At 61.6% G+C, this 194688-nt stretch carries 176 protein-coding genes (1 of these 176 running past the window's edge); 85 read left to right on the plus strand and 91 right to left on the minus strand.

Annotated features, from left to right (window positions below; genetic code table 11):
* The 3 genes in view from AADA15_RS07070 to AADA15_RS07080 are tightly spaced (each overlapping or abutting the next) and all read right to left on the minus strand, a layout consistent with a single transcriptional unit that may run on beyond the window.
* Positions 1–81 carry the 5' end (the start) of an ABC transporter substrate-binding protein gene (locus tag AADA15_RS07070; protein WP_341640838.1) on the minus strand. The gene continues 723 nt to the left of window position 1, outside the view, so 81 of the gene's 804 nt are visible here — the first part of the coding sequence; it begins with the start codon at positions 79–81; its stop codon lies beyond the left edge, outside the window.
* Positions 78–791: an ATP-binding cassette domain-containing protein gene (locus AADA15_RS07075; RefSeq protein WP_341640839.1), complete on the minus strand. Its 714-nt coding sequence runs from the start codon at positions 789–791 to the stop codon at positions 78–80. The genes AADA15_RS07070 and AADA15_RS07075 overlap by 4 nt, the downstream gene beginning before the upstream one ends.
* Positions 788–1492 (minus strand): ABC transporter permease, encoded by a 705-nt coding sequence (locus tag AADA15_RS07080; protein ID WP_341640840.1) that lies wholly within the window; start codon positions 1490–1492, stop codon positions 788–790. The genes AADA15_RS07075 and AADA15_RS07080 overlap by 4 nt, the downstream gene beginning before the upstream one ends.
* Positions 1493–1897: 405 nt before the next feature.
* Between AADA15_RS07080 and nadA the strand changes: the two genes are divergently transcribed.
* The 3 genes from nadA to nadC are packed head-to-tail and all read left to right on the plus strand — an operon-like array spanning position 1898 to position 5394.
* Positions 1898–2950 (plus strand): quinolinate synthase NadA, encoded by a 1053-nt coding sequence (nadA, locus tag AADA15_RS07085; protein ID WP_341640841.1) that lies wholly within the window; start codon positions 1898–1900, stop codon positions 2948–2950.
* A 3-nt stretch (positions 2951–2953) separates the two neighbouring features.
* On the plus strand, positions 2954–4543 hold the full coding sequence (locus tag AADA15_RS07090) for an L-aspartate oxidase (RefSeq protein WP_341640842.1): 1590 nt from the start codon (positions 2954–2956) through the stop codon (positions 4541–4543).
* On the plus strand, positions 4540–5394 hold the full coding sequence (gene nadC, locus AADA15_RS07095) for a carboxylating nicotinate-nucleotide diphosphorylase (protein ID WP_341640843.1): 855 nt from the start codon (positions 4540–4542) through the stop codon (positions 5392–5394). The genes AADA15_RS07090 and nadC overlap by 4 nt, the downstream gene beginning before the upstream one ends.
* Positions 5395–5401: 7 nt before the next feature.
* On the opposite strand, the gene AADA15_RS07100 is transcribed toward nadC, so the two are convergent.
* The 8 genes from AADA15_RS07100 to AADA15_RS07135 form a co-directional block, all read right to left on the minus strand.
* Positions 5402–7387: a CocE/NonD family hydrolase gene (locus tag AADA15_RS07100; protein WP_341640844.1), complete on the minus strand. Its 1986-nt coding sequence runs from the start codon at positions 7385–7387 to the stop codon at positions 5402–5404.
* A 51-nt stretch (positions 7388–7438) separates the two neighbouring features.
* Positions 7439–8542: a CaiB/BaiF CoA transferase family protein gene (locus AADA15_RS07105; protein ID WP_341640845.1), complete on the minus strand. Its 1104-nt coding sequence runs from the start codon at positions 8540–8542 to the stop codon at positions 7439–7441.
* 89 nt (positions 8543–8631) lie between these two features.
* Positions 8632–9660 carry an energy transducer TonB gene (locus AADA15_RS07110; protein WP_341640846.1) on the minus strand — a complete coding sequence of 343 codons (1029 nt, stop codon included), beginning with the start codon at positions 9658–9660 and terminating at the stop codon, positions 8632–8634.
* Positions 9657–10046 (minus strand): ExbD/TolR family protein, encoded by a 390-nt coding sequence (locus AADA15_RS07115; protein WP_341640847.1) that lies wholly within the window; start codon positions 10044–10046, stop codon positions 9657–9659. Before AADA15_RS07115 ends, AADA15_RS07110 begins: the two co-directional genes overlap by 4 nt.
* A complete protein-coding gene (locus AADA15_RS07120) occupies positions 10046–10429 on the minus strand; it encodes an ExbD/TolR family protein (protein ID WP_341640848.1) in 384 nt (127 codons plus the stop codon). Before AADA15_RS07120 ends, AADA15_RS07115 begins: the two co-directional genes overlap by 1 nt.
* Positions 10419–11081 (minus strand): MotA/TolQ/ExbB proton channel family protein, encoded by a 663-nt coding sequence (locus AADA15_RS07125; RefSeq protein WP_341640849.1) that lies wholly within the window; start codon positions 11079–11081, stop codon positions 10419–10421. The genes AADA15_RS07120 and AADA15_RS07125 overlap by 11 nt, the downstream gene beginning before the upstream one ends.
* Positions 11078–11515 (minus strand): hypothetical protein, encoded by a 438-nt coding sequence (locus AADA15_RS07130; RefSeq protein WP_341640850.1) that lies wholly within the window; start codon positions 11513–11515, stop codon positions 11078–11080. The genes AADA15_RS07125 and AADA15_RS07130 overlap by 4 nt, the downstream gene beginning before the upstream one ends.
* 26 nt (positions 11516–11541) lie before the next feature.
* The gene (locus AADA15_RS07135; protein ID WP_341640851.1) at positions 11542–13542 is read right to left on the minus strand and encodes a TonB-dependent receptor domain-containing protein; all 2001 of its coding nucleotides are present in this window, start codon (positions 13540–13542) and stop codon (positions 11542–11544) included.
* A gap of 242 nt (positions 13543–13784) precedes the next feature.
* Between AADA15_RS07135 and AADA15_RS07140 the strand changes: the two genes are divergently transcribed.
* The 4 genes from AADA15_RS07140 to AADA15_RS07155 are packed head-to-tail and all read left to right on the plus strand — an operon-like array spanning position 13785 to position 17618.
* Positions 13785–14855, plus strand: coding sequence for a hemin-degrading factor (locus AADA15_RS07140; RefSeq protein ID WP_341640852.1), 1071 nt, complete (start codon positions 13785–13787; stop codon positions 14853–14855).
* On the plus strand, positions 14852–15718 hold the full coding sequence (locus tag AADA15_RS07145; RefSeq protein WP_437343178.1) for a heme/hemin ABC transporter substrate-binding protein: 867 nt from the start codon (positions 14852–14854) through the stop codon (positions 15716–15718). The genes AADA15_RS07140 and AADA15_RS07145 overlap by 4 nt, the downstream gene beginning before the upstream one ends.
* On the plus strand, positions 15715–16818 hold the full coding sequence (locus AADA15_RS07150; protein ID WP_341640853.1) for a FecCD family ABC transporter permease: 1104 nt from the start codon (positions 15715–15717) through the stop codon (positions 16816–16818). The genes AADA15_RS07145 and AADA15_RS07150 overlap by 4 nt, the downstream gene beginning before the upstream one ends.
* Positions 16819–16829: 11 nt before the next feature.
* On the plus strand, positions 16830–17618 hold the full coding sequence (locus AADA15_RS07155; RefSeq protein WP_341640854.1) for a heme ABC transporter ATP-binding protein: 789 nt from the start codon (positions 16830–16832) through the stop codon (positions 17616–17618).
* 22 nt (positions 17619–17640) lie between these two features.
* Here the strand turns inward: AADA15_RS07155 and urtE are convergent, their stop codons facing one another.
* The 5 genes from urtE to urtA form a co-directional block, all read right to left on the minus strand.
* Positions 17641–18336 (minus strand): urea ABC transporter ATP-binding subunit UrtE, encoded by a 696-nt coding sequence (urtE, locus tag AADA15_RS07160; protein WP_341640855.1) that lies wholly within the window; start codon positions 18334–18336, stop codon positions 17641–17643.
* A gap of 3 nt (positions 18337–18339) precedes the next feature.
* Entirely contained in the window at positions 18340–19080 is a 741-nt protein-coding gene (urtD, locus tag AADA15_RS07165) for an urea ABC transporter ATP-binding protein UrtD (RefSeq protein WP_341640856.1), read from the minus strand.
* The gene (gene urtC / locus AADA15_RS07170) at positions 19077–20243 is read right to left on the minus strand and encodes an urea ABC transporter permease subunit UrtC (RefSeq protein WP_341640857.1); all 1167 of its coding nucleotides are present in this window, start codon (positions 20241–20243) and stop codon (positions 19077–19079) included. Before urtC ends, urtD begins: the two co-directional genes overlap by 4 nt.
* A gap of 3 nt (positions 20244–20246) precedes the next feature.
* Entirely contained in the window at positions 20247–22211 is a 1965-nt protein-coding gene (urtB, locus tag AADA15_RS07175; RefSeq protein ID WP_341640858.1) for an urea ABC transporter permease subunit UrtB, read from the minus strand.
* A gap of 124 nt (positions 22212–22335) precedes the next feature.
* Complete coding sequence (gene urtA / locus AADA15_RS07180; RefSeq protein WP_341641017.1) at positions 22336–23571, minus strand: urea ABC transporter substrate-binding protein; 1236 nt, start codon at positions 23569–23571, stop codon at positions 22336–22338.
* A 492-nt stretch (positions 23572–24063) separates the two neighbouring features.
* Here urtA and AADA15_RS07185 point away from each other — a divergent pair, with 492 nt between their 5' ends.
* The 17 genes from AADA15_RS07185 to AADA15_RS07265 all read left to right on the plus strand — a co-directional run bounded on the left by AADA15_RS07185 (position 24064) and on the right by AADA15_RS07265 (position 40017).
* On the plus strand, positions 24064–24864 hold the full coding sequence (locus AADA15_RS07185; protein ID WP_341640859.1) for an urease accessory protein UreD: 801 nt from the start codon (positions 24064–24066) through the stop codon (positions 24862–24864).
* 5 nt (positions 24865–24869) lie between these two features.
* On the plus strand, positions 24870–25172 hold the full coding sequence (locus AADA15_RS07190) for an urease subunit gamma (protein WP_341640860.1): 303 nt from the start codon (positions 24870–24872) through the stop codon (positions 25170–25172).
* 20 nt (positions 25173–25192) lie between these two features.
* A complete protein-coding gene (locus tag AADA15_RS07195; RefSeq protein WP_341640861.1) occupies positions 25193–25366 on the plus strand; it encodes a hypothetical protein in 174 nt (57 codons plus the stop codon).
* Complete coding sequence (locus AADA15_RS07200) at positions 25363–25668, plus strand: urease subunit beta (RefSeq protein ID WP_341640862.1); 306 nt, start codon at positions 25363–25365, stop codon at positions 25666–25668. The genes AADA15_RS07195 and AADA15_RS07200 overlap by 4 nt, the downstream gene beginning before the upstream one ends.
* A gap of 94 nt (positions 25669–25762) precedes the next feature.
* The gene (locus tag AADA15_RS07205) at positions 25763–26584 is read left to right on the plus strand and encodes a cyclase family protein (protein WP_341640863.1); all 822 of its coding nucleotides are present in this window, start codon (positions 25763–25765) and stop codon (positions 26582–26584) included.
* A gap of 85 nt (positions 26585–26669) precedes the next feature.
* On the plus strand, positions 26670–28406 hold the full coding sequence (gene ureC / locus AADA15_RS07210) for an urease subunit alpha (RefSeq protein WP_341640864.1): 1737 nt from the start codon (positions 26670–26672) through the stop codon (positions 28404–28406).
* A 142-nt stretch (positions 28407–28548) separates the two neighbouring features.
* Positions 28549–28788 (plus strand): hypothetical protein, encoded by a 240-nt coding sequence (locus AADA15_RS07215; RefSeq protein ID WP_341640865.1) that lies wholly within the window; start codon positions 28549–28551, stop codon positions 28786–28788.
* 82 nt (positions 28789–28870) lie between these two features.
* Positions 28871–29398: an urease accessory protein UreE gene (gene ureE / locus AADA15_RS07220; protein WP_341641018.1), complete on the plus strand. Its 528-nt coding sequence runs from the start codon at positions 28871–28873 to the stop codon at positions 29396–29398.
* Positions 29388–30035: an urease accessory protein UreF gene (locus tag AADA15_RS07225; protein ID WP_341640866.1), complete on the plus strand. Its 648-nt coding sequence runs from the start codon at positions 29388–29390 to the stop codon at positions 30033–30035. The genes ureE and AADA15_RS07225 overlap by 11 nt, the downstream gene beginning before the upstream one ends.
* Positions 30032–30673 carry an urease accessory protein UreG gene (gene ureG, locus AADA15_RS07230; protein WP_341640867.1) on the plus strand — a complete coding sequence of 214 codons (642 nt, stop codon included), beginning with the start codon at positions 30032–30034 and terminating at the stop codon, positions 30671–30673. Before AADA15_RS07225 ends, ureG begins: the two co-directional genes overlap by 4 nt.
* Before the next feature lie 272 nt (positions 30674–30945).
* Positions 30946–32562 (plus strand): glucose-6-phosphate isomerase, encoded by a 1617-nt coding sequence (pgi, locus tag AADA15_RS07235; RefSeq protein WP_341640868.1) that lies wholly within the window; start codon positions 30946–30948, stop codon positions 32560–32562.
* A gap of 36 nt (positions 32563–32598) precedes the next feature.
* Positions 32599–34047, plus strand: coding sequence for a glucose-6-phosphate dehydrogenase (gene zwf / locus AADA15_RS07240; protein ID WP_341640869.1), 1449 nt, complete (start codon positions 32599–32601; stop codon positions 34045–34047).
* Between the two features lie 59 nt (positions 34048–34106).
* Entirely contained in the window at positions 34107–35915 is a 1809-nt protein-coding gene (gene edd, locus AADA15_RS07245; RefSeq protein ID WP_341640870.1) for a phosphogluconate dehydratase, read from the plus strand.
* A 5-nt stretch (positions 35916–35920) separates the two neighbouring features.
* Positions 35921–36571, plus strand: a complete 651-nt coding sequence (gene eda, locus AADA15_RS07250) for a bifunctional 4-hydroxy-2-oxoglutarate aldolase/2-dehydro-3-deoxy-phosphogluconate aldolase (protein ID WP_341640871.1) — start codon at positions 35921–35923, stop codon at positions 36569–36571.
* Positions 36572–36680: 109 nt separating this feature from the next.
* Positions 36681–38471, plus strand: a complete 1791-nt coding sequence (locus AADA15_RS07255) for a gamma-glutamyltransferase family protein (RefSeq protein WP_341640872.1) — start codon at positions 36681–36683, stop codon at positions 38469–38471.
* Between the two features lie 34 nt (positions 38472–38505).
* The gene (locus AADA15_RS07260; RefSeq protein WP_341640873.1) at positions 38506–39330 is read left to right on the plus strand and encodes a sulfite exporter TauE/SafE family protein; all 825 of its coding nucleotides are present in this window, start codon (positions 38506–38508) and stop codon (positions 39328–39330) included.
* Positions 39331–39348: 18 nt separating this feature from the next.
* The gene (locus tag AADA15_RS07265) at positions 39349–40017 is read left to right on the plus strand and encodes a FadR/GntR family transcriptional regulator (protein WP_341640874.1); all 669 of its coding nucleotides are present in this window, start codon (positions 39349–39351) and stop codon (positions 40015–40017) included.
* On the opposite strand, the gene AADA15_RS07270 is transcribed toward AADA15_RS07265, so the two are convergent.
* Positions 40014–40904 carry a DMT family transporter gene (locus tag AADA15_RS07270; protein WP_341640875.1) on the minus strand — a complete coding sequence of 297 codons (891 nt, stop codon included), beginning with the start codon at positions 40902–40904 and terminating at the stop codon, positions 40014–40016. The two genes, AADA15_RS07265 and AADA15_RS07270, sit on opposite strands and share 4 nt — an antisense overlap.
* A 117-nt stretch (positions 40905–41021) precedes the next feature.
* Between AADA15_RS07270 and AADA15_RS07275 the strand changes: the two genes are divergently transcribed.
* The 4 genes from AADA15_RS07275 to AADA15_RS07290 all read left to right on the plus strand — a co-directional run bounded on the left by AADA15_RS07275 (position 41022) and on the right by AADA15_RS07290 (position 44499).
* Positions 41022–41387 (plus strand): hypothetical protein, encoded by a 366-nt coding sequence (locus AADA15_RS07275; protein WP_341640876.1) that lies wholly within the window; start codon positions 41022–41024, stop codon positions 41385–41387.
* Positions 41388–41561: 174 nt separating this feature from the next.
* Positions 41562–42677, plus strand: a complete 1116-nt coding sequence (locus AADA15_RS07280) for an ABC transporter substrate-binding protein (RefSeq protein WP_341640877.1) — start codon at positions 41562–41564, stop codon at positions 42675–42677.
* A 5-nt stretch (positions 42678–42682) separates the two neighbouring features.
* A complete protein-coding gene (locus AADA15_RS07285; protein WP_341640878.1) occupies positions 42683–43744 on the plus strand; it encodes a FecCD family ABC transporter permease in 1062 nt (353 codons plus the stop codon).
* A complete protein-coding gene (locus AADA15_RS07290) occupies positions 43741–44499 on the plus strand; it encodes an ABC transporter ATP-binding protein (RefSeq protein WP_341640879.1) in 759 nt (252 codons plus the stop codon). Before AADA15_RS07285 ends, AADA15_RS07290 begins: the two co-directional genes overlap by 4 nt.
* Positions 44500–44503: 4 nt before the next feature.
* Here AADA15_RS07290 and AADA15_RS07295 read toward each other — a convergent pair whose 3' ends face one another.
* The 4 genes from AADA15_RS07295 to AADA15_RS07310 all read right to left on the minus strand — a co-directional run bounded on the left by AADA15_RS07295 (position 44504) and on the right by AADA15_RS07310 (position 47431).
* Positions 44504–45514, minus strand: coding sequence for an aminoglycoside phosphotransferase family protein (locus tag AADA15_RS07295; RefSeq protein WP_341640880.1), 1011 nt, complete (start codon positions 45512–45514; stop codon positions 44504–44506).
* A gap of 81 nt (positions 45515–45595) precedes the next feature.
* Positions 45596–45826, minus strand: a complete 231-nt coding sequence (locus tag AADA15_RS07300; protein ID WP_341640881.1) for a DUF2798 domain-containing protein — start codon at positions 45824–45826, stop codon at positions 45596–45598.
* 102 nt (positions 45827–45928) lie between these two features.
* Complete coding sequence (locus AADA15_RS07305; RefSeq protein ID WP_341640882.1) at positions 45929–46681, minus strand: hydroxypyruvate isomerase family protein; 753 nt, start codon at positions 46679–46681, stop codon at positions 45929–45931.
* Between the two features lie 165 nt (positions 46682–46846).
* Complete coding sequence (locus AADA15_RS07310) at positions 46847–47431, minus strand: DUF1285 domain-containing protein (RefSeq protein ID WP_341640883.1); 585 nt, start codon at positions 47429–47431, stop codon at positions 46847–46849.
* A gap of 64 nt (positions 47432–47495) precedes the next feature.
* On the opposite strand from AADA15_RS07310, the gene AADA15_RS07315 reads away from it, so the two are divergent.
* The 4 genes from AADA15_RS07315 to AADA15_RS07330 are packed head-to-tail and all read left to right on the plus strand — an operon-like array spanning position 47496 to position 54234.
* Positions 47496–48503, plus strand: a complete 1008-nt coding sequence (locus tag AADA15_RS07315) for an AAA family ATPase (RefSeq protein ID WP_341640884.1) — start codon at positions 47496–47498, stop codon at positions 48501–48503.
* On the plus strand, positions 48500–49399 hold the full coding sequence (locus tag AADA15_RS07320; RefSeq protein ID WP_341640885.1) for a DUF58 domain-containing protein: 900 nt from the start codon (positions 48500–48502) through the stop codon (positions 49397–49399). The genes AADA15_RS07315 and AADA15_RS07320 overlap by 4 nt, the downstream gene beginning before the upstream one ends.
* Entirely contained in the window at positions 49396–52182 is a 2787-nt protein-coding gene (locus tag AADA15_RS07325) for a DUF4159 domain-containing protein (RefSeq protein ID WP_341640886.1), read from the plus strand. The genes AADA15_RS07320 and AADA15_RS07325 overlap by 4 nt, the downstream gene beginning before the upstream one ends.
* A 9-nt stretch (positions 52183–52191) precedes the next feature.
* Positions 52192–54234 (plus strand): hypothetical protein, encoded by a 2043-nt coding sequence (locus tag AADA15_RS07330; protein WP_341640887.1) that lies wholly within the window; start codon positions 52192–52194, stop codon positions 54232–54234.
* A gap of 173 nt (positions 54235–54407) precedes the next feature.
* Here AADA15_RS07330 and pbpC read toward each other — a convergent pair whose 3' ends face one another.
* Complete coding sequence (pbpC, locus tag AADA15_RS07335) at positions 54408–56492, minus strand: penicillin-binding protein 1C (RefSeq protein WP_437343179.1); 2085 nt, start codon at positions 56490–56492, stop codon at positions 54408–54410.
* Positions 56489–61930, minus strand: a complete 5442-nt coding sequence (locus tag AADA15_RS07340) for an alpha-2-macroglobulin family protein (RefSeq protein WP_341640888.1) — start codon at positions 61928–61930, stop codon at positions 56489–56491. Before AADA15_RS07340 ends, pbpC begins: the two co-directional genes overlap by 4 nt.
* A gap of 144 nt (positions 61931–62074) precedes the next feature.
* On the opposite strand from AADA15_RS07340, the gene AADA15_RS07345 reads away from it, so the two are divergent.
* A complete protein-coding gene (locus AADA15_RS07345; protein WP_341640889.1) occupies positions 62075–64369 on the plus strand; it encodes a response regulator in 2295 nt (764 codons plus the stop codon).
* 6 nt (positions 64370–64375) lie between these two features.
* Here AADA15_RS07345 and yaaA read toward each other — a convergent pair whose 3' ends face one another.
* From yaaA to AADA15_RS07360, 3 genes are all read right to left on the minus strand, one after another.
* Positions 64376–65140 (minus strand): peroxide stress protein YaaA, encoded by a 765-nt coding sequence (gene yaaA, locus AADA15_RS07350; RefSeq protein ID WP_341640890.1) that lies wholly within the window; start codon positions 65138–65140, stop codon positions 64376–64378.
* Positions 65141–65170: 30 nt separating this feature from the next.
* Complete coding sequence (gene recQ, locus AADA15_RS07355; RefSeq protein WP_341640891.1) at positions 65171–67231, minus strand: DNA helicase RecQ; 2061 nt, start codon at positions 67229–67231, stop codon at positions 65171–65173.
* A 173-nt stretch (positions 67232–67404) separates the two neighbouring features.
* Positions 67405–67692, minus strand: a complete 288-nt coding sequence (locus AADA15_RS07360; RefSeq protein WP_341640892.1) for a YggT family protein — start codon at positions 67690–67692, stop codon at positions 67405–67407.
* A 131-nt stretch (positions 67693–67823) separates the two neighbouring features.
* On the opposite strand from AADA15_RS07360, the gene AADA15_RS07365 reads away from it, so the two are divergent.
* From AADA15_RS07365 to AADA15_RS07415, 11 genes are all read left to right on the plus strand, one after another.
* Positions 67824–68381 carry an acyl-CoA thioesterase gene (locus AADA15_RS07365; protein ID WP_341640893.1) on the plus strand — a complete coding sequence of 186 codons (558 nt, stop codon included), beginning with the start codon at positions 67824–67826 and terminating at the stop codon, positions 68379–68381.
* Between the two features lie 53 nt (positions 68382–68434).
* A complete protein-coding gene (locus tag AADA15_RS07370) occupies positions 68435–69799 on the plus strand; it encodes an MFS transporter (protein WP_341640894.1) in 1365 nt (454 codons plus the stop codon).
* A complete protein-coding gene (gene mepA, locus AADA15_RS07375; RefSeq protein WP_341640895.1) occupies positions 69796–70665 on the plus strand; it encodes a penicillin-insensitive murein endopeptidase in 870 nt (289 codons plus the stop codon). The genes AADA15_RS07370 and mepA overlap by 4 nt, the downstream gene beginning before the upstream one ends.
* Positions 70638–71561 carry an esterase-like activity of phytase family protein gene (locus AADA15_RS07380; protein ID WP_341640896.1) on the plus strand — a complete coding sequence of 308 codons (924 nt, stop codon included), beginning with the start codon at positions 70638–70640 and terminating at the stop codon, positions 71559–71561. Before mepA ends, AADA15_RS07380 begins: the two co-directional genes overlap by 28 nt.
* Positions 71562–71791: 230 nt before the next feature.
* Entirely contained in the window at positions 71792–72415 is a 624-nt protein-coding gene (locus AADA15_RS07385; RefSeq protein ID WP_341640897.1) for a queuosine precursor transporter, read from the plus strand.
* Between the two features lie 341 nt (positions 72416–72756).
* A complete protein-coding gene (gene arfB, locus AADA15_RS07390; protein WP_341640898.1) occupies positions 72757–73176 on the plus strand; it encodes an alternative ribosome rescue aminoacyl-tRNA hydrolase ArfB in 420 nt (139 codons plus the stop codon).
* A gap of 90 nt (positions 73177–73266) precedes the next feature.
* Entirely contained in the window at positions 73267–74013 is a 747-nt protein-coding gene (locus AADA15_RS07395; RefSeq protein ID WP_341640899.1) for an SDR family oxidoreductase, read from the plus strand.
* 47 nt (positions 74014–74060) lie between these two features.
* Positions 74061–75086: a P1 family peptidase gene (locus tag AADA15_RS07400; RefSeq protein ID WP_341640900.1), complete on the plus strand. Its 1026-nt coding sequence runs from the start codon at positions 74061–74063 to the stop codon at positions 75084–75086.
* Positions 75087–75204: 118 nt separating this feature from the next.
* On the plus strand, positions 75205–75627 hold the full coding sequence (locus AADA15_RS07405) for a c-type cytochrome (protein ID WP_341640901.1): 423 nt from the start codon (positions 75205–75207) through the stop codon (positions 75625–75627).
* A 162-nt stretch (positions 75628–75789) separates the two neighbouring features.
* Positions 75790–76332: an isopentenyl-diphosphate Delta-isomerase gene (gene idi / locus AADA15_RS07410; protein WP_341640902.1), complete on the plus strand. Its 543-nt coding sequence runs from the start codon at positions 75790–75792 to the stop codon at positions 76330–76332.
* A gap of 93 nt (positions 76333–76425) precedes the next feature.
* Entirely contained in the window at positions 76426–77682 is a 1257-nt protein-coding gene (locus AADA15_RS07415) for a flavin-dependent oxidoreductase (protein WP_341640903.1), read from the plus strand.
* Between the two features lie 355 nt (positions 77683–78037).
* On the opposite strand, the gene glpK is transcribed toward AADA15_RS07415, so the two are convergent.
* From glpK to panB, 3 genes are all read right to left on the minus strand, one after another.
* Complete coding sequence (glpK, locus tag AADA15_RS07420) at positions 78038–79540, minus strand: glycerol kinase GlpK (RefSeq protein ID WP_341640904.1); 1503 nt, start codon at positions 79538–79540, stop codon at positions 78038–78040.
* A 70-nt stretch (positions 79541–79610) separates the two neighbouring features.
* Entirely contained in the window at positions 79611–80468 is an 858-nt protein-coding gene (gene panC, locus AADA15_RS07425; protein WP_341640905.1) for a pantoate--beta-alanine ligase, read from the minus strand.
* 8 nt (positions 80469–80476) lie between these two features.
* Positions 80477–81307, minus strand: a complete 831-nt coding sequence (gene panB, locus AADA15_RS07430; RefSeq protein WP_341640906.1) for a 3-methyl-2-oxobutanoate hydroxymethyltransferase — start codon at positions 81305–81307, stop codon at positions 80477–80479.
* A gap of 205 nt (positions 81308–81512) precedes the next feature.
* On the opposite strand from panB, the gene AADA15_RS07435 reads away from it, so the two are divergent.
* Entirely contained in the window at positions 81513–82991 is a 1479-nt protein-coding gene (locus AADA15_RS07435) for an ABC transporter substrate-binding protein (RefSeq protein ID WP_341640907.1), read from the plus strand.
* Positions 82992–83039: 48 nt separating this feature from the next.
* Here AADA15_RS07435 and AADA15_RS07440 read toward each other — a convergent pair whose 3' ends face one another.
* Positions 83040–84176, minus strand: a complete 1137-nt coding sequence (locus AADA15_RS07440; protein ID WP_341640908.1) for an acetoin utilization protein AcuC — start codon at positions 84174–84176, stop codon at positions 83040–83042.
* A gap of 175 nt (positions 84177–84351) precedes the next feature.
* Between AADA15_RS07440 and AADA15_RS07445 the strand changes: the two genes are divergently transcribed.
* The 5 genes from AADA15_RS07445 to AADA15_RS07465 are packed head-to-tail and all read left to right on the plus strand — an operon-like array spanning position 84352 to position 89644.
* A complete protein-coding gene (locus AADA15_RS07445) occupies positions 84352–85299 on the plus strand; it encodes an ABC transporter permease (RefSeq protein WP_341640909.1) in 948 nt (315 codons plus the stop codon).
* Positions 85296–86111 (plus strand): ABC transporter permease, encoded by an 816-nt coding sequence (locus AADA15_RS07450; RefSeq protein ID WP_341640910.1) that lies wholly within the window; start codon positions 85296–85298, stop codon positions 86109–86111. Before AADA15_RS07445 ends, AADA15_RS07450 begins: the two co-directional genes overlap by 4 nt.
* Positions 86108–87700: an ABC transporter ATP-binding protein gene (locus AADA15_RS07455; RefSeq protein WP_341640911.1), complete on the plus strand. Its 1593-nt coding sequence runs from the start codon at positions 86108–86110 to the stop codon at positions 87698–87700. Before AADA15_RS07450 ends, AADA15_RS07455 begins: the two co-directional genes overlap by 4 nt.
* Positions 87697–88167, plus strand: coding sequence for a GNAT family N-acetyltransferase (locus AADA15_RS07460; protein ID WP_341640912.1), 471 nt, complete (start codon positions 87697–87699; stop codon positions 88165–88167). Before AADA15_RS07455 ends, AADA15_RS07460 begins: the two co-directional genes overlap by 4 nt.
* Positions 88168–88186: 19 nt before the next feature.
* Positions 88187–89644, plus strand: coding sequence for an aldehyde dehydrogenase family protein (locus AADA15_RS07465; RefSeq protein WP_341640913.1), 1458 nt, complete (start codon positions 88187–88189; stop codon positions 89642–89644).
* Between the two features lie 147 nt (positions 89645–89791).
* Here the strand turns inward: AADA15_RS07465 and pncB are convergent, their stop codons facing one another.
* From pncB to pncA, 3 genes are all read right to left on the minus strand, one after another.
* Positions 89792–91081, minus strand: a complete 1290-nt coding sequence (pncB, locus tag AADA15_RS07470) for a nicotinate phosphoribosyltransferase (protein WP_341640914.1) — start codon at positions 91079–91081, stop codon at positions 89792–89794.
* Positions 91082–91145: 64 nt separating this feature from the next.
* Positions 91146–93452: a PAS domain-containing hybrid sensor histidine kinase/response regulator gene (locus tag AADA15_RS07475; RefSeq protein ID WP_341640915.1), complete on the minus strand. Its 2307-nt coding sequence runs from the start codon at positions 93450–93452 to the stop codon at positions 91146–91148.
* A 65-nt stretch (positions 93453–93517) separates the two neighbouring features.
* Positions 93518–94126: a bifunctional nicotinamidase/pyrazinamidase gene (gene pncA, locus AADA15_RS07480; protein ID WP_341640916.1), complete on the minus strand. Its 609-nt coding sequence runs from the start codon at positions 94124–94126 to the stop codon at positions 93518–93520.
* 190 nt (positions 94127–94316) lie between these two features.
* Here pncA and trhO point away from each other — a divergent pair, with 190 nt between their 5' ends.
* Both trhO and AADA15_RS07490 read left to right on the plus strand, forming a co-directional pair.
* Positions 94317–95228: an oxygen-dependent tRNA uridine(34) hydroxylase TrhO gene (trhO, locus tag AADA15_RS07485; protein ID WP_341640917.1), complete on the plus strand. Its 912-nt coding sequence runs from the start codon at positions 94317–94319 to the stop codon at positions 95226–95228.
* 226 nt (positions 95229–95454) lie between these two features.
* Complete coding sequence (locus tag AADA15_RS07490) at positions 95455–96375, plus strand: PAS domain S-box protein (RefSeq protein ID WP_341640918.1); 921 nt, start codon at positions 95455–95457, stop codon at positions 96373–96375.
* A gap of 33 nt (positions 96376–96408) precedes the next feature.
* Here the strand turns inward: AADA15_RS07490 and gyrB are convergent, their stop codons facing one another.
* Positions 96409–98826, minus strand: coding sequence for a DNA topoisomerase (ATP-hydrolyzing) subunit B (gene gyrB / locus AADA15_RS07495; protein WP_341640919.1), 2418 nt, complete (start codon positions 98824–98826; stop codon positions 96409–96411).
* Positions 98827–98911: 85 nt separating this feature from the next.
* Positions 98912–99505, minus strand: a complete 594-nt coding sequence (locus tag AADA15_RS07500; RefSeq protein WP_341640920.1) for an NAD(P)H-dependent oxidoreductase — start codon at positions 99503–99505, stop codon at positions 98912–98914.
* Between the two features lie 110 nt (positions 99506–99615).
* On the opposite strand from AADA15_RS07500, the gene AADA15_RS07505 reads away from it, so the two are divergent.
* A complete protein-coding gene (locus AADA15_RS07505) occupies positions 99616–100209 on the plus strand; it encodes a TetR/AcrR family transcriptional regulator (protein WP_341640921.1) in 594 nt (197 codons plus the stop codon).
* 8 nt (positions 100210–100217) lie between these two features.
* Here AADA15_RS07505 and AADA15_RS07510 read toward each other — a convergent pair whose 3' ends face one another.
* The 7 genes from AADA15_RS07510 to mutM all read right to left on the minus strand — a co-directional run bounded on the left by AADA15_RS07510 (position 100218) and on the right by mutM (position 107500).
* Complete coding sequence (locus tag AADA15_RS07510) at positions 100218–100838, minus strand: LysE family translocator (RefSeq protein ID WP_341640922.1); 621 nt, start codon at positions 100836–100838, stop codon at positions 100218–100220.
* Complete coding sequence (recF, locus tag AADA15_RS07515; RefSeq protein WP_341640923.1) at positions 100835–101935, minus strand: DNA replication/repair protein RecF; 1101 nt, start codon at positions 101933–101935, stop codon at positions 100835–100837. The genes AADA15_RS07510 and recF overlap by 4 nt, the downstream gene beginning before the upstream one ends.
* 46 nt (positions 101936–101981) lie before the next feature.
* Positions 101982–103103: a DNA polymerase III subunit beta gene (gene dnaN / locus AADA15_RS07520; RefSeq protein ID WP_341640924.1), complete on the minus strand. Its 1122-nt coding sequence runs from the start codon at positions 103101–103103 to the stop codon at positions 101982–101984.
* 247 nt (positions 103104–103350) lie between these two features.
* Positions 103351–104772, minus strand: coding sequence for a chromosomal replication initiator protein DnaA (gene dnaA / locus AADA15_RS07525; protein WP_341640925.1), 1422 nt, complete (start codon positions 104770–104772; stop codon positions 103351–103353).
* Between the two features lie 541 nt (positions 104773–105313).
* Positions 105314–105577, minus strand: a complete 264-nt coding sequence (gene rpsT / locus AADA15_RS07530) for a 30S ribosomal protein S20 (protein WP_341640926.1) — start codon at positions 105575–105577, stop codon at positions 105314–105316.
* A 230-nt stretch (positions 105578–105807) separates the two neighbouring features.
* A complete protein-coding gene (gene acuK, locus AADA15_RS07535; protein WP_341640927.1) occupies positions 105808–106584 on the minus strand; it encodes an acryloyl-CoA hydratase in 777 nt (258 codons plus the stop codon).
* A gap of 64 nt (positions 106585–106648) precedes the next feature.
* Positions 106649–107500, minus strand: coding sequence for a bifunctional DNA-formamidopyrimidine glycosylase/DNA-(apurinic or apyrimidinic site) lyase (gene mutM, locus AADA15_RS07540; RefSeq protein ID WP_341640928.1), 852 nt, complete (start codon positions 107498–107500; stop codon positions 106649–106651).
* A gap of 107 nt (positions 107501–107607) precedes the next feature.
* On the opposite strand from mutM, the gene ubiE reads away from it, so the two are divergent.
* Complete coding sequence (ubiE, locus tag AADA15_RS07545) at positions 107608–108360, plus strand: bifunctional demethylmenaquinone methyltransferase/2-methoxy-6-polyprenyl-1,4-benzoquinol methylase UbiE (protein ID WP_341640929.1); 753 nt, start codon at positions 107608–107610, stop codon at positions 108358–108360.
* A 3-nt stretch (positions 108361–108363) separates the two neighbouring features.
* Positions 108364–109893, plus strand: coding sequence for a 2-polyprenylphenol 6-hydroxylase (ubiB, locus tag AADA15_RS07550; RefSeq protein ID WP_341640930.1), 1530 nt, complete (start codon positions 108364–108366; stop codon positions 109891–109893).
* Between the two features lie 159 nt (positions 109894–110052).
* Here the strand turns inward: ubiB and AADA15_RS07555 are convergent, their stop codons facing one another.
* The 15 genes from AADA15_RS07555 to AADA15_RS07625 all read right to left on the minus strand — a co-directional run bounded on the left by AADA15_RS07555 (position 110053) and on the right by AADA15_RS07625 (position 127687).
* On the minus strand, positions 110053–110454 hold the full coding sequence (locus AADA15_RS07555) for a hypothetical protein (protein ID WP_341640931.1): 402 nt from the start codon (positions 110452–110454) through the stop codon (positions 110053–110055).
* 230 nt (positions 110455–110684) lie between these two features.
* Positions 110685–111788, minus strand: a complete 1104-nt coding sequence (locus AADA15_RS07560; RefSeq protein WP_341640932.1) for a flagellar basal body P-ring protein FlgI — start codon at positions 111786–111788, stop codon at positions 110685–110687.
* Complete coding sequence (locus AADA15_RS07565) at positions 111785–112792, minus strand: flagellin (protein WP_341640933.1); 1008 nt, start codon at positions 112790–112792, stop codon at positions 111785–111787. Before AADA15_RS07565 ends, AADA15_RS07560 begins: the two co-directional genes overlap by 4 nt.
* 3 nt (positions 112793–112795) lie before the next feature.
* On the minus strand, positions 112796–114241 hold the full coding sequence (flgK, locus tag AADA15_RS07570) for a flagellar hook-associated protein FlgK (RefSeq protein WP_341640934.1): 1446 nt from the start codon (positions 114239–114241) through the stop codon (positions 112796–112798).
* A gap of 45 nt (positions 114242–114286) precedes the next feature.
* Positions 114287–115588 carry a flagellar hook protein FlgE gene (locus AADA15_RS07575; RefSeq protein WP_341640935.1) on the minus strand — a complete coding sequence of 434 codons (1302 nt, stop codon included), beginning with the start codon at positions 115586–115588 and terminating at the stop codon, positions 114287–114289.
* A 121-nt stretch (positions 115589–115709) separates the two neighbouring features.
* The gene (locus AADA15_RS07580; protein WP_341640936.1) at positions 115710–116546 is read right to left on the minus strand and encodes a flagellar motor protein MotB; all 837 of its coding nucleotides are present in this window, start codon (positions 116544–116546) and stop codon (positions 115710–115712) included.
* Between the two features lie 231 nt (positions 116547–116777).
* Positions 116778–118397, minus strand: coding sequence for a long-chain-fatty-acid--CoA ligase (locus AADA15_RS07585; RefSeq protein ID WP_341640937.1), 1620 nt, complete (start codon positions 118395–118397; stop codon positions 116778–116780).
* A gap of 21 nt (positions 118398–118418) precedes the next feature.
* Positions 118419–120041 (minus strand): GMC family oxidoreductase, encoded by a 1623-nt coding sequence (locus tag AADA15_RS07590; protein WP_341640938.1) that lies wholly within the window; start codon positions 120039–120041, stop codon positions 118419–118421.
* A 105-nt stretch (positions 120042–120146) separates the two neighbouring features.
* Positions 120147–121040, minus strand: a complete 894-nt coding sequence (locus AADA15_RS07595; protein WP_341640939.1) for an isocitrate lyase/PEP mutase family protein — start codon at positions 121038–121040, stop codon at positions 120147–120149.
* 5 nt (positions 121041–121045) lie between these two features.
* The gene (locus AADA15_RS07600) at positions 121046–122317 is read right to left on the minus strand and encodes a TRAP transporter large permease (RefSeq protein WP_341640940.1); all 1272 of its coding nucleotides are present in this window, start codon (positions 122315–122317) and stop codon (positions 121046–121048) included.
* The gene (locus AADA15_RS07605) at positions 122317–122811 is read right to left on the minus strand and encodes a TRAP transporter small permease (protein ID WP_341640941.1); all 495 of its coding nucleotides are present in this window, start codon (positions 122809–122811) and stop codon (positions 122317–122319) included. The genes AADA15_RS07600 and AADA15_RS07605 overlap by 1 nt, the downstream gene beginning before the upstream one ends.
* A gap of 64 nt (positions 122812–122875) precedes the next feature.
* Positions 122876–123865: a TRAP transporter substrate-binding protein gene (locus AADA15_RS07610; protein ID WP_341640942.1), complete on the minus strand. Its 990-nt coding sequence runs from the start codon at positions 123863–123865 to the stop codon at positions 122876–122878.
* Positions 123866–124181: 316 nt separating this feature from the next.
* Positions 124182–125555: an aspartate aminotransferase family protein gene (locus tag AADA15_RS07615; protein WP_341640943.1), complete on the minus strand. Its 1374-nt coding sequence runs from the start codon at positions 125553–125555 to the stop codon at positions 124182–124184.
* Positions 125556–125637: 82 nt separating this feature from the next.
* Positions 125638–127113, minus strand: coding sequence for an NAD-dependent succinate-semialdehyde dehydrogenase (locus AADA15_RS07620; protein WP_341640944.1), 1476 nt, complete (start codon positions 127111–127113; stop codon positions 125638–125640).
* An 85-nt stretch (positions 127114–127198) separates the two neighbouring features.
* On the minus strand, positions 127199–127687 hold the full coding sequence (locus AADA15_RS07625; RefSeq protein ID WP_341641020.1) for an Lrp/AsnC family transcriptional regulator: 489 nt from the start codon (positions 127685–127687) through the stop codon (positions 127199–127201).
* Positions 127688–127948: 261 nt separating this feature from the next.
* Between AADA15_RS07625 and AADA15_RS07630 the strand changes: the two genes are divergently transcribed.
* The 10 genes from AADA15_RS07630 (at position 127949) to AADA15_RS07675 (ending at position 136076) form a co-directional block, all read left to right on the plus strand.
* On the plus strand, positions 127949–129253 hold the full coding sequence (locus AADA15_RS07630) for a M24 family metallopeptidase (RefSeq protein ID WP_341640945.1): 1305 nt from the start codon (positions 127949–127951) through the stop codon (positions 129251–129253).
* The gene (gene argE / locus AADA15_RS07635; RefSeq protein WP_341640946.1) at positions 129141–130298 is read left to right on the plus strand and encodes an acetylornithine deacetylase; all 1158 of its coding nucleotides are present in this window, start codon (positions 129141–129143) and stop codon (positions 130296–130298) included. Before AADA15_RS07630 ends, argE begins: the two co-directional genes overlap by 113 nt.
* A 61-nt stretch (positions 130299–130359) precedes the next feature.
* Positions 130360–131061: a GntR family transcriptional regulator gene (locus tag AADA15_RS07640; RefSeq protein ID WP_341640947.1), complete on the plus strand. Its 702-nt coding sequence runs from the start codon at positions 130360–130362 to the stop codon at positions 131059–131061.
* Between the two features lie 182 nt (positions 131062–131243).
* The gene (locus AADA15_RS07645; RefSeq protein ID WP_341640948.1) at positions 131244–131858 is read left to right on the plus strand and encodes a ribonuclease D; all 615 of its coding nucleotides are present in this window, start codon (positions 131244–131246) and stop codon (positions 131856–131858) included.
* Positions 131855–132823 carry a KpsF/GutQ family sugar-phosphate isomerase gene (locus AADA15_RS07650; RefSeq protein ID WP_341640949.1) on the plus strand — a complete coding sequence of 323 codons (969 nt, stop codon included), beginning with the start codon at positions 131855–131857 and terminating at the stop codon, positions 132821–132823. Before AADA15_RS07645 ends, AADA15_RS07650 begins: the two co-directional genes overlap by 4 nt.
* Before the next feature lie 21 nt (positions 132824–132844).
* Positions 132845–133447 (plus strand): LPS export ABC transporter periplasmic protein LptC, encoded by a 603-nt coding sequence (gene lptC, locus AADA15_RS07655; protein WP_341640950.1) that lies wholly within the window; start codon positions 132845–132847, stop codon positions 133445–133447.
* 24 nt (positions 133448–133471) lie between these two features.
* Positions 133472–133960 carry a lipopolysaccharide transport periplasmic protein LptA gene (lptA, locus tag AADA15_RS07660; RefSeq protein ID WP_341640951.1) on the plus strand — a complete coding sequence of 163 codons (489 nt, stop codon included), beginning with the start codon at positions 133472–133474 and terminating at the stop codon, positions 133958–133960.
* Complete coding sequence (lptB, locus tag AADA15_RS07665) at positions 133960–134721, plus strand: LPS export ABC transporter ATP-binding protein (protein WP_341640952.1); 762 nt, start codon at positions 133960–133962, stop codon at positions 134719–134721. The genes lptA and lptB overlap by 1 nt, the downstream gene beginning before the upstream one ends.
* 272 nt (positions 134722–134993) lie before the next feature.
* The gene (gene hpf / locus AADA15_RS07670; protein WP_341640953.1) at positions 134994–135557 is read left to right on the plus strand and encodes a ribosome hibernation-promoting factor, HPF/YfiA family; all 564 of its coding nucleotides are present in this window, start codon (positions 134994–134996) and stop codon (positions 135555–135557) included.
* Positions 135558–135611: 54 nt separating this feature from the next.
* Positions 135612–136076 carry a PTS sugar transporter subunit IIA gene (locus tag AADA15_RS07675; protein ID WP_341641021.1) on the plus strand — a complete coding sequence of 155 codons (465 nt, stop codon included), beginning with the start codon at positions 135612–135614 and terminating at the stop codon, positions 136074–136076.
* Between the two features lie 33 nt (positions 136077–136109).
* Here the strand turns inward: AADA15_RS07675 and AADA15_RS07680 are convergent, their stop codons facing one another.
* The 8 genes from AADA15_RS07680 to cysQ form a co-directional block, all read right to left on the minus strand.
* The gene (locus AADA15_RS07680; RefSeq protein ID WP_341640954.1) at positions 136110–137546 is read right to left on the minus strand and encodes a nodulation protein NodH; all 1437 of its coding nucleotides are present in this window, start codon (positions 137544–137546) and stop codon (positions 136110–136112) included.
* 5 nt (positions 137547–137551) lie between these two features.
* Positions 137552–139291, minus strand: coding sequence for a DUF5927 domain-containing protein (locus AADA15_RS07685; RefSeq protein WP_341640955.1), 1740 nt, complete (start codon positions 139289–139291; stop codon positions 137552–137554).
* Positions 139288–140274 (minus strand): glycosyltransferase family 2 protein, encoded by a 987-nt coding sequence (locus tag AADA15_RS07690; RefSeq protein ID WP_341641022.1) that lies wholly within the window; start codon positions 140272–140274, stop codon positions 139288–139290. The genes AADA15_RS07685 and AADA15_RS07690 overlap by 4 nt, the downstream gene beginning before the upstream one ends.
* 173 nt (positions 140275–140447) lie before the next feature.
* A complete protein-coding gene (locus AADA15_RS07695) occupies positions 140448–141491 on the minus strand; it encodes a glycosyltransferase family 2 protein (RefSeq protein ID WP_341640956.1) in 1044 nt (347 codons plus the stop codon).
* A 1-nt stretch (position 141492) separates the two neighbouring features.
* Positions 141493–142482, minus strand: a complete 990-nt coding sequence (gene galE / locus AADA15_RS07700) for a UDP-glucose 4-epimerase GalE (protein WP_341640957.1) — start codon at positions 142480–142482, stop codon at positions 141493–141495.
* 58 nt (positions 142483–142540) lie between these two features.
* Positions 142541–143434, minus strand: coding sequence for a UTP--glucose-1-phosphate uridylyltransferase GalU (galU, locus tag AADA15_RS07705; RefSeq protein WP_341640958.1), 894 nt, complete (start codon positions 143432–143434; stop codon positions 142541–142543).
* Between the two features lie 193 nt (positions 143435–143627).
* The gene (locus AADA15_RS07710; RefSeq protein ID WP_341640959.1) at positions 143628–144428 is read right to left on the minus strand and encodes a 3-deoxy-manno-octulosonate cytidylyltransferase; all 801 of its coding nucleotides are present in this window, start codon (positions 144426–144428) and stop codon (positions 143628–143630) included.
* Positions 144428–145225 carry a 3'(2'),5'-bisphosphate nucleotidase CysQ gene (gene cysQ, locus AADA15_RS07715; RefSeq protein ID WP_341640960.1) on the minus strand — a complete coding sequence of 266 codons (798 nt, stop codon included), beginning with the start codon at positions 145223–145225 and terminating at the stop codon, positions 144428–144430. Before cysQ ends, AADA15_RS07710 begins: the two co-directional genes overlap by 1 nt.
* Before the next feature lie 141 nt (positions 145226–145366).
* Between cysQ and AADA15_RS07720 the strand changes: the two genes are divergently transcribed.
* Positions 145367–146188, plus strand: a complete 822-nt coding sequence (locus tag AADA15_RS07720; protein ID WP_341640961.1) for an ABC transporter permease — start codon at positions 145367–145369, stop codon at positions 146186–146188.
* A 68-nt stretch (positions 146189–146256) separates the two neighbouring features.
* Here AADA15_RS07720 and AADA15_RS07725 read toward each other — a convergent pair whose 3' ends face one another.
* The gene (locus AADA15_RS07725; protein WP_341640962.1) at positions 146257–146859 is read right to left on the minus strand and encodes an alpha-ketoglutarate-dependent dioxygenase AlkB family protein; all 603 of its coding nucleotides are present in this window, start codon (positions 146857–146859) and stop codon (positions 146257–146259) included.
* Positions 146860–147070: 211 nt separating this feature from the next.
* On the opposite strand from AADA15_RS07725, the gene dnaK reads away from it, so the two are divergent.
* The 3 genes from dnaK (at position 147071) to radC (ending at position 151132) form a co-directional block, all read left to right on the plus strand.
* Positions 147071–148990, plus strand: a complete 1920-nt coding sequence (gene dnaK / locus AADA15_RS07730; RefSeq protein ID WP_341640963.1) for a molecular chaperone DnaK — start codon at positions 147071–147073, stop codon at positions 148988–148990.
* Positions 148991–149071: 81 nt separating this feature from the next.
* The gene (gene dnaJ, locus AADA15_RS07735) at positions 149072–150229 is read left to right on the plus strand and encodes a molecular chaperone DnaJ (RefSeq protein ID WP_341640964.1); all 1158 of its coding nucleotides are present in this window, start codon (positions 149072–149074) and stop codon (positions 150227–150229) included.
* A 138-nt stretch (positions 150230–150367) separates the two neighbouring features.
* The gene (radC, locus tag AADA15_RS07740) at positions 150368–151132 is read left to right on the plus strand and encodes a RadC family protein (RefSeq protein WP_341640965.1); all 765 of its coding nucleotides are present in this window, start codon (positions 150368–150370) and stop codon (positions 151130–151132) included.
* Between the two features lie 180 nt (positions 151133–151312).
* On the opposite strand, the gene AADA15_RS07745 is transcribed toward radC, so the two are convergent.
* From AADA15_RS07745 to secA, 3 genes are all read right to left on the minus strand, one after another.
* The gene (locus tag AADA15_RS07745) at positions 151313–152869 is read right to left on the minus strand and encodes a phosphate ABC transporter substrate-binding/OmpA family protein (protein ID WP_341640966.1); all 1557 of its coding nucleotides are present in this window, start codon (positions 152867–152869) and stop codon (positions 151313–151315) included.
* A 24-nt stretch (positions 152870–152893) separates the two neighbouring features.
* Complete coding sequence (locus AADA15_RS07750) at positions 152894–153844, minus strand: hypothetical protein (RefSeq protein ID WP_341640967.1); 951 nt, start codon at positions 153842–153844, stop codon at positions 152894–152896.
* A gap of 182 nt (positions 153845–154026) precedes the next feature.
* Positions 154027–156732, minus strand: a complete 2706-nt coding sequence (secA, locus tag AADA15_RS07755) for a preprotein translocase subunit SecA (RefSeq protein WP_341640968.1) — start codon at positions 156730–156732, stop codon at positions 154027–154029.
* A gap of 179 nt (positions 156733–156911) precedes the next feature.
* Between secA and AADA15_RS07760 the strand changes: the two genes are divergently transcribed.
* The 3 genes from AADA15_RS07760 to mutT are packed head-to-tail and all read left to right on the plus strand — an operon-like array spanning position 156912 to position 159392.
* Positions 156912–157766: a peptidylprolyl isomerase gene (locus AADA15_RS07760; RefSeq protein ID WP_341640969.1), complete on the plus strand. Its 855-nt coding sequence runs from the start codon at positions 156912–156914 to the stop codon at positions 157764–157766.
* A 4-nt stretch (positions 157767–157770) separates the two neighbouring features.
* Positions 157771–158997 (plus strand): bifunctional glutamate N-acetyltransferase/amino-acid acetyltransferase ArgJ, encoded by a 1227-nt coding sequence (gene argJ / locus AADA15_RS07765; RefSeq protein ID WP_341640970.1) that lies wholly within the window; start codon positions 157771–157773, stop codon positions 158995–158997.
* Positions 158994–159392 carry an 8-oxo-dGTP diphosphatase MutT gene (gene mutT / locus AADA15_RS07770; RefSeq protein WP_341640971.1) on the plus strand — a complete coding sequence of 133 codons (399 nt, stop codon included), beginning with the start codon at positions 158994–158996 and terminating at the stop codon, positions 159390–159392. The genes argJ and mutT overlap by 4 nt, the downstream gene beginning before the upstream one ends.
* A gap of 510 nt (positions 159393–159902) precedes the next feature.
* Here mutT and infB read toward each other — a convergent pair.
* From infB to pip, 6 genes are all read right to left on the minus strand, one after another.
* On the minus strand, positions 159903–162398 hold the full coding sequence (gene infB / locus AADA15_RS07775) for a translation initiation factor IF-2 (protein ID WP_341640972.1): 2496 nt from the start codon (positions 162396–162398) through the stop codon (positions 159903–159905).
* Positions 162399–162406: 8 nt separating this feature from the next.
* Entirely contained in the window at positions 162407–163027 is a 621-nt protein-coding gene (locus AADA15_RS07780; protein ID WP_341640973.1) for an RNA-binding protein, read from the minus strand.
* Between the two features lie 30 nt (positions 163028–163057).
* On the minus strand, positions 163058–164686 hold the full coding sequence (gene nusA / locus AADA15_RS07785; RefSeq protein ID WP_341640974.1) for a transcription termination factor NusA: 1629 nt from the start codon (positions 164684–164686) through the stop codon (positions 163058–163060).
* On the minus strand, positions 164686–165303 hold the full coding sequence (gene rimP / locus AADA15_RS07790) for a ribosome maturation factor RimP (protein ID WP_341640975.1): 618 nt from the start codon (positions 165301–165303) through the stop codon (positions 164686–164688). The genes nusA and rimP overlap by 1 nt, the downstream gene beginning before the upstream one ends.
* 164 nt (positions 165304–165467) lie before the next feature.
* On the minus strand, positions 165468–166313 hold the full coding sequence (locus tag AADA15_RS07795) for an ABC transporter substrate-binding protein (protein WP_341640976.1): 846 nt from the start codon (positions 166311–166313) through the stop codon (positions 165468–165470).
* Entirely contained in the window at positions 166310–167290 is a 981-nt protein-coding gene (gene pip, locus AADA15_RS07800) for a prolyl aminopeptidase (RefSeq protein WP_341640977.1), read from the minus strand. The genes AADA15_RS07795 and pip overlap by 4 nt, the downstream gene beginning before the upstream one ends.
* Positions 167291–167339: 49 nt before the next feature.
* Here pip and ubiG point away from each other — a divergent pair, with 49 nt between their 5' ends.
* Positions 167340–168089 carry a bifunctional 2-polyprenyl-6-hydroxyphenol methylase/3-demethylubiquinol 3-O-methyltransferase UbiG gene (gene ubiG, locus AADA15_RS07805; protein WP_341640978.1) on the plus strand — a complete coding sequence of 250 codons (750 nt, stop codon included), beginning with the start codon at positions 167340–167342 and terminating at the stop codon, positions 168087–168089.
* A 351-nt stretch (positions 168090–168440) separates the two neighbouring features.
* On the opposite strand, the gene AADA15_RS07810 is transcribed toward ubiG, so the two are convergent.
* The 4 genes from AADA15_RS07810 to grxC all read right to left on the minus strand — a co-directional run bounded on the left by AADA15_RS07810 (position 168441) and on the right by grxC (position 171272).
* Positions 168441–169601: a leucine-rich repeat domain-containing protein gene (locus AADA15_RS07810; RefSeq protein ID WP_341640979.1), complete on the minus strand. Its 1161-nt coding sequence runs from the start codon at positions 169599–169601 to the stop codon at positions 168441–168443.
* Positions 169602–169730: 129 nt separating this feature from the next.
* Positions 169731–170168, minus strand: a complete 438-nt coding sequence (locus tag AADA15_RS07815; protein ID WP_341640980.1) for a MarR family winged helix-turn-helix transcriptional regulator — start codon at positions 170166–170168, stop codon at positions 169731–169733.
* Positions 170168–170998, minus strand: a complete 831-nt coding sequence (locus tag AADA15_RS07820) for a carbon-nitrogen hydrolase family protein (RefSeq protein WP_341640981.1) — start codon at positions 170996–170998, stop codon at positions 170168–170170. The genes AADA15_RS07815 and AADA15_RS07820 overlap by 1 nt, the downstream gene beginning before the upstream one ends.
* A 16-nt stretch (positions 170999–171014) precedes the next feature.
* Positions 171015–171272 (minus strand): glutaredoxin 3, encoded by a 258-nt coding sequence (grxC, locus tag AADA15_RS07825; RefSeq protein ID WP_341640982.1) that lies wholly within the window; start codon positions 171270–171272, stop codon positions 171015–171017.
* 305 nt (positions 171273–171577) lie between these two features.
* Between grxC and AADA15_RS07830 the strand changes: the two genes are divergently transcribed.
* On the plus strand, positions 171578–172852 hold the full coding sequence (locus AADA15_RS07830; RefSeq protein WP_341640983.1) for an NAD(P)/FAD-dependent oxidoreductase: 1275 nt from the start codon (positions 171578–171580) through the stop codon (positions 172850–172852).
* Between the two features lie 39 nt (positions 172853–172891).
* On the opposite strand, the gene AADA15_RS07835 is transcribed toward AADA15_RS07830, so the two are convergent.
* Positions 172892–173968 (minus strand): zinc ABC transporter substrate-binding protein, encoded by a 1077-nt coding sequence (locus tag AADA15_RS07835; protein WP_341640984.1) that lies wholly within the window; start codon positions 173966–173968, stop codon positions 172892–172894.
* A 162-nt stretch (positions 173969–174130) separates the two neighbouring features.
* On the opposite strand from AADA15_RS07835, the gene AADA15_RS07840 reads away from it, so the two are divergent.
* The 4 genes from AADA15_RS07840 (at position 174131) to AADA15_RS07855 (ending at position 177182) form a co-directional block, all read left to right on the plus strand.
* Entirely contained in the window at positions 174131–174613 is a 483-nt protein-coding gene (locus AADA15_RS07840) for a Fur family transcriptional regulator (RefSeq protein WP_341640985.1), read from the plus strand.
* Positions 174610–175392, plus strand: coding sequence for a metal ABC transporter ATP-binding protein (locus tag AADA15_RS07845; RefSeq protein ID WP_341640986.1), 783 nt, complete (start codon positions 174610–174612; stop codon positions 175390–175392). The genes AADA15_RS07840 and AADA15_RS07845 overlap by 4 nt, the downstream gene beginning before the upstream one ends.
* Entirely contained in the window at positions 175392–176201 is an 810-nt protein-coding gene (locus AADA15_RS07850; RefSeq protein WP_341641023.1) for a metal ABC transporter permease, read from the plus strand. The genes AADA15_RS07845 and AADA15_RS07850 overlap by 1 nt, the downstream gene beginning before the upstream one ends.
* A gap of 66 nt (positions 176202–176267) precedes the next feature.
* Positions 176268–177182: a MurR/RpiR family transcriptional regulator gene (locus tag AADA15_RS07855; RefSeq protein WP_341640987.1), complete on the plus strand. Its 915-nt coding sequence runs from the start codon at positions 176268–176270 to the stop codon at positions 177180–177182.
* Positions 177183–177185: 3 nt separating this feature from the next.
* Here the strand turns inward: AADA15_RS07855 and AADA15_RS07860 are convergent, their stop codons facing one another.
* From AADA15_RS07860 to AADA15_RS07885, 6 genes are all read right to left on the minus strand, one after another.
* Positions 177186–177968: a dimethylarginine dimethylaminohydrolase family protein gene (locus AADA15_RS07860; RefSeq protein WP_341640988.1), complete on the minus strand. Its 783-nt coding sequence runs from the start codon at positions 177966–177968 to the stop codon at positions 177186–177188.
* The gene (locus AADA15_RS07865) at positions 177965–179566 is read right to left on the minus strand and encodes a 5-guanidino-2-oxopentanoate decarboxylase (protein ID WP_341640989.1); all 1602 of its coding nucleotides are present in this window, start codon (positions 179564–179566) and stop codon (positions 177965–177967) included. The genes AADA15_RS07860 and AADA15_RS07865 overlap by 4 nt, the downstream gene beginning before the upstream one ends.
* Entirely contained in the window at positions 179563–180750 is a 1188-nt protein-coding gene (locus tag AADA15_RS07870) for a pyridoxal phosphate-dependent aminotransferase (protein ID WP_341640990.1), read from the minus strand. Before AADA15_RS07870 ends, AADA15_RS07865 begins: the two co-directional genes overlap by 4 nt.
* 2 nt (positions 180751–180752) lie before the next feature.
* Positions 180753–181406, minus strand: a complete 654-nt coding sequence (locus AADA15_RS07875) for a TetR/AcrR family transcriptional regulator (RefSeq protein WP_341640991.1) — start codon at positions 181404–181406, stop codon at positions 180753–180755.
* A gap of 369 nt (positions 181407–181775) precedes the next feature.
* Positions 181776–182957 (minus strand): CDP-glucose 4,6-dehydratase, encoded by a 1182-nt coding sequence (gene rfbG, locus AADA15_RS07880; RefSeq protein WP_341640992.1) that lies wholly within the window; start codon positions 182955–182957, stop codon positions 181776–181778.
* A 33-nt stretch (positions 182958–182990) separates the two neighbouring features.
* A complete protein-coding gene (locus tag AADA15_RS07885) occupies positions 182991–184256 on the minus strand; it encodes a class I SAM-dependent methyltransferase (protein WP_341640993.1) in 1266 nt (421 codons plus the stop codon).
* Between the two features lie 223 nt (positions 184257–184479).
* On the opposite strand from AADA15_RS07885, the gene rfbF reads away from it, so the two are divergent.
* From rfbF to AADA15_RS07915, 6 genes are read left to right on the plus strand one after another with little or no spacing between them, the layout of a single operon-like run.
* Entirely contained in the window at positions 184480–185343 is an 864-nt protein-coding gene (gene rfbF / locus AADA15_RS07890; protein ID WP_341641024.1) for a glucose-1-phosphate cytidylyltransferase, read from the plus strand.
* 3 nt (positions 185344–185346) lie between these two features.
* On the plus strand, positions 185347–185901 hold the full coding sequence (locus AADA15_RS07895; protein ID WP_341640994.1) for a dTDP-4-dehydrorhamnose 3,5-epimerase family protein: 555 nt from the start codon (positions 185347–185349) through the stop codon (positions 185899–185901).
* The gene (locus AADA15_RS07900; protein ID WP_341640995.1) at positions 185901–187172 is read left to right on the plus strand and encodes a methyltransferase domain-containing protein; all 1272 of its coding nucleotides are present in this window, start codon (positions 185901–185903) and stop codon (positions 187170–187172) included. The genes AADA15_RS07895 and AADA15_RS07900 overlap by 1 nt, the downstream gene beginning before the upstream one ends.
* A 26-nt stretch (positions 187173–187198) precedes the next feature.
* Entirely contained in the window at positions 187199–188413 is a 1215-nt protein-coding gene (locus tag AADA15_RS07905; protein WP_341640996.1) for a glycosyltransferase family 2 protein, read from the plus strand.
* On the plus strand, positions 188410–189342 hold the full coding sequence (locus AADA15_RS07910; RefSeq protein ID WP_341640997.1) for an NAD-dependent epimerase/dehydratase family protein: 933 nt from the start codon (positions 188410–188412) through the stop codon (positions 189340–189342). Before AADA15_RS07905 ends, AADA15_RS07910 begins: the two co-directional genes overlap by 4 nt.
* A complete protein-coding gene (locus tag AADA15_RS07915) occupies positions 189339–190109 on the plus strand; it encodes a cephalosporin hydroxylase family protein (RefSeq protein WP_341640998.1) in 771 nt (256 codons plus the stop codon). The genes AADA15_RS07910 and AADA15_RS07915 overlap by 4 nt, the downstream gene beginning before the upstream one ends.
* Before the next feature lie 67 nt (positions 190110–190176).
* Here AADA15_RS07915 and modC read toward each other — a convergent pair whose 3' ends face one another.
* The 5 genes from modC to AADA15_RS07940 form a co-directional block, all read right to left on the minus strand.
* Complete coding sequence (modC, locus tag AADA15_RS07920; RefSeq protein ID WP_341640999.1) at positions 190177–191268, minus strand: molybdenum ABC transporter ATP-binding protein; 1092 nt, start codon at positions 191266–191268, stop codon at positions 190177–190179.
* A complete protein-coding gene (gene modB / locus AADA15_RS07925; protein WP_341641000.1) occupies positions 191268–191960 on the minus strand; it encodes a molybdate ABC transporter permease subunit in 693 nt (230 codons plus the stop codon). Before modB ends, modC begins: the two co-directional genes overlap by 1 nt.
* 8 nt (positions 191961–191968) lie before the next feature.
* Positions 191969–192751, minus strand: coding sequence for a molybdate ABC transporter substrate-binding protein (modA, locus tag AADA15_RS07930; protein WP_341641001.1), 783 nt, complete (start codon positions 192749–192751; stop codon positions 191969–191971).
* Between the two features lie 177 nt (positions 192752–192928).
* Complete coding sequence (locus AADA15_RS07935) at positions 192929–193492, minus strand: chemotaxis protein CheD (RefSeq protein ID WP_341641002.1); 564 nt, start codon at positions 193490–193492, stop codon at positions 192929–192931.
* Positions 193493–193517: 25 nt separating this feature from the next.
* A complete protein-coding gene (locus AADA15_RS07940) occupies positions 193518–194456 on the minus strand; it encodes a CheB methylesterase domain-containing protein (RefSeq protein ID WP_341641003.1) in 939 nt (312 codons plus the stop codon).
* On the opposite strand from AADA15_RS07940, the gene AADA15_RS07945 reads away from it, so the two are divergent.
* Positions 194457–194688, plus strand: a 232-nt coding sequence (locus tag AADA15_RS07945; protein WP_341641004.1) for a hypothetical protein, incomplete at its 3' end; no start/stop codon positions are given.

Genomic DNA, 194688 nt, shown 5'->3' on the forward strand with positions numbered 1-194688 from the left:
CACGGCCATCTTCATGTCCTCGGCGATCGAGGCAGTGGCCAGTACGGCGGCGGCAACAGCGCCAAACAACATATGTTTCATTCTACAATATCTCCTCTCAAGAAAGCTGCCCCTTGCGGGGTCTGGGGTCCGGCAAAAAACTCTGCCGCCGGGGAAAACTCGTGAATGCGGCCACCGATGACGAGGATCACCTCATCCGCCAGCCGCTGTGCCTGTCCCATATTGTGGGTGGACATGATGAGGCGTGTACCCGCGCGGGCCGCCTCGGCCAGGATCTCTTCAATCTCGCGTGTCGCCCGCCCATCGAGCGAAGCGCAGGGTTCATCAAGGAACAACACCTTCGGTTCGCGGATCAGAGCGCGGGCGAGGGCGAGTTTCTGACGCTCCCCGCCCGAAAGCAGCATGGCCTGACGCTCCAGCGCATCGCCCAGATTGATGCGGCGGGCCCAGTCTGCGGCACGCACGCGGGCCTCTTTACGGGGCACTCCGATCAGGCGCAGGGGATAGGCGATGTTCTCCACCACCGTGCGGCGCATCATCACCGGCGTCTGGAATACAAAGGCCTGACGCTTCTCCGCTTCTTCCCGCGCGCAAGCCCAGCGGAGGCTCCCCTCGTTCAAACGCACGATCCCGTGCAGCATCTTCAGGAGCGAGGTCTTGCCGGCGCCGTTCGGTCCGATAACGATCGTGGTGCCCTGCCCCTCAAGCCTCAGGTCCACGGGACCCACCAACACCTTGCCACGACGGCGGACGGTGGCCTGCTCGACAATCAAAGGAAACAGCTCTGTCACCAGCGCCCCCCGCGTTCGGTATGGCCGATCCAGTGGATCGCAAGGTTCACCGCGACGGCCATGCCGATCAGCACGAAGCCAAGACCCAGCGCCATGGCGAATTCGCCCTTGCCGGTCTCCAGCGCAATCGCCGTGGTCAGCACCCGTGTTGCGTGGTCGATATTGCCGCCCACCACCATGATGGCGCCGACCTCCCCGATGGCGCGACCAAATCCCGCCAGCGCCGCCGTCAGCAGCGCCCGACGCCCATCCCAGAGCAGGGCGCGGATGCGCTGACCTTGGGTGGTGTTCATCGAGATCAGCAGATCGTGATAATCGCTCCACAACTCGCGCAACGACTGATGCGCGATCGAGGCGATCAGCGGCACGATGATGATGACCTGCGCAATGATCATCGCCGTGGGCGTAAAAAGGAGACCGAAAACTCCGAACGGCCCCGCTCGCGACAGGAAAACATAGACAACCAGCCCTACCACCACCGGCGGTAGCCCCATCAGCGCGTTGAGAACGGCAATGGTCGCGCGCCGCAGACGGAACCGTCTGACGGCAAGCAGCGCAGCCAGCGGCAATGCGATGACCGAAGCGATCAGAAGCGCGGTCAAAGTGACCCTGAGAGAGCGCAGGGTGATTTCAACCAGATCGGGGTCCAGCAAGACCACCAGCCAGAACGCCTGGCTCAGCCCCTCCCACAGATCAGACATGGCGCTTGGTTTTCTCCCGGATGGCTTGGGGTTAACGGCTCTTTTCCCCTAGCTTCCCCAGTGTCAAAACACAGGAATGTTACCGGCGACAGAAAAAAATGCAGTCGGGCTTCAAAAAGGACAATTTGTCCACCATATAAGGTCAAGCACATGTATTGGCGGACAGAAAGGCGGGTGCCGTGGTTCGCCGTTCAGCGCTCTGGGGTCTCTCGTAGGCCAAAGCAGGCGCCCCAGGACCCGAGCGCGCCTTGTCCACCCTCTGTCATCCCGCCGACGCTTCGATCCATCGCAGGCTCAGCACCTTGATCACCTGCGGCCTTTTGGCCCCGCATCTTGCGCGCGCCATACGAACGTGAAAAAAGACCCACCCAGAGTGCCAGCACGGCGCGATTTCGAGGAAATGCCATGTTCGATCTGCAAACCATGCGCGATCAACTCGCCAGCACCTATGATCTGGCGCCCAATCCCGACCTGGCCGAACAGATGTCAGAGACCTACGCGCGCATGGATCGCGTGGTCAACCCGGTCGACTGGTCCCGCTATGCGCCTTACGTCGCTGCCATCAATGCACTCAAGAAAGAGCGCGGCGCGGTCATTCTGGCCCACAACTACATGACGCCCGAGATCTACCACGGTGTTTCGGACTTTGTCGGCGACAGCCTGCAGCTGGCGATCGAGGCCGCGCGGGTCGAGGCGGATGTGATCGTGCAATGCGGCGTGCACTTCATGGCCGAGACCTCCAAGATCCTGTCCCCCGAAAAGACCGTTCTGATGCCCGATATGGCTGCGGGCTGCTCGCTGGCCGAAAGCATCACCGCCGCAGGCGTCGAAGAGATGCGCCGCAAGTATCCCGGCGCGCCTGTCGTCACTTACGTGAACACCACCGCCGAGGTGAAGGCCGCCTCCGACATCTGCTGCACCTCTTCGAATGCCGCGCAGATCGTCGCCGCGATGGAGAGCGACACGGTCATCATGACGCCGGACAAATACCTGGCGCAGAATGTGGCCAATCAGGTGCCGCAGAAGACCATCGTCTGGTGGGACGGCGCCTGCGTCGTGCATGAGCAATACACCGCCAAGGACCTGCGCGAGTTCCGCGAATGGAACCCCGGCACCCGGCTAATCGCCCACCCCGAATGCCCGCCGGACGTGGTGGCCGAGGCAGACTTTTCCGGCTCCACCAGCGGCATCATCAAATACGTGACCGATGAAAAGCCCGAAAAGGCGATGCTGATCACCGAATGTTCGATGGCCTCGAACATCGCCGATGCCCTGCCCGAGGTGGAATTCGTCGGCCCCTGCAACATGTGCCCCTACATGAAGATGATCACGCTGGAGAAAATCCTGTGGTCGCTGCACACCATGTCCACGCCCGTCGAAGTCGATCCCAAGGTCGCCGACAAGGCCCGCCTTGCGGTGCAGCGGATGATCGACCTCAGCCAGAAACTGGGTGTCTGACCAGTGACAGCGGCCAGCACAGCGCCTGTTGAGACTGGCCGCATCGTCATTGTCGGTGCCGGTCTTGGCGCGCTTTATGCGGCGCTGGAACTGGCGCCGCGTCCGGTTCTGATGATCTCTCCCGAAACGCTCGGCCTGGGGGCGAGTTCAGCCTGGGCGCAGGGCGGTGTCGCCGCCGCCATGGACCAGAGCGACAGCCCCGAGGCCCATGCCGCCGACACTCAGGTGGCCGGTGCGGGCACCGTTGACCCAGAGGTCGCCGCCATGGTCACCCGCGTCGCGCGGGATCATATCCTCGACCTCACCGACCTTGGCACACCCTTTGACCGTGATGAGATGGGCAACTACGTGATGAGCCGCGAGGCCGCCCATTCCGCCGCCCGCGTGGTGCGCGTCAAGGGCGACCGGGCCGGGGCGCAGATCATGGAAACCCTGGTGGCCGCCGTGCGCGCCACGCCCTCGGTGCAGGTGCTGGAGAACACCCAGGCCGTGCGACTGGAGGTCGAAGGCGATACCGTCACCGGCGTCTGGATCGCCCGTGCCAATGCGCCTTCGGATCCTGTTCTGATTACCTGTCCGGGCGTTCTATTGGCCGGGGGTGGATCCGGCGGGCTTTATGCCCATACCACCAACCCGCCGCGCATCCGGGGGCAGGTCATCGGCCTTGCCGCCCGCGCGGGCGTTCGCATCGCCGATCCCGAATTCGTCCAATTCCACCCAACCGCCTTTGACATCGGGGAAGACCCGGCACCCTTGGCAACCGAGGCCCTGCGCGGCGATGGCGCGACTCTGTGGAACAACAAAGGTGAGCGTTTCATGCTGGCCGTCCACCCGGATGCCGAGCTTGCCCCGCGCGACATCGTGGCCCGCGCGATCTTTGCCGAAACCCAAGCCGGGCGCCGCCCGGTTCTGGACACGCGGCCGGCCCTTGGCGCCGAGGTCGCGACCCGGTTTCCCACCGTTGCCGAAACCTGCGCCCGCGCCGGGATCGACCCTGTTGCGCAGCCAATTCCCGTCGCCGTCGCCGCCCATTACCACATGGGCGGGGTGGACACCGACATGCACGGGCGCGCCAGCCTGAACCACCTCTGGGTCTGCGGCGAGGTCTCCTCGACCGGGCTGCATGGCGCCAACCGGCTGGCCTCAAACGGGCTGCTGGAGGCGCTGGTCTATGCCCGCACCGCAGCTGCCGACATGAAGGATCTGGCCCAGACCGGCGACATGTCGGAGGTCACGATCCGTTTTGCCCCGGATGGTCACGAAACCGATCCCGCAGTGGTGCAGACCCTGCGCGAGACCATGACCGCCCATGTCGGCGTGCGCCGCACCGAAGAGGGGCTGAAGACGGCGCTCACCACCATCGCGCGGCTTGAGGCGGACAACGCCGAGGATGAGCCCTTCGTCAACATGTGCGCCACCGCCACCCTGATCGCCGCCGCCGCCCTGATGCGCCGCGAAAGCCGGGGCGGGCATTACCGCGATGACTTCCCCGAGGCCGACCCCTCGCTGGCCCACCGCACCCATATCACCCTGACCGAGGCTCTTGCCCTGCGCGACCGAATCGTGGGCGAGGCCACAAAGGAGCCCGCATGAGCACCGCCTTTGCCACCCTGCCCGACCTGATCCTGGACCCCATGGTGCGCGCCGCCCTGCACGAGGATCTGGGTCAGAACGGCGACATCACCACCCGCGCGGTGATCCCGGCCGATGTGACCTACTCCGCCCGGCTGAACGCCCGTCAGGAAGGCGTGGTTTCTGGGATGCAGATCGCCCGGATCGCCTTTCATCTGGTGGATGCGGGGCTGAAGGTGGAAACCCTGCTGCCCGATGGCACTGCCTGCAAACCGGGCGACACATTGATGACCATCGAAGGCTCCGCCGCCTCGATCCTGTCGGGGGAGCGGGTGGCGCTGAATTTCGCGGGCCGCCTGACTGGGATCGCAACACTGACCCATTGTTTCGTGCGCGAAACATCTGGCACGAACACCCGCATAACCTGCACCCGCAAGACCACGCCAGGCCTGCGCATCGCCGAAAAGCAGGCCGTCCTGCATGGCGGCGGTTACAACCACCGCTTTGGCCTGTCGGACGCGATCCTGATCAAGGACAACCATATAGCCGCCGCGGGCGGCATCACTGCCGTGCTGGAGGCCGCAAAGGCCAGCGTCAGCCATATGATGAAGGTGGAGATCGAGGTCGACACCCTGTCCCAGCTCGAAGAGGTGCTGAAGACCGGCGGCGCCGATGTGGTGCTGCTCGACAACATGGACACGCCCACCTTGGCGGAGGCCGTCAAGATGGCGCGCGGCCATCTGGTGACCGAGGCGTCGGGCAACATGAAGCTGGAGCGGATCGCCGAGGTCGCCGCCACCGGGGTCGATTACATCTCCTCCGGGGCGCTGACCCATTCCGCGCCGACGCTGGATCTGGGTCTCGATTTCTGACCGCAGATTACAGGCAGCCGCGCGGCACGGTCTCGGACCATTCCCTGACCAGCACCGGCTCTGACGCGCCGCCCTCATAGGCGTGGATGCGGCGCCAGAGGTAGAAGTTTTCCTGATCGCAGGTCATCCGGTTTTCCGTATCGATGGCCACTTGCCAATTACCCCGCGCAAAGGTGAAGCGCCAGTCGGATTTGAAGGTCGCAGTCGCGGGATCATCGGGTTGGATCGCGTAGTGCATCGACACGTGGCTGCCCACCTGCATCCCGTTGTGCGGGTTCACCGCCTCGCCGTAGTCGTCGAATGTATCGAGCACCAGCGTACCATCCGCGAGCGTCTTCGTCTCAGAGGTACCGGATGGGTCGCGCAACTGCCTGCCCCCCAGCGTCGGATAGGGCTGCGCAGGCCCGGGGGCCTCGGGCGGGATTTCTTCGCTCACCTTTCGCTCAGGCAGGATCAGGGCGCAGCCTGCCAGATCCAGCGTGATCTCTGCCGCCTCGGGTGCGGGCCAGACGATGGGCCAGTACGAGGTCGAGAGCGCCAGCCGCAACATATGACCGACCCGCAGTGCATGGGCGCATTCGTTCAAGGGGAACTCCACCTCGTAGCGTTGCCCCGGCACCAGCGGCTCTGGCGCGTCATGACCGTTCAGATGCGTCAGGTTGAAGGGGCGGAAACTGATCCGCTGCGAGGATCCATCCGGGGCCACATCGCACAGGCGCCCGACGATCTGCGCCACGGGACGGTCCACGGTGAAGGCGATGCGGACGCGGGGGCGGCCCAGCAGCTGCAGTTCGTCTTCAAGCGGAGCCATATCGAAGCAGGTCGAAAGCGCATCATCCCCCGCCTGATCGCCGGGCAGCTCATTGTCAATCCGCATGCCCGGGCAGAAATAGCCCCCCGCCTGTCCAAGGGTTGCGGGGTTCGAAACCCTACATTCCCCGCTGCCTGCAGTATCTGTCAGGCTGCCTGTCGAAAGATAAACCACCCGTTCGCTGATATTGGGCGAGGGCCAGTTCTGCTCGGCCACCCAGGTCCCTTTGCGAGGTTTGTTTTCCTTGGTGGGGCCGAAGTGTTCCTGCATGTAGACGCGGTAGTCCGGCAGCGCCTCGGCGCCGGTCTCCTCGCCCTTCAGCCAGTGATCGAACCAGCGCAGCACCTCGCCATGGAAATCCGCCGGATCGAGTTTCGAGATATGTGCATAGCGGTGCTCCCAAGGCCCCATCAGTGCCTTGGTGGGCGCAGTGAGGTTTCCCGCCAGCATGGCGGGCGTGTTGAGATAGGCATCGGCCCAGCCGGTGATCGCCAAAACCGGCGCGGTGATCGCCGACCAATCCTCGCAGACCGAACCGTGCTTCCAGAAGTCATCGCGGGCGGGGTGGCGCAGCCAGTCGGCAGACATGAAGGGCAGCTTCTCGATCCGCTCGAGCCATGCGTCGCGCCAGTCGGGGCGCAGCTCGGGATCGAGTGGCCGGGTCATATAGGCGAACATCTGGCTGCCCCAGTTGGCATTGTCGCTCAAAAGGCAGCCGCCCATGTAGTGGATGTCATCGGCATAGCGGTCGGCGGTGGAGGCGACCGAGACCACGGCCTGCAATTCCGGCGGGCGGCGGTAGGCCAGTTGCAACCCGTTGAACCCGCCCCAGGAAATGCCGATCATCCCGACCTTTCCACTGCTCCAGGGCTGCGCGGCGATCCATTTCAGAACCGCCTCGCCATCGCTCAGCTCCTGTTCGGAGTATTCATCGTCAAACAGCCCCTCGCTGTCGCCGCTGCCCGCGATATCGACCCGGATGCAGGCATACCCCTTGGAAGCAAAGACGGTGTGGGTGGTCTCGTCGCGCGGTGCGGTGCCGTCGCGCTTGCGGTAGGGCAGGTATTCCAGAATCGCCGGGAACGGTCCCTCCCCTTCGGGCAGCCAGATGCGCGCCGCCAGACGCCGCCCGTCGGGCATGGGAATCCAGGTGTTTTCAATGAGGGTAAAGGGCGCGCGCATCATGGTCTTCCAATGTCAGAGTCTATGGCGCCAGCCTGCCCCCACGCGCCCCTATTTGGCAAGCTTGGGCGCGGATTTATCGAGCGCCAGCTCGGCATCCGAGAACTTCCACGGCCCGCGCACGCCCGGCACGCCTTCGGGAGAAATCTGCATGCCGCGATGCTGGATCTGCGGATCGTCAAAGGCCTGACCTATGGTGTTGATCGGCCCGGCGGGCACTGTCGCGGCCTCCAGTGCCTTCAGAAGATCAGCCTGTGTCCACTGCATCAGCGCTGCCTCGAGAATTGCGGTCAGATCGGTGCGGTTGGCGACGCGGGACTGGTTGGTCAGGAACCGCGCATCCACCTTGAGGTCCGGCAGATCCAGCACATCGCACAGGCGCTGGAATTGGCCGTCATTGCCCACAGCCAGAATGATATGCCCATCCTGAACTGCCATCACCTGATAGGGCGCGATATTGGGATGGTCGTTGCCAAGGCGCACCGGGCTGGTACCGGTGGCCAGATAGTTCATCGCCTGGTTCGCAAGCATCGCCGTTGCGCAGTCCAGAAGGGACATATCCAGATGCTGCCCCCGCCCCGTCGTGTGGCGCTGCTCCACCGCCGCCAGAATGCCGATGGTGCCATAAAGCCCGGTCACGATATCGGTGATGGCGACGCCCACTTTTTGCGGCTGGCCTTCGGGGTCACCAGTGATCGACATCAGCCCCGACATGCCCTGCAAGAGAAAGTCATAGCCCGCACGGGCCGCATAGGGGCCGTCCTGACCAAAGCCCGTGACCGAGCAATAGATCAGCCGCGGGTTCACCTCTTTCAGGCTGTCGTAGTCCAGCCCGTATTTTTTAAGACCACCGACCTTGAAATTCTCGATCAGGATATCGGCATCCTTGATCAGGTCGAGCACGGTCTGGCGCCCCTCCGGGGTGCGAAAATCAGCCGTCACGCAATCCTTGCCGCGATTGGCCGCATAGTAGTAGGCCGCCGTCTTGTCGCCGTCCCGTTCGATGAAGGGAGGACCCCAGTGGCGGGTATCATCGCCTGCCTCGGCTTCGACCTTGATCACCTCGGCGCCCAGATCCGCCAGCGACTGGCCAATCCAGGGACCGGCGAGAATACGGGCGAGTTCAACCACTTTGAGGCCTGAAAGCGGGGTCATGGCGGCTCCTGTTCTTGACGCTGTATCGCTTATGTAGCCCAGCCTCCTAAGGGCAGCAATCTTTGATCAAATTCAGGCGGGTCAGGGGCCTATTTGCCCTTGATCCGAACCGTGAAACTGGTGCGCGCGCCTGGGGGCGGCGGCGGGAAGGGCGCGGCACGGCGCACCTGCGCCACGGCGATCTCATCCAGCCGGGCGGAGCCGGAACTGCGGGCGAGAGACACCCCTGCGAGGCCACCGCCAGGGCCGATACGAAAAGCCACCATCGCCTCGCCGCGCACATTTGCACGCCGTTTGGCCCGCTGGATCCGCCGCATGACGAGGCCCGGATAATTGCTGGCCGCCGCATTGCCCTGCGCCTTGGCCGTTCCGCCCTCGGTGCGCGCTTGCCCCCCCGGTTTCGCCGCCCGGCCTTCGGACACCCCCCGCGTGGCATCGGTATCGCTGTTGCCGCGCGGTTTCGTCGGCGCGTCCTGCCGTTTCGTGACGCGTTCGACCGGCTGTTCGGGCTGTGGTTTCGGCGGCGCTTTCGCAGGCTCCAGTTGGGGTGTCGGCCGCGTGACCGGCTTCAGCGAAACGGTGACCTCGGGCGCCTGCGGAGTTGGCTCCAGCGCGGGTTCGACAGGCTTGGCTGCGGCGGTTTCCTGCACGGGCACAGGATCAGCCCGGTCGGGGTCTGGCCTGTCCGGACGCTCAGCAGCAGGCACCTCTGCCGCTTGTGTCTCCTGTGGCGCTGCCGCGTGCCTGGGAGGGTCTGCGGGCTTTTGCGGGGTCGCTTCGGCCACCGGCTGCAGGATCTCGATACCCGGTGTCAGCGGCACAGTCGCGATCGGAGCGCGGGCCTGCTGCACCTGCGGCTGAGCAGGTTGCACGGGGTCAGCCGCTACGGGAGGTCGAGCCGTCGGCTGCGGTGCCTCCTGCATCTCTTGTGGTGGCTCGGGCGTTTCCACCCCCATTGCAAGACTGGCAAAGGAGGTCCCCTCTGCCGCAAGTGTGGTCTGGCCGCCCGCGATTTCAACATCATTGCCGTCGGTCAGGAATACGGCGCTGGCGTGCACTGCGGCCGCCGCAGCCAAGGCTGCAAGAGCCACAAGGCGAGAAGTTGGAACGCGGCTCATTTCAAGGCTCTTTCCGACACGAGGATGACCCGTTCTGCCCCTGCCGCGCGCAGGGCATTGCCGAGCTTCACAAGATCCCGCGCGGGCAAGTCACGATCCGGCACCACGCGCAGGGCCGCGCGGGCCTCTTCCGGCAGGGCCGAGATATACGCAGCGGCATCACTCACTTCTTCACCCCGAAAGCTGAGCCGCCCGTCCTTGTGGATCATCAGCGTATCCGGCGGGGCAACCCCCTCAAGGTCTGCAGTACGGACCAGCCGGATCTCACGGTCCAGGGGCGGCGCCAGCGTGCCCGCGATCATGAAGAAGACCAGCATCAGAAAAACGATGTTGATCAGCGCAATGGTCGGCTCACGCTCGGATTGTATCTTTTGCCGGATCTGCATCAGCCCAGCACCACGGTTTGCAGCCCTTCAACCTGACGCAAGGCCGTCAGCAGATCGACCAGTCGCTGCGCGCTGGCGGTCTCATCGGGGCTGATCAGTACAAGATGGCCGCCGCCATCCTGTGGTTGCAGGCGCACCAGATCGGCGATGCGTGCAAGGTCGGCCTGCTGACCGTTCAGGGTCACCTCCTCGGCACCCAAGGTAACAAAGAGCTTCTGCCGCTCCTGCACATTGGTCCCCTTGCCCGCCGCCATCAATTCGACCTCTCCGAACTTCGAAAAGGTCGAGGTCAGCATGAAGAACAGCAAGAGCAGAAAGATCACATCGATGAGCGAGGTCATCGACAGCCGCCTGCGCGCCTGCGGTCGCAGTTTAACCGCCATGGTGCACCCGCTCCGGGTCAGCCGCCAGTTCCACGGGGCAGAACAGGATCCGCAAGGCACGGTTGGCAAAGACCCGCTCCTGCTGCATGCGCGCGGTCAGCCAGCTCAGCACCAGCGAGGTGGGCATCGCCACCGCCAGACCGGCCGCTGTTGTCAAAAGCGCGACCCAGATACCGCCGGCCAGCAGCGCCGGATCAACCGAAGAGCCAGCGGACTGCAGCTTCTGAAAGGCCTCGATCATGCCGATCACAGTGCCAAAAAGCCCCATCAAGGGCGCCAGTTGCGAGACCATATCCAATGCACCCAGTCCACGTTCGAGCCGGGCAAAGCAATCCTCGGCCTCGGCATCGGCGCGGGCAGACAGGGCGTCGGTTTGGACCGGCTCTCCGTCCGCAGACAGCGCTGTGCGAAAGACCGGCGCAAGATAGGATCTGCTGCTTTCCAGATGCCGCAGCGCCATCGTCCGGTCCCCGTGATCCCAGGCCGTGACCGCAGCCGCCAGATGCGCATGGCGACCCACGCTTGCCGCGCGGTACTGCCAGATCTTGTAAAGCACCAGCGCAGCCGTCAGCACCGAGACAACAAGCAGCACAAGGACCACCGGACCGCCAAGATCCAGCACCCGGTTCAGCCCATCGGTCAGAAGGGTCATCCGATCAACTCCTGATCCGTACGGCTGTTCAGTCTCAGATCGCGGCTGCAGCTGCCCTCGGGCAGCGCTTCGCCCGTGCAGGTGGTGGCGCCGTTGACAAGGATACGGCTGATCCCCGTGCAAGCCCGCGCGAACTGGAACTGACGAACCCGCACCCGCCCCGCGGGCAGATCCTGAAAATCCAGCAGTGTCAGACGCGCGACCTGACCGTTTTCATCAAAGAGGACCGTTTCATAGACCGCCTGAGCGATGTCCCGCGCATGCCCGTTCCAGGCCACGAAGGACAGCAGGCAGGCGTCGCCCACCTGCTCTGCCGCGCTGAGTTCGATGGAAACCGCAGGTGCGGCAGCAGAATCATCGGCCAGCGCTGCCCCCCCCAGCCCCGACAGCATCACGGCTGCCGGGGCCACCCATTTCATGTTCGGACGTATCATGGAAATCCTCCTTGATGTCGGGGTTGTCAGAAGGTCTTGGCCAGGGTCAGTTTCACGTTTCGTCCAGCGGCCTTCTCGGTTGCGAGGTTCGCCTGATAGGTTCGATCAAAGGCGTTCTCGATGCCAAGGCGCACCTCTGCGCCCTCCAGGACGCCGCTTTGTGGACGATAGGTCGCGCGCAGATTGCTGATCCCGTAGCCGCCGTGGTTGCGGTTGCCGTTTTCGGCGATGACCTGCTCCCAGCTGATGTCCCAGGCGCGGTTGAACCGCTTGCCCACCGTCAGACGCGCGGAATTCGCCGGAGCGTTGCTCCACTCAACATCTGCGCCGGAGGTATTGGTCGCCTCATAGTCCCCGTAGGCTGCGTTCAGGTCGAAATAGAGGCCGCTGTCCATGGCATAGGTCAGCTCCAGCTCGGCACCCTGGCTGTCCACGGTGTTGATGCCGGAATAGGAGGTCACATCCCACAGGTCGGTCACAAAGATATTGAGCTTGGCCTGAAGGGAATCACCGTCCGCAAACACGTCACCTGCCGCATAGGACGCACCGACCTCAAAGGTCTTCGACTTTTCCGGCTGAGTCATATAGGTGGCGTTGTTCAGATCGTCGAGGATAGGCAGGCTTTCGGTATAGGCCGCGCTGGCAAAGACAGAAAAGCCCGAGGCAAACTCGTAGCGCGCCGAAATGCCGCCCATCAGCGCCGAGTTATCATACTCATCGCCCGCATAGGTCGCAGCGCCCTTGATGGTCTGATCTTCCCAGCGCAGGGCGGGCGTGATCGTCCAGTTGTTGCCGAGATCAATGTCATCCACCAGGAAGAGAGCGAACCGCTCATCCGTGCCGCCCGGAACGGAAACGGCGCCCGAGGTCGGGCTGACCTGGCTTTCCAGGCGGTCCTTCCGGATCCACTCCACACCGACACGCATGGTGTGCGAGACCGCTCCGGTGCGGAAGAACATGGCATTTCTGACGGTCAGCTTGTCGATCGTGTAGTCGTGGTCACCCTCGAGCAGGTAGTCGGCAAATCCGCCCGGATTTGTCGGTTCGCTTTCGATATAAATATCGGAATAGGAATACTGCACCGAGAGATCGACCAGATCGTTGCCGACCGGGTTGTATTCATACTTCAGCGTGGCGACTTCGGATTCGGTATGCCGGTTCACGTTGCCGAAGTTGACCACATTGAAGGCGTCATAGGGCGCGTCGAACTCGTCCGTCGCGGTCTTTTGGTAGGCGAATGTCAGGCCGTGTTCATTTGCATCGCCAAAGGTGTACCTGACCTTGGCCAGTCCCGAGTATGGCTCGGTCGCCGAGTAGGTCACCACATTGCCATCGCCATCCTTGTAGGCGTCGGTGTCGCGCTTGGTGTAGTTCAGCAGGACCTCGAAATTCTCCATCGGCTGCCAGGCGATGATCGATGAGCTGTGATAGCCTTCGCCATTGGAAGAATAGCCAAGCGTCTGGCGGAACCGCAGGCCAATCTCGCCGCCGGTAAAGTCGGAGGCATCCTTGGTCTCGAACTGCACGACCCCGCCGACGATGCCTGATCCGAACTCGAAACTGCCCACCGTGCCCCGGATCACCGACACGCTCTTGTACAGCGAGGGATCGGTAAACAGCTGAGTGCCGATGCGATAGATCTCTTCCGATCCGGTCGTGGCGCCGTCGATGACAATCGCGACCTTCTGGTCCGTGCCATAGGTGCCATTGGCCCCAAAGCCGCGGATGTTGATGCCCGACCCTTCGGGGCGCGACCCGTTCACCAGCGCCACGCCGGGCACCGAATCGATCAGCTCCGCCACCGTACCGGCCTGGCGGTCATCGATTTCTTCCTGGTTGATCACGGTCACCGGGACCGCTGTGCCGACCTGCACTTCGCGCTTGCCCTGAGTGAGTTCGACTGTGCCGAGGAAATCTTCTCCCTGCGGCTCTGCCTGTAGTTCCTGCGCCTGTGCGCCCATGCCCATGCACAGCCCCAGAACCGACACGGTCCCCAAGAGCCGCATTCCAATACGGTCTTTGCCCATCACATTTCCCTTCGCATCTTTTCGTCTTTTGAACCGAAGGCTTGCGCGGGGCTGGCACGGTATTTCCGAGTGTAATCAGGCGAAAATCAAATTTCCGCTTGAGCCTGATAGTAAAGCTGATAAAAACAGTCAACATAAATTCAACCGAGCTGCTCAGACAGCCGCCAGCGTGTCTTGCCAGTCGGCAAACACAGCCAGCCCTTTCGCACAGACCACCCAGATCGCCTTTGAAAGGGCCAGACATGACCACATCAACTTCTGTCAGCGCAGAGGCAATCCGCGCCGCGCGCGCCGAACATGCAGAGCTGCGCGACCGTGATTTCGCCACCAAGTTCAATATCACCGAAGCTCAGCTTGTGGCCGCTTACTGCGGCGCGGGCGTGACGCGGATCACGGCGGATCCGAATACGGTGTTTCCCCGCCTTGCAGACCTGGGCGAGGTGATGGCCCTGACCCGCAACGACTCCTGCGTGATCGAAAAGGTCGGCACCTACAGCCACTACCACAGCGGCGAACATGCCTGCATGGTGCTGACCCCGGAAATCGACCTGCGCCTGTTCCCCCGCCATTTTGCTCATGCCTTTGCGGTGGAGCGTGAGGGCAAAAGGGGTACCAGCCGGTCCATCCAGTTCTTCGATGCTGCGGGTGATGCGGTCCACAAGGTCCACCTGCGCGAAACCTCGAACCTCGACGCCTGGAGCGCACTTATTGCGGATCTCGCCCTTGAGGATCAGTCCGACGCGCTTGCGGTTGTTGCCCGCACGCCGCCCGAAGGCGCAAAAGCAGACCCGGAAAAGGCTGAGACCCTGCGCCGCGAATGGGCCGAGATGACCGATACCCATCAGTTCATGCGCCTGTGCTCGAAACTGAAGATGAACCGCCTCGGCGCATATCGTATCGTGGGTGAACCCTTTGCCCGCCCACTGGGCACCGACACCCTGAACAGCATGCTGGATGCCGTGCGCGATCAGGAGGTCGAAGTGATGATTTTCGTCGGCAACAAGGGCTGCATCGAGATCCACGGCGGACCAGTTCGGCACCTGCGTGAAATGGGTCCCTGGCAGAACATTCTCGATCCCGGCTTCGATCTGCACCTGCGCCTTGATCACGTGGCCGAGGTCTGGGCAGTCAACAAGCCGACCAAACGCGGCGATGCCATCTCCTATGAGGCCTTTGATGCCGATGGGACCATCATCTTTCAGGTCTTTGGCCGCCGGACCGATGAAAACGACAGCCGCCCTGCGTGGAACGCGATCATGTCTTCCCTGCCCTCGCTTGAGGCCGAAGCCCCCGGAGAGGTGGAGACAGCATGATGGGCTTTATCTCCAACCTGACAAGGGGACTTTCCCTTGCCTTCCTGGCCGGGTCATTGGCCGCAGCCACACCAGCGGAACGGATCGTCAGTGTCGGCGGTTCTGTCACGGAAATCGTCTATGCCCTGGGCGAAGGTCACCGTCTGGTGGCGCGCGACAGCACCTCCAGCTATCCACCGCAGGCCGAAGCGCTGCCGAATGTGGGGTACGCCCGTGCTCTGTCGCCCGAAGGAGTGCTCTCGGTTGATCCGGACCTGATCATCGCCAGCAGCGGCGCCGGTCCACTAGAGACGCTTGAGGTGCTGAAACAGGCCAATGTCGGCTACACCGAAGTTGCCGAAGTCTATTCGGCGGATGGGGTGATCCAGAAAATCGAAACCGTAGCCGCCGCTCTTGGCGCCGAGGAAAAGGCGCGCGCACTGCTGGAAGACATCACGCCCCGGCTCGAAGCCGCACAGGCGCAGGCGGCCGAACTGTCCGGTGATGCTCCGGTTCGGGTTCTCTTCATCCTCTCGACCCAGGGCGGGCGAATCATGGCAGGCGGACGCGGAACGGCGGCAGACGGCATCATCCGCATGGCGGGCGGCGTCAACGCGGTGGACAGTTTCGAGGGTTACAAGCCCATGACCGACGAGGCGGTCTCGGCCACGGCGCCCGATGTGATCCTGGCCATGGACCGGGGCGGCGATCATGGCGTGGCGATGGAGCAACTTGTCAGCCTGCCTGCGCTGATCCCCACCCCGGCGGCGCAAAAAGGGCGGCTGGTACGCATGGACGGGCTGTCGCTCTTGGGGTTCGGCCCGCGCACGGCTGAAACCATCCAAACCCTTTCGCGTGCCTTTTACGAAGGGCACTCGAAATGAGCCTGGCCGCCGACACCCATCAGGGAAGCGCAGACCCGGCTCGGGGCGGGTCCACCGGGGCGCCGGTGGACCGCCGACATCAGGCAAGGCGCCTGACGCTGGTGCTGGCGGCTCTATTGCTGGTGACCTCTGCCACCTCTTTGACCTTCGGGGCGGCGGGCACCTCGGTCTGGTCGGCGCTTGGCGATCTTGTTGCGGGGCGCGAGCTGTCGCAGCTGGACCGGATCATTCTCTTTGACATCCGCCTGCCGCGCCTGTGCCTCGGTATTCTTGTGGGCGCTGCACTGGCAGTTTCTGGCGCCGTCATGCAGGGGCTGTTCCGCAATCCGCTGGCCGATCCCGGCATCGTCGGCGTCAGCGCCGGAGCAGGGTTGGCCGCAATCACCGCCATCGTTCTGGGCAGCCTGCTGCCCGTCGCCTTGCGCGACACGCTTGGCAACGGGTTGGTGCCCATTGCAGCTTTCTTTGGTGGCTGGGGCTCGACCCTGATTCTGTACCGGACCGCCACGCGCGGCGGGCAGACATCGGTTGCAACCATGCTGCTGGCAGGCATTGCCCTTGGCGCGCTGGCCGGAGCGCTGTCTGGCATCCTTGTCTACATGGCCGATGACAACCAGCTGCGCGACCTGACCTTCTGGGGCATGGGCTCGCTGGCAGGCGCCACCTGGACCAAGGTCTTCGCCGCCCTGCCGGTGATCGCGCTGGCCCTGTGCACCGCGCCGTTTCTGGCGCGCGGCCTCAACGGTCTGGCACTCGGAGAGGCCGCCGCCGGCCACATCGGCATCCCGGTGCAGCGGGTGAAGAACATCGCCATCATGGCCGTCGCCGGGGCCACCGGCGCTGCCGTTGCCGTGTCGGGCGGGATCGGTTTCATCGGCATCGTAGTGCCGCATCTGTTGCGGCTGGCCACCGGGCCGGATCACCATCCCCTTTTGCCCAATGCGGCCCTTTTGGGGGCGACTCTCCTCTTGGCCGCCGACATGGTCGCGCGGGTCATCATCGCCCCAGCGGAACTCCCCATCGGCATCGTCACCGCCGTTCTTGGTGCGCCGGTCTTCCTGTGGATCCTGCTAAAGCGGCGCGCAGGCCTTGGTCTTTGATTGGACAGAACATGAAAGCCTTCGACATCACCGTAAAGCTGGGACAGCGCACCATCCTGCACGGGGTGGATTTCACTGCCGAACCGGGCCGCGTCACCGCCATCGTCGGCCCGAACGGATCGGGCAAGACCACGCTCTTGCGCGCCATGACCGGAGAGATCGCCCACGCGGGCCGGGTGCTGCTGAACGGCATGGACACGGCCAGGCTCAAACCCTGGGAGCTGGCCGCGATCCGCGCGGTGCAGCCGCAAAGCACCACGATCGCCTTCCCCTTTACCGTGCTCGAAATCGTGCGCCTTGGCCTCAGCGCCGGTCTGTCGGCGGGAAAGACAGACCTGCCGCTGCGCGCGCTTGAGGCGGTGGATCTGGGCGGTTTTGCAGGACGCTACTATCAGGATCTTTCGGGCGGAGAGCAGCAGCGCGTGCAACTGGCCCGCGTGCTGACCCAGGTGTGGGAGCCGGTGGTAAAGGGCGTCCCCCGCTGGCTGATCCTCGATGAACCCGTCGCCAGCCTCGATATCGGGCACCAGTTCACGGTGATGGATCTGGCGCGGCGCTATGCGGCGGCGGGCGGCGGCGTGGTGGCGGTGATGCACGATCTGAACCTCACCGCGATGTTCGCCGATCAGGTGGTGCTGATGCAGGCAGGTCGCATCGCCGCTGCGGGCAACCCGGCAGAGGTGCTGACCGACCGCACCCTGGCCGAGGTCTATGGCTGCCCGGTGCCGGTCAACACCACCCCGCCGGGCGGTATGCCCTTCCTTCTGCCACAGGCACGACAGGCTGCGGCCTGCGGCTGAAACCAGCTGCAGGGGAGGCCCGTCAGACCGAGACGCCCTCCAGCAACGCGTCACGCTCCACCTCGCCCTTGCGGCCCTCCAGCACCACCTCGCCCCGGCGCAGCACCACGAAACGGTCGGCCAGCTCATAGGCGAAGTCAAAGAACTGCTCGACCAGGATGATCGCCATGTCCCCCTGCTGACGCAGCAGCTTGATGACTTCGCCGATCTGCTTGATGATATTAGGCTGGATGCCTTCGGTCGGCTCATCCAGCACCAGGAGTTTCGGCTTCGTGATCAAGGCCCGGGCGATGGCCAGCTGCTGCTGCTGCCCGCCCGACAGGTCGCCACCGCGCCGGGCGAGGAAGTCCTTCAGGATCGGGAACAGATCAAAGATGTGATCGGGGATGTAATGCTCTTCCTTCGGCAGGCAGGCAAAGCCGGTCTCAAGGTTCTCCTTCACCGTCAAGAGCGGGAAGATATCGCGCCCCTGCGGCACATAGGCGATGCCTGCGCGCGCCAGTTGGTGCGCGGGGACGACACCGATTTCCTGTCCGTCGAACCGCATGGTTCCGCCCGATCGCGGATGGGTGCCGGTCACCGCCTTCATCAAGCTGGTCTTGCCGACGCCATTGCAGCCCATAACGCAGGTGACTTCGCCCAGATCCGCCTGCATGGAAATCCCGTTCAGAATGCGGCTGCGGCCATAGTGGAGGGTGATATCTTTCAGATCCAGCATCGCTCAGCGCCCCAGGTAAACATCGATGACTTCGGGATCGGCCGTCACATGATCCAGACCGCCCTCGGCCAAAACCGCGCCTTCATGCAGCACCGTGACCTTGCAGTTGAGGCGGCGCACGAACTCCATATCGTGTTCGACGACGACAACCGCGCGGGTCTTGGCGGCCTCGACCAGCAGGTCCGTGGTGTGTTCGCGCTCCTCGGGCGTCATGCCCGCCGCCGGTTCATCCACCAAGAGAAGCCGCGGCTCCTGTGCCAGAAGCATGCCGATCTCCAGCCATTGTTTCTGACCGTGGCTCAGCTCTCCGGCGATGCGGTCCAGCTGGTCCGACAGGCCCACCTCTGCCGCCAGCTCCTCCACCCGCGCATCATCCGCGCTTGAGGCACGAAACAGCAGCACCGCGATCACCCAGCGGTCCTTTTTCAGGGCCATCATCAGGTTGTCGCGCACGGTCTGATCCTCGAACACGGTTGGTTTCTGGAACTTGCGCCCGATCCCCTGCCGCGCGATCTGCGCCTCGTCCATGTCCAGGAGTGACACGGATTTCTCCCCCCAGATCACCCGGCCTTCGTCCGGTTTTGTTTTGCCGGTGACAATATCCATGAAGGTGGTCTTGCCCGCGCCATTGGGCCCGATCACCGCGCGCAGCTCGGCCTCGGCGATCTGGAACGACAGGTTGTTGATCGCCTTGAACCCGTCAAAGCTGACGGAAACGCCGGAGACTTCCAGAAGCGTGCTCATGTGCGGTCCTTTCGCTGCAAGAGATCAAATAGCCCGCCGATGCCCTTGGGGGCGAAGAGCGTCACGAGGACGAAGGAGAGGCCCAGGATCACCTGCCACCAGTCCACCCATTTGATGGTGTAGAACCCCAGCGGGATGTCAGGCGCCTGACCGCCGGTGAACCAGGTGGAGACCAGCGAGACAAAGGCCGCGCCGATCACCGCGCCATAAAGCCGCCCGCGCCCGCCGATAGCGACCCAAACCGCCAGATAGATCGAGGCAACCGGCGCCATTTCCGCCGGGTTGATAATGCCCGCCTGCGGATAATAAAGCGCGCCGGCGATGGCCGCGATACAGGCCGTCAGTGTGAACACCGCCAACTTGAAGGTCTCCACCGGGTAGCCAAGGAAGCGCACGCGGGCTTCGTTGTCGCGGATGCCTTGGATGACCGATCCGAACTTGCCCGACACCACCCAGGCCGCCAGCATGTATCCAAGGCCCAAGGCAAGGGCCGAGGCCCAGAAGAACCACATCGACACCTCTGCCTGCGGTGCCTCAACCCCCGGCAGATTCTGCAGCCCCGACAGCCCGTTGTTGCCGCGCAGGCCGGAATCGTTCTGGAACAGATAAAGCGCCAGCGCCAGCGTCATCGCCTGCGTCAGGATCGACAGGTAGACGCCCGTCACCCGGCTGCGGAAGGCCAGCCAGCCGAACACCGCCGCCAGCACGCCCGGCACCAGCACCACCAGCATCAGTTGCAGCACCAGACTGTCGGCGAACATCCAGACCACCGGGAATTCGCTGCTGCCCACCACGCCGAAGATCTGGCTGCCGATGCCATCGACCACCTCTGCCTCGGTCGGGGGGATGTCGCCCTGCGCCAGCGCCTCGGTGACGATCAGGCGGGTGCGTTCGTACATCAGCCACATGCCGATCATATAGCCGCCAAGGCCGAAAAAGGCGAAATGGCCCAGCGACAGGATGCCCGTGTAGCCCCAGATCAGGTCCATCGCGATGGCGATCAGGCACAGGCACAGCGTCTTGCCCAGTGTTTTCACAAAACTCGTCGGGATCAGCCCCGCGCCCGGACCTTCAGCCAGCAGTGTCACCACAAGGGTGAACAGCGCGAGGATCGCCAGAAAGACCAGCACAGAGGGGTTCTTTGCAATGAATGACTGCCGCATGGATCAATCCCCCGCCGCGCGGCCCTTGAGGGCGATGATGCCCCTTGGGCGGAACTGAATGAAGATGATGATGAAGATGATCATATAGGTCTGCGCCGCCAGCGTGTTGGACGGGTTCAGCCACTCGATCCCCTTTTGCAAGGAGCCGATCATCGCCGCACCGGCAAGGGTGCCAAAGATATTGCCGACACCGCCCACAACCACGGTCATGAAGCTTTGCACGATATAGTCCTGCCCCAGTTCCGAGGTGACCTTGGCGAACAGACCAATGGCAACCCCTGCGATCCCGGCAATGCCAGAGCCCAGACCAAAGGTCAGCATGTTAACCCGTCCCGGATTGATCCCCATCGAGGACGCCATGCGCGGGTTCTGCGTGACCGCGCGGGTCTCAAGCCCCAGCCGCGTGCGCCGCATGATGAAGAGGAACAGAGCAAGGAAGATCAGCGCAAGCACAAAGATCGCGATGCGGATATAGCTGATCGAGACCACATCGTTGATCACCCAGGCCCCATCCAGCCAGCCCGGCGCCGTCAGCGGGCGCGCTTGCGTGCCGAAAATGTTTTTGGCCAGCTGCTGCAGCGCAATGGAGATCCCGAAAGTCGCCAAGAGCGTTTCAAGCGGACGGTTGTACAGATGCCGGATCACCAGCCGCTCCATCGCGACCCCGGCGGCGAATGTCACGGCAAACGCCAGCGGGATGGCGACAAGGATCGAAACCGTGTGATTGGGGATCACCTGCTGCACCACATAACCCGTATAAGCGCCCATCATGATGAATTCGCCATGGGCCATGTTGATGACCCCCATCAGGCCGAATGTGATGGCAAGGCCGATGGCCGCAAGGAAATAGATCGAGGCGAGCGAGATCGCATCCAGCCCCAGATCCACCGCCTGGTTGAGCGCCACCTTGGTGCCGATGGAGGAAAGCGCCTGCTGCGCGGCCGCTGTCACGGCGGCAGAAGGTTCGGCGTAGGTTTCGAAGAACACGTATTGGTTCAGGGCGACGGTGATCGCGTCTTCACCGACAAAGGGCGCGACCTTCCCGTCCGAGGCAAGGCTGTCATAGACCTTTTGGCGGATCAGTTCATTGGACAGCTGCGCCACGGGAACGCCTGCGACCCGCCCGCCTTCGATATGTTCGGCAAGGGTCTGGCGCAGAGCATCGGGCGTCGTGCGTTCGGGCACATGACCCGCTGCAACCAGCATGTCATACGCCTCTGTCCGGGAAAGACCGTCTTCGCCGGGTGTCAGACTGCGGGCAATGTTGCGGCCTTCGGGCAGGGTTTTGGCGACCTCGACAGTTACGGCCACCAGCGGATTGAGTGCGGCGCGCACATCGACGCTGAGATCACCGGACAGACCTTCGATTGCCGCGATCCGCTCTGCCTCATCCGCGCCATAGGCGATGGTCAAAAGCAGGGCCAGCCGCAGCTTGCGCGCCTTCAGGACTGGATCGTCCTCTCCCGCGATCGAGGCGCGCAGCGGGGCCAGAAGGTCCCCCCCGGGCGCGCGTTCGATAGCCAGCAATCCTTCGGCACGGGTGGCAGGATCCGGGTCACTCAGTTGAAACTGCACCAGAGCGGTGGCGATCAGCGCCCGCACGCCGCTGTTGGGTTTCAGCTGTTTCAGATCGTCCTTTGCATATTCCCCGGCCATGGCCGCACCGTCGGGGCTGCTGAGCGCATAGGTACGCTTGGCGACCTCTTCGGCAATGAAGAACAGACCGTCCTCCTTGCGCTGCCAGATCTCCTTGTTCTGCCAGGCCTCAAGAAATCCACGCGCCTGTCGCAACCCGCTGGCCGCGATGCCGTCGATCACCGGCCCTATGGTCTTGCGCGAACTTTTCTCGATCAGCGCGCGGTTCTCCTGCAAGAGCTGCTGCAGGGGGCCATCGTCCGCAGGTGTCTGGGCAAGGCTGACCTGGCACGCGCAGATCAGCGCGAGGCAGGCGAGGAATAGTCGTTTCATGTCTTTGAGATCCGCTCTGAAAGATCCGCCTTGGAAGGCCTGCCGGGCAAGCCGTGGGGAGCGTCAGCCGGGGCGGAGACCGGTTAAGCCCCCGCCGCGACCATGGTCTTCTGAGATCAGAAGATCAGTAGTTGGACAGCGTCTGCACGCAGGTCTTGGTTTCGGTGTTGTACATACCGCAGCCAAGATCCTTCCAGTCGGACATCAGAACAGCCGATTCCGGCAGGAAGTCGGTCCAGGCATCGCCCGGCACCGGATCGGTGGCGGAAATGATGTCGAACTGGCCGTCTTCCTGGATTTCACCGATCAGCACCGGTTTCGCCAGGTGGTGGTTCGGCAGCATCACGGCGGTGCCGCCGGTGAGATTCGGGAACTCCTGCCCGTACATGGCGCTGCGCACGGCATCCACATCAGCCGTACCGGCCGCAGTCACCGCGTTGGCCCACATGTTGAAGCCGATATAATGCGCTTCCATCGGGTCATTGGTGACCCGCTCATCGCCCATCAGCTCCTTCCACTTGGCGACGAATTCCTCGTTGGCTTCGGTGTCGGCCGACTGGAAGTAGTTCCAGGCCGCCAGGTGACCGACCAGATTGGAGGTATCGAGACCCGAAAGTTCTTCTTCGCCGACCGAGAAGGCCACGACCGGGATGTCATCGGCGGAAATACCTGCGGCTGCGAGTTCCTTGTAGAAGCCGATGTTGGCATCGCCGTTGATGGTGGAGATCACGCCGACCTTCTTACCATCTGCGCCCAGCGCCACCACGTCGGCAACGATCTTGGACCAGTCCGAATGGCCAAAGGGCGTGTAGTTCACGAAAATATCGCTTTCGGCGATGCCTTTGCCCTTGAGATAGCTTTCAAGGATGTTGTTCGTCGTGCGCGGATAGACATAGTCGGTGCCCAGAAGCGCGAATTTCTCGACGCCCAGTTCCTCAAGGAAGTAATCGGTTGCCGGGATCGCCTGCTGGTTCGGCGCGGCACCGGTGTAAAAGACGTTCTTGGAGCTTTCCTCGCCCTCATACTGGACGGGGTAGAACAAGAGGCCGTTCAGCTCTTCGATGACGGGCAGTACGGATTTGCGGCTTACGGAGGTCCAGTTGCCGAAGATCACGTCCACCTCATGCACGGTCAGCAGCTCGCGCGCCTTTTCGGCAAACAGAGGCCAGTCAGAAGCCGGGTCGACGACAACCGCCTCCAACTCGCAACCCAGAAGGCCGCCCTTTTCGTTCTGGTCGGCCACCAGCATCAGCATGGTGTCTTTCAGCGTGGTTTCGGAAATCGCCATGGTGCCCGACAGCGAGTGCAGCACGCCCACTTTGATCGTGCAATCGGCGGCAAGGCCCGCACCGGCACTCATACCCAGAGCCAGTACACTGGCAGCGGTTTTCTTGAAAAAGCTCATCATTCCCTCCAGGCAGGGCGCTCCTGTTCCATCTCTTTCCCTTGCGGAACAAGGGCAGCGGCACTAGGTCAGCCCTGCAACTGTTGTTGCAAAACGTGTGGCGGTCTGATCGAGGTCCAATTCGTGTGGCCGCCACACTCCCATGACCCGCATGTCAAAACCTGCGAGCCACAGTCAGGTTTCTGCAGCGCGGCACACATGGCAAACCCTTGCATCCACCACTTCCCGCCGAATCCGCCATTGCTTAAATTCTGGGCGCTCTTTTAGGGCCTGGATTAATTTTTGATCGACTTTGCTTGTGGAGCAGCCATTGAGCGCCTGCAAAATGGTCATTGCCGCCCGCAAAGCGCAGTCTCTTAAGCAACTGGCAAGACTCAGCCTGCGCCCAAGGGAGAGAGCAAGATTACCGAAGCCGCCATCATAACGCACCAAAGCGCCCGCCCCGTCATGGCCGCCCAGCCGCGTGCGGTGGGCCGTGCGCGCGTTTCGACCCACTACAAGGACGGCGCGGTCCGGCTGAAGGATCTGCACCAGGCCGGTGCGATGAAACTGTTGTTTCCGCAGGGCCGCCCCCACCCCGAGGCCGTCATGGTGAATACCGCAGGCGGCATCACCGGTGGCGATCGCTTCAGCGTCTCGGCCGCTGCGCTTGCGGGCGGCAGGCTCACCGTGACCACGCAAGCGGCTGAGCGCGCCTACCGGGCCCAGCCGGGAGAGACGGGGCGCATGGAGACCTGTCTTGGGCTGGCCGAGGGCGCGCAGCTGAGCTGGCTGCCGCAGGAGACAATACTGTTTGACGGCTGCCGCTTTGCACGTTCCCTGCGGGTAGAGATGGCGGCGGATGCCCGGTTTCTGATGGTGGAACCTGTCGTCTTTGGCCGCATGGCCATGCAGGAAGAGCTGCACGATGCCGCCTTCCGCGACCGGGTCGAAATCTACCGCGACGGGCAGATGATCTACTACGACGGGGTTGATCTGGAAGGCGATCTCGCCGCCACCCTGGACCGCCCCGCCGTCGCCGCAGGCGCGCGCGCCATGGCAGCGCTGGTTCTGGCCGCCCCCGACGCCGAAGCCTGGCTCAAACCCTTGCGTGAAATGCTGCCCGCAACCGGCGGCGTGTCGCTTGTCATTGATGGCCTTCTGGTACTGCGCCTCTTGGCGGAGGACGGTTTCACCCTGCGCCAAAGCCTTGTTCCCATTCTTGACCGGCTGACCGAGACCGGTCTGCCGCGCTGCTGGAGACTTTAAATCCGATGAACCTGACCCCCCGTGAAAAAGACAAGCTGCTGGTCGCCATGGCCGCCGAGGTTGCCCGCAAGCGTCTGGCGCGCGGCGTAAAGCTCAATCACCCCGAGGCCATCGCCCTCATTACCGATGCGGTGGTCGAAGGCGCGCGCGACGGACGGTCGGTCGCCGAAATGATGGAGGCCGGCGCCGCCGTCATCTCCCGCGATCAATGCATGACAGGCGTGCCCGAGATGATCCACGAGGTTCAGGTCGAGGCGACCTTTCCCGATGGCACCAAGCTGGTGACCGTTCATAACCCCATTCGATAAGTCTTTTGAGGAGACCCCAGATGAAACACCTGTCCGCTCTCGCATCCGCCATCACGCTCACCGCTGGTCCGGCCCTGGCCCACGGCGGGGCGCACCTGCATCCGCATGGGTCGGAAAACTGGCTCCCCGTGATCCTGGCGGCGCTGACTATCGGCGGTGCAGCGGCGCTGGCCTACGCACGGTCACGCAAATGATCCCCGGCGAACTGTTCCCCGCGGCGGGCGATCTGACGCTGAACGACAGTTCGGAGGCGATCACGCTGATGGTGGCCAATACCGGAGACCGCCCCGTTCAGGTCGGCAGCCACTATCATTTCGCCGAGACCAACCCCGCGCTCGATTTCGACCGGGACGCGGCGTGGGGCATGCGCCTTGATATCGCTGCGGGCACCGCCGTGCGGTTCGAGCCAGGACAGCGCCGCGAGGTACAGCTGATCCCTATCGGAGGCGCGCGCAAGGTGTTTGGCTTCAATCAGAAAGTCATGGGAGTCCTTTAGGCCCCAATCCATCCCGTCGCTGAGCCGCGCCAAATGGACCGGCTGCTATCAATTGTAACGCAAGCGTATTCACCAAACAGATAAGGACTGCAAAATGTGTGATCTATGCGTACTCGAGAGTGTGAAGGACCGCATGATGTCGCGACGGGGCCTGTTCAAGTCCGCCGTCGGCGCTGCCGCCGCGATGACGGTCGGCTCGGCGGTCGGCACCCGCCCCGCCTTGGCCTCTGCCGCACAGGATGTACATGACCTGACCCACACATTGTCCAAGGACTTTCCGACATTTGGTGGCCCGTCAGGGTACCGCCCCGAGCAGGTCGCCAATTTCGCCGAAAACGGATACAATATGTTCACGCTGGTCATCGACGAACATACCGGCACGCATATTGACGCGCCATTGCACTTCTCAGCGGACGGTGCCTCGGTCGACGAACTTCCCGTCGGGCAACTGATCTGCCCATTGGCGATCATAGATATCGCCGAAAAAGCCGCCTCAGATGCCGATGCACAGCTGACACCCGATGACATCAAGGCCTGGATTGCCGCGCATGGCCCCATTCCCGAAGGCGCCTGCGTGGCGATGTATTCGGGCTGGGCCGAAAAGGTCGGCACAGATCTGTTCAGAAACGCCGATAAAGACGGGGTCATGCATTTCCCGGGCTTTCACATCGAAGCGACGCAGATGCTGCTTGAGGAAACCCGGGCCGCCGCGATCGCCGTGGACACGTTGTCTCTTGATTATGGAGCATCAGCCGATTTTGCCACTCACTATGCCTGGTTGCCCGCCGGTCGCTACGGCATCGAATGCGTGGCCAATCTGGACAAGCTGCCTGCAACAGGCGCCACGATGATCGTCGGTGCACCCAAGCACAAGGGCAGCACCGGCGGCCCTGCCCGACTCATGGCCCTCGTCTGAGCACTCTGGCGGTCCACACCTGGTTACAGGACCGCCACCCATAAGCCCCCGCGCCCAAGCGCAAAACTGGACAGGAGAGGCCGCAATGCCCGCAAGAATATCCCGCGCCGATTATGCCGCCATGTATGGCCCCACCACCGGGGACAAGCTGCGGCTGGCTGATACCGATCTGATCATCGAGGTGGAGCGCGATCTCATCGCCGAGCGCGCAGGCGAGAACGCGCCCCTTTACGGAGAAGAGGTGAAATTCGGCGGCGGAAAGGTGATCCGCGACGGCATGGGGCAATCCCAGGCAACCCGCGCCGCAGGCGCCGTGGACACGGTGATCACCAATGCGCTGATCATCGATCACACCGGCATCTACAAGGCCGATGTGGGGCTGCGCGACGGGCGCATCCACAAGATCGGCAAGGCGGGCAACCCGGACACCCAGCCCGGCGTCGATATCATCGTCGGCCCCGGCACCGAAGCCATCGCGGGCGAAGGTCGGATCCTGACGGCGGGCGGCTTTGACAGCCACATCCACTACATCTGTCCGCAACAGATCGAGGATGCGCTACATTCCGGCCTCACCACCATGCTGGGCGGCGGCACCGGGCCGGCCCATGGGACTTTGGCCACCACCTGCACCCCCGGTGCCTGGCACCTTGGTCGCATGATGCAGGCGGCTGATGCCTTCCCGATGAACCTGGCCTTTGCAGGCAAGGGCAATGCCTCGCTTCCCGCCGCCATCGAGGAACAGGTTCTGGCCGGGGCCTGCGCCCTGAAACTGCACGAGGACTGGGGCACCACGCCTGCGGCCATCGATTGCTGCCTTGGGGTGGCAGATGCGATGGACGTGCAGGTGATGATCCACACCGATACCCTGAACGAGAGCGGCTTTGTCGAGCACACGGTGAAGGCCATGAAGGGCCGCACCATCCACGCCTTCCACACCGAGGGCGCGGGCGGTGGCCATGCCCCCGACATCATCAAGATCTGCGGCGAGGATCACGTCCTGCCGTCATCAACCAACCCGACGCGGCCCTTTACCGTCAACACCATCGAAGAACACCTCGACATGCTGATGGTCTGTCACCACCTCGACAAATCCATCCCCGAGGATGTCGCCTTTGCCGAAAGCCGGATCCGCCGCGAAACCATCGCGGCCGAGGATATCCTGCACGACATGGGGGCCTTCTCCATCATCGCCAGCGACAGTCAGGCCATGGGCCGGGTGGGCGAGGTGCTGATCCGCACCTGGCAGACCGCCGACAAGATGAAGAAACAACGTGGCCGCCTGCCCGAGGAGACCGGCGATAACGACAATTTCCGCGTCCGCCGCTATATCGCGAAATACACCATCAACCCAGCCATCGCCCACGGCATCAGCCGGGAAATCGGCAGCATCGAAGAAGGCAAACGCGCCGATCTGGTGCTGTGGAACCCGGCGTTTTTCGGCGTGAAGCCCGAAATGGTGCTGATGGCCGGCACCATCGTCTGCGCGCAGATGGGCGACCCGAATGCCTCGATCCCGACGCCGCAGCCGGTCTATTCGCGGTCCATGTGGGGCGCCTATGGCCGCTCGGTCGAACATTCCGCCGTGATCTTTGTTTCCGAGGCAGCGCAGGCCGATGGGCTGCGTGACAAGCTGGGACTGGCGAAACAGACCGTTGCCGTAAAAGGCACCCGTGGCATCGGCAAATCGGACCTGCTGCTCAACAGCGCGACGCCTCAAATCGAGGTCAATCCCGAAACCTACGAAGTGCGCGCGGACGGCGAATTGCTGACCTGCGAGCCCGCCAAAGAGCTGCCCATGGCGCAGCGCTACTTTTTGTACTGAGGAGCACAAAAAATGAGCGTTTTCATAACGTTGCGCCAGGCGCATGGCAGCCATTCCAACTGCGGCCTAGCTAGGTCAGAATCGATGTCCTATCTTCAGTGCCAATGGGAGGAGTTCACAACTGAAACAGGAGTGACCTCCAATGGCATATACGACACATCACACCGCATCGGCCGCTCCGGCCAGCGCGATCTCTGTTCTGAAAATCCTGGCAAAACCCTTTGTTGCCCTCGGCAACGGGCTGGTGGCCCTCGGCGAAGCCAACGACCGCAGCCGCAAGGTGCAAAGCCTGATGGCCATGAGCGATGCGGAGCTGGCAGAGCGCGGTCTCAAGCGCGACCAGATCGTTCAGCACGTCTTCTCGGACGTCTACTACATCTGAGCCGAAACCCGGCGCCAGACACATCGCTGCGCGGGGGGCTGTCATGACCGCCCCCACTCATCTGCACACACATCTACACACAATGGTTGCCCGTCAGTATCACGGGCATGCGCATGAGCCACAGCCCAAGGACAGGGTTGTTCTGGACTATGACGCGCGGTTTCTGCGCCGTAAGGTGCTGACCACCGAAAGCGGCGCGCGTCTTCTGGTGGATCTGCCGCAGACGACCTCTCTGGATCAGGGCGGTGTTCTGCTGCTTGAGGGCGGCGGCGAGATTGCTGTCATTGCCGCACCGCAAGAGCTGCTTGCAATCACGGCAGAGAACGATGGAGACTTGGTGCGCCTGGCCTGGCACATCGGGAACCGCCACACCCCCTGCCAGATCACGCCCGAGCGGCTGCTTATCCAGCGCGACCATGTGATACGCGCGATGCTGACGCAGCTTGGCGCCACGGTGGCGGAAGTGACCGAACCCTTCACGCCTGAGGGTGGCGCCTATGGCCACGGGCGCACCCATTCCCACGATCACGGACATACCCACGGGCACGATCACGGGCATACTCACGGACACAGCCATGATCATGCAGAGGGGCACTCCCATGAGCATTGAGCCCGGCGCGGTCCTGTTGATGCAATGGCTCTCTCCGGCCTATCCGGTGGGCGCCTTCGCCTATTCTCATGGGCTTGAGGCCGCTTGCAACGCGGGTCAGATCACCAACGCCGAGACACTGGCGGATTGGCTCGGAGATCTGCTGCTCTATGGCAGTGGACGCAGCGATCCGATCATCCTTGCCGCCGCATATCAGGCGCAGGATGACGCGGCCTTGGTTCAGGTGGATGCCCGCACCCGCGCCTTTGCGCCCTCTCGTGAACGGCTGGCCGAGGCCGTGAGCCAGGGCGCTGCCTTCTGTCAGACAACACGTGGCATCTGGGGGGACGATCTGCCGGATCTCACCTATCCAGTTGCCGTGGGCCGCGCGGCGCGGCTGCATGGGCTGTCTCTTGATCTGACCTTGCAGATGTACGTGCATGCTTTCGTCTCCAACCTTGTCGCCGCCGCCCAGCGGCTGGCTCCGGTGGGTCAGCTGGAGGGGCAACGGGTTCTGACAGACCTGGCACCACTGATCCGGGATGCCGCGCAGAATGCGCTTGATAGCGATCTGTCGACCCTTGCCGGGGTGAGCTTTGCCTCCGACATCGCATCCATGCATCACGAAACCCAGTATTCGAGGATCTTCCGCTCATGAGCAGTTTCAACGGACCTTTGCGCGTTGGCATCGGCGGGCCGGTCGGCGCCGGCAAGACCACCCTTACGGCGCAGCTGGCGCGCGCGCTGTCGCCGCATCACTCGATCGGGGTGATCACCAATGACATCTACACGCAGGAAGATGCCGAGGCGCTGATGCGCATGCAGGTGCTGCCGCAGGACCGGGTGATCGGTGTGGAAACCGGCGGCTGCCCCCATACCGCGATCCGAGAGGATGCCTCGATCAACCTTGCGGCCGTGGCCGAGATGCAGGCGCGCCACGCCGATCTCGAGATCGTGCTGATCGAAAGCGGCGGAGACAACCTGTCCGCCACGTTCAGCCCCGAGCTGGCCGATGTCACCCTCTATGTGATCGATGTGGCAGCGGGCGAAGAAATCCCCCGCAAGGGTGGTCCGGCCATCACCCGGTCGGATCTGCTGATCATCAACAAGACCGACCTTGCACCGCATGTGGGCGCTTCGCTGGAGGTGATGGAGCGGGATGCCGGCCGCATGCGCGGCGCCCTCCCCTTTGTTTTCACCAGCCTGCGTCATGGCAAGGGCGTTCCTGATGTCGTTGCCCATCTGTGCAGCATAGGCGGTGTCACCTCGCCACTGCTTCTCGAAGAAACCGGTTGAGAGTGCGGCGGCAGGCGAACGCTCCCGCGCCCTCCATCGCCTTTGAAAAGGCGCTTTCAGTCTTGGGCCCCGCCGCTGCCCGGTGTCCTTGACGTTTCATCGCAATTGACGCGGATAGGACGGGTTGAGATAACTCTGCCGAAACCCTTTTCTGCCTATTGTGTGCAGACCAATTTATCACTAGAAGCGTTAGCGCTAACTTTCGTTGTTCTGGTCTGTCTCCAAAAGGCTTCCGGACCGGACTTCAAACGATTTGCAAGGATCATTTTGGAATGAGTGACATCTGGGAACACCTGGCTAAGCAGAGGGCAGCGACCGCTGGCGTCCCTCTTCTGACGCTGTTCGAGACACCGGACAGGTTTGATCGTTTTTCGGCCAGCAGCGATGGGATGCTCATGGACTTTTCCAAGACAGCGCTGGATGACACCAGCCTGTCTCTGCTGATCAGACTGGCCGAAGGCGCCGAGCTATCGGACCACATTGATGCGATGTTCTCGGGCGATAGGATCAACTCGACAGAAGATCGCTCCGTTTTGCACACCGCCCTGCGCGCGCCCGCGGATCGCAAGATCATCGTGGACGGCACAGACATCGTCCCCGCCGTGCAGAAGACCCTGCACCGGATGGAGGACTTCGCCGAAGCCCTGCGCAGCGGTACGTTCCAAACGGCAGGCGGCCAGGCCTTTACCGACGTGATCAATATCGGGATCGGCGGCTCGGACCTCGGGCCCGTCATGGCAACGCTTGCCCTCGCCCCCTACCACGATGGCCCACGCTGCCATTTCGTCTCCAACGTGGATGGCGCCCATATCGCCGACACGCTGAAAGGGCTCGACCCCGAAACCACGCTGGTGATCATCGCCTCCAAGACCTTCACCACGACCGAAACGGTGGCCAATGCGGAAACCGCGCTGAAATGGCTGCGCGCGGCCTTGGGAGAGAAGGCAAGTGGCCATCTTGCGGCAGTGTCCTCGGCCCTCGACAAGACGGCCGCCTTTGGCATCCCACCCGAGCGCGTCTTCGGCTTCGCAGATTGGGTCGGCGGACGCTACTCAATGTGGGGGCCGGTTGGGCTTCCCATCCTGATCACCGTGGGGCCAGAGAACTTCCGCGCCCTCCTGAGCGGCGCGGCTGCCATGGATGACCATTTCCGCTCCGCGCCCTTTGCCCGGAACCTGCCGGTCCTCTTGGGGCTGATCGGGATCTGGCACAACAATGTCTGCGGCTACGAAAGCCGCGCGGTGCTGCCTTATGAGCAACGCCTCGCCCGCCTGCCCGCCTACCTCCAGCAACTCGACATGGAAAGCAACGGCAAGGGCGTCACCTTGGATGGAACGTCGCTCACCCGCGACTCCGGCCCCATCGTCTGGGGGGAGCCGGGCACCAATGGACAGCACGCCTTTTATCAGCTTCTGCACCAGGGCACCCGCGTGGTTCCGGCCGAGTTCCTGATCGGCGGCGAAGGGCATGAACCCGACCTTGCGCACCAGCATCGCATGCTGGTGGCCAATTGCCTGGCTCAGTCCGAGGCCCTGATGCGGGGCCGCAGTCCGCAGGAGGCACGCGTGATCGCCGCAAAGCGCGGTTTTGAGGGCGCGGATCTGGACCGCATGACGGCGCATCTGACCTTTCCCGGCAACCGTCCTTCTGTCACCATCGCCTATGACAAGCTCACCCCTTTCGTGCTGGGCCAGATTGTTGCGCTATATGAACACCGTGTATTCACCGAAGGGGTCATATGGGGCATCAACTCCTTTGACCAGTGGGGTGTGGAACTGGGCAAGGAACTTGCGCTCAGCCTTCTGCCCATGGTCGAGGGCGCCGGAAGCGATGGCAAGGACAGCTCTACCCGGGGGCTTTTGTCGAAACTTGCCCGCAAGACGGGCTGATACTGAAACGGCCCGAACGAAGGAACAGGCAGACACATGGTTTCACGCGTTATTCCCGTCGACCCTTTCGATCTGGTCCTCTTTGGCGCCACCGGCGATCTGGCCCGACGCAAGATCCTGCCGAGCCTTTTTCACCGGTTCCAGATCGGCCAGTTCGATACCCAGACCCGGATCATCGGCACCTCGCGTGCGGACCTGGACCGGCAGGGGTTCCGGGAAATGACAGCCAGTGCCATCCGTGAATTCGGCCAGGAAGAAAGCACGACGGAAGAGGAGATTGCGGCCTTTGCAGACCTCCTCGATTATGTGCCTGTCGATGCCCGGGGCGACACCGGCTGGGACGAGCTTGGAGAACACCTGCGTGCAGATGTGATCCGCGCCTTCTACCTGTCAGTCGGCCCAAGCCTGTTTACCGATATCGCGGACCGTCTCAGCGCCAGTGGCATTGCCACCCCCGACAGCCGCATCGTGCTGGAAAAACCCTTCGGGCATGATCTGGCCTCGGCGCAGGCGCTCAATCAGGCGCTGCGGGCGCATTTCCAAGAGGGTCAGATCTATCGGATCGACCATTACCTCGGCAAGGAAACCGTGCAGAACCTGATGGCGCTGCGCTTTGCCAATTCCCTGTTCGAACCCCTATGGAACTCTTCCCATATCGACCATGTGCAGATCACCGTCGCCGAAAGCATCGGGGTCGAGGGGCGCGGGGAATACTACGACAAATCCGGCGCCATGCGGGACATGGTGCAGAACCACCTGATGCAGCTTTTGTGCCTCACCGCGATGGAGCCGCCCGCCCGGTTTACGCCAAACGCGGTGCGTGATGAAAAGGTCAAGGTGATCGAGGCGCTGGACCCCGTGGCCCCGGACGACATCGCGCGCGGTCAGTATCGCGGCAAGAATGGCGACAGCTACCGTGACCATGCGGGCAACCCTGACAGCTCCACCGAAAGCTTTATCGCGATGAAGGTGCAGGTGGCGAACTGGCGTTGGGCCGGCACGCCCTTTTACCTGCGCACCGGCAAATGCCTGCGCGAGCGCGTGTCCGAAATCGCGGTCTATTTCCGTGACCCGCCACACAACATCTTTGAAGGCGCCGCCGGGGTACATGGCAATGTTCTTGTGATCCGCCTACAGCCCGATGAAGGCATCACCCTGCGCACCACGATCAAGGATCCCGGCCCCGGCGGCATGCGTCTGACGGGGGCCAACCTTGATATGACCTTTGCCGAATCCCTCCCCGACGCCGGCCGCCCCCAGGACGCTTACGAGCGGCTGATCATGGATGTGATCCGGGGCAATCAGACCCTTTTCATGCGCGGCGACGAGGTCGAGGCCGCATGGGCCTGGGCGGACCCCATCATTTCAGACTGGACCGAGGCAGGCACCGAACCGCAGCGCTATGACCGCGGCGGGTCGGGGCCGGAGGATTCTCTGCTCTTGATGCACCGCGACGGGCGCCGATGGCGCAGCATCGGAGACTGACAGATCCCCCACCGCCTGCCCCCTGCCCGCCCGCGCCAGACACCCGAAAGGCATCTCACATGAGCTTGAACCAGACACTCAAAGAGGTCACCGAACGGATCATCACCCGCAGCGCCGAGACCCGCAGCGCCTATCTGGACCGCATGCGTGCGGCCAAAAGCCAGGGTCCGGCGCGGGCGCACCTGTCCTGCTCGGGTCAGGCCCATGCCTATGCCGCGACTGGCGCCGATCAGGGCACGCTTGCCACCGGCAGCGCAGGTCATCTGGGCATAATCACCGCCTATAACGACATGCTCTCGGCGCATCAGCCGTTCGAAACCTACCCCACCCTGATCCGCGATGCCATGCGCGCCGCGGGCGGCACGGCGCAGGTTGCGGGGGGCGTGCCTGCCATGTGTGACGGCGTCACCCAGGGTGAGGCGGGCATGGAGCTGAGCCTGTTTTCCCGCGACACCATCGCGATGGCCGCAGGGGTTGCGCTCAGCCACAACGTATTCGACGCGGCCGTGTTCCTCGGGGTATGCGACAAGATCGTGCCGGGCCTTGTGATCGGCGCGCAGACCTTTGGCCATCTGCCCGCCGTCTTCCTGCCGGCGGGGCCGATGACCAGCGGGCTGGCGAATGATGACAAGGCCAAGATCCGCCAGAGGTTCGCCGCCGGGGAAATCGGCCGCGAGGAACTCTTGAAGGCCGAGATGGCCGCCTACCACGGCCCCGGCACCTGCACCTTCTACGGCACCGCCAACACCAACCAGATGTTGATGGAGTTCATGGGGCTGCACCTGCCCGGCTCTTCTTTCGTCAATCCCGGCACCCCCCTGCGCGCGGCGCTGACCATTGAGGGCGCGAAACGGGCGCTCTCGCTTTCGGCCCTAGGCGACAGCTACACGCCGGTCTGCGATGTGCTGGACGAAAAGGCCTATGCCAACGGAATCGTCGGGCTGATGGCCACCGGTGGGTCGACCAACCTGCTGATCCACCTGATCGCAATGGCGCGCGCCGGAGGGATCATCCTCGACTGGCAGGATTTTGCGGATCTTTCCGATGTGGTGCCGCTTCTGGCGCGGGTCTATCCCAACGGTCTGGCCGACGTGAACCATTTCCACGCGGCCGGCGGGCTTGGCTACATGATCGGGGAGCTTCTGAACGCAGGATTCCTGCATCCCGACACCAAGACCGTCGCGGGCACCGGGCTGGAACACTACATAAAGGAACCCTTCCTGACCGACGAAGGCCTGACCTTCCGCCCCGGCACCAAGACATCGCTGAACGAGGGCGTGTTGCGCCCCGCTGCGGCGCCTTTCCAGAAAACCGGCGGTCTCAAACGTCTGACCGGCACCCTTGGCACAGCGGTGATCAAGGTCTCCGCCGTCGCCAAGGAACACCATGTGATCGAGGCTCCCGCCCGTGTGTTTCATGATCAGGAGGAAGCCAAGGCCGCCTTCAAGGCAGGCGAATTCACCGGCGATGTGATCGTGGTTGTGCGCTTTCAGGGCCCCAAGGCGAACGGTATGCCGGAACTGCACAGCCTCACGCCCATGCTGGGCATCCTGCAGGGCAAGGGGTACAAGGTGGCGCTGGTCACCGACGGGCGCATGTCGGGCGCATCGGGCAAGGTGCCCGCCGCCATTCACGTTGTCCCCGAGGCACTGGACGGCGGTCCCATCGCCAAGATCCGCGATGGCGATATGCTGCGGCTCGATGCCACCAGCGGCACGCTGGATATTCTCACCCCCGGCGCGCTGGACCGCGAGCCTGCCACGGCCGACCTTTCCGCCTATCAGCACGGCACCGGGCGCGAGCTGTTCTCGCTGTTCCGCCGCGCCGTCACCTCTGCCGATACCGGCGCCAGCGTATTCGGAGATTGACCCCCATGAGCCTCACCCCCAAAGACGCCAGCGCCCGTACCCGCGAGATCTGCCGGCTGGCCCCCATCGTCCCCGTTCTCGTGGTGCATGACGTCGCCCATGCCCGCCCCCTGGCCGAGGCGCTGGTCGCAGGCGGCCTGCCTGCGCTTGAGGTGACGCTCCGCACGCCCGCAGCCCTTGATGTGATCCGCGAGATGGCCTCGGTTCCCGGTGGCGTTGTCGGCGCTGGAACGCTTGTCACCCCCGATGACGTGACCGCAGCGGTCGCGGCGGGCGCGCAATTCGGCGTCTCTCCAGGTGCCACCGACAGGCTTCTGGACGCCTGCGAGGCTGCAGGCCTGCCCATGCTGCCCGGAGCCGCGACCGCATCCGAGGCGATGCGCCTGCTGGAGCGCGGCTATGACATGCTGAAATTCTTTCCGGCCGAAGCCTCGGGCGGTGCACCCGCGCTGAAAGCCATCGGCGCGCCCCTGCCGCAGATCTCGTTCTGCCCCACTGGCGGCGTCAGTCCCGAAAACGCCAGGACCTATCTTTCGCTGCCCAATGTGGTCTGCGCAGGCGGCAGCTGGGTAGCACCGGCAGATATGGTGGCCGCAGGCGACTGGGACGGGATCACCGCACTTGCAAAGGCCGCGCTGGAACTGGCAACCGGCTGAGACGCAACACATGGCGGGTTGACAGAACACGCCGCTTCCACGATGTATTCCAACCAATTCCAAATTGGTTGCAGCTGGTCTGGCTGCGCCCACATCAGTGGAGACAGCCGTGCAGTCCTTTACCACCCGCCCCGAGATCCGCGGCAGTTTTGGCGTCGCCACTTCGACCCATTGGATCGCCTCGGCCGTGGGCTTTGGCATTCTGGAAAAGGGCGGCAATGCCTTTGACGCTGCCGTGGCGACGGGGCTGGTCCTGCAGGTGGTCGAGCCGCATCTGAACGGCCCGGCAGGTGATCTGCCCGCGATCTTCCATTCCGCCAAGACCGGCAAGACCGAGGTTCTGGCCGCCCAGGGCCCCGCCCCGGCGGGCGCGACCATCGACCACTACAAGGCGCAAGGTCTGTCGCTGATCCCCGGATCGGGGCTGCTCTCTACCGTGGTGCCGGGCGCCTTTGACGGCTGGATGCTGATGCTGCGCGATCATGGCAGCCTGTCCCTGCGTGAAGTGATGAGCCCCGCCATCGACTATGCCCGCGACGGCCACCCGGTGCTGCCGCGCGTTGCCCATACCATCGCGGATCTGGCTGAGTATTTCGCCCGCGAGTGGCCCTCCTCCGCCGAGGTCTGGACACCGGGCGGCGCGGCCCCTGAACCACACGCAATGTTCCGCAATCCCGATCTCGCTACCACCTATCAGCGTCTTTTGGAACTGGGCGAAGCCGCAGGTGGCGACCGCATCACCCAGATCGACACTGCCCGCACCGCCTGGGCCGAAGGCTTCGTCGCCGATGCGATCTTTAATTACCTCTCAGACGCCTGCGTCCATGATGTCTCCGAGCAGAAAAACCGCGCGGTGATGACCGCCGACGACATGGCAGGCTGGCGCGCCGACTATGAGCCGACGCTGACCTACGACTATCACGGCTGGACGGTCCACAAGACCCACGCCTGGTCGCAGGGGCCGGTGTTGCTGCAGGGCCTCGCGATCCTCAAACACTTCGACCTTACCGTCATGGATCCCTTGGGGGACGAGTTCACCCATACGGTGATCGAAGCCATGAAGCTCGCCTATGCCGACCGCGAGGCCTATTACGGCGATCCCGCCCACAGCGAGGTGCCGATGGAGGTGCTGCTGTCCGATGCCTACAACGCAGAGCGCGCAAAGCTGATCACGCGCGAAGCCTCTACGGAGCAGCGTCCGGGCCGGGTGCCGGGGTTTGAACATCTGGCGGATGCCTATATCGAGCGCGCCGCCCGCGACTTTGGCGTTGCGAATGCCGTCCCTCAGGAGCCGACCATGGCCCACCTGACCGAAAAGCGCGGCGATACGGTGCATCTGGATATCATCGACCGCTGGGGCAATATGGTTTCGGCCACGCCATCGGGCGGCTGGCTGCAATCCAATCCGGTCATTCCGGGCCTTGGGTTCCCGCTCAATTCGCGCGCGCAGATGTTCTGGCTGGAGGAGGGCCTGCCCACCTCGCTGGCGCCGGGGCGACGTCCGCGGACCACCCTGACGCCGAGCCTTGCCGAAAAAGATGGGCTGCGGCTGGTCTTTGGCACGCCGGGAGGGGACCAACAGGACCAGTGGCAGCTGATCTGGTTCCTGCGCTTCGTGCACCACGGGTTCGACCTGCAACAGGGGCTGGATGCGCCGCTGTTCCACACGATGCATTTTCAGGGCAGCTTCTTCCCGCGCGAGGCGCGGCCCGGCGAGATGATGATCGAGGCAAGCTATGATGCCGCCACCATCGCCGCCCTGCGTGCCCGTGGTCATATCGTGACCGTGGCCGACCCCTGGACCGTGGGCCGCCTGACTGCCGCCCTGCGCCATGCGGATGGCACGCTTCAGGCCGCCGCCACGCCGCGCCTGATGCAGGCCTATGCAATCGGCCGCTAGGCCCAAACCGACATAACCCACAAGGGAATACACCATGCTTGATATGAACACGCTTCTGACCCTGGCCGCCGTCGCCGCAGGTTCGGGTATCGTCGGCGGCATCCTTGCCGGTCTTCTGGGCGTCGGCGGCGGCATCGTCATCGTGCCGGCGCTCTACTTTGCCCTGTCCCTCACCGGTATGGAGCCCGCGCTGACCATGCAGGTGGCGGTGGGCACATCGCTCTCGACCATCGTCTTCACATCGCTGTCCTCGGGCTATGGCCACTACAAGAAGGGCGCCATCGACATGGATCTTCTGCGGCTCTGGGCGCCGTCGATCCTGGTGGGGGTGGTCATTGGCGGCATCCTGGGCGGGGTCGTTTCCGGCCAAGTGCTGATCGCCGTCTTTGCAACGGTTGCCGTCCTTGTCGCGCTCGACATGATCCTGCGCAAGGCACAGGACAGCGACACCCCGCGCAGTTTCTCAAAACCGGTCTGGGCGGGGCTAGGGGTCGTGGCAGGATCGATTTCCGCCATGATGGGCATCGGCGGTGGCACCGTCTGCGTGCCGATGCTGAACTTCCTTGGCTATGACATCCGCAAAGCCGTTGGTACCTCGGCCGCCATCGGTTTCATCATCGGCGTTCCTGGCGCGCTGATCTACATGGCAACCGGATTTGGAGCAGAGGGCCTGCCGCCGTTTTCTTTCGGTTACGTGAACCTCTTCCTTGCGGCCGTGATCATCCCTCTCAGCACCACATTCGCGCGGGTGGGGGTGAAGCTGGCCCACAGCATCCCGCGCCGGGCGCTGCGGCTGTCCTTTGGTCTCTTCCTGCTGATCACCTCGGCGCGGATGTTCAAGGATCTTTTCTTCGGATAAGCCATCGTGCACCCAGCCATGCCCAGCGACGAAAACATCGCAAATCTCCTGCGTCAGGAGATAGCCGACGGCGCCATGCTCAACGAGGATGGCCGCCTGCCACCGGAGCGGGCGCTGGCCCAGCGCCTGGGGATCAGCCGCGCGCGTCTCAGGTGCGTTCTGGACCTGCTCGCCGCCGATGGTACCATCTTCCGCCGCCGGGGTCAGGGCACCTTTGCCCTGCCGCCCCCGGCCACCGATGCAGCACGCCTGAAACCCCTTGCCAGACGCATCACCCCCGCCGATGTCATGGAAGTCCGCCTGGGGCTCGAGCCGACCCTTGCGGCGCTCGCCGCCTCCCGCGCTGGCGCTCAGGAGCGCGCCCAGTTTGCCCAGATCGCTGCTGCAACCCAAAAGGTCAACGACCAGGCATCCTATGACGCTGCGGATGACATCTTTCACTACAAGATCGCGGAGATGGCGCACAACGCCTTGTATCTTACCATGTACGAAGCGATCCGCAGCATCCGGCGCGAGGCAAGCTGGACCCGTCCGCGGGCCGAGGCGTATTCGGATGAGGTTTTTCCGCTTCTGGCCCGGCAGCATAAGACCCTGGCAGAGGCCATCATAAAGGGCGATGCTGCGCGGGCCGAAGCTGCTATGACCGAGCACCTGCGCACAGTCTCGGACACGCTTGCAAAGGTTTAGGCGGGCTTTCGTGCCCCGCGCCCGTCAGCCGCCGCCAGGATCGAGCCCACCAGGATCACCCCGATTGCGGCCAACGTTGTCAGCGGCAGGGACGTGGCAAAGAAGATCTGATCCGCAAGAAAGGCCCAGACCAGCGCCAGATACTCGAACGGGGCCAGGCGCGAGGCTTCGGCATATCGGAAGGCCAGGGTCATCGCGATATGGGCGCCGCCTCCGAACAGGCCGGACAGCACCAGGAACACAAGTGTCTTTTCATCGGTCCAGACCCAGCCATAGGGCAGCGTCATCAGCCCGCCCAGCATCGAAACCACGATAAAGTAGAAGGCGATGGATCCTGCGGTTTCGGTCTGGCTGAGACGGCGCACCATGATCAAAGCCAAGGCCGTCAGCAGCGCGGTCAAGAGACCCAGCCCATAGCCCGAAAGCGACGTTTCTGCAGCGCCCTGTCCCGCCCAGATCTGCGGCCCCGTCGCCAGGGCCACACCCAAAAGGCCCAAGCCAATACCCAGGATCCGCCCCCGCGTCAGCCGCTCCGACAGAAACGCGGCGGCAATCAGCGCGGTAAAAAGGGGGGAGAGGTAAGCCAGCATCGTCGCCTCGGCCACCGAAAGGCGCGCAAGCGTCGCAAAAGAGGCAAACATTCCCGCAGCCCCAAGGGCAGAGCGCATCAGATGCCCGAAAGGGCGCTGTGTTGCCAGCCCGTTCGGCCACTCGCCCCTCAGCCACAGGAACAGCACCAGCGGCAGCAGCGCAAAAAAGGACCGGGCAAAGACAATTTGTCCCAGGGGCGCATGCCCGCTCGCCATTTTCACGCAAAGCGCCATGCCGGTGAAAAGCACACCGGACAGGATTCGCAGCGTAATACCCTTGGTTTCGGTATCATTCATGCGGACTCTCCTGCGCGAAAGACCGGTCGTTGGCAAGGTCACTCCTCAGGCCCAAGCCTGTTTGCGTGACCGGGTTTTTCCTTTCACATCGACGTGAACTTGCGCTATCGAGATCACATGACCCGCTTGCCTGCCCGTTTCTGCCTGCGTCTTTTGACGGTTCTGGCCTTCACCATCACCATGGTGACGGTTGGGTTCGGGCATCAGCGTGTGACAGCCCAGGAAGCGACCCTCCCAGCCGAGATGATCGCGATCTACGGCGAGGCGGCGGCGGATTTCTGCGGCGAGTTCAGCGATACCGGCGAGGCCAGCGCCTCCTGCCCGCTGTGCCGACTGGTGGATGCGGCGATGATGCCGGAGCCGCTGTGCCTCTATCGCGACATGGAATATGTCGCGCTGCCTGATCAGGTGGCAGAGGCAGCCGTGCTGCCGCAACTAAATACGCAGACCTCCCACGCGCCACGGGCACCGCCCGCAGCCTGATCTGACGGGCTGACCGCTTTGGCAGCTATGCGCTGCCCCCTTTGCCCTCTCCCCCCGAATTGCGCCTTGGCTTTGCCTGCGTCCTTTTAGTGACTCAGCGCCTGCGGCCCATACCCCTCGTGTCGGCACCCTGTGCCCGCGCGCCAATATCCAAAAACTCAGGAGACTATTCCCGTGCTGAAACCTCTTGCACGTCTGCTGTCCGGCCTTGCGCTGGCAGTGGCTCTTATCTCGCCTGCTGCGGCAGAAACGATGACCGTCAAGGACGCCTACGACCGCGAGGTCGAGGTGCCGACAAACCCCGAGCGCATTCTGCTTGGCTTCTATTACGAAGACTTCTTCGCCGTCGGCGGCGCCGACGCCTATGACCGCGTGGTCGCCATTTCCCGCAGCACCTGGGAAGGCTGGCGCGGCCTGCAGTGGAAGGCCTACGTAAACGCAGTTCCGCGCATCGACACCCTTGCCGATGTGGGCGAAGTAGACAGCGGAACCTTCTCGCTGGAAACCGCGCTGGCGGCCAAGCCGGACGTCGCCCTGCTCGCGGGCTGGCAGTACAATGCCCTTGGCGACACGGTTCAGCGGCTCGAAGCCGCCGGCATCCCGGTGGTGGTGCTGGATTTCAACGCGCAGACCGTTGAAAAACACGTCGCCTCCACCCTGGCGCTGGGTCAGATCCTGGGCGCGACTGAGCGCGCAACCGAACTGGCCATGGGTTACAAGGCGGCGGTCGAGGACGTGACCAAGCGCCTCGAAAGCGTCACCGAGCGCCCCAAAGTCTATGTCGAACTGGGCCGCAAGGGTGCTGACGAGGTGGACAACTCCTATGGCAACACCATGTGGGGTCGCCTGATCGAGACCGCTGGCGGTGCCAACATCGCCGCGACCGAGATCGAGAAATGGGGTCCCCTCAGCCCGGAATACGTTCTGGCGCAGAACCCCGATGTGATCTTCCTCGCCGGGTCCGGCTGGATGGGCCGCGACAAGGCGGTGATCATGGGGCCGGGCATCGATCCTGCGCTGCCCCATGAGCGCATGCAGCCCTACATGAACCGGGCCGGCTGGTCAGGTCTGTCTGCTGTAAAGGATGGCAATATCCACGCCATCTACCACGGCGGCGCGCGCACGCTTTATGACTATGTCTTCCTGCAGTATCTGGCCAAGGCCCTGCACCCCGATCTGTTTGCCGATGTGGACCCGCAGGCAAACCTTGAGGCGTTCTTTGCCAAATACATGCCGATCCAGTTCCAAGGCACCTACATGACGCGCCTGCCGGATCCTGCAAACGGATGACCTTAGTGCATGACACCACTGCGGAAGGGGCGGTTGGCGCCGCCCCTCTCTACGCCCGCATCATTGCACGGCGCCTCTTCTGGCTGACCATCGGTGCCGCCGCGCTGGGGCTGGCCATGGTGCTGGATATCCTCACGGGCCCGGCGATGCTGGGGCTGGCGGATGTGCTGCACTCCCTGTTTCTTCCCGGCTCGGCGGATGCCACCAATGTGGTGATCGTCTGGTCGATCCGCCTGCCCATGACCCTGATGGCCGTCACCATCGGCGTGGCGCTGAGCGTTGCGGGTGTGGCCATGCAGACGATTCTCGGCAACCCGCTCGCCAGCCCCTATACACTGGGCCTGTCCGCCGCTGCCGGCTTTGGCGCATCGCTGGCGCTGCTGACCGGGATCACGCTGCCGATCCTAGGTCTGTTCACCGTGCCTTTCGCGGCCTTCGTCGCCTCTGCCTGCGCATCCGCGCTGGTCTACGGGTTTTCCCGCGTACGGGGCATGAGTTCGGAGATCATGGTGCTTGCGGGCATTGCCACGCTGTTTCTGTTCCAGTCCCTGCAATCCATGCTGCAATACATGGCCGAACCCGAGGTGCTGCAGGCTATCGTCTTCTGGCTGTTCGGATCGCTGCTGAAGGCAAGCTGGTCCAACCTGCCGATCAGCGCAGGCCTGACCGCCCTCTGCATCCTCGCGCTGCTGCCCGACCTCTGGCGGCTTACCGCCCTGCGCATGGGGGACGAGCGCGCCGCTGCCGTCGGTGTCGATGTCGGCAAGCTACGGATCCGGGTCTTTACCCTGACCGCCATTCTGACCGCGGGCGCGATCTGTTTTGTTGGCACCATCGGCTTTGTCGGTCTTGTCGCGCCCCATATCGCGCGCATGCTGGTGGGCGAGGATCAACGGTTCCTCGTGCCCATGGCCGCGCTGACCGGCGCGTTTGTCATGGTGGCGGCCTCGGTCCTGTCGAAACTGATTTCACCCGGTCATGTGATCCCGATCGGCATCGTCACCGCCGTTTTCGGTGTGCCCTTCCTGTTCATCCTGATCCTGCGCGGCAAAAGGAGAAGCTGGTGAGCCTTTCGATCCAATCCCTTTATGCAAGTCATGGGCGTAAGCCGGTCCTGACCAACGTCACCGCCCAGCTGGAACCGGGCCGGATCACCGCCCTGATCGGCCCCAATGGCACCGGAAAATCGACTCTGCTCAAGGCGGTTTCCGGCCTGATGCCCGCCACCGGAGAGGTGACGCTGAACGGCGAAGTCCTGCATGCGCCAAGGCGGCGCGAGATCTTTTCCTACATGCCACAGGACAGCGGCGCCCAAAGCAGCATCAGCGTTTTCGAGGTGGTCCTTCTGGGCCGTATGCGCAGCCTAGGCCTGTCGGTACCGCAAGAGTTGCAGGACGAGGTGGAGGCAACACTGGCCCGGTTCGGCATTTCCCATCTGGCGGCGCGCGCGCTCGACCAGATCAGCGGCGGACAGCGGCAGATGGTGTTCCTCGCGCAGGCCATGTTCCGCCGCCCCGAGGTGCTGCTGCTGGACGAACCCACCGCTGCGCTCGACATGCGCCATCAGCTTGTTGTGCTTGAGACCGTCAAGGAGACCGTGCAGAGCCGCAACATGATCGCTGTGATTGCGCTCCACGATCTGAACCTTGTGGCGCAGTTTGCCGATCACGTCATCTGTCTTTCCGACGGGCGGCTCAATGGCGAAGGAACCTGCGCCGAGGTGCTGACACCGGAGCGTCTGGCCGCGATCTATGGGGTTCATGCCGAGGTTTCGACCAACGAGCGGGGCGATCTCCGCATCCGCCCGATCAGACCCGTCTGATGTCTCAGGCAGTTCCCGCAAGCATCGGGGCCGCCTGTCGCCAACCGGGTAGTTCGCGATCAAGGAACTCCGCGACATCGGTCAGTCCGGCGACCTCCAGGGCCATCTCTACCTGGCGCAGCACACGGGGCAGAAAGCGCAGGTATCCGGGTTTGCCGTCGCGCAGGTTCAGGCGCAGAAAGACCCCTGCGATCCGGGTGTGCCGCTGCGCCCCCAGAAGGTGATAGCGGCGCCGTATCTCTGCCGGGCCTCCGGCGGTAGCAGGGGCCGCAGCGATGTAGCGTTCCAGCATCGCCTGCTCCAGTCCCGGCGCCAGATCGCGGCGTGCGTCCTGCAGCAGGGAAACCAGATCATATTCCGGCAGTCCAATCACCCCGTCCTGAAAATCCAGCAAGCCACAGCGGCGCACACCCTCGCGCCGGTCCAGCTCCATCAGGTTGTCAACGTGGAAATCCCGCAGAACCAGCGTGCGCGGCCCTTTGCCCAGACTGGCAAGCGGAACCTGCCACAGCGCACGAAAGGCCGCATCGAAGGCCACCACATCAACATCCGGGCGCAGGGCAGGCGCGAACCACTGCGTGAAAATCGACAGCTCATCCAGGAGGGTCGCCAAATCGTAGTCCGGCACATCCACAGCAGCCGCTTGCGGGTGGTGATGCAGGTGCAACAGAGCGTCGACGGCCAGCGCATAGAGCTCCGCCTCGGCCCGTCCTGCGGCCAGTTGCACGCTGTAGGTGCGGGTGCCAAAATCCTCGATCAGGGCAAGGCCGCTTTCAGCATCAGCACAATGGACCTGCGGTGCGCTGAGGCCAAGGTCCGCAAGGTGACGTGCAATCCGGATGAACCCCGCAAAGCCGACCGGATCAAGGCGATCCTCCATCAGCATCTTGCCGCGCCCCTCAAGCCGATAGTACCGCCGCGCAGAGGCATCCCCCGGCAGGGGCGCAAGGGATACGTCCGTCTCGCCACAGGCGGCGAGAAAGGCAACAAGGTCAGAAGAGGTGCAGGCAGTCATAGCTGGGCGCTTTGCGTCAAGGTTCTGAGATGCCTTCCGACCTGCAGGATTTTGCGGCTCTCGTCCAGAGGACCTGAAGGGTCATGAGCCCTGTTTCACCAGCCGGTTCACAAATCCGCGCACCAGCGGCGCCACGACCAGCACCACGCAAAAGGCAACCGGCCATCCGAACAACCACGCGCTGAGCCAGGCATCCACGGTCTGCGCCGTGAAGCCGACATTCTTGAGGGCCGCAACAAAGGTCACGATGCAGGACATGATCCCGGACAAAAGGAAACCAAACAGGACCGGGGCGAAACGAGCAGGCAGCATGGACGACTCCTTGATCACATTCAGCGGTATATATGTGACAGACGAAGCAAGAATGCCAGCCGTTTGCGGCTTCACATCAGCACAACTCCCTGTGCGAAAGTCTCAGATCATCCAGCCCAGACTGTCTTCGGTACGCAAGGTGGACGGCGTGTATTCGGCGCTGACCCAGCCTTCATAGCCGCTGTCATCAATGGCGGCGAAAAGTTCCTCAAAATCAACCGGACCCGTGCCCGGCTCGCAGCGGCTGGGGGCTGCTCCAATCTGGATGTGAACGACCTTTTCCGAGAAATTTTCCCAGACCTTGAGCGCATCGCCATGGATCAGCTGGGCGTGATAGGCATCGTATTGCAGGCCGACATTCGGGCGATCCACGGCCTCAAGCACCTCGGCGGCCAAGTTGTAGTCGTTGAGGAAGTAATCCGGCTGATCGCCCGAGTTCAGCGGTTCGATGGTGAACTGCTGCGAAGGTGCCCGGTCAGCGGCCCATTGCAGGTTCTGAATGAAGGTCTGTTTGGCCAGATCCCCTGAGGTGTAGCCAGACATAATGTGAATCGCGCCGGGACGCAGGATGTCCGCGTAGCGCAATACCCGGCGGATATCCCGCTGAAACCGGTCCGTACCGCCCGGCAGCGCGGCGTAACCGGGCATGCCGCCGGTATAGTTGGGAGGCGGCGCATTAATAAGCAGCAACTCCAGCCCATTGGACAAAAGCGCCCGCTGGGTTTCCTTTGCTGCCAGTTCATAGGGAAACAGGATCTCAACCGCCTCGAACCCAGCCTTGGCTGCCGCCGCAAAGCGCTCCAGGTAGGGGAGTTCGGCAAAAAGCAATGAGATATTCGCGGCAAAACGTGGCATGAACTGTCCTGTGGTTTTGGGCGAAGGTCTATCGTTTTGGCGTTTCTGCGCCAAGGGACGGAACATCAGGCATTGAAGGCAACCGCCACACAATCGCCATACTCTCGACTCGTTTTCGCCAGAGCCGTCTTTCGCGCCGCCGATGCACGACCACCGCCCTTGCGCTCAGACCTCTTCGAGTTCGACAGAGGGAATGACAGGAAAGAATTGCCCCGACGACCAAAGCCCGAACCAGCCTTCGTGATGCGCGCCCAGTTCAACCAGCCGGTAAAAGCTCTTGCGATCGATGAGCGCCTCAAGGCCGGCGCGGATCTCAACATAAGGAGAGGGTTCACCGCTTTCTGGATCGCGCACCACGCGGATCGGATGATCCGGACCGGCAACCGCGCTGTCCCCGACATGAGTGGTGAAGGTCAGGACCTGAGCGACGCCCGTCCCTGCCGCTTCGAAATCCACCGCCACGAAAGGCGCATCATCGACCGTGATCCCGACTTTCTCCACCGGGGTCACAAGGAAGTACTTGTCTCCCTCGCGCTTCAGGATTGATGAAAAAAGGCGCACCAGTTCAAACCGCCCAATCGGAGTGCCCAGGTAGAACCAGGTGCCATCGCGTGCGATACGCATGTCCAGATCGCCGCAAAACGGCGGGTTCCACAGGTGAACAGGCGGCAATCCGCCCCCTTTTCGGGCCGCTTTGGCTGATGCGGCCAACCCGTCGGCTGTCGGTGTCACGATGTTTTGTCCACTCATTGTTTTTGCCATTTCCGCTGGGCGCTATACACTACTCACATATATGCGCTGTGAAAGGAAAGTCATGTCCGAACCCGATGATCTGCTGGCCGAGATCGAGGCGCTCGAAACCAAGCTGCAACAGGCGCGCGCGTCGATCACCCGCCGTTTTATCGGACAGGAGCGGGTCGTGGACCTGACCCTTGCCACCCTGCTCTGTGGTGGTCACGGGCTTCTGGTCGGCCTGCCGGGCCTTGGCAAGACACGGCTGGTCGAAACGCTTTCGACCGTGATGGGCCTCAATGGCAACCGCATCCAGTTCACCCCCGATCTGATGCCGGCCGATATCCTCGGCTCCGAGGTGCTGGACAAGGCCGCAGACGGCACCCGCGCCTTCCGCTTCGTGCCGGGACCGATCTTCTGCCAGCTTCTGATGGCGGATGAAATCAACCGCGCCAGCCCGCGCACCCAATCGGCGCTGCTGCAAGCGATGCAGGAGCGCACCGTGACCGTCGCAGGCGAAGACCGCCCGCTGGGAACGCCGTTTCATGTGCTGGCCACCCAGAACCCGATCGAGCAGGAAGGCACCTACCCCCTGCCCGAGGCGCAGCTGGACCGCTTCCTGTTCCAGATCGACGTGCATTATCCCGACCGCGGCACCGAACGCGATATCCTCCTGGCGACCACTGGCGTGGAAGAGGCCGAGGCCCATCAGGTCTTTTCCGCCGACGAGCTGATCGCCGCCCAGACCCTGCTGCGCCGGATGCCGGTCGGGGAGTCCGTGGTCGAGATGATCCTCGATCTGGTGCGCGCCTTCCGTCCCGATGAACCGGGCGTGTCGGACCGCGTTGCCCAGACCGTGGCCTGGGGACCGGGTCCACGCGCGGCGCAGGCGCTGATGCTGGCGGTGCGCGCCCGCGCGCTGTTGCAGGCGCGGCTTGCGCCCAGCGCCGAGGATGTGATCGAGATGGCCCGACCCGTGCTGACTCACCGGATGCAGCTGAACTTTGCCGCCCGCGCCCGTGGCGAAAGCCTGGCCGATCTGATCGACGAGACCGCCGCAAGCCTCGCGCGCACCGGGGTCGCCGCGTGAGCCAGCCCGCCGCCTCTTCCACGCAGGGCGCTGCCGACCTGCGCCACCGGTCCGAGGCCGAAGCCAGCGCCCTGCCGCCGCTTTTGGTGCAGGCGCAGATGCTGGCAGGCTCGGTCCTTTTGGGGGAACACGGGCGGCGCCGCGCCGGAACCGGCGATGATTTCTGGCAATATCGCCCCCTGCAACAGGGCGACAGTCGCCGCATGATCGACCACCGCCGCTCGGCGCGGGGGGATGTGCAATTCGTGCGCGAACGCGAATGGCAGATCGCCCAGACCGTGCACCTGTGGACGGACCTTGGCGCCTCGATGCGGTTTTCCTCTTCCCCCGATCTGCCGCAAAAGATCGACCGCGCCCGCCTTCTGGCGCTGGCGACCTCGGTGCTGATGCTGCGCGGCGGGGAACGGGTGGGCCTCACCGGCGGCAAGCTGCCGCCCCGCAGCGGCAAGGCACAGGTTCTGCGTCTGGCCGAGGCGCTGGGCGCCGAGGATGACGCCGATTACGCTCCGCCCGAACATCGCGCCATGGTGCCCCATGCCCGCGCCCTGTTCATTTCGGATTTCCTTGGCCCCTTTGACGAGTTGCAGCTGGCGCTGACCAAGGCTGCCGACCGGGGCGTGCGCGGAGTTCTGTTGCAGGTACTGGACCCAAGCGAGGAGAGCTTTCCTTTTTCGGGGCGCACCCGATTTCACAGCATCACCGGTGGGCTGACCCATGAAACACTGAAAGCCTCGGCGCTGAAGGATCGCTACCTCGACCGGCTGGCGGAGCGGCGCGATGCGCTTGATCGCCTGTGCCGCAGCGCAGGCTGGCGCCTTGGGCTGCATCACACAGGCGATCAAGCGCAATCTGCGCTGATGTGGCTCTATCACGCGCTGGAAAGGTCCCCCGCATGACCCTGATCGCTGGCATCGGATTTGCCTATCCCTGGCTCCTGCTCGGCCTTCTGGCCCTGCCTATCCTCTGGATCCTCCTGCGCGCAGTGCCGCCAGCACCCCGGCGGCAGCCCTTCCCGGCTGTGACCCTGCTCTTGGGCCTTGGCGATGACGAGAGCCTGTCTGACCGTACGCCCTGGTGGCTGTTGCTGCTGCGCATGCTGGCGCTGGCCGCCGCCATCATCGGTCTCGCCGGTCCGGTGCTGAATCCCGAGGCCCGCCAGACTGGCAGCGGGCCGCTGCTGGTGGTCATGGATGCGACCTGGGCGGGTGCCGAAGGCTGGGAGGAAACCCGTGATCAGATCTCCATGCGCCTCGAAGAAGCCGGGCGGGCCGGTCGCCCAGTCGCCCTGTTGCGCCTGAGCGAACCGGACGAACTGCAATTCCGCGCCGCCGCCGACTGGCTGCAGCAGTTGCCGGGTCTGGACCCGCAACCCTGGCAACCCTCCGCCGCTCAGGTGGAGCAGGCGCTGGCGCATATCGAAACGGCATCGGAAAGCTTTGAGACGCTCTGGTTCAGCGATGCGCTGGACTATCCCGGCCGCGACCAAGTGATCGCCACGCTCGAGGCACGCGGCACGCTTACCGTATACGAACACCCCGGCCCTGTTTATGCCCTTGCCCCGCCCACAATCGCGGATGGTGCACTGGAGCTGACCGCCGAACGCAGCCTTGCAGGCCCCATCGAAGAGCTGACCCTGCAAGCCCGAGGCCGCGATCCGGGCGGCACCCTGCGCAGCCTCGCGCAGGCCACGCTGAGATTTGAAGACGGTGAAAGCCGCGCCACCGTGCGTCTGGCGCTTCCGTCCGAACTGCGCGCGCGCATCACCCGCTTTGAACTCACCGGCCAGCGCAGCGCCGGGGCCGTTGCTCTGGCAGACGATGGGCTGCGCCGCCGCGAGGTGGCCCTGATCGCCTCCGAAAGCGAAGACGAGGGCCTCGCGCTGCTGTCGCCGCTGCACTATCTGCGGCAGGCGCTGTTGCCCTCTGCAGACCTCTTGGAAGGCGCGCTCAGCGACCTTTTGCCTGCCAATCCCGATGTGATCATCCTCGCCGATGTGGCCCGCCTGCCGCCCGCGCAGGAAGAGGCGGTGATCGAATGGGTCGAGGCGGGCGGCCTTCTGGTGCGCTTTGCCGGGCCGCGCCTTGCCGCCAGCGACACCGCCCGCAGTGAAGAAGAGCCGCTGATGCCCGTCCGCCTGCGCCTTGGCGGGCGCAGCATCGGCGGCGCCATGAGCTGGGGAGAACCAAAGACCCTTGCGCCCTTTGCCGAAGGCACTCCTTTTGCAGGACTGGTGGCCCCCGATGAGGTCACCGTAACGGCGCAGGTCGTTGCGCAACCCGACCCCACGCTTGCAGCACGTTCCATCGCGGCTCTGGCCGATGGTACGCCGCTGGTCACACGCAAAGCGCTGGGACAGGGGCAGGTGGTGCTGTTCCATGTAACAGCGAATGCGGAATGGAGCAGCCTGCCGCTGTCAGGCCTCTTTGTGCAAATGCTGGAGCGGCTCGCGGTATCCTCGTCGGTGGGCACGCCCGAGGCGGCCAGCCTTGAAGGAACGGTCTGGCGGCCGGTCTCGGTCATCGACGGTTTTGGCCGCGCGGGCGATGCGGGCACCCTACCGGGTGTGCAAGGTCCGGACCTGATCACGGCCCCTGCCGGCCCCCTGTTGCGCCCCGGTCTTTATGACAGCGGCAGTCAGACCTTCGCGCGCAATGTCATGCGACCGGATGACACGTTGAGAGCGGCGACCTGGCCTGCCTCCGCAATGGTACTGGGCTACAGCCTGCCGCAGGAGCAGCCCCTGGGCGGAATGCTCTTGGGTCTGGCGGTTGCCTTGCTGGCACTGGATGTGCTTGCCACGCTCATGGTGTCAGGCCAGCTTGCGAACCTGCGACGCAGAACGGCTGCGGTACCGTTGATCGCGGGTCTGACGCTCGCCAGTCTGGCCCTTTCGGCAGATGATGTCCTTGCGCAAAGCGAAGGCTCAAACGATCCAATCGCAATGGCGGCTGAGCTGACCCTGGCCCATGTTCTGACAGGAGATGCAGAGGTCGACCGGATCGCACGGGCCGGTCTGCAGGGCCTGTCTGACACGCTGTTCTTCCGCACCTCGATTGAGCCATCGGACCCTGTCGGCATTGATCTTGAACGGGATGAACTGGCCTTTTTTCCCCTGCTCTACTGGCCCGTGACAGCCGATCAGAAAATGCCATCCCCTGCCGCCTATGACCGGCTCAACGCCTACTTGCGCAGTGGCGGCATGATCCTGTTCGACACCCGCGATGCGGATGTCGCCGCAGTCGGTGCCACCAGCCCGCAAGCCCGCAGGTTGCAGCAACTGGCCCTGGCGCTGGACATCCCGCCACTGGAGCCTCTGCCATCGGACCATGTTCTGACCCGCACATTTTACCTGCTGCAGGATTTTCCCGGCCGTCACCCCCGTGGCCCGCTCTGGGTCGAAGCGGCCCCGCCCGATGCCGAACAGACCGAAGGCATCCCCTTTCGCAACCTCAATGACGGGGTGACCCCGGTGGTGATCGGCGGCAATGACTGGGCCTCGGCCTGGGCGGTGGATCAAAACGGGCGCCCCTTGCTGCCAGTGGGACGTGGCTTTGCCGGTGAACGGCAAAGGGAACTCTCACGACGCTTCGGGGTCAATCTGGTGATGCATGTGCTGACCGGGAACTACAAATCCGATCAGGTCCATGTACCAGCCCTGCTTGAGCGGCTGGGACAATAGAGGCAGGCCATGACCCAGACAATCCTTTTTGATCCTCTGTTGCCCTGGCCTGCGATCTGGGCGCTGACAGCGATAACCGCTGTCGCCCTTTTTATTGCGATCTGGACCCGGATGCGCGGCTGGCTCTTGCGCGCGGGCGCATCGCTTGCGCTCCTGGCTCTGCTCGCAGGGCCGGTTGTGCAGAATGAAAACACCGCGCCGCTCAGCGATATTGTCATCGTCGCAACAGATGAAACCGCCAGCCAAAGCCTGCCCGGACGCCCCGAGCAGATGAAGGCCGCCACGAAAGAACTCGCACACGTTCTGGAGGCACGGCCCAACACGGAAACCCGCTGGATTACCGTTCCGGATGCGGCGGATGACAGCGGCACCGCCCTGATGCAGGCTGTCTCGGACGCGCTGGCCGACGCGCCCCGTGGACGGATTGCAGGCATCATCGCCCTTTCCGACGGGCAGGTGCATGATGCGGATCGGGTGCCGGACCTTCCTGCCCCGCTTCACCTGCTGATGACCGGCAAAGACAGCGACTGGGACCGCAGACTTGCGGTCCGCAACGCCCCCGCCTTTGGCATTATTGGCGAGCCGATTACCCTGACGCTGCGCATCGAAGACCAGGGCGCGGTACCTGCGGGGAGCGCTTCGGCCCCCCTGGATATTGCCATCGACGGGGGCGACCCCAAGCGGTTCAACCTGCCGGTGGGCGTGGATTTCGACCTGCCACTGGCGCTGCCCCATGGCGGGAGAAACGTGATCGAATTCTCAACGCCCGAAGCGGACGGAGAGCTGACCACGCGCAACAACACCGCGCTCATCCAGATCAATGGGGTACGTGACCGGTTGCGCGTGCTTCTGGTCTCGGGCGAGCCGCATCCCGGCGGGCGTACGTGGCGCAACCTCCTGAAATCGGACAGCTCGGTCGATCTGGTACATTTCACCATTCTGCGCCCGCCGGAAAAGCAGGACGGAGTGCCGGTGGACGAGTTGAGCCTGATCGCCTTTCCGACGCGCGAATTGTTTCTGGAAAAGATCGACGATTTCGATCTCATCATCTTTGACCGCTATAAACGGCGCGGCATTCTGCCTGCGATCTATCTCGACAATGTTGCTGATTATGTCTCCAAGGGCGGCGCGGTTCTGATCGCCGCCGGCCCCGATTTTGCCGGTGCTGCCAGTATCTATCGCAGCCCCCTGTCGGCCGTCCTGCCCGCCAGCCCCACGGCGCGCGTCTTTGAGCAGCCCTATCTGCCGGAAGTGACGGACCTTGGCACCCGCCACCCGGTGACTGCAGATCTGCAGGCAGACGGCACATGGGGCCGCTGGCTGCGACAGATTGATCTCGAAGCGCCCGAGGGCAATGTCCTGATGGAAGGGGTCGACGGGCGCCCGCTCCTGATCCTCAATCGCGAAGGTGAAGGCCGGGTTGCTCTTCTGGCCTCGGATCATGCCTGGCTCTGGAGTCGCGGCTATGAGGGCGGCGGCCCACAACTTGAGCTGCTGCGCCGACTGGCCCACTGGATGATGAAAGAGCCGGAACTGGAAGAAGAGGTTCTGACCGCCGAGGCGACGGGCCAGACCATGCAGATCACGCGGCGCAGTCTCGAAGACAGCATCGGCGCGGTGACCATCACGGCCCCAGACGGCAGCGAGACAGCGCTTGAACTGGCGGAAGTGGCTGCTGGAATCTGGCAGGGGCGTTACACAGGCAGCGAAATCGGCCTTTATCGGCTGAAAGAGGGGGACGCAGAAGCGGTGATCGGCCTGGGCCCCGCATCGCCAAAGGAGTTCGCCCAGACAATCGCCACCGGGGATATTCTGCGCCCGGTGATTGCATCAGCGCGCGGCGGGATCCTGCGGCTTGAAGAGGGGCTTCCCCGTCTGCGTGATGTGCGAGAAGGACGCCCCGCGTCGGGGCGTGGCTGGATCGGCCTGACCCCGCGCGAGGCCTATGAGACCCTTTCAGTCTCTCAGCACCCCCTGCTGCCGACCTGGCTCATGCTGCTGGTGATTGCCGCACTGATGACCGCCGGTTGGTTGCGGGAAGGGCGGAGCTGACCGATCGTTTGGTAAAGTTTCCTTGGCCGTTCTGACACAGGTGAACGGGGTCCCTCCCGCCCGTATCGGGTCTCCTGCCGGAGACCTCTCCAGTTGGGCCAGGCGCCGCGCAAGCGCGGCGTTGTCTGGAATGGCTGCCCGGCGTGACACAAAATGCGCGCCGGATTGATCGATCACTCTATCTGGATTGCGACGCGCGCGGACCGCCCGGCCGCATCGACCACCACCAGATCGGAAAACCCCGGACCTGGGCTCGGGATTTCAAGCTCACGGGCCTGAAACCCCTTCAGAACAGGCCTCCCATCAGCAAGCACGACAAAGGGCGCCTGCCCGCCGCGCAGCTTGAGCGGCAGGCCTTGGCCCTCCAGCGCAAGCCGTGCTCCATCGGGTGGGAACAGGAGTTGAGGCGCATCTCCTGCCGGTTCGAACACGGCACCCCGAGCCCGGAAGCGGCGCAAGGGTGCGGGCAGTGCAGCAGCAGACAATATCAGCGTCGCGGCAGGTGGGGGGGCGAGTGCATCGTATTCCGGCTTCAACAGGCCGAAGGCTTCAAACAGAACAGGTGCGGCCAAATCGCCCCCAAAGGCGCCAGGCACCGGGGTGCCATCGGCCCGCCCCATCCAGATGCCGATCACATGGCGCCCATCCCAGCCCACCGCCCAGGCATCACGGTGTCCGTATGATGTGCCAGTCTTGTAGGCCAGAACACCCGCCCGCCCACCCGGCGGCGGAGCGAGGTCGCGCAGGATGTCGCCCAGATGCCAGGCTGCCACATCCGAAATCATCCTGGGGCGTTCGGACCTGGCCGTACCGCCCAGAACGCGCAGATCTGCGCCCTGTCCGCCTGCAGCCAAACCCGCATAAAGTTGCACCAGATCCTGCAGGGAGAGACCCACTCCACCCAGCGATATCGCAAGACCGGGCGCGCCACCCGGCAGATGTGGGTCGGCGCCCCCACGGCGCAGCGCGGCCATGACCTGCGCCGGGCCAAGCTCTCGGGTCAGTTTCACCACCGGTATGTTCAGCGACAGCTGCAGAGCCTCGCGCACCCGTAGATCTCCACGGAATACACCATCGAAATTCTGCGGCGCATAGCCTTCGAAATCGACCGGGCCGTCGTGGATCAGGGTCTCCGGATGCACCAGCCCCTGATCGAAAGCCAGCCCGTAGATCAGAGGTTTCAGGGTTGAGCCGGGAGACCGCAGCGCCTGGGTCATATCCACAAACCCCTGCCGACCCTGATCTGCATAACCGGGTGAGCCGACAGAGGCGAGCACCTCGCCCCTCTGGTGGTCGGCCACGATCAGCGCCGCCGACAGCCGATCCCCGGCCCACCGTGCGGACGCTTGCACCAACCGTTCCATCCGGGTCTGAAGCTCTGCATCAACGGTCAATGACAGCCGCTGCGCACCCGGCATCTCAAGGCGCAGGCGATCGGCCAGATGCGGCGCCAAGCGGGGCATCTCGGCCATGACCACTGGCAAGGATGACCTGCCGGCAGTTATCCCATCTTCAGGATCCAATACGCCGCTTGCAGCCATCCGCGCCAGGACCTGCGCCCGTGCAGCCCGAGCCGCCTCGGGTGCGCGGTCGGGTCTGCGGCCTTCGGGTGACTGTGGCAAGGCGACCAGCAGCGCGGCCTCTGCCGGTGTCAGGCGGCGCGGCTCCTTTCCGAACCAGACATAGGCCGCCGCGCGCACCCCTTCGACATTGCCGCCATAGGGTGCATGGGTGAGGTAGAGCGTCAGGATCTCGGATTTTCTGAGGCGCCGCTCCAACGCCAGCGCCAGCCGGATCTGGCGCAGCTTTCCGGACCAGCGCCCTGTGGGACCATCTTCCAAAAGACGCGCAAGCTGCATGGTGAGGGTGGAACCTCCCGAAACCACCCGCCCATGTCGCAGCGCCTGTCCCGCTGCCCGGACAAGCGCCAGCACATCCACACCCGAATGGGACCAAAAGCGGCGATCCTCATAGGCGATCAGCATCTCAAGGAAACGCGGATCCACCTGATCAAGGCTGAGCCCCATGCGCCAGATGCCATCCTCCACCGGATAGACGCGCAAGATCTGCCCGCTGCGATCCAGAACTTCGGTCGAGATTTCGGTGAGCGTCAGGGGCAACTCGGTCCGCTCAATCCAAGCATCGAACTGGCGCCAGCCAAGGCCAAGGCCCAGAGCCAATGCACAGGCCAGCCCAAGCCAACGGAATCTGACAGACCAGACGAAAGGCACGGACACCCCCCGCCCCACTCGTTTCATCGAACCTCGACCCGGCCTGCTGCGGTATGGGCGCGATAGGCGGGACGGTACATATCCTCGACCGAGGCAGCAGGGTGATGGAAGCTGCCCGGTGTCACCGCGCGGGCCACATAGGCGAGGGTCACCGTGCCGCTGCCACCGATATCAACCGCCGCCAGGAACCGGTCTGCACGGAACTCGGCATGGGTGGCTTCGCTCAGCTTCAGCCAGTCCAGATCCCGCAGGTCGCCTGAGCGCAAAAGGTTTGGATTGTCGATCTCCACCCCGGCGGGCAGCGGGTCATCCACCATCAGCCGTGCTCCGGTGTCTTCATGCGGGATAACCGTCAGCACCGTCACAAAGCGCGCTCCGGTTTCAAAACTGAGGCTGTCGATCGGCATGCCCTCCATCGTGTAATAAGAGCGGTTCAATGTGTAGCCATAGCCACCCGCCTCCGGCGCGATCTCGGGCACGCCCATCGTGGTCAACGTGACCTCGATATTACGGCCAGAGGCAGCAGAGATGGACTTGGGATCTGCACCGCTGCCGCCCTCCAGCACTTCAATAAACGGTCCGCTGGCAGTTTGTCCGTTGATCAGCAGGCCGCTTTCCTCAGGGGTTGAAACCAGAGCCTGAGCTGCCAACAGGGTCCAGGCGGCCTCTTGCGTTGACATGGACGAGCCATCTTCGGTGATACGCGCCAGCAAGTAGTCGCGGCTGACGGCGGCGCTACCCGCTTCGCTGGCCAAGGCGAGAACTGCCGCCGCATCCCGGCGATGGGTCCCATAGTCGACCCGCCAGACCGGAGCCTCGGCACCGCTACGGCCAAGCATTTGCGCGGCACGGGCGAACATTCGATCTGCACGCCGCTGATCACCGTAGGCCGCAAGGGCTGCCCCCAGCTGCGCAGCTGCCAGCGGGGTGGCAAAATCGCCCGATTTTACATCCGCATAATAGCGCAGATCGCCCATTGCGGCGGCCCCTTCGCGCGCCAGAACCAGCAACGCATAGGCAATGTCTTCTCCGCCCTCATCGAAATCGGGGGCGTAGTTGATACGGTTTCGCAGGTTGTCCATGGCCTGAGCAAAGGCCTGGTCCGGGACGTCGTGTCCTTGCGCACGGGCGCGAGACAGGAAATCGCTGGCATAGGCATCGAGCCAGAAATCCCCACTTTCTGCCCGCCAAAGGCCAAAGGCCCCATTGCTTGCCTGCCGTGTCAAAACCTTGCGAATGGCGGTATCAATGCGCGCACTCACAGCAGGGGCATCGCCCAGCCCTGCGGCTTCGGCGACCGAAGACAGGTACAAAAGCGGCATCGCGGTGGACGTTACCTGCTCGGTGCAGCCATAGGGATAGCGATCCAACTGTGCCAGAAGGCCGGGCACGTCGAACCTTGCCAAAGGCCCGGAAGAAAGCACCGCGCGCGTGGTGCCCGGTCTGAGGCCCGCAAAGACATCCTCGCTGAACTGGAAGCTGTCGCCCGCTGCAAGACGGAAGCGCCGCGTTTGCGCGACAGCAGGATCATTCGCCCGGACCGGCAGGCGCAGCCGCTGGGTCAAAGGCAGCCCGGCAGGCGTCGTCAGTGTGAGTTCAATCTCGGGGTCACCCGCGCCAAGGGCCGTCACCGGAAGCTCCAGCACCGCTTTGCCCTGCTCAGCCAAAATGACCGAGGTCGGCAGGTTGCCAAGGCTGATCCCCGCACCGACAGAGCGCGCCGCAAGCGCCATTTCCCCGGCAGGACCATCGGCATGAACGATCTCGATCCGGGCACGGCTCTGATCCCCAGGCGCAAGAAAACGCGGAACCGCAGCGGTCACGACCACAGGATCCCGCACCAGCATATCTGCCTCGGCCTGCCCCACGGCGCGTTTCGACCAGGCCACTGCCATGAACCGGACCGTGCCATTGAAGGCGGGCAGGTCGACGGGGAACATGGCAGTTCCGTCTTCCCCGACCTGCAAGGGGCCAGAGAAGACCGCGACCAGATCCTGCGTTGGCGGCGGCGACTGCATGCGCATGCCATTGTCGGCATCCCCGCCCGAACGCACCTGCCCCATGGCGCCGTTTCCTGGATTGATCAGACGACCATAAAGATCGCGCAGCTCCATCCCCAACCGCCTCTGTCCGTGATAATGCCCTGAGGGATCGGGGCTTTGGAATCCGGTGAGATTCAGGATGCCCAGATCCACGGCAGCTACGGTCAGCCAAACTTCTTCGCCTGCGGCTGCGCCATCGACGCTGATCCGCGCCATCTGGGTGCCACGCGGGCGCGCCACCTCGGGCACATCGATTGCGACCTTCAGCTCTTGTCCGGGCTGAGTGACCGTTGCATGGGCGAGCCCCAGCGCCCGCGCCGGGGAGCGGCTGGCCTGCCCCGTGACAGGCTGCAGCACGGTCGCGGTCACATAGGCGCCGCTGCCCCACTCCTCGGTCACGCTCAAGGGGATCGTCGTCTCACCAGCGGGCACTTCGACTGCCATGCGTTCAATCAGGCGGTTGGAAACGACCGTGATCAGCGCCGTCCCCGCCGCCCGCGGCACGATACGCAGTCGCGCGGTATCACCGGGCTGATAGCTGCCCGCATCCAATGACAGGTCCAACCGGTCAGGCGTAGCCGCAGAATCGGCTGGCGCATACCAGCCCGCATAGAAATCCAGAGCCGCAGAGACGGGCGTGCCATCCAGCCGTTCAATCACCAGCTCGTAGCGACCCCACTGAACGGCTTCGGACAGTTGCAGCGGCGCGGTGCCGAGCGTCGCTTCTCCGGTAGCAACCCGAGTGCGGCGGGTGGTCGGCTCCCAGTTCCAGTTGCCATAAAGCTGATACCACTGGTAGCGCGTCTCGACCCGGTTCAGGGTCCATTTCACATGCATCGGCTTTGGCAAAAGGTCAGGGCCGAGGGAGATCACCTCGAATCCGGCCTCGCTGCCCTCGCCGACCACACCCTCAAACAGGGGGCGGATGCCGATCACCGGCGTCGCGGGGCGGACAGGAATCGTCAGCTCACGCTCAACCGGGCGAGCAGCGCCATCCATCAGCCGTGTAACGAACGTCGCTTGCATCGGCTTGCCCTCCGCGACGGCAGAAGGCAGAGACACCACAAGCGAGGCCGCTCCTGCCGCGTCGGTCTTTTCCCCGCCAAAGTACGAGCGCTGCGGGTTGGACTGCGCATCATAGCGGCCAAAGCGGTAGCCGGGCCAGCCCTCGACCGTGTCGCTGGCGCTGAGGCGCAGATCGCCGTCGATGGTCAAGCCGCTGCCTGGCGCGCCGAACAGGTATCGGGCCGAGATATCGAGCTGCGCCGCCTCTCCGGGCATCAACGCATCGGCATTGGCAACGCTTTGGCTGAAATCGATCCGTTCGGGCAGGAAATCCTCGACAAGGATCTGCCGCGTGGCCAGCGCAGGGCCCTTGGGATCGCTCTTGAGGTCCAACCGCCAGGTGCCGCGAGGAGCCGACTGACCGATCGGTAGAGACAACACATGTCCTCCGGTCTCTCCCGCTGCCGAGACATGACGGCTGTACTCCACCCCATCAGGGCGGTGCAGGATCGCAGTGAGGGGCAGGCCTTCGATCGCCTGGACGCGGCTGTCACGGGTCAGGGCCGTCACATGGATCACCTCCCCGGCCCGGTAAGCGCCGCGATCCGTGGTAAGAAAGACATCCACCGGACCCGGCGCGGGTCGCCCTTCGACCCCTCGATCCGATAGGTCAAACGCCGCACCCCTAAGTGATAGAAAGGAAAAATCCATATCACCCTGTCTTGCCATGACCATTGCAGGCATCGCAGCACCCCGCCCGCGCGACAGGCCCGGCGCAAAGCGGACATAGCCCGTCGCATCGGTTTCAGCGCGCGCCAGCACGGCATTCGCGTTGGAAACAAGCGTTACTTCGACCCCGGCACGGGGCTTTGCGTCCGTCAACCCCTGCACCTGTACATGCAGCCCGTCGACACCCGCCATGGTGCTCAGACCAAGATCCGTCAGCACGAACCACTGGGTCGCACCGGGGTCATCATAGGGGTCAGCCCCCGGAACACGGGCCGTCAGTGCATAGACCCCTACCGGTCGGTCAGCCAAAACCTCAGCCAGGGGAATTCGGGTGGTCATGTCGCGGTTCAAATCATTCTGGACGCGAGCGGTTCCGGTCCAGACTTCCTCTCCGATGTCGGAGGAGAAATACTCATCCTGCCAGTGGGACAGGGGGCGACCGAAATATCCCTCCTGCAGGGTGCGCAGCAGGTTTCGGTCGCTGACCCGCCGCAGTTGCAGGCTGATGTCGCTGATATTGACCGTTTCAACAGGCAAGGCGATCTGATCAGATTTCGCAAGCACATAGGCGCGGCCCGGAAAACGCACGGCAGGGGCGCGGTCTCGCACGTAGTGGGTCAGCTCCACCTCGCGGATCAAAGCCTCACCGCTGCCAGCGGGCAGGCCGCGCCGCAAAGTGAAGCGATACCGTTTGCCGTGTTCCACGCCATCGAGACACAGCCGACGACCACTGGCCTCAACCGCAAGGCCAGCATCCATGCCCTTGATGAAATCGCCATAATTCACACCGCTGCGCTGCAGATCCTCGGAAAACTCCACGCAGATCCGGGGGGCGGCACTGTCGTTTTCAACGGTACTGCCCGAAACGCGAAAGCCGTATTTTCCAATCGCCTCGTCCAGCAGTGCCGCCGCTTCAGGGCGCGGCGCGAGATCCTGCGCAAGGCGCAAAGCAGGCAGCATATCACGCCCCCGGCCAAGGCTCTCGAGGGCGCGGGCGGCGAGCAGCATCGCTTCTGCCTGCTGCGGCTGCGGTCTGGCGCGCAGGTAACCGTTTATCGCCGCGGACAAGGCCGCTTCACGCCGGGATTGCTTATTCTGGTTGCCCTGCTCCGCGATTCGCAGCCAGAGCGTGGAGATCTCGTTCCACAAGACGGGATCGTCCGAAATCGCAACCGCTGCACTAAGCCAGCCAAGCGCGTTCTGTACATTGCCGCCGCGCGCCTGCATCCGCCCGGTGCGGATCATCTCGTCAAGGCTGGCGCCGTAGGCCGGGTAGCGCAGACCGATGTCGCCTGCCTGCCGGAGCGCGGCCTCAAAATCCCGAGGGCGCAGGAACGGCGCCGCATCTGCGCGCTGACGGGCAGCCGATTGGAAAGCCGCCGTCACCGGCACTTTCACGGCAGAGAGTGCGCCACTGTAGGGCGTTGGCTCATTCATCTGCGATTTCGGGAAACAGGCATTGGCCTTGCTGTTGAAGGAGAACCCGGCGCAATTGACGTCAGCGCTGCAGGCCTTGACGCAGGACCTTAGGTCCGTGTCGAAAAGAGCCTGCAGATCAGAGCCGTAGTAATCGGTGTCCGCAAACGACTGGTACCGCACCTGCGGCAGAACCTGATCTGGCGCGGACTGCGCATGAGCCACCGAAATCCACAATAGCGAAACAAAAACGGCAATAAATCGAACCAGCATGGCACCCTCCAAATAATGTCAGGCTGACATGCGTTTAACGCCATAGCAAGGTTTCCCGTCGTAACACGAAAGTCGGGCACGTGTGTCTCATTTGAGTAAGGCCAGGCGCAGTGTGTCTGTAGATTGAGGTTGGAGCACGCAGGGATGAACCTTGCCGAAAAACTCGCTGAGGAACGCCGGGCGCGCCTGGCGGCAGAGCGGCTGCTTGAACTCAAGCAGGCCGAGCTGACCGCTGCGAACCGGAAACTCGGTCGGCATGCGCTCGCCCTCACCCGTCAGATCGGCGAAACCCAGGCCGAAGTGGCCAAGACCCGCGACGAGAATGCGAAGGTCAAATCAGACCTCAGCATGGCCAACGAGAAAATTGAACAGGCCGAACGCCGCCTGTGGCATTCGATCCAGGCCTTTCAGGACGGCTTTGCCTTCTTCGACAGCGACAGCCGGTTGATTGGCGCAAATACAGCCTACCTCAACATCTTTGATGGGCTGGAAGAGATCAGCCCCGGTGTTTCCTATGTTCGCATCCTGCAGATCCTGACCGATGAGGGGCTCGTCAACACCGGCGACATGCATCCTTCCGACTGGCGCGGGATGATGACCGACCGCTGGATGTCCCTGAAACCCGAACCCATCGTGATCCAGATGTGGGACGACCGTTTCCTGCGGCTCATCGACCAGCGTGGTCAGGGCGGGGACGTCGTGAGCCTTGCGCTCGATATCACCTCATCGGTCCGCTACGAAGAAGAGCTGCGCGCCGCCCGCGAGCGCGCCGAGAGCGCAAACCGCGCCAAATCGGCCTTCCTTGCCAACATGTCCCATGAGATCCGCACCCCCATGAACGGTGTGATCGGCATGGCAGAGCTGCTGAGCGACACCGAGCTGTCCGAAGAACAGCGCCTCTACGCCAATACGATCAAGAACTCGGGCGAAGCGCTGCTCGTGATCATCAATGACGTGCTGGACTATTCCAAGATCGAAGCGGACAAGCTGGCGCTGCACCCCGAGCCCTTTGATCTGGAGCGCAGCATCCATGAGGTTGTGATGCTGCTCCAGCCCACGGCGCGGGACAAGGGGCTGGCCTTGCTGGTCGACTACGACATCTTCCTGCCGACACGCTTTGTGGCGGACCCCGGGCGCATCCGGCAGGTTCTGACAAACCTCGTCGGCAATGCGGTCAAATTCACCAAGGAAGGCCACGTTACGATCCGCATCACTGGCCTCGTGGAACCCGAAGGCAACCGTTGCTCGGTTCATGTGACCATCGAGGATACCGGGATCGGCATTCCAAAGGAAAAAATGGAACACATCTTCGGCGAGTTCAATCAGGTCGAAGACGAGCGCAATCGCAAATTTGAAGGCACCGGTCTTGGCTTGGCCATCTCCAAGCGCCTGATCGATTTGATGGGTGGTGAAATCTGGGTCGAAAGCGAAGAGGGCCAAGGATCCTGTTTCGGCTTTCGCCTTCCCATGCCGACGCCCCAGGGCGCCCTTTCCGACATCCCCGAGGTGCCCGCAAGTCTGAAAAAAGTGCTGCTGGTGGACGATATCCCGCTCAATTGCGAAATCATGCAGCGCCACCTGATGCTGCGCGGAATTGACGTCACATCTGCCCAGAGCATCGGCACGGCGATCGACGCCATGACACCGGATATCGATCTGGTCATCTGCGAGCACAACCTGCCCGGCGGCGGTGGGGTTAAACTGGCACGGACCCTCCATGAAGGAGAATGGCGGGACGTCCCCTTCCTTCTGCTCAGCTCGAACCCGCACACGGTTCAGGATGCAGATGTCGAAGAGTTGAGCTTCCACATCCTGCAAAAGCCAACCCCCAGAGATGAGCTCTTCGAGAAACTGGCCGAGATCGGAACACGTCCGGTTGCATCATCCGAACCGGCACCGGACGCGCATGTGCCTGAAGAGCCGGAGCCGCTGACGCTGGAAGAAGCCTATGCCGCCGACAATGCGAAAGAGGCTGCCCCCAATGCTGTGCTCACACCTGCCGCACCCGTTGAGACCGGAGCAAGCGCCCCCCGCCTGATGAGGGTCCTGGCGGCAGAAGACAACAAGACCAACCAGCTCGTATTCCGCAAGATGGTCAAGAACACCAACATTGACCTGCAATTTGCCAACAACGGTGTCGAGGCGGTGGCCGCCTATCAAAGCTTCGAGCCCGATCTGATCTTCATGGATATTTCCATGCCGGTGATGGACGGCAAACAGGCCACCGCAGAAATCCGCCGGATCGAAGAGGGCACCGGGCGCCACGTGCCGATCGTGGCCCTGACCGCCCATGCCATGACAGGCGACTCCGAGGGGATCCTGGCGGCCGGCCTTGATCACTATCTGACCAAACCCCTTCGCAAGGCGCTCATCCTCGAAAGGATCGAGGAATATGTGCCCGATGATGCACAGTCGATCGACATTTCCCCGGCCGCCTGAATTCGATCAGGCGCCCCGCAAAAAGACCGGCTTGTCCGGTTCCGACAGCTCCGGCTGATGAACGTAGCCACCCGTATCGAACTCTTTCAACGCCTCCGCGTCATTCAGCCGGTGCTGGATGATGTATCGCGCCATCGCACCGCGTGCGCGTTTGGCATAAAAACTGACAACCTTGGGCGTACCATTTTTCATCTCCATGAACACCGGTGTGATCACTTTCGGCTTCAGCGCCTTCAGGTCCACGGCGCCAAAATACTCCTGGCTGGCGCAGTTCACCAGAATGTCGCTGCCCGTCGCTTCGGCCTGGGCGTTCAGTGCCTCGGCGATCTGGCTGCCCCAGTACTCATAAAGGTTCTTGCCGCGTTCGTTCTTAAGGCGCGAGCCCATCTCCAGCCGGTAAGGCTGCATCCCGTCCAGCGGTCGCAGCACACCGTATAGCCCGGACAGGATGCGAAAATGATCCTGCGCCCAGGCCATTTCTTCAGCATCGAGCGACGCGGCCTCAAGCCCCTGGTAGGTATCCCCGGCAAAAGCCAGCGTCGCCGGGCGCAACGCCCCGGGCGCGGGGTTTTCCTCGAAGGTGCGGAACCGGTCATAGTTCAGCTTGGCCAGATCCTCGCTGATATGCATCAGCTTCATCAACTCGGCCACCGACAGCTCCCGCGCGGTGCTGTTCAGGCGCACCGCGTCCTCCTGGAACACGGGCGCCGTCATCTCCATGTCGCGCTCGGCCCAGTTCAGTTTCTTTGCAGGGGAAACCACTACCAGCATCTGTCATCCTCGCTCTGTTCTTGATGGGACTTAGCCCGCGCCGCGCAGGACGTCCAGAAACGCCGCGGCAAAACGTTCCGCGCGGCGCTCCCCCAAGAGCCGTTCCAGCCCCGCCGCGTCTTCGGGACGCAGCTGCGCCACCTTCGCCAAGAGAGACGCCGAACAGCTGAGCGGTTTCAGCGTGCCACAGTCTCCGCGCGCAAGCTGGCCCTGTGCCTCCAACAAAGCATCATAGAGCGATCCCGCCCCGTCCCGCGCCGCCAGCTTCCTGCGCTGCGGGTGCAACTGCTCCACCGCGCCGGTGATCACGCTGAGGAACGCATCGCCATAGCGCTCCAGCTTCTTGGCGCCGACGCCGCTGATCCGCGCCAATTGATCCAGGCTCTCGGGGCGCTGCTCGGCCATCTCGATCAGGGTCCGGTCGGGGAAGATCACATAGGCGGGCACCTTCTGCGCCTCGGCCAGGGCGCGGCGTTTCGCCTTCAAGGCCGACAGCAGTGGTGCATCCTCTTCCGAGACCAGCGCCTTGACCGCCGGGCGGCGATCAGCGGATTTGATCGTGTCCTTGCGAAGCTCGATCCCGGCCTCGCCGCGCAGCACCGGCAAGGCCGCCTCGGTCATGCGCAGGGCGCCGTGACGTTCGGGGTCCGGGCGCACCAGATCGTGCCCCATCATCTGCCGGAACACCGCCTGCCATTGGCCTTTGCCGTATTCCTTACCGCAGCCAAAGACCGAAAGTTCATCATGACGCTTGGCCCGCACCCGGTCGGTTTCGGTGCCGCGCAGAATGTCGATCAGATGCCCAGATCCGTAGGTTTCATTGGTGCGCAGGATTGCAGACAGCGCCTTGCGCACCGCCGTGGTGCCGTCAAAGACCTCCACCGGGGTGTCACAGAGATCGCAATTGCCGCAAGGCGCAGCCTCTTCCCCAAAATAGGCAAGCAGAGTCTGACGGCGGCATTTCAGCGCCTCGGCCAGCCCCAGAAGGGCATTCAGGCGCGCGTGATCTGCGGCGCGGCGTTCCGGCGGCGCCATGCCCTCGTCGATCTGGCTGCGGCGCAGGCGGATATCCTCGGGGCCGAACAGGGTGAGCGTTTCCGCCGGTGCCCCATCGCGGCCCGCGCGGCCAATCTCCTGATAGTAGGATTCGATGCTTTTGGGCAGATCCGCATGGGCGACCCAACGGATGTCAGGCTTGTCGATCCCCATGCCAAAGGCCACGGTCGCCACCACGATGAGCCCATCCTCGCGCGCGAACCGCGTCTCAACAATGCGCCGGTCCTCGGCCTCCATCCCGCCGTGATAGTGACAGGCCACATGGCCCGCATCGCGCAGGGCGGCGGCAATCGCCTCGGTCTTGGCGCGGGTGCCGCAGTAGACAATGCCCGACTGCCCCTTTCGCGCAGCTGCAAACTCAAGGATCTGGCGGCGCGGCCCGTCCTTGGCGCCAAAAGCAAGATGGATGTTCGGCCGGTCAAAGCCGCGCAGGAAGGCGCGCGGCGCCTCGCCATCGAACAGCTTTTGAACGATCTCTTCCTGGGTTTCCTGATCCGCCGTTGCGGTAAAAGCCGCCAGCGGCACGCCCAGCGCGCGGCGCAGCTCGCCGATGCGCAGGTAGTCGGGGCGGAAATCATGGCCCCACTGGCTGACGCAATGGGCTTCGTCCACGGCGATCAGCGACACACCGATGCGCCGCAGCATGCCCATGGCCGCCCCCGACGCCAGACGTTCCGGCGCCATGTAAAGCAGCTTGAGCCGCCCTGCCTCGATCGCCTGCCAAACGGCTTCGGTCTCTTCCTCGGTATTGCCCGAGGTGAGCGCACCGGCAACGACGCCCGCCTCCTGCAAAGCGCGCACCTGATCGCGCATCAGGGCAATCAGCGGCGAGATCACCACCGTGATGCCGTCGCGCAGCAGTGCAGGAAGCTGATAGCACAGGGATTTCCCGCCCCCGGTCGGCATGATCGCCAGAACGTTCTCGCCACCCGTGACCGCATCGACGATCTCTTCCTGGCCGGGGCGGAAGGCATCAAAGCCAAAGATGTCGCGCAGCAGCGGGGTCGCCGGGGACAGATCTGTCGTCTGCGTCATCAATGGGAGGGCCTTATCGGAGTGTCTGCTCGGGTTTGGGCACACAATCCCACAGGACGAATCGGGCGGCAAGAGGCGCTTTCGCTCGATTCTTGGCGCAGCCTTGCCCCCAAGGACAGGGCTCGTCCATGGGGGCGGATGGGCGCTGCCCGACCTAACGGTCGAGCAAGGATTTAGTGGAACAAATACTTGTTGTTTTCCAGAATGATCCGCAGGATCATAATACCCAGCAAGACCGCCAGCGGCGTCAGGTCGATACCACCCAAATCTGGCAGAATTCGGCGGATCCGACCATATAGCGGCTCAAGAATACGATTGAGGCCATACCAGATCTGCGCCACAAACTGCTGCTGAAGATTGAGAACTTGAAAGTTGATCAGCCAGCTCATGATCACATGGGCGATAACGAAGAACCAGACCACGTCCAAGAGTAGCTTCAAGATATCGTAAAGCGAGGTCATTCGTTTTTCCTTCTTCCAACAGCCAACAGGTAAGCAGACATGGCCCGATGCGCAAGCCTTCCGCGAGGTTGCGGTTGACGGGCGGTAAATGGGTGGCATGACGGGCACGCAACAGCCGGAGTGCCCGCCCCATGTTCCCAATCGTGCGCCTTTTGAAGGATCTTTATGTCGCCAGCCGCATGGAGCCGCTGCCGCTGACGGCAGTACACCGCTCCAGCCATATCTGCTGGCCCTGGGATCTGGATATCTGGCTGGAGCTGAACAACGGCCGCGCCATGACCCTTTATGATCTGGGGCGCACCATGCTGGCGCAGCGCGTGGGGCTGATCGGCGCCCTGCGGGCGAACCGTTGGGGGATGACGGTTGCGGGCACCTCGGTCCGGTTTCGCCGCCGCATCCGGGGCTTTGAACGTTTCGAGATGCGCAGCCGCGCGGTGGCCTGGGATGACAGGTTCATCTACCTGGAACAATCCATGTGGAAATCCAACGGTGACTGCGCCAGCCATGTGATGCTGCGCACCGCGGTGACGGATGCAAACGGAATTGTCCCTCCGGCGAAGGTCCTCGCAGCGATCGGCAAAGAGGATGCAGAAAGCCCCGCAATGCCCGATTGGATCAAGGCCTGGTGTCAGGCGGATGCCACACGGCCCTGGCCACCGATGGCTGACGCGCAGGAGGGGCTTGCCTAGCACCGTCCACGCCTGTCTTATCGGCAGCAACAAACGTCAGGGGGACGGGCAAGATGGCCGAGATTTCACAACGCAAGCGGATCTGGGGATGGTGGTTCTTTGACTGGGCCAGCCAGCCCTATCACACGCTGCTGGTCACCTTTGTTTTTGGTCCCTTCTTTGCCGCCGTCGCCGCCGATTACTTTCTGGGGCAAGGTCTGAGCGAGGCCGCCGCCGAAGCCGAGGCCCAGACGGTCTGGTCCATCGGCATGACCGTAACGGGGCTATTCATCGGCTTTGGCGCGCCATTTCTGGGGGCACTGGCGGATATATCGGGGCGCAAGATGCCCTGGATCATGGTTTTCTCGATCATGTACCTGATTGGCGCCTGGGGGCTATGGTACATGGATCCCGCAGGCAGCAACCTGTGGTGGATGCTGATGAGTTTCGGGTTCGGCTTCATAGGCGCGGAATTCGCACTGATCTTTGTCAACGCCCAGCTGCCCTCGCTCGGCAGCAAGGAGGAGGTCGGCGCAATATCGGGATCCGGCTTTGCCTTTGGGTACCTGGGCGGGGTGATCGCGCTTTTCATCATGCTCCTTTTGTTCGTGGAGCAGGGCAACGGCAAGACGCTGATCGGGCTGGATCCAGTCCTGGGCCTTGATGCGCAGGCACGGGAAGGCACCCGCGCCGTCGGTCCGATGACCGCCATCTGGTTTGCCGTGTTCATGGTGCCGTATTTCCTGTGGGTGCACGATGACCGTGCGACCGGCCAACGCGGCACGATGCGTCAGGCCGCAAGGATGGTCGTCGATCTCGTTTCAGGGCTACGCCACCGCGGCAGTCTGACCAGCTACCTGATCTCCTCCATGCTGTATCGGGATGCGCTGAACGGGCTCTACGCCTTTGGCGGTGTCTACGCGAGCCTAGTTCTGGACTGGTCGATCACCTCCATCGGCATCTTTGGAATTATCGCTGCGATCTCGGCCACCCTGTTCAGCTGGCTGGGCGGCAAGGCAGACACACGCCATGGTCCCAAACCTGTGATCATCGTCGCCATTCTGGTACTCACTCTGGTCTGCGTCACCGTCGTCTCCATGTCGCGTGAACAGTTCTTTGGCATGCCTCTGCCTGACGGCTCCACCCTGCCGGATGCCGTTTTCTTTGGCTGCGGCGTGCTGATCGGCGGTTTCGGCGGAATCCTGCAGGCTGCCAGCCGCAGCCTGATGGTGCGCCATACGGACCTGGCCAAAGCCACGGAAAGCTTTGGTCTTTATGGGCTTTCCGGTCGCGCCACGGCCTTCCTTGCACCCGCCCTGATCGGCCTGGCCACCACAATCACCGGCAGCGCGCGCCTAGGCATCACTCCCGTTATCGGTCTCTTTGTATTAGGCTTGATTCTGCTGAAGTGGGTGAACGCTGAGGGAGACCAGAAATGAGACTGCTGATTGCGACGCTTTTCGCTCTGTCGGGGCTTGTTGGCCCTGCACTGGCCGAGACGCCCGCAAAACAGCTTTTCGGCGCAAAGGCAACCGGCTCACAGCAGCGCCCTGCCCCACTGGGATCCTATGCCAAAGGCTGCGTTGCGGGAGCCGTCGAGCTACCGGAAACCGGTCCCACCTGGCAGGCCATGCGTCTGTCGCGCAACCGTAACTGGGGGCACCCTGAAACCATCGACTACATCCGCGATCTGAGCCGGTTTGCCGCCACGCTGCAGGGGTGGAAGGGACTTTACATCGGCGACATAAGCCAGCCCCGTGGCGGACCGATGCTGTCGGGGCATCGCAGCCACCAGATCGGCCTTGATATCGATATCTGGATGCTGCCGCCCGATCGTCTGACCCTCAGCCGCGCCCAGCGCGAGGAAATCTCCTCGATATCCCTGCGCCGCGCCAAGGGTGCCTATGTGAACGGCAGCTGGAGCCGTCAACATCATGACCTGCTGAAAGCCGCCGCAAGCGATCCGCGCGTTGCTCGCATCTTTGTCTTTCCGGGGGCCAAGGTGCAGATGTGCAAAGACGCCAAGGGCGACCGGCGCTGGCTGCGCAAGATCCGCCCCTGGTGGGGGCATCACTATCATTTCCACGTCCGGCTGAACTGTCCGCGAGGCGCCCGTGGCTGCGTGGATCAGGATCCGCCGCCACGCGGGGACGGCTGCGCAGATGCCCAGAAATGGGTCAATGACATCCTGAACCCGCCCCCGCCCAAGCCGCGCGACCCCAATGCGCCCAAACCCAAGCCGCGCCGCGACTACACGCTCAAGGATCTTCCCCGGCAATGCGCCGCCGTACTTCAATCCGACTGACCCTTTTCATTCTTCCCGCACTTGCCTTGGCGATTGCCGCCTATGCCGGTACGCATGCGGGACAGTCAAAAGGGCATGCACGGTTTCTGTCGGCCTTCACGTGGACACCGCCAGCTGCACAGGCGGCCCCTTGGTTCGGCGGATTTTCCGGGATCGAAATGCTGGACGAGGGTCGCAAGATTGTCGTGCTCAGCGACCGAGCAACTCTGGTGTTCGCAACACTGGAGCGCAGCGGTGGTCTCATTTCCGGAGCAAACATCACCAAAGCCCGCGCGCTCAGGTCCTCAACCGGTAAGATCATCAAAGGGCCAGTCATGGACAGCGAAGGGCTTGTTCATGCGCCGGACGGGCGTCTCTTCATTTCATACGAAGGCGTCTCACGAATTGCTCAACACCAATTGGGCAAAACCCCTGCCAGGGTCCTGCCCCGCCCCGCAGCATTTCGTCAGCTGCCCTTCAACAAATCTCTCGAAGCTCTGGCAATGGATCCGGACGGGCGTCTCTACACCATGCCAGAGAATGCTCCGGACGAGAACGGCAACATTCCGGTCTGGCGCTGGGACGGCCAGCGCTGGAGCACCGCCTTCAGCCTGCCCCGACGCAACGGCTTTATGCCAGTGGGTGCTGATTTTGGCCCGGACGGGCGCCTTTATGTTCTTGAGCGGCGGTTCCTGCTCCTCGGTTTCCAAAGCCGACTGCGCCGCTGGGATGTCACCAAAGACGGCCCCCGGAACGAAATGATACTCTTGCGGACAGCGTTGGGAACCCATGACAACCTCGAAGGAGTGTCCGTGTGGCGTGACCCGGCCGGACACTTGCGGGCGACCATGATTTCCGACGACAATTTCAGGTCCCTGCAGCGCACGGAACTGGTGGAGTACAGTCTTCCCGACTGATCGGTTCGATTGAACCAGAGCGCCCGCAGCGTGCTCCAGCACGCTGCCCGGCCCAACGGCCGATGGGTCATCTTCGATGGCCCGTTCGGTGGGCGGGAGGGCTGCCCTGTCTGCCACACAAGACCTTGCCAAGTTCAATAAAACGGACTAACTGGCCCGATCCTCGGCGCAACCACGTCGCGCCAAGCCTCAAACAAGTCTCCGCTACCTTGTCAAAACGGACCAGATACATGACACGATCCCATATCCCCGGCATTCTTGCCATGGCTGCCGTCGTGGTGGCCTCCAACATCCTGGTGCAATTCCTGTTCGGCCAGTGGCTGACCTGGGGCGCCTTCACCTATCCCATCGCCTTTCTCGTCACCGATGTGATGAACCGTGTTTACGGTGAAGGCCCGGCACGCCGTGTTGTCTTTGCCGGTTTTATCGTGGGCGTGATCTGCTCGCTCATCGGCACCCAGATCATGGGCGAATTCGGCCCGCTCGTGACCCTGCGCATCGCTATCGGTTCTGGCCTTGCCTTCCTGACTGCTCAGCTTCTGGATATTTCCGTGTTCTCCGCACTGCGGACCGGCAAATGGTGGCGCGCACCGCTCGCCTCGACCCTGGTCGGCTCCAGCGTCGATACCGCGCTGTTCTTTACCATCGCCTTTTCCGGGGCGCTGTCCTGGATCGAGCCCGCAAACGATGTCTCCTGGGCCGGTGAGATGCTGCCAATCCTCGGCGCAGGCCCGGTTGCCCCGCTCTGGGTTTCTCTGGCGGTTGCGGACTGGATGGTGAAACTGTCGCTTGCCCTCGTGGCGCTGGTTCCCTTCCGGCTCATCGTCAACCGGCTGACCGCCCAGAACAGCTGACCGGCAGGTCAGCCCTCGTGCTCAGAAATGCAACAGCTTCGGCCTCCGATTTTCGGGGGCCGTTCTTTTTTGTTTGGCAGATCGGAAAAACCGTGCAACGCTCAAGTGAGCGGAAACAGAAATGTAAAGGAGGTGATCCAGTGTCAAGAAAGGTATTGGAGCAAGGTGTTGGAACAACCGGAGGGTCCGCCTGCTGAGGCAGCCCTTTGCTGTGTGGTCCCCGCGGCTGATTTGCCTTGCGCAGATCTAACCGACCCGACCTCCTGAAAACTTTCGAAGGGCCGTCCCGCGTGGGGCGGCCCTTTTACCTTGCCGCTTCCCGCTGTAGGCTCCGCCCCAAGATGATACGGATCACTGACGATATCACCCTGCAGGACTGGGAAATCACCGAAAGCTTTGTCCGCGCCTCGGGGCCGGGCGGGCAGAATGTGAACAAGGTCGCCACCGCGGTCGAGTTGCGGTTCGAGGCCGCGCGCTCCCCGTCCCTGACACCGGCGGTCAAGGCCCGCCTGAAACGGCTGGCGGGTCGGCGATGGACCAAGGAGGGCGCCATCATCCTGCAGTGCGACGAAACCCGCTCGCAGCAGCGCAACCGCGATATCGCCAGCGATCGTCTTGCCGATCTTGTGCGCAAGGCGCTGGTCGTACCGAAACACAGGATCGCGACAAAACCCACGCATGGATCGGTGCGCCGCCGCCTTGAGGCCAAAAAGCAGCGCAGCCAGATCAAGGCCGGACGCGGCAAGGTCGATCCCGAGTAACGGGTGGGGCCGACATGATCAGAGATTGCACCTGCCGGGATCGCTGCTAAAGCTATCAAAAAGAGATTAGATCAATACGGAGAACGACTTATGCGGCTTGCAGGGAAAACGGCGATTGTAACCGGGGGCGCCTCGGGATTTGGGGCCGGGATTGTCGAAAAGTTCCTCGCCGAAGGCGCGCGGGTGATGATTGCGGATATCAACGCGGATGCTGCCGCCGCCCTGGCCGAGAAAAAAGGCAGCGCCGCCATCGCGCAGGCCGTCGATGTCTCCGACGGCGCATCGGTCAACACAATGGCCGAGGCCGCGCTCACCGCCTTTGGACATGTGGACATCCTGATCAACAATGCCGGCGTGACCCACCTGCCCACCCCGCTGGATCAGGTCAGCGAGGAAGACTTCGACCGTGTCTTCAACGTCAACATGAAGTCCGTCTACCTCACCGCCCGCGCCCTGGTGCCGCATATGAAGTCACGCAGCAGCGGCGCGATCCTCAACGTGGCCTCCACGGCCGGTGTTTCACCGCGCCCGAACCTCAACTGGTACAACGCCTCAAAAGGCTGGATGATCACCGCAACCCGCACCATGGCGGTCGAGCTGGCACCGGCTGGTGTGCGCGTCAACGCCATCAATCCGGTGGCAGGGGAAACTCCGCTTCTGAAGTCCTTCATGGGCGAAGACACCCCCGAGGTACGGGCCAAGTTCCTCTCGACCATTCCGCTGGGACGGTTTTCCACCCCCGATGACATGGGCAACGCCGCCTGCTTCCTCTGCTCGGATGAGGCCTCGATGATCACCGGGGTCGCCATGGAGGTTGATGGCGGTCGCTGTATCTGACAGAGCCCGCTTACCGACCGGTAGAAGCCCTTTTCAGGAGGATCGCCATGCGCCCTGGCCCCCGCAATCTGATCACCGACGTTCCCGGCGTTCTTGTCGGGAATGCGCAGGATGACGCCTTGAAGTCCGGCGCAACGGTGTTAACCGCTGACAGTCCGTTTACCGCCTCGGTCCATGTGATGGGCGGCGCGCCGGGGACGCGTGAAACCGATTTGCTGGCACCGGACAAATCGGTCGCCCAGATTGACGCGCTGGTTCTGTCGGGCGGTTCGGCCTTTGGTCTTGATGCCTGTTCGGGCGTCGTTGATGCGCTGCGGGCCGCTGGTCGCGGGTTCCGCCTCGGGCCTGCAATCATCCCACTGGTGCCCGGCGCTATCATTTTCGATCTGCTGAATGGCGGCGACAAGGACTGGCAGGAAAACCCATATCGCGCCCTCGGCCGCGCAGCCTTTGAGGCTGCGGGCATGGATTTCGACATCGGCACGGCTGGCGCCGGCACCGGCGCGCTGACGGCAATGGTGAAAGGCGGGCTTGGCTCAGCCTCCTTCGTACTTGAAAGCGGCATCACGGTCGGCGCGCTTGTTGCGGCCAACCCGATGGGCGCTGTCACCACGCCTGGTGATCGGCACTTCTGGGCCGCGCCGTTTGAGGTGGACGGCGAATTCGGCGGACTGGGACCGGATCCGCGCGGCGGACTGGGCCAGGCCGAGACAAGCCGCAAGGTGCAGGCCATGCGCCAGCAGGCCGAGGGACTGCCCCTGCCGGATGAACGCGGCAACACCACCATCGCCATTGTTGCGACCGACGCGGACCTGACCAAGGCGCAATGCCAGCGCCTGGCCACGGCAGCCCATGACGGCATCGGCCGCGCCACCCTGCCCGCCCATGCACCGGGCGACGGGGACCTTGTTTTTGCTGCTAGTACCGGAACCCGCGCCTTGACCGCGCCAGAAGCGGAACTGGGCCAGATCGGACATGCTGCGGCGCTGTGCCTCAGCCGTGCGATTGCCCGTGCAGTTTACGAGGCAAGGCCCGCCTCCGAGGACCTGTTGCCCTGTTGGAATGCCACGTAAGTGCCGCCACAGGATCAGCAAAACCCTGCAGATTTCCCCTGGCGCGTCAAAACGTCCATTGACTATCACCGCCAATGCACTCGTATTCCGGGTAGCCAACTCAAACTGGAGCAAGCATATGAAACGTCTGATGTCCGCTGCCTTTATTGGCCTCCTGGCCGCACCTGCCTTTGCCGAAGGCGATGCCGCCAAGGGTGAAAAAGGCTTCAACAAGTGCAAATCCTGCCACATGGTCGTCTCGGACAGCGGCGAAACTATCGTCAAGGGCGGCAAGACGGGCCCGAATCTTTGGGGCGTGGTGGGTCGCACTGCCGGCACGGCAGAAGGCTTCAAATACGGCAGCGACCTGGCCGCAGCCGGTGAAGCGGGCCTGGTCTGGGACGAAGAGAACTTTGTGGCCTTCACCCAGGATCCCCGTGCATACCTGCGCGAATACCTGGACGACAGCAAGGCCAAGTCGAAGATGTCCTTCAAGCTGAAAAACGGTGGCGAGGACATCTATGCCTTCTTGGCCCAGCATGGACCTGCCGCCTCGGAGTAGTCCTCAAGGCACAAAATTTCGGCACAGCAGGCCGCGGCCCCCGGGGCGCGGCCTTTCGCGTAATTGCTCCTGATCCTAATTGCGACTAGCAAATTGAAGAGACGCTGACCGAACCTGTTCCAGCGACCGCATTTTGGGGATTGAAACGGATTTGAACCACAGATGACGCATCCGATCCCGGCCTGGGTGAACGGCGAACTGATACCCGTGGACAAGCTGGCCGCTCATGAAGAGGGGCTGAAACACAAGGCCGTTTCGGTGTTTGTGGTGAAAGGGACCGAGATCCTGTTGCAGCGCCGCGCCATGGGCAAGTATCACACGCCGGGCCTGTGGGCGAATACCTGCTGCACCCACCCCATGTGGGACGAGGCCGCCTCTGCCTGTGCGGTGCGCCGCATGGAGGAGGAGCTTGGCATCACCGGGCTTTACCCTGAGTTTCGCCATCAGCTGGAATACCGGGCCGATGTCGGCCACAGCATGATCGAACATGAGGTTGTGGATGTGTTCCTGGCTCATGCCCACAGGCCCGTCAATCTTGCTCCGAACCCGGATGAGGTGATGGAAACGCGCTGGGTCGACTATCATGATCTGATCGCCGAAGTGCAGCGCCACCCGGAGCGCTTTACGCCCTGGCTTAAGATCTACCTGACAAACTACGCCGACATCATATTTGGCCCGGACCTGATCATCGCGGCCTCGGGCTGATCTGCGCGCCGCGGAAATTGCACGGCCGATCTTGCCCTTTCCTGCCCCGGCGTGCTTTTAACGGTCAGACGAAAGCTCGACGGGAGGCGCGGAATGACCATTCTAATTGCTGGTAGCGGTATTGCAGGGCTGACGCTGGGCCTGACATTGCACCAAATTGGTGTGCCCTTCCACATCTGCGAATCCGCGCCCGAGCTGAAACCGATGGGGGTTGGCATCAACCTTCAGCCCAATGCCGTGCGCGAACTGATGGACCTGGGGCTTTCGCAAGAGCTGGACAATATCGGAGTGCGCACGCGGCAGCTGGGCTTCTACACCAAGCTGGGCAAGACCATCTGGGAAGAGCCGCGCGGCCTTGAGGCGGGCTATGCCTGGCCGCAGTATTCCGTGCATCGCGGCGCCCTGCAGATGATGCTCTATGAAGCGCTGATTGCGCGCGCCGGGCCAGGGTGTATTTCTACTGGCGCCCGCGCGGCAGGGTTTGAAAACACCAAGGACGGTGCGACCCTTCTGCTGGCCGATGGCCGCCGTATGGACGGCAAACTGCTCATTGCGGCCGATGGCATCCACTCTGCCCTGCGCAAGCAGATGTATCCCAATGAGGGAGAACCGATCTGGAACGGCCGCATTCTGTGGCGCGCAACCACGCAAGGGCCGGTCTGGAACGGTGGCGGCGCCATGTGCATGATCGGTCACAACGCGCTGCGCATGGTGGCCTATCCGATCTCAGATCCGGATGAAAACGGCATCGCCACAATCAACTGGATCGCCGAGAAGAGTTTTGATCCCGACTCGGCCTGGAAAAAGGAAGACTGGAACCGCGCGGCTGACATCAATGATTTTATCGGCGATTTTGAGGACTGGCGGTTTGATTGGATAGACGTCCCCGGCCTCATTCGTGGAGCAGACGTGGTCTATGAGTACCCGATGGTGGACCGCGACCCCCTGGAGAAATGGACCGATGGCGCCGTGACCCTGATGGGGGATGCAGCCCATCCGACCTATCCGGTTGGCTCCAACGGCGCCAGCCAGGCCATTCTGGATGCCAGGCTTATCGGAGTGGCATTGCTGAACCGTGGCGTGAGTGGGGCGGCACTGGAAGCCTATGAGGCACAGGTGCGGCCGCTTACAACGAATGTTGGTCTTGCCAACCGTACTGCAGGCGGACCCGATGCGGTTTTGCAGATGATCGAAGATCTCTGTGCCGGCGACTTCAACACCATTGAGGACGTCGTTTCAAAGAAGAGCCTCGCAGAGCATGCCGCCAAATACAAATCCATCGCCGGCTTCAGCATTGAAGACCTGAACGCCCGCCCGCGCACAATCGCCGAAGGCGCGCGCGTTTCGTGATGCTCGGGGGGCTCCCGCCCCTTTGGTACATCATCACAGATGATGCACGTCGGGTTGGGCGTAGCGCTGCACGATGTGCAGCGCAGGAAGGGCTGCTGAGATGGCTTTCAGGGGCAGATCTGCCCTGAAAGCGCAATCTACAGTCTGATGATCAGAGCCGAGTCGCCTCAAGGGTAAACCACGCCGATGGCGTGGCCGCACATGCGGCCCTTGACCCGAATCGGCTCTATTGCCGTTGGCGGGACCGCGACGCGCGTCAGCGCGGCGCCAGGCCCAAGGCCACCAAGGGGCGTTGCCAAAGGCAAGGCACCTGCGGGCGCGGGAGCTCACCGCGTTTGGTGTCACGATCTGGACGCTATACTCCGATCACCGCTTGGACGGCACGTTGCCAGCGGGCATAAGCCGCTTCGCGCTGCGCCTCTTGCATGGCGGGAGTAAACCGCCGGTCGCGCGCCCAGGTCTCCGCAAACCCTTGCTGGTCGGGATATAGACCTGCCTTCATTCCCGCCAGCCATGCCGCGCCCAGTACCGTTGTTTCCTGCATCACCGGGCGATCCACCGGGGCGCCCAGAATGTCCGAGAGGCTTTGCATCGTCCAGTCACTGGCGCTCATCCCGCCATCAACACGCAAAGTGACGTTGCTTTCCACGTCCTCGGCTGCGGCGCCCTGCCAATCGGCCCGCATCGCTTCCCACAGGTCGCGGGTCTGATAGGCGACACTCTGCAGCGCGGCACGCGCGAACTCTGAAGGGCCCGAATTGCGGGTGAGACCAAACATGCCACCGCGACAGTCCGGCTCCCAATAGGGCGCGCCAAGGCCCGTGAAGGCCGGCACCAATATCACGTCCTGCCCCGGATCCGCCGAGGCCGCCAGCCCGCCGCTTTCCTGGGCGGAGCCGATGATACCAAGTCCGTCGCGCAACCACTGCACCGCAGCACCGGCGATAAAGATCGAACCCTCCAGCGCATAGGTCGGCTTGCCATCCAGTTGGTAGGCGATTGTGGTCAGCATCCGATTGCGGGATTCAACAGGCGTGTCCCCTGTATTGAGCAGCGCAAAACACCCCGTTCCATAGGTGGACTTCATCATGCCCGGCTCGAAACAGGCCTGACCGATGGTGGCTGCCTGCTGGTCTCCGGCCACGCCCAGAATCGGGATTTCCCCGCCGAAATGCGCAGTTTCAACCGTACCGAAGTCTGCTGCGCAGTCCTTGACCTCGGGCAGCATATCCATCGGCACATCCAGGATCTTGCAGATCTCGGCGCTCCAGCCGCCCTTGCGGATGTCAAACATCAGCGTGCGCGAGGCGTTGGTCGCATCCGTCACATGAGATGCACCGCCCGTCAGGCGCCAGATCAGGAAGCTGTCGATGGTGCCGAACATCAGCTTGCCATCAGCTGCCCGCGCGCGGGCCCCCGGCACTGTATCGAGGATCCATTTGACCTTGGTGCCCGAGAAATAGGGGTCCAGCAGCAGACCGCTGGTCTGGTGCACCAGATCGCTGTGACCGGCGGCACGCAGGTCCTCGCAGATGGCCGAGGTGCGGCGGTCCTGCCAGACGATGGCCTTGTGGATCGCCTGCCCGGTCTTTCGATCCCAGACAACGGTGGTTTCGCGCTGGTTGGTGATCCCGATCGCGGCGATCTGCGCGGCCGTCACGCCCTGCTGCGCGATCACCCGGCGGCAGACCTCCAGTGTCGAAGACCAGATCTCCTCGGGGTCGTGTTCCACCCAGCCCGCCTGCGGGAAATACTGCGGAAACTCCTGCTGGGCGCTGCCTGCGACCTGCATCTTGTCATCAAACAAGATCGCCCGTGTCGAGGTGGTGCCTTGGTCGATCGCCAGAATATAACTCATCTCCTGCCCTCTCTCCTGTCGTTCTGAGGGCAGACTTTAGACGCAAACCTGTTAGCGCGACCAGCCCCTACTAATCACTTAGTTGCGGAACCGGAATGTTGTCGATGAGCCGTACGTCGTCAAGCCAGACCGCCGCCAACAGTCGTGCTGGACAGGACGGCATCTGCAGGGGTGCCAGCGTATCGGCGCAGCGCAGGTCAAGATACTCGATCTCTCCAAAGCCTGCCGCAGTGAGGGCCGCACGCGCATCCGGTTCTATCTGGGCAAGGCTCTCTCCCGCCGCCAGCCGGGCGGCGCAGCCTGTCATGATCGGGTAAAGCTGGCCTGCCTTCTCAAGAGCCTCAGCCGACAGGCGCATATTGCGGGAGGACATGGCAAGGCCCGAGGCCTCACGCACGGTCGGGCAACCAACGACCTCGATCGGGATATCAAGGTCCCGCGCCATGCAGCGCACCACCATGAGCTGCTGAAAATCTTTCTCTCCGAAAAACGCCTTGTGCGCCCCGGTTTGAAGGAACAGCTTGGCCACCACCGTGGCAACCCCATCGAAATGGCCGGGACGAAAGGTGCCTTCCAGCACATCGGTGACCCCTTCGACCGAGACAGAGGTGGCATAGCCTTCAGGGTAAATCTGATCAGGGTCGGGCACATAGACCACGTCCACGCCGTAGGGCGCCAGTTTCTCGGCATCCGCCTGTTCGGTGCGAGGATATTTGGCCAGATCCTCGGCGCTATTGAACTGCCTCGGATTCACAAAGATGGTCACGATCACCCGGTCGCAGGCGGCTTTGGCCGCTTCCACCAGGGAGAGGTGACCGGCATGAAGGGCGCCCATGGTTGGAACGACGCCAACCACTTCTCCAGCGCGGATCCAGGTGGCGTGTTTTTCGCGCAGATCGGCCAGACGGCGCAGAATAGGAGCGGTCATGTCTCGGCTCAGTCCTTTTTCGGGGTGACGTCTGCAAAGACATGTTCGGGCGCCGGGAAGCTGCGCGCGCGCACCTCGGCGGCATAGGCTTCGATTGCGGTTTTGGCACTGGGGCCAAGATCGGCGTAGCGTTTGACGAATTTCGGCTTGAAGGCCGTGAACATGCCCAGCATGTCATCCACGACCAGCACCTGACCGTCGCAGCCTGCCGAAGCGCCGATGCCGATGGTTGGGATCGTGATGTCGGCGGTGATCCGGTCTGCCAGAGCCTGGGGCACCTTTTCCAGCACCACCGCAAAGGCGCCTGCCTCGGCCACAGCGCGGGCATCTGCGATCACCGCATCCGCCTGCGCATCGCGCCCCTGCACCTTGTAACCGCCCAGCGTGTTCACCGACTGTGGCGTGAGACCAATGTGGGCCATCACAGGTATGCCCCGTTTCACGAGGAAACGGATGGTCTCTGCCATCTCGACGCCGCCTTCCAGCTTGACCGCGCCAGCGCCGGTTTCCCGCATCAGCCGCGCGGCATTGCCAAAGGCCTGCTGTGGCCCCTCTTCGTAAGAGCCAAACGGCATGTCGATCACCATCAAGGCGCGCTTCAACCCACGCGCCACCGCCTGACCGTGCAGGATCATCATCTCCATGGTGACCCCAAGCGTCGAGGGCAGCCCGTGCAGCACCATGCCGACGCTGTCGCCCACCAGCACAAAGTCGCAGGTATCGTCCATCAGTGCCGCCATCGGCGTAGTATAGGCGGTCAGGCTGATGATCGGATCCTTGCCCTTCTGGGCACGGATGTCTTCGGCCGTGATGGCCTTTGTCTGGATGTTGGCGCTCATCTTTTTCCCATGTTTCGTTCGGGTTGCGCACGGCTATCATTTCGCAGTGACAGCATCCAGTGCGCGAAATGTCCCCTTGGCGGAGGTCTTGTGCTCTCTGCCGTTATTTCAGGGACTTACCCCCTTGATTACTTCCGCAAAAACGGGACAGAGTTGAGGAAAAGCTCGAACCGAAGGGCACCTTTCCAACTCAGGGAGTTTCAAAGTGACATTCAGATCCATCCTCTTCGCCGCCGGATCAGCCCTTGCGCTGAGCACCTCAGCCGCCTGGGCCAAAGACAGCATCACCGTCGGTCTGCAACTTGAGCCGCCGCATCTGGACCCGACCAGCGCCGCAGCCGGCGCCATCGACCAGGTGCTCTATTCCAATGTTTTCGAGGGTCTGACCCGTTTCATGGGCGATGGATCCGTTGTGCCAGGCCTCGCCAAAAGCTGGGAAATCTCCGATGACGGGCTGACATATACCTTCATGCTCAACGAAGGCGTCACCTTCCACGACGGCACGACCATGGACGCGGAGGACGTGAAGTTCAGCCTCGACCGCGCCCGCGCCGAGGACAGCACAAACGCGCAAAAGGCGCTGTTTGCCGATATCGACGATGTCACCGTGGTTGATCCGATGACGGTCAAGCTGACCCTCAGCAAGGCCAATGGCAATATGCTGTTCAACCTGGCCTGGGGCGATGCGGTGATCGTGGCGCCCGAAAGCATTGATGACATCAAGACGGCGCCCGTAGGCACCGGCGCCTTCAAGTTCGCAGGCTGGGTGCAGGGTGACCGAATCGATCTGGAAAAGAACGCTGACTACTGGGGCACACCTGCCAACCTGGAAAAGGCGACGTTTAAGTTCATCTCCGACCCCACCGCCGCCTTTGCCGCCGTGATGGCCGAGGATGTGGATGTCTTCTCGGGCTTCCCGGCACCGGAGAACCTGCCCCAGTTCGAAGCCGATCCGCGGTTCCAGGTGCTGGTGGGCTCGACCGAAGGGGAAACCATCCTCTCCACCAACAACAAGCAGGCGCCCTTTGACAATGTGAAAGTGCGCGAGGCGCTGGCCCATGCCATCGACCGCCAGGCGATCATCGATGGCGCCATGTTCGGCTACGGCACGCCGATTGGTACGCATTTTGCACCGCACAACCCAGCCTATGTGGATCTGACCGGCCAGTCCGCCTTTGATCCCGAAAAGGCCAAGGCGCTGCTGGCCGAGGCCGGTCTGCCGGACGGGTTCGAGACCACGCTGCACCTGCCGCCCCCGTCGTATGCGCGCCGCGGTGGCGAGATCATCGCGGCCCAGCTGGCGAACGTCGGCATCAAGGCCGAGATCATCAACGTGGAATGGGCACAGTGGCTGGAGACCGTGTTCCGGGGCAAGAATTTCGGCCTGACCATCGTCAGCCATACGGAGCCGATGGACATCGGCATCTATGCCCGCCCCGAATACTATTTCCAGTATGACAACGCCGCGTTCCAGCAGTTGATGACCGATCTCAACGGCACCACGGACCCGGACAAGCGGACCGCCATGCTGCAAGAGGCGCAAAAGATGATCGCTGATGACTATGTGAACGGCTACTTGTTCCAGCTCGCCGCGCTGAGCGTTGCCAAGGCCGACCTTCAGGGGCTTTGGGCCAATGCGCCGACGCAGGCCACCGACCTGACAGCCGTCAGCTGGGCGAACTAAGCCACCACTTGAACCGAACGAGACGGGCGCACCTAGGTGCGCCCTTTTCTATTGGCCAAGACCGCGCCGAGCGCGCAAATAAGCAACCCTCTGGCGGATCACATCGCGGATCTCACCGCCCCGTGCTTCATCGCGCAAAGTGCTGAACCAGTGTTCCGCCGGATTCCGGCCCAGCCTGTGGCCCTTGAACTCCAGGGCGCGCAGCACTTCCTCTGCCTCATGCGGCAGGCGCTCCGGGATCTCGGCTCCGCACAGCGTGGCCCAGACCCCGCTCCACAGCCGCCCGACCGACCAGGGATTATACCCCCCGCCGCCCAGCACAAGGAAACGGGGCGCCATCCCCATCAGCGATTTCACCACGGCCCAATGGGCGTTGTTCGTCAGATCCAGATGCGCCTGCGGGTCTTCGCGCACCGCATCCGCGCCGCATTGCAGAACAATGGCATCGGGCTTGAATTGCGTCAGGGCTGGCAGGATCAGCTCTTCGCGCACCAGATCCATTTCGCTGTCATGAAAGCCCCGCGGGACCGGCAGGTTGAGGGCCGATCCACCCGCGCCATCCTCCAACAGGCCCGTCTTGGGCCAGAGGTTTTCCTCATGAACCGAGATCATCAGGATATCCGGATCGCCCGCAAACCCATGCTCCACGCCGTCGGGATGATGGGCGTCGATATCGACATAGGCGATGCGACGTAGCCCATGTGCGGCTCCGTGATGGCGCAGCGACAGGATCGCCAGAACCGGATCGTTCAGGTAGCAGAACCCATTGGCCCGGTCCGGCAGTCCATGATGGGTGCCGCCTGCCGGATGGTAGATCACGCCGCCCTGAGCCAACATCTCTCCGGCCAGGATCGCTCCCCCGGCCGAGGTCGCGGGCCTGCGGAACATCTCGGGGAAGACAGGGTTTGAGACCGTGCCGAGATGATGCCGCGCCTTGATATGGGCAGCGACCTCTTGCACGCGCTCAGCCTCCTGCAAGGCCGCGATGTAGTCGGGCGAATGCCAGGCCGCCAGCGCGGCAGGCCGGGCACGCGGCGAGGTCACATAGGAGGCATCCGAAAGCCACCCCATCGCCCGCGTCACATCCATTACGGTCGACACCCGAGGCACCCTCAAAGGATGCCACCCGCCATAGCTGGAATGGCGGTAGATCTCGTGCCCGATGAACTGAGGATCTTCTTTCATCCCGGTGAGTTAGCCCATTTTTCGAGCAAACCAAACACCCTTGCGCGATTGCCGCACGAATGCAGTGTCCAGGCTGATTGTCCGCAGGCCAGATGTCAAAAAATCTATGTCCAGCTCCAAAAGATCCACGACTATGGCTGGACCATTAAGCCGCGCGATTCTAGCGTGCCTCATAATGATACGATATTCTTTGAAACGTCTCTTGTCCCTGTGCCTCAGCCTTGCTGTGGCCTCGGTCGTGATTTTTGCCATCATCGAAATAGCTCCGGGGGACCCTGCCGAGTTCATGCTCGGGATCAACGCCCAGCCCGATACCGTGGCCGCGCTGCGCAGCGAGTTGGGGCTCGATCAATCGAAACTGGAACGCTACTTAAGCTGGGTCGGCGGCATGCTGACCGGAGATTTCGGCACCTCCTACACCTATCGTACGCCCGTGTCCGAGATGATCGCCGACCGGCTTTGGGTGTCGCTGCCACTGGCACTTTATGCGCTGGCACTGTCGACGCTGATTGCCTTTCCCGCCGGGATCTATGCGGCCGCGCGCCGGGGCAAACCCGGTGACATGGCCGTTATGGGAGCCACGCAGCTGGGCGTTGCGATCCCGAATTTCTGGTTTGCCATGCTGCTGGTTCTGGTCTTTGCCATCAACCTGCGCTGGTTCAGCGCCGGCGGCTTTGCGGGCTGGGATGACGGGCTGGCAGCGGGATTGAAATCCCTGACCCTGCCCGCGATTGCGCTGGCTCTGCCACAGGCGGCAATCCTGGCGCGGGTGATGCGTTCGGCGCTGCTGGATATCCTGGGCGAAGACTTCATGCGCACCGCCCGCGCAAAGGGGCTGAGCCGCAGACAGGCGCTGTGGCGGCATGGGCTGCGCAATGCCCTGATCCCGGTGCTGACCATCATAGGTCTGCAGTTCTCCTTCCTTCTGGCTGGCGCCATCATTATCGAGCAGGTGTTCTATCTGCCCGGTCTGGGGCGGCTGGTGTTTCAGGCCATCTCCTCACGCGATCTGATCGTGGTGGAATCGGTGGTGATGCTCTTGGTGTTTGCGGTGATCACGGTGAATTTCCTTGTCGATCTGGCCTATGCGCTGGTCGACCCCCGCCTGAGGAGCCGCACATGAGCCGAAATCTGCTTCTTGGCGCTATCCTGTCCTCGCTGGTGATCCTGGCGGCGCTGGTCTCCTACGTCTGGACGCCCTTTGACCACACGGCGATGAACATCCCCGAAAAACTGCAACGCCCCGGCGCCGTGCATTGGCTGGGTACGGATCATTTCGGGCGCGATATCTTCTCCATGATCATGGTTGGCGCGCGCACCTCGCTGGCCGTCGCGCTGGTGGCGGTAGGGATCGGTATGGCCATCGGCATCCCGCTGGGTCTGACCGCTGCTGCCCGCAAGGGGTCGTGGCTGGACGAGTTGATCATGCGCGGCAATGATCTGGTCTTTGCCTTCCCCTCGCTGGTGATCGCGATCCTGATCACCGCCATCCTTGGCCCGGGGGCCATCAATGCGATCATCGCGATCGGGATCTTCAACATCCCGGTCTTTGCCCGCGTCACCCGTGGCGCTGCCCTGCCCCTGTGGCAGCGCGAGTTCATTCTGGCGGCACAGGTCGCGGGCAAGGGCAGCGCGCGCATCTCGGCCGAGCATATCCTGCCCAATGTGGCGAACCTTCTGATCGTGCAGGGCACCATCCAGTTCAGCCTTGGCATTCTGGCTGAGGCGGGCCTCAGCTATGTCGGCCTGGGCGCGCAGCCCCCCACGCCCAGCTGGGGGCGGATGCTGGCGGACGCGCAGACCATGGTGAGCCTGGCCCCGCATCTGGCGATCATTCCCGGCTCGGCTATCGTGCTGACGGTGCTCGGGCTCAACCTGATGGGCGACGGGCTGCGCGACTGGCTCGACCCAAAACTGCGAGAGGCCCGCACATGAGCCTTCTTGAGATCAACGCGCTGACACTTTCCATCGGCAACCACCCGATCCTGAAAGGCGTCTCTCTTTCGGTCGAAGCCGGAGAAATCGTTGCCGTCACCGGCGAAAGCGGCTCAGGCAAGTCGATGACCGCCTTTTCGGTGATGCAGCTCCTGCCAGAGCGGACCACGACCAAGGGCCAGATCCTGCTGGAGGGCACCGATCTTCTGGTCCAATCAGAGGCGCAGATGTGCGCCCTGCGCGGCCAGTCCATCGGCATGGTCTTTCAGGAACCAATGACCGCGCTCAACCCGGTCAAGACGATCGGCGATCAGGTGATGGAAACCATCCTGATCCACAACGCCATGACCAGGCCCGAGGCCGAGGCCCGCGCCGCTGAGATGCTGGAGCGTGTGGGCCTGCCCGCAGATCGCTTCCCTCTCAGCCGGTTTCCGCATGAATTGTCGGGCGGTCAGAGGCAGCGGGTGGTGATCGCCATGGCCATCGCCCTGCGCCCCAAACTACTGATCGCGGATGAGCCGACCACCGCGCTCGATGTAACGACCCAAGCGCAGATCCTCGATCTTTTGAAGGACTTGGTGCAGGAATTCGGGATGGGCCTCTTGATCATCACCCACGATCTGGCGGTGGTGGCCGATCTCGCGGACCGGATCGTCGTTATGCGCCACGGCGAAGTTGTGGAGACAGGCGCTACGGATTGGCTGCTCAGAAACATGAGCCACCCCTATACAAAAATGCTCTTTGCCGCCTCGGCCCATGAGGTCACCCTGCCCGAGGTTCCGGCGGCCGAACCGCTGCTGCAAGTCAAAGGCGCCGTGCGCGACTATAAACTACCGCGCATCTCGCTCTTTGGCCCGCAGGACCACTATCGCGCGGTGAATGACGTGTCCTTCACCCTGAACCGGGGGGAGCGGTTGGGTCTGGTGGGCGAATCGGGATGCGGGAAATCGACCCTGACACGGGCCATTCTGGGGCTGGAGCCGTTGCAGGGGGGGCAGATCCTGCTGGATGGAGAGGTGGTCACAGCTGATCGCACCCCGGATCAGCGCCGCAAGATGCAGGTGGTGTTTCAGGACCCCTTCGGCAGTTTCAACCCGCGCCACCGGGTGGAACGGCTTATCACCGAGCCCTTTTACAGCCTGCCCGATCCTCCCACCGGCAGCGCCCGCACGGACCTCATTGCCGAAACCCTGACCGCTGTGGGGCTGCGCCCGGATGACGCGACCAAATACATCCACCAGTTTTCTGGCGGGCAGCGCCAGCGCATTGCCATTGCCCGCGCCCTGATCACCCGCCCCGAGTTGATCCTATTTGACGAGGCGGTCTCGGCGCTGGATGTCTCGGTGCGGGCGCAGATCCTCGATCTGTTGGCCGAGCTGTGCGACGCCTATGCGCTGACCTACCTCTTTATCAGCCACGATCTGTCGGTGGTGCGCACCATCACCGACCGTTGCCTTGTCATGCAAAAAGGGCAGATTGTAGAAGAAGGCGCCACCGAGGACGTGTTTGCAGCGCCGCAGCACCCCTATACCCAATCGCTGATCGCGGCGGCCCCCGTGCTGCCAGACCTCAGCCAGGGGGCTGCATGAGCCTGACGCTCTCGCTCATATTGCCCAAGGAGCATGCGGTTCTGACCAGCGTGCTGGCCGCCTATTTCGAGGAAACCGCCAGCAAGGCCCGCATCGCCCCCGGAAGCCGGGCAAGGCAGATGCTACACCGCAAGGATGTCACGGCGTTCTGGATCGTGAAGGACGGCAAGAGGATCGGTTTCGCCCTGGTGCTGAACCTGCCGGAGGATCGGCGTGAGCTGTCCGAATTTTCCATCTTCGCCCCCTATCGCCGACAGGGATATGGCCAGGACGCGGCCCGGCTCCTCTTGCAGGAGTTTCCCGGTTACTGGCGCATGGGTATTTCAGCGCAATCGCAGTCAGCCCTTGCGTTTTGGGGCACCTGTCTTAGCATCCTGCCTGGGATCATGGACCTGCGCGAGGGTGCCCCTTTCACTGAACTTCAAAGCAAAAGCTACTCTTTCCGGATTGCCGACCCGGCCTCCTGACAGACCACAGGACCATAACATGACCGAAAAAACTTCACCCCGCTTCGATCCCAGCCTTTGCCTTATTGGTGACAGCTGGAAACCAAGTGCAAGCGGCGCCACTCTGCCATTGATCAACCCATCGACCGGCGCTGAGATCTGCCAGATCGCACGCGGCGGCGAGGAAGACATTGATGCGGCGGTCAAGGCGGCCGAGGCTGCTCTCGATGGTGAGTGGGGCAGCATGAGTGCCCTTGAGAGGGGCCGTATCCTGACCCGTCTTGGCCAGCTGGTGCTCGATTGCGTCGAGGAGCTCGCAACGCTGGAAGCCATGGATGTTGGCAAGCCGCTGACGCAAGCGCGCGCCGATGCCGTGGCGCTGGCGCGTTACTGTGAATTCTACGGTGGCGCGGCGGACAAGGTGCACGGGGAAACGATCCCCTACCTTGATGGTTACACGGTCTACACCCTGCGCGAACCGCACGGTGTTACGGGCCATATCGTACCCTGGAACTATCCGATGCAGATCATTGGCCGCTCGGTTGGCGCGGCGCTGGCCATGGGCAATGCCTGCGTACTGAAACCCGCCGAAGAGGCCTGCCTCACGGCCCTGACCTTTGCGCAATTGGCGCGGGATGCGGGCCTGCCGGATGGCGCGCTGAACGTTGTGCCGGGCCTTGGCGCCGAGGCAGGCGCGGCGCTGACCGCGCATCCGGGCGTGCATCACATCTCTTTCACCGGCTCGGTTGCCACTGGCGCGCTGGTGCAGCAGGCCGCGGGCAGGAACGTGGTGCCGGTGACACTGGAGTTGGGCGGCAAATCGCCACAGCTGGTGTTCGATGATGCCGATCTGGACGCGGCACTGCCGTTCCTCGTCAATGCAGGCATCCAGAATGCAGGCCAGACCTGCTCGGCCTCCTCACGCATTCTGATCCAGCGCGGCGTTTATGAAGAGGTGAAGGCGCGGATGTCAGCCGCCTATGAGGGTCTGACCGTCGGCCCAGCAGCGGACGATATGCGCCTTGGGCCGTTGATCTCCTCCCGCCAGAAAGAGATCGTCGAAGGCTTTCTGGCCAAGGGCGCCGATCTCACCATCGCAGCGCAAGGACAGATCGTGGAAGGCGCGCCGGAGACTGGCGCCTACGTTCGACCAACCTTGTTCGCAGACGTGCCGCCTGCCCATGCGCTGGCACGCGATGAGATCTTTGGCCCGGTGCAGGTGCTGATCCCCTTCGACACCGAAGAAGAGGCCGTCGAAATCGCAAACTCAACGGACTACGGGCTGGTCGCCAGCGTCTGGAGCCGCGATGGTGGTCGGCAGATGCGGCTAGCCAAAAAGCTGCGCGCAGGGCAGGTCTTCCTCAATAACTATGGTGCAGGCGGCGGTGTCGAACTGCCCTTTGGCGGGGTCGGCAAATCCGGCCATGGCCGCGAAAAGGGCTTCGAGGCGCTTTATGGTTTCTCGCAGCTCAAGACCGTCGCAGCCTATCACGGTTGAGGGAGGCGTTCCTAAGAGGAATTGCGCTGCGCCTTGCGCATCGCGAGGGGGCAGGCCGCGCCTTCGGCGCGGCCTGCCGGGTCCTGGGGGAGAGCTTGCATGCATCATGCAAGAGATCCGCGCGGGAGCCCCCGGCCCTGAGCTGCGTCAGACGATGACCTCCATCCGCTCCTGAGCGCCTACTCCAAAAACACGCTTGTAGCGGGCAACTTCATCGGCAGGGCCCATCGCCTTTTCCGGGTTGTCAGAGAGTTTCACGGTTGGGCGCCCATTGGCGCTGATCGCTTTGCAAACCAGTGAAAACGGTGCCAGCCTGTCTCCCGGAACGAGCCCACGAAAATCATTCGTCAACAGCGTGCCCCAGCCGAACGAAACCTTCACTCGCCCTGCGAATTGCCGGTGCAGTTCAGCGATCTTGTCCACATCCAACCCATCGGAGAAGATCACCCGCTTTTGCGCCGGATCCTCTCCGCGTTCCTGCCACCATTTGATCGCCACCTCGGCCCCCGCCGCCGGATCGCCGCTGTCGATGCGAATGCCGGTCCAGCCCGCAAGCCAATCTGGCGCATGCTCCAGGAAGCCCTTCGTGCCATAGGTGTCAGGCAGAATGATCCGCAGGTTGCCGTCGTGCTCCTCATGCCAGTCCGACAGCACATCATAGGGTGCGCGGGCCAGATCCTCATCCGTTTCGGCCAAGGCAGAATAGACCATCGGCAATTCATGGGCATTGGTGCCGATCGCCTCCACCTCGCGGCGCATGGCGATCAGGCAATTGGAGGTGCCGGTGAATTTGTCACCCAAGCCTTCGATCATCGCCTGCACGCACCAGTCCTGCCACAGGAACCCATGCCGACGACGGGTTCCGAAGTCGGCGATCGACAATCCATCGATCTCGCGCAGCGCCTCGATCTTTTCCCAGACGCGGGTCATGGCGCGGGCATAGAGAACCTGCAGTTCGAACCGGCCCATGTCATTGAGGACAGCGCGGCTGCGCAGCTCCATCAACACGGCCAGCGCCGGGATCTCCCACAACATGACCTCGTGCCACTTACCTTCGAATGTCAGCTCGTACTGGTCTCCCCTGCGTTCCAGGTGATAGGGCGGCAGGCGCATCCCTTCGAACCACTCCATGAAATCCGGGCGAAACATCTGGCGCTTGCCGTAAAAGGTATTGCCCCGCAAAAACGTGCTTTCACCGCGCGATAGCGACAGAGACCGAATATGGTCGAGCTGCTCGCGCAGTTCTCCCTCGTCGATCAGGCGCGCCAAAGGAACATGAGTAGAGCGGTTGATCAATGAAAAGGTAACCTGTGTATCCGGCTTGGAGCGGAACACGGATTGGCACATCAACAGCTTGTAAAAATCAGTATCGATCAAAGAACGGATGATCGGATCGATCTTCCATTTGTGATTATAGACGCGGGTTGCAATATCCACCGGCAGCCTCGTTCTGTTGGTTTCTCAACGTGATAGGACAGAGGTACGCGGGGCGCAAAGAAAATCAGCTCACGCGCAACCGATGGGTGCGTCGCCCATGGGACAGCAGCGCCTCGATCAATTGGGGCCTGCTGATGGGTTTGGTCAGGAACTCATCCATTCCCGCCTCAAGGCAGTCCGCCCTGTCGGTATCAAAGGCATTGGCGGTCAGCGCAATGATCACCGGCTGTCGGATGGGCTGGGCCCGAATGATCCGCGTTGCCTCGATCCCGTCCATGACCGGCATGCTCATGTCCATCAGGATGATGTCCGGAAGAAACGTCTGCGCGCGCTGGATCGCTTGCGCACCGTCAGAGGCGATCTCGATTTCGATCTTAAAATCCTTGAGGAATTTCTGCACCAGGATCTGGTTGACGCGATTGTCCTCGGCAACCAGAAGCCGCATCCCCTTCAGGGCCACGGCGGTCATTGTGCCATTCAGCTCTGCTTCAGATCTGGCGCGGGCTGAGCCACCCGCAGTTTGGGACGGGCCAAATGGCAAGCGCACCTTGAAACACGATCCCTGCCCTGGCTCGGAGGTGACGGAAATCTCCCCGCCCATTGCATCGGCCAAGCGTCGACAGATCGCCAGCCCCAGCCCGGTTCCACCAAACCTGCGGCTTATGGCGGCGTCAGCTTGGGAGAACCGCTCAAAGATCCGGGGCAACATGTCTTCCTGGATCCCGATCCCGGTATCCCTGACCTCAAAGATCAGTTCCGTCGCATTGGCCACGGGCTCAGCCCGCAACGTGATCTCCACCTGACCGGCTTCGGTGAACTTTATGGCATTGCCCACAAGGTTGGTCAGAATCTGACCCAATTTACGATCATCGCCATTGAGGACTTCGGGAACAGTCCGATCACAGGAGAACACCATATCCAAGGATTTCGCATCGGCCTGAGACTGCAGGAGGCGGATCGTATTTTCGAAACACTGCCGCGGATTGAAATCCTCCGCATCAAGTGAGACCTCGCCCGAGTTGAGCTTCGACAGGTCCAGCACATCGTTGATCAGGTCAAGCAAAGTGCGTGCAGAGCTGAGAATCGTCTCTGCATAAAGCTGCTGATCGGCATCCAGATCCGTATCTTCCAGAAGCTGAGCCATTCCGATTACCCCGTTCATGGGCGTGCGGATTTCGTGGCTCATGGTAGCAAGGAATTCGGACTTTGCACGGGCCCCGTCTTCGGCGGCGCGCCGGGCCTTCTCCAGCTTGACGGCGTATTCCTTGGACTCGGTCATATCGCGCTCTACGGCAATATAGGTGGCCACCTCTCCCTTGTCGTCGAGCATCGGCACCTGATTGGTTTCAACCCAGATTTTCTTGCCATCTTTGCGCTGGTTGAGCAGCTGCACCCGAAACGGAGCCTTTCTCAACCGCCCGTCTTCAACCGTCCGGATGACTTCCGGGTCGGTTTCGGGATGATTGAGCAGTTCACCGGGATTACGGCCAATCGCGTCTTCGGCACTCCAACCGGTGATACGGGTGAAGGCATCGTTCACCCAGATGATCTGGCCATCGCGGTCCATCAATATGACGCTGTCGTTGGCGTGCCGCGCCACCAGGGCCAGACGCTGGGTTTCCAACTGTTGCGCATAAAGCCGTTGGTAGGCCGTTTCCAGTTCCTGACGCTGAAGGGCCTGGGCCAAAAGGCTGCTGCGAGTCCGGTGGAAGTTCCGCGTCGCGAAGGACAAAAGCCAAAACAACGAGCCAAAGAAGATACAAAGCGCCAGGAGGTGGAGACGTGTATCCTCCATATCGCCGCCCAAGACCGGCCCGCGCATCAGAATGACCAGGATCGGGGTCGCCACATAGATCACCATCCTGACGGCCACGGCAAGCCTGTTGAACGGAAACAACAGCCCGGCATTGAGCCCCGCACTGGTCAGCAAACCGATCGAAAACAACTGGTCGTATTCATGGAAACTCTCGATCCCGCTGAACGGAACAAGAAAAGCCCAGATCGGTGCTGTGGCTCCGATGGATATGCCCAAAGCATGCAGCATCGCCGTGACCACACTGATATACCGGATCCGTTGCTCGGCTATGTCATTCCGACGCAGATCACGCCGCGCCCGGCCCAGGTAGACGCAGTCGATGAGATCCGGGATCGTGGCGACCAGAAAGCTGATCAGCGCGACGATGGGCGAAATCAGGATGGCAAGGGCCAGGGAGACGACAACCGAGAACGCAACACGCGCCTTGAAACCGTTGATCCGCCCCTTGGAGTAACGATCCAGCAAACCGACGGAACTGAACCGTCGGTAATGGTTGGTCAGCGGCCCGTTGCCAGACATGCGCTGCTCGTTCATCGGAATTACCTGTGTATGCAAGAGTGCTTCCTTGATAGACGAACCTCTCTTTATGAAGCCCTAACCTGCTATCCGGCCGCCAAAAATCAGATCAGCGCCACTCCGGCTGCTTTCAGAGAGGTGAGGGCCGCGTCCAGAGACCCCTGCAGATCGATCCCACGGCATGCGGCAAGGTGGACCTGAACGTCGAACCCCAGCCGTGCCGCATCCAGCGCGGAGTAGGCCACACAGAAATCAGTGGCCAGGCCGACCAGGGCGAGTTTGGCAATCCCCCGGTCGCGCAAATAGCCCTCAAGCCCGGTCGGAGTGACCTTGTCATTTTCAAAAAAGGCAGAGTAGCTGTCCACCGCGGGACGGAAGCCCTTGCGGATTATCAAATCCCCGTCCTGCCGCAGATCCTTGTGGAAGGCGGCTCCCGATGTCCCCTGCACACAATGGTCCGGCCACAGAACCTGGGGACCATAGGGCATGTCGATCACGTCCATGGGTGCCTTTCCAGCATGGCTAGAGGCAAAGGAGGAGTGGCCCGCAGGGTGCCAGTCCTGCGTAAGGATGACCGCATCATAGTTTTCCATCATCGCATTGATCGGCGCCACGACCTCGTCTCCGTCAGGCACGGCAAGCGCACCTCCCGGACAGAAATCATTCTGCACATCAATCACGATCAAAGCTGCGGAATTGGTCAGCTGGGACATGAAACCCTCCTGTATTGCCGCACTACGGGTAAGGTGCGGCGCACAACCGGTCAATGCATGGTCGCCGCAACCGCCCCAAAGTCATCCATTGACGCTGCATCCAAGGCGCAGGGCCGGTTTTCGCCGCAACTTGTAGCGATCCATTCGCCCCGTCTTGCGGCAAATTCACACTCTGGTGTAAAGGCAAGGCATGTACACGATCGCTGCACTTTATCACTTCACCCGTTTTGCCGATCCATCTGCCTTGAAGGGGCCGCTGCTTGAGCTCTGCATCGCGCAGGATGTCAAAGGCTCCCTGCTGCTGGCCCGTGAAGGCATCAACGGCACGATTGCCGGCCCGCGCGCAGGGATTGACGCGGTGCTGGCCCATATTCGTGCCCTGCCCGGCTGCGCGGACCTGGAATGGAAAGAGGCCTCCAGCAAGGAGGCCCCGTTTGGCCGCATGAAAGTCCGTCTCAAGAAAGAGATCGTGACCATGGGCCAACCGGACGTGGACCCGAAAGCGCGTGTCGGCCACTATGTGGAGCCCGAGGACTGGAACGATCTGATCCGGTCGGATGACGTGGTGGTTATCGATACACGCAATGACTATGAGGTTGCCATCGGCACCTTTGAAGGAGCGATCGATCCCGAAACTGCCAGCTTCCGCGAATTTCCCGCATGGTGGGAAGAGAACAAGGACCGCTTTCACAACAAGCGCATTGCCATGTTCTGCACCGGCGGCATCCGCTGTGAGAAATCGACGAATTACCTGTTGGGACAAGGCGTGCCTGAGGTCTATCACCTCAAGGGCGGGATCCTGCGATACCTGGAAGAAGTACCCGAGGACCGAAGCACCTGGGAGGGGGACTGTTTTGTGTTCGACAACCGCGTGTCCGTTGGCCACGGGTTGAAAGAGGGACCGCACGAGCTGTGCCATGGCTGCAGGCGCCCGCTGTTACCACAGGACCGGGAGCGGCCCGAATACGAAGCGGGCGTGTCTTGTCATCAGTGCATCAACGAAACCAGCGAGGCGGACAAGGCCCGGTTCCGCGAGCGCCAGAAGCAGATGCAACTGGCCCGTGCACGCGGCGAAGAGCATCTTGGAACGATTGCCCTTTGAGATGGACACCTGCGCACCTGCCGCGCGGGTGGGCGATTGGCGCAACCGGCTTCCAGAGAACCACCATAGGTGGAATTTGGTCTTGCATTTGGCTGTCTTATTTTTCATTTTGATGAAGTGAGCGACATACGAATTTCGGCGAACAGTGCATTTCACTGCAAGAATGCCGGTATGAGCGCATTTTGCGCTGTTGAATTTTGAAAATCCTTGGGAAGGGGTGACATCCATGGTCGAAGGTGCGACCGAACTGCAGAATCGCCCCGACGAGGCCGCAAACATACGGCTGGGAAAAGTCTCTATTCCGAGCCTGTTCAGAGACCTCCCGGAAGCCGTGATCGTGGCAGATGAAAACCGGCACATCGTTTGGGCAAATAATTCGGCCCTGGTGATGTTCGGCTACACGATTGATCAGTTGATCGGTCAAAGCACCGTGCTCCTCTACCCGAACCAAAGCGCCTTCGAGAAAGCCGGTGAAGCGCATTTCAGCAATACCAACGACAGGACAGATCACAATTATGAGCGCGAATATGTTCGCTCGAACGGCAAGGTATTTCTGGGAGAGACAACAGGTGGCCCGATGCGGGACGCTCACGGAGCCGTATTGGGATATTTCGGAATAACCCGCGACATCTCCAAGACTCGGGCGGTCGAGCGCCTGATGAGTGAACTTTTCAAGGTATCGTCAGATCAGAGCCGCAGTACGGATGAAAAAATCCGGGCGATTCTGAAAATGGGTTGTGCACACTTTCAAACCGACTCCGGCCTTGTCAGTTGGGTGCGAGAGGACGACTACACGGTTCTATACAGCTATTCGGACATTGCTGAGATCGAGCGGGGCAGCAGATTCAAGATTGATGACTGCTGTTGTGCAAAAGTTCTGGCCGAAAATGGCCCCGTTGCCTGCAACTCCTCAAAGGACAACGGATGCGCACCGCACCCGTGTTACAGCCTGTTTGTTCTGGAAACCTATATTGGCGTTCCACTGATTGTGGATGGAGAACTGTTCGGAACCGTGAACTTCACTTCGCCCGAAACACGCCCGCCGTTTGAACCCGCGGACCTTGAGCTGATCAAGATGTTTGCGGCCTGGATTGCTCAACAGCTGAGCATCGAAAAGGAATTGAATCGCCTGGTGGATGTGGGTTGATCTCCGCTAGGGGCGATCAACCCACACGCCATGTCAGAAATCCAGGTTCTCGACGCTGAGTGCGTTCTTCTGGATGAACTCGCGCCGAGGTTCGACAACATCGCCCATCAGCTTGGTGAACAGATCATCTGCTTCGACCATGTCATCAACGCGCACCTGCAACAGAGTGCGGGCATCCGGGTCCAGGGTTGTTTCCCACAGCTGATCCGGGTTCATTTCACCAAGACCCTTGTAGCGCTGCAGCGACAGGCCCTTTTCGCCCTCTTCAAGGATCGCCTGCAACAGGCCCAGAGGCCCGTGGATGAGCTGGCTGCGGTCTTTGCGGACCAGAGTCGCCGTTTGCCCGTAGATCTCTTGCAGACTTTTGGTAAAGCTGCCGGTCTTGCGTGCCTCGCCAGAGCGCAGCATGGGGCCATCCAGCGTGCGTACCTCTTCGACGCCGCGCAGGATACGGGCCAGCCGAATGCCATGATCCTGGGTAATGCGACCCTGCCAGCCGCGCTCATATTCAAGCGCGATCAGATCCAGTCGCGCCGCGACCCTGTCCGCGACCCCTTGAAGGTCGGCATCCACCGCACCCGGCACAAAGGCGCCGGCAACCGCGGCCTGCTCCAGGATGTGCCGCGGGTAGTGTGTCGGGAAGGCATCCAGAACACGCTTGAGCTGGCGCGCCTCATCCACAACGCGGGTCAGATCCTGGCCGATGATCTCCTCACCAGTGCCCAGTTTCAAAGCCGCGCCCTCAACGCCCTGGTGGATCAGGTAATCGTCCAATGCTGCCTGATCCTTCAGATACACCTCGGACTTGCCCCGGGCCACTTTGTAAAGCGGCGGCTGCGCGATGTAGAGATAGCCACCCTCGATCAGTTCAGGCATCTGCCGGTAGAAGAACGTGAGCAGCAGTGTGCGGATATGCGCGCCGTCCACGTCCGCATCGGTCATGATGACGATCTTGTGGTAACGCAGTTTGGAAATGTCGAACTCGTCCCGACCAATGCCGGTCCCAAGTGCCATCACAAGGTTGCCGATCTCCTGGCTTCCCAGCATCCGGTCGAACCGCGCACGCTCCACGTTCAGAATCTTGCCGCGCAGGGGCAGGATGGCTTGCGTCATCCGGTCCCGCCCGGTCTGGGCCGACCCACCGGCCGAGTCCCCCTCGACGAGGAAGAGTTCGGTCTTGGTCGCATCCTTTTCCGAACAATCCTTCAGCTTGCCAGCAAGGAAGTTCACATCCATCGCCGTCTTGCGCCGGGTCAGCTCACGCGCCTTGCGTGCGGCCTCGCGGGCCAGCGCTGCTTCGATGATCTTCCCGACGATCTGCTTGGCTACATTGGGGTTTTCCTCGAACCACTCGGCCAGTTTTTCGTTCACGAGGCTTTCCACGACCGGACGCACCTCCGACGAGACCAGCTTGTCCTTGGTCTGGGATGAGAATTTCGGATCCGGCACCTTGACCGACAGAACGCAGGTCAGGCCCTCGCGTGCATCGTCCCCCGTGAAGGAGACCTTCTCTTTCTTCGCAATCCCCGAGGACTGCGCATAGTTGTTGATGGTCCGTGTCAGCGCACCGCGGAAGCCCGCCACATGGGTGCCGCCATCGCGCTGCGGGATGTTGTTGGTAAAGGGCAGCACGGTTTCGTGGTAGCTGTCGTTCCACCACATCGCCACCTCGACGCCGATGTCATCCTTTTCACCCACGATATAGATCGGCGCATCCATGACCGGGCTTTTGGATCGGTCGAGGTATTTCACGAACTCCTTGACGCCACCCTCGTAGAACAGCTCGGTCTCGAGCCGCTCAGCAGGGCGCTCATCGACCAGAATGATCCGCACGCCGGAATTCAGGAAGGCCAGTTCCCGCAAGCGTTTTTCAAGCGTCTCGAAAGAGTATTCAAGATTCGAGAAGGTGTTGGTCGAGGCCAGAAACCGCACCTCGGTGCCGGTGCGATCGCCGCAATCGCCCACGACCTCCAGGTGCTTGACCGTATCACCGCGTTCGAAGCGGGCGATATGCTCTTTGCCGTTCCGCCAGATACGCAGCTCCAGCCAGTCCGACAGGGCGTTCACCACGGAAACACCCACGCCGTGCAGACCACCCGAAACCTTGTAGGAGTTGCTGTCGAATTTGCCGCCCGCGTGTAGCTGGGTCATGATGACCTCAGCTGCAGAGACCCCCTCTTCGGCGTGGATATCGACCGGGATGCCGCGGCCATTGTCGCTGACTGAAACGCTGGAATCGGCATGAATTTTCACGGTTACGGCGTCGGCATGACCCGCGAGCGCCTCATCGATGCCGTTATCGACAACCTCATACACCATATGGTGCAGACCCGATCCATCGTCGGTATCCCCGATATACATGCCGGGGCGTTTGCGGACAGCCTCCAAGCCTTTGAGAACCTTGATGGAATCCGCACCATATTCGGTGGGGGCGTGCTCGTTTCCGGACATTCGCGCGTTCCTGTTTTTGCTTTCGGATTTTATACGCAGTCCAGGGGGGAATGTCACGCGCACGCACCCCTTTTTCTTGGGGTGATCAGGCTGCTTTTGCCCCCAAACCGGCGACTTTTTGCAGCCAGCCTTCGACCTTCCTGGCCCCGGCATCCGTTGCCGGCGCAAAAGAGGTAAAGCGAGTGGGTTTCACCCCCACAAAGCCGAGGATCTGGCGGCTGATGATCTTTTTGATCGCATTGCTGTACATAAGCCGCAGAAACAGCGGCGGCGTGTCCGAGGTCAGCAAAACGCGCGCCGTCTTGCCGGTCAGCATCGGAGCGGGAACGCCAAACATGTTCGGGTTGCGTGTGTCGAAAGTCCGCCCCGGCAAGAGCGCCCGGTCAAATATGCCCTTCAACTTGGCCGGAATTGCCCCCCACCATAGCGGCGTTGCGACCACCACGTGATCGGCCCACTCCAGATCCGAAAGAAAGGCCTCCAGGTCAGGCTCCAGCGGCTTGGGGTTGCTATAGCCGCCCTGCCCGTAATCCATGTCAAACTCCATGGCGGATATGTCATGATAGCGCACCTCGTGCCCCTTCGCCTTGGCCGAGGCCGCGTAAGTATCGCACAGGGATTTCGACAGGGAACTGTCGCCGGGGTGACCGTTCAGGATGATGATTTTCTTGGTGGACATTTTACACTTCCTACAACTAAATTGACCTTGGTCACTTTAATGACCCACAAAATGACCGCGGTCAATAATTAAATTGACCGAGGTCAAATATTTTTGAACGAGGACAGCACATGTCACGACAACCGCAGAAACGACGCCTCGAAACCCGTGCCAAACTGCTGGAGGTCACGGCGGAGCTGGTCGCCGCGCAAGGCTACAGCGCCCTGAAGGTCGAAGATGTCGTAACGGGCGCGGGCGTGGCCAAGGGAACGCTGTTTTCCCACTTCCGTGACAAGGACGGCCTCTTGGCAGTTCTGATTGGCGCCGAGGTGATGCGCTTCCTCGACGAGATGGAGGCGGCAGGCACCCCGGACAGCCGCGAAGCGCTGCTCCAGCGCCTTGCCCCCCTGCTCGACTATGTCGCGGGGGATCGGGTGATCTTTGACCTTCTGCTGCGCTATTCGGGCTCGACCGGCACGGAAACGGACGCGGTCATCACCGAAAGCTTTTACCGGCAGATCGGCATCTGGGCGGCATGGATCGCCGCGCTGCAAAAGACAGGAAAGGTGCGCAGCGATTGCCCCCCCGATTTTCTGGCAGAGGGGATACAGGCCTTCCTCAATCAGGTGATCGCCATCTGGTTCTGCATGTCCAGCCCGAACACCGCGACCCCGCTCGAGGCTTTACGCCCCTTCCTCGAGGCCTGGCTGGCACCGCCTGCCTGATCGCGCCGTCACGAGAAAGGAATGATCAGCCCGACACAGATCAGCAAGGCGCCAGAGACCGTGTTCACGCGCTTGAGCGCCTGAGCCGACGACAGGAGCGCCCGCACGCGGTGGACCAGCGCCGCCAGTACCAGATTGCCCAAAAGCGGCACCATGAAGGACAGCGTCACGATTGCAGCCACATCGACCGAAGTAAGTGCCGTAAGGTCAAAGAAGCCCGGCAGTAGCCCCATGTAGAAAAGGATCGCCTTGGGATTGCCGAGGATCACCGCGATGCCGGCCATGAAGCCGGCCCAGGTTCCGGGCCTCAGCAGCGCGCTGTTTTCCTGAATGCGCACACCTGCGTGACGGATCAGGGTGATCCCCATGAACAAGAACATCAGGCAGGCCATCCAGCGCAGGGCCGTCATGATCCCTGCGAACTCCGAGACCAGCCAGGACATCCCCGCCACCGCCACCAGCGGCCACAGGATGTCCCCGCACGCCACCCCCAGCGCCAGCGGCCATGCCGACTGGAATCCGCCGGAGATGGCCCGCGCCACCAGTGCAAGCCAAACCGGCCCCGGCGTCAGGAACAGCACAAAGAGCGCTCCGGCATAAAGGACAAGATCCCACGCTGACAGACTCATGATCGGTTCTCAATGATCGAGCCATCGCCCGTATCGGTAATTTCAAACATCTGGGCGCGGGCGCCCATCTCTGCAAAAAGCTCCGCCTCGGTGCCCGTCATCCAGGCCTGCGCACCAAGCGCACAGATCTCGTCATAAAGGGCAGCGCGGCGGGCCGCATCCAGATGGGCCGCGACCTCATCCAGCAGCACGATAGGCGGTGCCCCTTCGCGGGCTGCCAGCGCCCGGGCATTGGCCAAGATCAGCGAAACGAGCAGCGCCTTCTGCTCGCCGGTGGAACAATCGCGGGCCGGAACGCCCTTGGCGGCATAGGTGCCGATCAGATCGGTGCGATGGGGCCCGACCAAAGTGCGTCCCGCCGCCAGATCACGGAACCGGCTTTCGGCCAGCGCCTCACGCAGGTCACCCTCATTGTCCGGCATGCTGCCTTCGCTCTGGATCAGTTCCAGCTCGGCCACGGGAAAGGCGGTTTCAGCCTGTCCTTGCGCCTCTTGCAAAAGGGATACCGCCGCGACCCTGGCCGCATTGATCCTATGGCCTGTCTCGGCCATCTGCCGCTCCAGAACCTTGTACCAGGCCGGATCGCGGTTCTGATCCTTCAGCAGCCGATTGCGTTCGCGCATTGCCTTTTCAAAAACCAGAGTCGCCTCGGCATGGGAAGGCTCAAAGCTGAGAACGATCCGGTCCAGAAACCGGCGGCGCCCTTCGGCAGCTTCGATCCAGAGCCGGTCCATCGCGGGGATCAGCCAGACCATGCGGCAGATCTGCCCCAGCGCAATCTGGTTCGAGGCCTTGTTGTCAATCCGCACCTGCCGCGCATTGCCGCCTTCGGACCAGGTTTCCACCTCATAGGCCTGATCAGGCGCCTGCAGCACCGCCTTCAGTTTCCACCCCAGCGCCTCGGGGCGGCGCGTCATCTCGGCCGCGCTGGCGCGGCGCAGCCCCCGGCCGGGAGAGAACAGCGATACCGCCTCCAGGATGTTGGTCTTGCCCGCCCCATTCGGGCCGAACAGCGCCACGGGCCGCCCGTCCAAATGCATTTCCGCCCGCAGATGCGAGCGGAAATGGGACATGGTCAACTCTGTCAGGGCAAGCACTTAGGGCGCCCCTTTCCTGATGTGGACTGCGCCGATTGGCGAGGGCTCAGACGCGCATCGGCATGACGACATAGACGGCGCTTTCGTCGTTGCCTTCGCGCATCAACGTCGGATCGCCGGATGAGTTGAACATGAAGACGGCGTTCTCACGGTCCACTTGGCTGGCAATTTCCAAGAGATACTTGGCGTTGAAACCAATCTCGAGCCGCTCATCGCTGTAGGCCACGGCCAGTTCTTCCTCGGCGGCGCCGCTGTCAGGGGCGTTGACCGACAGGGTCAGGCGATCTTCTTCGAGCTGCAACTTGACCGCACGCGAGCGTTCCGAGGACACCGTCGCAACCCGGTCCACCGCCTTGGCGAATTCGGCCGCATCCACCTCCAGGCGGCGCGTGTTGCCCATGGGAATAACGCGGGTGTAATCGGGGAAGGTTCCGTCGATCACCTTGGAGGTCAGGGTGATATTCGGCGTGGCAAAGCGCACCTTGGTTTCCGAAACCGAAACCGCGATGTCCATCTCGTCATCATCGAGCAGCTTGCGCAGCTCGCCCACGGTCTTGCGCGGCACGATCACGCCGGGCATGTCCTCGGCGCCCATCGGCAGCGGCGCATCGATCCGCGCCAGACGGTGCCCGTCGGTCGCCACGCAGCGCAGCACCTTGCCGCCCTCGGAGCCGGTGGCCACATGCATGTAGACACCGTTCAGGTAATAGCGTGTCTCCTCAGTGGAGATTGCGAATTTCGACTTGTCGAACAGCCGCCGCAGCATGGCCGCATTTGCGGTGAAGTTCGAGTGATACTCGGACGAGGCCATCACAGGGAAATCCTCGCGCGGCAGGGTCGCCAACGAGAAGTTCGACCGCCCCGCTTCAACCGTCAGGCGGCCCGTGGCCGCATCGGCGGTCAGCGTGACCAGCGCGCCATCGGGCAGCTTGCGGACGATTTCATGCAGGGTGGTGGCGGCAACAGTGGTGGCACCGGCACGTTCAACCTGCGCGGCAGCCTTGTCGACCACCTCGATGTCAAGATCGGTGGCCCGAAACTGCGCAGTATCGCCCTCAGCCTCGATCAGCACGTTGGCCAGAATCGGAATGGTGTTGCGGCGCTCGACAACCGACTGCGCCTGGGCAACGGCCTTGAGAAGCGTGCCGCGTTCGATGCTGATCTTCATGTCCCTTGTCCTTTTTGTCTTGCCTCAGGCACTGGCCGGGACCAGCAAATTAGCGTGTTACCCCTGCCATACAAGGCTTTTTATCGAGTTCTCCAAGGGTTTGCAGGCAGCGTCAAGGGGCCTGTGGCCCCAGCGCCTCAGAACGGCGCCCAGCGTTGCCTGCAGACACCCAGAAAACCCGGATCGCCAGAAGAAAAAAGGCCCCGGTCATCCCGAGGCCCGTTGCTGGTTCAATGGTCGCGCCAGATCACGCTTCAAGCGCGCGGCGCAGCATCTCAACGTCTTCGGCGATCTGCCCATCCGTGGTTTTCAGCTCTTCGATCCGTTTGACGCCATGCATCACGGTTGTGTGGTCCCGACCGCCAAACCGGCGGCCAATCTCGGGCAGGGACCGGCTGGTCAGCTGTTTGCACAGATACATCGCCACCTGACGCGGACGTGCGTAAGAGCGCAAACGCTTTGGGCCGATAATATCGGACATGCGGATGTTGTAGTATTCCGAGACCTTGCGCTGGATCTCTTCGACGGTGATCTTGCGCTCCGAGGCGCGCAGCACATCGGCAAGGCAGTCCTGGGTCAGATCCATGTCGATCTCACGTCCCACGAGCGAGGCAAAGGCGAAAAGGCGGGTCAAGGCCCCTTCAAGAACACGAACGTTGGTCGAAATGCGGTGGGCCAGAAATTCGAGCACTCCATCGGCGATTTCCAGCTCCGGGTAGGTCGCCCGGTGCTGCTGAACCTTGGTCTGCAGAATACCAAGGCGCAGCTCGTAATCGGTGGGGTGCAGATCGACAACCAGACCACACTGCAGGCGCGATTTCACGCGGTCCTCAAGGTCCTTGATCTCACCCGGCGCGCGGTCGGCAGAGATGATGATCTGCTTGTTCTGATCCACCAAAGCGTTGAAGGTGTGGAAGAATTCTTCCTGGGTGGAGTCCTTGCCGGCGATGAATTGCACGTCATCCACCATCAGCACATCGACCGAGCGGAACAGGTGCTTGAAGTCCATCATCTTGCGCTCGCGCAGGGCCTGCACAAAACGGTACATGAACTGCTCTGCCGACAGATAAAGAACGTTCAGATGCGGATTCTGCTCTTTCAGCTCCCAGGCGATGGCGTGCATCAGGTGGGTCTTACCAAGGCCGACGCCGCCATATAGCACCAGCGGGTTGAAGGTCACGGGGCCGCCTTCGGCGACGCGCCGTGCGGCGGCATGAGCCAACTCGTTCGGCTTGCCCACAACAAAGCTGTCGAAGGTGAAACGCGGATCGAGCGGGGCGGCAGGAATCATATCCAGCCCGTCACGGGACGCAGCGGCGGCCACACTGGACAGGGCTTCAGCATCCTCATCCATGCGCGCCTCGGACGACAGTTCCGCAAAAGGCTCCGCAGCATGCTCGACCTGGCGCACGGGGCGCACGGGCGAATTCGCAGGCACCTTGAATGCCAGACGCTGCACGGGCTCTCCCGACAGGCTCAACTCATGCAGAATCAGATCCGCAAAGTTCTGGCTAACGTAGTTCCCCATGAAGTTCGTCGGCACATGGAATACCGCGACCCCCTCTTCGAGTGCGCTGAATTCAAGCGGCTCGATCCAGGTGGTGAAGTTGTTCTGACCGACCGTCTTGAGCAGTCTTTTTCTGAGCTGTCCCCATTTTTCTTCCGTCATGCTGCGCCTCACGCATCCCCAATAGCAGCGGCCCTTGTTCGACCTATCGTTTCATCATGCCCCCCTGTCCGGAGGCGCGTTCACACGCAGGGCCATCGGTGCGGGCCAGATAAACCGGCCGCAAAACCCGAAACGGGCGGCAGGGATCATGCACAATACAAAATCCTTCGACCGCCGCAAAAATGCGTTGAGTCGATATGCACCAATATCAAAACAGGACTTCGTGCAGATTGCGTCTGCACAGCTCGTGTATCGAAGCGCAGTGCCATTTGGCCTGCGTCCCGGTACACTACGAAATGATCTTAATGCCCGTTAAGATCATTGCGAGCAGCCTGTCCCCCAGCGAGTGAATCGCTGAATTAGTGGTAGCAATTTGTGAGGGCAAGCAGCAACGAAACTATGATGTTGACTCATGCTTTGGCCGCAAAGAATCTCTCGCACCTGCAGCACCGGCTCAGCTTGAGAGCAAAAGAAAGGCGCCGCGAAACGCGACGCCTGAAACAGAAGCCTGCCCAAGGGGCCGCTTCAATTCCATTTGGAATCAGCCCAGTGCTTTTACACGAGCGGCAAGGCGCGAGATTTTGCGCGATGCGGTGTTCTTGTGGTAGACGCCCTTGGTCACACCGCGCATCAGTTCCGGCTGAGCGACGCGCAGAGCTGCGGTTGCGGCTTCCTTGTCGCCGGATGCGATTGCTTCTTCGACTTTACGCAGGAAGGTGCGGATGCGCGAACGACGGGCTTTGTTAACGGCAAAGCGTTTCTCGTTCTGACGGGCGCGCTTTTTTGCCTGGGGCGAATTTGCCATGGTGTCTGACCTTTGTATCGGGTTCGTGTTGTTCAATAGGCGCAATGCCAGCCGGACCCGGATCAGTTCACCGGTGTGATTCTAGCCTAGGCGGGCTGCACGCGCATGTATGACGGCGGTCTATACAGAGATGGGCCATCCTTGGCAAGGCCAATGCAAAAGGCGCCCCTTTGCCACGAAAAAGGGCAGGTCCAGCCTGCCCTTCCCTATTCGATATGATCTCGCGTTGATTACTTGTCGCGGAACTGCGCTTCGCGCTTTTCCAGGAAGGCGGCCATGCCTTCCTTCTGATCTTCCGTCGCGAACATGGAGTGAAACACCCGGCGCTCGAACAGCATGCCTTCGCTCAGCGGCATCTCGTAAGAGCGGTTCACCGTTTCCTTGACGGCCATCGCGGTCAGGAGGGATTTCTCGGCGATTTTCTGCGCTGCGGCCATCGCCTCTTCCATCAGCTTCTTGGCCGGGACCACGCGTGACACCAGGCCCGCACGCTCCGCCTCTTCGGCAGTCATGAAACGGCCGGTAAGGTTCATGTCCATGGATTTGGATTTGCCCACAAAGCGCGTCAGACGCTGAGTCCCGCCGATCCCTGCGATGACACCCAGATTGATCTCGGGCTGGCCGAACTTGGCATTGTCACCCGCAATGATGAAATCGCACAGCATCGCCAGTTCGCAGCCACCGCCCAGCGCGTAGCCGGACACAGCCGCGATGATCGGCTTACGGATGGCTTCGATGCGGTCATTCACGAAAGCGAAGAGATTGGTCGAGAAGACCTCGGTGAAGGTCATCTCCGACATCTCCTTGATGTCGGCGCCCGCGGCAAAGGCCTTTTCCGAGCCGGTCAACACGATGCAGCGCACCTTGTCGCTGGCATCCGCCTCATCCAAGGCATCGCAGAGTTCGTTCAGCAGCTCTTGATTGAGCGCGTTCAACGCTTCGGGTCGGTTCAGCTTGATGAGGCAAACGTGGTCCTTCACTTCGACGTTGATCGTCTCATAGGCCATGGGTATCGCTTTCAGTTGTTCCGTTCAAAAACGAGTCATTATCACGAGACATATCTCGTTCAAGCTATCTTTGGCACTTGCCACAGTAGAAAGATGATCGTCCCGATTGGGTGATTCTCGCAATGGTTCCCTTGCAGCCCTCACGTCTGCACGGTTCTCCCTCGCGGCCATATGCATCGAAAGTATGCTGGAAATACCCAAGCTCTCCATTGGCTTGGCGAAAATCCTTGAGCGAGGATCCCCCTGCCCTGATGGCGTCTTCCAGAACCGTGCGAATGATCGGCACCAGCGCAGCCACGCGCGGCGCGGCAATCTGACCTGCCTTTCTTTTGGGCGAAATCCCGGCGCGGAACAAAGCCTCGCAGACGTAAATGTTACCAAGTCCAGCGATGATTCCCTGATCAAGTAATGCGGATTTCACCGGTGTATTGCGCCCCTTGAAGGCCGCAATCAGGTGCTCTTCGTGAAAGTCATTACCCAAAGGCTCCGGTCCCAGCACGGCCAGCAGTTTGTGCTGCTCGGCCGTCACCGTGTTCAAGAGGTCCATCGCCCCGAACCGGCGCGGATCGTTGAAGGTGATGCGGGCGCCATTGTCCATGTCCAGCACCACATGGTCATGCTTTTCCGCCTGCGGATGCTCATGCACGAACCGCCCCAGAGGATCACCCGAGACCGTCATGCGGCCTGACATGCCCAGATGAACAAGCAGCGTCTCGCCCGTGTCCAGATCCGCCAGGATGTATTTCGACCGCCGCCTCAGCCCATTCACACGCGCGCCGGTCAGCCGCTCGGCCATGCGGTCGGGGAAGGGCCAGCGCAGATCTGGTCGGTTCACCGCCGCCCGCGTGATCACCGCACCCTCCATCGCAGGTGCCAAACCTTGGCGCACCGTCTCGACCTCTGGCAATTCTGGCATTACATCGCTCCTGACACCCGATAGACGCATATTTGGCCCACGGGCCGCATTGTGCCCATCCCTCAGCGCCCTATAACTGGAGCGAAGCAAGGAAAACGGCAAGCCGCATGAACGATACGAACGATAGCACCACCCATTTCGGATTCGAAACCGTACCCGAAGGGGAAAAGGCAGGCCGCGTGCAGGGTGTGTTCAACTCTGTCGCCTCGAAATACGACGTGATGAACGATGTGATGAGCGTCGGCATCCACCGCATCTGGAAGGATGCGATGATGGACTGGCTGGCGCCGCGCCCCGGTCAGCGTCTGCTGGATGTGGCGGGCGGCACCGGCGATATTTCCTTCCGCTTCCTGAAACGCGCAGGCCATGGCCATTCCACCGTGCTGGACCTGACCCGGCCCATGCTGGAAGAGGGCCGCAAGAGGGCCGAGGCCGCGCAGATGGCCGACAGCCTCGACTGGGTTACAGGCGATGCCATGGCGCTGCCCTTCAAGGACAATACCTTTGATGTCTATACGATCTCCTTTGGCATTCGGAACGTCACCCGCCCGCAAAAGGCGCTGGAGGAAGCCTACCGCGTGCTGAAACCCGGTGGCCGCCTGATGGTGCTGGAGTTCTCGCAGCTTCCGAACGAGGGGATGCAGAAGCTCTATGACCTCTACAGCTTCAACGTGATCCCCCGCATGGGGAAACTGATCGCCAATGACTACGACAGTTACCAGTATCTGGTGGAATCGATCCGCAACTTCCCCGACCAGGAGACCTTTCTGCAGATGGTCAGGGACTCAGGCTTTGCCAATGCCAAGTACCGGAACCTGTCCATGGGCATCGCGGCGCTGCACTCCGGCTGGAAGATCTGAGCCATGCGCGGCCCCCACAACATCATCCGCCTGATCCGCACAGGCGCCACGCTGGAGCGTACCGGCGCCATGAACGTGGTGCTGGATGCCTTTGAGGCGCCCAGACCCCTGCGTATCCTGGCGCGCACCCTGGCCTGGCCGTTCAAGTGGCTGGGCTACAAGGGCGACCCCAATATGCCGCCCGCCACCCGCGCCCTGACCGCGCTGGGACCGGCCTACATCAAGTTCGGGCAGGTCCTGTCCACCCGCCCCGATGTTGTGGGCGACGATCTGGCCCAGCAGCTGCGCGTGTTGCAGGACAAGCTGCCCCCCTTCCCGCGCGAGACCGCCATGGCCGAGGTGGAAAAGGAACTGGGCCGTCCGGTGGAGGAAGTGTTCTCCGAGTTCAGCGAACCCATCGCCGCCGCCTCCATCGCGCAGGTGCATCGCGCGCGGCTGGCCGATACGGGCGAAGATGTCGCCGTAAAGGTGCTGCGCCCCGGTATCGAGCGCGCCTTCAACAAGGATGTGGACGCCTTCTACTTTGCCGCGCGCATCGTGGATCTCTTTGCGCCCGGCGCGCGGCGCCTGCGGCCGATGGATGTGATCGAACACTTTGACGGTGTGGTAAAGGGCGAGCTGGACCTGCGGCTTGAAAGCGCGGCCGCCTCGGAATTTGCCGCCAACACCGGGCAGGACGAAGGCTTCACCCTGCCGCAGATCAAATGGAACCACTCGGCCCGCCGGGTTATGACGCTGGGCTGGGCGGACGGGCTGCCGCTGGGCGACAATGATGCGCTGGATGCGGCAGGTCACAACCGTCAGGAGCTGGGCGAACGGGTATTGACCCTCTTCCTGCGTCATGCCCTGCGCGATGGGTTCTTCCATGCCGACATGCATCAGGGCAACCTGAAGGTCGCCGCCAACGGCGACATCATCGCCTATGATTTCGGAATCATGGGCCATATCGACGAATATACCCGCCGGGTCTACGCCGAGATCCTGTTTGGTTTCATCAAACGCGATTACAAACGCGTGGCCGAAGTGCATTTCGAGGCCGGCTATGTGCCCGCCGACCGCGATGTGGACGAATTCGCCCGTGCCCTGCGCGCCGTGGGAGAGCCGATCTTTGGCATGGACGCCAGCCATATCTCGATGGGGCGGCTGCTAAATTACCTCTTTGAGGTGACCGAGCGCTTTGGCATGGAAACCCGGACCGAGCTGATCCTGTTGCAGCGCACCATGGTGGTGGTCGAGGGCGTCGCGCGCTCGCTGGATCCCCACATCAACATATGGGAAGCGGCCCGCCCCGTTGTGGAGGATTACATCAAGCAATCCATCGGCCCGCGCGCCGTGGCCTCGGATCTGATCAGCACGGCGCAGGTCATGGCCCGCTTCGGCCCCCGCCTGCCCGCGCTGGTAGAACGCGCCCTGATTGCCCAGGTGCAAGGCGGCGAGACACAGAAGCGCGGTTCCTGGGGCTGGCTTGCCCCGGCAATGATTGGAGCCTGTGCAGGTGGGCTGTGTGTGGGGCTGATAGCGCTTGTGCTTTGAAGACACATAGCGAAACGGTTTTGCGTGGGTCAAACTGAAGGCGCAGCCTCGTAGCCCATGGCGGTTGGCGCCTTTACCCTGCGAGTCCGCTTTGCGGACAAAGTGAGCTTTCGCTGCAGCTGCGCCAATGGCTGCAATGATTAGGGGCTCAGTTTGGCGCTATCGTAATACTCCAGTCATGTCATTCCACTGGATACTACCGGGAAATGGTTCGCCTTGGAAAAACGAGCGCCAAACGGAAACCACATCTTCAATGGAAAAAACCTCGTTGGCGAGCACTGTAATGTGACCCGCCCCGCATTCTATGACTTGTTTTTGACCCAATGATGTTTCGGGCATCGCGAAACTGGCACGGTAGTGCTTCTTGTCTCCAAAATCCCGCTTTACGATGAGACATTTCTCTTTGCCACCGGCCACTTGAACATAAGAACCATCTTGGCGGGTTAAGCTGGCATAAGAATGTGGCCCAAAGCTCTCAAGTTCTCTCAAAGCAGCTTTGACTTTCTCGAACTCTCTAACTTGCTCAGCCCTTTTTCCTTCAACTTCAAGAAGCATTACCATAACAAGCTTTCCGGCTTTCTCTGCTAGTTCCTCAGACCTTCAGTTTAATATTTCGGCCTACTCAGGTCAAAAATAGACTTGAACTGTAATCGCAAAAGCGGACTCTAGTTCAGTGTGCAGCATCAAGCACTTTGGGCTCAAAGCGGACCAAAGCGCTTTGTTGACACGGCCAAGGGAAAAGCCCGGACCGCACGAGCGGTCCGGGCTTTTCAGATGTACTTTGTCAGGCTTTAGCGTACGACGAACTCCGCGTGCAGGGCGCCGGCTGCCTTCAGGCTTTTCAGGATATCGATCATGTCCCGCGGCGACACGCCCAGCGCGTTGAGACCCGCCACGACCTCGGACAAAGAGGTGCTTTCGGGCACTTCGGCCAGTTGTATGCCTTCCTCTTCCTCGATGGCGGCGCCGGTGCGGGGCACGACCACCGTCTGACCTTCGCCAAAGGGGTTCGGTTGCACCACCAGCGGGGTCTCTTCCACACGAAGCGTCAGATTGCCCTGGGCCACCGCGACGCGGGAGATACGCACATCGCTACCCATCACGATGGTTCCGGAGGCCTGATCCACGACCACGCGCGCCTTGCGCTGGGGTTCGACCAGGATGTTCTCGATCCGGCCAACCGCGTGGGCCGTCGAACGCGCGTTGGTGCGCTGGATATCCACTTCGACAGTGCCGGAATCACGCATCAGAGCAACGCTGCGCCCGAATTCCGCGTTGATAGCGCGTTCGATACGGCCTGCCGTGGTAAAATCGGGCTCACGCAGCGCCAGCCGCATGGACGACAATGACGACAGATCGAAATCGATCTCTCGTTCAACCCGGCCACCAGACGGGATGACGCCGGAGGTCGGAACGCCTTGCGTCACGGTCGCGGCCTCTCCTTCGGCAACGGCTCCGCCGGCCAGGATCGTGCCCTGCGCCACGGCATAGATCTGACCATCCGCCGCATTCAGCGGCGTCATGATCAGCGTCCCGCCCATTAGACTACTTGAGTCGCCAATGGCAGAAACCGTCACGTCAACGTTGCCCCCAACCCGTGCAAAGGGGGGCAAGGTGGCCGTTACGAAAACGGCAGCAACGTTCTTGGGACGGAACTGCTCGCCCGCCACGTTGACCCCCAGCCGCTCCAGGATGTTGGACATGATCTCCTCGGTGAACGGGGAGTTGCGCAGCCCGTCCCCGGTACCGTCCAGCCCCACCACAAGGCCATATCCAACCAGATCGTTCCCGCGAACGCCGTCGAATTCCACGAGGTCTTTCAGACGGATCGCACTGGCCTGAGCCATGGCGGGGAACAGCAGGCAAGCGACCATAAGGCGCAAAAGTTTCATCATGACATGTACCTCAGCAATGACAGCTGTGCACTGCGCGCGGTGACCGAGTAGAGGCTTTCCAGCTGCAACTGCGCTTCCTCCAAACGGGTGTGGACCTCATAGGGATCAGCCGAAACCAGTTTATTCTTGGCAATGCTGAGGCTTGTTTCGGTGGCCGTGTTACGTGCCTCGACCCGCTCCAGCTGACCTTCGATGAAACCCATGTCCGCCTGTTTGGAGACCAGGCTCTCGTTGCTGTTCGCCAGCTCCATACCCACAGCCCTTGCGAGTTCGACCTTGACTTCATTGGTCAGCCCCAAAGCGCTTTCACCGACCAGGGCTGCGATCGCAAAACTCTGCAGCGAATGCTTGAGATCCGGATCATCGGCCCGCAAGCCAATCGAGACACGCTCACCGTCGCTCACCTCAACCGGCGAAAGGTCCGTTGTCGACCCCCGGTACATCACGGTATCAAAACCGGCCGGATCCGCGAACCAATCCTTGACCGCCTGAATGATGTCCGCACTGGTGGTCAGACCACCGACCTCGGCAACCAGATCGGTCATCAGAGTGTCCCCATCATTCAGCGGGGATGTCGACGTCGCAGTGCCCGAGAACAGGCTTCGCCCGCCGGACCAGCTGTTCAGAGTATTGATCGCGTTGTCCAACTCGATCCGCCCGCGGGCGGCAAACTGCTCTGCATCTGTGGCTGTCATCGTCGAAGTCAGGGCCAGAACATCATCGCGCATATCGATGACATTGGATTGAAGGCGCTCGAGGCTGCCCTGCACACCCGTTGCAAAGAGCTTTGCTTCGCCGGTCGCAATCATGTGGCTTTCCAGGCGCGCCAGCGTGGTCTCGATATCGGAAAGGTATGTGAAATCCCCACCCAAACGGCTGGTGATATTCGCGACTTTTCCACTTGCAAGCTCGCCTGACAGAGTCTCGATGTTCTGTTTCAGTTCGGCATTCCGGCTGCGCAGGAACATATGCTGCGCCATGTCGCCATAGGACTTAATAATCATTCATCAGATCCTCAGAAGAGTTTCCATCAGGCCATCCACGACGGACAGCACCTTTGCATTGGCCCCATAGGCTTTTTCGAACAGCATCAGGTTCTGCAATTCGGCATCCGTATCGACTCCGAGGCCTGCCTCGACCTGTGCTATCTCGGTGTAGCTTGACGCTGCAAAGGCCAAGGTGATCGAAGAGGCTTCATCGTCCCGCGCAAAGCGGGACAACAGGATCGAACTCAGCGTGGCTGCACTCCCGCTGACGGTGCCAAGACCGATCGTCGAGACGGTTTGACTCTCCGACAGCGCATCAGCATAGCCACTCAGCAGGCTGCCATCGCCCGGATCTCCGGGAGTCGCCGCATAAAGGCCGTCGCGGAACCGCCAGGTCTCGGCCTGACCATCCATCGCGACCAGATTGTTGAGTTCAAGGCGCCCGGAAATCCCTAGCGTGTTGGCATTGTCGAAAAATGCGCCCTCATCGGTGAAGATGCCGGCATCAGCCACGCCGATCGTCCCATCCAAGGCAGGATCCTGGAACCGCTCGATGAGATCGCGTGCAATCGCATCAAGGTCATCCTGTGCTTCTACAGCGATGATATCACGGATCTCGAATTGCGTGACGAGGGTTCCCCCTCTGAGCGGACCATTTACGCGGACATCCACAGGGCGTCCGTTGATCTCAAGCCCGGACAGCAAGCCGTTGCCAATCGTCATATGCGGAAGCATATCACTCTTGGGAGAGAAGCTCAGCTCCGACGCCTTGCCGTCTATCAGCGCCTGACCTCCTTCCGAGTAGAGTGCAATCCGGCCCATGTCCCGCTGGATCACATTGACCGGGATCATCTCGCCGATTTCATCCACAAGCATGCTGCGCTGATCGAGCATGGCCGAGACATTGGCCCCACTTGCATTCGCAACAACGATCCGGGCATTCAGTTTTTCAACTTCCTTCAAGGCAGAGTTCAAGCGGTCAACCTGCACTCCGATAGAGCTGTCGGCCTGAACCCGCATTTCCCTCAGCCCCTCCGCCGCATCGGTGATGGAGCGAACCAGCATACCGGCTTTCACGGAAAGATCGTTGAGACGCGGCGTCGAGTCGGGGCGGGAGATGGCCTCTACCATTGCCCCTTCGAAGTTGGCCATCTGCGATGTGATCGATGTTTCATCGTCCACCGTGCCAACCAGTGAGCTCATGCGCGAAAAGAACGAGGAGCGCACCTCTGCCACCGCCTGCTCAGATTGGGCATCGCGCCGGGCAGAAGTGATCGCGGGATCGACCACACGCTGGACCGAACCGATGCTCACACCCGGAGCAAAAGCGTTTGAATTCAGCTCCAGCGTTCGCCGCGAATACCCTGGTGTCAGGGCATTCGCGAGGTTCTCAGACACCACTTGCGTTGACCGCGATGCAGCGTTCAGCCCGCTCATGGCGGAACTAATAGCACTTGAAATTGACATGATCAGCCTGCTCTTTCTAAGCCGCGTTCAGTGTGCATCAGCGCCTTAACGCTTGATGTTGGTAGTTTCCTGCAGCATCTCATCGACGGTCTGGATCACCTTCGCGTTCGAAGAATACGCGCGCTGTGTCTGGATCATGTTGGTCAGCTCGCCAGCGACATCGGTGGCGGATTCCTCTCGTGTATAAGAGGCAACCTCACCTGTCGGACCTTCGCCTGCATTCCAAAGGAAAAAGGCTCCGCTCTCGGAGGTTGGAATGTAGGTCTGGTAGTCCATCGACACCATGCCGTTCGGGTTGGCCATGTCCACCAGCGGGATCTTGTAGAGAACACGGCTGGCGCCGGTGTCGTAGTTCGCGGTGACATAGCCAGAGGCGTCCACATCGACGCCGATCATGCTGCCGGCCGTCGAACCATCCTTGGTGATGGTTGCCGGTGCGAACTTGTCAGACACCTGAGTGAAACCATCGTTTTCGCCGATCAGACCAATGTTGATTTCAATCGGCCCACCATCCACGGTCACAATGACGTTTCCGGTCGCAGGGTCATAGGCACCGCCTGTGGTTGTCGCCACCGAGGCCAGATTGCCGCCGTCCGTCCGGCTGTCGTCGAATACCATCGTGTATTCGCCCACAATGGCGCCACCGCTTGCCGTATCGGTGATGATCATGGTCCACTCATTGGATTTTCCAGTAGCGGGAACCGTTGGGACAAACTCGAGCGTAAGTGTTTCAGAGGACCCGAGATTGTCGAAATACTCGATCGGCAATTCGATACTGTCGCCACTGGAACCCGCAGCCGTCTCGGTCGATGGCAGGTTGGCACCGATCTGCATCTGGGTCGTCGGCTCACCAACCAGCTGGTTTCGGTTGAAGTAAACCGGCTCCAGGCCGTCGGTCGAGTCAATGGCACCGCCAATGACGTTTCCGTTTGCATCCGTTTTCCAACCCAGAAGCACCAAGCCGGATTCGGTCGCAAGATATCCGTCTTCGTTGGTGCTGAATTCCCCAGCCGTGGTCAGGCGCATGGGCGGGTTACCGTTGTCCGAGGCAACGTCGGCGACTGTTGCAACAGGAAGGAAGCCGCTGCCGCGAACCGCAAGATCGGTTGGATTGTCGGTGGTGACCAGAGGACCACGTTCGTCGATCAGGCGCACGTTGGTGGTACGCACACCGCCCGCGCTGTAGCTCCCCTTTGAGGAGGACATCACGACCGAATGAAAATCGGTCTGGACGCGCTTGTAGCCTGCGGTTGAGGAGTTCGCGATATTGTCGGAGATGGAGGCCAGACGGCTGGCATTCGCACCGAGCCCGGATACACCCGCATATAGCGACGAAGAAATGGTCATAGCACGCCTTTCTGCTGCTTCAAAATCTTGATGCAATAGCTAGCGCACGAGCACTTAACGGGCGGCTAACAGATAAAATCCAATCTATCTGCAGCCGCCCGGGGTGGTGAATTGTCTTGGTTTACTTGCGCAAAAGGATGATTTCGACGCGATTGTTGCGAACCCGCATTGGGTTTTCGACAGCCAGGTTCCGGTCCGCGTGACCTGTGACCCGGTGGATTCGGCTGGCCTTCACGCCCCCCGATTCGAGCAGCATGCGTGCGGCATCGGCGCGGGCATGGGACAGCTGCCATACCGGGTTCTTGGCTACAACCAGGGGCTGCGAGCGGGTGTGACCGCTGATCGCAATCCCATTGGCAACGGTGCCGCTGACACGGGCGACCATGCGCACCAGATCACGGAACAACGGGGTCGGCTCTGCGGTTCCTTCTTCGAACAGCGGCGCGTCTTCTGTTTCGAACAGCTCGATGATCAGTCCTTCGTCCGACACACGGGTCACGATGTGGCGGGTCAGATCGATTGCAACCATGCTTTCGCCGCCACGGCCCCGCAGTTCTTCCTCGATCACGCGGAAAACCTCTTCCTGGGCGGACTGCTCGTTCTCACTGACGACCCCGGTCTCCCCCTGAGCCTGCCGCGCATTCATCGGGTTTTGATCCGTCGCGCCTGTCCCGTTTTGCGGTTTGATGTCTTCGGTGAACATGCTGTCGCCACTGAAGGCACCATTGCCCCCACCCGAAACACGGCTCAGCGGAATGGACGGCGAGAAGTAATCCGCCAGACCCTTGCGCTGCTTTTCGGTCGTGGCATTCAAAAGCCACATGAGAAGGAAGAAGGCCATCATCGCGGTCACGAAGTCGGCATAGGCCACCTTCCATGCACCACCGTGGTGACCATCGCCACCACCTGACTTTTTCCTCTTGATAATAATCGGAGCTACGTTGCCTTGTGCGCTCATATCAACCACCACTTTGTTCACCCACAACCGGGGTATCAGGCGGTTCGTTAAGCAGGCCTTAACAGCTAAAATTGGCTGCTGTTAAGACCTCTAAACAAATGTTTCATAGTCATAAATGTGTTCTTAAGGGGTGAACCACGTCAACCTCAAGTCGCCCCTGCGGCAACACTGTGGCACGAATGTGGCAAGGGGTGGACCCCGCCACGAAAATGGCGGGATCAAAAGGCGGGATCAAGCGTTCAAAAGGATATCGCCGAACGATTCGCGCAGCTTGTTCTTGAGCACCTTTCCGGTTCCGCCCAGCGGCAGATCCTCTGTAAAGACTACCTTGTCCGGAATCTGCCAGCTGGCAACCTTGCCTTCGTAGTGCGCCAGAAGTTCTTCCTCGCTTAGGCTTTCATCGGACCGCACTGCGATCACCACCGGGCGTTCGTCCCACTTGGGGTGACGCGCGGCAATAGCCGCAGCCTGGGCGATCTTGGGATGGGACATGGCGATGTCTTCCAGCTCCACCGTCGAAATCCACTCACCGCCGGATTTGATGATGTCCTTGGAACGGTCGCGGATGATCATGTAGCCATCCGCATCGATCGTGGCGACATCACCGGTATCGAACCAGCCGTCGTCCGTCAGGGCGCTGGCGTCATGGCCAAAGTAGGTGTCGATGATCCAGTGACCGCGGATCTGCAGCTCACCTTGGGTTTTGCCATCTTCTGCCAGGCGGTTGCCTTCATCATCGACGATGCGCAGTTCAACGCCATAGGGTGGACGCCCCTGCCCTTCACGTAACTTGCCCTTTTCTTCGATGCTGAGGTCATCGTGCTTTTGCAGCAGGTTGTTGAGCGTGCCCAGCGGGCTGGTTTCGGTCATGCCCCAAGCGTGGATCAGCTCGACGTCATATTTGTCGCGGAAAGTGGGGATCATCACCGTCGGCAGGGCCGAGCCGCCCACAACAGTGCGCTTCAGGCTTTCGGCCTTGCTGCCGGTCTTGGCCAGCGCCTGCAGAAGCCCCATCCAGATCGTCGGCACGCCCAGCGCCAGGCTGACCCGCTCACCATCGATCAGCTTGACCAGGCTTTCCCCATCCAGGTTCGGCCCCGGCAGGACCAGCTTGGCCCCCACAGCCGCGGTTATATAGGGAACGCCCCAGGCATTTACGTGGAACATCGGGACCACCGCCATCACCGTATCACGGGCCGAAATCGCGAGACCGTCCGGCTGGTTGCCGCCCAGCGAGTGCAGAACAGTGGTGCGGTGGGTGTACTGAACCCCCTTAGGGTTGCCTGTGGTGCCGGAGGTATAACACAGGCTCGACGGCGTGTTCTCGTCCAGCTCGGGCCAAGTATTGTCATCCCCTTCCGCTGCCAGAAGCTCATCATAGAACAGGATACCCGGCACGGCCTCGGCGGCGGCCTCATCGCGCGGGCCCATGAGGATGACATGCTTGAGCGTGGTCAGATGCTCTTTCAGCTTGCCCACCGCAGGCACGAAGGTTGCATCGATGAACAGCACCTGATCTTCGGCGTGGTTGATGATGTAGATCAGCTGCTCCGGCTTCAGGCGCGGGTTGATCGTGTGGCAGATCATGCCCCCGCCCGCGACGCCAAAGTAGATCTCAAGATGGCGGCGGTTGTTCCAGGCGATGGTGCCGCAGCGCTCCCCTTCCTTTATGCCAAGGCGTTTCAGCGCGGCGGACAGTTTGCGGGCGTTCGCTTCTATTTCACCCCAGTTGGAATGCACCACCTCGCCCGAGGTTTCCACCGAGGTCACGGTGGTGTTGCCGTGGTAGCGGCCCGCGTGTTCGATCAACGAGCTGATCGTCAGCGGTTTGTGCATCATCTTGCCAAGCATTTCGCTTTGCTCCTCCAAATGTCATTCGGCGGCCAGGGCCGCCCGATTGCGGATCATGTCCGCGGCTTTCTCTGCGATCATGATGGTTGGCGCGTTGGTGTTACCCCCGATCAGCCGCGGCATGACCGAGGCATCCACCACGCGCAAACCTTCCATGCCGCGCACTTTCAATTCCGGATCGACGACCGCCATTTCGTCCTGCCCCATCCTGCAGGTTCCCACCGGATGATAGATCGTATCCGACCGGGCACGGATGTGCTGCTCCAACGCTGCGTCATCCGGCTCTCCTTCGATGAACAACTCCTTGTGGATGTAGCCCTGCAAGGGGGGCGTCTGCATGATCTGCCGCGTCTTGCGGATGCCCTTGATCATTACCGCCAGATCCTCTGGGTCCGACAGGAACTGCGGATCGATCCGGGGCGGCGCCATGGGATCGGCGGAGGTGAGTCCCACCGAGCCACGAGATTTCGGGCGCAGCACACAGACATGGCAACTGAACCCATGCCCCATATGCAGCTTGCGGGCGTGATCGTCGACGATGGAGATCACGAAATGCAGCTGCACATCAGCGCGGTCCAGTGACGGATCCGTCTTGAGGAACGCCGCGCCTTCGGCAAAGGGCGTGGCCAGCATGCCCTTGCCTGTCTTGCGCCAGTCATTGATGTGTTTCAGCAAGTTGACGCTGCCGGGCAGTGAGATCCCGAAATTGTCCCGATCCTTGCTCTTGTAGGCGAGGGTAAAGTCGAGGTGGTCCTGCAGGTTCTGCCCGACGCCCGGCAGTTCGTGCACCATTCCGATCCCATGTGGCGTGATATCCTCGGGCCGCCCCACACCAGACAGCTGCAAAAGCTGTGGCGAGTTGAAAGCACCGCCGCAGAGAACCACCTCCCGCCGGGCATTCACCGTCTGGTGCTGGCCGCCCTTGCGGTAGGCCACGCCGGTTGCGCGCTTGCCCTGGAAAAGCACCCTCGTGGCATGGGCGCCGGTGATCACCGTGAGGTTCGACCGTTGCATGACCGGATGCAGATAAGCGGCGGCGGCCGAGCAGCGCTCTCCGTTCTTCGACGCCTCGTGGAACTGGGTCACCTGGTAGAGGCCGATCCCCTCGTTGTCGCCGGCGTTGAAATCCTCCACCTCGCGGATCTGCAGCGCCTTGCCCGCCTCGACAAAGGCGCGGGTGATCGGGCGCGGAGATTTCTGATTGCTGACCTGCAAGGGGCCATCTCCCCCATGGGCACCATCCGCACCACGTTCATTGTTCTCGGCGCGCTGGAAGTAGGGCAACACGTCCTGCCAGCCCCAGCCAGGACAGCCGAGCGACGCCCATTCGTCGTAATCCCCCGCATGGCCGCGAATATAGAGCATCGCATTGATCGCGCTGGAGCCGCCCAGCGCCTTGCCGCGCGGCTGGTAGCCCTTGCGCCCATTCAGACCTGGCTGCGGTACGGTCTCAAACGCCCAGTTGTTGATCTTGGGGCGCCCCGGCAGCATGGCGACCACCGCTGCAGGCGCGCGCACAAGGATGCTGTCACCGCGCCCGCCAGCCTCCAGCAGGCAGACGCTGATATTCGGATCCTCGCTCAGCCTTGAGGCCAGCGTCGATCCCCCGGATCCCCCTCCGACAATCACATAATCAAATTGCATCGCGTCCCCTCCCAAGGTTGCATTTGATTCAAAGTGAACTCGGGAAGGGGCAGCCTGTCCATCTTTTCTCTACGTAACGCAGAAAGGCTGCAGCGCGAGACCGCTTCAGCCCTCTTCTTTTGCGCCGGTCACGGGCCTGGCCGAGGAGGCATACCTTTCCGAGGCCTCATAATAGTCGTCAAATCCGATGCGGCGGCGCAGCTCCATGAAATCCATCAGGTTGCTGCGCGGCTTGCCCGCCTTCATTTCCGCAAGCGTCTGCACCATCGCCTGCATAGCGGAGGCCATCAGCGACAGGGGGTAGGCGGCGATGCGGTAGCCGATCTCCTCCAACGCCTCGGGCGACAGGTCCGGAGTTTCGCCGCCCTCGACGATATTGGCCATGTTGGGCGCATCCGTCGCGGCGCAGACCTCGCGCATTTCCGCCTCCGATCGGGGGGCTTCGACAAAGATAATGTCGGCGCCCAGCTCGCGGAACTTCTGTGCGCGTGTCAGCGCCTCGCCCAGCCCGTGATCGTGGCGGGCATCGGTGCGGGCCAGGATCAGGATGTCCTGCCCTTCGTTGCGCGCATCCACGGCGGCGCGGATCCGGTCATAGGCTTCCTCGCGGCCCACCACGGCCTTGCCCGGGGTATGGCCGCAGCGTTTGGGGGCCAGCTGATCCTCGATCATCACCGCAGCGCAGCCCGCATTCGCCATGCCTTGCACCGTGCGACGCACGTTCATCGCGTTGCCGTAACCGGTGTCTCCATCCGCGATCAGCGGGATTGAAATCGCACCGGCGATGTTGCGCGCCTGATCCAGCACCTCACCATAGCTCATCAGGCCCAGATCCGGCGCCCCGATCCGTGACGCCGAGGCCCCGAACCCGGTCATGAAGGTAAGGTCGAACCCAGCCTGCTCGATCAGCTTGGCCGAGAGCGCATCGTAGGCGCAGGGCATTGTGTGCAGGCGGGGCTGCGCCAGAAGGGCGCGCAGTTTGTCGGCAGGGGTCGTCATATCGCTCACAGTTTGAAGGGAATATAAAGGGCGAGGTCAGGCACGAGATAGAGAAGGGCTGCGCAGAGGAACATCAGCACAAGGAAAGGGATCGCTCCCCGTGCCACGTCCCCAAGGGTCGCCCGGGCAACCGCCTGGATCACGTAGAGGTTCAACCCCACGGGCGGGGTGATCAGGGCCGCCTCGACCATGATCACCATGAAAACGCCAAACCAGATCGGGTCAAACCCAAGGCCCATGGCCGCAGGCAGCAGCACCGGTGTCATGATCAGCACCATCGACAGCGCCTCGAGCACAAGCCCCATGACCACGAGGATCGCAGCCACCAGCAGCACGAACATCACCGGACTGGAAACGGCCTCCGAGATAAAGGCGCTTATGTCCTGCGGGATGCGGTAAAGGGTGATTGCCTTGCCAAAGACCTTGGCGCCCGCAATGATCAGAAGGATCGCAACCGTTGTGGCCATACTGTCCATCGCCGCCTCCCAGAAGGCCTTCCAGGTCAGGGTCCGCAGGATGAAAGCGGTGATCACAACGGCAAAGGCAAATCCGATCGCGGCAGCTTCGGTCGGGGTGAAGGCACCGGAATAGATCCCCGCCACCACCACAGCCGCAAGCGCCATCGAAGGCAGTGCGCGTAAGGTAGCCGCGCGGCGCTCGGCTCCGGTGGCTTTTTCGCTGCGGCCCATACCCTTCATCGAGGCATAGATCATCGAATAACCCGAAAACAGCACCAGAAGCGCCAGACCCGGGCCAACACCCGCAAGGAAAAGGGCGATCACCGATTCCTCAGTCACGAAGCCGTAGACGATCATCGGGATCGAGGGCGGGATCAGGATGCCCAGCGTGCCACCCGCTGCCAGCAGCCCGTAGACAAAGCGCCGCTCATAGCCGCGGTTGATCATTTCCGGGATGGCGACGGTGCCAATGGTGGCCGCAGTCGCAACCGAAGAGCCGGAAATCGCGGCGAACAGCCCGCAGGAAATCACCGTCGCAACAGCCAGCCCGCCGGGCCAGTGACCGACCCAGGCCTGCACCGCTGCATAAAGATCGCGTCCAACGCCGCCCTTCAGCAGCACGTTCGACATCAACAGGAACAGCGGCACGGCCAAAAGTATGAACCCGTCCAGCGTGGACAGGATCGCCTGCGGCGCCATCAGCGGAGAAAACCCGCCAAAGATCAAAAGGGACAAGCCAAGCCCGCCAAGGGCAAAGGCCACCGGGACACCGATCAGCAGAAGGCCAAAAAGCGCAAGAAGAATGAGGAGAACAGTCATCAGTCGTGCTCTCCTTCAGCCACTATCTGCCCCTGCAAGGCGCGAACCGTCTCGATCACCGCCTGAATCAGCAGAATGGCAAACCCGAAGGGCAGTGACAGTTCCACGTACCACATGGGCATATCCAGCATGGTACCGGTGGTGCGCCCTCGGACAAAACTGTCATGGAAAATCTCATAGCCGTAGAACAGAACAATGGCCGAGAAGACCGCGACTGCGGCCGTGGCAAAGACATCTGCCGCCAGCCGGGGCCCGCGCGGCAGGTTCGCGATCACCGCGGTGATGCGGATATGGCGCCGCTCCCGCAGGCACCAGGGCGCTGCGATCAGCGATCCCCAGATCAGGCAAAACTGGCTCAGCTCCGCCGCCCAGATGGTGGGCCGCACAAAGAAATAACGGGCCATCACCTCATAGGTGAGCATGATCCCGGAAAGAACGAAGAGCGCAGCAGCCACAAGGGCCAGCGCGGTCACGAACCTGGCAAATACGTCCATGGAATGTCCCGAAGAATTGAGGTGGACCGCCCTCTATCCGAAGGGCGGTCCATGTTGGTCAGGTTCAGAAGCTTTCGGCAGCAGACAGGATCTGCGCGCCCAACTCCCCTGCCTTGGCGCGGAATCCATCATAGACGGGGGCGGCCGCTGCCTTCCAGGCGGCGATTTCCTCATCCGTGGGCGTGTAGATGGTCATGCCTGCCTTTTCGGCCTCGGCATAGGCTGCGGCTTCGATTGCTGACATCTCGTCCCGCACCGAGATCTCGGCCTTGCGCGCAGCATCCGCCATGATCTTCTGGTGCTCGGCCGACAGACCATTCCACCAGTCGGTATTGGCCACCACGATGAATTCGATATCGGCGTGGTTGGTGACAGTGATGGTATCCATGACCTCCCACAGCTTGCGCGATTTCACGCCCGAAACACCGGTCATGCCAATGTCAACGGTGCCGCGCTGGTAGGCGAGGTACTGCTCTGAGCCGGAAATCAGCGTCGGCGCGCCGCCGGTTGCAGTGACAAAATCGCCCAGCGTCTTGCCGAACACACGGGCCTTCTTGCCTTCCATATCGGTCGGGGTTTTCACAGGGCCGCCCTGCGAGAGCATGACCGCGCCGCCATAGGCCTGCCACCACAGAACCGTCGCACCGGTGTCGGCAATCGCAGCATCGATGGGGCCGCGCACCGGGCTGCCGGGTTCGACCGCCTTGCGGACCTTGTCTTCGGAGTTGAACAGGAACGGCATGTAGAAGACATCCACCGCCGGGATGTCACCCACATAGCGGGTCAGCGAGGCCACGCCCATCTCGATTGCACCGGATCCCACCGCGGCGGGCACTTCTTTGTCCTTGTAAAGCTGCGCCGAATCGTAAATCTCAACCGCGATGTCCCCGCCCGAGGCTTTCTCCACCTCTTCCTTGAACATCAACAGGTTCTGCCCGAGATGGCTTTTGAGCGGCAACTGCAAAGAGATACGCGCAGTCACATCGGCAGCAAAGGCGGGTAGTGCAGTGCACAGCGCCAGCGCGGCGCCAGTCAGCGTCGAAGTCAGTTTCATGAATTTTCCTCCCTTAATAAAATGATGTTCCATCAAGGGCTTACCCTTGGTCAAGGGAAATGGCGCAGGCTTTTCAGGTGCGATATTCGAACCTTCAATTACGCATTAAATTCAATCAGTTGGGACAATACGTCCGGTGAAATAAATTTTGAAACCCAACCTCCTCTCGCCACTCTTACAGCAGAAATCGGAGGAGATGAGATGCCAAAGCGGCCGCAAGACGCCAAACGCCGCGCCAAAGGCGCGGCGCTCGGCCCAACGGGAGAGGATCATCCTGTGGATGTTCCGATCCGGGCGGGAGAGCTCTGCCCAGAGATCAGCCCAAGACGGCCTTTACCGCACGCGCTGTGGCGGCAACAACGGTGTCAGCCTCTTCGCGGCTCAGGCAGAACGGCGGCGCAAAACCCAGGATATCACCCTGCGGCATGGCGCGGGCAATGACCTTGTCCTGCTCCAAAAGCTTGGCCGCGATCTGTGGACCTATCTTGTCAGCCGCTTCAAAGAAGCTGCGGCGACCCCGATCCTTCACGAACTCCACCGCGCAAAGCATGCCTTCGCCGCGAATGTCGCCGACATGAGCATGATCGCCCAGCGCCTCTTTCATGGACGTGTTCAGGTAGGCCCCCACGCTGCCTGCGTTCTCCACAAGGTTCAGCTCATCGATCAGCTTGAGGTTGGCAACGCCCGCCGCCGCCCCGATGGGGTGCGCCGAGTAGGTCCAGCCGTGGCCGATGGGGCCGTTCTCATCCGTCCCCTGCTCCAGCACCTTCCAGACCTTGTCGGAAACGATCGAACCGGACAGCGGCGCATAGGCCGAAGTCAGACCCTTGGCGATGGTGATGATATCCGCTTCCAGCCCGTAATGATCGCTGCCGAACATGGTGCCAAGCCGACCGAAACCGGTGACCACCTCATCCACGACCAACAGGATGTCGTGCTTTTTCAGCACGCTCTGGATCGCTTCCCAGTATCCGGCCGGGGGCGGCACGATGCCTCCCGTTCCCAGAACCGGCTCACCGATAAAGGCGGCGATGGTGTCGGCGCCTTCACGTTCGATCAGCGCCTCCAGTTCGGCGACGCAATGCGCCACGAACTGCTCTTCGGTCTGGGTCTGGTCTTCGCGGCGGAAGTAATAGGGTGCATCGGTATGAATCACCTGCGCCAACGGCAGGTCGAATTTCTTGTGGAACAGCTCCAGCCCCGTCAGCGAACCCGTCACCAGCCCAGAGCCATGATAGCCGCGCCACCGCGAGATGATCTTCTTCTTCTCGGGGCGACCCAGGATGTTGTTGTAGTACCAGATCAGCTTGACGTTGGTCTCGTTGGCGTCCGAGCCACCGAGGCCAAAATACACCTTGGACATATTCGCGGGCGCCCGGTCGAGGATCATCTTGGACAGTGTGATCGAGGCCTCGGTGCCATGGCCGACGTAGGAATGATAATAGGCCAGCTCTCGCGCCTGTTCGGCGATCGCTTCGGCAATCTCCTGACGGCCATAGCCCACGTTCACGCAGTATAGCCCGGCAAAGGCGTCCAGCAGCCGGGTGCCGTCGCGGTCCTCGATATGGACGCCACTGGCGGTCTTGATCACCCGGCTCGGGCTTTCCCCGCGCGCATGCTGCGCGAGATGGGTGGAGGGGTGAAAAAAGTTGTCCCGGTCCCACTGATCCAGTTGATCGTTTTTCAGCATTGTCTGTCCTTCTTTCTGTTCCGGTGCCTGCAGCCGCCGGATATCGTCAATTTCAGGTTCCGTGCCTGCGGTGTGGAGGGATCTAGGCCCAATCTCGGCAGACGTATTTGACTTCGGTGAACTCCTCCATCCCGAGGCGCGCGCCTTCGCGCCCCAGGCCGGATTGCTTGGCCCCGCCAAAGGGGATCGGCGCGCCCGTCACCTTGGTCCGGTTCACGGCCACCATGCCGAACTGCAAGGCGCGCGACAGCCGGTAGATGCGGCGCGGATCCTGAGTGTGGACATAGGCAACAAGGCCGTATTCCGTCTCGTTGGCCCGGGCGGTGATCTCCTCTTCGGTGTCAAAGGGCGTGATGGGCGCCACCGGGCCAAAGGTTTCCTCGTACATGATGCGCGCATTGGCTGGCACATCGGTCAGCACGGTCGGCTGGTAGAACAGCGGCCCCATCGGGTGGACATCGCCGCCACAGGCCAGTTTCGCCCCCTTGGCCAAAGCATCCTTCACATGTTCCTGCTGCTTTGCCACCGCGCGCGCGTGCATCAGGGGGCCGATATCGGGATCATCCATCCCTTCTCCGACGCTCAACGCCTTGGTCGCGGCTGTCAGCTTATTGCAGAAAGCATCATAAAGGCCGCGCTGTACGAAAATCCGGTTGGCCCCAAGGCAATCCTGACCGGAGGTGGCGAATTTCGCCTTCATCGCCTCTTCCACCGCCTGATCCAAGTCCGCATCGTCAAAGACGATCACCGGCGCGTGGCCGCCCAGCTCCATCACCAGACGCTTCACCGTATCGGCGCTTTGCCGGTACAGCAGTTTGCCCACCTCGGTGGAACCCGTGAATGACAGGGCGCGCACGCGGGTATCTTCGGTCCAGGGCTTCACAACGGTGGGTGCATCCCCCGTCACCACGTTGAATACCCCGGCAGGCACACCGGCGCGTTCGGCCAGTTCAGCAAGCGCAAGAGCGCTGAAAGGTGTTTCAGCCGAAGGATGCGCAACAACGGTGCAGCCCGCCGCCAGCGCCGCGGCTGCCTTGCGGGTCAGCATCGCCGAAGGAAAGTTCCACGGAGTGATGAGGGCCACAACGCCCACGGGTTCGCGCCAGAGCTCGACCTCCGCATCGGGCAGATGGCTGGTCACCCCTTCGATATTGGGGCGCTTTGCCTCTTCGGCGTAGAACTCGACAAAACCCGCGCCGTATTCGATCTCGCCGCGCGCTTCGGACAGGGGTTTACCCTGTTCCAGCACCATGATGCGGGCCAGATCCTCTTTGTGGTCCAGTTGCAGCTGGCCCCAGCGCCGCAGAATGACAGCGCGCTCCTGCGGCAGCAATCCGGCCCAGGCATCAAACGCAGCCTGCGCCGCATCGACCGCAGCAGACGAATCCTCTGCCGTCAGGCTGGCGACATGGCCGACTGCCGAACCGCTCGCCGGATCGGTGACGACAAATGTGCCGCCATCTGCGGCCCCGGTCCAACGGCCATCTACATAAGAGAAAGAGCGGACAAGCCGCTTGTCGGCAATATCGCTTCGGGCGGAAAGGGCGGTTTCGGCCATTGTAAATCCTCCGTTGAACGTCAGGAGGACAGTCTCTCGCCGCGATCAGAAATCGAGACCGAACTTTAGCCCATGCGCAGAGGATTCATCTGCCCTCCCCCTGCCCCAGCAGAAGATTCAGCGGCGGCGTAGCGGGACCTTTCACCGGCTTGGTCACGATATAGGTGAAATAGCGCGACAGGCCGATACGGGCATCCAGCATGGAATCGATCAGTCGCTGATAGGCGTCGATGTCACATGTCACGATCTGCAAAAGGTAGTCGAAGCCACCCCCAAGCGCCCAGCAGGCAGTGACCTCATCATAAGTCTGAACGGCCTGTTCGAACGCCTGAAACCGGGCCGCCGTGTGATCCGCGATCTCCGCCGCGACAAACACCGTTATATGCGGGGCGACTTTGCGCAGGTTGATACGCGCGCCGTACCCCTCGATCAGACCTGCCTTTTCAAGCTTGCGCAACCGGTCCCAGCACGGCGTCGGAGACAGGCCGATGCGATCGGCGAGGGCTGCTTTGGTTATGCGCCCCTCCTGCGTCAGAACCTGCAGGATGGCGATATCGCGATCATCAAGACGTATCATGGCTCAGGGCTGTAGCACGCCAGTACGGCCTCGGAAAGCTGCAGTGCATCCACCTGCGCCTGTTCCATAAACTCTCCAAAACGCCAATGTTGTGCACAACAAGTCCAGGCAGAACGCCCAAGAATCAGCCAAACAGCAAATAGCAGGTCGTTTTCAGGCATTACATTTGCCGCGAACAGACCTGAATCGCATGATGTACTCAACTACACAGAAGAAGAGCTTTTGCGATAATCCCACAACCCTTTGTCAGAGGTCGCCATGCCACTGGAACACGCCCCTTTTTCGCACGGCGAATACGTCCGCCGCATCGCCAAGACCCGCAAGGCCATGGAGGCCGCCGGGATCGAGGTTCTGTTTGTGACCGACCCGTCAAACCAGGCCTGGCTGACCGGCTATGACGGCTGGTCCTTCTATGTGCATCAGGGTGTGATCCTCGGGCTGAACGGCGATCCTATCTGGTGGGGGCGTACCATGGACGCCTTTGGCGCCCTGCGCACCGTCTGGATGGAGGAGAAAAGCGTCATCGGCTATGACGACCGCTATATCCAGTCCACCACATGCCACCCGATGGAGGATCTGGCCGCCCACCTGACCCGGCTGGGTTATGGCAGCGCGCGGGTCGGTGTAGAGATGGAGAACTACTACTACTCGGCCAAGGCCCACGCGGAACTGGCGCGGAACCTGCCGAACGCCACTCTGATGGATGCCACAGCCCTGGTGAACTGGCAACGCACCGTGAAATCGGACGAAGAGCTGATGTTCATCCGGCGCGCCGCCCGCATCAGCGAACACATCGTCAATCTGGCAATCGAACGCGCCCGCCTCGGCCTGCGCAAGAACGAGCTGGTCGGCGATATCCTGCAGGCCGGCGCCTATGGCGTGGGCGACGACTGGGGCGACTACCCCGCCATTGTACCGCTGACGCCCTCGGGCCTGGATGCCACCGCAGCGCACCTCACATGGGACGGGCGGCCGATGCAGACGGGCGAAGCGACCTTTTTTGAACTGTCCGGCTGCTATCGCCGCTATCACGCACCGCTGTGCCGCACCGTGCACCTGGGCAAACCGCCGCAGGAAATGCTCGACGCGTCCGAAGCCCTGAACGAGGGGATCGAGGCGGGGATCGAAGCCGCAAAGGCGGGAAACCGCGCCTGCGACATTGCTAATGCCCTCAATGGTGCGCTGAAAAAGGCCGGGATCGATCGCAACGGGCGCTGCGGCTACCCGATCGGCCTCAGCTATCCGCCGGACTGGGGCGAGCGGACGATTTCCCTGCGTGACACAGATGAAACCGTACTGGAGCCGGGCATGACCTTTCACTTCATGCCGGCGCTCTGGATGGACAGCTGGGGCCTTGAGACAACCGAAACCATCCTGATCCACGAGAGCGGCCCCGCCGAGGCGCTATGCAACGTGGAGCGCAAACTCTTTGTCAAAGACGAGGTTCTCAATGACCTTCCTGCCCCGAACGACGGATTTACTGGGCGAACTCATCGCGTTACCGACCGTCTCCGCGAGCAGCAACCTGACATTGATGTCTCTATTGGCGGACCGGCTGGATAGCGCAGGCGCAACGGTTCACATCTGGACGGACGAGACTGGCAGCAAGGCCAACCTCTTTGCCACCATCGGACCGGACCGGGACGGCGGCATCGTGCTGTCCGGTCATTCCGACGTGGTGCCGGTCACAGATCAGGACTGGTCCAGCGATCCGTTTGAGATGATCGAACGGAACGGAAATCTGTATGGCCGCGGCACCTGCGACATGAAAGGCTTCATCGCCGCCGCGACGGCGATGGCGCCGCACTATGCCAGCCTGAACCCATCCCGCCCGATCCACTTTGCATTCACCTATGACGAGGAGGTCGGTTGTTTCGGCGCGCAGGCCCTGGCCAAGTCGCTGAAAGAACGTGATATCCGGCCCTCGGTCTGCATCGTCGGGGAGCCGACGATGATGCGCATCATCGAAGGGCACAAGGGCTGCTATGAGTACTCCACCCATTTCACCGGCCTAGAGGGGCACGGATCCGGGCCAGACCTTGGCGTCAACGCCGTGGAATATGCCGCGCGCTATGTGGCACGTCTGCTGGAGTTGAAGGACGCCTTGCGCGCCCGCGCGCCCGAAGGCAGCCGGTTCGAGCCGCCCTGGACCACCATCAACACCGGCGCGCTGGTGGGCGGCCATGCGCACAACGTGATCCCCGGCAAGGCGCGGGTGGATTGGGAAATGCGCCCGGTGCAGAAATCCGATGCCGATTTCGTCAAGGAGGACCTTGAGCGTCTTTGCAGCGAGGCCCTTCTTCCGCAGATGCGTGCGGTCTGTCCCGAGGCGGAGATCGTGACCGAGGTGATCGGAGAGGTCGATGGTCTGGAGCCGGCCTCTGAAAACGAAGCCCGCGAGATCCTGCAGGAACTGACCGGAGCGAACGGTGCCGATCTGGTTGCCTTTGGCACGGAGGCGGGCATTTTTCAGGGGCTGGGCATGAACGTGGCTGTGTGCGGACCCGGATCCATTGAACAGGCGCACAAGCCGGATGAGTATGTCTCGCTAGATCAACTGTCCCAATGCCTTGGCCTGCTTGAAGGGATCGGCGCAAAGCTGCGCTGACACGCGGTTTGCGCCATTTGACGGAGGCAGATAAACAGGCGCTCAACCAAGGGGGCCGACCATGACTGCATCCTCGTCCAACACCACGCTGGACCTCGACAACTCCGACTACAGCGCCCGTGACCGGTTCGAGCTGATGCACCGCGAAATCCGCGACCGCATCTGCCTGCTGGACTATGCCCCCGGCACCCGCCTGTCAGAGGTCGAACTGGCCGAGGAATTCGGCGTCAGCCGCACCCCCCTGCGGCGCGTTCTGGCTCGGCTCGAAGACGAGGGGCTGGTGCAGTCCGTGCACGGCGTCGGCACCTTTGTCACGGACGTCAATCTCGACGAGCTGGCACAGACCTACCGGCTGCGGATGGAGCTTGCAGGCATGATGGGACGTGTGATGCCTGCTGCCCCGGATAAGGCACTCCTTTTCGAGTTCCGCGCCCTCTCAGCCCGCTCCAAATCCCTGCTTCAGGACCCCGCTCCACGCGACTTTGCCCGGCTGATCACCGATTTCTTCCTCGCCACGTTAAAGCTGACCGACAACATGCCGCTGCGCGCAACGGCCGAACGGCTGTACTATCAGACCTCGCGGATCTGGCTGACCTCGGTGGCGGATTCGGTGATCGATCTGGGCGAGGAAATGCGCATATTCGACGGGGAGCTCGACACCGTGCTCTCGGCGCTGGAGATCGGGGATCTGCAGGCCGCCGCCATGCTGCAACAGGCCCATATCTCCATGAGCTTTGCCCGTATGTCGGCGCAGCGGCTTTAAAACCAACGCCATTTCCCCGGCAGCCTGACAGGCATAAACCGCATGTTAGCATCCATGGGGTCCAGTGCGGAGGGACAAGACGATCCCCGCCAGTAGCCGTCACAGTTGAGTTCGCCGACTTTAGCGCTTATCTCGGCACAATGGCGGCGCGCGCGGGGCCGCCCAGACAAAGGATACCTCCATTGGCCAATCACCTTTACAAGAACGATCTGCCGGACGGGCTGGATCTGGGGCCCATCGTGGCCATTGATTGTGAAACCATGGGGCTGAACCCCCACCGGGACCGGCTCTGCGTCATTCAGATGTCCGGGGGCGATGGAAATGCGCATATCGTGCAGATCGAAAATGGCCAGAACGCGGCGCCGAACCTGTGCCGGATGCTGGAAGATCCCGCCGTACTGAAACTCTTCCACTTTGGCCGCTTTGACATCGCCGCCATGTACAACGCCTTTGGCGCGCTGGCCGCTCCGGTCTATTGCACCAAGATCGCCAGCCGCATGGTGCGCACCTATACGGACCGCCATGGCCTTCGGAACCTGTGCCAGGAGCTGATCGGCGTCGACATCTCCAAGCAGCAACAGATGAGCGATTGGGGCGCGGAAACCCTGACCGAGGCACAGCTGGAATACGCCGCCTCGGATGTTCTGTACCTGCACCGCCTGCGCGATGAGCTGGACAAGCGTCTGGCCCGCGAGGGACGCACAGAGATGGCCCAGGCCTGTTTCGACTTCCTGCCGATGCGCGCGCGCCTGGACCTCGAAGGCTGGCCCGAAACCGATATCTTTGCCCACTCATGACCGAGACAGAACAGCTCCTCGCCACCGCCCGCCAGGTGGCTACAGATGAAGCCCGCGCGCTGGACGCGCTGGCCGAAAGCTTTGACACCCGCTTTGCAGATGCAGTGCGGCTGATCCTCGAAGCCAAGGGACGCGTGATCGTCAGCGGCATCGGCAAATCCGGCCATATCGGTCGCAAGATCGCCGCAACGCTTGCCAGCACCGGCACCCCCGCCCATTTCGTGCATCCGGCCGAGGCCAGCCACGGCGATCTGGGCATGCTCTCCAAAGGCGACGTCGTCTTGGCAATTTCGAACTCCGGTGAGGCACCGGAACTTGCGGATCTTCTGCTGTTTACCCGCCGGTTCGACATTCCGTTGATCGGCCTTTCCAGCAGGCCCGGCAGCACCCTGATGACGCAAGCCGACGTGCACCTGCAGATCCCCGCCATGGGCGAGGCCTGCGGATATGGCATCGTTCCGTCGATCTCAACGACGCTGACCCTTGCGATGGGGGATGCTCTGGCGATTGCCATCATGAAGTACCGCGACTTCCGCCCGGAAAACTTCCGCGACTTTCACCCCGGCGGCAAACTGGGCGCGCGCCTGTCAAAGGTACGCGATCTGATGCACGAGGGTGGCGCGCTACCGCTGGTGCAGAATGCAACGCCCATGTCCGACGCGCTGATAGAAATCAGCCAAAAGGGATTTGGCGTTGTCGGTGTAACGGACGCAAACGGAGCTCTTGTCGGCATCATCACCGACGGCGACCTTCGCCGCCATATGGCAGGGCTTTTGGATCACAGCGCTGCCGACGTGATGACCGAGGCTCCCACGACCATTGCGCCCGGTGCCCTGGCCGAGGAAGCCGTCGCCATGATGAACGCCCGGAAAATCACCTGTCTTTTTGTCGTGGATCCCGAAAACGGTCCCGAGGCTTTGGGCCTTCTGCATATTCACGACTGCCTGCGGGCAGGCCTTGGTTAGACTGCCGGGAGGGCACAGCAGATGGACCGCTACTCGCGCACGGTTGCCTACCTCAAGGTGCTGTTACCCCTGACGGCGCTTGCGCTGCTGTCCATGCTGTTCCTCATCTCACGCGGGATCGACACGGAGGCAGTCATCCCCTTTGCCCAGAAAGAGATCGAAGAGCGGATGCGCGGCCAGCAGGTTACCGCCCCGTTCTTTTCCGGCACCACGGCACAGGGGGATGAGATCATGGTGACAGCCAGCATCGCGCGCCCCGGAAGCTCCTCCGGCGGCGGGGCCATGGCCAGTGACCTGCAGGCGGAAATCAGAATGTCAGGAGGCGGAAAGATGACCTTGTCCTCTGACAGCGGCAGCATTCACCCTGGCCGGGATATGGCACAGTTCACCGGTAACGTCGTACTGACCTCTGCCGACGGGCTGGTTGTTGAGACCGATGAACTGGAAAGCTCTCTCAGCGCTGTGCGAGCCGAGAGCCCGGGGCCTGTTCGCGCGACCGGCCCCATGGGGGTTTTGACTGCGGGGCAGATGCTGGTGCGCGCTGAAACACAAGGTGCCCCTGTGCAATTGCTATTTAAAAACAGTGTCAAGCTGGTATACGATCCCAGCAAAGCAGAAAGATAGACCGTGTTAAGATTGTCCGCCTTGATGACTTGCCTGCTCTGCGCCCTGGCGCTTCAGGCCTCTGCCGCATTGGCCCAGACCGGCAGTATCGCCTTCGGCGAAGTGAAAGCCGACCCCAGCCAACCGGTTGAAGTCACAGCAGATTCTCTTGCCGTGAACCAGGCGGATGGCTCGGCCGAGTTCACCGGCAATGTTCTGATCATCCAGGGTGTCATGCGTCTGTCGGCTGACCGTGTTCTGGTCATCTACAAGACCGATGAGACCGGCAAACGTGGCATCGATCAGCTGACGGCAACGGGCAATGTGCTGTTGGTCAGCGGCCCCGACGCAGCCGAGGCTGAACGGGCCGATTACTCGATAGACAAAGGTACGATAGTGATGAGCGGGAATGTCCTGCTCAATCAGGGCGACAGCACGCTGACTTCGAACCGGCTGGAAGTGAACCTGACCACCGGAACAGCCAATATGGCAGGCCGGGTCAAGACGATCCTGAACCAGGATGGCGACAACTGATGTTAGCCAAACCCGATCTGAAAGTCACCGAAGGATCCTCTGGCCTTCGGATTGAACGCCTTCGCAAGAGTTATCGCAAGAAGGTGGTGATCCGGGATGTCACCATGCGTCTGGACCGGGGTGAAGTCGTGGCTCTGCTGGGGCCGAACGGGTCGGGCAAAACCACGAGTTTCTACGCCATTGCGGGCCTTGTCTTCCCTGAGGCGGGCACCGTCACCATCGACGGGCAGAACGTGACCACGCTGCCAATGTATCGCCGGGCGCGCCTTGGGATCGGCTACTTGCCACAGGAAATGTCCATTTTTCGCGGGCTTTCGGTCGAAGACAATATTTCAGCCGTGCTGGATATCGCGGAAAAGCACGAGCACAAGCGGCGCGAACGGCTGGAGGAGCTGCTATCGGACTTTTCGATCGAGCATTTGCGGCGTGCGCCAGCCCTGGCCTTGTCCGGGGGGGAACGTCGGCGTGTCGAGATCGCCCGCTGCCTCGCTGCCAATCCGAAATACCTTCTGCTCGACGAACCCTTTGCCGGGGTCGACCCGATCTCGGTCGGCGATATCCGGCACCTGGTTGCCGACCTCAAAAAACGCGGCATCGGTGTTTTGATCACCGATCACAACGTACGCGAAACCCTCGAAATCGTGGACCGCGCCTATATCCTGCACGATGGGCAGGTTCTGATGTCGGGCACACCGGCAGAAGTGGTCGAGAACGAGAACGTCCGCCGCGTTTATCTGGGTGAGAACTTCCGGATCTCCTGACCGCTGCAGCTACAGGTGATTCGGCTTTTTCCCGCCGGTTTGCCATTCCTTCACCAATTGCAGCGCTTCTGCATTGACTCTGCCCCGCAGTTGTCATGGAATTGTTTCATGGCAAATGTGCAGTTCGATGCAGTCCGCAATCAGGCCTTGGCGACAAGGTCCGGTCGGTTGCTTACGGGCGTTTTGCCTAATCCCCTCATCCGCAGCTGAACATCTTTTACCGGGCTTGGCCCCGGTGGCGTTGCGGGTGGCTTTTTTGTGAAGGAGATCACATGCGTTACAAAATCAGCGGTCAGCAGATCGATATAGGCGAAGCATTGCAAACTCATGTGAAGGACGAGCTGGGCGCAGCGGTGGCGAAATATGCAGAACGGCCCACGGATGCCGCCGTGGTCTTTTCCCGCTCGGCGCATGAATATGTCTGCGAGGCGACAGTTCACCTGTCGACCGGCCTGACTGCTCAGGCCAAGGCGCATGCCAATGAAATCTATGCCGCTTTTGAGGGTTGCTGCAGCAAGATGGAGAAACAGCTGCGGCGCTACAAGCGGCGCCTCAAGGACCATCACCGGGATCGCAGCGAACCAGTTGAACTTATGGGCGCCAGCTCCTATATCCTCGCCTCTGACGAAGCGGAGACCGAGAACGAACCCGACTCGCTGCAGCCGATCATCGTGGCCGAGATGGAAACCAAGATCCCATCCCTGTCCGTTGGCGAGGCAGTCATGCAGATGGAGCTGGCCGGGGCGCCCGTTCTTGTGTTCCGCAATGAAGGCAAAGACGGACTGAACGTGGTTTATCGTAGGGACGATGGCAATATCGGCTGGATTGATCCCTGATAGAAAACCCTGCGGCGCGCCGGATAAGGCGGCCGAGCGGAGCAGATGACAGAGATGCAGATTTCCAACATCCTCAAACCGGAGGCCGTCCGCGTTATTGGCGGCGTCTCCAGCAAAAAACGGCTGTTCCAGGAAATCGCTGAGATCGGGCAACTTGCCTATCATCTGGCTGCGCAACCCACGGTCGAGGCTCTCCTGGATCGCGAGAGCCTTGGCCCCACGGGGGTAGGACACGGCGTTGCCCTGCCCCACGCCCGCCTGAACGGGCTTTCCGAGGTTTGCGGTGTCTTCGTGACCCTGGAAAAGCCAATGGATTTTGCTTCGGTAGACCGCCAGCCTGTCGATATTGCCTTTGCGCTGTTTGCGCCGGAAGACGCAGGCGTCGAACATCTCAAGGCGCTGGCCCTCGTGTCGCGCACGCTGCGTGAGCAAAGCTTCTGCACCAAGCTGCGCGCCAATAATGATCCGGCGACGCTCTATACCATTCTGACAGAGAACCAGCCTGTTCAGGCAGCCTGATTGGGCAGCCTGAACAGCGCACGCGGGTCAGTTTCAGCCCCGCCCCCGCCAGGGTCCGAAGCCAAAAACCAGATAGTCGCGCTGGTAGATCGTGGAGATCACCTGTTCCAGATCCGCGTCATAGATATCCTCCAGGCCGTAGGGGCCGGTCGGTTCTGCCTTGCGGAACACCGGTGCACTGTCTTTCCCGAACCGCTGCGCCAACGCGGGCAGGTCCTGCTGGAGTTCGGCTTCCCTCAGAACAAAATCAGGCGACGCGAGTTCCGCAAATCCGGAAACGGCCTGTGACTGGCTGGCCCATTCCGCGTCCACGCGCACAGATGTCTGACCTGCCAGATTTGATTTTACGAAGGCCAGAAAGGCTTCGAATGCCAGGCGGTGGTCGTCGCGGGCGTAAGTCCCGTCCAGAACATCCTTTGGCAGAGGCACCTTGAAACGCCTGCGCAGGGTTTCACGTATGCCGCCGTAACTGCCGGGACCGGAATTCAGGATCCGGTGACAGAACACCTCGTGGATCCGTTCGGCTGGATGGCAAAGCACCGTGAAGCTGCGAAAGCCCCTGTTGCGCGCCTTCCATTGACGCAGCTGCTTTTGGTTCATCCCGGTGATCAGCTCGTCCGGCTCCACATCATCCAGCGCAGCCAGCCAGGCCGCAACTGCGCCTGCGGGTCCGCCGCGCACCGGAAGAAACAACAATGGCGATTTCGCGGCGGCCACATAGCCTGGCACGGCAGGGCCGCGACGCGGTTCGAAATTTGGCGTACGGGTCAGGTTGAACTGGTCCATTTCCGCCATGGCAAGGGCCACGTCGTCCGGATTCGACACCTTGGACAGGGTCGGCGCAGGGTTCTGCCGCTTCAGGCTGTCGTCCAACGCCGTCAGGCGGGAGGAAACACCCAGCCATTTGGCAAGACCATTCATGACCTTGACGCTTTGCAAGTCCTCATAGGCCACATAAAACGCCGTCTGCCCACCTTCCTGAAGCCGGTTCAACAGTCTGACTTGGAACTCTTGCAGTTCAGAAAGGTGCCGGGCGAATTCCACGGCATCAAAGTCAACCTGTGCTTCCTTGCGGCGTTTGACATTCGTCAGCTTCCATTGCCCGGTCTCTCGCGCGATCTTCTTCGAAATATAGCTATCCAGCGGATTTCGGGTCAGAACAATCTTGGCGCATCGCGGGTCCTCGAGCACGAGGTCGAAGACCCGTGGATCGTGATCGTGGAAGTAGCGAAAGCCGCCCAGAACATCCGGTTGAGCCCGGATGCGCTCAATCAGCTCCGTCGGCTCTGCCTCACGCTGGTCCTGCGTCACCCCCAAAATCTCGGTGCGGTTGGGATAGCCGATGAACTTGGGATTGAAAGCCTCCCCATGACAGACCACGCCATCGAGCGCGTTCAGGTTGGCTTCAAGAAAATTAGATCCCGTGCGCATTTCCGCAAAGACAACGAAATAGTCGAATGGAGAGATCATCACGTCTATCGCACCAAATAGGGTTTACGAGGAGAATTTTGCATGGCAGCGGGCTCAGGCGCCACCGGGAAATCCCCCATCAGATAGGGATGCATGCCCTGGTTCTTGAGGTTTTGAAGAAACTGGCCGAACCCCTCCAGATCAACCATCTTGGGCACCTCATTCAGGTGACGCGGCCCCTGCACGCCCAGTTCCTCAAGGATGCTTTGCAAAGGCTCCATGGGCGCCTCGATAAACTCGGCCATTGTCCAGATCCGCACCCGCGCCTTGGCATCATGTTCACGCAACACCTTGAGCTGGGCCGCCTCCGTTCGCTGCAACCGCGCTGCAATCCGCCGCAGCTCCGAGAAACTGCCCTTGGCACGCGACAACGGCACCGCCCATGCCCCACTGATGACCGAGACCTGTGCATTCGGATCATTCACAATGAAAGGCACGATTTTCTGGCGATCCTGCGGACCGAACTGGAAGCACTGGCGTTCGCCGCGCGTGTTCCAGATGAGATTGGTCAGGAACCGCTCGGGATTGTAGTCGCGCCACTTTGCATTCGCGCTGAGCGCGCCATTCACAATCGGCTCATCACCTGCGAACTCGACCCGATCAGGCGCGAACAGATGGCCATGTACCTTTGCGCCAGTGTTCCTTGCCAGCCAGATATCAAAGTCCTGAAACAGTTCCGCAAAGCCCTGAAACACCGAGTAGGGGTTCGCCGTCACCGCGTTCACGGCCCAGTCATGAGGATACCGGCTTTGCATGTACAGACCCGCACGGCCGCGGGTTCGGCGCTCGACCGCCTTGCTGAACACCCGATCAATTTTGCCCGGATTCGGCTCCATACCCGTCATGGCCCCCCGCGGGTTGTCGAGGAAGACTTCATACAGCCGGTCCGCCCGAGGCCAGATTTTACGCGCCACAAAACAATCCGATCGGCGCAACAACTGCAGGTGGTCATCATAGAATATGTGCGGCTTGCCTTCGAAATCGAACTTGGACAGCGTCAGCGACCTGCTCTCGATCCTTGGTGAGTGCAGGCGGGCAAGGGTCTGAAAGTAGCTTTCGTCGGGGATCCAGACCTTGCAAAAATAGTGATCATAGGTTGGCCGGTCAGGATCGGTCAGAATTGCGGAAAGTGTCTTTCTGGTCAGGCACCACCACTGGCTGCCCATATGAGGCGCCAGGCCGGTCGGGATACGCCGCTTGATCCGAAGCTTGCGCTGCAATTCCACGTAGCGGTCGAAGAGATATCTGTGCCGTTTCCAAGAAAAGGGGAACCGAAGCGTAAAGCGCTCCACGTCCAGACCGCCCACGATCCAGGGCACATCGGCGATTGTGGCGCTTTCGATGAAATCGGTTTCCGGTCTGGCCGCCAGATAGTCGACCAGATCCTGCACCGGCCGCAAGGGCAGGCAAGAGCCGGACGACAGATAGACATGGCGCACGCCGGGATGCTGCCGCAGCATCTGTTCTGAGGCCGATTGCGAGGCTGCCACGATACCCCAGGTGCCCCATTCGCAGCGATGGCGACGGGAAAAAGCGATCAGATCCTGGTCCGACAGAGCCTCGCGAAACCGGCTGAATTCTCCCGACGGTACACTGCGGTCAACATGGATCACCACAGGGCAGCCGCCTGCCGCCCAGTGCCGCGCCACCTGCTCGGCCCGGTCAAGCGCGGTGTGCACCAACATCACAATGCCGACCGTGCCGCTGTTCGCAGCCTCGCGGTCCGGGGCTTGCGGACGGCTCATGCCCAGTTCCCCTTGGACATGAGGCCGAGGATCTCCAGCTGACGCCAGTTGATGTATCGCTCGCTCCACTTGCACCACAGCTCGGGGATTTCCTGCGAAGCCTCGGCATAGGCCTTGTATTCCGCCGATTGTGCGTAGTGCTGGTTGCGGATCAGCTCCTCTTGCGCCTTGGCTCCGAAGGTATTCAAGAACTTCGCATGCAAAAGGGCGCCACTTGCCTTTTCCCCGCCACCCGTCTCGTACACACGGTTCAGACCACGCGGCAGCAACGCGTGGGTCGAACTGACATAGGCGTATTTGCGATCCCATTTCACAAGCGGGATCTTGTTCAGCGCTGGCGCCTTTTGCGGCCTGTCCGCAAAGAACACCCGTGCCCGCGGCCCACCCTGGATCCACAGGTTGCCATAGGCGGGGTTCAGGCTGATCGAGTAATTGCCGCTATCGAACCAGTTCGCAACCTCAAGAGGGTCCTGCCCCGGCTCGTAGGCTGCCTCGTTGATCTGTCCCTTCGGGTAAAGATCAATCAACATCGCCGAGAAGCTTCGGATTGCCGAATTGTCGAGCCAATCCGTCAGCGCCCGGATCGGGCGTGTGTCACAGAAGGGGTAGACGAAGAACTCATCCGGATCCACCACAAGCACCCAGTGCCCGTGCGCGTAGCGGCGCTTGAGGTAGTTCATCCAGTCGATGCCAAACCCGGCACGCCGGTAGCTCGCCTCGGTCCGCCACAGCGAGACGTCCTGCATTCCGGTCAGATACTCGGCGGTTCCGTCGTTCGATCCGTTGTCCAAAAAAAGAAAATGATCGATCCCGAGACCGCGATAATACTCGAGAAAATAGGGAAGCCGGATCTGTTCGTTGCGCATGGTCGAAACCAGAAGGATATCATCCGGACGGATGGCCTTGGTATTGTCCTGAACGCAGGTCAGTTCACGGGATTTGCGCAGGGCCCGGGCCAGCCTGTACTTGCGCCGGATGCGCATGCGGTAAGACTGCCAAAGACCCACGTCCACTCCTTATTCGTCTTCAAGCCCGATCCGGCGCCGCCCCATATCTACGGCTGGCCGCAATATGTCACGCACCAAGAGTATTAACAACGAATTTAGAAACAGTTACGCCGTTCTGCCAAGGCCCTTCACACCGCAGGGAAGCGAGCTCACCACTCCGGTTTGCGCATCAGACCGAGAGCCACAAGCTGCTCAGGCCCGCCGTATTGCAGGGATCTTTCGCTCCAAAGGTCCGGCGCAGCGGTCAGGCGATCATAGTAGGTGTCAAAATCGGTGGGGGTGTGGAAATGCTGCTGGCGCTGCTTTTCTGTTGCCGATTTCTCAACAATTTCGGGCAGGAATTTCGTGTGCAACAACACACCCGACGGCTGATCCCCATGAGGCCCATCGTAGAGACCATTCAGGATGGGCGGCAAGGCGCTGTGGGTGGAATTCACATAGGTGTAGCGGCGGTTCCAGCGGATCAAAGGGATCTTGTTCAGGGTTGGAGAGCGACGCGGATCCGCAGAAAAGAAGACCCGCTCCCGCGCACCGCCCTGCAGCCAGAGATTTCCCATCGGGCGTTGGCGCACGGCGCGATAGGGCGCCGCGTCGAACCATTGGAGCACGTCCAAGGGGTCCTGCCCGGCAGAATAGTGGACCTCATCCAGAGGACCACGCGGATAAAGGTCCAGCATCATTGCCCCAAACCCGATGCGGCCCTGACGGTTCAGCAGAACTGTCAGCGCTTTCAGGTCATGGGCCTCAATCCCGCCGTAGGTCAGCAGCTCATCCGCATCAACTGTCAGGCACCAGTGATCGTGACCATATGTCATCAGGAGATATGTCAGCCAGTCGACCCCGAACCGTGACGCCCTGTAGCCCCCATCCGTATACCACAACGAAACATCACCCTGCCGCAACAGCATCTCTGTGCTGCCATCATCGCTACCGTTGTCGACCACCAGGAAATGGTCGATGCCAAGGCGCCGGTAGTAGTCCAGGAAGTAGGGCAGCCGCGCCATTTCGTTGCGCAGCACCACAAAGGCCAGAAGGTCGGCGGCCGCGATGTCGCCGGTCTTGTCCAGAAGAGTCTTCAGCTGATGGCGTGACCGCCAGGATCGCCATAGCAACCGCCGCCTTTTCCATCGCAGACGATAGGCCGCGCGCCAGCCGATCCCTGGCATCTCGGCAGCGACGCGGGGGCCATCCATATCAGGACTCGTAGTGGCCGGTCTGGTACCACTTCCAGGCATCGGCGATCATCGTCTCCAGGTTCGAGCGTTCTGGTTTCCAACCCAGATCGGTGATCGCGCGCGTAGAGCCTGAGACCAGTTTGGTGCAGTCCCCCGCCCGGCGCGGTCCTTCGGTACAAGGGACCTTTCGACCTGTGACCTCTTCAGCCTTGTCCATCACCTCCCGCACGGAAAAACCACTTCCGGTGCCAAGGTTGAAGATCTGGCTGCCCTTGCCGTCCTGCAGCCACTTGAGGCCCAGAATATGGGCGTCGACCAGATCGCAGACATGCACATAGTCGCGAATACAGGTGCCATCGGGCGTGTCGTAATCGGTGCCGAAAATGGTCAGCGCGTCCCGTTTGCCATCAATCGCATCCAGCACCAGAGGCACCAGATGAGTTTCGGGGCGGTGGAATTCCCCCACCTCGGCCTCTGGGTCGGCACCTGCCACATTGAAGTAGCGGAAGATCACCGAGCGCAGGCCATGGGCAGCGCCGAAATCCTTGAGCATGTCCTCGACCGCGCGTTTGCTGGCGCCATAGGCATTGAGCGGCAGCTGCGGCGTGTTTTCGTCCAGCACCACGTTGTCATGTTCGCCATAGGTGGCGCAGGTGGAGGAGAAGACGAAATCGAGGCACCCGGCAGAGACCGCCGCCTCGATCAGGTTCAGGGATCCCCCGGTGTTGTTCGCCCAGTAGCGCCCCGGCTGGCTCATCGCCTCACCGACCTGGCTGAGAGCGGCAAAATGCATCACCGCAATAGGCTGATGCCTGGCAAAAACCGCATCAAGGCGCGCGCGATCCGCCAGATCGCCCTTCTCGAAGGGGCCGAACTTGACCGCCTCCTGCCAGCCGGTCACCAGGTTGTCATAGGTGACAGGTGTAAATCCCGCGGCCTTCAGGGCCTTGCAGGCGTGCGAGCCTATGTACCCGGCGCCGCCGGTCACCAGAACCTTTGCTTCTGTCACTGCATCCTCAATTCAACGTGGCCGGTCTGCCCATGCCGGGAACCGGGCCGACGTAACGCTATTCGGCAGCCTTCCCGACCTGAGCGATTTCAGTGATATACTGCAACAGCTCATCCCGCAATTCTTCGCGCGCCAGTGCGAAGGAGACCGTTGCCTGCAGGAAACCGGCTTTGGAACCGCAGTCGAAGCGCTGGCCGCGGAAACGGTAGCCATAGACCGGAACATCTTGCTCGATGTCCTGGGCGATCGCATCCGTCAGCTGGATCTCACCGCCCGCGCCCTGCTTCATCTTGTTGAGATTGCGCAGGACCGACGGCTCCAGGATATAGCGGCCGATCACCGCAAGATTGGACGGCGCCTCGCCCATGGGTGGTTTCTCCACCATGCCGCGCGCCTTGACCACTGACCCCATGTCCTCTTTCACGTCAAGAACACCGTAGGCGCCTGCCTTCTCCGGGGCGACTTCCATCGCGGCGACCATGTTGCCGCCGGTTTCCGCGTAGGCTTCGACCATCTGCTGAAGGCAGGGCTTTTCGGCCGCGATCACATCATCGGGTAGGATTACCGCAAAGGGTTCGTTGGCAATCAGGCGCCGCGCGCACCAGACCGCGTGCCCCAGACCCAAAGCCTGATGCTGGCGGATATAGGCAATCGCACCACTATCCATGTTGGTCTGTTTCAGCGCCTCCAGCAGCTCGGTCTTGCCCTTCTTGCGCAACTCCTGCTCCAGCACCGGGGAGTGGTCGAAATAGTCCTCCAACGCGCCCTTGCCGCGCGAGGTGACGAAAATGAATTCCTTGATGCCCGCAGCCCGAGCCTCGTCAATGGCGTACTGCACAAGCGGCCGGTCCACCAGCGTCATGATTTCCTTGGGCACGGATTTGGTTGCAGGCAAGAACCGTGTCCCCAGACCTGCAACCGGAAAAATTGCCTTTGTCACTTTCTTACGCATGATGGTCTCTCAGTGTTTTCTTGGGACTATAATACCCGAAATTTTCACAATATCCCGCCACAGCCAAAGCGCGCCTGTGACAGGCTCATCCGAACGTCTGGAACACTGCATCACCAAAATAAGTGATTTTGATGACATAATGTCCTCAAAAAGGTGACCGGCAGCACAAAACCAGATTGGACCTGCTACCGTCTCACTCCTCGCCCATTCTGGACATCATTTCTTCTATCCGTGACACGTCTTCCGGATTGTTGAGCTCCCAGAATTCGCGCCCCTGCGCCTCGACTTCGACACACAGCACCTTGCGGCCATTCTCAAGGAAACGAAGCTGCTCAAGCCCTTCCAGCGTTTCCAACGGGCCGGTCCTCCAAGCAGGATAGTCAGCAAGCGCCTCCGGGCGGTAGGCATAGACGCCAACATGATGGTAAACTGGCGTGTTTTCGCCGCTTTTGTAGGCACCCGCACAAAAAGGAACCACTTCTTTAGAGAAGTACAAGGCGCTGTGGTCTGCGGCAAATACCGCTGTGGTCCCTCCAACGCGCCCCTCTCGTCGATCCGCGAGAAGGCTATTCAGCGTCGCGCCGTCGCAACGCAGAACCGGTGTGGCCAACCCCATCTCAGGAGCCGCACGCAACCCCTCCACCAGGTTTTCGACAAACCAATGCGGCGTAAGGGGGGCATCTCCTTGCAGGTTGACCACAATGTCGTAGCCACCGCCCAGCGCGGCATGGGCCTCGGCGCAGCGCTCGGTCCCGTTGGCGCAACTCTCTGATGTCATCACCACCTCAGCGCCAAAGCTCTCGGCCACAGTGCGGATCCTGTTGTCATCCGTTGCCACGACGACACGATCCACTCCGGACACCGCACAGGCGGCGCGCCAGGAGCGCTCTATCAACGTGCGTTTTTTCCCGGTGGCGCCGGTCAGTGCGACCAGCGGCTTTCCCGGGTAGCGAGTCGAAGCGTACCGCGCGGGGATGACGATCAGGACAGACATCAGGCTTCTTTCAGTTCCACACCGGGAGCGTAAGCGATGAAGAACGGGTTCGCATAGTCTTCCTTGCCATAAACAAGGGGGGAATGATCGTCAAAACGCACCACTTTGCCGCCAGCACCGGCGAGAACAGCATGCCCGGCTGCGGTATCCCATTCCATCGTGCGCCCAACACGTGGATAGAGGTCCGCCTCTCCCGTGGCTACCAGACAGAACTTGAGAGAGGATCCCGCGCTCTTCATGTCCTTGACGCTGTATTTGTTGATATAGTCGTCCGTTGCCTGGTCACGGTGGGATTTGGACGCCACCACCATCAGAGCGCTATTGTCGCTGTCCGCCACACGGATCGGCGCGGTTTCGCCAATGCGTTCGGGATCGAATGCGCCGGTTTCCTCAACGCTGGAGCCGTCCGCAAGCGTGAAGAACATGCGCTCTCTTGCAGGGGCATAGACCACGCCACGAGTTGGCACGCCCTTTTCCACAAGCGCGATGTTCACGGTGAAATCGCCACGCCGATGGATGAATTCCTTGGTGCCGTCCAGCGGGTCCACGATGAGAAACGTATCGCCGCGCATCGAATGCGAGTCGCTTTGCTCTTCGGTGACCAGCATCACATCCGGGAATGCCGCGCGCAGCCCGGCCGAGATCAAAGCATCTGCGGCTTCGTCGGCGGCTGTTACAGGGCTGTCGTCAGACTTTACCTTCACGTCGAAATCATCGGAGTTATAGATTTCCATGATCTTCTCGCCAGCCTCTATCGCGAGACGGCGGATCACGGGAACAAGCTCTTCGTAGGTCAAACGGACTCTCCCACGCCAGGGTTTAATTGAAAATTTTCCTGTTGCCCCTTATGGTCGCTCCTGCATGGAACGGCAAGAAGTCCATACCAACATCCCAGACGTACGTCCCAATACCCCCAGGCGCAGCAAACCATCGACCTCATGTTTCAGCTTCGAACGCAAAGATCGCCTTTTTCCGGCATCATCGCCCTCAGCGAGGTCGTGTTTCACTGCACGGTGCGCAGCGTTCGCTCGAAGCACAACAATGCCTTTGTCGCACTCGGCCTGAATATCCTGCAGGCGGTGCTGTTCGTCGCTGCATTCTACTTCATGTTCGCGGTCATGGGGCTGCGCGGATCAGCCATTCGCGGCGACTTCCTGCTTTACGTGATGTCCGGCATCTTTCTGTTCATGACACACGCCAAAACCGTGGGGGCCGTGGCCGGCGCCGAAGGTCCGAGCAGCCCGATGATGCAGCATGCGCCCATGAACACGATGGTGGCAATTCTGTCTGCGGCCCTCGGCTCGCTCTATGTTCAGACGCTGTCTCTGCTGATCATCCTTTTCGCCTATCACGTGGCCTTTACCCCGGTGCACATCGAAGAGCCAATCGCAGCCTATGGCATGGTCCTGATCGCCTGGTTCACCGGTGCAGCGGTTGGTCTTTTGTTTCTTGTGATGAAACCCTGGGCCCCGAATATCGTCGGAATCATCAGCACCATCTATCAGCGGGCCAATATGATCGCCTCGGGCAAGATGTTTCTGGCCAATACCCTGCCCAGCTTCATGCTCACCATGTTTGACTGGAACCCGCTGTTTCACTGCATCGATCAATCGCGGGGATATGTCTTTATCAATTACAACCCGCATTACAGCAGTTGGGAATATGCTCTCTGGGTGGGCGTTGTACTGGTCATGCTGGGCCTGATGGGTGATTTCTATACCCGCCGCCGTGCCTCGATCAGCTGGAACGCGCGACGCTGATAGCACCAAAGCCACCGCAACCGAGGGTCACTGGCCAGAAGATGCGGCGCCCGGACCGATCTCGCGCCTCAGGTCACAACCCGCAGTGTCAGGTTCAGCCGCCCGCCCTTTGGCAAAAGGCGCGAGGACTTGAAGCGGATGCGGTCCACACCATGATACGCCAGCCGCGCCTCTCCTCCCATCACGACCACATCCCCTGAACTGAGCCACACCGAGTCCGTCTTGCCACCACGGGTCTGCCCGCCAATCCGGAGCAGCCCGTCATCCCCCAGCGATATGGAGACCACCGGATAGGAGAAATCCGCTTCGTCCTTGTCCTGGTGAAGCCCCATTTTTGCCCCCTCTCCGTAATAGTTGACGAGGCAGCAGTCGGGCTCCCGCTCAAGCGCGGTCAGGTCGCGCCAGATCGCAAGAATCGGCGCCGGAATCGCGGGCCACGCCATGCCGCGCGGATGCTCTGGAGCGTATCGATATCCTGCTGCATCCGAATACCAGCCGAATGCACCCGCCGAGGTCATCCGCACCGACATTTGTCCGCCGCCCGGAATCTTTGGAGAAAACAGCGGCGCAGCCTTCAAAACCGGGCGCATGGCATCGATCAGATCGCGCTGCGCCTCGGGAGGCAGATAGCTTTTGTGAATTTCAAATCCGCGCAGGCGCAGCTTGCTCATAGCTGTTATCTCGTTCTTAACCATACCCCTTGCAAAAAAGCGCATTGAATCGTCTTTCTCGACGCGTTCTGGCGGTTGCAGGGGCTATTTCTGCTCCCTATATACGCCGTGACGCCGGGAGATGCAGACCTCTCGGCACCGAAATCGGGGGCTGGATGCCAAAACGGGTCCGGCCTTCGGGAAATCGCCTTGAAAAGAAAAGGGATCGAAAATGAGCAAAGTTATCGGGATCGACCTCGGGACCACCAACTCCTGCGTTGCCATCATGGACGGCTCGCAGCCGCGCGTCATCGAGAACTCCGAAGGTACACGCACCACGCCCTCCATCGTCGCATTCACCGACGAAGAGCGGCTGGTCGGTCAGCCCGCCAAGCGCCAGGCCGTCACCAACCCGGACAACACCATCTTTGGCGTCAAGCGTCTGATCGGTCGCCGGTTCGACGACGCCGACCTTGCAAAAGACAAGAAAAACCTGCCGTTCAACGTGATCAACGGCGGCAATGGCGATGCGTGGGTCGAAGCCAAGGGTGAGAAATACTCCCCAAGCCAGATTTCGGCCTTCATCCTCGGCAAGATGAAAGAGACCGCGGAGTCCTACCTCGGTGAGGAAGTGACCCAGGCCGTCATCACCGTGCCCGCGTACTTCAACGATGCCCAGCGTCAGGCGACCAAGGATGCCGGCAAGATCGCGGGCCTTGAGGTACTGCGTATCATCAACGAGCCGACCGCAGCCGCACTGGCCTATGGCCTCGACAAGGAAGACACCCAGACCATCGCGGTTTATGACCTTGGTGGTGGTACCTTCGACGTGACCATCCTGGAAATCGACGACGGCCTGTTCGAAGTGAAATCCACCAACGGTGACACCTTCCTGGGTGGTGAAGACTTCGACATGCGCATCGTCAACTACCTGGCGGATGAGTTCAAGAAAGAGCATCAGGTCGACCTGACCAAGGACAAGATGGCTCTGCAGCGCCTGAAAGAGGCCGCTGAGAAGGCGAAGATCGAACTGTCCTCCAGCTCGCAGACTGAAATCAACCAGCCGTTCATCTCGATGGATCCGTCCTCGGGTCAGCCGCTGCACATGGTCATGAAACTGACCCGCGCCAAGCTGGAATCGCTGGTGGGCGACCTGATCAAAGCCTCGATGAAGCCTTGCCAGGCAGCGCTGAAAGACGCTGGTCTGTCGGCATCCGACATCGACGAGGTGGTTCTGGTCGGCGGTATGACCCGCATGCCCAAGGTCATCGAAGAGGTGACCAAATTCTTCGGCAAGGAGCCCCACAAGGGCGTGAACCCGGATGAAGTTGTTGCCATGGGCGCCGCTATCCAGGCCGGTGTTCTGCAAGGCGACGTGAAAGACGTGGTTCTGCTCGACGTGACTCCGCTGTCGCTCGGCATCGAAACTCTGGGCGGTGTCTTCACCCGCCTGATCGACCGCAACACCACCATCCCGACCAAGAAGTCCCAGGTCTTCTCGACCGCCGAAGACAACCAGAACGCCGTGACCATTCGTGTGTTCCAGGGTGAGCGCGAGATGGCGGCCGACAACAAGATGCTGGGTCAGTTCAACCTCGAGGACATCCCGCCGGCACCGCGCGGCATGCCGCAGATCGAAGTGACCTTCGACATCGACGCCAACGGCATCGTTTCGGTCGGCGCCAAGGACAAGGCAACCGGCAAGGAACAGCAGATCACCATCCAGGCCTCGGGCGGTCTCTCGGACGAGGACATCGAAAAGATGGTCAAGGACGCCGAGGAGAACGCCGAGGCGGACAAGGAACGTCGCGAGCTGATCGAAGCCAAGAACCAGGCCGAAAGCCTGATCCACTCGACCGAAAAGTCGATGGAAGAGCATGGCGACAAGGTCGACCCCTCCACCATCGAGGCGATCGAACTGGCCATTGCCGCGCTGAAGGACGACCTCGAAGGCGACAAGGCCACCGCCGACAAGATCAAGGCTGGCATCCAGAACGTCACCGAAGCGGCGATGAAACTGGGCGAGGCGATCTACAAGGCGCAGGCCGAAGAGGCTGACGACGAACCCGCCGCCGCCGATGAGGCCCGCGGCTCCGCAGATGACGACATCGTTGACGCCGAGTTCGAAGACCTGGACGACGACAAGCGTTAAGGCCTGACACAAAGGCTTGACCACGGGCCGGTCCGCACCCCGGGCTGGCCCGTTTTTCGTTGAGGCAGAAGGAACAGACCGATGTCAAAACGTGATTATTATGACATTCTTGGCGTCTCAAAAGGCGCCAGCGCCGACGAGATCAAAAAAGGCTATCGCAAGAAAGCCAAGGAACTGCACCCGGACCGCAACGCGGACAACCCGGATGCAGAGGCGCAGTTCAAAGAGGCCAACGAGGCCTATGAGGTTCTGAAAGACCCAGAGAAGAAGGCCGCCTATGACCGCTTTGGCCATGCTGCCTTTGAAAACGGCATGGGCGGCGGAGGCGGCGGCCCGCGCGGGGGTCATCCCGGCGGCGGCGACTTCTCCTCTGCCTTCTCGGATGTCTTTGATGATCTCTTTGGTGATTTCATGGGCGGCCGTGGCCAGGCTGGTGGACGTCAGCGCGCATCGCGCGGAGCCGATCTGCGTTACAACCTGCGTGTGACCCTCGAAGAAGCCTTCAAGGGGATGCACAAGACCATCAAGGTGCCGACCTCGGTTGCCTGTACCTCCTGTGAGGGCACCGGCGCCGAAGGCGGGGTGGAACCTACCACCTGCCCCACCTGTTCCGGCATGGGCAAGGTGCGCGCGCAGCAGGGCTTTTTCACGGTAGAGCGCAGCTGTCCCACCTGTTCGGGCCTTGGTCAGATCATCAAGAACCCCTGCAAGACCTGTCATGGCCATGGCCGTGTCGAGAAGGATCGCTCGCTTTCGGTGAATATCCCGGCAGGCGTGGAGACCGGCACCCGCATCCGCCTGGCAGGTGAAGGCGAGGCCGGCCTGCGCGGTGGGCCTCCGGGCGATCTCTACATCTTTGTCGAGGTTGCACCGCACGATCTGTTCGAGCGTGATGGAAACAACCTTTATTGCCGGGTGCCTGTCTCAATGGCCAACGCGGCTCTTGGCGGAGCCATCGAGGTGCCAACCATAGACGGCGGTCGCGGCCGGGTTCAGATCCCCGAAGGCAGCCAGTCCGGCCGCCAGATGCGCCTGCGCGGCAAGGGGATGCCTGCCCTGCGCGGCGGCGCGCCCGGTGACATGTTCATCGAACTGGCCGTGGAAACGCCCGTAAACCTGACTGCCCGTCAGAAAGAGCTGCTGCGCGAGTTCGAGGATCTCTCCGAAGAGAACACCAATCCGGAGTCCCGCAGCTTCTTTTCCTCGGTCAAGAGTTTCTGGGACGGCATGAAAGGCTGACACCCGCCAGCCACGATAAGTGAAAGCGGAATACCACCGCAAAAACGCCCCGCAACGGGGCGTTTTCCTTTTCTTTCCACCATGATGACTGCCAACAATGGGCAAAGAGTCAACCTTGATATCTCCAACGTGGTGATCATGGGGAAAGCTGGCGCATTCCGGGACAAGACACTACCGCTGTTCGACTGCAGTGACGAGGCGCGCGCTGCCCTCCTGCCCGCAGGCCGCCTGCCCTCCTACATCAAGGATCATCGCGCGCGGCTGCGCAAACGCTTCATGGATGGCGGAGCGGCAGCCATGCCGGACTATGAGTTGCTGGAACTTGTCCTCTTCCGCTCCATTCCCAGAAAAGATGTAAAACCGCTGGCGCGCAGGCTGATGGACACGTTTGGAGACTTCAACCGCGTAATCACCGCCCCGACCGAGCGCCTTCTTCAGGTCAAAGGGATCGGCGAAGCGGTGATCACAGATCTCAAGGTGCTCGAGGCCGCTGCCCACCGGATGGCCCGCGCGCGTATCATTCAGCGTCACGTGCTTTCAGGCTGGGATGCGCTGCTGGACTATTGCCACACGACCATGTCCCATTCCGAGGTTGAACAGTTCCGTGTGCTGTTCCTTGATCGCAAGAACGTGCTGATTGCGGATGAGGAACAATCCCGCGGCACGGTCGACCATGTGCCCGTCTATCCGCGCGAGGTTGCCAAACGCGCGCTTGAGATGAATGCCAGCGCCGTCATACTGGTACATAATCACCCCTCGGGAGATCCCACTCCTTCCGAAAGTGATATAGCGATGACAGAGAGTGTTTTCACAGCTCTGGACACACTGGGGATCACGCTGCACGATCATCTGATCATTGGCAAATCCCGCGAACTGAGCTTTCGCAGCCAAGGCTACCTTTAGATCAACAGCTGCCAGGCCCTCCCGCGCCCGCAGGTGCTCCCGCTGTGCCGGATCCCCCTTGACGGACTTGGGCGTAGCGCCGCGCTTTGCGCGGCGCTACGCCCAAGGGTTTGCGATGTATCCGTGATCAGCGGCAAACGCGCGGGAGCACCACGCACCGGTTCGGAACGGCGGCACAGCCTAGCGCACCCAAACCTCCACACGGCGGTTCACTTCCCGGCCCCAGGCACTGTCGTCGCAGGCCATGGGCAGAGCCTCGCCAAAGGCCGCCACATCAATGTCCACCCACTCCATGTTGGCGGTCTGAGCGGCCTCTATGACCGCATCCCTCACCGCCTCGGCGCGTCTCAGGGCAATCTGGCGGTTCATCCCTGCAGGACCATCCCCATCGGAAAACCCGACGAACAGTAGGCGGCTGGCGTCATAGACACCGGCTTCCAGAGCACGGCCCAGTTGTTCAATATTGCTGCGCGACTGCGCATCGGGCCGTGTGGACCCCGGTTCGAACCGAAAGGATGTGGTCAGCCGCTGGTGGCCCCTCAGCGTGGCCACCATGCGCTGTAGTTCCCCCAATTCGACTTCTGGTCCAGCCGCCGCAATGGCATTGGCAAAACGATCCCCCTGAGCTGCCAGGGAAATCCGTTCAGGTGCCTGATCCACGAATCCCGCCCTGCGGATCACGATCTGCGCCCCCGGCCCCCGCACGTAGCTCAGGAAATCCCTTGCGACCTTGGCCAGACGCCGCTCGGGGAGATACAGGAACATCGGAGAATTGAGCGGATAGTCCTCTGTCTTGATAGACCGCCGCGTCGCCCGCAAAGAAAAGCCGCAGGACCCTGTCAGCGTCAAGGCCCGCGCCGTTCCGGTATTGGCGAAACTTCCGATCCCGATCGCAAAAGGATCCGTCGCAATCACCCGTACCAGGGTGCTGTGGCGGTCATGACGACGCAGACCCTGAGCCAAAGCCGCACCAGCCGGTGCCATCAACTTATCCTCTACCGCCTGGGACAGTCCGGATCCGGCGACCGGCAGATGCAAAGAAATCGGCGCATCTGCTCCGCCAAGCTCCGACCAGTTGGTGATCTCTCCCGAAAACACCGAAACCAACTGCGGCAAAGAGATGCTTTGCACCGGGTTTTCCGGCGAGACCAGCGGCACCATGGCATCAAGGGCCAGCACCCGGCTGCGCGCCGGAGCCGTCATATCGCCCATGCCAGCCTGGCGGGCGCGCTCCCGTTCGGCCGGACGGATCTCACGCAGGGCCATGACGATATCCGCCTGATCAGCAAGGAGATCGGCAAAGCCTTCGTCCGTATTGCTGACGAAGAAGCTGAACCGGGCCGCCGGGCGATTTGTGTCGCGCAACAGTACGTATTCAAAATTGCCGTCCGGCAGCGAGTCACGGCGCGTCTGATAACCATTGCGCAGGGCAAATCCTTCGATCAGTGCGGGCAGCAGCACCTCGGCCATGTTGGAAGAGCCGGAAAGGCTGATCTCGGCCACGAAATCGGACAGGCTGGGACATCCCGGGCCGTCACAGGTCACACCTGATCCATCCACGGTCAATTCACCGAATTTGGTGTCTACACGGTAATACTCACCATCAAACCCCAGAAGATTACCGGTGATTTCCACCGCTCCATCAGGGGACGACAGCGTCACATCCTGCGCAAGAATGGGCAGGGCGTTTGCAAACAGAGAAAGTGCGGCGCAGATCGCCGCACGCAAGAAAGCCATGAGAAGTCCTGAAATGATCGCAAGTCAGTTTGACGCGATTTTCAGGTTTTCCAGCAGATTATTCAACACCAGAAAATCACCCTCGGCATCGCAATCGGGCATGGCAAGCGTCAGATCCTGAGTGCGCAGCTTGCGTCTATCCCCCCCATGGCCAAGGCTGAGGGTCTGGGCATCGATCTGGCGCCCGCAGTTGATCTGGGTAATCTCGGTTTCAACGCTGATATCGACCGACGCAAGACCGTCGCCGCGGCGTGGCAGGCTGTAAACCTCGGCCAGGCGCGGCGCCAATAGCCCATCGTCTCCGAGGCGCATCATTTGCCCAACCCCAAGCGCCGGATCCGAACCGTTCCAGACGTGACCGGGAGCGCCATATTCAGCGCCGTCTTCGCGGGCATGGATCTCGAAACCACTGTCGCCGCTCCATTGCAGAACGACACGGGTTACATCCTTCAGATCCGGCACCGTGACCGCTGCCACCTCGGCCAAGCCTTGTTCCGGCTCTATGATAAAGACCGCAGAGGATGCCAAAGCGGGCACCTTTTGATGCCAAAGACCATCCGGATCGAATGCAACCGTGAACATCATGCCGTGATGATGCACGGTCAGGCGCTTTCCGGCCTGACAGGGCGACGACGCAGACAGGTCCACCATCGCCCCCGGCATGGCCACTGCCGAGACAGAGACACTGCAGCCTTCCTCGGACGGGCTTGCGAAGGTCTCGGTCGCCTGGTCCGGGGATTGCTCTTCGCCGGACCGCTGCACCGAGGTCAGGGTAATGTTCTCGATCTTGAACGCACCCGGCTGGGGTTCGGCCGGCAGCGCATGCCACGCCTTGTCGTCCTGCCCCGGAACCAAGGCCACACCGGCGTCCGGCGCATCAATTGCACGCGGCGGGGTCGATTGCTGCATGAAGAACCCGATGCCCAAGGCACAGGCCACAGTTGCTCCACTCAACGTCAAGATCCGCTTGTCCATCGTAACAGGCTCCACCCCACCAACAGGTTAAGGAATGGTTGCCCCAGAAAGGCGGCCAGTTTGTGGCCACCCGCGGGAGAGAATCTGGCAAAATAAAGAGACTTTTAACGTTTTCACCCGCGCGAAGGATCGCGCGGGTGAAAAAATGTTATTGCCCGCAGCGGGCGAAAACGCCGATTGGCCTAGGCCAGACGACCGTGGCAGTGTTTGAACTTTTTGCCTGATCCACAGGGGCACTTGTCATTGCGGGACGGATTGCCCCAGGTGGATGGGTCATTCTCGACAAAACCCGGTGCTGCCGCTTCCGGAGCCTCACCCGAAGCCTCCAGAGATGCCGCGGCGGCGGCCTGCTGCATGGCAGCCTGGCGAGCGGCCATCTCCATGACCATCTCGCGTTGCTCTTCGTCGCTCATGGGGCGCACACGGCTCAGCTGCTTGGTCACATCTTCACGAAGGGAGTCGAGCATGCTTTCGAACAGCTGGAAGCTTTCGTTCTTGTATTCGTTCAGCGGATCGCGCTGCGCGTAGCCGCGGAAGCCCACGACCGAGCGCAGATGCTCCAGGGTCAAAAGATGCTCGCGCCATTTTGCATCGATGGTTTGCAGCAGGACCTGCTTTTCGATCTGACGCATGTTCTCGGGACCGAAGGCCTCGGTCTTTTCCGCCATCATCGCATCGCTGGCCGCTTCGAGGCGCTCGCGAATCTGTTCGTCGTCCACGCCTTCCTCGGCCGCCCACTCAACGATGGGCGCATCGATGGAAAGCCCCTCCCGCACGGCAGCCTGCAGACCCTCGGTATCCCACTGATCGGCGTAGGTCTTGGGTGGCATATAGGTATCGATCAGATCGTCGATCACCTCGTGGCGCATGTCCTGGATGATCTCGGACAGATCCTGTGCGGCCATGATCTCGCGGCGCTGGCCAAAGATCACCTTGCGCTGGTCGTTCATCACGTCGTCGAATTTCAGAACCTGCTTGCGCATGTCGAAGTTGCGACCCTCGACCTTGGCCTGGGCGCGTTCCAGCGACTTGTTCACCCACGGGTGGATGATCGCCTCGCCTTCCTTCATGCCAAGGGAGGACAGGACCTTGTCCAGACGCTCAGAGCCGAAGATGCGCATCAGGTCGTCTTCGAGGCTGAGATAGAACCGGGTGCGGCCCGGATCACCCTGACGGCCCGAACGACCGCGCAGCTGGTTGTCGATCCGGCGGCTTTCGTGGCGTTCGGAGGCCATGACGAAAAGACCGCCCGCGTCGAGAACCTTCTGTTTTTCGGTCGCGTGTTTGGCTTCCTCCTCGGCGCGCAGAGCGACGGGATCGGCATCCGGATTGGCCTCCAGGGCCTCCATGACCTTCATCTCGACGTTGCCACCCAGCTGAATGTCTGTGCCGCGACCGGCCATGTTGGTGGCGATGGTCACTGCGCCAAGGCGGCCTGCGTCGGCGACGATCTGCGCTTCCTGCTCGTGGTGACGAGCGTTCAGAACGTTGTGTTCGATGCCTTCCTGCTTCAGAAGCTGGCTCAGAAGTTCCGATTTCTCGATCGATGTGGTGCCCAGAAGAACCGGCTGCCCCTTGGCGTGGGCGGTCTTGGTTTCCTCGATCATGGCGCGGTACTTCTCGGCGGCCGTGCGGTAGACCTGATCATCCTCATCCACCCGCGCGATTGGCCTGTTGGTCGGAACCTCGACCACGCCCAGACCGTAAATCTCCTGGAATTCCTCGGCCTCTGTCATGGCGGTGCCGGTCATGCCGGAAAGGCGGTCGTAAAGGCGGAAATAGTTCTGGAAGGTGACCGACGCGAGGGTGGTGTTCTCGGGCTGGATCTGCACCTCTTCCTTGGCCTCGATCGCCTGATGCAGGCCCTCGGACAGGCGGCGCCCGGCCATCATCCGGCCGGTGAATTCATCAATCAGCACCACTTCGCCGTCGCGGACGATGTAATCCTTGTCACGCTGGAACAGCTTGTGCGCGCGCAGTGCCTGGTTGACGTGATGAACAACCGTCGTGCTTTCGGGATCGTAAAGCGAGGCGCCCTCGTCCAGCAGACCATGTTCGATCAGGACCTGTTCAAGGTATTCGTTGCCCTCTTCGGTGAAGGTCACACCGCGGGTTTTCTCATCGACCTCGTAGTGCTCCTCGCTCAAAACCGGAATCACCTTGTCGATGGTCACGTAAAGCTCCGAGCGGTCCTCGGCGGGGCCGGAAATGATCAGCGGCGTGCGCGCCTCGTCGATCAGGATCGAGTCCACCTCGTCCACGATGGCAAAGTTGTGCTGCTTCTGGAACACTTGGTCCAGGCTCGGCTTCATGTTGTCGCGCAGGTAGTCAAAGCCCAGTTCGTTGTTGGTGGCATAGGTCACATCGGACTGGTAGGCGGCCATCTTCAGATCGTCGGGCTGGCCGGACCAGATCACGCCGGTGGTCATGCCCAGCTGCTCGAATACCTTGCCCATCCATTCGCTGTCGCGCTTGGCCAGGTATTCGTTCACCGTGACCACATGCACACCCTTGCCGGTCAGCGCATTTAGGTAGGCGGGGAAGGTCGCAACCAGAGTCTTGCCTTCACCCGTCTTCATCTCGGCGATATTGCCCTGATGCAGAAAGACACCGCCCATCAGCTGCGTATCAAAAGCGCGCAGCCCCAAGGCACGGCGCGCCCCTTCGCGGACGTTGGCAAAGGCCTCGGGCAGAAGATCATCCAGACTTTCGCCCTCCAGCGCGCGTTTGCGCAGCTCGCCGGTCTTCTCTATGAGGCCCTCATCGCTGAGTTTCTCGAACTCGGACTCCAGCGCGTTGATCTTTGCAATCAGCGGCCGCGTCGCCTTGACTTTCCGGTCGTTCGGTGTGCCAAAAATCTTTTTGGCGAGTGTTCCGATACCCAGCATGTGCTCTCCAACAGTCCTGTCATGGCTTCCGTTCTCAGGCAGGCTTGCCCGCCCTGCCCGCAACCCATAAACAAAGGTGGAAACGACGGTGCTGCCCAATAGCCCCTAGGCGATGTAAGCGGCAGCTATATAAGTGTCAACGCCGCGCCATGCTGCGGCCCGGGAATAGGAAGAATTCAATGCTGAAAGGTCTCACTTTTCTGCGAGGCTCCGCTGCAGCGGCCCTGATCGCGCTCGCCGCCACTCCGGCGCTGGCGGCGCCACATGCCAATACGGTCGTTGCTTCGGTCAACGGAGAAGAAATCACTCTGGGCCACATGATCATGGCACGCGAAAGCCTGCCCCAGCAGTACAAGCAATTGCCGGATGAGGTGCTCTACAATGCGATTCTCGACCAGCTGATCCAGCAAACGGCCCTGAAGCAACAGCTCAATGGCGAGGTTCCGCACTACGTGCAGCTCTCCGTCGAGAACGAAAGCCGCGCCCTTTTGGCAGCGGATGTGATCGAGACCGTGATGGAGGGGGCCGCCAGCGAAGAAGCGCTGCGTGCGGCCTATGACCGGAAGTATTCCACCGGCAATGGCGGCGATGAATTCCACGCCGCCCATATCCTGGTTGAAACCGAGGACGAAGCCCGCGAGATCAAGGAAGAACTGGAAGACGGCGCCGATTTTGCCACCATGGCCAAAACGCGCTCAACCGGTCCTTCGGGACCAAGCGGCGGAGACCTGGGCTGGTTCGGCCTTGGCAGCATGGTTCCCGAGTTTGAAGAGGCCGTTCTGGCCATGCGCTCGGGCGATGTTTCCGACCCTGTTCAAACCCAGTTCGGCTGGCACGTGATCCTGTTGAGGGAGCGGCGCAAATCCGAGGCGCCCAGCTTTGAAGAAGTCCGCGGCGAACTGGAACAGGAGTTGCGCACCCGCGCCGTCGAAGACCGCGTAAATGCGCTGACAGCCGCCGCCGCCATCGAACGGCCCGAAATTGAAGAGCTGGATCCTTCGATGATCCGGGATCTTGGCCTGGTGAGGAACTGATCAGATGGCTGGTACGCTTCCCCGTTCCCCGCTTGCACCGGACCACTTCCCTGACCTTCCCGTGATCAAAGGCGTGCGTTTTGCCACCGCATCGGCGGGCGTAAAGTACAAGGACCGCACGGATGTCATGATGGCGGCTCTTGATCCCGGTACCGCCGTCGCGGGGGTTTTCACCCGGTCCAAAACCCGGTCCGCACCGGTTCGGGATTGTCAGGCCAAGCTGGGGTCCGACCCAGCCCTGGGCGCGGCCATTCTGGTCAACTCGGGTAATTCCAACGCCTTTACCGGTCACTACGGTCAGACTTCGGTGGCTGAGATCGTCTCAGCGGTGAGTGCGGGTGCGGGCGTCCCTCAATCGCGGGTCTTTACCGCCTCCACCGGCGTGATCGGAGAACCACTGCCCCATGATCGCATCATCGCAAAGATCGCAGAGCTGACCCAAAGCCTGGATGAGAGCACCCTTGAGCGGGCCGCAGCCGCCATCATGACCACTGACACCTTTCCCAAAGGGGCTGGTGCCACGGTCACGATCGGCGGCAAGACCGTGAACATCGCCGGGATCGCAAAGGGTTCGGGCATGATCGCGCCGGATATGGCGACGATGCTGGTCTATATCTTCACCGATGCACAGGTTGAACAAACCGTCCTGCAGACCCAGCTTGCCGAGATCTGCGACCGTAGCTTCAACTGCATTACCGTGGACAGCGACACCTCTACCTCGGACAGCCTGATGCTGTGCGCAACGGGTGCGTCGGGGGTGAATGCCACCGGGAATGCGGAATTCGCCCAGGCCCTCGAAGGCGTGATGATGGATCTGGCGCATCAGGTGGTGCGCGACGGGGAAGGCGCCACCAAGTTTGTCGAGATCGAGGTCACCGGCGCGGTTTCCGACGCCGAGGCAAAGACGCACGGCATGGCGATTGCGAACTCACCGCTGGTGAAAACGGCGATCGCGGGCGAGGATCCCAACTGGGGCCGTATTGTCATGGCCATTGGCAAATCCGGCGCAGAAGCGGATCGGGACCGCCTGTCGATCTCTTTCGGAGATGTTCTGGTCGCGGACAAGGGCTGGGTCTCCCCCTCATACAAGGAAGCAGACGGCGCGGCGCAGATGAAGCAGGACGAGATCACCATCAAGGTCGATCTTGGTCTTGGGGAAGGCAAGGCGACGGTCTGGACCTGCGATCTGACCCATCAATACATCAGCATCAACGCGGATTACCGGTCATGAAGACCGTTCTTGTCTCGGCCGTGGCCCTGATAGACGTAGAAGGGCGGATCCTGCTTGCGCAGCGCCCCGAAGGCAAGTCCATGGCCGGTCTTTGGGAATTCCCCGGCGGCAAGGTCGAAGCCGGGGAAACCCCTGAGGCTGCGCTGATCCGGGAACTGGAAGAGGAACTGGGGATCAACACCTGGTCCTCTTGCCTCGCCCCGCTGACCTTTGCCAGCCACACGTATGACGACTTCCACCTGCTGATGCCGCTGTTCGCCTGTCGCAAATGGGAAGGCATTCCCCAGGCGCGCGAAGGCCAGGTGCTGAAGTGGGCCCGTCCGCAGGAGTTGCGCGATTACCCGATGCCACCTGCGGATATTCCCCTGATCCCGATCCTGCGTGACTGGCTTTGATCCATCCGAGCGTTAAATCTTAACAAACACGGCGTCGGCACAGCGGGCAGTTCAGGACATGTCATGTTTTTTTGGCCGATCTAGGGGTTTTTTACGGTAGAAACACCAGTGTTGGTGGTTTTCGATTAAACTTGGAAAGAATTTGTTAATCTTTTTGTCAAAAAATAGTCACACTATCACGCAGTGAACCTCTCCTAAGTCTCCCTGAAGAAGGACCAGGATACACCAAGTTGAACAAGACCGGGCTATCCTGGTCCGAGGCTGATTCATACAGGCACATAACAAAACCAACCGCAGACAGGTGGGCGTTGCGCACAGGCGCCCCCCGTTTCCCTCAAGTTCCGCGGCAAAAGACAACCAACCACTCACGCACCCAGAGGGCAGCCTATTGGCTGTCCTCGACTTTTTTGAGTGAATGCTACGTTCCTGCAGCCCACACAGGCAAGCTATCAAACGAAAAAGCCCCGGATGCGGAATCCGGGGCTTTTGTCCATTTCTGCTTCTTGGCGGTCAGTCGAGTTTACGCTCGACTTCCTGACGCTCGAAGATCTCGATGACATCGCCTGCGCGGATGTCTTCATAGTTCTCAAAGGCCATACCACATTCCTGACCCGACTGGACCTCTGCCACTTCGTCCTTGAAGCGCTTGAGGGTCTTCAGCGTGCCTTCGTGGATCACCACGTTGTCGCGAAGCAGGCGCACACCAGCCGAACGGCGCGCCACGCCTTCGGTAACCAGACAGCCGGCAACCTTGCCGACGTTGGAGACCTTGAAGACGTCCTTGATCGCGGCGTAACCGATGAAGTTTTCCTTGATCTCCGCAGAGAGCAGACCCGAAGCGGCGGCTTTGACGTCATCAACCAGATCGTAGATCACCGAGTAATAGCGGATCTCGACGCCCTTCTGATTGGCGGTATTACGGGCCGAGGCATTGGCTCGCACGTTGAAGCCAAAAACCGGAGCGCCAGAGGCTTCGGCCAGACCAATATCGGTCTCGGTGATGGCGCCGACGCCCGAGTGCAGCACGCGCACGCGCACCTCTTCGTTGCCGATCTTCTCCATCGCCTGAACGATCGCTTCGGCAGAACCCTGCACGTCCGCTTTCACCAGGACAGGCAGTTCGGCGACGTTCTCGTCTTCCTTTGCCTTCTGCATCAGCTGCTCAAGCGTGGTCGCAGCACCGGCAGCAGCGCGCTTGTCCTTGGCGGCCTGCTCACGGTAGGCGGCAATTTCACGCGCCTGCGCTTCGGTTTCGGTCACGTTCAGCACGTCACCTGCTTCGGGAGTGCCGTTGAGACCCAAAACCTCGACCGGAACAGAGGGTCCAGCTTCCTTGACGCGCTCGCCCTTGTCGTTGATCAGGGCACGGACCTTACCGTACTGCTCGCCAACAACGAAGATATCGCCTTGGCGCAGGGTACCGTTCTGAACCAGAACGGTCGCAACCGGACCACGACCCACGTCAAGCTGCGCCTCGATCACGGCGCCCTGGGCAGCACGGTCGGGGTTGGCTTTCAATTCGAGGATTTCCGCCTGAAGCGCGATGGCCTCAAGCAGTTCGTCAAGCCCCTGGCCGGTGTGCGCCGAGACTTCCACATCCTGAACGTCACCGGACATGGCTTCGACAACCACCTCGTGCTGCAGCAACTCTGCGCGCACCTTGTGAGGATCGGCGGCCGGTTTGTCGACCTTGTTGATCGCCACGATCATCGGCACACCCGCGGCCTTGGCATGGTTGATCGCTTCAACCGTCTGCGGCATGACCGAGTCATCCGCGGCCACAACCAGAACCACAATGTCCGTCACCTGAGCACCGCGCGAGCGCATCGAGGTAAAGGCAGCGTGGCCCGGCGTGTCGAGGAAGGTCAGCACTGCTCCGCCTTCGGTCTGAACCTGATAGGCACCGATGTGCTGCGTGATACCGCCAGCCTCGCCTGCCACGACGCGCGCGTCGCGGATAGCGTCCAGCAAGGACGTCTTGCCGTGGTCGACGTGGCCCATGATGGTGATCACGGGCGGACGCGGCTGCAGGTCTTCTTCCTTGTCTTCGACTTCCTTGATGACGTCCTCGACGTCGGAGTCGGAGACACGGACAACCTTGTGGCCGAATTCTTCGATGATCAGCTCGGCAGTATCAGCATCAATGGTCTGGTTCTGTGTGACCATCATGCCCATCTGCATGAGCGATTTCACGACATCACCAACACGTTCCGCCATACGGTTTGCCAGCTCGGACACCACGATGGTTTCGGGCAGCTGTACGTCGCGGATCACCTTTTCGCGCTCGACCGAGCCACCCATGGCCTTTTGGCGTGCACGCTCCTGCTTGCGCTTCATCGCAGCCATGGAACGTTGACGCCCGCCTTCGCCAGTCGCCTGGCCGAGTGTCAGCTTGCCTGAGCGGCGTCCCTCGTCGCGGCTCTTGACACCACGGCCACGCTCTTCGCGCTCGCGGTCCGCTTTGCGCGGGGCAGCCTGAGCGCCCCCTTTTGGCGCACCACGCCCGGCGCCAGCAGCGGCCGTTTTCGCTTTTGCAGGCTCTTCGGCAGGTGCAGCGGCAGCACGTTTGGCCGCTTCTTCTGCCGCAAGGCGCTTGCGCTCTTCTTCTTCAGCCTTTTGCCGGGCTTTTTCCTCGGCTTCGCGCTGTTCGCGTTCCTTGGCTTCCTGTTCGGCCCGGCGGCGCTCACGCTCTTCGGCGCGGGCCTTTTCTTCGGCCTCACGCTGGGCAGCCTCTTCGGCTTCGCGCGCCTTGGCAGCCTGCAGCGCCTTCAGGCGGCGGGCCATTTCCGCATCGGTAATACCGGCAGGGCGACGAGAGCCGTCCGTCGCAGGCGAGGACCCGCTGCCCCCTTTACCCGCACCCGGCTTGGGAACCACAACGCGCTTGCGCTTGGTTTCCACCACGACATTCTTGGTCCGCCCATGGCTGAAGCTCTGTTTCACGTTCCCAGGCCGGGAACCACCACCACGCAAACCCAATGTCTTTTTGCCGTCACTATCGCTCATAAAGCTCTTTATCCTTCCGTGCGGCCCTTGCCGCCCACCATTTCGCGCAAACCCTGCAATCGTTGCGCTTCCTCTACAACACGTTTGCTGAGTCCACCAGAGGCAAGCGCCGCATGTATCACAGTTTGACGCCCAAATGCCATCCCCAGCTCATCCGCAGAGAGGCAACCGATGTATTTTCCCCGGTGGGGCGTACTCAGTTTCGATTTTCCGCGCCCAGATCCATCGGACGCCTGTATCAGGACGGAAGCTTCCTCTTTCAGCAGCCAATCCTTGACCTTTTCATAGCCGCCAACCGCATCGCCCGACTTGCGTGCGAGGCTGATCAGATCGACAAGGCGGCGCAGAACCTGACGCTCCACTTCATCCACAAGCCCCTCGGGCACGTTCACCGGGGCCTTGAAGCCACGGGCAAACAGCCGCTTCTTGACTGCCATATCTAGGGCAGAGCGGCTCGCTGTCACGTAAACCCCGCGACCGGGCAGTTTACCTAACACATCGGCAACAACCTGGCCATCCGGCCCAAGCACAAAGCGGATGAGACCCTCTTTCGGTTGGATCTCACCTGTTGCAATGCACTTGCGCTCCGGACCATCACTTCGGTCTTTTGCCGCGCCACCACGAGCCATTCAGCCTCTCCTTACCGAAAGCCGCCGGGATCAGGCCCCGGCGCCCTCTTCTTCAGCTTCCTCGCCATCGACGTCTTCTTCGGAGACTTCCGGCTCCAGCTCGGCAGGGTCAACCCAACCAAGTAGCACGCGGGCCGTCATCACCATGTCCTGAGCCTCTTCGAGCGACATGCCGAAGGGTTCCAGAATACCGTCGTCCTTGACGCGCTCGCCGCCATCGGTGGTCCAGCCACCGGCCAGCTCCCAGTCGGCGCAGGTGGCAAAGTCCTCTAGCGAGAGAATGCCATCCTTGGCCAGCGCCTCCACCATCTGGGGAGTGAGACCGTCAAAGTCAATGAGGCTGTCCTCTGCGCCCAGCGCACGGGCGGCATCGATTGCAGCCTTGGCCTGCGCCTCAAGGTAGTCGCGGGCACGGGCCTGCAGTTCCTCGGCGGTGCCTTCATCGACGCCGTCAATGACCAGCAGCTCGTCCAGCTCGACATAGCCGACCTCTTCGAGGTTGGTGAAGCCTTCGGACACCAGAAGCTGGGCAAAGAACTCGTCCAGATCCAGGGTTTCCATGAAGAGCGCGGTGCGGGCCTCGAATTCCTTCTGGCGGCGCGCCGATTCCTCTTCTTCGGTCATGATGTCGATGTCGAGACCGGTCAGCTGCGAGGCCAGACGCACGTTCTGGCCACGGCGGCCGATGGCAAGGCTCAGCTGTTCCTCGGGAACCACGACCTCGATCTTGCCGGCCTCTTCGTCCAGAACCACCTTGGTGACTTCTGCGGGCTGCAGCGCGTTCACCAGGAAGGTCGGCTGGTCCTCGTTCCAAGGGATGATGTCGATCTTTTCACCCTGCAGTTCGTTCACCACGGCCTGCACGCGGCTGCCGCGCATACCGACACAGGCGCCGACGGGATCGATCGAGCCATCATAGGAAATGACGGCGATCTTGGCGCGGGAACCCGGATCACGGGCAACGGCCTTGATATCGATGATACCATCATAGATTTCCGGCACTTCCATCTTGAACAATTCCGCCATGAATTCCGGCGCAGTGCGGCTGAGGAAGATCTGCGGGCCGCGCGGTTCGCGGCGCACGTCCTTGATGTAGCAGCGGATACGGTCGTTCGGGCGGTAGCTTTCGCGGCCGATCTTTTCGTTGCGACGCAGGATCGCTTCGCCAGCGCCCACATCGACGATGACGTTTCCGAATTCTTCGCGCTTGACGAGACCGTTGATGATCGTGCCCGCGCGGTCCTTGAATTCTTCGTACTGGCGATCCCGTTCGGCTTCACGCACTTTCTGCAGGATCACCTGCTTGGCCGACTGGGCCGCGATCCGGCCCATTTCGACCGGCGGCACCTCTTCCACATAGGTATCGCCCACCTGCGGGTCAGCCATGTACTGCTTGGCCTGCTCGACGGTCAACTCGGCCTGGTAGTTTTCCAGATCCTCATCCGCCACGACCGAACGCACGCGGGTGAAGGTCGCCTTGCCGGTCTTGCGGTCGATGGACACGCGGATATCCATCTCGCTGCCGTAACGGCTTTTGGCCGCTCGGGCGAGGCTTTCTTCCATGGCTTCGACCACCAGACCGGGGTCGATCATTTTTTCGCGCGCCACGGCTTCGGCGGTTTGCAACAGCTCAAGCTGGTTTGCAGAGGTGATGGCCATTACTTGTTCTCCTCTTCGGACCCTTCGGTCACCTCGCCCTCAAGGGGCGCATCTTCGATAACGTCGTCAAAAGCGTCTTCGTTCAGCGTGCCGGCCGCCTTGCGCTGGCGCAGCATTTCCTTGATCAGATCGTCGGTCAGGACCAGCTTGGCATCGCTCAACCAATCAAATTTCAGACCGATGGTCACGGTTTCGCCGTGTTCCTCGATGTTGATCAGAACCTCGTCATCCTCGACGCCGGCCAGTTCACCCTTGAAGCGGCGGCGGCCGTCGATCAGCTCGGCGGTTTCCAGCTTGGCCTCGTAGCCTTCGAACATGTCAAAGTCCTTGAGGCGCGTCAGCGGTCGGTCGATGCCGGGGCTGGAGACCTCAAGCGCATAGGCATCCAGAATCGGGTCTTCCACGTCCAGCACGGCGCTGACCGCGTTCGAGATCTCGGCGCAGTCATCCACCTCGATGCCGCCATCGGGCTTGTCGGCCATGATCTGCAGGGTCGTCGTCTTGCCGGACATCAGCCGGATGCGGACCAGCTCATAGCCCATGTCCTCGATCACCGGGGTGATGATCTCGGCAAGGCGGCGGTCAATCGCGGCTTTGGCAATCAGGTCGTTGGTCATTCGGGTTCCAGCTGTCTTTCGGACACAAAAAAACGGGCGCGCGGCCCGTTGAAATTCCCGGTGGAGCTTTGGACCAGAGCCCAACGCGCCGCTGTTGTGACAGGCATATACGCCTGATGGGGCGAATCTGCAAGGAGAAGTTCAGACGGCAGCTTGAGAGGGGCTCAGATCCGCCACCAGCGCTCGGCAATCCGCCCGTCATCCAGCGCCGTGCGACTGCCGACGGTGCGGGGAATCCCCACGTCCGACCGTGCCGCGAGCGCCATGTCGCTGGCCGAAGGATGATAGAGAAAGCCGCCCTTTTCAATCAGCCCTTCCGGCGCGGGCAAGGCGGCCACATCCACATATCCATCGCGCAGCGCCTCGGCACGGACCTGCGCATCAGGGATCACGATCACCTCGATGTTTTCTACCCAGCCGGCCTGACCGGCCTTGTAGTGATCCGTTACCTTGGCCGCGCGAAAGTGACGACCGTCCTGCGCACGCTCAACCCGGTAGCAGCCGGTACCGACCGCCTGTGCGAGCGGCAGATCCAGCTGACCGCCTCGGGCAATCGAGAGTGCAGGATTGGCCAAAAGATAAGGAAGATGCGGATTTGCAGAAGTCAGAGCGATTTCGATCCGGTGCTCCGCCACTTGCTGAACCGATGCAACCTCGACCCCGTCAATCGTGCTGCCGCCGATTGAGGCGACGACATCAGCGGCGGTCAGCAGTTGGCCATCATGGAAGCGCACATCACGGCGCAGGTCAAACAACCAGGTTCTGGCATCCGCGCTGCTGTGCCAGGCCTCGGCCAGCTCGGCCCGCAACACACCATCGGGCGCAATCTCGGTCAAGGTGTCAAAGATCGCACCCATTGCGACCTGCTCCATCAATCCATCCTGACGGGGAACAGCAAGACGCAGAACGCCGCCCGCACGGGGCGCAGCCGCCAGCGAGGTGCCGGTGGCCGCCAGCAAGGCAGCAGCCGCACCAGAGGTGAACAGCGCGCGGCGGTCGATACGGGTCATGGCAGCAGCTCCTCGGCAATCCGGTCCATCGCGCGCACCAGTTCAGCGCTGATTCCCGGCTCTGACAAGGCATGACCTGCATTGCGGATCATTTTCAACTCCGCATTTGGCCACAGCTCATTCAGGCGCCAGGCCGAGGTCGGTGGGCAAATCATGTCATACCGCCCTTGCACGATGATGCCGGGGATGTGTGAAATCCGTCCCATATTGGCGAGGATCTGACCATCGAAGTCAAGAAACCCGCCATTGATGAAATAGTGATTCTCGAGCCGGGCAAAGGCGCGGGCATAGTCGCCGGGACTTTCCCCGCCGTGCCCGTTGGAATGGACCGAGGCCAGCGCGTTTTCCCAGGCCGACCAGGCGCGTCCATAGCGAATCTCATCCTGCATGTTCCCTGAAAACAAGCGCTTGTTGTAGGCCGCGATCATATCGCCCCGCTCTGCATCCGGGATCAGGGAGACAAACCGCTGCCAGGTTTCCGGCCAGAACCGCCCGGCGCCGCCGCCGTAGAACCAGTCCAGTTCCGCCTGGGTCATCAGGAAAACGCCGCGCAGGATCATCCGCTGCACCCTGTCGGGATGGGTCTGCGCATAAATCAGCGCCAGCGTCGCGCCCCAGCTACCACCAAACAAAAGCCAGCTGTCGATCTCCAGCGTGCGACGGATTTCCTCCATGTCGGCAACCAAATGCCAGGTCGTGTTGTTCTCACAGGATGCATGGGGGCGCGAGCGGCCACAGCCACGCTGATCAAAGAGAATCACCCGATAAAGTTTCGGGTCGAAATAGCGCCGCATCGCCGGGCTGCTGCCGCCACCAGGGCCGCCATGGCACACCACCACGGGGATACCCTTGGGGTTGCCGGATTGCTCTACATAAATGCTATGGCCCAGCCCAACATCCAGCATGCGCTGGTCGTAGGCATCGACCGGGGGATAAAGATACTGCACTGCGCGCTTTTGGTCCGAGTATTTGTCCATTACTGACCTAACTAGTCTAATAGGCACAAAAGAACATACGGAGACAGGAATGCAAGCGCCTCAATCCACGGTAGATCCGTCAGAGATCGCCAAATTCGAAGCCATGGCTGCGGAATGGTGGGATCCAAATGGCAAATTCAAACCGCTTCACATGCTCAATCCCTGTCGGTTGGACTATATCACAAGGCAGATCGCGGGTGAGTTTGGCCGAGATCTGACCCAGCCCGAACCCTTCAAGGGATTGCGGTTGCTGGACATCGGCTGTGGCGGCGGCCTGTTGTCCGAACCCATGGCGCGGCTTGGGGCCGAGGTGGTAGGCGCCGACGCTGCGACCGGAAACCTGCCGGTTGCCCGCATTCACGCCGAACAGTCCGGCCTTGAGATCGACTATCGCCACACCACTGCCGAGGCTCTGGCAGAAGCGGGCGAACAGTTCGACGTGGTGCTGAACATGGAGGTGGTAGAACACGTTGCTGACCCGCTCAGCTATCTGACGGCAACCCAGCAGCTTCTGAAACCGGGCGGTTTGCAGATCTGCTCGACGATCAACCGCAACCCCAAAAGCTATGTCATGGCGATCTTTGGCGCAGAAGTGGTGATGCGCTGGCTGCCGCGCGGCACCCATGAGTGGAACAAGTTCATCACCCCGGATGAGCTGTTCGATCTGCTCGGCAAGGCGGGGTTGGAACCGGTCGACCGAAAGGGTTTCGTCTTCAATCCGATCACCTGGACCTGGTCGATTTCGCCGCGCGATCTATCTGTGAATTACGTGACAGCAAGCACCAAACCCGCCGCCTGAACCGCCAGCGGACGGCACGCCTATACGAAAGGATAGGTGGGCCATCCTAATGGATGCTTGGTCCACTCTGATTAATAGAATATCCACTATTCGTTCGGTTGGGTTTTCCAGCCGGCGCCGGGCACAAGCCCAGAACCGAGTGAATGCTTTGCCTGATGGTTGTCCAGGCAGTCCCGATGGGATTGCCCCTCACTCACGGAACCGGATGGGGTAATTCGAGAAAGGGATGCCCTCGTCGGGCATCCCTTTCTTCTTTGTCTGATCCCATGGCTTCTTCAACTAGGAGCCTAAATGCCCCATGTCGCAACGAAAGCCTTGCCCACCAGACGACAGCTGGTCAATGGCCCGCCGTCAGTCCTTGGCCGTACCGCCTGCTTCGATGAACTGGATCAACCTTTCCCCCTGCATGTGCTCGTCGCTGCCGATACGGGCGCCCAGTCTGTTTCTCGCGAGCGGCATAAGAGGTGAAAAATCCTGAACCTTGGTTTCATTCAGCCAGAGACCGACAAGATTCGTCAGACCGGAAAGCGGGGACAGATCGGTCACTTGCGTGTTTGAAATCCCCAATAGCACCAGGTTTGTGTTTCCAGAGATTGGGCTCAAATCACTCACCTGAGTGTTGGTCAAAGACAGGTTCTTTAAGCTGCTCTTTTCAGAAAGAGCGGAAATATCCTCAACATTGCTGTCTTTGGCCATGAGCTTCTCAAGGTTATGTGCTCCTGCCAAAGGTGAGATATCGGCCAGCGGGGTCTCTTCGATTTGAACCTCAATAAGGTTCGGAGCAGAAGCCAGCGCCCCGATATCGACAAGTGCGCTTCTGTCTGCATGAAACCCAAGAAGCGCATCCCCAGGCTCCAATCCATCAAGGGTTTCAGTCTTGCTGCCGTTCAAGCTGAGCATCTCCAGATACGGTTTATGTCCGGCCCCCTCCAGATCTTTCAAATCAGTGTTATGAAGCGCCAACCACGCCAAACCTTCTGCCTGATCAAGACCTTCAAGGTCCTGCAAGCGCGGACCGTCGATGGTGAGACCTTTCAACCGGGTCAGCGCTAACACCGGGATTTGCCGGGGCGAGGTCAGCATATCGGTGTTAAGAGAGATCAGGTCTTCAAGCCCCTCCAAAAAAGCGAAGTCCTGTGTCCCGGTTTCTGACAGGCTTAACTCAGTGATGCCTGTTTGGCTCAATGCCTCTAGCCCGGTCAAAGACACGCCACGCGCACTGAAAGAGGTCAAGTTTTCGAAATTAGCAAGCGGGCTTACGTCGATCGGATCGCCTTGGTAGCCTTCACCCGCCAGCGTAATGGCCTGAAGCTTCTTGAACTGCTCGATCCCTTCCAGAGAAAAGCTCTCTCCTTCCACTTTGAAAGACAGGTATGTCTTGTGAGGCTTGATGCACTCCCCGGAAAATTCAATACAATCGTCGGCAAAAGCCGATGTTGCGAAAGGAAGGCTCAACCCAAGCGCAAGTGTGATCACTTGGCCAAGCGATTTGCTCCGTATGAAAATCCTCATGAAAATGCCTTCTTTTTTGATAACGTAACGGGATCTTGTAGCAAGACCATCTCGAATGCCACAAGGCTTGATTGAGCCCTAGACTTGGATTTCACCCTTAGGAAAAGCCTGAACGGTTCCGGTGCGCCGTCAATCGTCTTCCAGCTTGGCGCGCAGCTCTCGCAGGATTGGCAGAGCGGCGCGAACGCGGTCTCCTCCCAGTTCCTCGACCACCTCAGAAATCACCGGGACGATACTGGCCAGCGCCGCATCGCGGGCCTGACGTCCGGCAGGGCTGATCGCAACCATCTTGCGCCGGGCATCGTCCCAGTCGGGACGGATATGGACATATCCCGCCATCTCGAGCTTGTTCAGCGTATTGGTCATGGCGCCGCGGGTGACGTGAAAGGCCTTTGCAAGCTGCGCAGGCGAGCGCTCAAGCCCCGCACGCGCCAGATGATTGAGAACCGAGAAATGCGACAGCTCCATCCCCTTGGGCAACGCTTTGCCCAGCCGCGATTTGGCAAGCTGTTCGGCCATCAGGATTTCGCTGAACAGCGAAACGGCCAGGGAATGGGTTTCTTCCATCAGGGTCCGTCAAATTCTCGGTCATGGGTGAGCGCAGGAACACGTTTGCGTGCTTGTGCCACTTTTCCCATGTCGAGATCAACGTAGACAATCCCCGGATCGGTGCCCGCGTCGGCCAGGATCTCTCCCCAGGGCGCCACGATCAGCGAATGCCCGTAGGTGCGGCGCGCGGCGCCCCGGCTGGCCTTGTGGGTCCCGGTCTGGGCAGGCGCCAGCACATAGCAGCCGGTCTCGATCGCGCGCGCTTGCAACAGCGCATGCCAATGGGCCGCACCCGTAACATGCGAAAACGCCGCCGGAACCGTCAGGATCTGCGCACCTCCCTTGGCCAGCGCCCGGTGCAAATGAGGAAAGCGCACGTCATAGCAGATGGTCATGCCGACCTTCGCAAAGGGGGTGTCAGCCACCACAGCGCGGGTGCCGGGACGATATCCGTCCGATTCGCGGTAGGTTTCCTCGGGCGTTACCTCCACATCGAACATATGGATCTTGTCATAGCGCGCCGTGATCTCTCCATCCGGCGAGATCAGGAACTGACGGTTGGCAAAGCGCCCGTCCGCATCGTGGGTCTTCACGCCCAGCGATCCGATCAGGAGCCAGATCCCATGCTTGGCGGCCTCATCCCGAAGAGCCGCGAGGGTGGGATCGTCTTCCTCATGGCACAGAACAGCCTTCTGATGCGTGCGGCTGGTCGACAGGCAATTGGTGACTTCGGGCGTCAGAACAAACCCTGCCCCCTGGGCGACAGCCTCGGCCATCGTGGCCTGAACCGCTTCAAGGTTCTCGGTCGGGTCGTCGCTTGAGGTCATCTGCAGCAGCGCAGCACGCATCCTGGGTCACTCCCGGTTAATCCGCCAGCAGCGCGTCCAGTTTACCGGCCTGCTCCAGCGCATAAAGATCATCACAACCGCCCACGTGGGTCTCCCCGATGAAGATCTGCGGCACGGTGCGGCCGCCGTTCGCCCGCTCAATCATCTCGGACTTGCGGCCAGGGTTCATCATGACGTCGACCTCGGAAAAGGTCACGCCCTTCTGTTTCAGCAGGCGCTTTGCCGCGTGGCAAAAGCCACACAGGGGTGAGGTGTAGATTTCCACCGGTTTCATAGAGGTCTCCAAACATTCCGATTTTCGCGTTTGTGGGCGATATGAGGGCGCAATGCAATCATTCGCAGCGTAACAGTTTTGAGATCTGAACCGCACATTCCTTCTGGCCAGAATTCTGTGCACCTGGGCGATCCGGATCACGCCGATCAGCCTCAGCCGGAAGCCTTTGGCGCGCAAAGAAAACATACTTCAGGCTTCATTTTCCTCTCGGCAAGATGGCCCCAATTGCGGTATCGCCTCGTGTAGCCCACTCGCAAATGATGCGATTAGGCCGATTCACCACATACCCCCGGAGCGCCCCTGTTTTGACATCAGACCTCTCTTCCAGCCTTTGGAGCAACACCTGCCGGGAGCAGGTCACCGCACCGCCCCTGAGTGATGAGGTGACGGCCGATCTGGTTGTGATCGGCGGTGGATACACGGGCTGTTCAGCCGCGCTTGAAGCCGCCCAGATGGGTGCCGAGGTGCGCCTTTTGGAAGCCGGAGCCTTTGGGAGCGGCGGATCCGGGCGCAACGTCGGGCTGGCCAATGCGGGCCTCTGGCTGCCGCCCGAGGACATCAATGCTCAGATCGGTGCGGACGCGGGCCGCAGGTTGTCATCCCTTTTGGCGGATGCGCCGGATATGGTCTATGGGCTGATCGAAAAATACCAGATCGCTTGCGAGCCGGTGCGCAAGGGCACGTTGCACTGTGCCCATGCACCTGCCGGGATGAAGGACCTGACACGCCGCTTTGAGCAACTCGGCGCGATTGGCGCGCCCGTCCGGTTGCTGGATGCTGAGGAGGCGCAGGCACGTGTCGGATCCGAGCGTGTATTCGGCGCGTTGTTTGATCCACGAGCCGGGACCATTCAGCCGCTGTCTTACGCGCGGGGGCTGGCTCGGGCGGCAGTGGGCGCAGGGGCCAAGCTTCATGCCGAAACCCCGGCGCTCAGCGCCACGCGAAACGGCGACATATGGGACATCATCACGCCGCAAGGGCGCGTCCGGGCCAGACACATGATCGTTGCAACCAACGGCTATGCTCTGGCAATCGAGGGTCTTCAAACACCCGATCTGATTCCGGTTCACTATTTTCAGGCAGCGACCGATCCGCTGCCGGATCACATTCTCGACCAGCTTTTGCCCGGCCTGGAAGGGTGCTGGGATTCGGCCCTCGTCATGTCATCCTGGCGACGCGATCAGGAAGGTCGGTTGATCATTGGCGCCATGGGGGCGCTGGACCACGTCGGAAAGGGCATCCACCTCAGTTGGCTGAGGCGAAAGATTGCGCAGCTGTTTCCGGCATTGGCAGATGCGCCCCTGCGACAGACCTGGTTCGGACGGATCGGCATGACAACCGAGCATCTGCCCAAGATTCAAAGGCTGGACGGCGGCTATGCCTGTTTTGGCTATTCGGGGCGCGGGATCTGTCCGGGCACCCTGTTCGGAACGCGCATGGCACGGGCCCTTTTGTCCGGGGACGAGGCCTGCCTGCCTGTCGCACCGGTGCAGAGCCATAGCCTGCCATTTGCCGGGCTGCGGCAGACCTATTACGAGACGGGCGCTACCCTGACCCATCTCGTGAAGGATCGTTTCTAAGGTCAGGCCGGGGTTTGTCCGGCCTGACACCTGATACGCTCAGCCGCAACTGGCGATCGCTTTGCCCAGACCCGTGATCAGGTCCGTGTAGAATGTCGGGCCGGTTGGAATACTGGTCCCGATAGGATCGATCACGACGTTACTGGCCTTGGTGCCATCCAGCACGGTGGCAACCAACCCCGGATTGAACTGAGGCTCGGAGAAGACACAGGTCACACCGTGCTCGGCCACCTCATTGCGGATTTCCGCAATCCGCGCCGGGCTGGGATCAGAGGCATCTCCAAGCGAGATCGCGCCGGCAGAAGCCAGGCCAAAACTCTTCTCGTAGTACTGATAGGCGTCGTGGAAGACGATGAAGGATTTGGCGCGGAACGGCTCCAGAAGTGCATTGACCTCTTTGACCGCCGCGTCAATCTCGGCCTTGCCCGCCACCGCATTGGCCTTGTAGGTCGCGGCATTCTCGGGGTCGAGGTCCGACAGTTCTTCGGCAATGGCCATCAGCCAGACTTCCGCATTTGCAGGCGCAAGCCAAGCGTGGGGATCAAGGCCTGTATGACCGTGTCCCTCGTGATCGTCATGAGCCGCATGATCAGCGTGGTTGTCATGATCATGCGCATCGTGGTCGGCATGCTTTTCATGGTCGTCATGGTCTTTGTGGCCGTCATGATCGTTGTGATCATGTTCGTCGGCGTGATCCGCATGTTCCTCGCCGTCATGAGCCTCGTCATGATGGTATTCGTCGTGCTCATGCGCCTCAAAGGTCGCGCCAGTGCGGAACTCGTACGTCAAGGTGCCCGGCACCTCGAGCAACTCGGTCACACGTGCATCCGAGGCAAGCGTATCCAGAGGCCCTTCGAGCCAGGGCGTCAGCGCCTCCCCGATCCAGAACACGGCATCCGCACGCTCCAACGCCAGCGCTTCGGACGGGCGCATCGCATAGCCATGCGGAGAGACCCCCGGCGGTATCACCAGATCGGGGGTGCCAACCCCCTCCATCACCCGCGCGACCAACCCGTGCACCGGTGCAATATCCACGGCAACGCGCGGCACATCCGCCAGTGCCATGCCCCCGCCCAGAACAGCGGGAAACACAACCGCATATGAAACGCCCTTCATCCCAGGCCTCCTTTGCTTTGGATCACTACGCCATCGACCGAGTCGCCCTGCGCAGATGTAATTTTATAACATCACGCCGCTTGATAAGCGTCATAACATTACATATCAAGGGGGAAAAGGGGGAAAATGCCCCAGACACCTGAGCCGCGCGGAGTTTGCAGGATGGAAACGATCGGTTTTGAAACCCATGATCACAGCAGCTGCATTCACGACTGCATCGCCGCCGTGGATGCCGACTGCAAGGCCAGAGGGCTGCAATTCACCCCGGTGCGGCGGCGTGTGCTGGAAATCCTCTTGCAGGAGCATCGCGCCCTCGGGGCCTATGAGATCCTCGACCGCTTGCGCGAAGAGGGGCTCGGCTCGCAGCCGCCCGTGGCCTATCGGGCCCTGGATTTCCTGGTCAAGAACCGCTTTGCACACAAGATCGAGCGGCTCAATGCCTTTATCGCCTGCACCCATCCCGGGGATACACATGCGCCCATTTTCATGATCTGCCGCATCTGCAACGCAGTGGCCGAGGTGCACACAGACCCGAGCAACGGCCAGCTGGGCGACGCCGCCAAACAGGCCGGCTTCCTGATCGAACGCACCGTGGTCGAGGCCGAGGGCATCTGCCCCAAGTGCCAAAAGGCAGAGGTCGCATGAGTCTTGTCACCCTCAAGGGCCTGTCGGTCCGCTACGGTGGCAATACAGTCCTTTCGGACGTGAATCTGTCGATTGAGCCGGGAGAGATCGTCACCGTCGTCGGCCCCAATGGCTCTGGCAAGTCCACGCTGTTGCGCAGCATCATTGGCGCCTTGCGGCCCAGCCGAGGTGACGTGACCCGCGCGCCGGGGCTGCGTATCGGCTATGTGCCGCAAAAACTGCATATCGACCCTACTCTGCCCCTGACCGTACGCCGGTTCCTGAGCCTGCCTGCTCGTGTCAGCGATGCCCGTGCCGAAGAAGCCCTGCAGCAGGCCGGTGCCGGTCCGCTGGCGGGACGTCAGATGTCGGATCTGTCTGGCGGCCAGTTCCAGCGCGTGCTGCTGGCGCGCGCGCTCCTGAGTGATCCTCAACTGCTGATTCTGGACGAGGCCACACAAGGTCTTGACCAGCCCGGATCCGCCGCCTTTTACCAGCAGATCGCCACCGTGCGCGCCAAGCTGGGCTGCGCCGTCCTGATGGTCAGCCACGAATTGCATGTGGTCATGGCGGCCTCGGACCGGGTGATCTGTCTCAATGGCCATATCTGCTGCGAAGGTGAGCCGGAGCACGTCGCTTCGGCCCCCGAATACCGGGCGCTGTTCGGGACGGGCACCCAGGGCGCGCTGGCCCTGTACCGGCACGAGCATAACCATTCCCACGATCACGCCCATAGTCATGATCATGGTCCTGACTGCGACCACGGTCATGGTCCCGCGACAAAGGACATCGCTTCATGATGGAGCTTTTCGACAGTTTCCTTGTCCGGGCCGCGCTGGCCGGGGTTGGCGTCGCCCTCGCAGCCGCCCCCTTGGGCTGTTTCGTGGTCTGGCGCCGCATGGCCTATTTCGGAGATGCCACGGCACATGCCTCGATCCTGGGCGTTGCGCTGGCGCTGGCCTTTGACACATCGGTCTTTGCCGGGGTTCTGATCACCTCGCTGGTGATGGCCACCACGGTCTCGACGCTCAGCAATCGCGGCTATGCCATGGACACGCTTCTGGGCGTTCTGGCGCATTCGTCGCTGGCCTTTGGCCTTGTGGCGGTGTCCTTCCTGCAGGGGGTGCGGATCGATCTGATGGCCTATCTGTTTGGCGATATCCTCGCGGTGGGCCGGGTGGATCTGGCGGTGATCTGGGGCGGTGCGGCACTGGTACTGGCGCTCCTGTGGGCGCGCTGGTCGGCGCTTTTGACCGCAACACTGAACCCGGATCTGGCCTATGCCGCCGGGATCGATCCAAAGCGCGAACAGATGGTGCTGACCATTGCGCTGGCCCTCGTGGTGGCCGTCGCGATCAAGGTTGTGGGGGTTCTCTTGATTGCTGCGCTTTTGCTGATCCCGGCGGCCACCGCGCGCCCCTTTGCCAGTACGCCCGAGCGCATGGCACTGATCGCCGCGATCATCGGCGCCCTATCCGCCCTTGGCGGGTTGCAGCTTGCCTTTACCTTTGACACGCCGACAGGGCCGACAATCGTCTGTCTGGCAGCGGTGCTGTTTGCCGCCTCCAGCCTCGGAGATCTTCTGCGGCGGGCCGCAATGCGCGGATAAGAAAGGATACGCCGGAACAAATGGTTTTTATTTGCCATTTCCTTCGTCTTTGTTCTTGATCAATTCATGGATCCGCAGCTTGACCCGAAACAGACAACCCGGCTGATCGCGTCTCTGAAGGACGCGATTGCCGGAATGCCGCCCAAACTGGCAGCGGCGGCCAAATATATCATCGATAATCCCGGTGATTTCGCGCTCGACCCGGTGCGGGTCACTGCACAAAAGGCCGGAATCAGCGCCAATACACTGGTGCGGCTGGCAGAGTTCCTCGGGTTTGACGGCTTCGAAGCCCTGCGCGGCCCCTTTCGCGCCTCCCTTGTGACCAGGCGCGAGGCGGGCCTTGGCGAAGACTGGCTGACCCAGATGCAGGTCTCAACCGCCCCCGCCGCCGCCCTGCAGGCCCGCGCTGCCCGCAACGAGATCAATATCGTCGCACGCTCTCTCAGACTGATGACGCCCGAGCGCACCGCAGCCATCGTGAAAACCCTCACCGAAGCACGCCGAAGCTACGTGACGGCCACACGCGCGTCATATGCTTTGGCCCATTACTTCCACTATGTCGGGCGCATGGCGTTGCCGGATCTTGACCTTGTGCCACGCCACATGGGCTCGGCCATCGACGATCTGATTGACCTTTCGGACCGGGACTGCCTGATCGCGATCACCTTTTCCCCCTACTCTGCGGATACCATCCAGGCGCTGCGCATGGCGGCTGAACGCAAGGCGAAGGTGGTATTGATCTCCGACAGCGAAGTCATCGCCCCGGGCATTCATGCCGATCACGTGCTGGCAGCCTCCTCGAATTCCATCCATGCCTTCGGCGCCTATGGCGGGGCCATGGCGGTGCTGGAGTGTCTGCTGACCCACCTGATCGAGGCCGGAGGCGCAGAGGCACGCCGCCGGATCGAAGCTTATGAAGATCTGCGTCAGGACAGCGGTGCCTACTGGAGCGCCTCCCGCCTGCCGCGCCTGAAGGGCTAGCGATCAGAACCGCAGCGACAGGCAGGACATACCGCCATCCAGTTTGGCGCAGTCGCGATTGTCGATCTCCATTACTTGAAAGCCTGCGCGGTCCAGCATCTCGGCCGTGCGCGGAAACCCTGCGGCCATGATCACCAGATCGTTGAAGCGGATCGCATTGGCGGCGGCCTCTTCCCCTTTTGGCACATGCAAGACACGATAGCCTTCGAAACAGCCCGATGCATCAAGCCGCGCGGTCGAGAGGATGGTCTCTGCGTCCAGAAGCGAACAATCCGTCTTGAAATGCAGGACACCCGGCGGGGTGATGACCTCGCGCACCGCATACCCCCAATCCGAGACGATTTCTGACAGCTCAGCCACTCCCGCCGCATCTGTGCGGTCGGAGCGCCCCACCAGAATCTCACGGGCTGTGACAAGGATGTCGCCACCTTCGACATGGCCAGGGCCAGTGAGTTCGCGCAGATCATCGTAACAGTGGCGCAAGGCGGGCGCCATTTCGGCGACCTCCCCCCGGCGCGAGGGCGCGCCCGGGCGCATCAACACGGCCCCCTCAGGCAAACACAGGGCAGTGTCTTCGACGAACAGAGCATCCGGAAAGGCTTCCAGAGGCTCCAGTTCGATCACCTTGGCGCCGGTACTTTTGAGGGCTGCCACGTAAGCAGCGTGCGCCTCAAGCATGCTTTCCAGATCCGGCGTGCCGATGTCTTTGGCCCGCAGACCGTTTATGACGCTCTGGCCCGGACGGCGGGTGATGGCGCGGGTGAACTGATAGGTGGGATCGGTCATCCGTTGTCCTGCTCCGGAACAAACCGCGGCGCCGCGATTTCGATCAGAGATGGGCCGCCTGCAGGAGTGGCCTTCAGGGCAGAAGCAACCTCATCAGGGTCGGCCTGAACCAACTGGTAGGGAATGCCAAAGGACTGTGCCGCCGCCGCAAAACCCGGCGGGGTGGGATCACAGCCCACCACGGTCACGCCTACATCCTGCATCGAGGTTGCGATCTCGCGGTATCCGTGGTTGTTCCAGATAACAAAGGTCACAGGCAGGCGTTCTTCAACGGCCACCATGATTTCGGGCAAGGTGAACTGCGCCCCGCCATCGCCGAGGATCGAAAGAACCCGCGTCCCGGGGGCGCCGATGGCCGCACCGATAGCGGCTGGAATTCCATAGCCCAGCGCGCCATAGCCCGTCGCCGCATTGAACCAGCCGCCGGGGCGATCGTGGTCATAGAAAAGGTTCCCGGCGTATATGGGCTGGGTGGAATCCCCAACCATGATCGCACCCGGAAGCGTATCACGCATGGCGTTGAGGATCTCGACTTGGGCGCGATACTCTGCGCCGATCTCTTCCCATGCCGCCGCACGGGCGCTGGCGGCGCGCTCAGCACCGTCTGCTTTCGGGGCTTCGCCTTCCAAAACCGCAAGAAGGGCAGTCACGAATGGCTCTGCGGCGCTTTCAATCGTCAGCTCCGCCTTGTGGCGCGCCAGTTGCTGCCCGCAGATGTCAACGCGGATCAGCCCGGCCATCGCAGGCATGGTTCCGCTTGCATACATGTCGTAGTCCGTCGGACCCAACTCGGTCCCGAGGGCAAGGACCGCATCGGCCTCTTCGATCAGACACCGGGTCGCGGCAAGACTGGGGCTGGCGGGCACCGACAGGGCATGCCCATGCATCAGCCCCCGTGCATTCACGGTCTGCACCACCGGTGCATCCAGCAATTCGGCAAGGGCGCGCAGATGTGCCCCAAGCCCTTTTGCCCCGCCCCCGGCAAGGATCACGGGACGCTTTGCCAAAAGGAGTTTCCGCGCAACCTCTGTCAACAGATGAGGCTCCGGCAGCGGCGGCTCTGGTGCTTCGGAACAAGCTGTCGGCGCAGCGTCCAGTCCGGCAACATCGAGCGGGATCTGGATATGTGTCGGACCGGGTCGACCGCTGAAGAACGGCTGAAACACCCTGTTCAGAGCCTTGTCGAGTGCCTCTGGTGCCTCCAGATGCTCTGATACCAAAGCGACGTTGGCGGCTAGGGCGTGCTGGTCGGGAAGCTCGTGCAGATGGCCGATCCCCTGCCCCAGCGAGGCCCGCGTATTGACCCCGGACACCACCAACATGGGCACGGAATCCGCACGCGCCTGCGCCATAGGCGTGAGCGTATTTGTCAGCCCCGGTCCGGTGATCACAAAGGCCACGCCCGGCTTCCCGGTCACGCGCGCGTAGCCATCCGCCATGAAACCTGCGCCCTGCTCGTGCCGCGGTGTGACATGGCGCATCCCCGAGGCGGCTAGTCCGCGATACAGCTCGACCGTATGAACGCCGGGAATGCCGAACACACAGTCAACACCACGCGCCTTCAGCCGCGCGACCAGCGCCTCCCCCAGCGTCGTCATGCGACCGCCTGCCGACGCGTTTGCACATGAGAAACGATGCGCGCAATCGCCTCATCAAAGCGGGCGTCTTCGATCGTCAGGGCGACCCGCACCCAGCCCGTCAGCGTGTCGCCGAACGAGGACCCCGGCATCACCGCTACCCCGGCATTCTCGAGAAGATCCATGGCAAATGCCTCTCCGTCCTGTCCCATGGCAACGACATCGATCATGGCGAACATGCCGGCCTCGGGTCGATGAACCCGCAGGTCAGTCTGATTGTGCAACTGGTCGGCCAGCCGCCCGGCCCGCGCCGCGAACCGCGCCGCCATGCCAGCTGCAACCGGAGACCCTTCACGGACCGCATGTTCGGTCATATCCGCGATGAAGGGCTGATTGCCGAACAGCATCGTCTCGCAATAGGGCAAGAGCGCATCGCAAAAGGCAGCGGAGGCCACGCACCAGCCGCTGCGGAAACCCGGGGCGGCGTGGGATTTCGACACGGAGGAGACAACGATCACCCGATCCGCGATTTCCTCCATCGCCAGCGGCGAGGTGAATGTTGCCCCTTCGAAGACAAGATCGGCATAGACCTCGTCCGAGATGATCCACAGGTCATGCTTCAGGGCCAGCTCTCCGATGGCTGCGATGTCTTCAGCCCTGAGAATAGACCCCGTCGGATTGTGCGGCGTGGTCAGCAGGATTGCACGGGTGCGCGGCGTGATGCGGGCGGCTATGTCTGAGGCCTGCATGCGGAAACCGTGCTCGGGGCGCAGCGGCACAGGCACCATCTCGGCCCCGGTCGAGCGGATCACACCTTCGTAGGTCGCATAGAGCGGATCGCCCACCAGCACCTCATCACCCTGCTCTGCCACACCGGCCATCACCGCAAAAAGTGCGGTCTGGGTGCCGGGAAAACAAAGGATGTTGTCCGGCCCAATGGGGCGGCCCGTGCGCGCCGAATAGTCTTCGGCCAAGGCGACGCGCAGGTTCATTTCTCCGCGCCCATCGGAATAGCCCGTGCGCCCGGCGTGCATTGCGCGCGCAGCCGTATCGAGCAACGATTGGGGAACCGGCACATCCGGCTCTCCGATGGTCATCTCGATCACATCCCTGCCAGTTGCGGCCAACTCGCGTGCCTTGAAATGGACTTCCCACTTTGCGCCACCGAGCCCCGCAAGGCGCTGCATCACTTCGGTTGTTTTCATGGCTATTCGGCCTTTTCATGAGAAGGGGGTTGCAAGTTCAGTCCGGTGATGGCGCTGACAGATCGCAGGCCGATCTGGGGCAGCTCGCCGGGATCAAAGGCTTCGGGCAAAGCGCCGCCTTCCAGCCACAACCCATCGACCACCGCGTTGGCGGCAATGGCCAGCTGGCGCAACTGTGCCGGGGTAGCAGGGGTTCCAGCCTCCTCCAGGGCGGTTGCAATCAAGGTCTCCAACCGGCCCCGGAAATCCGCATAGGTCTTGGCGTGAATGCGGCGCATGTCAGGGTCCTGCTGCACCCGGTTCAGAAAACTGGCCCAGAGCGCGACCGAGCGCGCGTCGACCACAGGCGGGGTGAGCGAGGCAACCACAAAGCGCGCCAAACGCTCCAGCGCCGAGCCGCCGTTCTGCTCTGCAAGAGCAGCGGTCAATTCGGTCAGGCCGGTCATGTGCTGCTCGTAGGCGGCGGTGATCAGCTCTTCCTTGGATAGGAAATAGTGGCGGATCAGCCCCTGTGTGACGCCCGCACGTTCGGCGATGGCCCGCACCGTCGATCCGCGCACGCCCTTTTCGGCCACCAGTTCAAGCGTGGCGTCAATCAGGGCCGCCCGGCGCGCCTCTGCGGGTTCGCGGCTGAATTTACGACGGTCATGCCCCATGGTGTCTCCGAGACAGGATATTGTTATACAGGCGTATAAATATCAAGCGTGACGGGCGACGCAAGCCAAATCGCGCACAGCGAACACCGGCTCACTCAGGAGAGAGACGGCGTTCCAGCATTTGTTCTTTGCATGGCGACTGTATGATCTGGCCGCAGATCCCTGCGGAGCCTGTGCATTCATCTGCCAGGTGGTGGCGCACCGGCCTCATCCGACGTCCTGAACCGGCCGCGCCCGTTGGCCGCCCAAACAGCCAATCGGGCTACCGCTCGTTCGAAGACGGCGAGCCGGGTGAGCCCGATGCCAAGCGCTGCGCGGGGCGGCATTCGGCAACAGGCACAGCCACGGTTCACATCAGCCCGAGAGGGCTCAGGCTGCGGTGGTGCGCGCCTTTTCAGATTCTCCCGGGACGGAGGTCTTCTTTGCGCCTGAAAGTTTCTTCCGATAGGCTGCGATCTGCCCATGGACCAGTTCGGACCGTTGCGCCGCAGTCGCGCCGCGATACCATTCGGCGGTCCAACTCAGCATATCCGCCGCGTCAAGCTGCGGGCTCCAGGCCAGATACTCGCGTGCTGCCGCGCAATCGAGTCGCAGAAGCGTGGCCTCGTGCAAACCGTCTCCCGGTTCTTGGCGCCAGTTGAACCCAGGTCCAAGTGTATCACCGAGGGCGGCGATCACCTCGCCAACGCTGAGCGTCATATGATCCGCAGGACCAAAGTTCCACCCTTGCGAAAAACGCTCTGGCGCGGCCCAGCCCCGTTCGGCCAACAGCAGATAACCGGCGATTGGGTCCAATACGTGCTGCCAGGGGCGCAGCGCGTCCGGATGCCGTATGGAGAGGGTCTGCCCCGACGCGAAGGCCCGCATGGCATCCGGGATCAGGCGGTCAAGGCTCCAGTCTCCCCCGCCAATGACATTCCCCGCCCGCGCCGAGGCAAGTGCGACGCGATGCCTGCTGCCGCCCTCGGACGCCTGCTGAAAGTAAGAATTGCGATAGGCCGCGGTCACCAGCTCGGTACAGCCCTTTGAATTGGAATAGGGATCATGCCCACCCATGGGATCGCTTTCACGGTATCCCCAAATCTGCTCGCGGTTTTCGTAGCATTTGTCGCTGCTCACCACCACGACGGACCGCAGCGAGGGCGCCGACGTCCGACAAGCCTCCAGCAAATGAACAGTACCCATGACATTGGTGGCATAGGTCTCGACCGGAGCGGTATAGGACAGACGCACCAAAGGCTGAGCCGCCATGTGGATCACGACTTCAGGGTCGAAGGCCGCAACAGCATGACGCAAAGCATCCGGATCGCGGATATCTCCAGCTACGTGATCCATCTGCGCAGCCAGTTCCAGTTCCTCGAAAAGGCTCTGATAACCATCGCCATCTGGCACCCCGTCGCGCGACGGAGGCAGCGCGAAACCACGCACTTCCGCCTGCATCTGCAGCAGCCAGGAGGTCAGCCAACTGCCCTTGAACCCTGTATGCCCGGTGACAAAGACGCGTCTACCGCGCCAAAAGGCTTCGCTTGGATAGGGATCGAAACTGGTCAATGCTCTGCTTTCTTGGCTTTGGCGAAACTGCGGTCAGGACACATTCTGGCGCGCGCGCCAGGCGGCAGAGGGCAGATCAGGCAGAATCAGAGACCCGTCTGCCTCATTCAAGACCGCCACCTCGGCGTGCCATCCCATCTGCGCAATTTGAGCGCGGATTTCGGCCTCATAGTTCGGGTTCATGATGACGACGGTCCCCACGCCCTGAGCCATCGCAGTGGCAGGATCAACGATCGGCGTCGCGCTGACAGGCATGAAACATCCCTGCTTGGCTGGGTTTAGGTCGATTCCGAGATCAATCAGACCGTCAGCCCGCGCGTTCATAAGCAAGCAGAAGGTTACCCCCTTGGAGGCCGCGCCCCAAACCGCGATGCCGCCTGCAACATGGCGTGCGCTCAGAAATTCGGTCCAGCTGTCCAACAGCCCGTTGCGCTGCAAAAGATACCGTTCGCCAAGGACCGCGGCATCCTCACCCTCTCCGCCTTCCTGTGCGACAATCAATGCTGCCGCATCGCGCGGTGTGGCCTCAATCCACATGTATTGCTCGTCATAGACCGGCATCACCCGTGCCTGCAAACCATGCGCGGCGAGGAGCATCCGGATGGAAAGCGGGTTGTAGAGCGCGCAATGCTCATAAAAGAAGTCCTGAAATGCACCGTGCCGCAAGATCCAGTCCACATCAGGTGTTTCCACGAACAGCTTTCGCCCCGGCGCCATCGCTGCTGCAAGATTGGCGGCAAAGCCCTGCACGTCACTCACATGTTCAATGGTGTGACGTGAACAGATGATATTTGCCTCTGGCGGGATCTTTGACACTTCTTCCGGGGTAAAGAAGCTGCGATGTATGACCACGCCTTCGGGCAACGGTTCATCCGTTGTACAAGAGGGGTCAAATCCGACCGCGCTTTTCACGCGCCCCTCCGAGCGCTCATGCAGAAGGCGCAGAAAGTCGCCCTCTCCGCACCCGATCTCGACGTAGTGAATGTCTTCCCCTGATGGCACGGCCGCCAGAATCCTGTCTGCCATCTCGCACAGGTGCGCCTGGTAGAATCCAGAGGCAGACACATCATTGTTATAGCCGCCATCATAGGAAATCCGCTGCGGATCAAAGGCCGCATTCCAGACAAAGCCGCATCCACCGCATTGCACCATGGTCAGAACGCCGCGACTGAAGCCCTGTGCGCTGTTTCGATCCGGCAGTGTCACATTCTGCAGTGTCGGCACATTGAGGCGCCGCTCTATCACGGTGGTTCGGGCACCGCTGCATACAGGGCAGGCGTGAGGCGGAGTATGGGTCATTACAATCTCGTTTCCTTTGCCAAAGACCTGCGCTCGGGTCGCCCAAGGTCTACGATCACGCAGAAAAACTATGATACAATTCTTACTAAAGTTGAAACACCGCCGCTTTCGATGACGGCGGCGCCGCTTTCGATTGATGCAATTTGCTGCAATTCAACCAAAAATTAACTACGGCTTTCATAGAGTCGAGCTCAACGAGACAGTCAATGAATCGAGAGCACACATGAAAGTTGTCATCCTGGCGGGCGGACTTGGCACTCGCATCAGTGAAGAATCCCACCTGCGCCCCAAGCCAATGATCGAAATTGGCGGCAAGCCGATCCTGTGGCACATCATGAAGACGTTCAGCGCGCACGGCCTCACCGATTTCGTGATTTGCTGCGGCTACAAGGGCCACATGATCAAAGAGTATTTCACGAACTACCTGCTCTACAACTCGGACGTGCAGGTCGATCTGGCCTCTGGTGAGCACAAGATCCTGAACCACAGCGCCGAACCCTGGCGGATCACCATGCTGGACACCGGAGCGGAAACTCAAACCGGCGGTCGACTGGCCCTGGCCCGGCCTCATTTGGGTGAGCGTTTCTGCTTGACCTACGGGGACGGCGTTGCAGACGTCGACATCAAGAAGCTGATCGAATTCCACAAGACGGAAGGCCGCAAAGCAACTGTCACAGCCGTGCAGCCTGCCGGTCGTTTTGGCAGCATCGAAACCGATGGAACTGCCGCACTCAACTTTGTGGAAAAACCGGCCGGAGACAACAACTGGGTAAGCGGAGGCTTTTTTGTCTGCGAACCCGACGTTCTGGACCTCATTCCAAGCCTCGACACGATCTGGGAAAAAGACCCCCTGGAAGCGCTCACGCGCGACAGGCAGTTGTCGGTCTACAAACACCGCGGTTTCTGGAGCGCCATGGACACCATGCGGGACAAACGGCTCCTGGAAGACCTTTGGAACACCGGCAAAGCACCTTGGAAGGTTTGGGAAACACCCGAAGCGCAACTGCCCTTCGGCCTCATCCCGACGACCCGCGCATCAGCTTCACACCCGCGCGCGCGCTCAAAGTCGAGGCCAATCGGACACTGATCAATGACCAAGCCTGATCTTTGCGAACTGCCGCTTGCCGGGGCCTTCTACTATCGCCCCACCCCACACCAGGACCATCGCGGCAGTTTCTCGCGGCTCACCTGCGCCGAGACCCTCGCGGATGCCGGTTTGAACACCAACTGGGTTCAGACCAACCTGTCACGCACCAAAACGCGGGGGACAGTCAGGGGAATGCACTATCAGACGGAACCGTTTGCCGAAATCAAGCTCCTGACCTGTTTGTCTGGCCGGATCTTTGACGTGTTGGTGGACCTGCGACCCACCTCTTCGACCTATGGGCAATGGACGGGCGTGGAACTGGACGGTGCAGCAGCGGACACGCTCTACATTCCTGCCGGCTTTGCCCATGGGTTTCAGACCCTGAGCGATGACGTCACGCTGCACTACAGTCATTCGGCAGCTTTTCATCCAGATCATCAGGCAGGCGTTTCCTATTGCGATCCACAGATCGGGATCCGCTGGCCGCTCCGCGTGACAGAAGTGTCCGAACGGGATGCCAACCTGCCCCAACTTACAACCCTAGAGGAGGCCGTGTAATGCAGTGCCGCCATTGTGCAACCGAACTGTCCCTCACGGTGCTTGACCTCGCTCATGCCCCGCCGTCCAACGCCTACCTGGAAAAAGGGCAGCTGCGACAGCCGGAGATGCATTTCCCGCTTCGCCTTTTCCTGTGCGAAAGCTGCGGATTGGTTCAGACCGAAGACTTTTGCGACGCAGACCAGTTGTTTGATGACAACTACGTCTATTTCTCATCCACCTCCAGCAGCTGGTGTGCCCATGCGGCGCGTTTTGCGGAAGGCGCCATTGAACGTCTGGGGCTGACAAAGGACAGTTTTGTCGTCGAGGTCGCGTCCAATGACGGTTATCTGTTGCAGAACTTCGTGACGGCCGAAATCCCCTGCCTGGGCTTTGAACCGACTGCCAGCACGGCACAGGTCGCGGCGCGCAAAGGTGTTGAAAGCCGAACAACGTTCTTTGGTGAGGCCGAGGCAAAAGCGCTTCGGCAGGAAAGGCCGCGCGGGGCCGATCTGATCATCGGAAACAATGTCTACGCGCATGTTCCCAACATCAATGATTTCACGCGCGGGCTGGAGCAGTTGCTGGCCGATCAGGGCGTGATCTCGCTGGAGTTCCCGCATTTGCTGCAACTGGTGGAACAGGGACAGTTCGACACGGTGTATCACGAGCATTTCTCATATCTGTCGCTCACAACGGTCCAGAAGATCTTTGCGGCGGCAAACCTGCGCATCTTTGATGTCGAGCAGCTCTCGACACATGGCGGCAGCCTGCGGGTGTGGGGATGCCGGTCAACAGCAGAGCACAAGCAAACTCCGGCCGTCGAAGCAATCCTGCAACACGAGCGCAGCGTCGGCATCACCACGGGCGCCTTCTTCAAGGATCTGCAGGGACAGGCCGATCACGCGGCTGATGCGCTGCTTTCGTTCCTTCTGGAGCTCAAGGCAAAGGGTGAAACCGTGGCCGCCTACGGCGCTGCAGCCAAGGGAACAACGCTGCTGAACTACGCCAGGGTGAACGAACGGATTCTGCCGTATGTCTGTGATGCGGCGCCATTCAAACAGGGACGCTACCTGCCGGGATGCCATGTACCCGTTCGAAACCCCATCGAGCTGCGCAACAACCCTCCACAGCATGTGTTGATCCTGCCCTGGAACATCAAAGACGAGATTGCGCGCGATCTGGACTGGCTGTCCCGTGAACACGGTACGACTTTCTGGACCATCCTTCCTCATCCCGAACCCATAGAACTGGATCCCCCCTCCCTTTCACCTGCCGCACTCTCGGCATGACAGCGATAGCCCCCCGGAGCAAACACATGTCACAGCCGAAACTGAGCATCTGCGTACCGACCTACAACAGGGCAACCTACCTTGTTACTCTTCTGGCGCATCTGGAAGAGGTGGTGGAGCAACTGCCGTTCGAGGTGGAAGTCGTGATCTCCGATAATGCCTCATCCGACAACACTCTGGAGCTCCTCGAGGAGGCTAGCGACCGAATGCCACTGGTGATCTTGCACCAGTCCGAGAACCTTGGCGCGGTCCGCAATATCAGCTGCGCCATGCGGGCTGCAAAGGGTACTTATCTGGTTTATCTGGCAGACGATGATCGCCTGAAACCGGCTGCGCTGATCGACGCCATCGCGCGTTTGGATGACAACTCCAAGGCCGCTGGTCTTTATGCCCCTTGGGAGGTTCTGGATCTGGTTACAAACCAGGTCAAGTCTCAGTTCTACAAGCAATCCAAAAACGTCACGGTCCCCAAGGGGAACTATGCCCGACTGATCGAGCACGTTGCAGACCACCGGATTTTCTCCGAAATCTGTATCCTGCGCCGCCAAGCCTTTCGTGCCTTGCACCCCATGGGCAACGATCTGGCGTTCTGGGCCTTCACGATGCCCTGCGAGTACCTCGGGTATGGGGATCTGATCTACGCAAAAACCCCCTTCTACAGTTCAATCTCTCGGCACTTTCCGGGGGATACGCGCGCGCAGGAAGGGTTTACGGAAGTCATGAGCGCCTGGGACCGATACCGCGGCGGCGCGGAATACATGTATGGCCTTGCGCTTCAACAAGGTGGGTTGAAGAACCCTGAAAAGGTCCGTGCATTCGTTCAGGCCATGCCAATAGAGCGTATGCTCACGGCACTTAGGTTCCGGCTGCAACAGGGCGGCGATCCACTGGAGAACTACACCCTCGCGGCACGTCTGCGGGGAAGCGGGTACGAAATAAATCTGCCCGTGCCGATGGAACAGATCCGCACGACAGCCGGCCTCTATTTCGCCAGTGTGACACTGCCCGACACCCTGCAGGCAGAAGGCGTCGCGATTATTGGTGACTGCGATCAGGATACGATTGCGACGCTCAACACCATATCGAACCGGCCGGTACGCCATGTGATCGACGAAGACGAAATCTGCGCCACGGATGTGGTGCTAAACCTCGGCTGCAAGAATGCTGCGATTATGAAACAGGCGGAAAGCCTGGCCCTCGCACATGTGCGTGACACCGATCTGATGCGGAAATTCGCATGAGCAAGGCTGCGCGACATATCCTTCTGACCGGCTCCACCGGATTTGTCGGTCGTGCAGTTACGAGGGTCCTGCACCATGCGGGGCATCGGTTGTGCCATGTGGTACGGCAGGGCAGCGCAGACCGCATCCCCGCTCTGGGGGCAAAGGACCGTGTCATCGAGGTTCCGGATCTCTTTGCGCAAACCGCCACCTGGTGGGCCGAAGCGATGCAGGGTCAGGATCTTGTGTTGCACATGGCCTGGTACGCCGAGGCTGGTCAGTACCAGACCTCTCCAAAGAACAACGACTGTCTGATCGGCACGCTTGCAATGGCGCAGGGTGCGGGCCTCGCAAAGCTGCGCCGTTTTGTCGGTGTTGGAACCTGCCTCGAATATGACCTGCATACACCTCAGGCAGAACGCAAAAGCGTCGGCACAAACAGCCCTCTGAACCCGCAATCGCCCTACGCAGCGGCCAAAGCCGCCTGTTCCCTCGCCCTCGGTCACAGCCTGCCGCAGGCCGGTGTGGAATTCCTGTGGGCACGTCTGTTTTATCTGCACGGCGCAGGAGAAGATCCCCGCCGCCTGATGGCTGCGCTGCACGAAAACCTCTCCAAAGGACAACCAATGGCCCTGACTTCAGGTCAGCAGGTTCGGGATTTTCTGGACGTTGCGGACGCCGCCAGGATGCTCGCCGACGATGCGCTTTCGGATCGCTGCGGCGTCAGCAACATCTGCTCGCAGACCGGCATCACCGTGCGGGCCCTGGCCGAACACGTCGCCGATCAATACGGGCGCCGCGATCTTTTGCAATTTGGCACACGCCCCGACAATCCCGACGATCCGCCCTACGTCGTCGGCCACCGTGGACCAAACCCACACCCCCTTTTTCCTCAATCCGCCACCTCTGGCACTGGCGCAAAAGCCATGACCGAAAGGATGACTCAATGACGACCTTCCAAAGCGAAATCACCGCACGCACTCAGGACATGCGGGGCGATCCGGCACTGCAATCAGCGGCAATGGATTTCCTTCAGGCCTCGGCCAAGGCGAAATACTCCTACAATTTCCAGTGGATGGGCCGCCCCATCATCCAGTATCCGCAGGATATCGTCGCCATGCAGGAGCTGATCCACGAGATCAAACCTGACCTGGTGATCGAAACCGGCATTGCGCACGGCGGCTCGCTGATCTTCTCGGCCTCGATGCTGGCGCTTCTGGAAATGACCGAGGCGATCGAAGCCGGCACCAGCTTTGATCCCAACAAGCCCAAACGCAAAGTGCTGGGCATCGACATCGATATCCGCCCCCACAACAAGGCCGCCATCGATGCCCATCCGATGCGCTCTCGCATTGAAATGATCCAAGGCTCTTCGATCGCCGATGACGTGGTCGCGAAGGTCCATGACATTGCCAAGGACTACAAAAAGATCCTCGTGTGCCTCGACAGCAACCACACGCATGATCACGTCCTGGAAGAGCTGAAGGCCTATGCGCCGCTCGCCTCTGAGGGCAGCTACTGCGTGGTTTTTGATACGCTGATCGAAGACATGGCGCCGGACACATACAGTGATCGCCCATGGGGCAAGGGCAACAACCCCCATACCGCGATCCATTCCTACCTGAAGGAAAACGGCGGCTTTGAAATCGACCGCCAGATCCATGACCGTTTGCTTATCACGGTCGCTCGCGATGGGTTCCTGCGACGCCTCTCCTAGGGTTTCGCAGCCAAAATTTCCATAACAGCGAAACGCGGGGCGCCTACATGGGCGCCCCTTCCTTGTGTCATGACCCGCTCATCCTGCTGATATCTCCGGGCGCGATGGCAACCGACTTGATGACCGCATAACACGCGCTTCCCTCGTGCAGCCCCAGTGCCTGCGCCGAACGCTGCGTGATCCGGACCAGAATGCGCCCCGCAGGCGTTCCCAGGGATACCATCGCGCCGGGGCCATCCCCCGAGCGTATCTGTTCCACCTTCCCCGGCAGAATATTGAGCGCGGACAACCCCTCTGGCTTGCCCCGCGATAGGATCACCTCATGCGCCGAAATGCGCACACGCACCATCTGGCCCGGCGCCTGTGCAACGCGCGGCAGGAACAGCGAAATCCCTCCGGCATCCAGCTCGGTCAGCCCGTCGGCATGATGCGCCTTGACCCGAGTCTCCAGCACCGCCCCAACCGACCGCACCCCCGTTGGCATCACCCTGGGATCGCTCAGGATCTCAGCCGCAGGCCCTTGCTGGGCGGTTTTTCCATCTTGCAGGACAACAACCGTCGTGGCGAGCCGGGCAACCTCGCTCGCAGCATGGCTGACGTAAAGGATCGGAATGCCGCTCTCGTCTCTGAGACGTTCAAAATGGGGAAGGATCTCGGCCTTGCGTGCGTCATCGAGAGCCGCCAGAGGCTCATCCGCAAGGATCATTTCCGGCGCCGACAAGAGGGCGCGACCAATGGCAATGCGTTGTTTTTCACCGCCCGACAGCCCGCCAGGCCGCCGCTTCATAAGATGGCCGATGCCAAGCATGTCAACGATCTGATCCAGATCGGCGCGGGGGGCTGCCTTTGGCGCAAACCAGTGGCCAAAGAGCAGATTTTGCCGAACCGTCAGATGCGGGAAAAGTCTCCCTTCCTGAAAGACATAGCCGATGCGACGACGGTTCGGCGGGAGCCAAAGCCCCTGCTCCGTATCGCATAGAACCCGGCCATTCAGGGCAATGCGTCCATGGTTGGGCCGCAACAGACCCGCAACCGCATTCACCACGGTTGTTTTCCCAGATCCCGACCGCCCAAACAGAACGGTTATTCCGGGCGGCGCCTCAAAGGTGACGTCGAGGGCAAAGTCCGGCCGACTGTGTTTCAGGCTGACCGACAGCATCACCCGCCTCCGATCCGTTTTGCAGCCTTGCGGGCCAGAAGTTCAGAGAGCAGCAAGGCGCCCATGGCGATCGCAATGGAGATCATGACCAGCCGCGCGGCGGCCGCTTCACCGCCGGGGACCTGCAGAAACGCGTAAACCGCCGAGGGCAAAGTCTGCGTCTGTCCCGGAATGTTGGACACAAAGGTAATGGTCGCGCCGAATTCGCCCATCGCCTTTGCAAAGCCCAGAATCGATCCAGCAATCAGCCCCGGCAGGATCAAAGGCAGCGTCACAGTCAGGAAGACCCAGGGTCGCGAAGCCCCAAGCGTCGCCGCAGCCTGCTCCAGCTTTGGATCAACAGCCTCGATCGACAACCGGATCGCCCGCACCATCAGCGGGAACCCCATGATGGCCGCAGCCAGAGCGGCACCGGTCCATCGAAAGGCAAGGACAATCCCCAGTTCCTGCAGCAGACCGCCAACAGGCCCTTGGGTTCCAAAGGTCAAAAGCAAAAGATACCCCGTCACCACAGGCGGAAGGATCAGCGGCAGGTGAACAATTCCGTTGAACACCTGCTTGCCCGGAAACTCCCATCGGGCCAATGCAAAAGCCGTAAGCAACGCGACCGGCATTGCAACAAGCGTCGCCCAGAAGGACACCCGCAAAGAGAGGGCGACTGCCTGCCATTCTTCTGGGCCGAGCCATTCCATGCTTGCGGTCAATCCGGCAAGGCAGAAAACCCCTCGTCCGTCAGGATGGTCTGTACGGCAGGCGTTTTCAGGTACTCGAGAAAGGCAAGGGCTGCAGGGTTTTCTCCTGGCGCAACTGCAGCAGCGGGATAGACGATTGGCGGATGGCTATCGGCTGGAAAGGTCGCGATGACGCTGACGGCCGAACTGGCGCGCGCATCCGTGGCATAGACAATTCCAAACGGTGCCTCGCCGGTTGCGACCAGGGCAAGGGCCGCCCGCACGTTATCCGTTTGCACCACGTCCGGTCCTACCTTGTTCCACAGGCTCATCGATGCAAGGGCTGTCTTTCCGTATATCCCGGCCGGAACGGCCTCGGTCAGCGCCATGGCAAGGCGCGCCCCTTCCACCCGTTTCAAAAGATCGCCCTCGGACAACAGGTCAACCGGAGGCTGGCTGCCGTGCCCGATCAGAACCAGCCGGTTCCCGATGAGATCAAAACGGGTGTCGCCGAGAATCCAACCTTTGCTGTCCAGATAGTCCATCCAGGCCGGATTGGCAGAGAGAAAGACATCTGCCGGAGCTCCCCGCTCGATCTGACGGGCCAGCACCGAAGAGCCGGCGAAGGACACCAGGACGCGATGACCTGTTTCGCTCTCGAATTCCGCGCGGATCCGGACCATGGCGTTGGTCATGCTCGCAGGCGCAAAGACCGTGATCTGCCCCGCGCTGAGGCAGGACGGTGCCAGTGAAACCAGGAAAACCCCCAGCACGGCGGCCAGCATGTGGCGGCGAATGCGGGAGAACATCATGACAAGCCTCGACACTGGGTTGCGTTACCCTTTCGGACTATCTGCGGGCCAGCAACGGGGCAAGGAGTAATTTCCGCACGGCCGAGCAAGTAAAACCGCTTTCTCAGGATGAAGAAGGCCGGTCACACACCTGCGACCGGCCTCCAAAACCATCACGATCTGCAGAAAGCGCCGCGATCAGAACAGGGTCAGATCGCCTGCACCTGCCGGAGCGGCCGCCGGTGCCGGTTTCGGCGCTGCGCGTGCGGCTGCGATTTCCTGTTCGCCAAGACGGCGATCGTTTGCAACCCTTGTCTGCTGCGCGCTGCCGGTGGTCGGGTGAAACCTGACCCGGCGGGCCGAAGTGCCCCCGACGCTGGACGAGATGCACGGAATGCCTTCATCCATGAGAAACTGCTGCACGAATTTCGCGTTGGAGGCTCCGATATCGGACAGGTTGGCCGACATCTTGGCGCCGCCAAAGACCTTCGCCTTGAGGTTTCGCCGTTCCGCGCCCTTTTTCATGACACCGTTGATCAAAAGTTCCATGGCATGGATGCCATAGCGCGCGCTGACAGCCCCACCGTTGGCATTCGCCAAGAGGAAATGGTTCATCCCGCCCACACCATTTTCCGCATCATAGATGCAGGCCGCGATGCAAGAGCCAAGAACCGTCGAGAACACGACCGAGGGGTCGGTGGAAACACGATACTCCCCCTGCAGGAGTGTCACCGAAGTGGAGTTGGCAAATACTGACGTCACAGCGGTCTCCTTGTTAACTTTTCACTCAGGACTTGGCTGCCTGAAGCAGTGCTCCAGCCATCCTAGCGAGCGATACTTGTTTTTGCGCGGCTCCAGTTTCCCAAGCGACTCTTGGCATTCCATAAACAACGGAGGATTTTTCATCCTGTGCAAAGGTCGATGCACCCGCTTTGCGCAATTCCATCAGACCTCTCGCTCCATCCTGCCCCATTCCTGTCAGGATTGTTGCGACCACGTCCTTCCCATATGGCACTGCAGAAGTGAATAAAGCGTCAACAGAAGGCGTATGACCGGAAATGGGCGGACCATCCTTCATGCGCAAACGTATAGGCTTGCGTGAAGACAACCCCATGTGGCGCGTTTGTCCGGCGGCCACGTATACATGCCCCGGCTGGACCTGAATCCCGTCTTCGGCCGGCACCACTTTCGCGGCGCAAATACGGTCCAATAGCGAGACCAGACCGGGCCCAAAGTTCTTTCCGGTGTGCTGAACGATCATGGTTGGGGGACAGTCCTGGGTAAAGCCGACCAGGACGCTGCGCAGGGCTTCGACACCCCCTGTAGAGGAGCCGATCAGGATGATCTTCTTGAAATCGCTGCGGGCAGGTGCAGCTCTGGCAGCTGCCGACCGCATCGGAGCGCCCCGGCGCGGTGCCTTGACCATCATGTCGTAGTATTGTGCGAATTGACGCGGACCGTCTGCCTTGGTCAATTCGAAGATACCCGCGCCCACGTTTAGCAAAGGGTTCGATTGACGGGCCGGTGTCGCACCGGGGCTATCCATGACCGATACCCAGCGCGTGTCGACGGCCGAGAACAGTGCCAACATCATTTCGAACTCAGGCAACCGGGTGAAGCCATCCTCCACGAAAGCAAAGGTCGGTTGGGCCGCCTCTGCCTGGTTGTAGGCCATCATCAGATTGTTGGCCAAGAGAACCTTCATACCGGGATATGCCGATTCCATATGAGATTGCAGAGACCGGGCAAAAGCCCGATCCGTCGTAATGATAAGAAGGTTCTGAGACGTCAATGCTTCACCCAGTCACGTTTATTCGGCGCAAGGCCAAAAGTTTCCAAAATTGATGAAGTGCATGAAAACACTTCGTGTTTCCGGCGTTTAGAAATCCTGCCACTTGTCGAGGGCCGCGTTTCCGTCGGTTCCGGTGGCTGCCGGGGTGGCTTCGCTGAAATCAGAG

The sequence above is a fragment of the Phycobacter sedimenti genome, from assembly GCF_038148855.1.
Classification (GTDB): domain Bacteria; phylum Pseudomonadota; class Alphaproteobacteria; order Rhodobacterales; family Rhodobacteraceae; genus Phycobacter; species Phycobacter sedimenti.

Bases quoted from the DNA above. Each gene is read 5' to 3' on its own strand.
- AADA15_RS07860 (WP_341640988.1), bottom strand. From the start codon at position 177,968: ATGACCGATCCCACCTATCAGTTCACCCGCGCCATCACCCGCCGTCCG.
- ureE (WP_341641018.1), top strand. From the start codon at position 28,871: ATGGTTGCCCGTCAGTATCACGGGCATGCGCATGAGCCACAGCCCAAG.
- infB (WP_341640972.1), bottom strand. From the start codon at position 162,398: ATGAGCGATAGTGACGGCAAAAAGACATTGGGTTTGCGTGGTGGTGGT.
- AADA15_RS07115 (WP_341640847.1), bottom strand. From the start codon at position 10,046: ATGCAGATCCGGCAAAAGATACAATCCGAGCGTGAGCCGACCATTGCG.
- AADA15_RS07500 (WP_341640920.1), bottom strand. From the start codon at position 99,505: ATGTCCACCAAGAAAATCATCATCCTGAACGGTCACCCCGGCGACAGT.
- ureC (WP_341640864.1), top strand. From the start codon at position 26,670: ATGCCCGCAAGAATATCCCGCGCCGATTATGCCGCCATGTATGGCCCC.
- AADA15_RS07900 (WP_341640995.1), top strand. From the start codon at position 185,901: ATGCAGTGCCGCCATTGTGCAACCGAACTGTCCCTCACGGTGCTTGAC.
- grxC (WP_341640982.1), bottom strand. From the start codon at position 171,272: ATGAAACCGGTGGAAATCTACACCTCACCCCTGTGTGGCTTTTGCCAC.
- AADA15_RS07205 (WP_341640863.1), top strand. From the start codon at position 25,763: ATGTGTGATCTATGCGTACTCGAGAGTGTGAAGGACCGCATGATGTCG.
- urtE (WP_341640855.1), bottom strand. From the start codon at position 18,336: ATGCTGGATCTGAAAGATATCACCCTCCACTATGGCCGCAGCCGCATT.
- secA (WP_341640968.1), bottom strand. From the start codon at position 156,732: ATGCTGGGTATCGGAACACTCGCCAAAAAGATTTTTGGCACACCGAAC.
- AADA15_RS07120 (WP_341640848.1), bottom strand. From the start codon at position 10,429: ATGGCGGTTAAACTGCGACCGCAGGCGCGCAGGCGGCTGTCGATGACC.
- pncA (WP_341640916.1), bottom strand. From the start codon at position 94,126: ATGTCCCAGCTGACCAATTCCGCAGCTTTGATCGTGATTGATGTGCAG.
- hpf (WP_341640953.1), top strand. From the start codon at position 134,994: ATGCGTTACAAAATCAGCGGTCAGCAGATCGATATAGGCGAAGCATTG.
- rimP (WP_341640975.1), bottom strand. From the start codon at position 165,303: ATGACCAACGACCTGATTGCCAAAGCCGCGATTGACCGCCGCCTTGCC.
- AADA15_RS07845 (WP_341640986.1), top strand. From the start codon at position 174,610: ATGAGTCTTGTCACCCTCAAGGGCCTGTCGGTCCGCTACGGTGGCAAT.
- AADA15_RS07460 (WP_341640912.1), top strand. From the start codon at position 87,697: ATGAGCCTGACGCTCTCGCTCATATTGCCCAAGGAGCATGCGGTTCTG.
- AADA15_RS07300 (WP_341640881.1), bottom strand. From the start codon at position 45,826: ATGCTGCCTGCTCGTTTCGCCCCGGTCCTGTTTGGTTTCCTTTTGTCC.
- AADA15_RS07415 (WP_341640903.1), top strand. From the start codon at position 76,426: ATGACCATTCTAATTGCTGGTAGCGGTATTGCAGGGCTGACGCTGGGC.
- AADA15_RS07610 (WP_341640942.1), bottom strand. From the start codon at position 123,865: ATGAAACTGACTTCGACGCTGACTGGCGCCGCGCTGGCGCTGTGCACT.
- AADA15_RS07815 (WP_341640980.1), bottom strand. From the start codon at position 170,168: ATGGAAGAAACCCATTCCCTGGCCGTTTCGCTGTTCAGCGAAATCCTG.
- AADA15_RS07905 (WP_341640996.1), top strand. From the start codon at position 187,199: ATGTCACAGCCGAAACTGAGCATCTGCGTACCGACCTACAACAGGGCA.
- AADA15_RS07615 (WP_341640943.1), bottom strand. From the start codon at position 125,555: ATGCTGAAAAACGATCAACTGGATCAGTGGGACCGGGACAACTTTTTT.
- urtD (WP_341640856.1), bottom strand. From the start codon at position 19,080: ATGAGCACGCTTCTGGAAGTCTCCGGCGTTTCCGTCAGCTTTGACGGG.
- ubiG (WP_341640978.1), top strand. From the start codon at position 167,340: ATGCAAGCGCCTCAATCCACGGTAGATCCGTCAGAGATCGCCAAATTC.
- galU (WP_341640958.1), bottom strand. From the start codon at position 143,434: ATGCGTAAGAAAGTGACAAAGGCAATTTTTCCGGTTGCAGGTCTGGGG.
- nadA (WP_341640841.1), top strand. From the start codon at position 1,898: ATGTTCGATCTGCAAACCATGCGCGATCAACTCGCCAGCACCTATGAT.
- AADA15_RS07885 (WP_341640993.1), bottom strand. From the start codon at position 184,256: ATGACCCATACTCCGCCTCACGCCTGCCCTGTATGCAGCGGTGCCCGA.
- AADA15_RS07870 (WP_341640990.1), bottom strand. From the start codon at position 180,750: ATGAAAACAACCGAAGTGATGCAGCGCCTTGCGGGGCTCGGTGGCGCA.
- AADA15_RS07910 (WP_341640997.1), top strand. From the start codon at position 188,410: ATGAGCAAGGCTGCGCGACATATCCTTCTGACCGGCTCCACCGGATTT.
- AADA15_RS07780 (WP_341640973.1), bottom strand. From the start codon at position 163,027: ATGGCTCGTGGTGGCGCGGCAAAAGACCGAAGTGATGGTCCGGAGCGC.
- pip (WP_341640977.1), bottom strand. From the start codon at position 167,290: ATGGACAAATACTCGGACCAAAAGCGCGCAGTGCAGTATCTTTATCCC.
- glpK (WP_341640904.1), bottom strand. From the start codon at position 79,540: ATGAGTTATATTCTGGCGATCGACCAAGGCACCACCTCGACACGGGCG.
- AADA15_RS07465 (WP_341640913.1), top strand. From the start codon at position 88,187: ATGACCGAAAAAACTTCACCCCGCTTCGATCCCAGCCTTTGCCTTATT.
- lptA (WP_341640951.1), top strand. From the start codon at position 133,472: ATGACTTGCCTGCTCTGCGCCCTGGCGCTTCAGGCCTCTGCCGCATTG.
- AADA15_RS07080 (WP_341640840.1), bottom strand. From the start codon at position 1,492: ATGTCTGATCTGTGGGAGGGGCTGAGCCAGGCGTTCTGGCTGGTGGTC.
- AADA15_RS07145 (WP_437343178.1), top strand. From the start codon at position 14,852: ATGATGGGCTTTATCTCCAACCTGACAAGGGGACTTTCCCTTGCCTTC.
- AADA15_RS07565 (WP_341640933.1), bottom strand. From the start codon at position 112,792: ATGATTATTAAGTCCTATGGCGACATGGCGCAGCATATGTTCCTGCGC.
- AADA15_RS07600 (WP_341640940.1), bottom strand. From the start codon at position 122,317: ATGACTGTTCTCCTCATTCTTCTTGCGCTTTTTGGCCTTCTGCTGATC.
- AADA15_RS07445 (WP_341640909.1), top strand. From the start codon at position 84,352: ATGATACGATATTCTTTGAAACGTCTCTTGTCCCTGTGCCTCAGCCTT.
- AADA15_RS07750 (WP_341640967.1), bottom strand. From the start codon at position 153,844: ATGGACAAGCGGATCTTGACGTTGAGTGGAGCAACTGTGGCCTGTGCC.
- AADA15_RS07940 (WP_341641003.1), bottom strand. From the start codon at position 194,456: ATGGAATCGGCATATCCCGGTATGAAGGTTCTCTTGGCCAACAATCTG.
- AADA15_RS07580 (WP_341640936.1), bottom strand. From the start codon at position 116,546: ATGAGCGCACAAGGCAACGTAGCTCCGATTATTATCAAGAGGAAAAAG.
- AADA15_RS07195 (WP_341640861.1), top strand. From the start codon at position 25,193: ATGAAACACCTGTCCGCTCTCGCATCCGCCATCACGCTCACCGCTGGT.
- AADA15_RS07325 (WP_341640886.1), top strand. From the start codon at position 49,396: ATGACCCTGATCGCTGGCATCGGATTTGCCTATCCCTGGCTCCTGCTC.
- AADA15_RS07345 (WP_341640889.1), top strand. From the start codon at position 62,075: ATGAACCTTGCCGAAAAACTCGCTGAGGAACGCCGGGCGCGCCTGGCG.
- radC (WP_341640965.1), top strand. From the start codon at position 150,368: ATGGGGAAAGCTGGCGCATTCCGGGACAAGACACTACCGCTGTTCGAC.
- AADA15_RS07105 (WP_341640845.1), bottom strand. From the start codon at position 8,542: ATGACCCCGCTTTCAGGCCTCAAAGTGGTTGAACTCGCCCGTATTCTC.
- AADA15_RS07305 (WP_341640882.1), bottom strand. From the start codon at position 46,681: ATGCCACGTTTTGCCGCGAATATCTCATTGCTTTTTGCCGAACTCCCC.
- flgK (WP_341640934.1), bottom strand. From the start codon at position 114,241: ATGTCAATTTCAAGTGCTATTAGTTCCGCCATGAGCGGGCTGAACGCT.
- AADA15_RS07395 (WP_341640899.1), top strand. From the start codon at position 73,267: ATGCGGCTTGCAGGGAAAACGGCGATTGTAACCGGGGGCGCCTCGGGA.
- AADA15_RS07680 (WP_341640954.1), bottom strand. From the start codon at position 137,546: ATGATCTCTCCATTCGACTATTTCGTTGTCTTTGCGGAAATGCGCACG.
- dnaA (WP_341640925.1), bottom strand. From the start codon at position 104,772: ATGACGGAAGAAAAATGGGGACAGCTCAGAAAAAGACTGCTCAAGACG.
- AADA15_RS07135 (WP_341640851.1), bottom strand. From the start codon at position 13,542: ATGGGCAAAGACCGTATTGGAATGCGGCTCTTGGGGACCGTGTCGGTT.
- AADA15_RS07405 (WP_341640901.1), top strand. From the start codon at position 75,205: ATGAAACGTCTGATGTCCGCTGCCTTTATTGGCCTCCTGGCCGCACCT.
- AADA15_RS07275 (WP_341640876.1), top strand. From the start codon at position 41,022: ATGACCCGCTTGCCTGCCCGTTTCTGCCTGCGTCTTTTGACGGTTCTG.
- modC (WP_341640999.1), bottom strand. From the start codon at position 191,268: ATGCTGTCGGTCAGCCTGAAACACAGTCGGCCGGACTTTGCCCTCGAC.
- AADA15_RS07855 (WP_341640987.1), top strand. From the start codon at position 176,268: ATGGATCCGCAGCTTGACCCGAAACAGACAACCCGGCTGATCGCGTCT.
- eda (WP_341640871.1), top strand. From the start codon at position 35,921: ATGAGCCTCACCCCCAAAGACGCCAGCGCCCGTACCCGCGAGATCTGC.
- AADA15_RS07380 (WP_341640896.1), top strand. From the start codon at position 70,638: ATGCGCCGCCGTACTTCAATCCGACTGACCCTTTTCATTCTTCCCGCA.
- acuK (WP_341640927.1), bottom strand. From the start codon at position 106,584: ATGGCCTATGAGACGATCAACGTCGAAGTGAAGGACCACGTTTGCCTC.
- AADA15_RS07385 (WP_341640897.1), top strand. From the start codon at position 71,792: ATGACACGATCCCATATCCCCGGCATTCTTGCCATGGCTGCCGTCGTG.
- AADA15_RS07370 (WP_341640894.1), top strand. From the start codon at position 68,435: ATGGCCGAGATTTCACAACGCAAGCGGATCTGGGGATGGTGGTTCTTT.
- AADA15_RS07865 (WP_341640989.1), bottom strand. From the start codon at position 179,566: ATGACGACGCTGGGGGAGGCGCTGGTCGCGCGGCTGAAGGCGCGTGGT.
- AADA15_RS07190 (WP_341640860.1), top strand. From the start codon at position 24,870: ATGAACCTGACCCCCCGTGAAAAAGACAAGCTGCTGGTCGCCATGGCC.
- nusA (WP_341640974.1), bottom strand. From the start codon at position 164,686: ATGGCCATCACCTCTGCAAACCAGCTTGAGCTGTTGCAAACCGCCGAA.
- AADA15_RS07725 (WP_341640962.1), bottom strand. From the start codon at position 146,859: ATGAGCAAGCTGCGCCTGCGCGGATTTGAAATTCACAAAAGCTATCTG.
- AADA15_RS07590 (WP_341640938.1), bottom strand. From the start codon at position 120,041: ATGCAATTTGATTATGTGATTGTCGGAGGGGGATCCGGGGGATCGACG.
- AADA15_RS07595 (WP_341640939.1), bottom strand. From the start codon at position 121,040: ATGACGACCCCTGCCGACAAACTGCGCGCCCTTCTGGCGCAGCCCCGC.
- AADA15_RS07620 (WP_341640944.1), bottom strand. From the start codon at position 127,113: ATGGCCGAAACCGCCCTTTCCGCCCGAAGCGATATTGCCGACAAGCGG.
- AADA15_RS07605 (WP_341640941.1), bottom strand. From the start codon at position 122,811: ATGGACGTATTTGCCAGGTTCGTGACCGCGCTGGCCCTTGTGGCTGCT.
- panB (WP_341640906.1), bottom strand. From the start codon at position 81,307: ATGAGCGCCAACATCCAGACAAAGGCCATCACGGCCGAAGACATCCGT.
- pbpC (WP_437343179.1), bottom strand. From the start codon at position 56,492: ATGAAACGAGTGGGGCGGGGGGTGTCCGTGCCTTTCGTCTGGTCTGTC.
- yaaA (WP_341640890.1), bottom strand. From the start codon at position 65,140: ATGCTGGTAGTGGTTTCCCCTGCAAAGAAACTGAACTGGGCCGAGCGC.
- panC (WP_341640905.1), bottom strand. From the start codon at position 80,468: ATGACCGCTCCTATTCTGCGCCGTCTGGCCGATCTGCGCGAAAAACAC.
- AADA15_RS07895 (WP_341640994.1), top strand. From the start codon at position 185,347: ATGACCAAGCCTGATCTTTGCGAACTGCCGCTTGCCGGGGCCTTCTAC.
- lptC (WP_341640950.1), top strand. From the start codon at position 132,845: ATGGACCGCTACTCGCGCACGGTTGCCTACCTCAAGGTGCTGTTACCC.
- AADA15_RS07630 (WP_341640945.1), top strand. From the start codon at position 127,949: ATGCCACTGGAACACGCCCCTTTTTCGCACGGCGAATACGTCCGCCGC.
- AADA15_RS07260 (WP_341640873.1), top strand. From the start codon at position 38,506: ATGCTTGATATGAACACGCTTCTGACCCTGGCCGCCGTCGCCGCAGGT.
- AADA15_RS07695 (WP_341640956.1), bottom strand. From the start codon at position 141,491: ATGGATGGCCCCCGCGTCGCTGCCGAGATGCCAGGGATCGGCTGGCGC.
- trhO (WP_341640917.1), top strand. From the start codon at position 94,317: ATGTACACGATCGCTGCACTTTATCACTTCACCCGTTTTGCCGATCCA.
- AADA15_RS07310 (WP_341640883.1), bottom strand. From the start codon at position 47,431: ATGAGTGGACAAAACATCGTGACACCGACAGCCGACGGGTTGGCCGCA.
- AADA15_RS07315 (WP_341640884.1), top strand. From the start codon at position 47,496: ATGTCCGAACCCGATGATCTGCTGGCCGAGATCGAGGCGCTCGAAACC.
- AADA15_RS07850 (WP_341641023.1), top strand. From the start codon at position 175,392: ATGGAGCTTTTCGACAGTTTCCTTGTCCGGGCCGCGCTGGCCGGGGTT.
- pgi (WP_341640868.1), top strand. From the start codon at position 30,946: ATGAGTGACATCTGGGAACACCTGGCTAAGCAGAGGGCAGCGACCGCT.
- dnaN (WP_341640924.1), bottom strand. From the start codon at position 103,103: ATGAAGATCAGCATCGAACGCGGCACGCTTCTCAAGGCCGTTGCCCAG.
- ureG (WP_341640867.1), top strand. From the start codon at position 30,032: ATGAGCAGTTTCAACGGACCTTTGCGCGTTGGCATCGGCGGGCCGGTC.
- AADA15_RS07125 (WP_341640849.1), bottom strand. From the start codon at position 11,081: ATGACCCTTCTGACCGATGGGCTGAACCGGGTGCTGGATCTTGGCGGT.
- AADA15_RS07810 (WP_341640979.1), bottom strand. From the start codon at position 169,601: ATGAGGATTTTCATACGGAGCAAATCGCTTGGCCAAGTGATCACACTT.
- AADA15_RS07685 (WP_341640955.1), bottom strand. From the start codon at position 139,291: ATGAGCCGTCCGCAAGCCCCGGACCGCGAGGCTGCGAACAGCGGCACG.
- rpsT (WP_341640926.1), bottom strand. From the start codon at position 105,577: ATGGCAAATTCGCCCCAGGCAAAAAAGCGCGCCCGTCAGAACGAGAAA.
- AADA15_RS07835 (WP_341640984.1), bottom strand. From the start codon at position 173,968: ATGAAGGGCGTTTCATATGCGGTTGTGTTTCCCGCTGTTCTGGGCGGG.
- argE (WP_341640946.1), top strand. From the start codon at position 129,141: ATGACCTTCCTGCCCCGAACGACGGATTTACTGGGCGAACTCATCGCG.
- rfbF (WP_341641024.1), top strand. From the start codon at position 184,480: ATGAAAGTTGTCATCCTGGCGGGCGGACTTGGCACTCGCATCAGTGAA.
- AADA15_RS07710 (WP_341640959.1), bottom strand. From the start codon at position 144,428: ATGTCTGTCCTGATCGTCATCCCCGCGCGGTACGCTTCGACTCGCTAC.
- AADA15_RS07340 (WP_341640888.1), bottom strand. From the start codon at position 61,930: ATGCTGGTTCGATTTATTGCCGTTTTTGTTTCGCTATTGTGGATTTCG.
- dnaJ (WP_341640964.1), top strand. From the start codon at position 149,072: ATGTCAAAACGTGATTATTATGACATTCTTGGCGTCTCAAAAGGCGCC.
- AADA15_RS07795 (WP_341640976.1), bottom strand. From the start codon at position 166,313: ATGACCCGTATCGACCGCCGCGCGCTGTTCACCTCTGGTGCGGCTGCT.
- arfB (WP_341640898.1), top strand. From the start codon at position 72,757: ATGATACGGATCACTGACGATATCACCCTGCAGGACTGGGAAATCACC.
- mutM (WP_341640928.1), bottom strand. From the start codon at position 107,500: ATGCCAGAATTGCCAGAGGTCGAGACGGTGCGCCAAGGTTTGGCACCT.
- AADA15_RS07295 (WP_341640880.1), bottom strand. From the start codon at position 45,514: ATGACTGCCTGCACCTCTTCTGACCTTGTTGCCTTTCTCGCCGCCTGT.
- AADA15_RS07330 (WP_341640887.1), top strand. From the start codon at position 52,192: ATGACCCAGACAATCCTTTTTGATCCTCTGTTGCCCTGGCCTGCGATC.
- AADA15_RS07585 (WP_341640937.1), bottom strand. From the start codon at position 118,397: ATGCTTGGCAAGATGATGCACAAACCGCTGACGATCAGCTCGTTGATC.
- urtA (WP_341641017.1), bottom strand. From the start codon at position 23,571: ATGAGTGCCGGTGCGGGCCTTGCCGCCGATTGCACGATCAAAGTGGGC.
- ubiB (WP_341640930.1), top strand. From the start codon at position 108,364: ATGCGCGGCCCCCACAACATCATCCGCCTGATCCGCACAGGCGCCACG.
- AADA15_RS07555 (WP_341640931.1), bottom strand. From the start codon at position 110,454: ATGGTAATGCTTCTTGAAGTTGAAGGAAAAAGGGCTGAGCAAGTTAGA.
- AADA15_RS07270 (WP_341640875.1), bottom strand. From the start codon at position 40,904: ATGAATGATACCGAAACCAAGGGTATTACGCTGCGAATCCTGTCCGGT.
- AADA15_RS07650 (WP_341640949.1), top strand. From the start codon at position 131,855: ATGACCGAGACAGAACAGCTCCTCGCCACCGCCCGCCAGGTGGCTACA.
- AADA15_RS07820 (WP_341640981.1), bottom strand. From the start codon at position 170,998: ATGCGTGCTGCGCTGCTGCAGATGACCTCAAGCGACGACCCGACCGAG.
- urtC (WP_341640857.1), bottom strand. From the start codon at position 20,243: ATGCGGCAGTCATTCATTGCAAAGAACCCCTCTGTGCTGGTCTTTCTG.
- AADA15_RS07365 (WP_341640893.1), top strand. From the start codon at position 67,824: ATGTTCCCAATCGTGCGCCTTTTGAAGGATCTTTATGTCGCCAGCCGC.
- AADA15_RS07140 (WP_341640852.1), top strand. From the start codon at position 13,785: ATGACCACATCAACTTCTGTCAGCGCAGAGGCAATCCGCGCCGCGCGC.
- AADA15_RS07450 (WP_341640910.1), top strand. From the start codon at position 85,296: ATGAGCCGAAATCTGCTTCTTGGCGCTATCCTGTCCTCGCTGGTGATC.
- AADA15_RS07130 (WP_341640850.1), bottom strand. From the start codon at position 11,515: ATGATACGTCCGAACATGAAATGGGTGGCCCCGGCAGCCGTGATGCTG.
- AADA15_RS07110 (WP_341640846.1), bottom strand. From the start codon at position 9,660: ATGAGCCGCGTTCCAACTTCTCGCCTTGTGGCTCTTGCAGCCTTGGCT.
- zwf (WP_341640869.1), top strand. From the start codon at position 32,599: ATGGTTTCACGCGTTATTCCCGTCGACCCTTTCGATCTGGTCCTCTTT.
- AADA15_RS07760 (WP_341640969.1), top strand. From the start codon at position 156,912: ATGCTGAAAGGTCTCACTTTTCTGCGAGGCTCCGCTGCAGCGGCCCTG.
- mepA (WP_341640895.1), top strand. From the start codon at position 69,796: ATGAGACTGCTGATTGCGACGCTTTTCGCTCTGTCGGGGCTTGTTGGC.
- AADA15_RS07575 (WP_341640935.1), bottom strand. From the start codon at position 115,588: ATGACCATTTCTTCGTCGCTATATGCGGGTGTATCCGGGCTCGGTGCG.
- AADA15_RS07400 (WP_341640900.1), top strand. From the start codon at position 74,061: ATGCGCCCTGGCCCCCGCAATCTGATCACCGACGTTCCCGGCGTTCTT.
- recQ (WP_341640891.1), bottom strand. From the start codon at position 67,231: ATGACGCAGACGACAGATCTGTCCCCGGCGACCCCGCTGCTGCGCGAC.
- AADA15_RS07840 (WP_341640985.1), top strand. From the start codon at position 174,131: ATGGAAACGATCGGTTTTGAAACCCATGATCACAGCAGCTGCATTCAC.
- AADA15_RS07720 (WP_341640961.1), top strand. From the start codon at position 145,367: ATGTTTCAGCTTCGAACGCAAAGATCGCCTTTTTCCGGCATCATCGCC.
- AADA15_RS07440 (WP_341640908.1), bottom strand. From the start codon at position 84,176: ATGAAAGAAGATCCTCAGTTCATCGGGCACGAGATCTACCGCCATTCC.
- ubiE (WP_341640929.1), top strand. From the start codon at position 107,608: ATGAACGATACGAACGATAGCACCACCCATTTCGGATTCGAAACCGTA.
- AADA15_RS07490 (WP_341640918.1), top strand. From the start codon at position 95,455: ATGGTCGAAGGTGCGACCGAACTGCAGAATCGCCCCGACGAGGCCGCA.
- AADA15_RS07745 (WP_341640966.1), bottom strand. From the start codon at position 152,869: ATGGCTTTCTTGCGTGCGGCGATCTGCGCCGCACTTTCTCTGTTTGCA.
- nadC (WP_341640843.1), top strand. From the start codon at position 4,540: ATGAGCACCGCCTTTGCCACCCTGCCCGACCTGATCCTGGACCCCATG.
- modA (WP_341641001.1), bottom strand. From the start codon at position 192,751: ATGATGTTCTCCCGCATTCGCCGCCACATGCTGGCCGCCGTGCTGGGG.
- dnaK (WP_341640963.1), top strand. From the start codon at position 147,071: ATGAGCAAAGTTATCGGGATCGACCTCGGGACCACCAACTCCTGCGTT.
- AADA15_RS07690 (WP_341641022.1), bottom strand. From the start codon at position 140,274: ATGCGCATCCGGCGCAAGTACAGGCTGGCCCGGGCCCTGCGCAAATCC.
- AADA15_RS07875 (WP_341640991.1), bottom strand. From the start codon at position 181,406: ATGGGGCATGACCGTCGTAAATTCAGCCGCGAACCCGCAGAGGCGCGC.
- AADA15_RS07360 (WP_341640892.1), bottom strand. From the start codon at position 67,692: ATGACCTCGCTTTACGATATCTTGAAGCTACTCTTGGACGTGGTCTGG.
- AADA15_RS07265 (WP_341640874.1), top strand. From the start codon at position 39,349: ATGCCCAGCGACGAAAACATCGCAAATCTCCTGCGTCAGGAGATAGCC.
- urtB (WP_341640858.1), bottom strand. From the start codon at position 22,211: ATGAAACGACTATTCCTCGCCTGCCTCGCGCTGATCTGCGCGTGCCAG.
- AADA15_RS07560 (WP_341640932.1), bottom strand. From the start codon at position 111,788: ATGATGAAACTTTTGCGCCTTATGGTCGCTTGCCTGCTGTTCCCCGCC.
- AADA15_RS07640 (WP_341640947.1), top strand. From the start codon at position 130,360: ATGACTGCATCCTCGTCCAACACCACGCTGGACCTCGACAACTCCGAC.
- edd (WP_341640870.1), top strand. From the start codon at position 34,107: ATGAGCTTGAACCAGACACTCAAAGAGGTCACCGAACGGATCATCACC.
- AADA15_RS07225 (WP_341640866.1), top strand. From the start codon at position 29,388: ATGAGCATTGAGCCCGGCGCGGTCCTGTTGATGCAATGGCTCTCTCCG.
- AADA15_RS07510 (WP_341640922.1), bottom strand. From the start codon at position 100,838: ATGAGTCTGTCAGCGTGGGATCTTGTCCTTTATGCCGGAGCGCTCTTT.
- AADA15_RS07455 (WP_341640911.1), top strand. From the start codon at position 86,108: ATGAGCCTTCTTGAGATCAACGCGCTGACACTTTCCATCGGCAACCAC.
- AADA15_RS07150 (WP_341640853.1), top strand. From the start codon at position 15,715: ATGAGCCTGGCCGCCGACACCCATCAGGGAAGCGCAGACCCGGCTCGG.
- gyrB (WP_341640919.1), bottom strand. From the start codon at position 98,826: ATGTCCGGAAACGAGCACGCCCCCACCGAATATGGTGCGGATTCCATC.
- idi (WP_341640902.1), top strand. From the start codon at position 75,790: ATGACGCATCCGATCCCGGCCTGGGTGAACGGCGAACTGATACCCGTG.
- AADA15_RS07155 (WP_341640854.1), top strand. From the start codon at position 16,830: ATGAAAGCCTTCGACATCACCGTAAAGCTGGGACAGCGCACCATCCTG.
- AADA15_RS07915 (WP_341640998.1), top strand. From the start codon at position 189,339: ATGACGACCTTCCAAAGCGAAATCACCGCACGCACTCAGGACATGCGG.
- AADA15_RS07185 (WP_341640859.1), top strand. From the start codon at position 24,064: ATGGCCGCCCAGCCGCGTGCGGTGGGCCGTGCGCGCGTTTCGACCCAC.
- argJ (WP_341640970.1), top strand. From the start codon at position 157,771: ATGGCTGGTACGCTTCCCCGTTCCCCGCTTGCACCGGACCACTTCCCT.
- AADA15_RS07100 (WP_341640844.1), bottom strand. From the start codon at position 7,387: ATGCGCGCGCCCTTTACCCTCATTGAAAACACCTGGATTCCCATGCCC.
- modB (WP_341641000.1), bottom strand. From the start codon at position 191,960: ATGGAATGGCTCGGCCCAGAAGAATGGCAGGCAGTCGCCCTCTCTTTG.
- lptB (WP_341640952.1), top strand. From the start codon at position 133,960: ATGTTAGCCAAACCCGATCTGAAAGTCACCGAAGGATCCTCTGGCCTT.
- AADA15_RS07505 (WP_341640921.1), top strand. From the start codon at position 99,616: ATGTCACGACAACCGCAGAAACGACGCCTCGAAACCCGTGCCAAACTG.
- AADA15_RS07215 (WP_341640865.1), top strand. From the start codon at position 28,549: ATGGCATATACGACACATCACACCGCATCGGCCGCTCCGGCCAGCGCG.
- AADA15_RS07200 (WP_341640862.1), top strand. From the start codon at position 25,363: ATGATCCCCGGCGAACTGTTCCCCGCGGCGGGCGATCTGACGCTGAAC.
- mutT (WP_341640971.1), top strand. From the start codon at position 158,994: ATGAAGACCGTTCTTGTCTCGGCCGTGGCCCTGATAGACGTAGAAGGG.
- AADA15_RS07675 (WP_341641021.1), top strand. From the start codon at position 135,612: ATGCAGATTTCCAACATCCTCAAACCGGAGGCCGTCCGCGTTATTGGC.